We start from the raw sequence: 186309 nt of genomic DNA on the forward strand, positions 1-186309 counted from the left end.
GTTTTATTATCGAGTTCGAGGAACGCCTCGAAAAGCATATTAACTAATGGCAGTTACACAGAATCTGTTACAGGCTCTTTGTTTGTATTGACTTGCTCCTCCCATAAAATCGTACCAACTTAACCCTTGTTGTGCATAATACTCCATTAAAGCAAGATGCAGAATATAACCAGGCTTAATATGCTTAGATGCAAACTCAAGGTTTACTCCAGAGCAGTAAAAAAAGACCGCGTCTTTTTGTACGAAGTTGAGTGTATACCCTAGCAAAGCATCTCCTGCTGTAACTTTTGCTATTTCACAAAGCTTGCCATTACTTATCAAAAAGTTCTTAAGCGTGCCTTTGAAGACCTTATTTTCAAATCCGCTCCCAAAGGTAGAGTCTCCCCACCGCTTTATGTGAAGTATTTCTAATTGCTCTAGAAATGAGAGTTTTTGTTCTAAACATTCAGCAATTGTCACTTTAATTGGACCAAAGCGAAGACGTACTTCTTTTATACTCCTTCTTAACTTGCTTCTACTATTAGCTGAAAGGCGAGAGATTAGCTGCTCTATATTAAGTTCTGGTGAAAGGGAACGACGAAAACCATATGAAATATGAGCGTCATTGCGTAAGTCGCTCAAGTATTTTTTGGGAAAAAGAAATTCACATGTCATTGAAACATTAAGAATATCGAAATTTTGGCTTTTTAGTTCTTTTAATAGTAAATCAAAGAAACGGTTTTGATTTTCAGGTAAGCCAAATGACGTGTTGTACTCTATCCACACTTGGTCGTTATCAGAACAACCAGTTTGGTTAATATGGGCTAACTTAAAAGTCAGCCCATATTTCTTTTTAAAGCTCTCACCGATTAACGCAAAGTGACTCACTGTACTTTGTTCGTAGAGCAAAAACATATGAACCGGAAATGTCTTTTGGCAAAACCATGCTTTGAGAAACCCCTCACTCAAAAACGGCGAAAAGTTATCACAGTTTACTTCATGTAAGACAGTGGAGAGTTGCTCCCAAGTTACATTTGTTAGCCATTGTGTTTCTTCCATGTACTAATTTTTTACGTCTTTTGAAATACGCTCGTACAAAGATAAATCTTCTTTATTTAACCCCGACTTCTCTACCTTAGCTAATGCCTTTTGAGCTTGGGTCTTCTCGTTTAGATGCATATATGCGTTTGCTAATAAGAGGGTGTTAGCGTCAGAACTCGCATTATTTGAGAAGTTTGTTATTTCATTGAAACGATTCAAAGAGGTTAAAATTCGAAATAGCGTATCTAGATACTCTTGGTTTGAATCGTTTGACTTGACTACACTCTTAGCAACTTCGAAAGCTCTGTCGTCTTTCCCTTCAAGGTGTAACACCCACGCATAGTTATTTAATAAATCAGAGTTGCCACTTGATTGACTTACTATGTCTTCAAAAATAGCTATCGACTTATCGTTATCTTTTCCTATCAAAGACTCGGCTAAAAGCGCTTTTATCGATATATCGTTAGGATGTAGTTTGAGGTGCTCTATAAGAATACTGTTGTCGACGGTACCTCGTTTTAGATTAAGTACATGAAGTAATTTTAGCGTGTGGGAGTTACTAGTCTCTCTGTAAGCTTTTGCAAGTAACGATTCAGCTTCGTCTAAATTATTTTGCTTAATAGCGTACGAACCTCTAAGGTAATCTAATAACCCTGATGGCAGGTTAGGTTTTTTCTCAATCTGTCCAATCTTATATTTCGCTTTAGATAAGTTCCCAGCGTAGATGTAGAGTGAAGCAAGCTTTGCATCCAGCGCAAGGCTTTCTTTTCGACGCTCAAGAGAGTGAGGGACCTGCTCCAGCACTGAGATAGCTTCTTCAATTTGGCCTGCTTTCTCAAGATAAGTTGCAAGTGCAATGTTCGGGCGAGTGCTATCCGGGAACTGTATATTCCATGCCTTGACCACTTCCCTTGCTTGATTTAAGTCATTCGAGCGACCCGCTAGATAAAATTGTAATTCCCAATACTGATTGATTAGTTTTGCCTTATCGGCATCTACAGAATTCATAACCCTTTGAGCAAGTTCATTTGCTCCTTGAGTAGCGAAAATGCCCGCTTTCATTAATTTGAAAAGAACATTGTCATCAAATTCAGAAATGGCGTTATCAATATAGCTATGCAATTTTGATTCGTATTTCTTATTTTTTGAAAGTGTTTGGAAGGCTAGGTATAGCTTCAACACAATGACATCGTTGAGGTTATTCTCTAATATCTTATCTAAAGATTTCAGAGCTCCTTCGTAGTCTTTATTCTTCGCTGCAGACTGAGCCATAAACATATGAGCAGCCCTGTTTGTGGGCAAAAGTTCCAAAGTGCCTTCATAAACTGATCTAGCGCTATCTCGGTCTCCTTTAGCAATAAAGATGGCAGCCTTGTAGTTCATGACCTTTACTTTATCATTTGTTCTCTCTAACCACTTGTCTACATAATTTAGAGCTTCACCAAATTGAGCTTTATTCATCATCATTGCGACTTGAATGAGATTATAAGTGTTATCCGAAGTGTCGCCCGGTTTACTCAGTGTTTCAGAGCTTCCTTCACGTGCTAACTCGATAAGCCCGCTAAGAACCCTTGCTCTAGGAGATTCGCTCTGTGCCAGCTTTGATTGTAGAGTCACCCATTCTCTAGCATGACTCTCAGTTCCCACAAGTTGTCCAATGGTTGATACATCCAGTTCTGAAAGTGTTTCTTGAGTTGCTAAGGTTTCTAGAGCATCGTCAGTGATACCTAATTTAACTTTGGTAGCAACAAGCATCGTATTTGCTAGTTCATTGCCCGGGTCCATATTTGTTGCTTTTTCAAAGCTACTTAATGCTGATTCGTAATTCTGAGAGTTAAACTCTAAAAGCCCTTTTGTTAACGAAACAGAAGGTAAGTTTATCCCGTAGGTATCAGCTAAGGATATGGCGTTATATGCCTCAACATTTTTATTTTCGCTTAATAAAATTAAACTATTAAGGTAATTAGCCATTGGGTTTTTAGAAAATCTCGCAAGAACAGGGGTTACAAGTTCTTTCGCTTTTTTAAAGTCATTATTAACTAGCAAAGCTTGAGCTAATGGCAAATTGATGTTCAATACGTTAGGGTTATTTTTCTTATACGCATTATAAACTGTTATCATTCCGTCAATATTATTCGACCGCCTTAATAGATCGCCCATCACAAGCAGTTCAATATCGGATGTGGAATTGTCAATTAGTGGTGAAACATCTAAGCTTGTAAGAGTGTTGCTATTAAATGCTTCAAAGACGCTAAATACGGCTGTGTCGCCTTCTATTCTTTCTAAATCTATAGAGTTTGATAGTGCGACGCTAGACCACGCTTCTGCCAACATACAATCGCGACAAGTACTGTTTTTATCTATAAGTCTTTGGTAACTGCTATCAAAACTAAGGATAGCTATTTGTGCGTTTAAACTCTCAGCTTTGCTCTGTTCGGATGGGGTTAGCGCTTCAATATCTACTTTTTCGAGTTGCTGTTTGGCGCCAATTGTGTTGCCATTTAGTAAGTAAACTTCTGTAAGCAATAGCCTGAGGCCAGGTGTTGGCTCCTCACTCATCGCTTGTTTAATTAATACTTCAGCCTCTCTTGATTGCCCTTTCTCAAGTGCAACTTTGGTTTCTTGAATGTAATCTTGGTGAGCCTTTGGTGTGCATCCAATACAAGTTAATAGAGCGAGCGCAGCAAATTGAATATTTTTTTTTAGCATTTTAAAACTTCTAACGTCCGTGAGTTTACCTTGATAAAGGTATCGTGCTTTTTAATAAGTGACAAGAAGTATTAAGATAGTATAAAAAAAAGCCGGATTAAAATCCGGCTTTTCTTATAAAGACAATGATTACTTTTGCTTTCTACGGCGAGCTGTTAAGCCCAAGCCCAGCAAGCCGAATGCAGCCATCGCTAACGTAGTAGGCGCTGGAACAAGCGTTGATTGAACAGTTGATGATTGAGAAATTGTTAACTGATAAGTACCAGCACTAACATTTGCCCAGCCTGACGTGAAATCTACGTTGTTACCTGAACGAACGATTAGGTCGCCTAGTCCAGGTTGGTCAATTGCGATATCGTTAAATGTCACGCTTGATGGACCACCTGTAAGAGATACTGTGTTTCCAGTGTTAAAGCTCACTAACTCAATTCCAAATGTCGCTTTAGCTGTAGATGTAGCTGTTCTTAAACTATCATTAGCGATATCCGGCGAGATAAATGCATCAACCAGATAATCCATCAGTGCACTGAATCGCACATTAATATCTGTCAACATATTGAGTGTAAACGTGGTAAGAATATCATTCGCGATATTACTATTGGCACCCGCGCTTTCATTGTTACCAGCAGCAATACCCGCATCCGCATATGTAAATCCGGTAGCACCAGAACCAATCGCACTGCCTGAAACTTGAGCGTCAGCCACTGAGTAGTAAAACGCGTCACTCGCAACCAAATTGCCACCATCAACAGATTGGCCATTATTGGTAAGACCTAAAACTCCGCAAGATGAACCTAGGCAAAGTAAGTCTGCATCAGAATCTGCTGTGGCAGAAGCTTGTGAATCTAAGTCTGAGTCTGAAGCACCATTGTTGTCAGTGAAAGTGCTTGTTGATCGTGAACCACCCGGAAGGATAGAAATAAAGTCAAGAGGATTAACTGGATCAGGTACCAAGTCGCCATCAGTATCGATTTGAACAACAAGATCATTTAATTCTAAATAAGCTGTTGCAGATACCCCAGCAGTCGCATTTGAAGCTGTAACAAGAGCTCCCGCAATCGCTGCATATTTGATAGTTGTTGCAAATTTCATTTTCCACGCTCCGTTGTTTTGAACAGTAGGTCTGTTATACGTTGTTAACATAAGCATGCAACGTGCCATTTTTTAAGTATTTGATTATTATGGTTTTATTTCATTCGCGTTTGCGTGTTGTAAAATTTTTAGACACTAATTGATATTTTGAAGGAGAGATGACATTACAAGGATCAAAATAAGATTTAAGTTCAGGGAGCTCAAAAGGTAGCGGTAGATGCTGTCGATTGAGAAAGTGATTGGAAAGCGTAGACATTCTATACTGAAGGAAGCCCATGGAAGCACACTTAAGCATTATTTCTTGATAGCAAGCTAAAGCTTGTTCTTCTTCCTTCTCTTTTTGTCTATCCCATGAAAGAGATAATACACACTCCATTGTTCTTTCATTTATAAGGGTTACTGAGATTGGACTTTCTAAACTATACTTCTTACATGTTTCACTCATGATAGAAGTAATTAATTTAAAATCTTTGCTCGATATTTCAGAGCAGGGCGCGCCCCATAGCAAACCTACTTTGTCTTGACTTGGATTGGGCACGTTATCTGTTAACTTCTGAAGGTTTCTCCAATAAATGGTTCGAAGAAATTCATTGCTAGGAGTCCCTTGTTTTATTTTACATAATTCTATTAGGCTCTTTCTCAGAGCAAGTTTAGCGCCTATTTTTCTGGCTATACCACTATTACTGGAAACTAGTTTTTTAACTAAAGCTCTATTATATTTAGGAGTAATAGACAGCGTTTTCTTAATAAAGCTGAGCTTTTCTTTGTCAATGAATAAAGGTTTTACACCTAGTTTTTTCATCGCGGTCTTAAGATCTTTAATATGCGCTTTGACTTGGTTTTTAGTTCCGTACATCCCTCCTGAAAGCGTCCAATCATCTAAACCGAATTTGCGGATCAATTTGTTTAACTCTTCGTAATCATACGATTTAATTAGATTTGGAAATTCTACAGCAAGTAATTGGAGTGTCTTCATGTTGTTTCCAATATGTGCAGCACTGTGTATGGTGTTTTGTTTTCTCAGGATTGCACAAGTATCAATCATTTGATCAATATCTTCTTCTTTGAATGGTATGAAGTAAGCAACGAAACAATCAGGTTTTTTCAAAAGCTTAATTGTAAGGCTTGTTACAATTGAAACATTATTTTGAATCACGAGACCTGTCAGGTCAGGGCCGATGCTATAGGTTCTGGTTGCTATTTTCCCGTCAATTTCAAATGACGTACCATCGGTTGATGTCACAAAATGTGTAGGTGCTTCTTCTTTATTGTTGGGAGTGATAATTTCTGCATGCAGAATATTCTTAGCGTGCTCAGCGAGTGGAGTATGACCAAAACCCCGTTCAAGATAGTTTCCGGTGACGCTTGCAAATTTTGGCGCTCCAGTAGTGTCATGTATATGGATATCACCGTTTTTTATTAAAAATTCACTAATGGCTTCTTGTGATACTCCTGGTTCTACTGTTATGTGTCCACTTGATTTCTTGTAGTAACTTATTCTTTTAAATTCACTTAAATCCAAGGCAATACAATTTGAAGCGTAGGGCTCTTTACCTCCATAACCTAAGTTGGCGCCTCTACTGTAGGGGTGAACAGCAAATCCATTGCATTTTGCAAGTTCTATTATCTTAATTATTTCCATATATCGCGAAGAGCCATCGGATTCGGAAGGGTATGGTTTAACGACCAATATAGCTGAATTTTTTTCTGGATACGTGATGTACGCATCGTTAGTGTCGACAAATAATATCTGTGATGACCGAAAGCCAGAAGTTAGTAGAAGGTTTTTCAGTTGCTCAAACCCAAAGTCTAATGTTCTCATAAATAGTTCCTAACGCGCCTGAAAACTGGAATGCAATGTATTTGGTAAAGAGCACCAGGCTCGGCAAAAGTAATTAGAGTGTTTAGACGCTTCTCTAGTCTCGAGGATACTTCTCAACTTGATGCTGTATGTTTTTCAACATTATTTTAAAGCTAGGCCTTAAATTAGCGTAGAGCAGTGATGGATTGATATAATAGGGTGCACGCCTACCATGATAGTCAATAACGGGACCAACCTGCTCAAACTGAATGCCCACAAACCTCATACTTCGGGCAAGACGTGGTTCCATCATAACATACGTATGTTTTATATTATTGTGCATAACTAAAGCAGCAGCAGAGAAGTAAAGCCCGATGGCGATAAAGGGGAAACACCTTAATTCATTTTCAGAGTACGTATGTTCATTAATTACACCTGTCGCAGCACCAGAAAACCGGTCCATCTGACGCTTCCGAAACTCAAGTGGAACTGCGAGTCGAGATATCTCGCAAATGTCTTTCCGTGCAAAGTTACGTGGGTTCAGAGTTTCATGAGTAATTGAATTAATGCAGTATTTCTCAATAGGGAGAAGTTGGTTTTCTATCTGGGGTCTAACCAAACGTACTGTCCCAGCATAGTGACCTGAGACTTTATGTCTTATTAAACAAGGGCTCGAGAATTTATCGAATTCGTCAGTTTCAAGACAATTGTTTTTGAGTGGTTCAAACTCGAGCTCTTCACAATAAACTTTATGTCTAATATTAAAGCTCTCAGTACGTGTATTTTCGGACTGCGCAACTACTGGCTCTAAGAACTCGGAAAAGTGTTTTGAGATGAACTTGGCTTCTTGGAGTTTTTCCAACCCCCCAAGAGCCTTTCCCAATTTACTGTCCCGGCCGACAATTGACTTCACGCGTCCTATTATTGTTTTATTAGCCACTAAACTTTGGTCCACACAAAAAACGTCCTTCAAAACAGTCTAGCAAATCTTTTCGATAATTTGCCTAATCCTTTTATACTATTTTTCCAAAACATGGTACTTCACTATTGCCAAGTATTCGTATATCGCTCTTCTAGTGCGCTCTAATGCTAGAATTGAAGGAAGTGAAAGAAAAGGATTTAATTCCCCAGAGCTTTGAAAATCAACTTGAAAAATCTCTGAGTTTATATCAGCGTTTTTTAGTATCTGAGCTAATCGATATTGGTGAGTGGCGCTTGTTACGGTTACTAGGGTCATGTGGCCAAATCTAGTTTTTAATGCTTCAACCTCTGATAGTGAGTCGGTACCTTCAGGTATTGAAATCACTTTATCAGGAGTTACCCCTAATGTTTCAAGAAATTGCTTTGCTTTTTCTGAATATTTAACATCTTTATCAGCAAGAAAGCTTCCCCCCGTAACTATAATTGGGATTTTCAATTCATCAGAAAAAATCTTAGCTTGAATCAACCGTTGGATTGAACACTCGTGCCAACGCGAAACTTCTGGTAGATCGTATTGCGTTTGATAATAGCATGCAGGAACAAATATAGCGTCACTTCTAGTTAAATCGGATGAATGATAGCGTTTGCTGTTGTACTCTAACGGATAAAGTAAAACGTTTGCCACCCATGGTTGAGAGCAAACCATCAACATGAGTACACCCATTAACAAAATTTTCTTCCCAGTGTTCAAATAATTTGCCCGTTTGAAAGCATATGACATAAGTATTAGCAATACGCTGATAGTTAGGGGGGATATTAAAAGCAGAATTATTTGTTTTAAAAAATCCATTGTTATCTTACGGTGTACTTTGGTTAAAGTTATTAAGCTAACGCTCAACTGGGAAAAAATACATGAAAACTTTAATTATTTGGATTTTAGTGCTGTTGGAATTACTGACTCAGAGTGTAGCAGCAGATAATGATGTAACCCCTTTTACTTCTATTGTGAAATCAGTCTCCAAAGGAACTGTTGCCGTAGCTGTCGATGCGCCAATTAAGCACAGTGCACCAAGGGTATTAGGGACGGGGTTTATTGTAGCAAACGGTTTTTTCGCAATCACAAATTATCACGTGGTATCTGAAGATTTAGACCCCACAATAGTTGAAAGTTACGTAGTCCTAAGTGGTGAAGGTACAGTAGTAAAAAAAATTAAAGCAGAAGTCTTAAAGATTGATCCTAAGCATGATTTAGCATTGTTAAAGTTGGACTCCCCCTTACCTGCATTGAAACTTGGAGATGATGAATTGTTAGAACCTGGGTCAGAAATCGCGTTAACGGGCTTCCCAATTGGCGCTATTTTGGGTTTATATCCTGCTACACACAGAGGGTATATTTCTGCAATAACGCCAGACGCAATCCCAGCGTTAAATAGCAACCAATTAACTAATACCATGATGGCACGCTTAAAGAACGTAAGCCTAATTTATCAACTGGATGCAATTGCTTATCCAGGCAACAGTGGCAGTCCCTTGTACGACCCTCGAACAGGAGAGGTAATTGGTGTAATAAACAAAGTTCTAGTAAAAGATACAAAAGAAAGTGCACTTGCTTCACCAACTGGTATTTCATATGCAGTACCTATTCGGTTTGTAACCACCCTGTTGAAAGGAGCTACAAATTAACTCTAGAACAGTAATTAGATATTTTATGGTGCATTATTTGCTAACTGTTTTTTATTTTCTTAATTCAAACTATAAAAACTTTGCCGACCAAGAGCTGAGCTTTATGTAGCATAGTTAACTGACAAGGCTAGTTTTATAGAAGTAGGTTGTATAAGAATTCTGTCGCTCGTTTGAACTAGAATAAAGCACGAGCGTATCAGTGATACTTTAATTTAAAATACGAAATCCAAGGGATTAATAAATGAAAATCTTAGTCACCGGAGCAGCTGGTTTCATTGGTGCAGCTGTATCGCAATACCTTATCAATCGTGGTGACCAAGTTGTCGGGATTGACAACATTAACGATTATTACGATGTGAATTTAAAGCACGCTCGTCTGGACGAGATTAAATCATCTACTGCTGCTGATTTATTTTCATTTATCGAGATGGGGGTAGAAGAGCGCGACAAAATGGCTGCGCTTTTTGAAGAGCACAAATTTGATAGAGTGGTGCATTTGGCTGCTCAAGCTGGTGTGCGTTATTCACTTGAAAATCCTAACGCTTACGTCGACTCAAATATTGTTGGCTTTGTGAATATTCTAGAAGGGTGTCGCCATAATAACGTCGAGCATTTGGTCTACGCGTCATCTAGCTCAGTCTACGGTGCGAATGAAACTATGCCGTTTTCAGAACAGCATAACGTAGATCATCAAGTTAGCTTGTATGCGGCTTCTAAAAAAGCTAACGAGCTAATGGCTCATACTTATAGTCACCTGTATAACTTGCCTACAACGGGGCTGCGCTTTTTCACTGTTTACGGGCCTTGGGGCCGTCCAGACATGGCGCTTTTCAAGTTCACTAAGGCTATTTTGGAAGGTAAAACAATACAGGTTTACAACTATGGTAACCACCGTCGTGACTTCACTTATATCGATGATATCGTTGAAGGCGTAATTCGCTCATTGGATAATGTGGCTAAACCTAACGAGAATTGGGACGGCAGCAATCCAGATCCAAGTACGAGTAAGGCGCCCTATAAGGTATACAATATTGGTGCGCAGACACCAGTTCACCTTTTGAAGTTTATTGAAACCCTCGAAAGTGCATTGGGTATTGAGGCGAAGAAAGAACTTCTTCCTATGCAGCCGGGCGATGTGCCTGACACCTATGCTGATGTGTCGTCGCTCGTTGAAGATACTGGGTACCAGCCATCTACCGATGTTGAAACAGGCGTAAAAGCGTTTGTCGATTGGTATCGTGACTTTTATAAAGTGTAAGCGCTAGCGACTTATAATTACTTTCTGAAACCGTTAAAGTGCACTGCTTCTCATAAATCCCGCACACTTTTTGGGCAAGAACTCTTTCGTGGTTGCATAACCGAGCTCAAAAAGTGTGTTCTTAATTTCAGGTGTAAGCGAAAAATCTACCGCGGAAATCTCCCCGGTATTCACCACCACGGTATTGTGCCAATACTTCGCATTGACGTACTCCCTGGATATTGCCGTCATAAACGTGCGAATAAGCATGCTGACGTATTGCGGCAGTTGAAGTAAGTTCTTTTTAATGGCCTTGCGTTTTTGTTCGGTGCTTTGCAGTCTGAAGCATACTGATGGCGTGCCATCGCCTCGCCAATCTTCAAACAGCGCATCTTCAGACAATATAGCGCCGTCTACTAGCAAGTGCTCTTTAAAGGGTTTGAACGAGAAGATGAGCGGTATCGACATAGAGTACCGCACTGCTTCTGACACCTTCATATCTGGAGAGGTTTGTTTGTTGAACAAAACTGGTCCGCCGCCGTTTACGTCGGTAGCGAGAATATGCAGGTTGAGTGGGAGGTCGGCAAACACTGCGCCTTCCAACTGTTCGTCAATCCATCGTTGAAATACGTCGCCAGAAGAAAGTCCGCCTTCCCGGAGTAATCTTACGAGTGAAAATTCAGTGAATTGCTTGAAATCAGTAACCAGTGCGAGCTCTCGCATTTGCTCCACTGTGTAACCTTTGGCGTAAAGCGAAGCGATAATCGAGCCACCTGATACACCCACTAAAGTGTCGAAGCCTACGTTCATGTCCTGCAGCGCTTTAATGATGCCGATATGGGCGCTCAATCTTGTTCCTCCACCTGAAAAGATGGGCACAATTTGCGTGACGTTCGCCTGTAATAAATTATTCGGTATTGCTGCCGAGGCTATCTGCATGTGCATACTCCAAACTAAGGAGGCTTTGCGCTAAGTGTTTAGTTCCAACGGAATAACAAACGCTGCGCCCCACACTATAAAAGCGTAGTTTACTCATGCATTATCAGCAAAGTATCAACGGGGAGATAAGCGATATCTTTAGTCTAAAGTGTTGCCATATCGCTACACAATTCGCTTTGAGTGTGTTTGCGAATTGATTTCACGTGTCGCGACAATAAATGCAAACGCATTAGTGATACACCAGCAATAAATAAAAAGGCTCACTTCTGTTTACTAACAGAGTGAGCCTTATTCAAATGCTTCTAATGAGGCTTGAAACTAGCTAGCTAATTCTTTGGTGTTTTACCGTATGGAATATAGCTATTAGATTCCAATTCTTAGCCCTCATATTTTGTACTAGCTCGCCGCAAGTTTTGCCTTCATTTCGCGGCGACGGGCGTGCAGTAAAGGTTCTGTGTAACCGCTAGGCTGCTCTTTACCTTTGAAGATTAGATCGCTTGCGGCTAAGAAGCCAATTGAGCTGTCTAAATCAGGTGCCATAGGGATATACTCAGGATCCCCCGCATTTTGCTCATCTACTAAGACAGCCATACGAGCCAAAGACTCTTTTACCTGATCTACACTTACAATGCCGTGCTCTAGCCAGTTAGCGATATGCTGAGATGAAATACGCAACGTCGCGCGGTCTTCCATCAAGCCTACATTGTTGATGTCAGGAACTTTCGAGCAGCCTACGCCTTGGTGAACCCAGCGTACAACGTAGCCTAAAATGCCCTGAACGTTATTGTCGATTTCACGCTTAATACTCTCACGCGTCAAAGTAGAGGCATCTTCTAACAATGGAATGGTAAGTATGTCAGCAAGGCCACTAAAGTTTTCATCTAGCGACTTTTGAACGTCAAACACATTTACATCGTGGTAATGAAGCGCGTGCAGTGTTGCTGCAGTAGGTGAGGGAACCCAAGCAGTATTAGCGCCAGCCTTAGGGTGGCCTATTTTGGCGGTCATCATATTTTGCATTTCATCAGGTATTGGCCACATGCCCTTACCAATTTGCGCTTTGCCAGAAAGGCCGCAGCGAAGGCCTACTGCAACGTTTGCAGTTTCATAAGCCTTAATCCACGCCATAGACTTGAGCGCGGCTTTTTCTGCAAAAGGGCCGGCAAGCATTGAGGTATGAATTTCATCACCGGTTCTGTCTAAGAAGCCCGTGTTAATGAACACAACGCGTGAAGTAGCCTCGGCAATACAAGCTTGTAGATTAATACTCGTACGGCGCTCTTCATCCATTATGCCCATTTTAAGGGTGTTAGCTGGAACATCGATAATCGCTTCGATAGCACCAAACAATGCGTTAGAGAATGCCACTTCTTCTGGCCCGTGCATTTTAGGTTTAACAATATAAATACTGCCTTCGCGGCTGTTTTTAAATTTGCTGTTTCCTAAAAGATCATGCTTTGCGATAAGTGAAGTGACTAAACCGTCCATGATCCCCTCTGGCACTTCTTCGCCGTCAAAGAGCATAGCATTGTTAGTCATAAGGTGGCCCACGTTTCTAACAAACATAAGGCTTCGACCAGAAAGTACTAGTTCGCCGTCTTTTAGCTTGTCTTGTGAAGCGTGTTTAGACGGCTGGTAGCTTCTATCGTCATGCATAGCGCGAACAAGCTGCTTGCCGCCCTTTGTCATTTCAATGCTTAGCGAGCCTTTCATTAAGCCTAACCAGTTGCTATACACCAAGGTTTTGTCTTCAGCGTCAACAGCAGCAACGGAATCTTCGCAGTCCATAATGGTGGTTAATGCAGCTTCAACCAGTACGTCTTTTACGTTTGCGGCATCGCTCTCGCCAATAGGATGAGTCGGGTCTAGTTGAATTTCAAAATGCAGACCGTTGTGTGCAAATAGCAGGCTTGACGGTGCGCTAATGTCACCTTGGTATCCTTGCCATTGCTCTGTGTTTGCTAAGGTGGTTTCATCGCCGTCGACAAGAGTGATCGCCAATTTACCCGATTCAATCTTATACTCAGTAACGTCAGCGTGGTTGCCTTTCGCAAGCGGTATCATGCTATCTAGATAGTCTTTCGCTTTCGCAACTACTTTGGCGCCGCGTACGGGGTTGTAGCTTTTTCCCGCTTCTGCTCCACCTTCGTTGCTGATGACATCAGTGCCGTATAGTGCGTCGTAAAGGCTTCCCCAACGGGCATTTACCGCGTTAAGTGCATAGCGAGCGTTATTGATTGGCACGACTAGCTGAGGGCCTGCCATTGTTGCTATTTCGGCGTCTACATTTTGTGTTTGTGCACTTACTTGTGACGGCTGCTCAACAAGGTAACCAATGCTTTTTAGGAAGTCGGTATATTCGTTTCCGTTTACTGGGTTACCAGCTTTATGATAATCGTCGATAGCGCGCTGAAGCTGTTCTCGCTTTTCTAATAGTGCGCGATTTTGAGGAATGAATTTTTCGAAGAGGGTTTCTGCACCTTGCCAAAAGGTGTCTTTATCTACGCCTGTGCCAGGAAGTGCCTGTTCATTAATAAAGTTATCGAGTTGTTCGGCAACCTGTAGTCGGCCTCTAGTAATATATCCTTGCATAACTACCTCTATACATTTGTCTGTTCACCCAGTGTAGTGTGTATAGAGATAGTTTTTTAATTTATGGTTTGTATTTCTGCCATATATTTTGTGAATGTTTAGCCCGCATTCATTTCGCTAGCTACATCGCTGATTAAGCGGCGCAACCAAATGTGACCTGCGTCGTGGTGAAGTAAGGCGCTCCACGCCATTTTTAGCGCAATAGGTGGTATGTCGAAAGGCGGCTCTTTAATCACCACATCTGGGTCGTGTTTGAACAAACGCGCCGCTTTGCTTGGTAAGGTAGCAATAAGTTTTTGCTTTTTCGCAATCTGAAGCGCTGCATGGTAATGACGAGTAAATACGCGAATAGCACGCTGTTTTCCGATTTTTGTAAGCTCTGCGTCAACCCAACCCAATTTTTGTACTTCATTTGGATCGATACCTACACCTACGCCAAACCCAGTTTTACTCACCCAAATATGCTGGGCACTCAAGTAGCCTTCTAGGTTGCATTTTTCTACTAGCGGATGGTCGGAACTCATTACGCAGCTAAAGGTGTCATACCAGATAACTTTTTGGTGAAACGACAAAGGCAGTTCATCGAAGCGGTTGATTGCCATATCCACTTTACCTTGCTCGACATCGTGAAACGTCACGTCACTCGGCGTAATAAGGTCAAGCGTAATATTGGGCGCTAAATCCGCCAGTCTTCCAACAAGTTCAAGTAACAAGGTACTCTCTGCATAGTCACTGGTCATGATGCGGAAGGTTCGGTCGCTGGTTAACGGATCGAAATCAGTCTCGGGTTGAATAGAGCTTTCCAATCGACTAAGCACATCGCGAATAATGGGTTGTAGTTCAAGCGCGCGCTTAGTGGGGGTCATCCCATCGCTGGTACGCACTAAAAGTGGATCTTTAAATAGATCGCGAAGACGCTTCAGGCCGTTACTCATTGCTGGCTGAGTAATGCTTAGCTGGTTTGCAGCTTTTGTTACACTTCCTTCGCGCAACAGCACATCTAAATAAACCAATAAATTCAGGTCGACCTTCGCTATATTCATTATTCTAATGCTCTTTTTAAACCTAATTAAACATAGCTATTATAAAGCTTTTTTATTTCAATGTCAGATAAGCGTTTAGTCTTAAATTGGCCGTCGTTATACCTATAAGGTATTGAAATATAATTGTTATATTGTTTTTTTATGAGATTTAGGAAAATATGGCTTTTTTTGTTTTATGCAAAAAGCATAAGTGAAGTGAATGACGTGCACAAAAAAGGGCACCCGAAGGTGCCCTGTAGGAAAGGTTGGGATACTTTCCGTTTAACTCATTGCCTGTTCGCGTTATACGTCGAACTGGTTCATGGTGTTATCTTCACCAGACGCTTTAAGTGCACCTTCACCAGAGAAGTACTCTTTGTGTGTATCACCTAGGTCAGAACCTGCCATCGCTTGGTGCTTAACGCACGCTAGACCTTGGCGAATTTCTTGACGCTGAACACCGCGAACATAAGCAAGCATACCTTCTTCACCGAAGTAACCTTTTGCAAGGTTGTCAGTAGACAGCGCTGCAGTGTGGTAAGTCGGTAGCGTGATAAGGTGGTGGAAGATACCCGCTTCGCGTGCTGCGTCAGCCTGGAAGCTCTTAATCTTCTCGTCCGCTGCTGCTGCAAGTTCGCTGTCATCATAGTCGGCAGACATAAGTTTCGCGCGGTCGTAGCCAGATACGTCTTTGCCTTCTTCTGTCCAAGCATCAAACACTTGCTGACGGAAGTTAAGCGTCCAGTTGAATGATGGAGAGTTGTTATAAACCAGCTTTGCGTTTGGTACTTGTTCGCGAATAGCGTTAACCATTTCAGCAATTTGGCCAACGTGAGGCTTTTCAGTTTCAATCCAAAGCAAGTCAGCGCCGTGCTTAAGTGACGTTACGCAGTCAAGTACTACACGGTCAAAACCTGTGTTGTCTTTAAAGCGGAACAAGCCGTTTGGTAGACGCTCAGGCTTAACCAGTTTGCCACCTTGCTTAAGAACTAGGTCACCTTCACTTAGATCTTCTGCCCCTGCAACTTCGGTAGTTTTAAGGAAAGCATTGTACTGAGCAGCTAAGTCGCCTTCTGATGTAGATACTGGGATCTTCTGGGTAAGACCAGCACCTAGTGAGTCTGTACGTGCAACAATTACACCTTCATCAACACCTAGTTCAAGGAATGCATAGCGTACTGCATTGATTTTCGCTAGGAAGTCTTCGTGTGGCACGGTTACTTTACCGTCTTGGTGACCACATTGCTTCGCGTCCGATACTTGGTTCTCAATTTGGATACAGCATGCACCTGCTTCAATCATTTGCTTTGCAAGTAGGTAGGTTGCTTCTTCGTTACCAAAGCCCGCATCGATATCTGCGATAATTGGAACTACGTGAGTTTCGTAATTGTCGATTTCAGCTTGAATCGCAGCTACATCACCACCGTTTTTCTTAGCGTCGTCTAGCTTGTGGAAAAGGTCGCCCAATTCACGCGCATCTGCTTGGCGAAGGAAAGTATAAAGTTCTTCGATAAGCGCAGACACTGATGTTTTTTCATGCATTGATTGGTCAGGAAGAGGACCAAATTCAGAGCGAAGTGCTGCTACCATCCAGCCTGAAAGGTAAAGGTAGCTTTTGTTAGTTGTGCCTTGATGCTTTTTAACTGAAAGCATTTTTTGCTGACCTACAAAGCCATGCCAGCAGCCCAGTGACTGTGTGTACTGAGACGAATCTGCGTCGTATTCAGCCATGTCTTTGCGCATAATGCTTGCAGTGTAGCGAGCAATGTCTAAACCTGTTTTAAAACGGTTTTGAACCTTCATGCGTGCAGCGAATTCTGGGTTGATACCTTCCCAAGTTCCGTTTTGTGCTGCCTTTAATGTGGCGAAGTTATCAATGTCTTGTTGATATTGCGACATGAGCGTCTCTCCCGACTATAATTAAAATACTTAACGTTGTTTATGTTTACGCTGTAGGGCGTTCCCGTTGATTCCATTTCATCCTAGTGCCGGATTTGGAATAATAGAAATATATATTTTGCATTGCGGTCATTTATTTTGTGAATGACTGGCGCCGAGAGAAGTCTAGATACTGTAAATCTTTGACACCTTTGTTTGGTGGTTTTAAGGCAATGGGGCAGCAGTGGGGCAAGAAGTGGTCGGTAAAAAATAACTCACGTAGGTTGCAAACGCTTGCTGGTATTGACTATTTCGTCTGTCTATTAGCTAAAAGGGTAATAGCTTTGCTGGTGTGAGCAAGGTAAATTTAGGCGTAAAGCTTCACGCTAAATAATCTTGTCCGATACGAGGGCGCTTTTGTTTTAGCTTGTTGATATATAATATGAAAAGTGGGTGTTATGAGTAGTAGTGTATTGTCGTCAGTTGACCAAAGAACCAAGCTTGTTGGCGAGAACAGGCTTGAGCTTTTGATTTTTCAACTGGGAACGCGACACATTTTTGCCATGAACGTCTTTAAAATTAAAGAAGTTATAAACGTACCCAAGCTCAATATAATGCCGGGTTCACATCACAACCTGAAAGGCGTGATGAACTACCGAGGAAGTTCCATTCCAATTATAGACTTGCGTCAGGCAATCAAAATGCGCGGTGCAGCTACGCAAGCAACAGCGAAGAATGTCATTATCACTGAATATAACAGAAGCGTGCAGGGCTTCATTATTGGTGAAGTGAAAAACATAGTGAATACATCGTGGGGAACCATTCAGCCACCCCCTAGCGGCATTGGAAAATCCAATTATTTAACCGCCATAACTCAGGTGAATGTTGAGGGTAAACAAGAGCTGGTAGAAATCATCGATGTTGAAAAAGTACTCGCGGAAATCATCGATTACGACACATCTATCTCTGAAGAAGTGCTAGATAAAGACATTGTTAACCACTTCTTAGGCAAGAAAGTGTTGATAGTAGATGACTCAAGCACAGCAAGAAAACAGATTAAAGATACGTTAGAGCAGCTAGGTATAACAATCATCGAACGTAAAAACGGCGCTGAAGCGTTAGCGCTGCTGAAGAAGTGGGCCGATGAGGGGAAGAACCCAACCGACGAAATTTTGCTAATGTTTACCGACGCAGAAATGCCAGAAATGGACGGCTATCGGCTTACTTCTGAAGTGCGTAACGATCCTCGTATGAGCAATTTATTTATAGCACTCAACACATCATTAAGCGGAAGCTTCAACGACGCCATGGTAGAAAAAGTTGGATGTGACAGGTTTATCTCCAAATTCCAGCCCGACATGCTCGTTGACGTGGCACAACAGCGCATGCGCGAATACCTCTCATCACAAAATAAGTAGTCGCTTCCTTCTTTAAAGTTGCTAATTTAATGAGATGACCATCTGGTCATCTCATGCTTGCGTTATTTTGTCCAAAAGCTTTGAGCATCTTGCCAGCCTGCTTTACACTATTACATCTTATCGCTTTGCTAACACCTTTATGATCACCAAAGAATCATTCGCGATAGTGTCGTTATTGTTGTATCTGCGGGTATCCAGGCCAGTAGGTACCTTACTTACTCAGGGAAGTTTAAATGATTAAACAATTTGTTCGCACATCACTACTAAGTTGTGCGTCTATTGCTGTTCTTGCGGGTTGTGGTATCACTGAATCTATGACCGAATCAGCAAGTGCAACCGGTACGCAAACTAAAGGTGTACCGAAAAATATAATAATGGTTGTAGCCGACGGTATGGGGCCTGCCTATACCACGGCTTATCGTAATTATGTAGATGACCCGTCAACACCGAAAATCGAATCGGTTGTGTTTGACGATATTTTAGTGGGCAATGCTTCCACGTATCCTGCGCAAGTATCTGGTTACGTTACTGATTCAGCCGCTGCTGCAACCGCTCTTGCTACTGGCGTTAAGTCATACAACGGTGCAATTGGTGTTGATGTAAATAAACAACCAGTAAACTCTGTTATGTACCATGCTAAGAGTAAAGGCATGCGTACTGGTTTGGCAGTAACGTCTCAAATTGTTCATGCGACACCTGCGTCATACATTGCGCATAACGAAAGCCGTAAGAACTACAACGAAATAGCTGAAGATTTCTTTGATGTTCGCGTGGACGGTAAGTTTGTCGCTGACGTGATGCTAGGCGGTGGAACGTCTTACTTTGAACGCGATGACAGAGATATTTTGGCGCAGTTTATTGATGCTGGCTACGAATATGCCGATTCATATAACCGTCTGGCTTCAGTGCCTGCGGGAAGTAATGTTCTCGGTCTGTTTGCTCCAGTAGCGCTGCCTGCGGTATTGGATGACAAGCGCAAAAATCGTCTTGAGTACCTAACTCAACATGCTATTAAACACTTAGAAAACGACAATGGGTTCTTTCTTCTCGTTGAAGCAAGTCAAGTAGATTGGGCTGGTCACGCAAACGATATCGCGTCTGCCATGGCTGAGATGCACGACTTAGCGCAAACCATGGAATATTTGCGAGATTATGTAAAAACGAATCCTGACACCTTGGTTATTTTGACGGCGGATCACAGCACAGGTGGCTTAACCATTGGCGCAAACGGCGACTACCGCTGGAGCCCTGAACATCTTAAGTCTATGTCAGCCTCGGTAATGACAATTGCTTTAGAGATGGCAAATGAAGAGAACCCTGGCGAATTTGTGGCGCAGAAGCTTGGCTTGTCGTTGAGTGAAGAAGAGCTTGCCACGCTAGATAGCGTATCAAACCAAGATGATGAAACTCGCTTCATGGCAGTAAAAACCTTCTTAGACACCAAAACAAACACGGGGTGGACAACAGGCGGTCACACTGGTGTAGATGTTGAAGTATTTGCTTTTGGTGCTGGTTATCAATCGCTTATGGGGCAAATTGATAACACAGATATTGCAAAAACAATCTTCAGTTTTATCGATAAAAAACAGCCAGTAATAATCGATTCCGATTCAAATAAAGTATCAGAAAAGGTATCGACCAACATTGAGCTTACGTCAGACGAAGATGATGATGGCTTGTGTGACTTTAAGGAAGATTGGCGCTGTAACTAATCGCTACATTGTTTGTATAGAAATTAAAGCGCCAGCGTTTTTATAACAAGGCGCTTTATTTTTATCTGTGGTAAGCAGGAAAGGGGAACTATGAAAAACGAAATGCTGGCACTACTTCAAGATATCTATGATGAAGTTGAGCCCATGTTGGGCATGGGAAAAGTTGCCGACTACATCCCTGCGTTGGCCACGGTTAATCCACGGCAATTTGGCATTTCAATTTGCGATACAAACGGTCAAATAACGTCGATAGGCGATGCGAGCGTTCCTTTTTCTATTCAAAGTATCTCAAAAGTCTTTAATCTTGTTTTAGCTATCAATCACTACGGTGAAACCATGTGGGAGCGAGTTGGATGCGAGCCATCCGGCCTGCCGTTTAATTCTCTTGTACAGTTGGAATATGAAAACGGTATTCCCCGCAACCCCTTCATTAATGCCGGTGCGCTGGTGGTTAGTGATATGGTGCAATCTCGGTTCGCTTCCCCTTATATTGCCATGCGAGATTTCGTAAGACGCTTAAGCTGTAACGGCGATATCGTGGTAAATAAGGTGGTGGCGGAGTCTGAATACGAGCACCGCTCTCGCAATGCAGCAATGGCATATTTGATGAAAGCCTACGGAAATTTTGAAAACGAAGTGGAAGATGTGCTTCGTAATTATTTTCACAACTGTGCACTAGAAATGAGTTGTGAGGACTTGGCGCGCTCAACGAGCTTTCTTGCTAACGCAGGTTTTTCTACTTGCGCAAATGAAAAGGTGCTAACGCCTTATCAAACCAAACAAGTGAACGCGCTTCTGGCGACTAGCGGTATGTATGACGAAGCTGGGAGCTTTGCTTTTAAAGTAGGCTTGCCGGGTAAAAGTGGCGTAGGTGGAGGCATAGTGGCTGTTGTACCAGGACGCTTTTCAATATGCGTATTTTCGCCAGCGCTTAATAGCGTGGGTAATTCTCAGCTAGGTGTGGCGGCTTTGACATCGCTAAGTGAACGCATCAATTGGTCTATTTATTAGGGGCTATTACGCTTCGCTGTATATCAAAGGTCAACAGGCCTTAGTAGCCTGTCAATTCCATAAAGCCGCTTCCTGAATGGGAGCCTTTTATTTCCACTCGTCCTTCATAATAGGGAAATAAGCTGTTATTCCATTGGTTTTCCTTGAACGGGCGAATGAATAGGTCGATATCTTTTTCTGGTATTTGAATACGCCAAGCGGTGGGAACAGAGCGAGGTGACTCTCCCTCGTTGATTGTTTCATAGGCCGTTGGCGTAATTGATACGTTGGCTTGCTCGATGGTTTCTTTCGTGCCATTTTTCGCTATATAGCTAGCCGTTGTGAATATTTCGCTGTGTTTGCTTGTACTATTTTTCATGTTTTCATTCATGGCGTGCATGCGAAACGCCATCAATTTACTTCCATCGTCTAAATGCAGCGAGAACCAATCCCATCCCATGGCTTCACTGTTGGCTAGGTGGCTCGTCCATTCGTGATCAAACCAGCCTTTACCCGTAACTCTTACGCTATTGCCCTCTATGTTTAACGTACCTTTCGCGTTAATAAATGGTTGGCTGTAATAGTAAGAGCGAAGGCGTTCGTCTTGTGTTTTTTTACTGTAGCCGTTATCACCCTGTTTGATGAAAGGCCCATAGGTATCTAGATTAAGCGAGACTTTGACGGCGCTAACGCTCGGCGCGTCATTTAATTCTGATAAGCTGTCTGCAGCGGTAGTGGGGATTTTTCCATTTATTCTGACCGGATGATGCGTGCTGCTTTGCCCAAAAGCGACTTTTAACACGGACGGGAACATGGCTTTGCTTTCTGCACCTGTTTGAACCTCCGCCTGTGCCGCTTTCCAAGCCCAATCGTCAATCACTGTCGTAAAGGGTTGTTGATTCACATAGGCATTACCTACACCGCCGCTTGCAAATCGTTCTTCGAAATAATGCTGTTCAGCGGTGTGTAGCGAAGCATGTCCCATCCACTGCTGGCCATTGGTCCAGTTTTTTGCGATATGGTTGTTGGCGTTAACTTCAGCACTATTTTCAGCATTAACCTTAACGCTTGGAGGGGCATTTAGCTCAGTATTGAAACGAAAAAGCGTATATTGAAGGCCGAACTCTTGCCCGTCTTCAGCGCTTAACACAAACGTGAGGTACCACCACTCTAACTGAAAATCGGGATGACTCATGTGATCGCGCGGTATCGCAACAGTATAGCCCCGCTTTACTGGCGTAAAGGCGTCGCTCGACTGCATGTTTCCAAAAAAGCCGTTTGGCGTGGAGGTTCCCAGAGTTTCGTTTTCATCTTTTGGGTTTTCAGTACATGCACTCAACGTGAAACAAATAGCTATAAGTACTAAAAAAGTATTGGCTTTAAATTGCAAAAACGTGGTGTTGGCACTACCTAAATGGTTTTTCATAGCTGAACTTCCTGCCTTAAATCAACTTTCGGCTTAAGTTTTCCTAAAGGTAACAACAGCACCAGTGAAACGATAAGCAGCGATAACCCCACGCTAGAGAGAATAACCTCTGCATTAAGTGAAAGCGGGTACACCCAGTTAAATGCATGCCGGTTTACTTGTTGAATAAAGACATAGGCCAAGTACACGCCAAAAGGAATGGCGAGCAAGGCTGAGATAAAACAAAGCAGCAGATATTGCGCAAACAGAGATGCTTTTACTTTAAGCTGACTAACGCCAATGGCACGCAATACAGATAACTGCGCTGTGCTGCCTATGGTTAGCACCGTCAGCGAAACAGCGAAGGCGACGCCCGCCACCAATAGGGTGGTAATGTTAAGGCCGTCGGTTAATACAAAGGTACGATCAAAGGTCTGCATAGAGGTATCTAACAGCGCTTGTCGGGTATAAAGGGCAATTTCGCGGTGTTCCCCTAACTGTGATTTTAGCTGCTGTTCGAGGATGTCCTTTCCATAGGTGCTTTGTTTGTTATCGCCTATCACGTTCGTCTCAATAGGCGGCTCTGGGTAAATAGCTACTACACCGGGAAAAAGTTGATCCCTGATAAGGACATCGTTTCGATTAAACGAGGGAAGAGGCACTAATATTTGCCCGTTCAGGTTACCGTAGTCAGGATAAATACCCAGTACTTTCCATTGAGGCGTCGCTGCAAATACCTTTGAGTTCGACGAACTGCTTTGTGAGCTTTGTGTTGGGTCAGTAGTTTTATCTTGTGGCGAGCTATACGCCTCGTTAGATGTATTAACCGCCGAAGAACTTGAATTCGCAGTTTTACGAAGGCGAATATTTTCTATATCTAGCGTGTGTCCTAACTTTGCGTTAAGGGCAAACGCTAATTGCTGATTGATGAATACCCCTTTCCCTTCTGTAAACTCACGCCACGCTGTGCTGAGGTCGTTGTTTATTACATCATCGAGGACAAGCGCCTTTTTACCGTTTTGGTGAACGGGGTAGCTACTGATAGAAACGTAAGTGGGTGGGCTGTTACTGACTTCATGTGTTTCTTTATGTGTCTCTTCTTGAGCACGTGAGCTAATGACAGCTCCCTCGGCCTTAAGTAAAGGAGTTAAAGCAAGCGGAGGTAACGATTTGGTAGATAACGTTTCGATACGACTAAGTGGCGCGTCGGTGTACAGATAGAAAGGCGCGTAAAGCCTTTGCGTTAACCATTGTTCAGTGGCGTCTCTAAAGCTGTCCGTCATGGTATTCATACCAATATTTGCGGTTAGCGCTATAAAGAATGCACAAACGGCGAGACGGGTTTTGCTAGACAGTAAATGCATATTAGCAATGACGTAGTGAAACACGGGCCACTGTCTTGGTACAAATCTAGTCAGTAGCTTAGAGAAAATAGGTAACCAAAGAAGAATAAGCGCGCAGCTGGTAAGGAGTAACAGTGCAACAAAGAAAAGTGCTGAAGCAGTAGAAGATACGAACCCCTCAGCGATAAATAACAGTAGTAGGGCACATAATGAGATAAGACCTACGGCAAATTGGCCTAACGCATTTTCTTTTTTGACAGGCGCTACGGTTAGGGCATTTGAAAGCTTAACTATAGAAACTAACGAAAAAACAACCAGCGATATAAAGGTCGTTGTTAATGCGAAGCCGAAGGTGAAAAGCAGATTAACGTCTGGGTTAACAAATACGGCGTTAAACAATGACGTAAATGTACCGTTTATCACAGGTGACAACCATGACGCCGCTTGAAAACCGATGAACATGCCAATTGGAATACTTATTACGCAGTAAACAAGCAACTCGGTGAATAGGGCAATGCTTAAAATTCGCTGAGATATGCCCAGCTGCCTTAAACGAATGATATTGGGTAGCCGCGTGCGGTACATCAAGTTTAGCGCGTTAAGTACTATAAAAAGCGCCACAACGCCCATCAGTCCGCTCGTCGCCCAAAGATTTAGCCTAAAACTATCTGGCAACGAACCGGTGTCATTGTCTGTATTGCTAGTGGTTTGCTTTACAGGTATTCCAAGTAGGGTTTCTATTTGGGTTAAATGTTGATGTGATAGCGGTGAAAGTGCAATAAGCCCGGAAAGTGGGACGTAAGCTTTCTGTTGCTTTGCTTGTTTCTCTTGCGCGCGTTTAGCATTGTCAGGAATAACAGGCTTAACAGATTCATCATTCTCAATCGTTACCCCGCCTCTGTAAAATTCATCGATAGAGATTAAAATTGTATTTTGCGGAGCAAAGCTGCTCACATACGCGCTTACCGTTGCAGGCCAATAGGGACTTGGCGCGGATTTTCTATCGATTTCATTGAGCGTGTCGTGACAGGCCAGTTTTGCGTTCGTTAAGGGGTGAATAAGCCCATTTACAGCGAAGTCGCCCCCAGAATTTGAGCGCAATTCGCGTCCCGCTGGCGTCTGCTGGTTTTCCATTTCACTAAATTTCTTCGCATTTGGCGATAAATAGGAAAGCGAAAGAGCGCTATCGTTTTGGGCAGGCGCTTCAAAACCTCTCTTTCTAAATGCGTTTCCTAAAAGAGGCTGAGTATCAACACCGATTAATGTGAGAGTTGTTGCTGTGGGCTCGCTGCCATTGCACGATAGGGTGATGTCTCTTTCAGTTATCGCAACAAGCTGGGTAAAACCCTGCTTGCGAAGCGTGGCATAATCACTTTGTGCAAAGCGAGTTCTGCTGTCTGCTGGGGTGATGATACTGCCCAAGGTAAGCCCTTGCTTCGACTGTAGCAGTTCACCTTGTGTAGCGCCTTCGTTTATAAGCAAAACGGTAACCAAGCCAGCATTGGCCAGTATAATTGCGGCCATAATGAGCAATGGCTCCCACGGCCTGTGCCTTGCCATTGCAAGTAAGCTAGAAAGTGTTAACAGTAGAGTGCGTAGCACGTTATTTTCCTACTTGCTGTTTTCGGTGTCTTTTTCACAGGGCGCATATCGCTAACGTTTTTCACCTACAATTAGCTTGCTGCTACTGGTGTAGATAAGGTTTGTTCTTTAGTTTTATATTTCACACTCTCTAATACCCCTTTATGTAGTCGCAAAGCGGCGTCTGCTTTTACTGCGACGTCTTGGCTATGAGTTACCACAACAAGAGAAGTATTGGCCTCTTTACAAGTTTTAAAGAGTAAGTCAGACACGGTTTCGCTAGTGGTTTCGTCTAAATTGCCGGTGGGTTCGTCGGCCAAGATAAGCGAGGGGCGATGTACAAGTGCTCTAGCAATGGCACAGCGCTGCTGTTCACCGCCAGATAACTGACTTAGCGGCTTTTGCGCTAGGGGTAATATCCCAAGCTGCTCCATTAATGCTAATTGGTAGTCGTTATCTACATTACCTTTTAGCCTTGCAGTAAAGGCAATGTTGTCCCACGCATTAAAGCAGTCGAATAAATTGAAGCTTTGAAACACAATACCTAAATGCTGTTTGCGAAAATTGTCGATATCCTTCGCTTTAAATGTATTATCGAGTTTGCTATTGCCAGCAATCGACAATCCATTTACCGAAATATCTCCACCGTCGGGCGTCTCAAACCCAGCAATAAGCGACAGCAAGGTAGATTTACCGCAGCCAGAAGCCCCCTGAATACTCACCGATTCACCTGTCTTTACGGTAAGGTTAAGGTTGTTGATGAGCGGAGCCCCTGTCTTTGAAAAAGATTTCTTTAAGTCTTTTATTGTCAGCATAATTCGCCGTTTTGTATTGAACCGTCTTAGTGTGAACATGAAGGAGCGAGAATGCATGCAATAGGCTATACTTAAAACGCAATTAGCAGCGCTTATGGCGTAATGTTAGAGGTGCAATGCGCGCCTTCAATTAGCGCCTACATGTTCTAATAGAACGGGTTATTTTTATATTTGAGAGTATACGTAATACCCACGCTTTTTGGTTAAAAGCGGTGCGGAAATTTGATGGGCTCATACTCTTATGCGTCTAAGGTAGTGCTTTGGTGGCTTAGGATAGTAGATATGTAACAGCTTTAATTGTGGGGAAGGGCATGTTAAAGGGGCGTTAAGCCCCTTATCGATTGTCCTTTTACTGATTGATAAAGTTATCGAGTTCTTCGCCAGTAATTTTTTTGATTTGGGCAAATAAATACCAAAGCGCAGCAATAAGCAAAATCATGCTCGGGATCACAATAACTGGGTAGCTAAGCGCAGTCATTCGGCCAAGCTCTTCAGTGTATGCCGTAGTGCCCGGCTCACTGACCAATATCATTTTTGCCAAGATATAATTTAGTGCAGAAGAGAGGAAAAACGAACTCGCTACGATGTAAGAGCTAACCGCGACTTTCTTTTTAAACTCGCTCTGTTTTCCTTTCGCATCAAGAACTTGGTTTAGGTGTGGCCAGTTTATGATTTGGTCGTTCAAAATAAGCATTTTGACCAAGGGTTTATTAGAGTATTGGGTTACGAGTACAGCAATACCGATAATGCCTGGGATAGCGGCTTCTTTTATCGCAATATACTCTGCAGGCAGTTTAAGTAAGCTAAACCCGCCGGTAAGTAGTACGCTGATAATGCCTAAAATGGAAAAGCCGTTGACCTTTCCCGACTCTTTTAAATCCCATAGGCCATAACCAATAGGAAAGCTGAGTGCCGCCACAATGCTCCACGCAGGGCCTAGGTAATCTTCCGAACTTGCATAGCTCATTAGCACCACAGGAATAACAATGTTAAACGCGAGGTTGCCGAAAAAGCCTTGGTTTTTTTGTGTAGGTTCTTGTACTGCTGACATATCTAATTACAACGTCTTATCTTGAGGCTAATTATACGTAAACTAATTAGCGTGCCCAGTGCCATGCGGCAAATAAGCCGCCAATAAAGCCAAACAGATGATATTCAAAGGAAATAAATTTGGATGTGGGAAGTACACCAACCAGCATTCCTCCGTATAGCGCTGCAACTACTAGTGAAATAAGCAAATACCGCACTTTGTTACTTCTAAACCCTGCTAGCACGAGGAAGCCGAAGTAGCCATATACCATGCCGCTCGCGCCAATATGCGTAGCGCTTCTACCGAACAGCCACACGCCCAAACCACCTATAAGCAGTGCGCTTAGCGTAGCGATAAGAAACGTGCGTTTTCCCCACTGCATAGTAAGCCACATGAACAGCAAAAGAGGCACCAAGTTAGCCATCAAATGAGTGGGTGTACCGTGAAGGAAAGGGGCTGTGAATATATATGGCAAGGTTGAAAGTGTACGAGGCACTACACCAAACTGATTAAGTGCATTGCCGGTAAGTAAGTTTGCTACTTCTATTACGATTAACAATGCACCTAGCGTCAGTAGAACGCGAATTTGGAAAGAAAGCGGCTTCATCGAACGCCCCTAAAGTAGATTACAAAATAATATGAGGAAGGTAGCGAGAGAGATCTTGGGTAATAGCAGATGCATCTTCTCTTACTGAAATACCTGCTGGCATGTCATCTACCAACCAACTACCTATGAGTGTATGGTTACCTTCAAAAACGGGTAAAGGTTCAAATGCTTGAACAATATAGCCTTCTTCGCCGTAAGGACCATCGCTAAGCCTATTCTCAATTCCACCTTCAATGATTGAAACATTCGCGCCTTCCCTAGAAAATAGAGGCTTTTTAATCCACTTTCCTGATAGTGTGTTTGTTTTTATTTCATCTGAAAAATAAGCGGGAAGCAGGTTAGGGTGGCCTTCAAACTTCTTCCAAAGCTGAGGAAGCAAGGCTTTATTGGAAATTATCGATTTCCATGGGGGCTCTATCCAATTAACTTGGGCATCTTCTAACACATCGCCAAACTCTTCGCGCAGCATAAACTCCCAAGGATAAAGCTTGAAGCAGTCTGTAATTGGCGCGTCTTGAAGATCGGTAAAAACGCCCGTGTCCGCCAACCCAATGTCTTCAATAAAAACGAAGTCAGCTAAAAGCCCGGCCTCTGTAGCGCAGTCTTGTAGGTACTGCACTGTTCCGCGGTCTTCTACGGTATCTTTACAACACGCCATGTGCAGTTGATTAATGTTGTAGTGCAATGCTATTTCGCGAAAGCGATGAACTAGTTTTTCTTGCAAGCTATTGAACTGATCAGCGTGCAGGGCGAGTTTGCCGGCATCCACATTTTGTGAAAGCCACAGCCACTGCCAAAAGCCAGATTCATACAAGCTGGTGGGCGTATCTGCATTATTTTCTAGTAGCTTAGCTGGCCCTTTGCCGCTGTAGACAAGGTCAAGGCGTGAATACAAACTGGGGGCTCTTTCCTGCCAGCTGTTTCTTACTAAGTCCCAATGTTGCTCTGGAATTCGAAAACGAGTAAGTAATTCCTCACTATTAACCACATCTTCGGTCACTGCCAAGCACATTTGATGTAGCTCGGCTGTGGGGTCTTCAATATCGTTTTCAATTTGCGCTAGCGTGAATTGGTAGTAGGCACTTTCATCCCAATAAGGCTCGCCATACATGGTGTGGAAATGAAAACCAAACTCGTTAGCCAACTGCTGCCAGCCCTTGCGAGGCTGGCAAGGCATTCTAAACATAGTTATCCGCCCCAGCCGCCTTTACGGCTGCTGCTACCCCAAGATGATTTTGCACGAACGCTGCTACCAAACCCGCCTCGTTTCATTGTGCGGTTCACGGTAGGCTTAGGCTTATAAACGTCTTTGTTTACGCGATATTTTCTTTTGCGAATGTCGCCGTCGAACACATAGCCGTCTGCCGTTATCCAGCGTGAACGAAACGGTGAATTATATGAATAGGAAGTATATAAGGGCTGTGAGTAATAGCGATTTGGCGATAGCAGAGAGCTCACCATGTAACCTGCCATGAACGGCATGAAAAAGCTGCCGCTACTATTATTCACATATTGGCACTGGTTAGGGCCAAATTCATGTTCGCAGTCGTACTCAGAGCTAAAGCGCGGACTGGTGCGCATGGCCTCGTCGACCGCTGTCTGGTAGGCAGCTTCACAACGCTCTACTGCATCAGGAAAATCCTGTTTACAGTCTTCTAGTGAGGTGTAAATGGTGGCGTCTTCTTTTTCGCCGCCACAACCACTTAAAATAACGCTGGCCACACCCAATGCTAAAGGCTTCACGCTAAAACCTTTGCGCATGCGACCAAGGTCAATATGTTTGGTGCGTTTTAATGCGGGCTTTTCACCTTGCACGCTATCAACAACATCAAGCTGAGTGTTTCGTTTATCAGTCATCGCTGCCCCCTTAATAGGTCATGCAAGCGGCATTGAGTAAGCCTACGGCAATAGACATGCTGGCAAGCATAACACCCGCAGAAACTTCGTTATTGTTTATGCGCTCAGCGATTTTCGGCATAAAGCTAAAACGCAAAATGGCAAACGCTAGGGATTGTGCAATCACAGCAACAAGCGCCCAAATAGCAAAATCTACTACAGCAACCGAGTTTGAAGCTGCGCTGCCAAGGGCGATAGCAAAACCGATTATAGCACCACCAAAACCGATGGCAGCGGCAACGTTTTTCTCTTCTTTTACCAGCTTCCATTCATCGTGAGGTGTGACCAATGCGTACACCAATTTGAAGATAAACAAAAAAACAATCGACAAGCCGAAGTAAAGCGCAAAGTTATCAAGGCCAGCCAAAGATTGCATGATCGTATCCATAGTTATTCCCTTTTTATTAACCGTTTATAGTGATATCTGCAGGTTCAACATCAAACCCCGTTGAAATCACCAAACATCTATCTAAATTATTACCTACTTGCTTTTCTTCACCCACAACAAGCAGGGTTTCAACTCTATCGTTACTGATTGGGCGTTCATACAGCATCATAAACTGATCAGTGGTACTCACATCACCATCTTCTTCATAGGTAGTTTCAGTGACGGCAACAGGCGGTGACTCATCGCCCACTGCCCCCCACACGCGGGTATAGACCTTACCGTCAAGCTCATAGGTGGGCTGGCTGATAACGTTTTTCAAGCATTCGTTCCACTGAGCAGTATTACCAATGGTTTTCGTTTCATAAAAGTGCCACAGCTTAACATCGGTAATGTGATTCTCAGACAAGCCGCCGTCGGTGACCACCTGTAAAAATCCATCGTCGTCGGTGTAAAAGCGAAGCAGAGTGCCACCTGTATCTAAGGGCGCTTCACCTACCGCTTGAATTAATTGAGAACGGGCTGCGCCTTCAATAGTGAGCTCCGGTTCTAATAGCGAAAGTTTCAAGTTATCTAACTCGAAAGAGCCACCTAAATAAAGCCCCATTATTTCTGGCGACTTAGGTTTTTTAGGTTCTGATTTTTTAAATAGTTTACTAAACATGTTTACGCCTCTTAATCAGCGTCTAGAGAAGACCAGTTAATTGCATTAATGCGGCGCTCAGCAATATAAAACAAGGTGTCTCCCGGGTTTAACGTAACGTCCAACGGTGGGTTTACCACCATTTCTTTCACAAGACCATTTGGCGCATAACCAATAAAGATGGCATCGTGTTTACGTTTCAAGTTAATAAATAACTTAGCAACAGAAATGGCGTGGCTACTTTCTGGTATTTTTACTGAAAATTGCGCTTGGCCCTCTTCAATACTCAGCAAGTCGTGATGAAGCATACTAGAACCAGGATCAAAAGCGGCTTTAACTAACATTTCTATTGCCACGCTGGGTGTACACTCCACTTTAGGACAGTGATCCTGAAGTAAGCTGACTAGGCTATCATCATCAAAATAGGCCACCTGATGTGCATCAGGATTACGCTTAGTACAATACAGCGCGGTAGTCATGGTGACATCGTCTTGTGGGTTATCGATAAGAATAGTTCGGGCGGTGGACACGCAGGCGCGATCCATATCTTCGTCTTTGTTAAACGAATCTACCTTCACGAACTCAATCACGCCAGGCATGGGGTTAGTGATATCGGCCTTCACACACAGCACAATATCAGGGCGCTCTGGCATGGCATCGCGTTCTTGAAGTATTAAATCAAGCAGTAGCATAGTACGCTGCTCATTCCACCCAATTACTAAGATATGTTCATCTAGCATCAAGCTATTCATACCCAACAATCCTTTCTTCCACGTTAATGAAACCCAAGCTGCAATCCGGCCAATTACCATGGCGAAGATACTCAAACCAAGCGGTATGACGTAAAGCGCTACAACCAGTTTTCCCGCTGGCGTGACGGGAGATAAATCACCATAGCCCACTGTAGAGGCGGTGACCGCCAGCCAGTAAATAAAGTCGGCGTTGGTAATTAAATCGTGCTCGTCTGCAGCGTAAAGTAGCCAATAGCTTGTTACTGCGTAAAAGGCGGTGGCACCGACAATAGTGTACCAGCGTGATTCTGCAAAATATTGCAGCATGATTTTTCGCAGTTTTATCCATGGAGACATAAAAGAAACAGCCCTTGTTATGCGTGCCCTTACTCTGCCTTGAAGTACTTGATTTGTCTAGGTTAGCGCTTTACTTAACGGTAATTTACGCAGGAAATTATTGTAACAAGAATTAAAAATGGGAGCGCGTAGCTCCCATTTTTCTCACTTACTTGCCTAGAATTCGCGCTAGCTCGTCATCGGCCGAGGTTTTACCCCCTTTAATGCCCGCTTCGGCTAGACGTTTTTCTAGATCGCTGCTCGATTCATTATTTGCTAACTCTTCTGCAGCTTGTAGCTCAGCATTGCGCATCTTTTGCTTATCTTGAATACGTGACAGTGACTCTGTCGCCGTTTTCATTTTGCTATTCGCACCCATGTGGCGTGAAGAAACCGCTACTTGCGCCTTCTGAACGCTTTCAGTGGCTTTTACCATATCCACTTGCTGCTCTAAGCGACGTAAATTCGCTTTCGCCTGTTGGATATTTTGTGCCAGCTGCTTTTCTGACTGCTGGAACTGATCAAGAAATGTTTGTTCTTGGTCTCGTTCCTCTTTAAGTTCAGACACCTTTTGCGCACAGTCTAGCGCGAGTTGGCGGTCGCTATCGATGGCCTTGCGCGCGTGGGCTTCGTATTCCGCAATTGACGAATTGAAGCTATCCACTTTTTGCTGAGAAAGTTTACACTTTGCCAAGATTTGGGTACGTGCATGGTCTGACTTACGCAATTCTTCTTTGGCTTCTCTAATTTCTTGTTCCAGAATTCGAATAGCCTGACTGTCTACGACAGATTGAGCAGCTTCGGTTGCACCACCTTTTACTGCAGTTACTAATTTTTTCCACACTGACATTCGCTTCTCCTTAGAAGTAAATTTTAGTTAAGGTGTGTTTCGTAGGCATCTAAGAAAGATGCAACATTCTGAAACAGGGTTTCCACTTCAATAACGATACTTTCGGCTTTTGACTGGGCACTTAGCGCACCAAAGGCAATGTAGTACTCTTCACCACCAATGTTTGAAATGCCTACCGTGGTCAAAGGGAACACCATATGAGTAGACAATATTTCATGATCTAGCGCTGGCTTATCTTTTACTTCCGACGCTGCAAACAAAAGACTCTCTACTAAGATCTGCTCTCCGCTGATAGCAAGCCAGGCGTCTATGCCGTCTTGATTAGCAATAAGTAAGCAGTTTTCCTCACGTGTTACCACAAAGTCATCATGCTCTTTAAATAAGGCTTCGATGCTTTCCAGTTCCCAGCTCATACCTTTCTCCTTTAATTATTGAAGCGATAGTTGTGAAAATGAATGTCGTGTAAGTGGTGTGTTATACAACTGCACTTTATTAAAAACAGATACTTTGCTGTATTAACCACCGAAGTTACTGTAACGACTATTTTCATCTTCGCCAATATCTAGACTTGCAGTGTAGACCTGTTGTGCCATAATCGTCAACATTAAATGCATGCTATAAGTGTAAAAAAGTGTGTTTTTGTAAAATATATATCACATTTGTGTGGTTTTGGGGGGCTGTGTGAACACTGGAAATACGCAAGGTGCTAAAAATGCGTGGCGGCAAACGGTAGCAAGAGTCGTGAAATCTGAGATGTCTGTGCGCGGCGTAAAATATCAAGCGTTAAGCCAAAGGCTGGAAGAGATTGGCGTGGAGCAAAGCGCAGATAACCTTAGAAATAAAGTAAATAAAGGTATTATGGGCGCCGATTTACTTCTGCAGATTTTGTACGTGTTGAAGGCGCGTCCATTAGATGCGGCGCTTTTAGAGGAAATCTTAACTGATCTTCAGCAATAAACAGCGTAAAATACCGCCGTTTATAAGATATCGATATTCAACTAACCTGTCGCGCAGAGGAATCGAAGCTTCGCAATAACGTTGCGATGAGTGAAGGCAGGCAGGGAAAATAAGCAGATAAAAAAATACCCAGCAAGTGCTGGGTACGAATGATAAGGAATGTTTATGGGAGAACATCATCACTATCTGCAGGTATCTTAACCGTTTAAGGAGTTAAGTGCTATTTAATAAATTGAATTGTACGTATATTGTTCAATATAAAGTTATTTTATAATATACGTTATTTTTTAAATTTTTGATAAGTAAGGGTTTTTGTTTTTGTTTTGACTTTGGTTTAATCTATAAATCTATTTTTATTAGCCTTTAGTTTCAACTTAAATAGCACTTAATATTCTACTTTTGTCTAACTTTTATGCCGTAATTTAGTCGTATTTATGAAACTATCAGATTTTAGCTTCGAGCTACCCGAAAAACTTATCGCCAAATACCCAACTCAGCAACGTACAGCGAGCCGCTTGTTACATTTAGACGGGAAGACAGGCATTGTGGCGCATACAATGTTCGCTGACATGCTGAAATTCGTAGAGCCAGGCGACCTCTTGGTGTTCAACAATACGCGGGTTATTCCTGCACGCTTACTGGGCAAAAAGGAAACGGGCGGACAGGTTGAAGTGCTGATCGAACGTATAACATCAGACAATACAGCGTTAGCGCATGTTCGCGCGAGCAAGGCGCCTAAGCCTGGATCTAAGCTGATTCTTGAAGAAAAAGTGAATGTTACGGTGACAGGGCGAGACGATGCGCTATTTATTTTACAGTTTGACCACGATGAGACCGTATTAACGCTGCTAGAAGCCCATGGCCACATGCCGCTACCTCCTTACATCGACCGTCCCGATGAAAGTTCAGACAAAGAGCGCTATCAAACCGTTTACAATCAAAAGCCGGGCGCGGTTGCGGCGCCTACTGCAGGGCTACACTTTGACGATGCAATACTGGCTGCGTTAAAAGAAAAAGGCGTGAATTTGGCCTTTGTAACTTTACACGTTGGCGCGGGTACGTTTCAGCCTGTGCGCGTTGACAATATTCAAGAGCACAAAATGCACGCAGAGTTCGCCGAAGTACCGCAAGACGTTGTTGACGCTGTTCTAACCACAAAGGCCAACGGTAAACGTGTTATTGCAGTGGGTACAACCTCTGTACGCTCTTTGGAGTCAGCGGCAAAGGCAAGTGCAGAGCGCGATGACGAGGAAGTTATTTCACCATTTAACGAAGATACTGAGATTTTTATCTACCCTGGTTTTGAGTTTAAAGTGGTAGACGCAATGTTCACCAATTTTCACCTTCCAGAGTCCACGCTAATGATGTTAATTAGCGCATTTGCTGGCAAAGAGAATGTCATGAAGGCGTATCAAGAAGCGATAGAGAAAGAATATCGATTCTTTAGCTACGGTGATTCTATGTTTATTGAACGCGCCTAAGCACATTCGCCCGAGGACATTAGGCGTTTAAATCGGTGTTTTGCAGGCCTTTCTAGCTTAGTTATATCTAAACATAGATACGGGGCATGATCTCAGCCGAATTACTGGTATAATCGCCGCCAATTTATTTTTATACCCAGCGCAAAAGCGCAACAAAGTGGGAATGCTTTCACATGCAATTTGAGTTGTTAAAAACCGAAGGCCGAGCACGACGCGGTCGTTTGGTGTTTGAACGCGGTGTTGTTGAAACCCCAGCGTTCATGCCCGTAGGTACATACGGTACTGTTAAGGGAATGACCCCTGAAGAATTAAAAGACAGCGGTGCACACATCTGTCTTGGAAACACGTTTCACCTGATGCTTCGTCCTGGTACAGGCATTATTCGCCAGCATGGCGACCTGCACGACTTCATGAATTGGGACAAGCCAATCCTTACGGATTCGGGTGGCTTCCAAGTGTTTAGCTTGGGTGATTTGCGTAAAATTACCGAAGAAGGTGTAACATTCCGCTCTCCGATAAACGGCGAAAAGATCTTACTTACGCCTGAAAAATCGATGGAAGTTCAGCGCGATTTGGGCTCTGACATCGTGATGATTTTTGATGAGTGCACGCCGTACCCCGCTACTGAACAAGAAGCGCGCGTTTCAATGGAAATGTCGCTACGTTGGGCCAAACGTAGTAAAGAAGCCCATGGCGATAACCCAGCAGCACTGTTTGGTATCATTCAAGGCGGTATGTACGAAGGTCTGCGCGACGTTTCACTTGCTGGCCTTGAAGCTATTGGCTTCGACGGTTACGCCATTGGTGGTCTTTCAGTAGGTGAGCCGAAAGAAGATATGATCCGCATTATCGATCATACCGCGCCTAAAATTCCGGAAGATAAACCTCGCTATTTAATGGGCGTGGGTAAACCTGAAGATTTGGTAGAGTCTGTGCGTCGCGGCATCGATATGTTTGACTGTGTAATGCCCACGCGTAACGCGCGAAACGGTCACCTGTTTGTGACTGAAGGCGTAGTGAAGATTCGCAATGCGAAACACAGAAACGACACCTCGCCATTAGATGAGAATTGTGATTGCTACACTTGTAAAAACTATTCTCGCTCTTATTTACATCATTTGGACAAGTGTAACGAAATCTTGGGTGCGCGCTTAAACACCATCCATAACCTACGCTACTATCAGCGTGTGATGCAGGGTCTTCGCGATGCGATTGACGCAGGTACGCTTGATGAGTTTGTACAAGAATTTTATGAACAAAAAGGGTTGCCGGTTCCGGCACTATAACAACGATAATATTTGGGGAATTTTATGAGCCTATTTATCTCTAACGCTTACGCACAGTCTGCTGGTGCGCCGCAAGGTGGCGGCATGGAAATGATCATCATGCTAGCTGTATTTGGTTTAATCTTTTACTTCTTGCTTTACCGTCCACAGGCTAAGCGTGTAAAAGAGCATAAAAACCTAGTATCGTCACTTAGCAAAGGCGATGAAGTGTTAACACAAGGTGGTTTGGTAGGAAAAATCACTAAAGTGTCAGAAGAAAAAGACTTCATTGAAGTTGCACTTAACGATTCAAACAACATCGTTGTTCAGAAGTCTTCAGTAACTGCTGTGCTGCCTAAAGGCACGATGAAGTCACTGTAAGTAACAAAAGCCGGGGCCGGGACGCTTCCCGGTACTGGCACGAAAGGATTATCCAGTGCTAAACAAAAACTCTATTTGGAAAGTACTGAGTGCACTCATTGTGGTTGCAATGTGTGCACTTTATGCGCTTCCTAACATTTACGGTGAAGATCACGCCGTACAAATCTCAGCAGGCCGTGACGCTGTGGTAACTGACGCCACTGTGGAACAAGTAAAAGCCGCGCTAAGTGAAAAGAATATCTCTCCAAAACGTGTTGAATTTGAGAACGAACAAATATTAGTTCGCGTTTCGGATTCTGACACCCAGCTTGTAACGCGCGAAACGCTTGAAAAGGCGCTTGGTGATGACTACTACGTGGCTATGAACCTTGCCCCTGACACGCCAGAATGGCTTGAAGGCCTAGGTGGCGCGCCAATGAAGCTAGGTCTTGACCTTCGCGGTGGTGTTCACTTCTTGATGGAAGTGGATATGACCGAAGTGATTGCTAAGTCGCTAGAAGACGCAGAGGGTGGTTTCCGTACTTCTCTGCGTGAAGAGGGCATTCGTTATCGCGGTGTAAAACAGGTTGACGATCATATCGACATTACGTTCCGTGATGAAGATGCGCTAGACAAGGCAGAGTTCTTTTTGCGCAACCAAAGTCGCGACCTAACCTTTAACCAGGTGGACGACTTAACACTTCGCGCTATTTTTGCTGAAAGCAAGCTTCAGGAAATTCGCGACAACGCGGTTAAGCAAAACATTACCATTATTCGTAATCGTGTAAACCAACTTGGTGTGGCTGAGCCGCTTGTACAAAAGCAAGGTGCTGATCGCATCGTTGTGCAGCTTCCAGGTATTCAAGACACTGCTCGTGCGAAAGAAATTCTTAATGCCACAGCAACACTAGAATTTCGCATGGTAGATCAGAAGAACGATATCCGTGATGCATTGAACGGCCGCGTTCCTCCTGGCTCTCAAGTGATTGAAGATCAGCAAGGCATTCCTCAGCTACTTGAAAAGCGTATTATGCTTACCGGTAGCCATATTATTGATGCGAATAGCGGTGTTGATGAGTACGGACTTCCGAACGTAAACATCTCGCTTGATTCTGAAGGCGGTAATAAGATGTCTCGCTCAACTCGTGGGAACATTGGTAAACCAATGGCTACGGTGTTTATCGAATACAAGTCGACTGGCGAACGTAACAAAGACGGCAAGCTAGTGTTTGAAAAACACGAGCAAGTTATCTCGGTTGCGACTATTCGTGCGCAGCTGGGTAGCAAGTTCCAAATCACAGGTCTTGATTCACCGAAAGAAGCCCGTGACTTAGCGTTGCTACTTCGCGCAGGTGCACTGATTGCGCCAATTCAAATTGTTGAAGAGCGTACGGTTGGACCAAGCTTGGGTAAAGAAAACATTGAGCTGGGCATGCAGGCTATTATGTATGGTCTGGCAGCGGTACTTGTTTTCATGTTGATTTACTACAAAGCCTTTGGTGTGGTAGCGAACATCGCTCTGATTACAAACCTAGTTATGATTGTGGGCATTATGTCGATGATCCCTGGTGCAACGCTTACGCTACCGGGTATGGCAGGTATTGTACTGACCGTTGGTATGGCGGTAGATGCAAACGTGCTTATCTTTGAGCGTATACGAGAAGAGATACGTGATGGCCGCAGCCCACAGCATGCCATTCATCAAGGTTACGACAGTGCTTTTTCTACCATTCTAGATGCTAACATTACCACCTTCATTGCAGGCTTAATCCTGTTTGCCGTGGGCACAGGCCCAATTAAAGGCTTCTCGATTACACTGATGATTGGTATAGCAACCTCGATGTTTACCGCAATCCTTGTTACGCGCGTTATTGTTAACGCAGTATGGGGCGGTCGACGCGTAGAGAAATTGGCGATTTAAGGAAGTAACATGCAATTATTAAAACTATCCGATACCGTCAATTTTATGCGCCTTCGCATTCCTGCGATGGTGTTATCAACGGTACTCATTTTAGGTTCGTTCGTGTCGCTAGGCGTTAATAGCCTTAACTGGGGGCTAGACTTCACTGGCGGTACGCTAATTGAAGTTGGCTATGAGGACGCTGCTAACTTAGAAGGCATTCGCGCCCAGCTAAACGAAGCGAACTTTGAAGATGCTATAGTGCAAAACTTTGGCAGCAGCCAAGATGTACTTATCCGCATTGCTCCTCGTGATGGCGTTAAAGCCGTGACTATTGGTGAACAGGTACTAGCTGCCTTGCGCGCTGACGGTACTGAGGTTGATATGCGTCGTATCGAGTTCGTAGGTCCTAACGTAGGTGAAGAGCTTACCGAACAGGGCGGCCTTGCGATGCTAGTCGCACTCTTGTGTATTCTAGTTTATGTCGCGATGCGATTTGAATGGCGATTCGCTCTAGGGTCAGTGTCGGCACTAGCTCACGACGTTATACTTACGCTGGGTTTGTTTTCAGTACTTCAAATCGAGTTTGACCTTACGGTACTTGCAGCAGTACTAGCGGTAATTGGTTATTCACTTAACGATACCATCGTTGTGTGTGACCGTATTCGTGAGAACTTCCGCAAAATTCGTAAAGGTGAGCCTGTTGAGATTATCAACATCTCGCTAACGCAAACCCTAAACCGTACTATCATCACATCATTAACCACGGTGTTGGTATTGGTTGCACTATTCTACAAGGGTGGGGCGCTTATTCACGGATTTGCAACCGCCTTGTTGTTCGGTGTAGTGGTTGGTACTTACTCATCGGTGTATATCGCAAGTTCAGTGGCACTTGCATTGGGTATTAGTAAAGAAGACCTAATGCCACCACAAGTGGAAAAGGAAGGCGCAGATTTAGATCCTATGCCTTAGTTTTACACGCTTGAAACGTACAAAAACCGCATCTACGATGCGGTTTTTTTATGCTTTATCAAAAGTGGAATTTACTATTGATTGGGGGCTAATGCTTGTTTCAGATCATCTTTATATCGCCTGGAAAGCGCTACTGATTGACCGTTATTGAGCATTATTGTTCCATCCCCCGTTTCTTCATAACTTATAGACACAATGGCAGGTATTCGCACTGCGTGCGATCGGTGCACTCGCATAAAGCCTTGATGCGCTCCTTCTTCACAAAACCGGCCAAGGGTATAACGCAAGGGGTAAACGCCCACGTGAGTATGAAGGTTAATGTAGTTTCCTGAGGCTTCTACTCGCTGTATGTCGGTGACTTGAACCAAAAACTCCTTATTGAGCTTTTTCACCAATAAATAGTCAGGTAAGGTGCTGGCCACGTTGTCATTCGTTACCTGTGATGTGTCGCGTGTAATAGGTGATGCTTCACCAATTAAGCGTTGATAGCCAAACCGTGCAATATAGTAAAAAGTAATCAGAGTAATATAGCCCCATACATCCTTTCGATATTCGTAGATGAACTCATTGAGCCATATCCCAAAGTCATAATTGCGTTCAGAGAATAAATAGACGAGCTTCCGAAATGCTACCATTAATGATACATGGGCTACCGAAAATAAACTGGCGAAGGCAAAATGCCACCCAAGCCATGTCGCTCCCACTTTTACTTTCTGATCGAGTGTACGTATAGCGATAATTAATGGGATGACGAGCAAAGCGGTGCTCAAAGCACTCGAGTATTCCCAAACGTAAGGCTCCCAAAGTGCTACGCTGTTATTGTCGCTTCGAGAAAATTCAGTCCAACTAGACGCAGCATTGATCGAATTGTTTATAAACAAATAGGCTGCAAGCAAAACGAATGCAGCGTACTTATGTTTTGATTCAGAATCCCTAAGAAACTGACTCCATTTTTCATCCCAGTTATTCACCGCTTAACCCTTTTTCCCTTAATTCTCGTCACTTAGGCGTTTGCTGTCGGACGTCTATCACATTAGATGCAACACGTTAGTTAAGCACTATTGAATAGGAGTGAGGACATTGACGCAAGCATATGTTGATCAGGAAGCAACGTTTGTTAATAGAACTTCAAAGGGGGAGGCGAGAGAGAAGGCCGTTGTCGAGAGTCCTGTCACTCAGCGTTATTTCGAGTTGGATGCACTGCGTGTCATCGCGTTTGGTGTACTCATTTTTTATCACATCGGAATGTATTACGTTTTAGAGTGGGGCTGGCATATAAAAAGCGACGTGCAATTTCCACTACTACAAGACGTGATGATATTGACCAACCAATGGCGTATGTCTTTATTATTTTTGATCTCTGCCATGGTATTTACCGTCGTGCTGCGCCGCGCTTATGGCCAAACGACCTCTCGCTGGCGTGTATCTCTTTCACTACTGGGGAAGAGGGCGTTGCGGATATTAATTCCTCTTGTATTCGGTATGTTTGTTATCGTCGCGCCACAAGTTTATGTAGAGTGGACAGTCAGCGGAGCACTAGCCATGCCGTTTAGCGAGTTCTACGTTGCTTACATTAATCCAAATACTGACTTGTTTATCGACAAACAATCGGTAATTGGCTTACTGACATGGAATCACCTTTGGTTTTTACCTTACCTTTTTGTGTATAGCGCTTTCATATTGCTGTTTTTCCCGCTTATCAGATTTGTGGAAGTAAGGGCGTTGAGAGTACTCGATAGTTTGGCGCTGTTTAGCGTGTTAGTGGTTACGATCATGACTGCCATATGGCTGGAACTACGAGTAGCATATCCCACGTCGCACGACTTGCTTAATGATTGGTATAGTCATGCAAAGTACTTTTTTGTGATGCTGGTAGGTATTGTGGTCGCGCTTAGACCCGCATTGTATGCTGCAATTATGAGGTCCCGTTACGTAAGCTTAACCATTGCGATAGTACTTTACAGCGTCATAATTTTAGACCGTCACGACTTGCTAGGCCCTACAGGGCAGTTAATGGAGTCGTCGCCTGGGTTTCGTGTTTTGGTTGGTGTAATCGTTGTACTTAATCACTGGGCATGGTTGGCAGCAATATTGGGGTTCGGTCGAAAATATTTGTCTAACCCGAGTAAGGTGGTGAGCTATTTGAACAAAGGCGTGTTGCCATACTATATGGTGCATCAAACGATAATTGTGGTGGCGTTCTTTTTGAGCTCCCGTGTATCGTCGACACTCGGAGAATTTATTTTAATAACGCTAATAACCGTTGTGGGGTGCGCACTGACATACGAAGTCGCCAAGCGCTTTTTAATACTTAGATTTTTATTTGGCCTAAAGTTAAACACCAGTCCGCATAGCTCATTAGCCACTTAGCGAGAGGTAAAGTGTTCGTAATCGCGGTGTGTTACCGCAGGTATAACGAAACCAATAAGTGAGAAAAAGAAAAAGGCGCTATGTCACGTCATTCGTGTCATAGCGCCTTTACTGTTTAACTGTGCTTGGTTTATCGGCTCAGTTTATGTGCTTACGAGCGATTTATTTAAGATGCTTCTTATTTAAGATGCTTCTTACTTAAGATGCTTCACTAAGCCTTGAACAACCTTCACGCTACCAGCAACAATTTCGCCTTTGTGAAGCGGGTCGTTTCCGCCTTTAAAGTCAGTTACCAAGCCGCCAGCTTCACGAACAATAAGCTCACCTGCTGCGATATCCCAAGATTTAATGCCGCGCTCCCAGTAACCGTCGTGGCGGCCGGCTGCAACGTAAGCAAGGTCTAGCGCAGCACTACCTGCGCGGCGAATGTCACCCACTTCGTGGAAAATCTTGTTTAAGCTTAGTGCATACTCGCCAAACTGAGATTTGTTCTTAAACGGTAAGCCAGTAGCAATAATGGTTTCAGAAAGGTCACGAGGCTTAGAAGCACGAATACGATAACCGTTAAGCTGCGCGCCTTGACCACGGCTCGCGGTGAATAGTTCGCTGCGAATTGGGTCGAAAACAACCGCTTGATCTAAGCGACCTTTGTGAAGAAGTGCAATTGAAACGGCAAAGTGAGGAATGCCTTTTACAAAGTTAGTGGTGCCATCTAGTGGATCGATGATCCACTGATAATCAGTTTCTGTGCCCAAAACTTCACCCGATTCTTCACCTAGGAAGCAATGGTTCGGGTAAGACTGCTGAATTTTGGCAATAATTGCTTGTTCTGCTTCTTTATCAACTTGAGTAACGAAGTCGTTTAAGCCTTTTGACTCTGTTGCTACTTCATTATGTTTTTCAAAACCACGAACAATAACTGTTCCAGCCGCACGCGCAGCGCGCACCGCAATATTCAGCATAGGATGCATAGATAAACCACCAATTGTAAAAGACCAATGAAACAAACTAACTGTACAAAAAATAGCTAGTTGTTTTCGAAAACGGGCGGAGTCTACCAGAATCTATGCGCGATGCAAATGAAATCCCAGCACAATAGCGTGAATAGCCATCTATACTGCCGCTGTGTTAAACTTCACGCTATTAAGGTCTGTAAGATAGCACGCCAAAAGCGCGTATTATCGAATTAAAGACGCTATCCAAATAAGTACGTAGGTATTACACGCATGCTCGAGAATATTCGCATTATTTTAGTTAACACGTCTCACACGGGAAACATCGGCTCGACAGCAAGAGCTATGAAAACCATGGGGCTGAGCAGCTTATATCTTGTCGACCCAGTAAATGAGCCAGACGGCCAAGCCAGTGCATTGGCGGCAGGGGCTGGTGATGTGCTTGCTAACGCGAAAATTGTAAGCACGCTGGAAGAGGCTGTTAAAGACTGTGGCTTGGTAGTAGGGACGTCTGCACGCTCTCGCACTCATTCATGGCCTATGTTAGGCCCGCGCGACTGTGGCGAAAAGCTGGTCCAAGAAGTAGAAAAGTATCCGGTAGCCTTGGTGTTTGGGCGTGAGAACAGTGGTTTAACTAATGAAGAGCTGCAGCAGTGTCACTTCCATATGTGTATTCCAGCCAACCCTGAATACAGCTCACTTAATTTAGCAGCAGCAGTGCAAACCCTTTGTTATGAAATTCGCATGGCCTATCTAAATCGCGAAACCTATCCAAGTGTTGAGGAAGAATATCCACTGAATGACGATTTAGAGCGTTTTTATACGCATTTGGAAACCACGCTGGAAGGCACGTCATTCATTCGCAAAAGTCACCCGGGTGTGGTTATGACTAAGCTGCGCCGCTTGTTTAACCGAGCACGCCCTGAGTCTCAAGAGCTTAATATATTGCGCGGTATATTGGCGTCTATCGATAAATCGGTGAAGAATGCTAACTCAGGCGATGCAGACCCTGCACCAGCGATAGAAGAAAAAGAGTAAACACTATGTTCGCCCGTATAAAAGATGATATTCAAGGTGTATTTCATCGCGACCCAGCGGCCAGAAACACCTTTGAAGTGCTCACCAACTATCCTGGCCTTCATGCGGTGTGGCTGCATCGCATTAGTCACAAACTATGGAAGGCTGAATGGAAATGGTTGGCACGCAGTTTATCAACCTTTAGCCGCTGGCTTACGGGGATTGAAATTCATCCTGGTGCCACGTTAGGACGACGGGTATTTATCGACCACGGTATGGGTGTGGTCATTGGTGAAACAGCAGAAATTGGCGATGATGTCACCCTTTACCACGGCGTTACTCTTGGAGGCACTAGCTGGCGAGCAGGTAAGCGCCACCCAACCCTTAAAAAAGGCGCTGTAGTTGGGGCTGGTGCCAAAGTGTTGGGGCCTATTATTATAGGTGAAAACGCTAAAGTAGGGTCTAACTCTGTGGTCGTAAAAGATATTCCTGATGGTGCTACGGCAGTGGGGATCCCGGGTCGTATCATTATCTCGAAGCAAAAAGAGATGAATGCCTCGGTAAACCCCGAGCGAGATAAAATTGCCCAGAAATATGGTTTTGATGCCTATGCTGTCGCGCCAGATAACCCTGATCCTGTGGCCAATGCGATGGGCATAATGCTAGAGCATATGCACCAAATGGACACCAAAGTGGAAGAGATGTGCAAGGTCATTCAGTCACTAGGTGGCGATGTGTGTACCGATAATTTACACAATATTAGCGCTGAAGATTTCGCAGAAACGGGTTTCGACCTAACGGAAACCCAAGAGCGAGAGAAGGCTCATTCTTCTTTCGACCCCGCTATTTAACTCTAATTTCGCATACTATTTTCGGGTGCTAAGGCCGAGAACCTTCACCCTTATATAGTAAAAATTCACAAAGGCTTGTTTTTACAAAACATTAACAAGCACATTGACTCATGCATAACTCCAACATACATTGAGATGAAAGGTTGATCATCACTTTTCAGGGACGTTATGCAAGAAACAGCGCCATTACTCGACGTACTAATTGTTGGAGCCGGAATTTCGGGTATCGGCTGCGCCTACCACATTCAAAAAAAATGTCCTGACCTTTCATATTCTATTATAGAAGCCCGCGGTGATTTGGGCGGCACATGGGATTTATTCAAATACCCGGGAATGCGCTCAGATTCTGATTTATTCACCTTTGGCTACGAATTCAAACCTTGGAAAGAGAAAAAGGCCATTGCTGATGGTCGTTCAATAAAGGCTTACGTAGAAGAAACCGCGGCTGAAAACGGTATTAAAGAGCACATACGTTTTTTAACTCGTGTGGTAGATATAGATTGGCAAAGCGATAAACACTATTGGCGGGTTACGTTAAAGTCAGAAGAGAGTGGGCAGCATGAGCACATTGCCGCCAGATGGATATTTAATGCTTCGGGTTATTATCGATACGATAAAGGTTATGCACCACATTTCAGAGGGCGATCACAATTTAACGGCCAGATTGTACATCCACAGCATTGGCCTGAAGATCTGGAATACGAAAACAAACGCGTAGTGGTAATCGGAAGCGGTGCAACGGCGGTAACGCTGGTTCCCGCACTAGCGAAAAGCGCATCGCACGTGACTATGCTGCAAAGAACGCCATCCTACGTATTGCCTGTGCCCGTAGATGATCCAATCGCAAAACATTTACGCGCGTGGTTTAGCGAGGATACAGCGTTTAAAGCTGCGCGTTGGTTTAACATAGCGAAACAGCGTTGGGTGTACGCATTTTGTCAGCGCTTTCCGCATCGTGCGCGCAAAATAATACGCAGTCTTAATGCAAAAATGTTACCAGAAGGGTATCCAGTAGATATACACTTTAACCCACCTTACAATCCTTGGGAGCAGCGACTGTGTGCAGTTCCGGGTGGAGATTTATTCGAGTCAATTTCGAAAGGTAAGACGTCGGTTGCAACAGATACTATAGAAACGTTTACTGAAACGGGCATTAAACTTGATTCGGGCCAGCATATTGAAGCAGATATTATAGTAACAGCCACTGGATTAAACCTTCTGCCTCTAGGAGGGATAGTGCCAAAAATTGATGGTGAAGCTGTTTCGCTTCCAGAATGTGTTACGTATAAAGGTATGTTACTCAGTGGCGTGCCTAATTTTGCTATCGCGGTGGGTTATACAGCTTCATCGTGGACACTAAAAATTGGCCTTCTATGTGAACATTTCACGCGATTGCTCAATCATATGGAAGAGCACGGCTTTACACAGTGTACACCTATAGCAGACCCAAATATGGAAACACAACCGTTGCTAAACTTTGGCGCTGGCTACATCCAACGCTCTTTAGAACAATTGCCACGTCAAGGCACGCAGTTTCCTTGGTCTATGTCGTTCAATTATGCACAAGACGTGAAGATTTTTCGGAAAGGTCGTGTAGACGATCCAGCGCTTAAGTTTGAATAGAAATTTTAATAGACGCACACTTACTTTTATTAAATCACGAGAGCTTTAAATGAGTTTAGCCCAGCATCATGAGCAATACGTAACGCTTAAAAGCGGTGATAGGTTTTGCTATGCCGAACATGGTGTCGGAAATACCGACACCATTGTACTCATTGTGGGTTTAGGTCTTCAGTTGGTTTATTGGCCAAACGCGCTTATTGAGCGTTTAGTTTCTAGTGGATTTCGCGTTATTTGCTTTGACAATCGTGATGCAGGAAGGTCAGTACGCAGCGACACACCGCATCCCAGCCTATTACAGCAGTTAAGAGGAAGGTCGCCGAAAGGTGCATATGGACTTGAACGGATGGCTGAAGATACTGCACAGTTGTTAGAGGCGCTAAATATATCAAGCGCACATATCGCAGGAATGTCTATGGGAGGGATGATTGCACAGACTCTTGCAAGTCTGCATCCTGAAAAAGTGATATCTATGACGTCTATTTTCTCGACGACAGGGAATCGCCGCGTAGGGCAACCCTCTTATTCAACGCTATGGCGAATGGCAAGAGCTAAAGCGCCAATGAACGAAAAAGACGCAGTAAAAAACTATCAGGCAATGATGACGCATATTGGCGATGTAGCTGCAAACGGAGCCGTAAATCAATGGCATCAGTACGCGCGTTTGGCATGGCAGCGAAATGGTGGCAAAAGTGATGCAAAAGCGATGTTCCGGCAAATCGGTGCTATTATGAAATCTGGGGACCGAACGCCAATGCTTCAAAATGTCAAAGCCCCAACATTAGTGATACACGGAGATGTTGATCACATGGTGCATCCCAGTGGCGGTGTTGCGACAGCCAGGGCTATATCAGGTGCTAAACATCAAATATTGCGCGGGTTGCGCCATCAAATTGATACCGTTCAATCACATCGGATAGCAGACAGTATTCTTGCTCATATTCACTTAAATGCAAACAAATAGCGCTTATGGTCGCCAATATTATTTACCCTTCAAATAAGCCATTCATCGCCTTTTATTAGCAGACCTTTCCGCGCAAATTTTGCGCCTAATAGTGCTTAATAGGATGGTACTTAAACGAAACGAAAGTCCTGATACAAAAAAGCGATGAATCGAATCAATAATACCTGACTAATTTACTGGGTCTTATACTTGACCATTTTAGTCGGGTATGTGAAAATTCCCGCACTATAAAACGGCGGGAGAATCCAATGAAACTCACTTCGAAAGGGCGCTATGCGGTTACCGCAATGCTTGATGTCGCTTTGCATTCAAAGCGTGGTCCAGTGCCTCTTGCCGACATTTCAGAACGACAAGAAATTTCTTTATCTTACCTTGAACAGCTTTTTTCTCGATTGCGTAAAGAGCAATTAGTAGACAGTGTTCGCGGGCCTGGCGGCGGCTATTTGTTAGGCCGTGAAGCAAGCAAAATTGCGATAGGCGAAGTCATTCGCGCCGTCGACGAGTCTATTGATGCGACACGTTGCCAAGGACAAGCAGACTGTCAAGGCGGCGATCGCTGCCTAACGCACAGCTTGTGGCAAGACCTAAGTGATCGCATTGCGGCGTTTTTGAATTCAATTACGTTGGGCGAATTAATGGCAAAGCGTGATGTGCAAGAAGTAGCCGACCGCCAAGACGGTAATGCATCACTTCGTCATATCACCAAAGATATCGAAGTTAGTATTCAACTTTAAATTGGTATTGAGTAACGCATGGCTTTATCAACACCCATTTATTTAGATTACGCAGCAACAACACCGGTAGACCCAAGTGTGGCCGAGGCAATGGCAAAATGCCTAACGCTGGATGGCAACTTTGGTAACCCAGCTTCTCGTAGTTATCGCTTCGGCTGGATGGCAGAAGAAGCGGTTGATGTTGCTAGAAATCAAATCAGCGACGCGCTTAATTGCGACCCTAGAGAAATTGTTTTTACTTCGGGGGCCACTGAATCGAACAACCTTTCAATAAAAGGCGTTGCCCAAGGTTATGCCAATAAAGGCAAACATATCATTACCGTTAATACCGAACACAAAGCGGTGTTAGATACCTGTGAGTACTTACAAAGCCAAGGCTTTGAGGTTACGTATCTTGAAGTATTGCCAAACGGTTTAATTGATTTAAATGATCTCGAAAATGCGTTGCGCGACGACACTATTTTGGTGTCGGTGATGCACGTTAACAATGAACTTGGGGTTATCCAAGACATTCAAGCTATTGGCCAGCTTTGTCGTGACAAAGGCATTCTTTTTCATGTGGATGGTGCGCAAAGTGTGGGCAAAATTGCCATTGATTTAGCTGAGCTTCCTATAGATTTGCTGTCTATATCGGCGCACAAGATATACGGCCCGAAAGGTATGGGGGCACTATATGTGCGTCGCCGTCCTAAAATCAATCTGGTTGCACAAATTCATGGCGGGGGCCACGAGCGCGGCATGCGGTCGGGTACATTAGCCACCCACCAAATTGTTGGAATGGGTGAAGCCATCGCGCTAGCTTCTTCAAAAATAGAAGAGGATAGTGCGCGTATTTTAGCGCTGCGTGAATCGCTGTGGCAAGGCCTTCAACAGCTCGACGATATCTATTTAAATGGGCACGCAACACAGCGTATCCCGGGTATTTTAAATGTGAGCTTTGCGGGTGTAGACGGTGAAAGCTTGATGATGGGCTTAAATGATATTGCTGTATCTTCAGGGTCGGCATGTACATCAGCGAGTCTAGAGCCCTCGTATGTGCTGAAAGCGATTGGCCGCAGCAACGAATTGGCGCATGCAGGAATTAGATTCAGCGTGGGGCGTTTTACGACCCAAGAAGACATCGATTACGTAATACAAAAAGTAGTGGATGTAACCACAAGACTACGCCAAGTGGTTTCAGCATAAACGCCTATACCGTCGTTGAGCGCGGGTTTTTGTAGTAGGCAAAGCGTAGTTAGTGTTAGCGCATTCTTTTTTATTTTAGTGAATGTGGAAGAAAATTAATGCGCGTTTGAAGGAAATTGACCTTTAAGCAGCGTTTAAAACGCGTAAGTGGCCATAAATTAATGGCTGAATATTTGAGTGAAATAGTCGGGTATTATATACTACGGCACCAAAATTTTAGGCTGTCCGCAATGTAACTGGCAGTTTTGGCAACTCTTTTGGGCGTAAACCCAAATAAATGACGTTGTTGAAGTTGAAAGTCGATATAAATTACCAAGACCGTGGGGTGATTTATTTGCCAGTTAAATAGAAAGGTTAGTGGCAGCAAATGCAGGCAAACAAGTGAGATCCCAACATGAGTGAACAGATCGAACAGGCGTTAGAAAGAAAGTACGATGCGGGTTTCTATTCAGAAATCGAATCGGAAACGTTTGAAAGCGGCCTGGACGAGTCGGTTATCCGCCGCATATCAGCAATGAAAAACGAGCCTGAATGGATGCTTGAATGGCGTTTGAAGTCTTATCATGCATGGCTAGAAATGGAAGAGCCTGATTGGGCGCATGTCGACTATCCGAAAATCGATTATCAGGCCATTTCTTATTACTCGGCACCAAAGAGTATGAAAGATAAGCCTAAGTCGCTAGATGAAGTTGACCCTGAGCTACTTCGCACCTATGAAAAGCTGGGCATTCCTCTACACGAGCAGGAAATGCTGGCAGGCGTTGCGGTAGATGCGGTATTCGACTCGGTATCGGTTGTAACTACGTTCCGCGATAAGCTTGAAGAAGCGGGAGTGATCTTTTGCCCAATTTCTGAGGCAGTACAGAAGTACCCAGACCTTGTAAAGAAATACATCGGTTCGGTAGTGCCGCGCACAGATAACTATTTTGCTGCGCTTAATAGCGCTGTATTTACTGACGGTTCATTTGTTTATATTCCAAAAGGCACACGTTGCCCAATGGAGCTTTCTACTTATTTCCGTATTAACGAAATGAACACCGGTCAGTTCGAGCGTACCTTGATTGTTGCTGATGAAGGCAGCTATGTAAGCTACCTTGAAGGTTGTACCGCACCGCAGCGCGATGAAAACCAGCTGCATGCGGCAGTGGTTGAGCTAGTGGCAATGGACGATGCGCAAATTAAATACTCAACGGTACAGAACTGGTACCCAGGTGACGAGAACGGTAAAGGCGGTATCTACAACTTCGTGACAAAACGTGGTGTAGCGCATACTAATGCCAAAATCTCGTGGACGCAGGTTGAAACCGGCTCTGCGGTTACGTGGAAGTACCCAAGCTGTGTACTTAAAGGCGACAACAGTGTAGGTGAATTCTATTCAGTAGCGCTAACGCGCGGTCGCCAGCAGGCTGATACCGGAACTAAGATGATCCACGTGGGTAAAAATACCAAGTCGACCATTATCTCTAAAGGTATCTCAGCGGGTAACAGTAACAACGCCTATCGCGGGCTGGTTCAAATGGGCCCTCGCGCAGACGGAGCACGTAACTTCACCGAGTGTGACTCGCTACTTATCGGTGACAAATGTGGCGCGCACACATTCCCGTATATCGAAAGCCGCAACCCTTCAGCCATTGTTGAGCACGAAGCAACTACATCGAAGGTGAGCGACGAACAATTATTCCTGTGTCAGCAACGTGGCTTAGACACAGAAAAGGCCGTTTCTATGATTGTTAACGGTTTCTGTAAAGAAGTATTCAAAGAGCTGCCAATGGAATTTGCCGTAGAAGCCGGCAAGCTGCTCGAAATTAGTCTTGAAGGTTCAGTGGGGTAATCAATGCTTAGTATCAAGAATTTACATGCCAGCGTGGAAGAGAAAAACATCATTAAAGGTCTTAACCTTGAAGTTAAACCTGGTGAAGTACACGCTATCATGGGCCCCAACGGAGCCGGTAAAAGTACACTAGGCTACGTCCTATCTGGTCGTGATGGTTACGAAGTAAGCGAAGGCGAAGCCACGCTTAACGGTAAAGACCTATTAGAGCTTGAAGTAGAAGAGCGTGCCCGTGAAGGCCTTTTCCTTGCGTTCCAATACCCAGTTGAAATTCCTGGCGTAAGCAATATGGAATTCATGAAAGAGTCAGTTAACGCTATGCGCGAGCAGCGCGGCGAAGCGCCATTAACAGCTGCTGAGTTTTTAAAGAAAGCAAAAGAAGCGTGCAAGCAGGTACAGCTTCCATTGGATTTCTTGAAGCGCGGTGTAAACGAAGGTTTCTCTGGTGGTGAGAAGAAGCGTAACGAAATCATGCAAATGATTTTGCTAGAGCCAAAACTTTGTATTCTTGATGAATCTGACTCTGGCCTTGACGTTGACGCACTTCAGGTTGTTGCCGATGGCGTTAACAGTCAGCGCGACGGTGAGCGCAGCTTCATCGTTGTTACCCACTACCAGCGTCTTCTAGACTACATCAAGCCTGACTTCGTTCACATTCTTGCCGACGGCAAAATAGTGAAAAGCGGTGACGCGTCACTAGCGCTAGAAGTTGAGAAGAGCGGATACGCATTCCTAGGTAAAGCGTACGAGGAGGCTGAAGCATGAGTCAATGGCTAGAACAGGTCATTGATGCGGCGCAAATCTCCGATTACTTAGCGCCCGTGCGTCAGCAGGCCTTAGAAAAGTTAAAAGCTGATGGTTGGCCAGCCCGTAGAAACGAAAGCTGGCGCTTTACACCGTTAACGCCACTTGAGAAGCGTGAAGCGAAGCAAGCGGTTCAGGCAGATTATCTACCAGTACCCGCTATCGATAACCTAAATGCTATTGACCTTGTATTTGTAGACGGTGTATTGGTCACGCAGGTTAATACGCTAAATGTGCCAGCGGGCATGAGCATCACGTCGCTTAATAATGATGATGCTGCCACGCAACAAGCGATCAGCAGTGTATACGGTCAGGTTAAACCTACCCGTCATATGTTTGGCCTAGTTAACGATGCGCTGTGCCAACACGGTATATTTATTAATGTTGAAGCAGGCGCGAAAATCGACACGCCAGTGCGTATTGTGAACATGGCGTCGCAAAATGTTGATGCTCATACGCGTGTGGTGGTGAAGGTCGCTGAAGGCGCAAGTGCTACTGTTATCGAGCAAGGTTTTGGCGATACTGAAAGTTTAACCACAGCGTTTGCTGAATATGACCTTGCTGATGATGCACACCTAGAGCACTATCGTTTTGCTATGTTTACCGGCAAAGCCAAGCAATTAGGCGGCAGCCACTTCAAACTTCATAACCGCACCACGCTTAACAGCACCATGGTGGGCTATGGAAGTGAGCTTTCCCGTTTAGATGTAGACATTCATCACGCCGGCGAATTTGCCGATGCAAAAATGAATGCCATTTATCTTCTGGCGGAAGGCGAGTTATTTGACCTTCACTCTACCATCGAGCACGCGATGCCTAATGGCACAACAGAAGAAAACGCGCGTGGGATTGTAGGCGATAAAGCACGTGCCGTGTTCAATGGTCGCATTCATATTCATCGTGATGCGCAAAAGACATTGGCTGAACTTAATAACCGCAACTTGTTGCTATCTCGCCGTGGCGTTATCAACACCAAGCCTGAGCTTGAAATTTATGCTGATGACGTAAAATGTGCTCACGGTGCAACGGTTGCTGAAATTGAAGAAGAAGCCTTGTATTACATGCTTACCCGCGGCGTTTCTCGCAGTAAAGCACTTGTAATGCTCAACTTTGGCTTCATTCAAGAGCTTATAAATGACGTGCCTAATGCGGCAGTCCGTGAATGGCTAGCACCAATTTTAAGTGAGCGCTTCGCCCAAATGGAGGTGAAATGAGCTTAGACGTTGCAGCACTTCGTGCCCAGTTTCCTATTTTATCTAAAACGGTAGACGGCAAGCCGCTGGTCTACCTAGATAATGCGGCAACAACACAAAAACCTCAGGCCGTTATCGACGCCTTAGTAGATTTTTACACGGGGACGAATGCAAACGTGCACCGCGGTGCGCACCATTTATCGGATGAAGCCACGCGCCGTTACGAAAATGCACGTACCAGCGTTGCAAAGTTCATTAACGCAAATGCGCGTGAAGAAGTTATTTGGACGTCGGGCACAACAGAAGCCATTAATATTGTGGCTAATGGCCTTGGTCAACTTCTTAGTGAAGGTGACGAAGTGATGGTGACTGAGCTGGAGCACCACGCAAACTTGGTGACCTGGCAACAAGCGTGTCGCCGTTCTGGTGCAACGCTCAATGTTGTGCCTATTTTTGATAGCGGTGAGCTTGATGTTGAAGCGTTTGACAGATTGCTGTCTGAAAACACTAAGCTAGTGGCGTTTCCACACGTATCGAATGCATTAGGTACGGTGAACCCAATTAAACTGCTTACTGAAAAAGCGAAAGCGGTTGGCGCATGGGTGCTGGTTGATGGCGCACAAGGTATTGCTCATGGCGGTGTTGACGTACAAGACATTGGCTGTGATTTTTATGCGTTTTCAGGGCACAAGCTATTCGGTCCAACAGGCATTGGCTGTCTGTGGGGCAGAAAAGAGGTGCTAGAAACCTGGCCTGTTTGGCAGGTAGGCGGCGAGATGATCAAAGACGTGACCTACCATGAAGCCACATGGGGTGCATTGCCAAATCGTTTAGAAGCCGGTACGCCAAACATCGCAGGTGCCATTGGTATGGGCGCTGCAGTAGATTGGTTTAGTGCCCTTGATGTCAATGCATTGCATGAACATGAACAAAAGCTGCTTGCCTATGCTACCGAGCAGGCCGAAGCGTTTGACGGTATGCGGATAATCGGTACGGCACCTAAAAAGGTAGGCGTGCTGAGCTTTCTACTGGAAGGCGCGCACCCGGCGGACGTGGGCTTTATTCTCGATAGACAAGGCGTTGCAATTCGTACCGGTGATAACTGTGCACAGCCGCTAATGAAGCGCTTTGGTATTCCGGGTACTGCTCGTGCGTCGTTCTCAATTTACAATACGCTTGAAGAAGTCGACAGCTTATTTGCTGCGCTTAAAAAAGCAAAAATGATGTTGGCCTAAGGAGGCATTATGAGTGTTGAAACTTTCGTACCTAGTACAAAACTCATTTCGCTAACTGACAGTGCCGTTAAGCATTTCGAAAGTAAGCTTAAAGACAAGCCTGGTCAGTTAATTCGTTTATCGACAAAAGTAAGCGGCTGTACAGGTTACGCCTACGTGCTTGATTTCGCAGATAGCGCGCAAGCCGATGACGAAATTGTTGAAATTTCGCCACTACTTAACGTAGCCGTTGCTGCAGATGCCACCGATCTACTGCGTAATACAGAAATTGATTACGTTACAGAAGGTGTTAACGGCGTCATTAAATACAACAACCCCAACGTGGTTGATGAGTGCGGATGCGGTGAAAGCTTTAACGTAGGCTAAGTGCCACGTCAAAGGCCATCAGTGGTAGAACAAAGAGTACTAAGTAGTTTATGAAGCAAAAAATGGTGACCACCGAGCGCGACTGTAAAGCGCGCTTAGTTCCAGCGGGCAATCCAACCGTGATCCCTGAAGGTGAGTTTGTGAATATCACCCAAGAGCTCGGTGGTAACTATACGGTAACGTGGCGTGGCAACATGTACCGTATCGATGGTACTGATGCAGGTGCTATTGGCCGAAAAGCGATGACTCTGAGCTTTGACGCGCCAGAAGATGGCAATATTAGCGAGCAGCAAGTGTGGGACGCGTTAGAAACTATTTTTGACCCTGAGATCCCTATCAATCTCGTATCCCTTGGTCTTATCTACAAAGTGGAAATTGATCAAGATACTAGCAGCGTCAATATTGATATGACCCTGACCGCACCAGGCTGTGGCATGGGCCCAGTATTGGTTGGCGACGTTGAATACCGAGTTGCCATGGTTCCCCATGTTAAAAACGTCAACGTAGAGCTTGTATTCGACCCTGCATGGTCCCGTGATATGATGAGTGAAGAAGCACAGCTTGAAGCAGGTCTGTTCTTCTAATCATCCACGCAGTGAAATTTAATCACACAACTTTTCAAACAAACTAAGCGGAAATAGTAATGCAACTACCTAGCAGTGACGAAATTATTGATGATTTAGCGTTCTTCGACGATTGGGAACAGCGTTATCAGTACATCATTGATTTAGGGAAATCTATTCCGGGCTTGCCTGAAGATGCTAAAACATCCGAGCGTTTGGTCAAAGGGTGTCAGAGCAGCGTTTGGCTGGTGGAGTCTTACGACGGCAATAAAATCAACTTTGACGTAGACAGCGATGCAGTTATCGTTCAAGGACTGCTTGCGTTAGTACTTGCCGCTTATAATGACAAAACGCCAACAGATATTTTAGCGTTTGATATCGACGGCTATTTTGAAGCACTAGACCTAGAGCGTCATATAACGCCAACCCGCGGTAATGGCTTACGCGCCATCGTAGGTAAAATTCAAGAATTAGCAAAAGCCAACGCTTAATTTTTTAAGCGTTGGTTTCTTTAAGCCGTTTAGGGTTTCATAGTAAAGGCAGTGGGGCAGGTGAGTCCTCGATAATTAGTTCTGTGCAAAATAATCTGTACGCTGTCATCATATTGTCATCGCCAACAGGCTAACCTTTCTCTACATTTGCGCGTAAAAACAGTACTTTATATCTGATTTGATAAAGGCTCTGGTCAAGCTGCTATTTATTGCCTATAATTCGCGGCCAAAATTTTAAAGATACACACACTATTTGTTTGGAGAGAGAACATGGCTCTTGAGCGTACTTTTTCGATTATCAAGCCTGATGCGGTAGCTAAAAACGTAATCGGTGCAATTTACAACCGTTTCGAATCTGCAGGTCTTCGCATCGTGGCATCTAAGATGATCCACATGAGCAAAGAGCAAGCAGAAGGCTTCTATGCAGAACACAAAGAGCGTCCTTTCTTCGGCGCACTTGTAGACTTCATGACGTCTGGTCCTGTTATGGTTCAAGTACTAGAAGGCGAAAACGCAGTTCTAGCTAACCGTGAAATCATGGGCGCAACTAACCCAGCTGATGCAGCTGCAGGTACACTACGTTCAGACTACGCTGCGTCAATCGACGAAAACGCAGTTCACGGTTCTGACGCTCCTGAGTCAGCAGCACGTGAAATTGCTTACTTCTTCTCTGAAGAAGAAATCTGCCCACGTACTCGCTAAGATTACGTAGGTAGAATTAACGGGGCTATAAGCCCCGTTTTTTGTTTCTGAGCGTCTGAGCACGCTTTATGCTGCTTTGCTCGGCGCTCATTTAGGCAAGCTAAACAACGCTTCTCGCGCATTGCCTAAAGCGCGCTCAGTCACTCAGAAGAAAGATACACGCTTTATGCTGCTTTGCTCGGCGCTCATTTAGGCAAGCTAAACCACGCTTCTCGCGCATTGCCTCAAGCGCGCTCAGTCACTCAGAAGAAAGATACACGCTTTATGCCGCTTTGCTCGGCGCTCATTTAGGCAAGCTAAACCACGCTTCTCGCGCATCGCCAAACTTAACGTTTCTCTGCGTTAAATCGGCTTTTTCTCAAATCTCATCTGTGGTAAAATCCGCGCAAATTTTAATCAGCGCTTTTCTTTTTCTTAAACGTCGTTCAAGACATAGTCGAATCGCTGGTTTTTACACCGTATTCAGTAGTAAGAGGGGCATCCCTCGAAGGTAAAAGGGTCATCTTATTCATGGCAAAAACTAACTTATTAAACTTAAATCGCGAAGGCTTGCGCAATTTCTTCAAAGAAATGGGCGAGAAACCGTTTCGTGCCGATCAGGTGATGAAATGGATTTACCAGCACGGTATCAGCGATTTTGAGGAAATGAGTAACCTCAATAAAAACCTTCGCGCGATGCTCATTGAAAATTGCGAAATTAAAGCGCCTGAAATTGCATACTTTCAAGAAGCGAGCGACGGCACTATTAAGTTTGCACTTACCCTTGAAGGTGGTCAGGAAGTTGAATCTGTTTGGATCCCAGAAACTGACCGTGCAACGCTTTGCGTGTCATCACAGGTAGGTTGCGCGCTAGAGTGTACTTTCTGTTCAACCGCGCAGCAGGGGTTTAACCGTAACCTAAGTGTAAGTGAAATTATTGGTCAGGTATGGCGTGTAGCTACTTTCCTTGGTCTTTCAAAAGACTCAAGCAAACGCCCTATCACTAACGTAGTAATGATGGGTATGGGTGAGCCACTGCTTAACCTTAAAAACGTTGTACCAGCAATGGATATTATGCTGGACGATTTCGGTTTCGGCCTGTCTAAACGCCGCGTTACGCTGAGTACATCTGGTGTAGTACCTGCGCTAGATATGTTGGGTGACCAAATAGACGTAGCGTTAGCTATTTCATTACACGCACCCACCGATGAGTTGCGCAACGAGATCGTGCCTATCAATAAGAAGTACAATATCGAAGCCTTCTTAGCAGGCGTACGTCGTTATCTGGCCAAATCTAAAGCGAACCAAGGCCGCGTAACGGTAGAATACGTTATGCTTTCAAACATCAATGACAGCACTGAACAAGCGCACCAGTTGGCAAAGGTATTGAAAGACACACCTAGTAAAATAAACTTAATACCATTTAACCCTTACCCGGGTTCGCCTTATACATGTTCAAGCAATTCGCGTATTGATAGATTCGCAAAAGTGCTTATGGAATATGGGTTTACAACCGTTGTGCGTAAAACACGAGGTGATGATATCGACGCAGCATGCGGTCAATTAGTGGGTGATGTGGTAGACAGAACGAAAAGAATGTTAAAAAAACAGGTGAAGGGCGAAGCAATTTCAGTAAAAATGGCCCAATAATCATTAAGATATTAGGGTAAGACTATGGTTGCGGGATTGCGAACGTCACTTAAAATTGGCTTTTTAAGCGCGATTATTTTCACTTCTGGCTGTGTCAGTAATAGCCAGTCAGGGTTGTATGGCGGTAACTTCGATCACGAAGAAGCCGCCAAAACACGCATGTCCCTTGGTCTTACCTACCTTCAAAATAACAACTACACGCAGGCAAAAAAGAACCTCGACAAAGCGCTTGAGTTTAATCCACGCTCTGCAGATGTTCAGTTCGCTATGGCATATTACTATCAGCTGGTGGGCGATAACCTTCGAGCGGAAGAGTACTATGAAACTGCTATCGACCTAGCGCCTAACAATGGCGATATTGCCAACAGTTATGGCGCGTTTAAGTGCCAAAACGGCGAATACGAAAAAGCCAAAGCGTATTTCTTTGATGCGATAAATAACAGGCTTTACGCTAACGCAGCGCAAACCTACGAGAACTTGGCATTGTGCGCGCAAAGTCAAGGTAAGCTAGATGAAGCGATCGGCTATTTTCAAGACGCATTAAAACATCAGCCTGCCCGGGGCAAAAGTCTGTTCTTACTCAGTGAACTTTACACGGTTTCAGAACAATGGGAACTTGCTGAATCTACGTTACGAAAATACGAACGTGTTGCCAAAGTTACGCCTGATTCATTGTGGTTAGCTTATGAAATAGCCAAAGGGAAAGGGGACCTAGAGACTGCAAAGGGTTATGGCGAAATGATGATGTCATTGTTCCCTGAAAGTGAGCTTACTAAACGTTACTTAGTGCAACGTGAAAGTATGCAAAACAGAGTGGTTAAAACCGTCAAATCTACACAGCCAAACGATTCTGAAACAGAAATAAGCGAAAACCAAACAAATACCGACGGGCTTGCACAAACATCATCAAACGATAAAGAAAATGAAAAGAGCGTCGCCCAAGACAACGACGCTCAGCGTCAATCTCAGAGCAATAACTCCGACAACGCTCCTACAGCCACAGCTAACACACCAGAAAAAGTACAAAATACTGAATTATCTGTGCAAAGTGATAAATTCCATGTAGTAAAAGAAGGTGAAAACTTATATCGTATTTCTTTATTGCACAATATCAAAATGGCAACACTGCAAGAGTGGAATAACCTTGATAATACTGGCGCTATTATTGCTGGTCAGACGCTTTGGTTAGTACCACCGAGTATGCAGGAGGAATAAGGTTTAATGGTGTCGGAAGAAAAAGCGAATCAAGAAGTTACTTCGCAACAACAAGAAAACACGCCAAGTCCAGGGGCAATGCTAAAAGCGCGCCGTGAAACGCTAGGTTTGTCTCAACAAGATATTGCTGATAAATTATTTTTGAAAGCTAAACAAATCAATGATTTAGAAAATGATGTCATTGATGACAAGTCGTCAGTGACTTTTACAAAAGGATACGTGAGAAATTATGCCAAGCAATTAGGCATGAATTCTCAAGAAGTTATTGAGGCATTCGAACGCTTCCACAATCAAACATCTGTACCATCTTCTGAGAAATTACAGAGCTTTTCAAAGCGTGTCGCAAAACAGACACACGATGACAGGTGGATGATGGTAACTTATGTTATTTTACTTCTTATCATTGCCGCCGTTGTCGTGTGGTGGTATCAACAGCCTAGTGACGACACGGTAGCTGAACTGCCACTTAGTGAGGCTGTTAAGCGAGAAGCCGCTAATACGCCTGTCCCATCGGCGGGCACAGATACCGACAATGTAACTACTGACGCCTCGTCGTCGCAGGGTGATACGGCTGGAAACAATCAGCTAGACACGGGCGTGAGCAATAGTTCAAACTCAGAAACCAGCGGTGCGTTCAGCGACCAAGATAGCGGTTTTAACCAAGATGGTAGCTTGAATGATGGTGCAATCTCAGCACCCGATACAGAGGTGAATGATAGCAATAACCTAACCGCTCTGGTTGATTCTGCGAATAGTAACGAACCCCAACCCAACCTTAATGTGAATAGTCAGTCTGATGCAGCGCCAATTGCTATGGTTTTCACTTTCGACGATGACTGTTGGGTTAATATAAAAGACGCGTCTGGAGAAGCTATTGCCTATGGGGTAAAGCTAAAAGGACGAGTTATGGAAATTCAAGGCGTTCCTCCTGTTGAAGTTACGCTCGGTGCACCGGATAATGTGCGCATATCAGTTAACGGCGAGTCTGTTGATATTTCTTCATACCAAAACGGTAAAACAGCTCGCTTCGCACTTCCTTTATAGGTAATTAGATGTTTGCAGAAAGTCCTATTAAACGCAGAAAGTCTACGCGTATTAATGTAGGTAACGTCCCCATTGGTGATGGCGCTCCCATTGCTGTTCAATCTATGACGAATACGCGAACCACTGATGTGGCAGCGACCGTCGATCAAATAAACCGTATTGTTGCAGTGGGTGGGGAGATCGTTCGAGTATCTGTGCCCACGATGGAAGCGGCTGAAGCATTTAAAGAAATTAAAAAGCAGGTGAGTGTGCCACTCGTTGCAGACATTCATTTCGACTACCGTATCGCACTTAAGGTTGCTGAATACGGCGTAGATTGTCTGCGTATTAACCCAGGTAACATAGGTAATATGGAGCGTGTGCGCTCTGTGGTCGATTGTGCAAAAGACAAAAATATTCCTATTCGTATTGGTGTGAACGGTGGCTCGTTAGAAAAAGACTTACAAGAAAAGTACGGTGAGCCAACGCCAGAAGCGCTGGTTGAATCCGCAATGCGTCATGTGGATATTCTCGACAAACTTAACTTTGATCAATTCAAAGTCAGCGTTAAAGCGTCAGATGTTTTCTTAGCTGTTGGCGCCTATCGTCTATTGGCACAAAAAATAGACCAGCCGCTTCACTTAGGTATTACCGAAGCCGGTGGTCAGCGCGCCGGCGCCGTGAAGAGTGCAGTTGGCTTAGGTATGCTATTGGCTGAAGGTATTGGTGATACGTTGCGCGTATCGTTAGCCGCTGATCCGGTGGAAGAAATCAAGGTAGGCTTTGATATTCTGAAGTCACTGCGTATTCGCTCGCGCGGTATAAACTTTATTGCTTGCCCGAGTTGTTCACGACAAGAATTCGATGTAATCGGCACAGTGAATGCTCTTGAGCAGCGATTGGAAGATATTCTTACGCCAATGGACGTCTCTATCATCGGTTGCGTGGTTAACGGCCCAGGCGAAGCAGAAGTGTCTGATTTGGGCCTCACTGGCGCACGTAACATGAGCGGCCTATATGAAGACGGTAAGCGCGTTAAAGAACGTCTTCCTAACGACGATCTAGTGGATAAGCTTGAAGCTAAGATTCGCGCCAAAGCATCGCGTATGAGTGAACAAAATAAAATTCAGGTCTCGGTTAAAGACTGAGACATTTTTTGTTCATTGTTGTTTACTCCCAAAGCCCCTATAATGCGGGGCTTTTCACTATTTAGCAGTATGAGAATTTCACGTGGCTAAGACTATTCAGGCAATTCGAGGCATGAATGACTGCCTACCGGAGATTTCCGGTACATGGCAGAAGGTAGAATCTGTACTTCGTCAGGTTGTGGCGAGTTATGGTTACCAAGAAATACGTACTCCCATCGTTGAAAGCACCGACTTGTTCAAGCGTTCTATCGGTGAAGTTACCGATATCGTTGAAAAAGAAATGTATACCTTCGAAGATAGAAATGGCGACAGCTTAACGCTACGTCCAGAAGGTACGGCAAGTTGCGTGCGCGCAGGAAACGAGCACGGCTTATTGTACAACCAGCAGCAACGCCTGTGGTACATGGGGCCAATGTTCCGTCATGAACGTCCACAAAAAGGGCGTTATCGCCAGTTCCATCAGTTCGGTGTAGAGACCTACGGTATGGACGGCCCTGACATCGACTTAGAAGTTATTCTTCTTAGTGCACGCTTTTGGAAAGCTTTTGGTATTGAGCAACACGTAAAACTTCAAATAAATACGTTAGGTTCAAATGAAGCGCGTGCTGCATATCGCGATACGCTGGTTGATTTCTTAAAACAGCGCGCAGACCAGCTCGATGAAGATTCCCTGCGTCGACTTGAAACGAATCCACTTCGCGTACTCGATTCAAAGAACCCTGATGTTCAAGCTGCGATTGCCGATGCGCCAGCGCTAATCGATCATCTTGATGAAGAATCTAAAGTGCATTTTGAAACCTTGTGTTCGCGCTTAACGCAAGCAGGTATTGAGTTTGAAATAAATCCTCGACTAGTGCGCGGATTAGATTACTACAACCGTACCGTGTTTGAGTGGGTGACAGACAGCCTGGGAGCCCAAGGTACAGTGTGTGCTGGAGGCCGTTACGATGGCTTGGTAGAGCAGCTGGGTGGCAAAGCAACGCCTGCGGTTGGTTTTGCTATGGGCATTGAACGTTTGGTACTGTTGCTAACCACGTTAACCGAAGAAGGTCAGGACTCGAGCTTCGCAGATGTTTACGTAACGGCGATGGGCGAAGAGGCACAGTCATACGCTATTGAGGTAGCAGAACATCTTCGAAATACGCTTCCTAATACACGCATAATGATGCACTGTGGCGGCGGCAACTTTAAAAAACAATTAAAGCGTGCAGATAAAACAGGTGCACGCTTAGCGCTGCTTTTAGGCAATGACGAAATGCAGTCTCGCGAAGTAGGTGTTAAACCACTGCGCGATGGTCAAGAACAAGTTACAGTCAGCTTCGATACCTTATCTGATAAGGTTGCAGATATGCTGAGCGCAAAATAAAAAGAGGACATCATGGAACAGTTCGCAACAGAAGAACAACAAGTAGAAGCGATTAAACGTTTTTGGAAAGAGCACGGTACGGCGATTATCGTGGGTGCAGCACTTGGTCTAGGTGGCCTTTGGGGCTGGAGAGCGTATTCAGAAGCGCAAATTGAAACTAAAGAAGCGGCATCGGTTGCCTATCAAAATGCCGTAGAAACATTCGGTACAGAAGGCAGCGACGCAAAAGTTAAAGCTTTTATCGAAGAGAACAAAGACAGTGGTTATGCGAGCATTGCCAGCCTTCTTGCTGCTAAGCAAGCGGTAGATGCCGGTGATTTAGACGCTGCAGCTTCTCACCTAAATAGCGTAGTAACCTTTGCCGAAAATGATGAATTGAAAGTGCTTGCCTCACTTCGTTTGTCGCGTGTGCAAATTGAAATGAACCAGCTGGACGCGGCGTTGTCTACGCTTAGCAATGTAACAAATGACGCATTTTCAGCAGAAGTTTCTGAATTAAAAGGCGATGTGTATCAAAAACAAGGCAAGTTTGATGATGCTCGCTTAGCTTATTCAAATGCGTTAGAAAAAAATGCCAACAATCCGCTTTTACAAATGAAGTTAGATAACCTATCGGTATCTGCTGCGCAATAAGCGAAAGCCTTAGGGCTGGTATAAATAATAAAGAGGTACGCAATTTGTTTCACAACACGTGTGGCCGTAAAGGTCGATTTGCTCGCACGATAGGTATGGCACTCGCGGTGTCTATCACAATGTCTGGCTGCTCAACTATTTCAGACTGGTTTGCAGATGATGAAGAATTAGAGATTCGTCGTTTAAAGCCTATTGAGGCTAAATTCACACCTAAATTAGTGTGGGATCGCGATATTGGTGATGGCGTTAATCATTACTTCTCTCGTCTTCGCCCTGTTTATGCCTATGACAAGCTTTATGCTGCCGATCGCCATGGCGCCGTTGTCGCGATGGACCCTGAGTCGGGTAAGGTGTTGTGGGAGAAAGATTTCGCACAGTTTCGCTCTGAGGGCATGCTAAGCTCAGTCACTAATTTGTGGCGTAGCGGTGAGACTGCACGTATTGGTGGTATCGCCGTAGCAGACAGACACGTATTCATTGGTACAGAAAACGGCTATGTAGCTGCAATGGATGCAGAAACCGGAGAGTTAGTTTGGGATGCGTCTGTTCCCGGTGAGATTTTAGCGGCTCCGGCAGCTGATGAAGGTATCTTAGTGGTTAATACGGGGGCTGGTAGCTTATTTGGTTTCAATACCCGCACTGGTGAACAGTTGTGGAGACACGAAGGTGATACTCCTCCGCTAACATTACGTGGTATTTCTGGCCCAATCGCATCTAACGGTGGTGCTATCATCGGCACACCTACAGGTAAGATTCAGGTTAATCTTATCGAAACAGGTGTACTTGCGTGGGAAACGGTAATTGCAACGCCTTCTGGTGCAACAGAGTTAGAGCGTATTGTTGATATCGACACAACGCCTGTTTTATTTGGCGGCACGGTTTACACGGTTTCTTACAACGGAACATTAGCTGCTGTAGAGTTACGTTCAGGTCGTGTAATTTGGAAACGTGAATATGCATCGTTTCGCAATTTGAATATCGACGGCAATAAAATTTTTGTTGTAGACAACAACTCTAACGTTTATGCCCTTGATAGACGAAACGGCGTAGAGCTTTGGTCTCAAGGTTCACTTAAGCATCGCTCATTAACGGCTGCTACTCCGGTAGGCGACCATGTGGTTGTTGGTGATAACTGGGGCTTTCTACACTGGATTGAACAAGAAACAGGTGAAGTTGTTGCACGTCTAGATGTTGGCGGCGATGACGAAGATGATTCAATCTATGCTGCGCCGTTGAAGGTTGATGATAAGATTATAGCGGTAACACGTAATGGCGTAATAGCGTCGGTGCAAGTTCCAAAGTAACAGGAACGTTTCGCTAATATTTAAACAGAAAAGGTGCTTAAAGCGCCTTTTTTTATACCCCGCGGTTTTTTCGGGCCTAAACTTGGCCATTATCAATGGGTAGACGGTTTCTCTTCGTGTTATTGAACGCCATTGGTATTAGGTAGTGAACAAGGTATAATGCGCCCATTCTCAAAAGCCTCATAGTAATTCACCTCTCGTTAGAGAATACAGCTCCCGAACGTTAGTTGTAATAGATGGTGTATGCGGCTTGTGCTTTTTTAGCTTTCATGACCCCTAGGATCTGATAAATGTTACCCGTTGTTGCTTTGGTTGGCCGCCCTAATGTTGGTAAGTCTACCTTGTTTAATCGCCTTACAAATACCCGTGATGCACTAGTTGCTGACTATCCGGGGCTAACTCGCGACCGTAAATACGGCCAAGCGAAATTTGAAAAGCGCCAGTTCATAGTAGTGGATACCGGCGGTATTACGGGCGATGAAGAGGGCATTGATGCTGAAATGGCACAACAGTCTTTGTTAGCTATAGAAGAGGCTGATGTCGTATTGTTTTTGGTTGACGCAAGAGCAGGTATGCTGCCAGCCGACCAAGGTATCGCTGATCATCTTCGACGCATAAACAAAAAAGTGTTTGTTGTGGCGAACAAGGTTGATGGAATTGACGGCGATAGTGAAAGTGCGGAATTTTACTCCTTAGGCTTAGGTGATATTAAGCAAATTGCTGCGGCGCACGGTCGCGGTGTTAGCCAATTGCTGCAGGACGCCTTAAAGCCACTTGAATCTGATTTCCCGGACATGGAAATTGTCGATGAGGAGCCTGAAGAAGAAGAGGATGCTGAAACGCAGCGTCAACGCCTTCAAGAGTTACCTATCAAACTTGCTATCGTAGGTAAGCCCAACGTGGGTAAGTCGACACTGACAAACCGCATTTTAGGTGAAGAGCGCGTGGTGGTATTTGACATGCCAGGCACCACCCGTGACAGCGTGTACATTCCAATGGAAAGGGATGAGCGTGAATATATCCTAATCGATACCGCGGGCGTGAGAAAGCGCAAGAAAATTAGTGAAGCCGTAGAGAAGTTCTCTATTGTTAAAACTCTTCAGGCAATTGAAGAAGCTAACGTAGTGCTATTGGTTATTGATGCCAGAGAAGGTATTACCGACCAAGATCTTAGCCTATTAGGCTTTGTGCTTAATTCAGGTCGTTCATTAGTAGTTGCCGTGAACAAATGGGACGGATTAAGTACTGAAGTGAAAGACGACATAAAGCGCGAGATGGACCGTCGTTTAGGCTTTATCGACTTCGCTCGAATTCATTTTATTTCTGCGCTTCATGGTTCGGGTGTTGGTAATTTATTTGAGTCTGTACAAGAAGCGTATATGAGCGCGACCAAGCGTATTAATACCGCGCTGCTTACACAAATTATGGAAATGGCTCAGGATGACCATCAACCTCCGCTGGTGCGTGGTCGCCGAGTTAAAATGAAGTATGCTCACGCAGGTGGTTACAACCCACCGGTTATTGTTATTCACGGTAATCAAGTGGATGACTTACCAAGCTCTTATAAGCGTTTCTTGATGAACTATTTCAGAAAAGCGCTAGAAATTATGGGTACGCCTATCAAGATAGAATTCAGAGAAGGCAACAACCCGTTTGAAGGTAAAAAGGCTAATTTGACCTTGGCGCAGCAGCGCAAGCGCCGTCGTATGATGTCTTATTACAAAGATAAAAAGTAGCCTTTTTAAGGATTGGGCGCTATTTCTGACCAAGTGGCGATAGCGTCCATGCTTTACATTACTCAATTTCCCCACTATTGTGGCATGATGAAATCCCCAATTAGACTCGCTTTAGCGTGAATTGCATTTTGCCAGTCGTATTCAACTCTACGGTTTTCTTGATTTAATCTGCTAGGTCATTATTACACTTAGATTGTATTCTTTTCCTGCTATTCCCACTTTCTCTTTGTTCACACATTCAGTCATTTATAGGTACGTACCTTTGAATTCGGGAGGTTACCACGAATGTGAAATTTGGAGCTGTTTTTGCAGACACTACCTGTTTAGCAGACAGCCAACAGTGTTTTGGGAGATAAAGTGTCAGTAGAAAAATTGGTTAAAGTCGCCTCACCACTTCAAAAAAATCAAATGTATAACTGGTTTGATAGGTATAAACCAAAAGAGCAGCAAAAAGTATATATTCTCACCGCCAAAACAGAAGAAAAGCCAACGTTGAGTTTGCCGCTAGTTAAACGACGTTCTGCGAAAAAAGCTTAACGCGCGCTTTCCAAAAGCAGAGAGCGAACCTTTTTCATCATTTCAGACTCTTGCGGAACTTCTACGTTAACAATCAATTGATTGACAATATTGTCTGAAAAGTCAGGAGGAAAAGTCGTAGACACTTTTACGATTTTATCTTGTAGCTTAAAGACATAGGTTGTCGCGTAAATTGTTGGTGATGTTTCAGATGCCGCGCTCAGCCCCAATCTCCATCCTCTTAACGCGCTGTTAACCTCGTAGCGTGAGGCTGGACTGATTTGAGACAACGTTAACTGCTGTAAATCGGCTGTAGCACTAGCTCTTTGCAGATCACTTTCTAGTTGCTTAGGAAGTAGCTCGTTTTCATCTGAAGAAAGCTGATCTAAAAAGGGATATACGGTGACATCAACGAGCGCATCTTCAAACTCAGGGTGTATATAGCGAGTAATTGCACCGTTAAACGGGTCTGGATATAACTGAGTATCTAATTTAGTGAAGTCGCCAATGGCGTTTGGTACCTGTAATCCACCCTTATAGTCGCTAGCTTCTAGCGCATCGAACAAAAACTGGCTGGTAAATAATCCAGAATGTTTGGCATGTTGAATCCAGCGGGCAATCAACGATTGCGCTTCTTCTTCGGCTAAAGCGGTTTCCGTTTTCACATCTGTGTTTTCTGCGGCACTCGCATCAAATGAAGATGAGTCAATTTCTATCCCTCGCCATTGTAAAGTGAATTCTGCAAATTGTTTTGCGTGCTGTCGATGCATGCCAGGCGCTGCGCCAACATTAGCAATCAATAGTTCGTAGTCGTTTCCTTCGCCATAAGGGAACAAATGACTGAACTCTCCTGATTCGCTTAGGAGTTTAATAAAGCTGTCGGGCGAAATAGCATCTTCAAAACACAAATTAGTGGATTGAGAAGCATTTGCTTCGCTTAATGCTCGCTGGGCTCCACAAGCCCTGAGTAACGTCTCGCTCGGGTAGGTAGAAAAAACAGAGACAGGTTGATTGACCATAGAAGCAAAGGTGAAGTCAGGCACTAGTAACAGAACAAAAACGCACAAAGGTGTCAAAATTTTTGATACAGCGAACCGCTGTGACTTTAGGCTCCAAAATGCACAGGCCCGCTGGTAAATACTGGAAAAGGAAAACGCGTTTACATGAACGGGCATAATACTTAAGGCTACCTATTGCCGTTGAATGTGTGTCACTGTACTGGTTATTTCTCCGTCAGTCACCCGAGATTTTATCTCATCACCTACATTTACTTTATTCACGCTATTTATGGCTGCTTTGTTGGATAAAGTAATGCTGTAACCACGGGCGAGCGTTGAAAGAGGACTTACGGATTGTAAGAGGCTAACTTTACCACCAAGTTCATTTTTTTTGCTTCTAATGAGTGTATTCATGCTTGATAAGAGCTTGGTGCTAGCGTAATTCAGTTTGTCTTTTGCACGCGCCACGTTTGCTGATGGCGATTGTTTGTTTAGCCTGTAATCAAGACCTTGTAATCGCTTCTCTGCTTTTGCCAAGTCGTTTTGCATCTTATGCGCTAAACGAAGTTGTAGTCTGTCTAACGTTTGCCACTGCGATTGGATGCGGCTTTGTGGATGCAACGCATTTAGCCGTTGTTTCTTTAAAACAAGCTGTTGTTTACTCGTTTGAAGGTACTGATGTATTGCCCTTGCTAAGCGTTGTTTTTGCTGACTTAGCGTTTGGTAAAGAGCGGCAGAATCCTGACTTAAGATTTCGGCAGCAGCAGATGGGGTAGGGGCGCGAACATCGGCGACGAAGTCACTAATGGTGAAGTCTACCTCATGGCCTACGGCGCTAACTATTGGAAGGGCACTTGCAGCGACTTCTCTTGCTAAGCTTTCATCATTAAAACACCACAAGTCTTCTAATGAACCGCCGCCTCGCGTAAGTAACAGCACATCCACTTCTGCGCGGTGGTTAGCCGTTCTCAACGCATTAATTAACTGTAAAGGTGCAGTTTCACCCTGAACCATCGACGGATAAACAATGATTTCGGTTTGTGGGCTGCGTCGTTTTAATACACTTAATACATCGTGAAGCGCTGCACCGCTTGATGAAGTTATTACGCCGATGCGATTGATACGTTCAGGTAGCGCACGCTTGTTAGCAGTATCGAAAAAGCCTTCATTGTTGAGTTTGAATTTTAAGGCTTCGAACGCTTGCTTAAGCGCACCTTCGCCATCGCTTTCCATGTGTTCGACAACCAGTTGATAGTCGCCGCGTGCTTCGTAAAGGCCAACCGACGCTCGCACTAAAATTTTGTCGCCTTCTTTAGGGCGAATACGAACATTGCGGTTTGATCCCTTAAACATGGCCGCGCGAACTTGGGCTTTGTTGTCTTTGAGCGTGAAATACCAATGCCCTGATGCGGCTGCCACAAAGTTGGATATTTCGGCAGATAGCCAAATAAGGCCAATTTCGCCTTCCAGTACGGTTCTGGCTAAGCGATTTAGCTTGGTAACTGTTAAAATTTGTCGAGACGTAGATGGCGAATTTGTAAACATAAAAAAAATCACTGGGTTTAATACATTTAGAGTTTACCTGAAAACTAAAAAACACTACAATTGCGCCGCAATTAACCCTCAACTGAATAGGTGTTGTTGCATGCTACGTATCATCCAAGAAGCCCTGACGTTCGACGATGTGTTGCTGGTTCCCGGCCACTCGACCGTCCTCCCTCACACAGCCAACTTACAAACACGCCTTACGCGTGGCGTAACGTTAAATATTCCAATGGTGTCTGCTGCCATGGACACGGTTTCTGAAGCCCGTCTAGCTATTGCGCTAGCCCAAGAGGGTGGTATTGGTTTCATTCATAAAAACATGAAGCCCGAAGAGCAAGCCAAACACGTACGTGAAGTTAAGAAATACGAAAGTGGTGTGGTATCTGACCCGGTAACGGTTGAAGAGAATGCGACCATCGGTGAAGTTATCGCGCTTTCTAAGCGTCTTGGTTACTCTGGCTTCCCGGTGACTGACAAAGATAATAACCTAATTGGTATTGTGACAGGCCGCGATCTTCGCTTTGAAAAGCGTTTGAATTTGCCTATTAGAAACGTAATGACCGGTAAGGATGATCTGGTTACCGTTAAAGAAGGTGCAAGCTCTGATGTGGTGTTAGACCTAATGCACGAACACCGCATTGAGAAAATTCTTGTCGTCGACGACGCGTTTAAGCTTACAGGCCTGATCACTGTTAAAGACTTCCAGAAAGCAGAAAACAAGCCTAACGCATGTAAAGACTCGCTTGGTCGCCTACGTGTTGGTGCTGCGGTAAGCGTTGGACCAGGTACTGACGAACGTATTGCACTACTTGTAGATGCAGGCGTTGACGTTCTACTTATCGATACCTCTCACGGTCACTCGCAAGGTGTTATTGACCGCGTGAAAAAGGTACGTGCAGACTATCCAGATGTACAAATTATTGCGGGTAACGTTGCGACGGGCGATGGCGCGAAAGCACTTGCCGATGCCGGCGTAGATGCTGTTAAAGTGGGAATTGGCCCTGGTTCAATTTGTACTACCCGTATCGTAACCGGTTGCGGTGTGCCTCAAATTACTGCGGTATCAGATGCAGTAGAAGCGCTTAAAGATACTGACATTCCAGTAATCGCTGACGGCGGTATTCGTTTTTCGGGTGACATTGCTAAGGCGTTGGCTGCTGGCGCAAGCTGCGTAATGGTTGGCAGCATGCTAGCAGGTACTGAAGAAGCGCCAGGCGAAGTAGAACTTTTCCAAGGCCGTTATTACAAGTCATATCGCGGTATGGGTTCACTAGGCGCTATGGATCAAAGCCATGGTTCGTCAGACCGTTACTTCCAAGATTCTGATAACGCTGAGAAATTAGTACCAGAAGGTATTGAAGGCCGCGTAGCGTACAAAGGTCCAATTGCTAATATTATCCATCAGCAAATGGGCGGCTTGCGCTCAGCCATGGGCTTAACGGGCTGCGCAACGATTGAAGAGCTCAATACCAAGGCACAATTTGTGCGCGTAACTTCAGCCGGAATGGGCGAGAGCCACGTTCACGATGTAAGCATTACCAAAGAAGCGCCAAACTACCGTTTAGGTTAAGGCGACCGACGACTGCGAGGCTGGTACTACACCAGCCTTTGTTCTTTTATTTAACGGGTAAAAATAAAACATGACCACAAATATCCACGACCAACGCATACTTATTTTGGATTTTGGCTCGCAATACACGCAGTTGATAGCACGTCGTGTTCGCGAAATAGGCGTTTACTGTGAGCTTTGGGCTTGGGATGTGACCGAAGAGCAAATCCGCGAATTTAATCCTCAAGGGATTATTCTGTCAGGTGGCCCAGAGTCAGTAACCGAAGAAGGTTCACCACGCGCGCCCGAGTACGTATTTGAAGCCGGCGTGCCAGTGCTAGGCGTGTGCTATGGCATGCAAACCATGGCACAACAGCTAGGTGGTGGCGTACTGGGTTCAGACAAGCGTGAATTTGGTTATGCGCAAGTAGAAGTGATTAAGCCAAGCCCGCTGCTGGATAAAATTGAAGATGCGATAGGCGATAACGGCGCGGCGCTGCTTGATGTATGGATGAGCCACGGCGATAAAGTGGCAGCTATTCCCGAAGGTTTTGAAACCATCGCGCAAACCGCTTCATGCCCACATGCTGCAATGTATAACGCAGAGAAGCAATTCTATGGCGTGCAGTTCCACCCTGAAGTGACCCACACTCGCCAAGGCATGCGTCTATTAACTCACTTTGTGATGGACATCTGTAAGTGTGAAAAGCTCTGGACGGCTGGCGCAATTATTGACGATGCCATTGAGCGCATAAAAGAGAAGGTGGGCGATGAAGAAGTTATTCTTGGCCTTTCAGGCGGCGTAGACTCGTCAGTAACAGCAATGCTGCTTCACCGCGCAATCGGAGACAAACTTACCTGTGTGTTTGTAGATAATGGCCTGCTTCGTTTAAATGAAGCTGATCAGGTTATGGAAATGTTTGGTGACCACTTTGGCCTAAACATCATCCGTGTAGACGCTGAAGAGCGTTTCCTTGATCGCCTAAAAGGCATTGAAGATCCTGAGCTTAAACGTAAAGCTATCGGTAATGAGTTTGTTCGTGTATTTGACGAAGAAGCGGGTAAGCGTGAAAACGCGAAGTGGTTAGCGCAAGGTACTATTTACCCAGACGTTATTGAATCAGCGGGTTCTGCAACGGGTAAAGCGCACGTAATCAAATCGCACCACAACGTGGGTGGTCTTCCAGAAGATATGGAGCTAGGTCTTGTTGAGCCACTGCGTGAACTCTTTAAAGACGAAGTACGCAAAATCGGCCTTGAGCTAGGTTTACCGTACGACATGCTTTACCGTCACCCGTTCCCTGGTCCGGGTCTAGGTGTTCGTGTACTTGGTGAAATTAAGAAAGAATATTGCGACTTACTACGTCGTGCTGACGCTATCTTCATTGAAGAGCTATATGCAGCTGACCTATACCAAAAAGTAAGCCAAGCGTTTACCGTATTCCTTCCAGTGCGCTCAGTTGGCGTAATGGGTGATGCGCGTAAATACGACTGGGTAGTAAGCCTTCGTGCAGTAGAAACCATCGATTTCATGACAGCTCACTGGGCACATTTACCCTACGACTTCCTAGGTAAAGTGTCGAATCGCATTATCAATGAAATTGACGGCATTAGCCGCGTAGTATACGACATTTCTGGTAAGCCTCCTGCTACAATTGAGTGGGAATAAACGGGTGTAAATTTACCGAAAATGAAAAGAGAGCCTTCGGGCTCTTTTTTTGTATCTACTTAAAAAAGAGTAAGTTAATAAGCCTGTTACTATAAGGGTGTATATTTTCGCATATATTGGTATGCTGATTTATACCAAATTTGTAACCATACCGTCATAAAAATATCATTTAATGGCGACGTCCTTCTTTAAATTTATACTAAAGGTTAAGCCGTGTTCAATTACACAAGCATCAGCCGTTTGGTGATGACGCCTGTTCTCGCCAGCTTTTTAATTCTTGTACTATTAAACGGTGCCTCAATTCTAAAGTCTTTCTCGTTACTTAATTCATTCGATGAGTTAGAAAACACCCTTGTTCAGTCAGAACGAGACGTCAATACCACGCTAAGTACTTTCAAAACTCAAGTGCAAGAGTGGAAGAACGTATTGTTGCGTGGCCACAAAAAAGACGACCGAGAAAAATACTGGGAGCGATTCAAGCAGAGAGAGGCCGACATCACTCGCCAGTTTGACCTGATGCTATCAAGTAGTGTGATAAGTGAAAGCGTGAAGTCAGATATCAGGCAATTTCAAAAAGCCCATGCAGTCATGGCCGAGAAATACCGTGAAGGATACGACGCATTTATTAACTCAGGGTTTGATCCAAAGGTTGGAGATAGCTTTGTTCGAGGTATTGATAGAGAGCCTGCTAAGCTCCTCTCAGGTATCGCGGCGGAAATTGCAGCCGATTCAGCGAACGCGATTGCTGAACTTAAAGCCAATACGCGCACTATGCTCTGGATAATTCTACTGGCAGCAATTGCGCTTTCTGTGCTTTCTGTTGCTTATGTGATTGCTCGTTTGCGCTCTCAGGTTATTAAACCAACGAAGCAGGTTGCGGCGTGTATATCCAACTTGGCTCATAGCCGTTACGACTACGCGTTAACGTATTCCAGCGACCATGAATTGGGCATGCTGGCAGAATCTGCCAGGGCATTACAAAACAAATTAAAAGATTCGGTTGCGCAGCTTCAACAAGCGGAGACCGAAATGGAAAAGGCGTTTGGCACCCTCGGTAACGTCAGTCAATCCATTATGGAAGGCGCCAATGGACAACGGGATGCGTCGCGCTCGCTTGATAGCAGTACGGATAAACTTAAAGAGATTGTGCAAAATTTAGTGGCAATCACCGACCAAGTTGCTGTGGCGACAAATAACTCAGAAAAGAACGTGGCAAGTTGTTATGCCACGTTTGAAAGCGCCAATGCAGGCTTTAAGCAACTAGCAAAAACGGTAACCGAATCAAGTAATATCGTGTCAGAACTGCAAAGCCGCAGTACCAATATTCTAAAAGTGGTAAATGTTATTAATGAAATTGCCGATCAGACTAACCTGCTGGCTCTAAACGCAGCAATTGAAGCTGCTAGGGCAGGTGAGCATGGCCGTGGTTTTGCTGTGGTAGCCGACGAGGTTCGAGCACTTGCAGCTAAAACACAGCAGTCGACCAAGGAAATTAACGACATTTTAAGTAGTTTTGAAGCGGAAGCAAAAGGCGCCGTTGCGGCGATGTCGTCAGGCAAGCAGCTGTCAGACACAAACGCAGCAGAAGCAGCGACAGCGCTTGAAACACTCAATAACGTGGTGAGGGATATTCAAGAAACGGCCAGCGTAGTTGTGGCACTTAACGAAGCCGCAGATGAGCAAGAGGCTGTACTTCAGCAGGTGGAAACAATTATCAGTAATGTGGTCACATCATCTGAAAAATATCATCAACTTGCTCAGCGTGATGACATGTCACGCTCAATGAAAAGTATGTCAGAAAATGTTGAAAAGGTGGTGAACAGTTTGACCCGCTAACTGTGCTTTGTCAGTATAAAATCGTTAAAAGGGAGTGTTTGAACAATGTTCACGCTCCTTTTCTTTTATCTGTTATAGATGCGCGCGTCCTAAACCAGTATTGATAATAATGACAACACCACTCGTATTTCATCCTATTTATAGCCAGTTAGATCTTCCTGAGCGACACCGATTTCCCATCGAGAAGTACGTAGGTATTCGCGATGAATTGTTAAATCGTGGTGTGGAAGCATCGCGTTTTGTTACTCCATCACCGGTTGATCTTTCTTTTCTCACTGCCTATTACGATCCGGACTATGTTGATGCACTAAGTACTGGCGCATTAGATAGGAAAGCCATGCGCCGCATAGGCTTTCCCTGGTCGCAGCAGCTGATTGAGCGTACCCGTACTGCCGTCGCTGGGACCTGTTTAACAGCCAAGCTAGCTCTAGAGCATGGAAAAGCATTGAATTTAACGGGCGGGTATCATCACGCGTTTGCTGATTTTGGTTCAGGTTTTTGCTTGTTCAACGATTTATATTTGGCAGCGAAAACTATGCAGCAAACCCCGTCCGTTGAAAATGTGCTTATTGTCGATTTAGATGTGCATCAAGGCGATGGCACAGCAAAACTTGCCGAAAACGACCGTGATATTTTTACCTTATCTATTCATGGTGAAAAGAACTTCCCTCACAGAAAGCAGCGTTCCGATATTGATATAGGGCTCGATAAGGGCACCGAAGACGATGAGTATCTAACTACGCTAGAACAAGCGCTAACGATGGTAATGAGACAATTCCAGCCCGATGCCATCATCTATGACGCAGGCGTTGATGTGCATGTAAACGACGACCTTGGTCATTTACATATTTCTACGCAAGGCGTGTACGAGAGAGATACGCAAGTCTTTGCGTTAGCCGAGCGTTTAGGCGTTCCGATTGCTGCGGTAATTGGTGGAGGCTACCAAAGAGATATTGCTGCGCTGGTAGAGGTGCATATTCAGCTTTATCGCGCGGCAGGCGTGATTGATTAGCAAACAGTGATGTCGAAATGAGAAGAGCACGCCATGCAAAAGCGGTTTGGCGTGCCCATCCTGTGTCTACGTGGTTATTTATTACAAAAAGTGCAGCTGAAAACCGATACCAATACGTTCTTGTGAGCGGTTATAATCGATAAGCGAATCGCCATAGCCATTGAAGTATTGAAGCAAGACTTCATAGCGGTCAGAGATAGGGTAGGTGAAGTCTAGCTGGATGCTGCCTCGGTTCTCATCTACGTCGAGGTTATTTCGTAAAAGCGCCAGTACTTTAAACGCGCCAATTTTCCTTCCATAACCAAGTTCCATTCTACCGTAATAATCTTGTATATCAGGGTTATCGTCGCCGGTAGGATCAAGCGGGTCTGTTTTCTCGTCTTCAGGAATACGGTACCACGTCTTTAGGTAGTAGATATCGTCATCGTCGCTAAAGACAATAGAGGCAAATATACGGTTCCAGCTTCGAGAGCGCAGCCCGCTTTGACCGTTAGACATATGATTGAAACCAACTTGAAAGGTATTAAATTTGTAGCCAAGTACGGAATAATCGGCTGTTTCTTGCCAAAAGACTTCTGGTTCGTAATTGGTCTCGCGAAACGGCTTCGACGCTTCGCTGTTATAAAGCTGCCAGAAAGAGGTTAGCGTAAAGCCAAAGTAAACACCGTCGAATCCTGTATCTTCCAAATAAAGCGGCAGCTTTGCGCTTACCTGAAATTTTGCTTCTTTATTGTCTATGTTCTCGTTTGTAAGTTCTTCACTTGCCACAGAGCTTGGGTTGGAAACGTAAGTAATTGGAAGTAGATAGTTTTGTCTATGCTGAGTGATAGCAAACACATTATCCAGTGCTTCTTTATCGCCTTCTAATCGGTTATCCAGTGCACTTTCCGTGATGGTGTCACGTTTGATGATATCGATAACTTCAATACCGCTTTCTTCCTGAGACGATTGATTTTCTTCATTTTCAACAGTGCGCTCTTGTTCACTATTTTCTGAAGATGACGCTTGTTCGCTTACCACTTCTTGTGATTGTTGAGCGCAAACAGGCGTGCAAGCAGCAAATGCTGCCAAAAATACAAAAGGCTTTAACACAGACACCTTTAATTCTCCGTAAAGTGGGGTTGTTGTTATGCTTAACTGAAGTCCAGTGCTTGGCCTTCTGAAGATGCAAATACTTGTAGATTAGACTCTGCCACTGTGACGTATACATTACAATGGTTTACAACATCATCTATATCGTCATCAGTCCGTTCTGGATCATGACTATATAAAGCTAATTTTTTTGCGTTACATGCCATTGCTAGTTTCACCGCTTCTTCCGCGACCGAATGACCCCATCCGTTCTTCGCTGGCATGTCAGACAACATATACTGTGCATCGTGTATTAGCAGATCGGCATTTTGTGCAAATTTTGCGAAATCGATAAAGTCTGTTTCTTTTTTGTAGGGGGGGTAAAGCTCATTATCTGTTATGTAAGCCACCTTTGCGTCATCGGCTTCAATACAATAAGCACTGCCACGACCGGGGTGGTTCATGGCTAAGCGAGTTATGGTTGCGCTTCCTACTGAAAATCGGCTTGTAGACTTGGGAATATCGACAATAGAAATGTTAGCTTTCAGCGCACTTCGGGGGACTGGAAATAACGACCCTTCCATTTGCTTTAAAATTTGATCAGGTTCATCAAGGAGGGTTTGACCCGGGTATATGTTGATTTCACGTGAAGTCTGATAGATAGGCGCAAAAAAAGGGAAGCCTTGAATATGATCCCAATGGTTGTGGCTCAACAGCAGATTAATGGGGGTATCTTTTTGAATAAGGCGCTCGCCAAGCACGCGAATCCCTGTGCCAGAGTCGAGGATGATATCGGTACCATCCTCAAGCTCAATGTGAACGCATGCAGTATTGCCACCATAGCGGACGTAAGCTGCTCCCGGGGTAGGGATTGACCCTCTTACGCCATAAAATGTTAACCGCATACGCCCTCTTTTCTAATCTAATCGGCGAGATCAGGCGCTAGAGTGCGGCTACAAAGTCCTTTGCTGCGCTAATATCTAACAACTGCTTTTCACCAGTACGTCTATTCTTATACTCAACCTGTTGATTATCTAGGTTTCTTTCACCAATAACAATGCTGTGAGGTATGCCAATTAATTCCATATCATTGAACATGACACCCGGACGCTCTTTTCTGTCGTCAAACAACACTTCTACGCCAAGGGCAACAAGCTCTTCATAAAGCGCTTCCGCTGCTTCTTTAATACGATGAGACTTGTGCATATTCATTGGTATTAATGCAATTTTAAACGGTGCAATAGGATCTGGCCACTTTATGCCAAATTTATCGTGGTTTTGCTCGATAGCTGCCGCAACAATTCGAGATACGCCTATACCGTAACAACCCATAGTTAAGGTTTGGTGCTTACCTGATTCGCTTAGTACGCCGCAGTTCATGGCCTCTGAATACTTGCTGCCAAGCTGGAAGATATGGCCCACTTCGATGCCGCGTTTAATATCTAGCGTGCCTTTCCCGTCAGGAGATGCATCGCCTTCTACAACGTTGCGAATATCAACGCCAGTAATATCTTCAGACCAGTTTACGTTAATATTTATCTTACCGCCTGCGCCTGCGCCTGTAGTGAAGTCAGCAAGGGCAGCTGCACTGGCGTCAATAAAAGCGGGTACAGGCAGGTTGGTTGCATCAGCAAACAATGGTGAAACGCCAAGAATATCTTTTGCTTGTTCAAATGATGCTTCAACAAGCGGGCTTGCAACGCCGTCTAACTTCTCTGCTTTTACATCATTAAGCTCATGATCAGCACGAAGTACAAGGGCTACCCATTTGTCAGAAACTACTTCTTCGCCTTTACTGTCTACTTCATTAGCGGCTTTCACTACTACGACTTTGACCGCGTTTGTCACTTCGGCTTCTACGCTTTTTAAGATGGCATTGAAATCTTTGCCTTTGGCATCTTTAGTCTCAACTGCAGCGCCCGATGCGACAGCTTTTTCAGGCGCAACAGCTTCAGCCATTTCAACATTGGCTGCGTAATCACTGTCGCTTGAGAAAGCGATATCGTCTTCACCTGATGCGGCAAGTACGTGGAATTCGTGAGAGTGATTACCACCAATAGAGCCAGAGTCGGCAATGACTGCTCTGAAGTCTAAGCCCATACGCGAGAATATATTGCAGTAAGCGTCGTACATTTTTTGATACGTTTCTTCTAAACAGCTGTCTTCTAAGTGGAAGCTGTACGCATCTTTCATGGTAAATTCACGACCACGCATAATGCCGAAACGGGGGCGCACTTCGTCGCGGAATTTAGTCTGAATCTGGTATAGATTGAGCGGAAGCTGCTTATAGCTGCTAATTTCATTACGCACAAGCGCGGTAATAACTTCTTCGTGCGTTGGACCTAATACGAAATCTCGCTGGTGGCGGTCTTTAATACGAAGTAACTCTGGGCCGTACTCTTCCCATCGTCCAGATTCTTCCCACAAATCTGCGGGCTGAACAACGGGCATTAGCACTTCAATCGCGCCTGCTTTGTTCATTTCTTCACGAACAATATTGGCTACTTTATTAAGTACACGAAGACCAGATGGCAACCATGTGTATAGACCCGAGGCAAGCTTTCTGATCATACCAGCTCTTAGCATAAGCTGGTGGCTGATAACCTCTGCATCTGCAGGTGTTTCTTTCTGCGTGGCAAGCAAATATTGACTAGTGCGCATGTAAAGCAGGTATCCTGTTATAAATGTATTTATGACGGTTAGTGTGATGCTCTTTCGCAAACGGCAATTCGCAAAACAAAACATTGCGAAATGCTTGAACCGAGATAAGGTGTCACACGTTTGGGCGTATTCTAATTAACTGTGAGCTATTTCGCCACAGACTGTTAACACTAATAGTGTAATTATCCTAAATGAACCAGTTCGGTCACCTTAACGGCGGCATCTCTTATTTCAAACCCTACATCAATATCGTATAGCGTCACGCGGTAGGTTTTCTCATCATTTTCAATATGCTGTTTATAGGCTGGGCGAGGGTCTTGGGACAGTACCGCAGTCACCAAGGCAGAAAAACCACGGTGCTTTTTCTCTATTTCAGCAAGCGTGGGCTGGATTGTATCGGCGAATGATACGTCGCGATTGGGTATGGGGTTAATGTCATCAAGATTATCGCTGGCGCTAGGAACACTATCAGCGTACGCGATATAGGGCTTGATATCGACAAGTGGTGTGCCGTCGACTAAATCTACCCCTTCAACCACTAACTGTGTCTGTCCATTACTGCTAACCACACCTTTGTTTTTCACCACAGACATGCCAATCCCATTAGGTCGGTGGGTACTGCGACTTGCCAATACGCCCATAGTTGCATTACCACCTAGACGAGGGGCTTTTACCGTATTTTTCCAACCGCGTTCAATGTTTTGGTGAAAGATAAAAAGCAGCCACAGGTGACTGTAATTCTCTATCCCTTTAAGCAAATTGATATCGTTAAAGCCTTCTTCGAAGGTAATAATACCTTCGGCGTTAGCCAAGTTGGGCTGCCTTGGAATAGCAAACTTTTGCTTGAAAGGCGTAGCGACGGTCGCTATAGCCTCGAGAGAAAATGAATTGTGGGTATTCACGTTTTAGCCCTAACGAAGTCAAAATGTGTAACGTTGTCATATTACTCACATAATTTGCAGGTAAAGTGACGTTTCAAGTGAAAGCTTGAGCCAAATAAACATCCTGCTTGTTATAAGGAGCTGCTTATTTGGGTTCCCTGGAGTAATCCAATACTTTAGGCCTGCTCGCATCACGAGCTTATTCTCTTTTTAGTGCGTGTTTTTTACATTGTACAAAAAAGGTAAGCTTCCCGTGTTTTATCGAGCGGGCTTATCTTTTTTAAGCGTGTCTAACACGCCCTCAAAATAAGGGCACCCAAGCGTCCGTGCTTTTGCAATGTTATGGCTGAATATCTTTTCGGCATCTTCTTCTTTCTTCATGTAGCGTGTGATATCAGCTTCACGAATCAAATGCAAAAGCGGGTAGGGTGAACGATTGGTATAGTTTTCAGCATCGTCTACGTCGCTACCGTCGAATACATAATTGGGGTGGAAGCTGGCAAGTTGGTAAGTGCCGCTGTATCCCCAGTCGTGCAGCATATTATCGCTAATAGCCAATACATCGAGATATTCGTTGAAATCAGCAAGGGTTGAATGCGTGAGTGCAATTAGTGTTGTAGCGGTGGTGTCGTTATCTTCTAAATGCCGCAACTCATCGTATAGCGATTGAACGACATTTCCCGCATCGCCCTCAATTACCACACACCGAATTTGATGAGGTGTTCTTACATAGCGCGCAAAGGGACAAAAGTTGTGTTTTATCACAATGTCGTCAACCCATTTAAGCGTTGCATCAATTACGTGCTGTTCCCATAAAGGAGATGTTGGTTCTGCCATAAAAGGTGTAGGTCAGTTTGAGTCTGTGTTCAACGTGAGGGGAGTATAAAACAAAAAGGCAGAAATTTAATTTCTGCCTAACATTTTGGTTGAACTATTTGTGCTTTAAGAATGATATTTTACGTAAGCTTCCAACGTATTCTCTATCAAACTGGCTACTGTCATCGGCCCAACTCCGCCTGGAACGGGGGTTATCCAGCCTGCGCGCTCTTTCGCTTTTTCGAAATCAACATCGCCAACAAGTGAACCATCATTAACGCGATTAATACCTACATCAATGACAATCGCGCCCTGCTTTACCCAGTCACCAGGAATAAAGTTCGGTTTACCTACTGCGACTACCAGTAGGTCTGCACGTTGAACGTGACTTTTCAGGTCTTGAGTAAACTTGTGACAGGTAGTAACGGTGCAGCCTGCTAAAAGCAGTTCCAGGCTCATAGGGCGCCCCACAATGTTCGACGCACCTACAATGACTGCGTCCAAGCCTTTTACAGGGCGCTTGGTTGACTCTATCATGGTCATGATGCCTTTTGGCGTGCAGGGACGTAGTGCAGGAATACGCTGTGCAAGGCGGCCAATATTGTATGGATGAAATCCGTCGACATCTTTATGAGGGTGAATACGTTCAAGTACCTTTTCTGCATTTAACCCTGCAGGTAAAGGAAGCTGTACCAGAATTCCGTCGATCTCTTTATCTTCGTTTAGCTCGTCCACTAAATATAGCAAGGTCTCTTCTGTGGTATCAGAAGGAAGGTCGAAAGAGCGAGAAACGAACCCCACTTCTTCGCACGCTTTACGTTTATTGGAAACATAAACTTGAGAAGCTGCATCACTGCCAACAAGGACAACGGCTAGGCCTGGTTGTCTTTTACCTGCTTGCGTAAGCGATTCAACATAGGAGGTTACGTGTTGGCGAACTTGTTTGGCAATTAGTTTGCCGTCAATAAGATGGGCGGTCATAGTCTTGTACGATTCTTATATGGTTGGGTGGTCAACAAGTGCCCTATATTGTTTCATAAAATAGGACTAATACTCTAGTAGTTATTGCTCTGCAATTATTCGCCACAAATGTTCAACGTAAACAACCGTTAATGGAAAGCCTGATGCTTACCCTTAAAAGAAGCGCAAACCTAGGCTAAAAATAGGTAAATACAAGGGTAATTGTTCAAAAAAACGTGAGAATGGATGCTTTGTGAGCGGTTGATGATTTTATTTAAAAAAGTGTTTGACGAGGTGGGGGGATGTCAGTAATATTCGCACCCCGTAACGGCACAGAGGCTAACGCTTCAAGGTCGGTACGACAGTCGGTGAGTGGCGCAGCTTGGTAGCGCACTTGTTTTGGGTACAAGGGGTCGCAGGTTCAAATCCTGTCTCACCGACCACTTTTTGCAGCGAAGATTCGCCAAGCGCCCGTAGCTCAGCTGGATAGAGCAACGGCCTTCTAAGCCGTGGGTCGCAGGTTCGAATCCTGCCGGGCGCGCCATGCGAGTCAGGTAGGTCCTGATAGCAAGGCTGAATTTTCGTATTTACACTGCTAAAATAAAGCGTGTAAGTTGCAAACACACCCTATGGTGGGCGTAGCTCAGTTGGTAGAGCCCCGGATTGTGATTCCGGTTGTCGTGGGTTCAAGTCCCATCGTCCACCCCACTTTTTTGCGGAAGTGGTGGAATTGGTAGACACGCTGGATTTAGGTTCCAGTGCTTCACGGCGTGAGAGTTCAAGTCTCTCCTTCCGCACCATATTTTCAAGCTTTATCAAAAGCTTAATGTAAGCATTCCAGTCGGTGAGTGGCGCAGCTTGGTAGCGCACTTGTTTTGGGTACAAGGGGTCGCAGGTTCAAATCCTGTCTCACCGACCATTTATGCTTTCTTCGATTCAGTAAATACTTCTAGCCAAGAGTGATAAATCATCTGTGGGCTAGGGTATGAGTCGACTTTAACTACCGAGTAGCTATGTAAGATCCTGACAGCTCGGTAGGCGCTTATGTGTTTATCAATTCACACATAAGACTGAACAGGATTACTGTGGTGGGCGTAGCTCAGTTGGTAGAGCCCCGGATTGTGATTCCGGTTGTCGTGGGTTCAAGTCCCATCGTCCACCCCACTTTTTCGCGGAAGTGGTGGAATTGGTAGACACGCTGGATTTAGGTTCCAGTGCTTCACGGCGTGAGAGTTCAAGTCTCTCCTTCCGCACCATATTTAAAGCTCTCGCAGGGCTTTTCAAAAAGATATATCTGTCGGTGAGTGGCGCAGCTTGGTAGCGCACTTGTTTTGGGTACAAGGGGTCGCAGGTTCAAATCCTGTCTCACCGACCATTATCTTTCTCTCCTCTTTATTCATTGCTCAATAAATTCGCATAGATTCCGTCTTTTTCGCTATTTAGGCTATTAGTTTCGCTATTTGGTCAAAATGCGTTCAAATGGTTGTTACAAACTTGTGTTTGCCTCTCGACTCTTGTGGTATGCGGCTGTATACTACCGCGTCTTTTTTTAACCAGTACGTTTGTTTCAGGTTGGCTTTTTGACACAATTTCGTGTCCTAACTTTGATTTTATAAACGTCGAATAACGACCTCTACCCCGGAGTGATATGCAACTCTTGCATGACGGGAGAGGGGATTGAGAACAAAACGCCTGTAAAGGCGTATAGTTGAGGTAACATAATGCAAGTTTCAGTCGAGACGACCCAGGGTTTAGAACGCCGTCTTACTATCACCGTTCCAGCTGACACGGTTGATTCAGCAGTTAAGTCACGTCTACAGCAATTGGCGAAAACACAACGCATCAACGGCTTCCGTCCAGGTAAAGTTCCTGTAAACGTAATCAAAAAGCGTTTCGGCCAAGCTGTTCGCCAAGAAGTTGCTGGCGATGTTATGCAGCAAAACTTCTACCAAGCAGTGATTCAAGAAAAAATTCAGCCTGCTGGTATGCCGAAGTTTGAACTGACTAAAGACGAAGACGGTCAGGACCTAGAATTCACAGCATCTTTCGAAGTTTACCCAGAAGTAGAAGTGAAAGGTGTTAGCGATATCGAAATCGAAAAGCCAGTAGTAGAAATTACTGACGAAGATCTAGATAACATGATGGAAACACTTCAGAAGCAGCACGCAACTTGGAAAGAAGTTAAGCGTAAAGCGAAGAAAGACGACAAAGTTATCATCGACTTCGTTGGTTCTATCGACGGTGAAGAGTTTGAAGGTGGTAAAGCAGAAGACTTCGCTCTTGAGCTAGGTAAAGATCGCATGATCCCTGGTTTCGAAAAGCCACTTGTTGGCGCGAAAGCGGGTGAAGAAGTGACTATCGAAGTAACTTTCCCTGAAGACTACCACGCAGAAAACCTAAAAGGTAAAGATGCAGTTTTCCAAACTACCGTTAAGAAAGTAGAAGGCCTAAACCTTCCAAAAGTTGACGAAGAGTTTGCTAAACTATTCGGTGTTGAAGAAGGCGGTGTTGACGCACTTAAAGCAGAAGTTCGTAAGAACATGCAGCGTGAACTAAACCAGACGCTAAAAGCGCAAGTTAAAGAAGACGTTATTGCTAAGCTAGTTGAAGCTAACGAGATTGATATTCCTCAAGCGCTTATCGATCAAGAAGTGAATGCACTTCGCGAGCAAGCTAAGCAACGTTTCAGCCAGCAAGGCGGTGGTCAGAACCTTCCAGACCTACCAGCTGAATTGTTTACTGACAACGCTAAACGTCGCGTATCTATTGGTCTTCTTCTAGGTGAAGTGATCAAGCAGAACGAACTTAAAGCAGACGAAGCTAAAGTTAACGAGATGATCGAAACTGCTGCTTCAGCGTATGAAGATCCGCAAGAAGTTGTTGATTACTACAACAACAACCAAGAGCTTATGCAACAAATGCAGAACGTTGCACTAGAAGAACAAGCTATTGAGTGGGTTCTTGAGCAAGCAAAAGTTACCGAAGTAACTAAAGCTTTTGACGAGGTTATGAACAAACAGGCGTAATTTTTTACTGTCTGATTGACATTACTTGTCAGCAACTGCTTAAATGCTCGGAGCCTTCCGAGCATTTTTGTTTTTAACGCTAGATAATCAAGGTAGCTATGACTAATACCCCGTTTGACCCAATGAATGCACTTGTTCCTATGGTTGTTGAGCAAACCTCTAAAGGTGAGCGCTCATACGACATTTATTCTCGCCTATTGAAAGAAAACGTAATTTTCTTGGTAGGACAAGTTGAAGATCACATGGCCAACCTCATCGTTGCTCAAATGTTGTTCTTAGAAGCTGAAAACCCAGAGAAAGATATTTTCTTATACATTAACTCACCAGGCGGTTCGGTAACTGCTGGCATGGCAATTTACGATACGATGAAGTTTATCAAGCCAGACGTGAGTACAGTATGTATGGGCCAAGCTGCAAGCATGGGCGCATTTCTACTATCTGCAGGAGCAAAAGGTAAGCGCTACTGTCTACCTAACTCGCGCGTAATGATTCACCAACCGCTTGGTGGCTTCCAAGGTCAGGCATCTGATTTTGAAATACACGCGAAAGAGATTCTGTCTATTAAAGAGAAATTGAATCGCCTTATGGCGGACCATACTGGTCAAGACTATGAAAAAGTCGCGCGTGACACAGACCGTGATAACTTCTTGAGTGCAACTGAGGCAAAAGAATATGGCCTTGTTGACCAAGTTTTAGCAAATCGATCTGACGTAGCCGCAACTAAGTAGTATAGTTATAGTAGACCTGAGCCAGTGCATAGCACGTTTTGGTTTTCGGCTCAGGCAAGGCAGAGGCAAAAGTAATGAGTGATAAGCAAAGCGGTGACGGTGATAATAAGCTACTGTACTGTTCGTTTTGTGGCAAAAGCCAACACGAAGTAAGAAAGTTAATAGCAGGCCCGTCGGTATTCATTTGCGACGAGTGTGTTGAGTTATGTAACGATATCATTCGCGAAGAAATTAAGGAAATCGCGCCTAAGCAAAAGCAGGACGCTTTACCTAAACCAAGTGAAATTCATGCTCACCTAGACGATTACGTTATCGGGCAAGAACATGCAAAGAAGGTATTATCAGTAGCGGTATATAACCACTACAAGCGCTTGCGCAATGGCGACGTTCACGAAGGCGTAGAACTTGGCAAAAGTAATATTTTGCTAATAGGACCTACCGGTAGTGGTAAAACGCTGCTAGCGGAAACCCTAGCGCGCCTGCTTGATGTTCCGTTCACCATGGCTGACGCAACCACGCTAACTGAAGCTGGCTACGTGGGCGAAGACGTTGAGAACATCATCCAGAAGTTACTGCAGAAGTGCGACTACGACGTAGAGAAAGCGCAGCGCGGAATTGTTTACATCGATGAAATTGATAAGATTTCTCGTAAGTCAGACAACCCATCTATCACTCGTGACGTTTCGGGTGAAGGTGTACAGCAGGCGCTTCTAAAGCTGATTGAGGGTACGGTTGCGTCTGTTCCTCCGCAAGGTGGACGTAAGCACCCACAGCAGGAATTCCTGCAGGTTGATACCTCAAAGATATTGTTCATCTGTGGTGGTGCGTTTGCTGGTCTTGATAAAGTTATTGAGCAACGCGCACAAAAAGACACGGGTATTGGATTTGGTGCTACGGTTAAGTCGAAAGACAACAGCAAACAAATCAGTGAACTGTTTAAGCAAGTTGAGCCTGAAGACTTAGTGAAATATGGGTTGATTCCAGAGTTCATTGGACGTCTACCGGTAGTAACAAGCCTTGAAGAGTTGAATGAAGAAGCACTAATTCAAATTCTACGCGAGCCTAAGAATGCAATCACCAAGCAATATGGTGCATTGTTCTCGATGGAAGATGTAGAGCTAGAGTTCCGTGACGATGCACTTAATGCTATTGCTAAAAAGGCAATGGATCGTAAGACAGGCGCACGTGGTCTTCGCTCAATCGTTGAAGCGGTTTTGCTTGATACTATGTACGACCTTCCTTCAATGGAAGACGTGAGCAAAGTTGTTATTGATGAAACCGTTATTCGCGGTGAATCAAAACCTATCTTGATTTACGACAGCAACGAAAAGAAAGCCGCCTCTGAATAGATGCTGGTTTTGTGAAAAAAGGCCCTTTAGGGCCTTTTTTTGTTTTTAACAGCCAAGGTTTCAGATCTCGCTGTCTAATCTGATCTACGTTTAACCAAAGGGTATACCTTGAAAGTGGGTGATATTTGAGCGGTTAAAACAAATCTCGCTATCCTTTCTACTAGATTTTTGAGTTTAGTATTGCCATTCGAGGCAAAATCGATAATGGTTATACTAAGGTCAACAGGCCCTAGAGCAGGGAAGGTAAGGTTAAGGAATTAACGCACTTTAATAAGTTTCGATTGAACTTTGCTCTTGCATCCCCATATAAAAATGACATTTCAAACTAATTGAGAACAAGTATGACAGTTGAGCGTGAAAATCGCATTGAAATTCCTGTGCTTGCCTTGCGGGACGTGGTTGTTTACCCGCATATGGTCATACCCCTATTTGTTGGGCGTGAGAAATCAATTCGTTGTCTAGAAGCGGCAATGGATAATGACAAACAAATTTTTCTAGTAGCACAAAAAGACGCTGGCGTAGATGAGCCTGAAGCGGACGACATCTATACCGTCGGTACTATTGCTACTATCCTACAACTTCTAAAGCTACCCGACGGTACGGTTAAAGTGCTGGTAGAAGGTAGTGTACGCGGTGAAATTGAAAGCTATAAGCAATCAGAGCCGTTCTTTGTTGCTAATGTAGACAAACTAACTGATGAAGAGATTGATGAGAGCGAACAAGAAGTGCTTATTCGCTCTGCGGTTTCTCAGTTTGAAGGCTATGTAAAGCTAAACAAAAAAATTCCACCAGAAGTACTGACATCACTAAATGGCATTGAAGATGCGCCTCGTTTAGCCGACACCATGGCTGCACATATGCCTCTTAAGCTTACTGAAAAGCAAAAAGTGTTAGAGATGCAGGGCGTCAATGAGCGTCTTGAATATCTGATGGCGCTGATGGAAGGCGAAATTGATTTGCTGCAGGTCGAAAAGAAAATTCGTACCCGCGTTAAAAAGCAAATGGAAAAGAGCCAGCGCGAGTACTACTTGAATGAGCAGATGAAGGCTATTCAGAAAGAGTTGGGTGAACTGGATGACGCACCTGACGAATTTGAAGCGTTATCTAAAAAGATAGCCGACGCTAAAATGCCTAAAGAAGCGGAAGATAAAGCGAAAGCTGAACTTCAAAAGCTTAAGATGATGTCACCAATGTCTGCAGAAGCTACCGTGCTTCGAAGCTACATTGAATGGTTGACTAACGTGCCGTGGAACAAGCGCTCGCCGGTTAAGAAAGATCTTTCCCGCGCAGAAGGTGTGCTTAACGAAGACCACTACGGCCTTGAGAAAGTGAAAGAGCGCATTCTTGAGTATTTAGCCGTTCAGCAGCGTGTTAAGAAGCTAAAAGGCCCAATTCTGTGTCTTGTTGGTCCTCCAGGTGTAGGTAAAACTTCATTAGGCCAGTCGATAGCTAAAGCGACAGGTCGCAAATATGTGCGTATGGCACTAGGTGGCGTACGTGACGAAGCTGAAATCCGTGGTCACCGTCGTACTTACATTGGTTCATTGCCAGGTAAGCTAGTTCAAAAAATGGCGAAAGTAGGGGTTAAAAACCCGCTCTTCTTACTTGATGAAATCGATAAGATGTCATCAGATATGCGAGGCGACCCTGCGTCAGCGCTGCTTGAAGTACTAGATCCAGAGCAAAACAATAGCTTCAGTGATCATTATCTGGAAGTCGACTACGACCTGTCAGACGTTATGTTCGTAGCCACCTCTAACAGTATGAATATTCCAGGTCCATTACTTGACCGTATGGAAGTGATTCGTCTATCTGGCTACACAGAAGATGAAAAACTCAACATTGCAAAGAACCATTTAATTGGTAAGCAAATGGAACGCAATGGGCTTAAAGCGAAGGAGTTGGAAATTACCGATTCTGCCGTTATCGGTATGATTCGATACTATACCCGTGAAGCCGGGGTTCGTAGCTTAGAGCGCGAAGTGTCGAAAGTATGCCGTAAAGCGGTGAAAGATATTTTGCTTAAGAAAAGCAAAGACAAAGTAGTAGTAACACAGGATAACCTTAAGGACTATCTTGGCGTTCAACGCTTTGACTACGGTAAAGCGGACAAAGACAATCAAATTGGCCAAGTTACAGGACTTGCTTGGACGCAGGTAGGTGGTGACTTACTGACCATTGAAACAACGTCGGTTCCGGGCAAAGGCAAAATGACATCAACGGGTTCGTTAGGTGATGTCATGCAAGAGTCTATTAAGGCTGCTATGACGGTGGTAAGAAGTCGTGCAGAAAAGCTTCGCATAAACGATGACTTCTACGAGAAACGTGATATTCACGTGCACGTACCTGAAGGTGCTACGCCGAAAGATGGCCCTAGCGCAGGTATTGCTATGTGCACTGCACTTGTCTCGTCACTTACGGGTAACCCTGTGAAGTGCGATGTAGCCATGACCGGTGAAATCACCCTACGTGGTGAGGTGCTTGCTATTGGTGGACTTAAAGAAAAACTATTAGCTGCGCATCGAGGCGGTATTAAAACTGTCGTTATTCCAAAAGATAACGAGCGTGATTTGGAAGAAATTCCAGACAACGTGAAGAAAGATTTATCAATCCATCCGGTTAAGTGGATTGATGAAGTTCTTGATATTGCACTGCAGGAACCTGTAGAAAGCGTCAAGGTGGTTAAAAAATAACTTAATCGACGGGCTACAATCCTTTGTTTTTAAAGGCGTGTAGCCGTTTTTTTGCTATAAAATTGCAATAATTGAACAAAAAATGCGCATTGAGCGAAAGAAAACCTGATTTTTTTAAAATTAGGGCTTTCAAGTCGCAAAAGTTGTGTTACCTTTAAGTGGTATTCGCTTGAAGCCTTGCCACAAAAGGGATTGCAGCGATTCATTAATAAAGTTAATTATTTGTGACTGAAGCTTGATGTTAACAATCAAGCTTGCTATAACGTTCAAGCAAAATCGTTTTGGACAAACAGTATAATAACAATCGAAGGGGATCATAATTGTGAACAAGTCTCAACTTATCGACCAAATCGCTGCTGGTGCAGACATTTCTAAAGCAGCTGCTGGCCGCGCTCTTGACGCATTCACTGACTCAGTAACTGCGGCGCTTAAAGACGGCGACCAAGTTGCACTAGTAGGCTTTGGTACTTTCTCAGTTCGCGAACGTTCAGCTCGCAGTGGCCGCAACCCACAAACTGGTGAGACTATTCAGATTTCAGCAGCGAAAGTTCCATCTTTCAAAGCTGGTAAAGCACTGAAAGACGCTTGTAACTAAGCACAAAAATTATAGAAAAAGGCGATGGCTAGTCCATCGCCTTTTTTATTTCTAAAACAAAGAATTCAATATTGGGGTCAGAGTAATGACTCTGACCCCAATATTTTAAGAGTAGAAATAACCCTACGAGGCTTGATGAGTTTTATACATGTCCTCGCAACGTTCGAACTTAACGAAAGACAGTACAAATAGTGTGTTTTGGTCGTTTATATTCGGCAGCATTGGGTTATAATCAGCGCTTATTTTATCTCGCACTCACGGATTTGTGATGGTTTGAGGTAACTGTAGTAAGCAACGGAGTTGAAGAACAATCATGCTAGAAAGAATCAGAGAAGGTTCTCAAGGCCCATGGGCGATGGCGATTATCGCGCTTATCGTTTTAAGTTTCGTATTCGCAGGTGTAGGTAGCTACCTAACATCATCAGGTACTACTGCAGTAGCTACTGTTAATGGCGAAGAAATTTCGGCACAAGAACTAGAGCGTGCATATCAGAATCAGCGTGCACAAATGGAGTCACAATACGGCGAAAGCATCGCACAGCTTTTCTCTAGTGAGCAATACCTCGCAGATTTCAGAAGAAATGTACTGGACAGACTTATTGCTGAAAAATTAATTCAGCAACAAGCGACGGACATGGGATTGCGCGTAAGTGATAAACAAATTCGCGAAACCATAACACAAATGCCTGAATTCCAGTTTGGAGGTCAGTTCGATAACGAACGTTTCCAAGCCATTCTTCGTCAAAACGGTTTTCAAGTAGCCGATTTCCGCGATTATCTGCGCGTTCAAATGACACAAAACCAGTTGGCTGCAGCGCTAACGAATTCTTCATTTGCGTTGGACGGTGAAGTACAGCAAGCGAATGCGCTACAGCGCCAAACTCGTGATGCGAAATACGTGCTAGTGAGCTCTGATGAGTTTGCCGGCTCAATCGAAGTGACAGATGCGGATGTTGAAGCTTTTTATAATAACAACATCGCCTCTTTCGATACTGACGAGCAGGTTAAACTTGCTTACGTTAAGTTAAGTGTCGATGACTTGAAAGATCGCGTTTCGGTTGATGAAGAAGCGGTTCGCACGTACTACGAAAATAACCTGGGAAGCTACGGCAAAGAAGAAGAGCGCCGTGTTTCTCATATTCTTATCGAAGCGGGCGATGATGCCGATGCAGCGAAAGCAAAAGCAGAATCATTAAAAGCAGAACTCGACAACGGTGCAGACTTTGCGGCTCTTGCAGAAGCAAACTCTGATGACACATTCTCTGCCGAAAACGGTGGTGACTTAGACTTCATTACACCAGAAATGATGGACCCAGCGTTTGATGAAGCAGCTTTTGCTTTACAAAATGTTGGCGATGTATCCGACGTAGTTGAAACCGAGTTTGGTTTTCACATCATCAAGTTAACAGACTTAAAAGAAGCACAAGTTAAATCTTTCGATGAAGTAGCGGGTGAGATTCGCGATACGCTTCTTTATGACGCGGCTATGGAAAAGTACTTTGAGCTTCAAAATACGTTAGCTGAAATTGCGTTTGAAGTACCTGATACGCTAGAAGATGCAGCGAACGCGGTTGATTTGCCTGTGCAAGAGTCAGTGGTATTTAGTCGCAACACCGCACCTGCTGATCTAAGCTTCCCTGGTTTACTGGACGTTGCTTTCTCTTCTGAACTTATTGATGAAGGGCTTAATAGCGATATTATAGAACTAGACGACGAAACCGTTGTTGTTGCGCGTGTTATTGAGCATCAGCCTCAGCGTACTCAATCTCTTGAAGAAGTACGCGAAGGCATCGAAGCCTCTGTTAAGGCTGAAAAGTCAAAAGAAGCTGCAGAAGCTTGGGCGTTTGATATCGCACAAAAAGTGCGTGCTGGAGAAAGCGTTGAAAGCGAGCTAGCTGAAAAGTCTGTGTCTTGGGAGACAGCAGCTGCTGTTCCGAGAGCGGGCGGTACACTTGCACGTGCACTCGTTGACACGCTTTTCTCTCTTGCCCTTGAAGGCGAAGATAAAGTTGATGTTGCAACAACGGTAAACGGTGACGTTGCTGTTGTTATGCTTGAAAACGTTAACGCAGCACCAGAGCTTGAGAATGAGTTGGGTGAAAGCCTGAAGCAGCGCCTTGCTCAGGTACAAGGCCAGCGCGTTTATCAACAATATATTGATGCGCTTCGCGCAAATGCAGAAGTGACTATCTCACAGACGCTATAAGCACTGCTGCGTAAAAGCTGTCGCTGCGACTAGCAGTGACACCGGTAATTACTAAAAAGCCAGCCTCTTTCATAGATGCTGGCTTTTTTTATACAACACAGTGATTGGGTGTTTGTTTGAAGTGCGTTAGTTCGTTAAGAACAGCATCAGTGTATAAAATGCCGCAATAACACCAGATAACACGAATATGTACAGAAACCCTTGCTTGCCTTGCTCCAGAGTGTATTTGTTGGCTTGTAAATAGCCAAACCAGAGTAGTGACAAAATAAGGGGTATTAAAACAATGATTTTTAACACAGTAATGCCTTTCTTTAAGTTATGTTCTAGTTATAACAACGCGCGTTGATTTAGACAAATCTTAACGAGCCAGTCCTAGTCGCCAACTCACCCATTGTCGCCTTCCTTGTTATCACCCTTTATTATTTTTAGCTTCAGGTTACTTTGTCCGCTGTCATGGCATTGTCGTAAATCTGTTATTGCCGTGTCACTTTACATTTGTGTAATAGACTCACGATTCATAAAGGTTTCTTATACATGTCAATTCAGCCTTTACCTTCCATAGCGCCAGCTCGCAGTATTTATTTTGCCGAAGTGCTTATGGCAAGAGCGTCGATTACCCCACAGGACGCTGGTTGCCAAAGTTACCTGATATACAAGCTCGAAAAGCTCGGTTTCTTTTGTGAAAAATACACAATTAATGGTGTGAGCAACCTCGTCGCAAGGTGGGGGCAGGGCCCGAATCACTTTGCATTTAGCGGCCATACTGATGTAGTGCCCCCAGGTCCTCTTGATAAGTGGAAGTCACCGCCTTTTAGTCCCGTAATTAGCAAAAATAAATTATATGGACGTGGTGCTGCCGATATGAAAACAGGCATCGCAGCCATGCTAGCGGCCACAGAGCGAACCATTGCCTCGTTAGATAAGGAAAAGGTCTCTTTCTGGTGGCTAATCACCAGTGATGAAGAAGGGGAGGCGGAGTGGGGCTCTAAATGGATAGCTGAATATTTGGCATCTAAAAATGTCCAGCTTGATATGTGCCTAGTCGGTGAACCTTCTGCATCTGCATCAACCGGCGATACGATTAAGATTGGACGCAGAGGCTCACTTTCCGGCACTATCCATATTGCAGGAAAACAAGGTCACGTGGCTTATCCAAAGACAGCGGTAAATGCTATCCACAAAGCGAGTAACGTGATTAATGCGCTAACACAGCACCCATTTGACAAGGGGAGTGATGATTTCCCTGGTACTTCGCTTCAAATAACACATATGGACACGGGAGGCTTCACTGATAACATAGTGCCTAGTGCTGTTCGTATAGAGTTTAATGTCAGATATTCGTGGCAGTTTAATCAGAACAGTTTATCGGTATTGCTGCGCAGTATTATCAATAGCATTGATACAGAAGCCGAAGTTAGCTTTTCAAGACCCTGTGAAGCTTACTTGAGCAAGCCTAACAGTAACGCGGAGCACTGCTTAATTGCCTGCGTAGAAAAAGCGATAAAGGGCGCTACAGGGCGTTACCCTGTTATCAGTACATCTGGTGGTACTTCTGACGGGCGTTTTTTTGCTAGTGAGCACACACAAGTGGTTGAAGTGGGTGTGCCAAACACCACCATTCACCAAATAAACGAACACATTCATGTGTCTGATTTGCTCACTCTTGAAGATATTTATACCGACATTCTTAAGTATGTTGGCGAGCGATAACGACTTCTGAAATTTTCAGTAAAGCGGAAGGCCATAGAATGAGAAAGGGAGCGTTTGTCAGGCGCTCCCTCTTGCTTAGGCTGTGGCTTTAAGCTGAATGTCGGTTAGATAGCGTTTGCGCTTTTTCTCAGTAAGTGTTTGCATGTCAACTACCACCAGTCCGTCGATACAGTCGTTAAAATCTGGGTCAACATTAAAGCCTAAAAATGCCACCCCGCCGTCTTTAGCCACTTCAGAATACTGCTTATACAGCGTTGGTACGTTTACGCCCATGTTAGCCAGTAAGTGTTTTAGCTGGGTAAATTCAGCCTTGTAGTCGTTACCGGTGAATTGGTGTAGCGCGTCGTTCGCCATTTGATAAGGTCGCTTGCAGGTCGCTTCGCCAAACTTGGCAGGGAAGTACGTGGAATAGAATTGTACCAATAAATCTTTAGCGGGTTCAGGGTAGGCATTACTGAGTGACACCGCACCAAACAGATAGCGATACTTTGGGTAGCGGCTTAAAAATGCCCCGATACCAAACCACAAATAATCTAAACTACGCTTTCCCCAATAGCGAGGCTGGACAAAGCTTCGCCCTAGCTCTAAGCCTTCTTTGAAGAGTTTATCGTTGTCCTTACCGTAATTAAATAAGGTCGCAGAGTAGAGCCCGGTAGGGTGGTCTGGCGCTGTCAAAAGCTCAGCATCGCCAAAGCGGTAGGCACCCACAATTTCTAAATCGTTGTCATCCCAAAGTACAAGGTGATAATAGTGGGAGTCGTATTGATCGATGTCTCTACGCTTGTTGGTACCTTCGCCCACGGCTCGAAACGCCACTTCGCGCAGGCGGCCAATCTCTCGCATAATCGGTGAACAGCTTTTGTGTTGGTATAGGTAAATAGATTTTCCGTCGCCAGTTTCACCTAAATGTTCGCAGTCTCGCATAGCGCGGGCCAGTTCTTTTCTGTCTTCTGGCATGGCAATAGAAGCCTGGGTTTCAAATACGCCTTTCTTGTTACTGCCAATGCGATACAAGTGGCGCTTAAACAGCTTTACCTGCTCTTTTAGCGGTATATTGGTTTGCTGGTACGCTTCAAATGGAATAAGTTCGCCAATGCGCATAGGTAAATGCTTCTTACGCTGTTTGAACATCTCTTTAACGAGCAGCGCGGTGGCTAATGGCTTGTATACCATGGAAACGCCGTAAAAAAGCGGGCTATTTTTCGCGTCTATATAAACTGGCAATATTGGTGCTTTTGCTTGCTTTGCAATGCGTAAAAAACCTGTGTGCCATCTGGTGTCGCGAACACCTTGCGGGCGTAATCGAGAAACTTCACCGGCTGGAAAAATCAGTATGGCGCCGTCGCTGTTAAGGTGTTTTTGAATTGCCGATAAATGCTGTTTTGGTGTGCCTCCCTGCATATTGTTTACAGGTAACAGCATATCGTGAAGCGGTTCAATGGCCATAAGCATTTCATTGGCGACCACTTTCAAGTCGTGACGTACTTCACTAACCAGCTTTATAAGCGCAAGTGCGTCGAGTGAGCCAATCGGATGGTTAGCAATAATCACCACTCTACCTTCACTTGGAATGCGTTCTTTTTCTACATCGCGGGTGGAGTAGCTGATATTAAAATATTCCAGCACTTGCTCTACGAAATCGATATCTTCGTAATGCGGATATGCTTCACCAAATTCGGTAATTTCACGTTCGTGAAGAAGGTGCCTTAAGACGAATGACAGCGACTTAAATAGAATGGGGTTATTTGCTACTTGAGGGTAATGCTTGTTCAGTACGTCGTTTACAGTAAACATAGAACCTGTTTCTCTTCTGGTTTTGGCGAACAATAGCAGGGCAATGTGACGCTTTTCACACAGTTTTATGGCAGTTATTTGACAGTGTTAAAAAGTTGTAACTATGACCTGTTAACCTATGATGTGGGGCACAGGTCAGCAGGCCCTAGCCTTTATGGATGGGTTTGGAATTCACCTGTTGCTTGGTGAGTAGCAAAAGTCAGGGGCCGTTACAGCCCCATTTGTGTAATGTCAGCTATGCTGCTTCTGAGCGAGAGGTTTTGGTTGTAATTGGTGTTACGGTGGCTGACTCTAATGAATCAAGGTAATGAATAAGAGATAAGTTACCGTTCACGTCTTCTGACAGTGCACTGCAGTTTTCTATCCAGTCCCCATCATTAATGTAGTGAATGCCGTTTTCAAAGCTGCTTTCAGGGTGATGAATATGGCCACACACAACACCGTCGAGCCCCATTTCATCGGCGCGCCTGCAGCATGCTTCTCGATAACGGGCGATGGCTTCATTCGCTCCTTTAATGTGTTTTTTAATATAGCCCGCAAGTGACCAGTATTCTCGCTTGCGCCACGCGCGTAGGCGATTAAACTCTCTATTTAGAAAAAGCAAAAGGTCGTAACCTTTATCGCCAATCCACGCATGGAATTTGCCCATAGTTACATCGCCATCGAACTGATCGCCATGTAAGACTAAATAACGCTTCCCTTGTGCTGTGGTGTGAACCAACTCTCGCTCTATTTCTATATCACCGAAAGCCATACCAGAATAAGACTGAATTGGTTCATCGTGGTTGCCGGGTAAGTACACCACACGCGTGCCGTCTTGGCTCATTTGCATGAATTTGTGCATGACTTGATTGTGCGCCTGTGGCCAGCGAAATTGCTTGGTCATTTGCCACATGTCAACGATATCTCCCACCAAATAGAGGGTGTCTACAGTGATGCTATTAAGAAAGGAAAGTAAGTATTCAGCTTTGCAGTCGCGATTTCCTAAATGGATATCAGAAAGCCAAAGTGTTCGATAGTGTGTCTTTTTCATAGCGGTTTCCCAAAGCGATGCCTTGGATCGTCACTATAGGTTTGCAAATTGACACTACCGTGACGCTTGCTTGACCATTGTGTTACAGCAACACAAATACGCGCTATAACCCCAACTTACTCGCCACGTCTAAAAGCCTATCTCGCATCCATACATTCACTAAGTCTTCATCGGCGTGTTTGTGCCAGTACATGTGTACGGGGAGTGGGGGGACGTCAAATGGAAGGGGCAGAATTTCGATATCGAATTTATTACTGAATTGTTGGGCGAATCGCGTTGGCATGGTCAGCAAAAGATCGCATTGGCTAACTACGTTAACGGCGGCAAAGTAGTGTTCACACTGCAATGCGATGTTGCGATGTAAATTGTGCTGAGCAAGGGCTAGATCTACCGTATCTAATTTAGAGTCTTTTAAAGATACAAGCGCATGCTGTGCAACTGAGTAGCTCTTGATACTCGGGTTATCTACGTAGCTATTGCTAGGCGCGCATACCACGACAAACGTTTCTTCGCAGATAAACTGTGAACGAATGTCACGGCTGGTGGGAACTAATGCGTCAATTACGATATCAAGATCTTTAGCGGCTAACGCGGGAGCAAGCTCGGGCCAGGTAACCTGTCTACTATTCACCGTGATATTGGGAGTATGTTTAACAAGCTGAGGAATAAGCACGGGAAAAAATATAGATTCTAAAATATCTCTCAAGCCAAGGTTCACCTGACGGGGTTTATCACTTATATCAAAGCCCACTTTACCTTTTAACGTACTTTCAAGGGTTTCTATTGATTTCACAACCGATGCAATAATGCCTTGGCAAAATGGGGTAGGCACGACTTGTCGTCCATGACGAATAAACAGCGGATCATCAAATTTCTCTCGCAGACGACCTAAGGCGTGACTCACCGCAGGCTGAGTGATATGCAGTGCGTTGGCGGCTTTCGTAATGCTGCCCTGATCGTAGACCGCGCGCAGCACAACAAACAAATTTAGGTCTAATTTTCCATGCATATCATTTATGGGTTTCTATAATAAGGCATCATTTTTATTTATTATTAAACAGAGTACACTGGCTTAAATGTTAATAAAAGGTTTCTTTTATAGAGGCTTCTTTTGTAAGGGGCGTGTGCATGCAGGCATCTGTACTTACCGAGGTGTTGTTACCTCTAGCGTTGGCATTTGTTATGTTTGGTATGGGGCTAACGCTAACCCTTGCAGACTTTGCCCGACTACTTAAAGCACCTAAAGCAGTAATAACGGGTTTTATAGGGCAAATTATATTGCTGCCTATGTTGGCGCTAGGACTGTGCTTTGTTTTTGGTCTACCCGATTATATTGCGGTTGGTGTCATGGTTTTAGCGGCATGCCCAGGCGGCACGACCAGTAATTTAATCAGCCACATCGCAAAAGCAAATCTGGCCCTTTCAGTAAGCTTAACCGCTATTTCTACCATCGCTTGCGTTTTCTCAACGCCCTTTATCATTCAATTTGCTCTTGATTACTTTGTAAAAGAAAACGCGCCAGACTTTTCTATTATTCAAACAGTGCTCGGGCTGGTTGGTATATCAATTGTACCGGTCATTTTAGGCATGACTATTCGTCGCTTTAACAGCAGGTTTGCCACTAAAACTGAAAGCTTCTTCCGGCAGTTCTCTATGTACTTCATGTTGCTTATGATTGTGGGCGTGCTGGTTTCAGAAAGAAACAATTTAGCCGCGTCCTTTGAAAGCGCGTTTTTGGTTTGCTTAACGTTAAATTTATCATCGGTATTGTTAGGACTCGGGCTTGCTAAGCTTTCAAACCTAGCATTTAAAGACTCGCTCACGCTGGCCATTGAAATAGGCGTGCAAAACGCGGCGCTTGCAATGCTGATATGTATTACCTTTTTAGATGCGCCTGATTACGCGATTGCACCTGGTGTATATGGCGTAGCAATGTACATCGGGCCCGCACTATTGGCCCTGTGGGCAAAACGAAAAATGCGTGACGAACAGCCATCAGTGCCACTGCAAAAGACGGAATCAGTTTGATTGGATTGATAAGGCGGTCAACTAGAAAGAATAGTGAAGTACTGATTAGCGCTTAACACAATAAAGCGCAACTAAACATAAACGCCGATACAAGAATAATGAAACAAGAACAGTTAGGAAACACATCATGCGCGTATTGATTACCGGTGGCGCTACCGGCTTAGGTCAGGCCATTGCCCTTAAGTGGGCGGAAAAGTGGGCAGGCAAAGACGAGGGGTTAGATATTTGCATTGCCGACATTAACCAAGAAAGAGGCGAAGAAACAGTAAATACGCTATCCGCCCAAGGTGCCAATGCGTTTTACATCCATTGCGATATAACCTCTGAAAATGATGTTCAAACGTTAGCGAGCACTTTGGAAACTCGCTGGGGCGGTGTTGATATCGTATTTAACAATGCGGGTGTTGCTTCTGGTGGCAGCCTTTTAGATGAGAGCATTGAGCAATGGCAGTGGGTGTTTGATATTAATGTGTTAGGCATGGTGAGAGTCAGTCGTGCACTCTTACCGTTAATGCGAGAGCAAGGCGGCGGCTATTTCATTAATATTGCATCGCAAGCGGGGCTAACGCCTATTCCTTATATGGGAAGTTATAACGCGGTTAAAGCTGCAGTCGTGTCGTTTTCTGAAACCATGAAGTTGGAATTAGCACCTGACAATATTGACGTTAGTGTAGTTTGTCCAAGCTTCTTCAAAACGAATTTAGATGAGTCGATGCGAAGCAGCAACCCAGCGTCGCACAAAATGCTCAATAAGTTCTTTGCCAAAGCAGACATGACGAAAGAAGACGTGGCTGAGTCCATATTTCAGCAAGTCGATAAAAAGCAGTTTCTTATTCTTACCCATAAACTGGGTAAACGCGCTTTCCTGTTAAAGAAGCTGCTGCCAACCCAGCGTTATATCAAAAATATGCTCAATCAAACGAAGATGATGAAGCGTGCAATGGAAAAGCAAATTTAAAGCAAATTTAAAGCAAATTTAAAGCAAAATTAGGTAAAACGGAAACGCGCTCACCTGTGTTTGTCGCCAAGCTATCTGAAGATAATTGTCGAGCTGCTCTTGTACAGGCACAAACAGAAGTATCTTCTAGCCAAAGATTGTGAGTTAGCACTTTGAATAGGCCCTTTGAAACAGAATTACAAGAAGAATGAGATATGCAACAACAGGTCGTAGATAAAGCTGACAGCGTACGTGCAGGCGAAGAGCTAGACGTCAGCGCTGTACACAATTGGCTTAAGGAAAATATTAGTGCCTCGAGTCCATCATTGAAGGCCACGATACAAAGTAGCGATAGCTTGCCTCAAGTCACCCAGTATTCTGGGGGCGCTTCTAATTGGACGTACTGCTTGGACTATCAAGGCAGTAAACAAAACCAGAGCGAAAAAACGTCGTTAATTTTGCGTCGGGCACCAGCAGGTACTAAAGCTAAAGGTGCTCACGATATGGGGCGGGAGTTTCGATTACAGCATGCGTTAAAGCCTGTTTATCGCTATGTGCCAGAGATGCTTGGACTTTGTGAAGACGAGAGCGTTATGGGCACAGAGTTTTACGTAATGGAGAAGTTTACCGGCGTGATACCACGTAAGAACTTACCCAAAGGCTTAAACACGTCTGAGCAGCAAACCAAACAGCTCTGCACTAATGTACTTGATAGCTTAATCGAGCTTCATAAAGTGGATTATAAGAAAGCGGGGCTTGAGCACTTAGGTAAAGGTGCTGGCTACATAGAACGCCAAATAAGCGGGTGGAGCGAACGCTATAGTAAAGCAAAAACCTGGAATGTCCCCTCGGGTAAAAAAATAATGCGCTGGCTAGAAAACCACATGCCCGCTAATGAACGCATTTGTATTACCCACAATGACTTCCGATTCGACAACGTGGTGTTAAAGCCAGATAACTATACGCAAATTATCGGTGTGTTGGACTGGGAACTGGCGACCTTGGGCGACCCGCTTATGGATTTGGGTAATACCTTGGCGTATTGGGTACAAGCGGATGATGACTTTTTGGCTCAATCAACACGCCGCCAGCCTACTCACTTACCCGGTATGCTAACTCGAAAGCAGGTGGTTGCGTACTACTGCAAAGAGATGGAAATAGATGTAGATGATTTTACCTTTTACGAGGTATACGGGCTTTTCCGTTTAGCCGGTATTGCCCAGCAAATTTACTATCGATACCACCACAAGCAAACCAATAATCCAGCGTTTAAAAACTTTTGGATCTTCATTCATTACTTAATGTGGCGTTGTAATAAGGCCATAAAAGCATCAGGAAAACGATAATGACAACAAGACGCAATATTCTGATCACAGGCGCGAGTTCAGGCCTAGGCAAGGGAATGGCGATTGAGTTTGCCAAACAGGGTTGTAACCTAGCCCTATGCGCAAGACGCTTTGAGAATTTAGAAAAATTGAAAGACGAATTGCATTCAATTAACCCAAACATTGACGTGTATATTCGCTCGCTGGATGTCAATGATCACGATACGGTTTTTGAAGTATTCGACGCATTCAAAGCCGACATGGGAACCCTTGATAGAGTCATTGTGAACGCAGGCATGGGCAAGGGCGCGTCTATTGGCACTGGGTATTTCCACGCTAACAAGCAAACGGCGGTGACTAACTTTGTGTCGGCGCTAGCACAATGTGAAGCGGCAATGGCTATCTTTAGGGCACAAAATAGTGGTCATCTTGTGACGATTTCATCTATAAGCGCGGTGCGCGGGTTTAGACGCGCCATGACAGTATACGCGGCAACGAAAGCGGGCCTTACATCTATGACTGAAGGCATTCGAATGGATGTAATGAATACGCCAATTAACGTCACCTGTATTCACCCCGGTTTTATTCGCAGCGAAATAAACGAAAAGGTGGAAAAAGTACCGTTTATTGTTGATACCGATGTGGGCTGTCGCGCGATGGTCAATGCAATCAATAAAGAAAAAGCGAATGCGTTTGTGCCAAGCTGGCCGTGGGCCATCCTTCACTGGATCATGCGTATTGCACCGGCAAGCTCAATAAGGAAGATGAGCTGATAAGTGGATAGCTGGGGGAGGAACACACCGCAAAGACTTTTTATCTAGTGACAAAGCTCGCCTAGTGGTGGGCTTTATGCCTTTAAGTCTAAATTTGGAATCAGTAACCCATGCTAGTTAGCGTCGATTACAGATACAAAAAAAGCGCCGAAGGGCGCTTTTTTAACTACTAATCGTAAAGATTAACCTAGTGCTTTGATTTGTGCAGCTAGACGGCTCTTATGACGAGCAGCTTTGTTCTTGTGAATCAAGCCTTTAGTAGCCATTCTGTCAAGTACTGGAGTAGCAGCAGTAAGTGCAGCTTGTGCCGCTTCTTTGTCACCGCTTGCAATTGCAGCGATAACTTTCTTGATGCTTGTACGAGTCATTGAACGACGGCTAGCGTTGTGCTGACGACGCTTTTCGGCTTGGATTGCACGCTTCTTAGCAGACTTAATGTTAGCCAAGGTGTAACTCCCAAAATAAATTCATGTCAAAAACGAGGGTGCGGATTGTGCCTACCAAACGCCCAAATGTCAAACGATTTAAAACTTAAATCGTTCCGCGTTAAAACGCGCAAGCTATTGAACACAAAGTATGCTCAACACGTTGCACATTCTTTGCGACATTTCTCTGCGACATTTTTTGAAAGAGATTCGTAGTGATATTCTTTCAAGACATTTTAGCGATAGACATGCATAAACGACAGCACCCCATACCGGGCGCGGATTATAACAAGAAAGTTGTTAAAGATGCACAACTATTTTGAAGAAATCGTTTCGCCTGCGATAGCCTTTAGTTATTATGGCTCGCTTGCAACCTAGCGTTGCCGCTTTGCGGTTAGCAGACGCCTTTGACTATCTTTCAAATGGCTGATGCTATTCAGCCTATTCTTTACCTCTTATTGGAAGTGTGACGTGTCACGGAAGTTAATAAAATCTGGTCTTATCGTCAGTATTATGACCTTGGTCTCGCGAGTATTAGGCTTGGTACGTGATGTTGTTGTTGCCAAGCTTATGGGCGATGGAGCAGCCGCTGATGTATTTTTCTTTGCTAACAAAATTCCTAATTTTCTTCGTCGTCTATTCGCTGAAGGTGCATTTGCACAAGCGTTTATTCCGGTATTAACCGAAGTCCACGAGAACGACGATAAAAAGCAGCTTAGAGAGTTCGTTGCAAAAGTCAGCGGTACATTAGGCGCTATTGTTTTTGTAGTTTCTATTATAGGGGTAATAGCATCTCCTGTTTTGGCGGCTTTATTTGGTACAGGCTGGTTTGTGGCGTGGCTCGAAGGGGACGAGGCCGGAGATAAGTTTGTGCTCGCGTCGACCATGTTAAAAATTACCTTTCCTTATTTGGCGTTTATCTCTCTGACTGGGTTGGCAGGGGCGATACTCAATACGCTCAATAAGTTTGCGGTTGCTGCCTTCACCCCCGTTTTACTTAACGTATGCATTATTGCATGCGCAATATACTTAGCACCTACGCTTAATCAACCCGCATACGCGCTAGCGTGGGGTGTGTTTATCGGCGGTATTGTACAGTTCTTGTTTCAACTACCGTTTTTGTTCAGGGCAGGGCTCTTGGTAAAGCCAAAGTGGGGCTGGCATGACGAAAACGTGGTAAAAGTACGCACTCTGATGATCCCAGCCTTATTCGGTGTGTCAGTAGGGCAAATCAATTTGTTGTTTGATACCTTCATCGCCAGCTTTTTAGTTACCGGTTCTATTAGCTGGTTATACTATTCAGACAGGCTGCTTGAATTTCCCCTAGGGTTGTTTGGTATTGCCATCGCAACAGTCATTTTACCTACGCTATCCCGAAACCACGTTAGTAATAACCCCAAAGCGTTTGCTGCGAATATCGATTGGGCGTTTCGCATGGTGTGTTTATTAGGCATACCTGCTGCAGTGGGGCTTGGCGTGATGGCAAGGCCTATTTTGACCGTTATTTTTCAGCGGGGCGCGTTTACTGCAGAAACCGCCATTATGGCGTCTTACTCGCTTACCGCGTACTCGTTTGGCTTGCTCAGCTTTATGCTGGTAAAAATTCTTGCACCAGGGTTTTATTCCCGCCAAGACACCAAGACGCCAGTGAAATTTGGTATTTGGTGTATGGTCGCAAACATGGTGTTTAACCTTATTTTAGCGATTCCGTTTGGTTATGTAGGGCTTGCTGTCGCTACCAGTATGTCAGCTACGCTTAACGCCGCTTTGCTTTATATTACGCTGCATAAACAAGGTGTATTTGCGTTAAGCCGCACATCGGTTTTGTTTATTGCCCGTGTGGTTATTGCAAGTGCTGCCATGGGCGGGCTTATTTATTATCGCGATCAAGGCTTAGCTTTCTTTGAATTGTCTCTTTCCGCCCAAATGTTAGAGGTAGGAATAACCATTTCGCTGTCGGTTATATTGTTTGTGACCACCATGGTGGTGCTGGGCATGCGACCCAGGCATTTCAGAAGCGGCGGCGATTAGTATTCAATAGATGCGAAATAGAGCATGGAGCCAGAATGGCCCGTGTGCTTGGTATTGTGCTCGCGGTCGGCTATAATCGCGAGCTTTGATTTTCTAGCAGTTAAAAGGTAGTGGCTAACAGTGGAATTTATCCGCGGGCTAAACAATGTAAAACCGCACCATAAAGGGTGTGTGCTCACTATTGGCAAGTTCGACGGCGTACACCGTGGTCATCAAGCTGTGTTGGCTAACGTGCTTGAAAAAGCGAAATCGCTATCACTTCCTGCCACCGTAATGGTGTTCGAACCTCAGCCTGAAGAAGTCTTTATGCCTGATAAAGCACCAGCGCGTATAAGCCCTCTTCGCGAAAAGTACGAGTTGCTGCGCCAACAAGGTGTCGACAGACTGCTTGCTGTGCGATTTAACGCGGAGTTTGCTAAGCAAAGTGCCGATACCTTCGTTCACGATTTATTGGTGGACAAACTGGGTGTTAAATTTCTTGTTGTTGGCGACGATTTCCGTTTTGGCAATGGCCGCAAAGGGGATTTCGAAATGCTCGAGGCGGCAGGTCGCCAATACGGTTTCGAAGTAGTAAGCACCCACAGTTTTACCATGCATGCCCATCGAATAAGCTCTACCGCGGTGCGAGAAGCGTTGGCTGACAGCGACTTCGGTTTGTCTACCGAAATGCTAGGGCGCCCGTTTGCTATTCACGGTAGGGTGGTTCACGGCGAGAAAAAAGGTCGCACCATTGGTTTTCCCACCGCGAATGTCATGCTAAAACGCCAAAAAACGCCAATTCAGGGCGTGTTCGCAGTTCGTGTCGACGTAGATGGTAAACACTATAACGGCGTTGCGAACATTGGTACCCGTCCTACTGTTAACGGGGTAAGAAACCAGTTAGAAGTCCATATTTTTGATTTGTCATCTGACCTTTACGGCAAGCCAATTACGGTGTTTCCGATGGCAAAAATAAGAGATGAAATTAAATTTGATTCTTTTGAGGCGTTGAAAGATCAAATTCAAGCAGATGCAGCACAAGCGCGTCTGTTATTAGCATAGTTAAACGTGATAAAGTCACGAAAAGTTTTTGCGCGTATCAGTTTTATTGAGCTCGATTTTTTTAAACGTGGATCCTTGTTCGCGAAACGCGTAAGTAAGTCACTGTGCTAGAACATTTAACGTCAGCCTTGCGCTAGTAAGAACGACACACAGTTTTACGTTGAACCTTTTACATTCAGCGTTTTAATTTGAACATCGCAAAATGAATATCGCCTTCACAATGTGTTAGTGCATTGGGTGAAAATTAAGGTAACCGGATAATACAATTTTATGAGTGATTACAAAGCCACACTGAACCTTCCAGAAACTGCGTTTCCTATGCGCGGTAACCTTGCTCAGCGCGAGCCGAAAATGCTTAAAGACTGGCAGGAAAAAGGGGTATACAGCAAAATTCGTGAAGCGAAAATAGGCAAAAAGCCATTTATTCTTCACGATGGCCCTCCTTATGCAAATGGCGATATTCACATTGGTCACGCGGTTAACAAAATTCTCAAAGATATTATTGTAAAGTCGAAAAACCTTTCTGACTTCGATTCTCCGTACGTTCCTGGATGGGACTGTCACGGTTTGCCGATTGAATTGATGGTAGAAAAGAAAGTTGGTAAGCCAGGTAAGAAAGTTACTGCGGCTGAATTTCGCCAGAAGTGTCGCGAATACGCACAAAAGCAAATTGACGGCCAAATGGCTGACTTTAAACGCTTAGGTGTGTTTGGTGAATGGGATAACCCATACAAAACGATGGACTTCAAATCTGAAGCCGACATCATTCGTGCATTAAGTAAAATTGTAGACTCTGGTCACTTAGAAAAGGGCTTCAAACCTGTTCACTGGTGTACAGATTGTGGTTCAGCACTTGCTGAAGCAGAAGTTGAATACAAAGACAAAGTATCACCGGCAATCGACGTTAAGTTCCCAGTGGCTGATGTGGCCGCTATCGCAGAAGCGTTTGGCGTATCTGAAGGTGATTTAACCTCACATAAAGCAGGTGTTGTTATCTGGACCACCACTCCCTGGACACTGCCGGCCAACCGTGCAATCAGCTTACACCCAGAGCTTACCTATGCAATTGTTGAAGTTCAGCCTTCAAACGAATGGCTAGTGGTAGCGCAGGACCTGCTTGAAAGCTGCATGAGCCGCTACGGCGTTGAGGAATTCCGCGAAGTGGCAACCTGTACTGGTGCTGCGCTTGATAAGCTTAAGGTTAATCACCCATTCTTAGATCTTGAAGTACCGTTAATTCTAGGCGACCACGTTACAACTGATTCTGGTACAGGTTGTGTACACACAGCGCCAGCTCATGGTGTTGACGATTTTAACGTGGGCAAGCAATACGATATCGAAGTGTACAATCCGGTAGGTAACAATGGCGTGTACCTCGAAAACACACCGCTGTTTGCAGGTCAGTTTGTATTTAAAGCCAACGATGAAATTATCGAAACGGTTAAAGAGAAGGGCAACCTTGTCCTAAACGTAAAATACGAGCACAGCTACCCGCATTGCTGGCGCCACAAAACGCCAATTATTTTCCGCGCTACGCCTCAGTGGTTTGTAAGCATGGATAAAAAAGGCCTTCGCGCTGAATCACTTGAACAAATTAAGCAAACCAAGTGGATCCCAGATTGGGGCCAAAACCGCATTGAGAAAATGGTTGAAGGTCGTCCAGATTGGTGTATCTCTCGTCAACGTACGTGGGGCGTGCCTATTCCTTTGTATGTGCACAAACTTACCGGTGAAATCCACCCAGAGTCTGCGGCGTTAATGGAAAAGGTGGCACAAGAAGTAGAAGCTAAAGGCATTCAAGCGTGGTGGGATCTTGATGATGCAGCCCTGCTTGGTAGCGAATTAGACAACTATGAAAAAGTGACCGATACCTTAGACGTTTGGTTTGACTCGGGTGTAACGCATTACTTCGTTGTCGATCGTCGCGATGACATTCCGGCCTCTGCCGATTTATATCTTGAAGGTTCTGACCAGCATCGCGGTTGGTTTATGTCTTCGCTTATGTCATCAACTGCCATGCACGGTCACGCGCCTTATAAAGAAGTGCTAACACACGGCTTTACGGTAGATGCCCACGGCAGAAAAATGTCGAAGTCGGTAGGTAACGTTGTGGCACCTCAGGAAGTGACTAACAAATTAGGCGCAGACATCCTTCGTCTATGGGTAGCATCTACTGACTATCGCGGCGAGATTGCGGTATCGGATGAAATCTTAAAGCGTGCTGCAGATGGCTACCGCCGCGTACGTAACACTGCACGCTTCTTGCTAGCGAACCTGAACGGTTTCTCGGTTGAAGATGCGGTTGCAGAAGAAAATATGGTCGCGCTTGACCGCTGGATTGTTGCTCGTGCTAAGGCACTTCAAGAAGAGCTTATCGAAGCGTATGACAACTACGACTTGCTGGTAGTGTCACAGAAGCTTACGCACTTCTGCTCAATTGAGCTGGGCTCATTCTATTTAGACGTGATTAAAGACCGCCAGTACACCGCTAAAGCAGATGGGTTAGCCCGTCGTTCATGCCAAACGGCCATGTATCATATCATTGAAGCATTGGTTCGCTGGATGGCGCCTATTACCAGCTTTACTGCTCAAGAAATCTGGGAAACGCTACCAGGTGAGCGCAGCGAGTTTGTATTCACTGAAACCTGGTACGAAGGGTTTAATAACTTCACGCAAAGCGATACGTTTAACGATGCCCTATGGCATCAAGTGCTAAGCGTAAAAGATGCCGCAAACCAGGCCATGGAACAGGCGCGTAAAGATGGCGAGCTAGGAGGCTCACTAGAAGCGAGTATTTCGCTTTATGCTACCGAGTCATTGTACAACGTACTCGCAAAGCTTGAAGACGAGCTACGCTTCGTACTTATTACATCAGGCGTTACGCTAACGAAAGTTGACGGTGCACCGTCTGATACGAAAGCCACAGACGTAGAAGGTTTATGGTTGAGCGTTAATAAAGCAAGCGGTGAAAAGTGTGTTCGCTGCTGGCATCACCGTGAAGATGTGGGCTCACATGAAGGCCACGAAGAGCTTTGTGGTCGCTGTGTGACAAACATTGACGGTGACGGAGAAGAACGCCACTATGCTTAAGCTTTTTCGCGAAACAGGCTTGCGTTTTTTGTGGATAAGCGCAATTGCGTTTATCCTCGACCAATGGAGTAAGTACACGGTTATCGACAGTATGTCCTTGTATCAGTCGATACAGGTATTGCCGTTTTTTAACTTTACTTACGTACACAATTACGGCGCCGCATTTAGCTTTTTAGAAAATGCAGGTGGCTGGCAGCGCTGGTTCTTTACTGCCATTGCTGTTGTAGTAAGTGTAGTGATTTTGTGGTGGCTGAAGCAGTCACCCCGTTCGCAAAAAATGCTGCCCGTTGCGTTTGCCTTTATTCTAGGTGGTGCACTAGGTAACGTTTACGACCGTTTAGTCCATGGTTATGTCATCGACTTTTTAGATTTTTACGTAAACAATTACCACTGGCCAGCGTTTAACATTGCCGACAGCGCAATATTTATAGGCGCAGCCTTACTTATTATCGACATGTTTAAAAATGGCGACAAAAAAAGTGAAGGGAACGGTGCAGACGCGCGAGCCAGTGCCGCGGACAATAGCGAAACCATTAAGTAGTATTCGGAAAGGTTATGACAGACTCATTGATAATTGGTGCTGATAACGAAGTTATTCTTCACTTTGATTTAAAGCTAGAAGATGGCTCTGCCGCTGACAGTACTCGTGTAAACAACAAACCTGCCAAAATGGTGATGGGTGACGGTAGCCTTACGCCGAATTTTGAAGCGTGTTTACTTGGGCTTAAAAAAGGTGACAAAAAGTCATTTAAATTAGGCCCTGAAGATGCATTCGGCCAGTCTGATCCGAATAATATTCACTATATGGATAGAAGCCGCTTTGGTGCAGATTTGCAAGTTGAGGAAGGCATGATTTTAGCGTTTGCTCAGCCTGACGGTTCAGAGATTCCGGGGATTATTCGAAGTGCTGCTGGAGACTCTGTTACGGTAGACTTCAATCACCCGCTAGCAGGGCAAACGGTTATCTTTGACGTTGAAATTATTGATGTTAAACCTGGCGTGTCAGCACAAGGTGGAAACTAGTTATGCAAATTCATTTAGCTAACCCTCGTGGTTTCTGCGCGGGCGTTGATAGAGCTATCACCATCGTTGAACGCGCGCTTGAAATGTTCGAGCCGCCCATCTATGTACGCCACGAAGTGGTACACAATAAATTTGTGGTAGATGGGCTACGTGAGCGTGGTGCGCTATTTGTTGATGAGCTTCACGAAGTACCAGACGACAGCATAGTAATATTTTCTGCCCATGGCGTATCGCAAGCGGTAAGAAAAGAAGCGGAAAATCGCGGTTTAAAGGTCTTTGATGCCACGTGCCCCTTAGTGACGAAAGTACATATGGAAGTTACCCGCGCTAGCAAAACGGGCACTGAATGTATCTTGATTGGTCATGCTGGTCACCCTGAAGTAGAGGGCACCATGGGGCAGTACAGCAATGAAGATGGCGGTATTTATTTAGTTGAATCTGAAGCTGATGTGGCAACGCTTGAAGTTAAAGATCCGACCAACCTTTATTATTGCAGCCAAACTACGCTGTCTGTTGATGATACCGCCGATGTTATTGATGCACTTCGCGCTAAGTTCCCCAAAATCAATGGTCCGAGAAAAGACGACATTTGCTATGCCACGCAGAATCGCCAAGACGCGGTGCGCGACCTAGCCCAAGATTGTCAGGTATTACTGGTTGTTGGTGCACAGAATAGCTCAAACTCGAACCGTCTTCGCGAGTTGGCTGAAAAAATTGGCGCAAAAGCGTATTTGATTGCTGACGCTAATTGCATTCAAGAGGAATGGCTAGAAGGTGTAGAGCATATTGGCGTTACTGCAGGCGCGTCTGCACCGGAAGTGTTAGTGCAAGGTGTGGTAAACAAGCTCAAAGCGTGGGGTGCTGTTTCAGCTTCTGAGCGTGCTGGACGCGAAGAGAATGTGGAATTTGCTGTACCTAAAGAGCTGCGTGTTAAACAGGTCGTTTAATTTATCCGCACTATCAAAATAAAAAAACACCGCACTTAGTTGCGGTGTTTTTTTATGCTTTTGTCTACTGGAAATTCAACAAGTTGCGAATGGATAATAATACCTTTAGAACTGGGTATTTTAACATGAACAGGCTACACGGTTCGGCTTTAAGGTAGCACCTTTTATGCCGTAAACGTACATCGTAAAGCGGTGTTATAGCACGCTAACCATTTAGAGCCTGCTACTTTAAAGATAAAGTGGTTGAACAGTCTGCCTTGTACTTGCTTGCTAGAACAGGTCACAGAAAATTATACGTTTTAATAACCATTGATACCCAGTGTTATACGCTTTTGTCTTACTATACTACATTGGTGATAACACCAATTTGAATGTTAGGTATATGGCAAAAAAAGATGATTGCTGAAAAGGTGATAATGAAGCGAGTGAAGGGAAGTCATATTCGCGCACAACGCGGTGCAGGTCTTATAGAGATTTTAATCACCTTATTTATATTAGCTGTGGGCTTACTGGGTGTTGCTGCGCTCCAGTTTACGGGCTCTTTTGCCAATAAAGACGCAATAAGCCGAACTCAGGCCGAGATGGTGGCAGCACAAGTTGCAGAACGATTGAGAGCCGCCGCTCGCCCAGCAACAGTGGGAGACGGCATGGTAGTCAACAATGCGTACTTCTCTAGCGATACCTATAATTTTGCCACGTTAAGTTGTTCTGGCTCGTCTCACCCTTATCACTGCTACTGTCTGGCAAGGCCGGCAGGGATCCCAAATTGCGAAGGCCAGGCCTGTACTGAAGCACAGATGGCTGAGTACGATGGCTGGGCGCTATCGTGCTCAGCAGTACAAACCAATCCTCAAACTAAAGTGTCGGTATCGTGTGACGACAACAATACGGCAGATATTTACAGCTGTAGTGCAGGTTCTCGTGTAGAAGTGTTGTTGACGTGGCCTGTCGCTTCTTCGGGAAATCAGACCTATACCCTTAATGCGCGATGTAACGAATCTGAAGGTGACAGTAACGCATGTGTGTTTAAGGACATTACATTATGAATGCACGTCGCCACCGCCCACAGCAGGGTTTCTCCCTTGTCGAGTTAATGATTACGTTAACGCTGGGGTTAGTGATATCAGGCGCGATTATTCAAGTGCTCGTCAGTAGTAGCGTGACGAATAAGCTCAATCAAGCCGTGGCTCAAGTACAAGAGTCAGGCCGCTTTATCATGGCTCGCCTCTCAGCAGAATTCTATGAAGTCGGCCGTTATGATCAGATAGTCGCGGATGTGGATACATCCGTTGATATCGTTGCCGAAGCGGCCTATGTGGAAAATCACCCCATCGCTGTAGCAGGGGATTTCGCTACCAACGCGACACTAGGCAGTATACAAACCTCTAGTGGCGGCAGTGATAAGCTGGTTGTGAGCCTACTAAGTGACGAAGATTGTACTGGAAACCAGCACGGCTATGGCGGTCTAGAGTTTCACGTTGTTAATCACTACTTTGTAAGCGGCAGTACACTTAAGTGCACAGGATATGATGGTCGGGTACTTCGTGGCCTAAAGGTGCAGACAGTATCGCCCCTTACCGTAACATTGCTCGATAACGTCGAAAGTTTCCAAGTGCAGTTCGGCGTTTCAAGCAGCATTACCAATTCTCAAGGGCAAGCTGTTTCGTATGTAACCGCAGATGAAATTGAAGATTTAAGAGCGCTTAATCAACAAGTTGTGTCACTGCGCTGGGCGCTAATGCTTAAAAGCTATCAAAATGAAGTGAGACAAACACAGTCTCAGAAATATGCGCTGTTAAACGAAGCATCTAAAACGATGGACACGGCCCATTATTATCAAGTGTTCTCAAAAACGTTGGCACTTCGAAATATGAAAAATTTTGTCAGGAGTTCGCGATGAAACAACAAGGCTTAGTGATGGTATTCGCACTTCTTGTGTTGCTTTCAATCACTGTTTTAGGGGTAAGCGCGGTAACCAGTAGCTTGTCTCAGTCTAAAATGGCAGTGTCTATGCAGCAAAGTGGTTTGGCTTTTGATGCTGCTGAAGCAGCGATCGCGGGCGTTTTCTTTGAATCTGAAGATGAAACCCTACTTACCGACCCGAATAAGACAGACCCGCTCTCGGAAGCTCGGCAGGGTAACGTGTTTGACCCTGAAGCAGATTCAATGAGCTGTTTCGATGACGGGGAGTGGACTGACAGATACATGACTGAAGGCGGCCTTGCTGTTGGTGACAGACATGTGGTGGATGGCACGTATCAAAGTGAGGCCTCGTCAAAGAGTTGGTCGCGCACTGCCTTTATCAGAGAGCAGGCTTGTCGAGGCTCGAGTAACGTGATTGGTGGAAGCAACGTCAATTGCCATGTATTCATTATCAGAGGATGTGGGAAAGTGGCGGGTAAATCTTCTGTTGTGGCGAACAGCTTGGCTGCCTCTGTATTTGGCCCTGCGTCTCAATAGGTATTAATATGAAGAAACTCTCGACTTACCTTGCCTCTATTACACTATTTAGCTGTATCGGTTTCTCTGCGTTTGGTGACGACCTCGATATTTACCTAGGCAACGCAAATAACGCCGTAACCTATAACCCGAATGTGCTGTTTATCATGGACTCATCGGGAAGTATGGGATCGTACGATAACACCAGCCAAACTCGAATGTTGCGCGTACAGAATGCACTAAAAGAAGCGCTCGGTTCGGCGACCAATATTAACGCAGGTTTGATGCGTTTTTCGGATTACGGTGGCCCAATCCTCTATCCGGTTCGCAATATAGATGAAGCGGTAAGACCTGAAATTATCATTTCAACCAACGACGACGATCACGACGCACATGAAATAGACGGTAGCGTTACCACTGACAGCAATGACCTTGTATTAAGCAGCGGTACCCAAACCGTAACCTCTGGTCTGCGTTTTACCGAGTTAAACATACCTCAAGGCGCGACAATCGTTAATGCCAGTATTAGGTTTACTTCAGAAAAATTCAATGTGGCGGGTACATCACTTGTTATATCAGCTGAAGCATCGGCATCAAGTACAGCCTTTGCTTCGTCTTCGAACAATTTGAGTGCGCGAACGAAGACCGCGGCTAACGTTGAGTGGGCAACCGACAATAGCTTTCCCGCCTCAGGCGAGGTGATAACCACACCTGACATAAGTGCAGTCATTCAAGAAGTCGTCGATTTATCGGCATGGTGTGGCGGCAAGAACCTTAATATTTTAATAGAAGGCTCTAGCACCGATTCAGCAAGCTCTCGTGAGGTAAGAGCCAGTGACGTAGGCCAAAGTGGTGCGCCACAGTTGGTGGTAACTTATGATGACTCTACCGCTACGGGCTGTGTTCAAGGCGAAGCAATTTATCAAGTAGCCAGTTCACGAGATAACTTGGAAGAGAACGTAAACGGCTACCCGAATACCGGTAGTGAACTGACCTTCCACCCATCTTACAATGATTACATAGGCGTTCGATTTCGCAATGTGAACATTCCTCAAGGGGCTGTAGTAACAGAAGCGTATCTTGAGTTTACTGCTTACAGTACGGTGACCTATGGTAACCCGAGTATGCGTATTAGGGGCGTAGCTGATGATGATGCGTCTGATTTTCATCCAGACCGTCGTAACCGCTTACGAAATTTGCCTAAAACATCGGGTATTACTTGGTCCATGCCTGATTTTTACAACAATTATACCTACCGTACGCCTGACGTGAGCAACATTGTTAAGCAAATTGTTGATCGTTCAGGGTGGCAGTCAGGTAACGATATGGCATTTGTTCTTGATGATTTTGTGTCGTACCGCGGTGCGCATACGTATAACAACTCGCCATCTAAAGCACCGAAGCTTATTGTGAAGTTTAACGGCTCGGCGACACCTGGCGCTTCAGCAACGGTCCGTGAACATTTGATCAGCAAAATAGATGAGCTTAGCGCCAACGGTCTAACCCCTATAGTAGACACATTGTTGGAAGCGGCTAACTATTATGGCGGTAGAGACGTAGATTATGGGCGAAAACGTGGGGAAAGTGACGTTAGCAGCTCTGTGCGAAGAAGTACTCGTGTGAGCCACAGAAGCTCTTATATAGGTGCAGATTCAATTTTGCCTTCGGGCTGCTCGGAAGACAACTTGTCAGACAGCGACTGTATCACTGAGCAGATCCCAACACCGGCAAGTTACATTTCGCCAGTGTCTGACCTACAGTGCCAAACGAACAACCACATTGTTTTGTTGTCCGACGGTGAAGCGAACAACAACCACAGTGTTTTGAAAATTCAGACGTTACTTGGTAAAAGCTGTACCGGAAGTAGCGGTGAGAAGTGCGGCCTAGATTTAGTGAGAAATATCAGTGAAGCGTCAACGTCAGTAATAGGCCCAAGGGTTATTACACACACCATCGGGTTTGCGGCGAACAATAACGCCAACAACTTCCTTAATCAGCTTGCTTTGCAAAGTGGTGGTGGTTTCTATCAGGCAGATAACAGTACGGATTTGCTCGAGGCGTTTAATACTATTTTGCGTTCTGTAAAAGATATTAATGCAACCTTTGTGTCGCCTGGTGTGGCGGTTAACCAGCTAAACCGTCTAACCCATAGAGATGAATTATACTTCGCATTGTTTAAGCCGAGCGAAGGGGCGATTTGGCCTGGGAACCTTAAACGTTATCGCTTAAGTGGTGATGAAATTCTCGATAAAAACAGCCTAAATGCGGTGGATAGCGTTACGGGATTCTTCGCTGAAAATGCACACAGCTATTGGTCAACCCTTGCTGACGGCAGCGAGGTGAGTGAAGGTGGAGCAGCCAGTCGCTTGGGCGGGAACCGAAATATATACGTGTTCAATGATACGGGTAGCATTGTAAGAAGTGCCAATGAATTACACGAAAACAATACGAATATAACGAATGCTGACCTTGCCATTCAGGATGAAACTGACGCGAATGCACTAAGAGATGCCATCTTAAAGTGGACTCGAGGCGTGGACGTAAAAGACAGTAACGGCGATGGAAGTACAACTGACTATCGCTCTCAAATGGGCGATCCCATTCACTCTCAGCCTATAATTGTTAACTACGGTACTGACGACTCGGCCATTTTTGTCGCCACCAACCAAGGAATGTTGCATTCATTCGACACTTCAACAGGCGAAGAGAACTTTGCCATCATGCCTAAAACATTGCTGCAGAATCTACATCATTTTTATAAAGACACATCATCGCTAGAGCACAAATATGGCTTAGATGGTGACATGATTCTAAGAACAGTTGGAGACAACAAGTACCTTTATGTTGGTATGCGCAGGGGGGGACGCAATTATTATGTCTTTGATGTGACGCAAAAGGCCTCACCCACGCTGAAATTCAAAATTGAAGGCGGGGCGGGGACGCTGGCAAAGTTGGGCCAGACGTGGTCGAGACCAACAATCACTAAAGTGAACATGGGCGGACAAGTTAAAAATGTCATGATTGTTGGCGGTGGCTACGATGACGCACAAGATGATCGTGCTATCCGAGCAAATGATGTCGTTGGCAATGCTGTGTTTATGTTCGACGCTGATACTGGCAGCCTCTTGTGGCATGCAAGTAATGAAGATGCGGATTTAAACTTAACGAATATGACATACAGCGTTCCAGGGCGAATTTCAGTTATTGATAGGGATAACGATGGGTTTGCGGACCATATGTATGTGGCCGATATGGGCGGCCAGTTGTTTAGGTTAGACATCTATAATGGAAATTCAGGTACGAATTTTATAAAAGGTGCGCGCATTGCTGACTTCGGTGGCGACACAGCTGAAACCAACCGACATTTCTACTATGGGCCAGACGTAACAGAGATAGCGCTAGGCGATGAGTTGTATTATGGCATAGCCCTTGGCAGTGGATGGCGTGCATCTCCGCTAGATACCGTAGTTGAAGACAACTTTTATATGCTTAAAGACAGCGGCGTATTTAACCGTGATGTAAATGGGAATTACACATTTATGCAAACGGTTTATGAGAGTGGAATGTACAACGCCACGAGTCATGCCTTAAATAGTAGTGACGAGGGGGAGCGCGAGTTGGCTTCACAGGACTTTGCTAACAAGGCTGGGTGGTATTTGAATTTAACCACTAACGGTGAAAAGGTACTGTCTTCTCCGCTAATTATCGATTACAAGGTGTTCTTTACGACCTATGTTCCGGCGGTGAGTAGTACCAGTGCATGTGCTCCGCCCACGGGTAATAGTCGCGCTTATTTAGTCAGTATGTTTAATGGCAACGCCGTCACAGATGTAAATAATGACGGAGAAGTTAACGACGCTGACCGTTCAGCAGAATTAAAACAAACTGGCATCGCACCAGAGACCAAAATTCTTATAGAAGATATTGTGAGTCCAGTGGTTTGCTTGGGTACTGAATGTGTCTCAGCAGTGATTGACGTTGATGAAGATGGCAACGACGAGGCATGTACTAACGCATTTGAGTGTTTAGCTGAAAATATTTACGGAAGATTCGAGCGAATTCAGCGTGGTAGTTGGCACTCAGAAACAGAGAGGGAATAATTGTGAAGCATAAAAAAACAGAGAGCGGATTTTCATTAATTGAGCTTATGATAGTTGTGGCGATAGTGGGCATTATTGCCGCCATTGCATACCCTTCTTACCAAGGTGTTATTGCCGATGGATACCGCGGCACAGGGCAGGCTGACTTGTTGGGGTTCGCATCTGCAATGGAACGTCATCACAGTGGTTCTTTCAGTTATGAAGGTGCGGCAAGTGGTGGCGCAAACACCGGCGCGCCAGCCGTTTTTTCTACTTATTCTCCGTCTTCTGAGCCCCAAGCAAATCGCCGTTATAATTTAACTATACAAGCGGCCAGCGCAACAGCTTATGAGTTGAGGGCAACGCCAGTCAGCGGCACAGGTCAAGCATCAGATGGCACGTTGTTTTACTTCAGTGATGGGAGAAAGGGTTGGGATAAAAATAACAATGGATCCCTTGAGTCCGATGAATATTGCTGGTCATGCTAATTATTAATACTGGTAGATATTCGTTAAGCGATTAATGCCACAGGTCGTTTTGACGCCTTAAAAAACGTGGCGTTGATGTGCTATTGGGCTGAAATTACCAGTAATGACGGTTCACCAAATATTGCGATGTCATCCCAACGTTGGTCAACCGGGTCGTTAACCAAGGCGAGTCGGTCCGAATTCAATGAGCCATTGTGCTCAGCGTTTTCATCCAAAGTCACTTGAAAGAGAAGCCTAGAATCAATGCGAGTGGCAAGTAGATAGGTGGTAGTGCTTGTTAAAATAAGCAGTGCCAGCAACACTTCAATTAAAATACTTCCTGTATTTTTCAATTTAGGCATCTTTGAGGATCCTCTATTTCTGGTTTTTCGTTTACCTAATATTCAGCTCAATCGTTTGTTGAGTTATTCCTATACCATGAACCGGGGATAGGGATAATTTTAGCGAGTGTAGTGTGCGATTGAAGGTTTTTTAGCACCGCGGTGGACGGTGTTAATGGCCCATCAAGATTCGTGTTCAAGGGGTGGTTGGAAACGTACGCGCCTTTTATAGATGCCTCAGGTGAAACATGCAAAGTGTGCGTATATGGCGTGGTGGAAAGCATAACTATCAAACCATGGAATTGCGTATCAGCGTGAAGTGAAAGGTCGCCATCCACTATCAGTAGCATTAAAGGCTGGTTTTCGTCTGAGTGTGCTATATCTTCGTTATCCAATTGGCAATCTCCCTCTATCCAGAAAATACTGGCAGGCGGAAGGTTCACACAATCCTGTTTAGCAACGCTTTGAGGAAAATACGTCGCACTCAGGTGCTCTATGCTTCGATTAAACAGCCATTCGGTAAGCTGATTGTCCCATGATAATTGTTGAGTTGAAGTAGGTAGCCTTAACAGTGACGGATAGCGCAGAAATTTAGCTGTAAAAATCGTATTACTTTCGTCTTGGGAAACCCGCACGTCAAAGTGTTGCAAAGACTGCTGTTCTTCACCAACTAAATCGGTCTGCTCAATAAGTATCGTTGCATTGGATGTGTCTATCCTATTCAACGTTTGCGAGACCGAATGACTTCGTAACAACGTGGCGATTTCTTTGACTTGCTGCATGTGTGTAACATGCGCCTTCTCGGTATCCCGCTTTGTCTTTTCAATCGTATAAAATTGTTGAACCTGCTGTGATGTACTTATAGCTGAGAAGGTAATAGCGCTTAATAATATGGCCACAATTCCCAACACGGCGATGCCTTGCTGAAAACGAAGCGGTGCAGTATGGCGTGTAGGTACAACCCCTCCATGGCTTGTTCTAAACTCAGTTTTTCTGTTGCCTCTTTGAGGGCACTGCATTTCGGTATTATTAGTAGGCATTGACAGCCTCAACTATGAACGTTCTGGCGCTTTTGACGGTAGGATCAACTTTACTGTGCAACTCTATTTCAATTTCATAGGCACTTCCCCAGCTACTGCTGTTCCTTCGGTTAACCGTGAATTTGGTGGCAACGGTAGTTTGCGTATCGGTTAAGTCGTACCAACCGCTTTGTATACAGGAATGTCCTGCTACTCGGTACTCGATGGCATTGTCGTGCAATCGGTATCCAAAAAACTCCCCCTGAGCCTGCGATACCACGCCGTCCTTGTTCTTATCATAAGAAAAGGTAACACAGCTATTTTCAGGTTCATTTGCGCGGTGGCCAGTGGTTATTTCGAATACCGTATTTTCGATTGTGGTCGCACCGAAAGGTGATAGGGTGTTAGGGGAGTAAACAAAACCCGCTTTGCTTAGGTGTTGTGTAATTGTACTTTGTAGCGCACGTATGTCGTCTTCTACGCTGGTAGCGTGTTGAATTGATGAGTGTGCAATGTGCGACCGCGCCGCTTGAGTTGCAACGGCTGAAATCACTATACTTGCCAAGCCACAGGCCACCAGCAGTTCGGTGAGACTATATCCACAATACGGCTTGATTGCGCCACGACGCATTACATGTTTTAGCATGGCGCTATTCCAGAAATAGACTGAACGCTACATAGCTTTATTCGCCCCAATGTATTAATAACTAACTTTGCCCTGAAGCGCTGGCTTGAAAGCGTTAGCGTCGTATTACTGGCAAAATTGAGGGTACCGTTTTTATTGAACGCGACAATCTTGTCCTCATTATTGGTTGTGCTCAATTCTGTATTCCACCGCGAAGGCAGTGACAAGAAACTCGACTCAGTCAAGGCGCAGCTTTGGCGGGTGGCGCAAGAGCACGAGTCTTCTTCGCTCACGAGTACACAGCTATTGTGTTCAATTTGCGCAATCAGGAACATGTTCTTTTTGTTTATTAGTGCTTTCATTCTCGCCTGTTTTGCGAGTGAGGCTATTCCGGTGGCAGCATGTTTAAAGGCATTTCGCTCATTCCATGCATCAAATGAAGGAATAGCAATTAGCGATAGGAGACTGATTACTGCCAGTACAACTAGCATTTCTAAAAGCGTAAACCCATTCAATCTCCGTTGTGGAATGCTTAGCTTGTTGTTGGATGTGTAAGCGTGAAAAGCCATGCGTAAGTCCAGTTACCCTGCTTAATTCATATTGGTAATCTCAATGTACTGAAATTCAATTAGAGAGATAGCTGTACCATGGAAGGGAATTATAAAGCGTACATACAACATCATCTGACTGAAGGGTTTTCGCTTGTAGAAATACTGGTTGCAACGGCTATAGCAGGCATATTGTGCGTTGCGACTACGTCGGCAATTACCGCTAGCAAACAACTAAGTCAGCTCAACAAGGTCAAAGCGTACCTTCTGTCTGCCCAAGCAATTCAGTCGCGAAGTTGGTTACTTACAGGCGAGTACGTAACGCACGATGCGTTGCCACCCTCTGGAATAGCCAGCGTACGCATCTCACAAACCATCAGCGACACGGGAATGTATGAAATTAGTGCTACACTGACATCTAGAGCATCTACGGACAGCTGTAGAGTAATAAAAATACGTGAAGACGCACTGACGCCCACAGAATGTTGGTAAGAAAATGCTCGAAACTTAACGATACGAAAAGTGAACGGTTAGCTACAGCTTAACTCATTACCTTCTAGGTCTTCTTTTTTGCCGTTGTCATCACTGTCTACGGCAACAGATATTCTTCCGTAAAGCGATAATAAAAGTGCTGACGCATAGTTTGCATCGTTGTTATTGGGACATAAAGTGATGGTTGCGGCGCGGTCTATTCCGCCTTGCTCGTCGAAGACAAGGCTGCCGGTTATACCGGAGATGGTATTGGCATTACTTAGTGGATCGCTTGCTACAATTAAGACCTCACTATTATCCCGGCTGCCGTTTCCATTTGCATCTATAAACACCATTTTTGCATTGCGCCAACTCGACGTGCAGGCTGTATAGTTTTGCGTAGGGCACAGCACTACGTTGGTTTGTTCGTCTACCGCAGAAAAGCGAGCGCGTTGAACCACTGCACTTAAATTGTTTAAGTCAGAGGTAATTCTATTCTTGATTACGATATTTTGAATGCCAGGCGCAACTGTGGTGAGAATAATGGCAAGAATAGCGACGGCAACAAGCATTTCTAGAAGGGTTAATCCTTGCTGTCTCGACATTATGGATAGTCGTGCTGTAAGCCTAGTGTTTGTCATAAACGGTATTCGATTCCACGCGTTGCTATAAAGAGAAACAGGCGGGTTTGCTTTTGCGCCGCCTTTCTCCAATGTAATGTTGTAGCGCCATAATTTTACGCTACTTACTCATATTTTAGGGTAAACTAATTTGAGTTGGCAAAGGTATGTTTTACCGCGCAACCGCATATTTGGCCATACGCCTTACGTTTAATGGCTTGTCGTTCTGCTGTGCTTGAATCTCAACTTAATAATAAATAAATTGCTGACCTTAAGTGCTGCACAACTGCAATACCAGAAGAGTAAATCCAAATAGATGCGCGGATACCACTAACATCTGCGGTCAGATTGTCGTAGAATCAAGTTCCAGGACGCCCCAAAAATACGTGGATATAATGATGCAAAAACAAGCAGTTATTGATGAAATGAAAGTGCTGCCTGAAATTGACGTAGAGTACGAAGTCGCACGTCGAGTCTCGTTCATAAAAAAGCAGTTACTTACTTCTGGTTTAAATTCGCTGGTACTGGGTATTAGTGGCGGCATTGATTCATGCACATTGGGTCGGTTAGCTCAATTAGCAGTAAATGAATTAAACGATGAGCACCACGAAAAATACCAATTTATCGCGGTTCGTTTACCTTATGATACCCAAGCCGATGAAGACGATGCACAGAAATCTATCGACTTTATCCAGCCCTCTCATTCTCTTGCAGTGAATGTAAAACCTGGCGCAGATGCTATTCATGCGTCTACTTCACAAGCGCTTGCCAGTGCTAACCTTCTTCCCGACAATGAAGCGAAACAAGACTTTGTGAAAGGAAATGTTAAAGCACGTACTCGTATGGTTATCCAGTATGAAATTGCTGGGATGGTTGATGGCCTCGTTTTAGGTACCGATCATTCGGCTGAAAATATTACAGGGTTTTATACCAAGTATGGTGATGGTGCCTGTGACCTTGCGCCGTTGTTTGGTCTCAGTAAGCGCCAAGTACGTGCAGTGGCAGCCCATTTGGGTGCACCACATAACGTCATCACTAAAGCGCCAACTGCTGACTTGGAAAGCCTGTCTCCGCAAAAAGCCGATGAGCAAGCATTGGGCATGTCTTACGACCAAATTGATGACTTTTTGGAAGGAAAGTCAGTTTCTGCGGAAGTGGAAGAGAAATTGCTCTATATTTATGAGCGTACACAGCATAAACGTGTGCCAATTCCAACAATTTACGATGAGTTGTAGTCATGAAAAAAATTGAAGCTATCATTAAACCGTTCAAAATGGACGATGTTAGGGAAGCGCTAGCTGAAGTCGGTATCGCAGGGATGACAGTGTCAGAAGTGAAAGGGTTTGGTCGTCAAAAAGGCCATACTGAACTTTATCGCGGTGCTGAGTACCAAGTTGACTTCCTACCCAAGATCAAAATTGAGCTTGTATTGGACGATGACCGCGTTGAGCAAGCGGTTGAAGCTATTCAAACGTCAGCTAAGACAGGCAAAATTGGCGACGGTAAAATCTTCGTTTACAACGTTGAGACCGCCGTACGAATTCGTACCGGTGAACAAAACGAAGACGCGATTTAATTAAATGGTGTTTATTAAAAAAAGGAGCCAATGGCTCCTTTTTTAATATATTAAGTATTTATTAAAGCTTAATAGCAACGTGACTTAGTGGTCGTGACCACAACCGCCTTCACTGTGTACATGACCGTGCTCAAGCTCTTCTTTCGTTGCTTCTCGTACGTCAACAACAGTTACGTCAAAAGTTAGCGGAATACCGGCAAGAGGGTGGTTACCGTCAACAACAACCTCTTCGTCAGTTGTTTCAATGATAATGACCGATTGCTCACCTTGTGGCGTCGTTGCGCGAAAAGACATACCCACTTCAACATCCATACCGTCAAACATTGAGCGTGGTACAGTTTGTACAAGTTCGTCAGCACGTTCACCGTAAGCTTTTTCAGGGTTTACTGAAACGTTGAAGCTATCTTCCTTCGATTTACCAATAAGTGCATCTTCTAGTCCTTCAATTAAGAAGCGACGGCCTAGTAGTACTACTAGTGGCGATTTCCCTTCTGAAGAGTCTAGCGTTGTGCCGTCTTCGGTAGATACGGTGTAGTGTAGCGTTACAACGCTGTCAGAAGTAATTGTCATAACAAATCCTATCTTGGCCCTTTAATAAAGGGCAATAAATGTAATGCAGTAAAAACTGCTTATCGACGTTTTTTCACAATATTGCTAGCTTTCTGCTCAATACTGTACGGCAAAGTATTAGGGTAACAGGTAATGGCGTTATTATCAGCCAATCTGTGTAAATCTTCGCTGGTGGTATCGTTGTTTAGCACTGCAATAAACCAGGTTTCATTATCAAGCGATGCAACATTGAGTATTTTGCCCGCTATACGCCAATTTTCGCCCAACTGCTTTTCTAATGCATCGCCAGGTTTAACATTTACGTTACCTTCAAGCTTAAAGCTGTAGGCGGCGCGTTTGTTTTTACCCAGAAAGCGGGTTCGCGCAACCACCTCTTGCCCCATATAGCAGCCTTTATCAAAGTCGATACCGTTGAGCGCCTGCACATTAATCATCTGGGGCACGTATTCCGCCACTGCGTCGCCTTGCACTAAAGCGTGTACGCTTTGAATTTGTATAGCGTCAAACACGGTTTGGGGATAGCAAGAAAGGGTTTGCGCCTCTATTAACGAATTTATTTGCTTTGCGCCATTATCATCTAAAAGAACAATAATTCCTTTGCAGCTAGTATTGGCAAAATAGGCGACGCCGTGTTCGCTCTCGACCTTTTTAAGAGAACCATTGTCAGGAGTATCGCTCTCAAGAAGGCGTTCCACTTCGTTTTCGGAGAAAAGCTGGCTTAACGCTGCCTTTACTTCGTTAGTTTTCACTGCATCAAGCGAAATAAAATAAGCGCTGTATGTTTGTGTGTCGTCGAGAATATCAACCTTAGAGAACACACCATACTTATTAAGCTGTGCTAATGAATGACTACCCGCATCTTCATTGGTAACCAACAATAATTTGTTTTGGTGGCGAGTTACGTACCCGGTAGACCACGTTTTGCCTTTATTATCACAATGGGCGAAATGCCTGGCAGTATTCTCGGTTAGCTTATTAATGTTGACCGTAATTTGCCCTTGCAGGTAACTGTCGGCCTGTTCTCCTTCCAAAGAAATTATCATGGCATTTGAAAGCTTGACCACAAATTCACTTGGAAGACTTTGTAATGATGCGATAGATGTCATATTCACCACTGTAAAATTCGCTGTATGTACTCAAGGTATGGTAAAACCACCAATATTCAAGGGCAATACATGGGAATGTGCGCAGATTAAGTTCTATTTAGTTTGCCTATCTGGCCAAAAGAGCAGTGATCCCCACGCATAGGGCATGGTATTATTGTTAGCGAATAAAAAACGGTATGAAAGACATATGTTTGAACCAAAAAGATTAGCGCGATTAAAGTGGGCGTGTCGCAGAGGCATGCTAGAATTAGACGTACTTTTACTTCCTTTCGTGGAAGAAGCCTTCGATTCTTTAAGTTATGAAGATCAAGAAACATTTGAACGTTTACTTACCAGTGATGACCCTGATTTGTTTGCATGGATCATGGGACACCAAAAGTGCGAAGACCCTGAACTAGCCGCCATGGTGGCGACTATCGTCAACCGTGTCAAAGTATAGAATTTGCATTACGCACAATAGGTTTAGAAGGTTATTTGGGGAAGTATGCGTTGCTGTTTGTCTTTTCGCAGCATTGTGCAGCCTTCCTCAATACTTGTGGTCTTGGCTGAGCTTCTCAAAATTGATAGCGCTTGTTGCTGTTGCAACCACGTTAGTTATTTTCTGGCGTCTTTATGACGCGTTTAGTAACAAAATTTCTGCTACTCAATACGCTCTCTCTTTGACCAGCGATGGTATTATCCGGGTTGTTGACGACAGCACGCTCCCACTGGATTTGCAAAGCATGCCAAAAGGTAGCTTGTTAGTTGATGCTCAGGTCGACGGCACATCAATGAACATTCATCATTCTTCCCAGCTCTTTACTTGGGGGCTGTGTATCAATGTGCTGCGCCAAAAACGCAGATGGTTTGAAAAAGATCATAGCCATCTCGCTTGGATCTTAAAAGGTGAGTGCTGCGAAGCAGACTATCGCCGGTTGGCTAGAGCCATTATCTTGGCCCGAAAAGCAACGCCTTAAAGGAATTAAAAAGATGTTTCGTGAGTATACCAAAGCGTTATTTAAACGCGTTGACGCCAGGCAGCTTATGCAGTTTAAACCGCCTACGTTGCCTCAGCGCATCTATACCAAAACGCTCTATGTCGACGATGTGCACTACGCTTCTTTTTGTCAGGAAGTTGACTGGCCGGCAAATGAGCATGCCCATCCACTTTATTTGCAGATGCTTTCCTTACCATTGCAAATGCAGTGTTTGCTGGACAAACAAAGCCCATTTCCATTGCTTGGCCTTATCCACGCTGCGAACAAAGTATCGGTTATAGACCATTGCGATTTAAGCGAACCCTTTGAATGTCGCGTGCGCTTTCACGATGTGAGACCGCATAACCGAGGTTGGGAAGTGGATGTGATGTTAGAAGCGCTGCAGGCAGGGAACCTGGTTTACAGGGCGATAAGTAGTTACTTAGTGAAGGTGAAAGCCGTTCATGTAGCTCCACTTGGTGCTAAAAATGACTTACATGACGATTGTGAATTAGAGAATAGGGCGCTCATCGGCGAAATTAGTGCTTCGGCTAATACAGGTCGCCGCTATGCAAAGCTTTCTGGCGACTATAACCCAATCCACTTGTCTGCAATATCTGCCAAAGCATTTGGGTTTAAACAGCCTATAGCGCACGGCATGTGGACATTGTCACGCGCTGTGTCGGCGTTTGTAAGTCATCAAGACTTCAGACAATCTATGAGCGTAAAAGAAGTAAACTGCCGCTTTAGAAAACCCGTGTTTTTGCCCTGTGACATTCATATTCAACAACACTGTAAAACAGATAATAGTGTGCTAATAGACGTTACCGATAGTAATGACAGCCTTGTGCACTTATCGGCTAGTTTAGTGTTTAATCAGGCCTGAATTAACGTTTAATCAGGTGCAGATAAGCAAAAGATAAGCGGGAGATAACCTAAGGTTATAACAATCCGCATAGATCATTGCTCACTCAGAGGCGCTGGCAAGTTTCCTAGCAAAGCGTGTGAACTTGAAAGGGAACAGACTGGTATAATACTGTGGACGGTGAAAAGAGAGCATGCTGTGATGCTCTCTTTTTGTTTGACGTGTTTTATTGAGCGCTAAATGATGCTGTGTGAATGTATTGTCCAGTTATTAAAGAAGGCGCATTAACATTAGCGCCTTCTTTAGACTGATACAGATCTTACTTTATGCACTAGTCGGCATCGGCGAAGCTGTCTTGAGTAATTAGCGAGCCAACGTCGGCGCCTGACAGCTGTTTTCTGGGAATAAGTATTGTAGGAACGGGGTTGTCTAACTGTTCAGGGTAGTCCAAATTAAAGTGTAACCCTCTGCTTTCCTTTCGCTCCATCGCACATCGCACAATGAGTTCTGCAACCGTAACAAGGTTTCGAAGCTCTAGCAGGTTATTACTTACCCTGAAGTGAGAGTAATACTCAGTAATCTCTTGCTCTAATAGCTTAATGCGGCGCATGGCCCGTTCAAGGCGCTTATCCGTGCGTACAATACCTACGTAATCCCACATAAACAGCCTAAGTTCGTGCCAGTTATGTTGAATGATGACTTCTTCGTCAGAGTTAGACACTTGGCTCTCATCCCAAGGCGCAATAGACTCTTCACAGTCTGCACTGGGAAGATTTTTAATAATATCTTCCGCTGCAGCGCTGGCAAAAACCACACACTCAAGTAAAGAGTTAGATGCCATGCGGTTGGCGCCATGCAGACCTGTGTAGGCAACTTCACCGATTGCGTATACATTATTCAAATCGGTTTTGGCATTAAAGTCGGTCATCACTCCGCCGCAGCTGTAGTGCGCAGCAGGCACGACTGGGATAGGTTCACGGGTTATATCGATACCAAGCGAGCGGCACTTACGATAAATATTAGGGAAGTGCTTAACGATAAAGTCAGCAGGCTTATGACTGATATCCAAATACATGCAGTCAGCGCCCAATCGCTTCATTTCATAGTCGATTGCGCGAGCGACTACGTCGCGCGGCGCAAGATCGCCACGCTCATCAAATTTGTGCATAAAGCGGGTACCGTCGGCGTGGCATAGGTTTGCGCCTTCGCCGCGCAGCGCTTCTGTAATCAAAAAGTTACGTGCCTGCGGGTGGAATAAGCAAGTCGGATGAAATTGATTGAATTCCATATTGGCCACGCGACAACCCGCTCGCCATGCCATGGCAATGCCGTCACCGCTCGACACATCGGGGTTCGATGTATACTGGTATACCTTGCTACCACCGCCAGTCGCTAGCGCAACGAAAGGGGCGCGAATTACTTCAACGTGCTCTTGTTGTCTATTCCAAACATAAGCACCCACCACGCTGTTCTTTTCTTCCTTTGAAGGAATGAGATCAATGGCGTTATAGCGCTCAAATATGTGAATGTTTGGATGGGTCGATACCGCGTCGTTTAATGTAATTTGAAGCGCTTCGCCTGTGGCATCTGCAGCGTGAAGAATTCGCCGGTGGCTGTGTCCGCCCTCACGGGTAAGGTGAAAGCGCTCCTCACCAGATTCACTTTTTTCTGTATCAAATGGTACACCGTAACTGATAAGCCACTCAAGTGACGCCTTTGCTCGTTCTGCAGTAAATCTTACGGCTGGCTCTTCGCAAAGCCCAGCACCTGCAGCAAGCGTGTCTTTTACGTGTGCGTCTATGGAGTCTTGTTCATCGAATACTGCGGCAATACCACCTTGTGCATAGCGGGTAGAGCCTTCATTGCGGTCACTTTTACTAAGTACAATAACCTGACAATGGTCGGCAAGCTTAAGCGCTAAGCTCAATCCTGCCGCGCCACTCCCAATAATCAATACGTCACAACGGTGTTCTATTGCATTTGATGTGGAAGTTAGTGAAGACGATACAGATTTCATGTATTTTTATATCAATTCAAACGAGCAAAGGTTCGGCAAGTCTAAAGGATGAGTAGCAAAACACAATCATTCTTGCCCCCTGGCCTAAGCATTTTTTAAAATATTTAATGCTTTTACAGAACTTTTGTAAAAAGAACGCGTCTATACACATGCTTGTTAGAGCTATTGTGTAGTTGAAGTAGGGAGTAATGGCTCGAATGAGCGAGCAGATAACCGACCAACAACTGGTCGAAAAAGTACAGCGTGGCGATAAAAATGCGTTCAACTTGTTGGTAACTCGTTATCAACATAAAGTGATGCATCTCGTTTCTCGCTATGTGAAAAATACCGGTGACGTTGCCGATGTAACGCAAGAAGCGTTTATCAAAGCATACCGTGCCTTACCTAATTTTCGTGGCGACAGTGCATTTTATACTTGGCTTTATCGCATTGCGGTAAACAGTGCCAAGAACTATCTTGTATCTCAAGGTCGCAAGCCGCCTGCAAGCGATGTCGATGCTGACGAAGCAGATTTCTACGAGGGTAGTGATGCATTAAAAGAGCAATCTACACCCGAGCGAAGCCTGTTATCTGAGGAAATTGAAGAAACCCTGTTTAAGGTAGTTGAGAAGCTGCCGGACGATTTACGTATGGCGATAACGCTGCGTGAAATTGAAGGGTTGAGCTATGAAGAAATCGCGAACGTAATGTCGTGTCCTGTGGGTACGGTGAGATCCCGTATTTTTAGGGCTCGCGAGGCGATTGATAAAGTTATTCAACCGTTGTTAGAAAATTAAAAAGAAATAAAATCAAAAAAAGATGAACTTTCTTTTTTCCACGATGACTAACAGCTGTGTTAGGGTAGTTAACGATCACTTTGATCTGGAAATGAATATATGACGCAACAGCAAGAAAAATTGTCCGCATTCATGGATGGTGAGATAGAAGGCAATGACATCATCGATGCGATTAAGCAAGATGAAGCGCTTCAGGCCAAATGGCAACGTTACCATGTGTATCGCGGTGCAATGCGAAAAGAAGCAAGTGTTGCTCCACAGTTGGACATCACCGCAAGCGTAGCAGCTGCGCTTGAAAACGAGCCAGCTATAGTCGCACCTAAACGCTCGCGCTGGCAGTCGATACCATTGATTGGCAATGTTGTTCCTTTTGCGAAGCAGTCAGGCCAGTTTGCAGTAGCCGCGTCGGTGGCAGTGGCAGTTATCTTTGGTGTTCAATACACTAATCAAGAAGCGCCTACCGAGCCATTTATGACAGCGCCAACGATTGCTCCTCAAGGTGGATTGTCTCCAGTGAGTTTGGAACAAACCAGAACGTTACCACGTAACGACATGAATGAAATGCTTGAGAAGAAGCGCAAAATTAATGCATTGATTGCTGATCATGAGCAGCAAATAAAGCTTAAGCAAGCGCAAGAGGACGAGGGTGAAAGCGAAACAAGTGGAACAGAGCGCCCATAAGTTATCGCAGCCAGTCAACATTAGTTGGAATGTGCTTTCGCAAGTAAATTGCGACTGACATACATTTCATATTTTAATCATACCAGCATATACTGCTGGTATGTTTGTTTTAAGGCAGGAAAAAATGCGCTGTAGTTCTATCCTTGCACTTTTTTTCATTTCGGGCGCGGCTATTCAGCCCACTATTGCCCAAACTACTTCGCTGAGCGAAGAAACGAAAGCTCCTATTGCCCCAGTCCAAAACGTGAATGATGGCGACGTTGAATTAGACGCTAACTCAGAATCAAACACGAGAGCTGGCCGACTAGATGAAGCTGATCAAGAAGAAGCAGTGCGAGAAGACGTGATTCAAGAGCAACTTGAACAAAGTCGAAGCGAGCAAAATGCATCTGCTTCTCGCACACGAGAGCCTCAATCGGCCAATCAGTGGCTAGCTGAACTTCAAAACATTATAACCAATGCCAATTTCCAAGTGTCTTTTGTGCAAACTATTGCAGGAAAGGAAACCGTTCCATATTTATGGCGCCACGGGATAATGGAAGATGGCTCTGAATTAGAGCAGTTAAATCTTCAAAATGGACCAGGCCGCGAGCTTATTCGTGTGAACGATGTGGTGAGTGTATTTGAGCCAGATGTACAACCCTATAGCTTGCGTTCAAAGCATATCAACGGTCCAATACCAAGTGTATTATTGTATCATCCTGAACAGCTTGCCGAAGCCTATGAGTTCGTCGCTGTGGGAAGAGCGCGGGTGGCAGGACGTTCAGCGCAACAAATTCGAATAGTCAGCCGAGATAACACGCGATTTGGTTATCAACTGTGGCTGGATGAGTCGTCTGGTATGTTGCTCAAACTGAACATGCTTGATTTGCAAGGGGCGCTATTAGAGCAGATTCAGGTCACGGCCTTTGCGATATCGCCAGAGCCTGCTGATTATTTCTCACGAATTAATTCTGCGTCGTTACCCGCGCCCATGGCGCTGAGCAACACGCCAAATCGTGCACACAAATGGGATGTCACCTATTTGCCGGCTGGCATGCGAGAAATAAAGCAAGATACAAGACGATTGGCCTTAACAGGTCAGATTGTAGAATATAAACTCTTTTCAGATGGATTGGTTGACGTATCTGTGTACGTTCAGCCTGCGGAAGATGCGTTAGGTGAAACGCTGGCGCTGCGCAATGAAGTGAGTACGTTCTTAACGTTAACAGACGGCAAAGCCCAGGTGACAGTGGTGGGAGAAATACCTTTGCAAACCGCTAACGCTATTGCTACGTCTTTACGCCCCGTCAGCAGTGTAAGTGAATAACCGCGCAATTGAGTAACAATGATAAGAGAAACCGCCACCGTAGTTGCCGTTAATGGGGATACGGTCACCGTAGAAGCAGCGATTAAATCGACCTGTAACGCATGCCAAGCACAAAGTGATTGTGGTACCGGCGTTATTTCTCGTGCGCTTGCACCGAAAACGCAGCAGTTGACGCTGCGCACTCCCATGCCTGTGCGGGTTGGCCAAGAAGTGACTGTAGGCATACCGGAAGCAGGTATTTTAAGTGCATCGGCTTGGTTGTATTTACTACCGCTCATAGCGTTTATCGGGGCATATTCGGTGTCGATATCATTACTTAGTAGTAACGGCTTTACTCACGAGTTATGGGCCATGCTGCCAAGTGGGTTAGTAACCTTCTTTACCTATAAGTTAATTGCTTACAAGTTGCGTCGTGTAGAACGTACGAAATATCAACCTGTCCTATTGGGTCAACAAGATCACAGTGCAGTAGAACATTGATTTTTTGAAGGGCTTTACGCTGCTCAATGGTTTAATACGAGACTGTTCCATACGAGGCCGTTTTATACGAGGCCAATTTATACGAGATTATAGTGTTAACTCACGCTCATCAATGTAGCCAAGTTTTGAGATAGGCCGAGGAAGTCACGTCAGATTGCCACTTCCATTCGTTATGTTTCTTGAAAGTAATAAATTTTCCACCACGCCAATTCGCTTTTCGCGCAAGAAATGGGTAAAATCCGCACGCGCTGCGTATAACCCTTTAAGCAAGGCAAGCAGCATTTTTTGTTTAATGAATTTTTCTGCAGGTAATTTCCAGCATTATGCAACAATCGCACATTCGTAACTTCAGTATTATCGCCCACATCGACCACGGTAAGTCTACGCTGTCAGACCGTCTAATCCAGCATTGTGGAGGGCTAACAGACCGTGAAATGGCTGAACAGGTTCTCGACTCAATGGACCTGGAAAAAGAGCGCGGTATTACTATCAAAGCGCAAAGCGTAACGCTGAACTACGAAGCGCGCGACGGTGAAACTTATCAGCTTAACTTCATCGACACTCCTGGACACGTTGACTTTACCTATGAAGTATCTCGTTCTCTTGCTGCCTGTGAAGGTGCGCTTTTGGTTGTTGATGCAGGTCAGGGCGTAGAAGCACAAACATTGGCAAACTGCTATACCGCTATCGAGATGGATATGGAAGTGGTGCCTGTACTAAATAAAATCGACCTGCCTCAGGCTGAACCAGACCGCGTTGCAGAAGAAATTGAAGATATTGTTGGTATCGATGCACTGGACGCTGTGCGCTGCTCAGCAAAAACCGGTATCGGTATTGAAGATGTACTTGAAGTTATTGTAAATAAAATTCCGCCGCCAGAAGGTGACCGCGAAGCGCCACTTAAGGCGTTGATTATCGATTCTTGGTTTGACAACTATCAAGGCGTTGTTTCACTGGTACGTATTGTCGAAGGCCAGTTGACCAAGAAAGACAAAATTCAAATTATGTCAAACGGTCAAACGCATCAGGTTGACAAAATTGGTGTATTTACGCCTAAGCCACTCGATACAGGCACATTAAGAGCCGGTGAAGTAGGCTTTATCATTGCAGGGATTAAAGATATCCAAGGCGCGCCTGTGGGCGACACCATTACCTTGGCTCGCGAGCCAGCTGATGCAATGCTGCCGGGCTTTAAAAAGGTTAAACCTCAGGTTTATGCCGGTATTTTCCCAATAAGCTCAGACGATTATGAAGATTTCCGTGATGCCCTTGCGAAATTAAGCCTGAACGACGCTTCACTGTTTTATGAGCCAGAAAGCTCTGCAGCGCTAGGTTTTGGATTCCGTATTGGTTTCCTTGGCATGCTGCACATGGAAATCATTCAAGAGCGTTTAGAGCGTGAATATGACTTGGGTCTTATCACTACTGCGCCAACGGTAATATACGAAGTAGAAACGACCAAAGGCGAAACCCTTACTGTAGATAGCCCGGCTAAGCTACCTCCGGTAAATGATATCGCTGAAATTCGTGAGCCTATGGTTGAAGCCAATATTCTTGTGCCACAAGAGTATCTAGGCAACGTAATTACACTTTGCGTTGAAAAGCGCGGTATGCAAACCAACATGACATACCACGGTAAGCAAGTGGCGGTAACCTACGAATTGCCAATGGCAGAAGTGGTGCTCGATTTCTTCGATCGTTTGAAATCTACGAGCCGTGGTTTTGCATCGCTTGATTACAACTTTAAGCGTTTCCAGACATCAGACATGGTGCGTGTTGATATTCTTATTAACGGTGAACGTGTAGACGCGTTAGCAGTAATTACGCATAGAGAAAACTCTCAAGGCCGTGGTCGTGAGCTGGTCGAAAAGCTTCGCGAGCTTATTCCACGACAAATGTTCGATATCGCTATTCAGGCGGCTATCGGTAACCATATCGTTGCAAGAAGTACAGTTAAACAGCTACGTAAAAACGTAATCGCGAAATGTTACGGCGGTGACGTAAGCCGTAAGAAGAAACTACTTCAAAAGCAGAAAGAAGGTAAAAAGCGAATGAAGCAAGTGGGTAATGTTGAATTGCCACAAGATGCGTTCCTTGCAGTATTGAAGGTGGGCAAATAATGGCGAATTACTTCTCCTTGATTTTGGTGGCACTCACCTTAATAACAGGATTAATCTGGCTAGTGGATAGCCTAGTGTTTGCACCAAAGCGAAAAGCACGTTTACAGGCTGCGGCAACCGCAGAAGGAGCGGGCTATGGAGAAGATCCTCAACTGCCGTACCTTGTTGATACTTCGCAACAGATTTTTCCTGTTATTGCTTTCGTATTGGTATTGCGTTCGTTTTTATATGAACCATTTCAAATTCCTTCAGGCTCAATGATGCCCACTCTGTTAGTGGGTGACTTCATTTTGGTTGAAAAGTTTGCCTATGGCGTGAAAGACCCGGTTTTCAGAAGTAAGCTTATTGAAACTGGCGTTCCAGAGCGTGGTGATGTGGTGGTTTTCAAGTACCCTGAAGAGCCTTCAATAGACTACATTAAGCGCGTGATCGGTTTACCGGGCGATACTGTGGTTTATCAAAACAAACAGGTTTATATCAAACCGAAGTGTGAGACTGGCAACAACTGTCCTAAATTGAAAGCCGTACCGCTTACGTTCCAAGAGCGTGGTGAGTTCGTACAGGACATGGCGCAGCTTATGCGTTACACCGAAGATTTAGGCACAGTAGAGCACGACATTTTGCGCCACCCAGTACGCGAGATATCGCCGGTTAATTTTTATACCCAGCCTGGAACGCGCAGCAATGAGTGGATTGTGCCAGAAGGTCAGTATTTCGTGCTAGGCGATAACCGTGACAACAGCCGCGACAGCCGTTTTTGGGGTTTTGTGCCAGATGCAAACTTGGTTGGAAAAGCGGTGGCGATTTGGATTTCATTTGAATTTGAGCGCAGTCCGTCAGACTTCCTTCCAACTTGGGTACCAACAGGTGTTCGATTTGAGCGAGCAGGTGGCATTCATTAATGCAGGGAATTGATAAATATCGTCGTCTGTACAAGGCGATAGGCTACACATTTACCAATGAAGCTCTATTGGAACAAGCACTTACTCATCGCAGTGCGGCTAAACAGCACAATGAGCGACTAGAATTTTTAGGTGACGCTATTTTAGGCATGATTGTTGGGGAAACGCTGTTTAAGCGATTCCCAACTGTGCCAGAAGGCAAACTCACACGAATGCGCTCTACTTTAGTTAAAGGAGACACACTGGCAGAACTTGCAAAGGAAGCCAGTGTGGGTGAACTACTTAACTTAGGGCCAGGTGAGCTCAAAAGTGGTGGTCATCGCAGAAGTTCGATTTTAGCCGATGCAGTTGAAGCTATTTTAGGGGCTATTTACCTCGATTCCGGTATGGACGAGGTTCGAGGCGTTATAGACCGTTTATGGGAAACCCGCATAAACAAACTAGACCCTAATGCCCACCCTAAAGACAGCAAAACTCGTCTTCAAGAGTTTTTACAAGGTCGTAAACAAGCGCTGCCAACCTATGAAGTGCTATCTATTTCAGGGAAAGACCATGCTCAGACTTTTGAAGTTAGCTGTCAGGTAGAAAGTCTACCAGAAGCGGTAGTGGCGTCTGGCAATAGCCGCCGAAAAGCAGAACAAGAAGCTGCTCGTTTAACATTGGAGAAGCTTGATGACAACGCATGATGAATCGAATTTGCCAGAAATGCCTGATATTCAAACTCGCTGTGGCCTAGTTGCCATAGTAGGTCGCCCTAATGTGGGTAAATCGACCTTGCTCAATCGCTTGCTAGGTCAAAAAGTAAGCATTACGTCGCGTAAGCCGCAAACCACGCGCCACCGCATTCTCGGTATAGACACCGATGGTGACTATCAAGCGATTTACGTTGATACCCCTGGGCTTCACCAAGACGAAAAGCGCGCGATTAATCGCTACATGAACCGCGCGGCATCAAGCTCTTTGGCTGAGGTTGGTCTTGTGCTTTTCGTTGTTGAAGGCGATCGATTCAACGCCGAAGATGAAATGGTATTAAGTAAGGTTAAACAAGCAAACCTTCCTTGCTATCTCATCGTAAACAAGATGGATAAGGTTGAAGATAAAGAAAACTTTATGGTTCACCTTAAAAAGCTTGGCGAAAAGCACCCGTTTGAGCACATGATCCCTATCAGTGCTAAACAGGGCCGAATGGTTGACGAAATTAGAGAGTTAGTGGCCAAGTCGCTACCTAAAAGTGAGTTTTTCTTCCCGGAAGATTACATTACTGACCGCTCAAGCCGCTTTATGGCTGCTGAAATCATTCGCGAAAAGCTTATGCGCTTTACCGGCGATGAACTGCCTTACTCTACTACTGTGGAAATTGAGCAATTCAAAATGGCAGACAATGGTGTTTATCGTATCAGCGGTCTGATTTTGGTAGAGCGTGAAACCCAAAAACGCATGATCATCGGCAAAGGCGGAAAGCATTTGAAAACCATTGGTGAGCAAGCGCGTAAAGATATGGAAAACTTGTTCGACAACAAAGTATTTCTAGAACTTTGGGTGAAAGTGAAACAAGGCTGGGCAGACGATGAACGTGCTCTGCGCTCTCTAGGTTACGGTGACGACAGTAACTTCTAGTTCACGCTAATATTATCTTTATAACGCTAGTTAGCTGTAACTGGCGTTATATTAGCACGTTATATTAGCAAAGATAGTGAGTCAGCATCCTCGCCAAGTGGCGTAGCCGTATGGTTTGTGGGCAACTACCTCAGTTAGATGCGCTTATGTGAGCATTTACACGGTGGTTTACTCACTCGGTTTCAACATCACTAGCAGGCACAATAACTTCTTTTTAGGAGCGGTATATGGCAATTTCAGATATGCGCAGGCAGTACTCAAAGGGCAGTTTGAGTGAGTCAGATATTACTTCAAGTCCATTTATCATGTTCGATAAATGGTTAAAAGACGCCATAGACGCCAAAATTCCTGATCCTACTGCAATGACGGTTGCCACCGTCGATGCCAGCGGCCAACCCTCTCAGCGTATCGTTTTGTTAAAAGATGTCAGTGAAAAGGGCTTTGTGTTTTTCACTAACTTAGGCAGCCGTAAGGCACAAGAGTTAGCGGTAAACCCTAAAGTGTCGTGCCACTTTCCCTGGTTTTTTATGGAGCGTCAGGTTCGCGTATGTGGCAGCGTTGAAAAGCTTTCTGTTTCTGAGAATGCTGCTTATTTCTTTTCGCGACCGAAAGACAGTCAGCTAGCAGCGTACGCGTCAAAACAAAGCAAACCTATTGGCAGCAGGGAGCTTCTACTGACCCAGTTTAAGCAGTTAAAAGATAAGTTTGCTAACAAAGAGCTTCCCGTGCCGGACTTTTGGGGCGGTTTCAGGATCGTGCCTCATCAAATTGAGTTTTGGCAAGGTGGAGAAGATAGGCTACATGACCGCTTTGAATACAACAAAACTGAAGATGGCGCGTGGGTAACACAGCGCCTTATGCCGTAGGGAATACGTTCACCTTTCGTTCCCGCTAAAGTACTTCACTAGAATGTGAGCCCGTTTAACTATTGAGCTTGTAGATAGCGTGCGGCGAGATAAGTAACAAGGAGGCATCTAAACCGTGATTGATAGTCATTGCCATCTCGACTTACTTGCACAAAAGAAAGATCTTAGAGTTGCATTAGAAAGCGCCAAAGCCGCAGGGCTTACCCGCATCATGGCGCCTAGCATTACCCCCGAATCTTGGCAGGCGTTACAAGCGCTCAATGAACGCTTTGAAAGCCTTTTATCTATTGATACTGCGCTTGGACTCCATCCTTATTTTTTAACTGGCAGAGAGCTTGAAAAGCCAGAGCAAACACTCAAGAAGAGTCTTCGTCAACTTGAGGACGCTACGGCTAACTTGCACCCTTCGGTAAAAGCCGTGGGGGAAACAGGTATCGATGGGCATATAAGCGTGCCATTAGCGCTTCAAAAGGAAGCGCTACATAACCATTTGAAACTTGCCGATAAAGTATCGTTACCCGTAATTTTACATCACAGAAAAAGTCATCATCTGCTAGTTGAAGCATTGAAGCAAACCAAATACCAGGGTATAGGCGTTGTACATGCTTTTTCAGGAAGTATTGAAGCGGCCAAAGGGTATATTGAAAGAGGGTTTTACCTAGGTATAGGCGGTACGATTACCTATGAGCGTGCTCAAAAAACACGAAACACCCTTGGGTTTTTGTTAGAACACCATTTTGATAAATTGCTTTTAGAAACGGATGCCCCTGATATGCCCATGTGCGGTAGACAAGGAGAAGCAAACGAACCTCGTTATTTATCAGATGTCGTTGATGTTATAAGCGACCGCTATGGCATGTCACATAAAGAAATAGTGTCCACCACCACAGCGAACTACACTCGACTATTTAATATTGATGCTGGAAGTGAAGCATAGACTTCCAAATTAGCTATCTAGCGCTTCTCTTTATTTCTTTTTGATTCGATTACCTGAATAAACCATGGGCGAGATTTATAAAAGGCCCGGGTTAGGTAAATACCTAGCATGAGCGCTAAAAAGACGAGAATGCACGCAATAAGAGCAAGCTGGTAACGCAATGTCAGTGGACTCTCGAGGACAGCCTGCGTGTTCATGTGAATATTCACATAACCTAGTAAATTTTCATTATCGTCAGTGATAACGCCAACATAGGTTAGCGGCGTTACACTTTGCGACTGACTCATCGACACCACACTGGCAATTTGAGGCAAAGGAGCAATATACCTCCCGTCCTTATCAAACACAGACAAGGCAAGAATGTGTGGCTCGTCGACCAAAATAGAGGCGACACTTTCAATATACTCCCGTTGAGTGAGAGTATCAGATAGCGCGGAATCTACATTGTTCTCAGTTTCCTGATTCGAAAGTGCGTCAGCGATAAAGGCAGGTTGTAGCAGTTTTGCATACTGCCTTGCTATGCTCTCACCAGAGAAGCGAGTTTGCACGGTAAGCCAGTCGTTTTGGTATTGTTGGAATAACAGAAGCAATACCACTATCAAAGCAAACACCGCACTCACTACTATTGTGTGGAACAATCGCTTTAGAACTGTGTACAACGAATGCGAGTCATTCTTTGTTTGTGAAGCTGCTTTGCTTAGCCCGTCTACCAATTCGCTTTTCCATAAAGTCACGAGGGTTGCCTAACAGTAGGATAATTCGAAATAATTTAAAAGGAGATATTTTATTAGTTAGCCTAATTGGTTAGCATTAGAGCACCATTTGCCAATCACCGCAGTTTCTGTGTGCGTTATGAAAGACACTCTTCTTAATAATATCGATAATGACGATATCCATTTAGCTTCTTTTTTGTCTCATGTAGTTAGCAATAGTCACAACGACAGTGCGTATTCACATACGTTAACCGTTATTGGTCAAGCTGTAACACCTTATCTACTGCACAGCGTTTTAATTAAACTCAACGATGTGTTTACTCCTTCTAGCGCTGCTTTCCATCATTTACACAAGCAAATGGGGGATGATGTAATAGAAATTAGAGGTGCTTTGCAAAACACTGAACTTGAGCAGATTAAGCCACTGCTGGGCGACGTATCCAAGGCATATAATGTTGATGTTGGTTTGCAGGGCTCTCGCCCCTCATTGTCTGAGCCAGGACTACTGGTCATGGACATGGATAGCACTGTCATCGCGATTGAATGTATCGATGAAATAGCTAAATTGGCGGGTGTTGGCGAGCAGGTGGCAGAAGTTACCGCTAAGGCAATGCGTGGAGAAATTGCGTTTAATGATAGCTTAACGCATAGAGTGGCCTGCTTGGAAGGCGTGCCAGTTAGTCACCTTAATCAAATTCGTGACAGCATACCTATCATGCCCGGCATTCAAGCCTTGCTTACTCACTTGAAACAGCATAATTGGAAATTAGCGATCGCCTCAGGTGGATTCACCTTTTTCGCTGACCACCTAAAAGCAAGGCTTGGACTCGATTTTGCCATTTCTAACACGCTTGCGGTGAAAAACGAGCAGCTGACTGGAAAAGTAGAGGGTGAAATTGTCAATGCAGACGTTAAGGCGCGAACCGTAAACGCCCTTGCCGAGAAGTGGCAAATTTCAGCCAAACAAACCGTTGCTATGGGTGATGGAGCTAACGATTTGGTCATGATGGCTGAATCAGCGCTAGGCGTGGCGTGTCACGGTAAGCCACTGGTTAATGAAAAGGCGGATGTGGCAATCCGCATTGGCAGTTTACATAGCCTTCTGTATTTTCTAGACAAGTAGTTAGCGAGAGTCTGTAATACAAGCGTTAGTTTTGGGGCAATAAAACTAGCGCTTCACACTTTATCGGTTACCTTTCACCAGCCACAAGTTTCCAAAATCTTGTGATTAAAATCCTCCCGTGATGGGTCTTAACCTACGGGCTCATTTAAATTGATAGGCTTTGCTATTTCACTACGCGTTGCGCGCAATAGCTTTAGGTTGAACCGCACTTTTTAACGTTTTATTTGCCGTGATGTCTTCCACTGTAAAGCCGTATCTTATAAGTACTTCATCTGTGACATCGACCAGGTGAGAGCACGCTGCAATACTCCACATTTTCTTCTCTAGCTCACGGGCCCGGTGCATGGCGTACATGGTGACGTAATTGATTTCCGTTTGCAGCATGGTCATGTCTGGCTTGCCAGTTGTGGTTAGCATGACATGAATAGCTACGAACTGGCCGCGAACCATAGCTTCTCTAATAAACGCTCGGCGCTGCTCGTTATTTTCGAATTTATCGGAATAGCGAGGAATGATCGCCATTCGCGGCTCTTTTTGTGATGCATCGAATGAGATAAATAATTCCTGTCGCAACGGCATATTTTCAAGCTTAACGGCCTTAATGCCACTTTGTACAAAAGGTATATCTTGTTTTCTGTCTCTAAAGAGAAACTCTAAATTCACTTGCCCACGTTCGGCGTATTGCGTGGTTAGGGTGGTTATGCGTTCGTCCTGCTTTCCGACAATACAAGCCTGTGGAGTGTAGCGAACACCTTCCTTACTCATTAAGAAGGATAGGGAAGTAGCGTTTCGCGCATTAATACAACGAAGCGCCTGTCCCATGCCTGGTACTTCTTCTTCGTCGTTCTCTACTTTAAGGCTGCCTTTGTTCTTTTTAATCAGTTCTTCAAAGAAGTTTCTAGCACTTTTGCCTTCGTCGCCCGGCATAGTTTTTAAATGAAGAATGTTCTTGTCGACGTTGTGATAAATGATTTCGTATTGCAAATGCATGACATCAAAGGAACTGGCAATTTCTTGCAGACGAGGGAAGGCGACTTCTACTTTGCCCTCTAAATTACCTTTATATTCTTTGCTCAACTCTATACGAAGTCCAAGTCCATGCACCGAAATATCTTCGCTGATCCCTTTGTGCACCAGTTCTTCATTATTGAAGCGAGCTTCAATTTGGGTTCTCAGCTGATAGCGACTTTCAATGCGTTGCTCTTCATATTTAAACCTGACAACCTGAACATTCGAAGGAGCGCGATTGCGCGGATGCCCAAAATTTCGCAGATGAGAGAGGTTTTCTCGATTAAACTTAAACTCGTTGTAAGTCTCTTGCCCTGTTACTGAGGTTACATCGGTTACGTGTGCCAAGAATCGCAGGTTTTTCAGCTTTGACATTAGTCGAGCCGATGGCGGAGTGTTCAGTTTTTTAACTTTATTACCTACAGAATCCGGAATGGAAAGCGGAATATGGGCCTGCTCAGGGTCAACCTCTGTTAAGGTTATTTTAAATACACGCCAACTCGCTTTTTTAGAGCCAAACCCTAAAAATACTCGGGTTAGTACGTCTTTTTGCAAGAGTTCCTCGTAAGACGCTGAGTAAAAGTAGACCTTGTCGTTCTGCAAATGAGTAAAACTAAATACGAAAATCTCTCTTACTTCTTCTGACTTCTGCAATAAGCGCATAAGCCTTTCCTGGGTGAGTAAGAAGTTCAATCGACAGTTATCGTCTTCGTCTTGCCAATACTGTACGGTTTCGCGGTTCACTTCGTTAACCATAGCAAACCGAGGAACCAGCGTTTTATTAATGACGTCTATATACACAGGCAGCGTGGGGCTACGCGGCGAAAAGTACTGCTCACAAATTTTACTGGTAATCGCCTCAATCGTATTGCTCATATTAACTTTATATCGGCGTTTATTGCCGTGTATAAAGCTTTCTAAGAATTTGTCGAATGCGGGGCTTGGCTTCTCTTTATCTCGTTGCAAGGCAAGATAGTTAACATCGTTTTTAGTTATTATATTTACGAGCTTATATGCAATGCCATTCTTTTTGTCCATGGCAAATTCATTCTCTAAGCCCCTAAAGAATATAAACAGCGTTTCTCCTTTTTTGAAAAACGCGTCTTTAGAGAGTTTTACCTGTAAGCCTTCAAGAGATATATCAACACTCAAACCGCGCATTGATTGATTGGCGCTATTGAATAATTCTACCGCCACAGCGAAGTTCATGCGTTCAGCGTTGCGCTGTCTGTAATCAAGCAAGTTTACGGTAGGAACTTTAAACTGCTCCAATACTGCTGAGCGCTTTTTGAGTTCAGGATTTTCTTTATCAGCGCGTTCTTGTGCGAGTTCTTTTTCGCGCATTAAGCGAAAGTTGTTTTCGGTGTTTTGTACCGCTTCGTAAACACCGTAAGTATATCGGCCAAATACCCTCAACTGCTCTTCAAACTTGTCAACAGCGACGTCATCCATGTAATGGCTACGTCCTTCGTGTACATATTTATTGCACTTTCCGTCAACATGACCACGCAAGTCTATGGTGCGCATACAGGGTTTGGCTAGGCGTTTCACTTCCATTTTGATGAGGAAGCGCTTTTCTTTCGGCACATCAGATGCAGTTTGAAGCAATACCTGGTTAAACTCAGGCTCATTAACCATGGGCTTTAGCTGTTCAATAATATCAGCATATTGCTTTAAATCTTGACTCATGAATGCGCAACTTTGTTGTTTAGTATCATTATTTTAGTTGTTATCGGCAAATCAGCAAAACTCATTAACCCCTAAAGTCGTTATACTTTTGTACCGTTTTACCGGAGGAGAACTGACCTTAGGTTTGTGCTTAATTCACCGTTGTTAAGTGTTAGAATACTCTTTTTAAGCAATGGATAAAACTGGAATATGGCAAAACGTAAAACTGCTTATGTGTGTTCTGACTGCGGTGCAGAGTTCCCTCGCTGGCAAGGTCAATGTTCGGAGTGTAAAGCGTGGAATACGATAAGTGAGTTTGTGGTTGCAAGTGCCAAAAGTGTCGCACGCCAAACCACGTCAGGCTATGCAGGGCAAACCGCTGCCAAAATTGAGACATTAAATGCAATAGATCTCGAATCACTACCGCGATTCTCGTCAACATTTAAAGAGTTAGATAGAGTGTTAGGGGGCGGAATAGTCCCTGGGGCAGCTATGTTAATTGGTGGCTCGCCAGGAGCGGGTAAGAGTACGCTTCTGCTTCAAGTAATGTGTCAGATGGCAAAAAGTGAAACCGCGCTTTATGTCACAGGGGAAGAGTCGCTTCAGCAAGTCGCTATGCGAGCAAAGCGCTTAAATCTACCTGACGACAAGCTTATGATGTTAGCCGAAACAAACGTGGAAACTATCTGCGATTTAGCGCTTACGAAAAAGCCTAAAATTATGGTTATCGACTCTATTCAGGTGATGCACGTGTCAGACGTTCAGTCTGCGCCAGGCAGTGTGTCGCAAGTACGAGAAAGCGCGGCGTATTTAACGCGCTTTGCCAAGCAAAATCATATTGCTATGTTCATTGTTGGCCATGTAACAAAAGACGGTAACTTGGCGGGTCCGAAAGTTCTTGAGCACTGTATCGACAGCTCTATGATGCTAGAAGGAGAAAGTGATGGTCGCTACCGTACGCTTCGAAGTCATAAAAACCGCTTTGGTGCGGTAAATGAGCTCGGCGTGTTTGCCATGACAGAAAAAGGCCTTAAAGAAGTAAGCAACCCATCGGCCATATTCTTAAGTCGAGGTGACAATGAAACGCCAGGGTCTAGCGTTATGGTTATTTGGGAGGGCACCCGCCCGTTACTTGTAGAAATACAGGCGTTGGTAGACTATTCGCAGATGTCGAACCCAAGGCGAATTGCTGTAGGGTTGGATCAGAACCGTTTGTCTATGCTGCTCGCGGTTTTGCATCGCCATGGCAATGTGCAAATGAACGATCAGGACGTTTTTGTCAACGTGGTAGGCGGTGTAAGAGTATCAGAGACCAGTGCAGACTTAGCCTTATTATTGGCCATGATTTCAAGCTTTAGAAATCGCTCGCTGCCCAGAGATTTAATTGTATTCGGCGAAGTCGGGCTAGCCGGCGAGATTCGCCCGGTTCCTAACGGAACGGAACGCATTATCGAAGCAGCGAAACATGGTTTTAAGCGGGCGATCGTGCCAAAAGCCAATGCGCCTAAGCAAGCCATTAATGGTATGAAAGTGGTACCGGTAGCGCGCTTATCTGAGGCGTTAGACGCGCTTGAGTAATGCAAAAGGCTGAACATTTAAGTAAAGTGTTGACGGTGCTTGTTAAATTGAAAGGCCTATTAAATGGGCCTTTCCTGCATTAAACGAGTGAAATGCGTTTTTTAGAGGTTAATGTGGCGCCTGATAAACCGCATTAACTAATGCATTCAGGTCTTTCTCTTCAATACTGGCGTCGTCGCTGTTTAAGGTAATTAAACGGCGAAGGGCGCTAATGCTGTCTACATCCATTCGCTCAACTTTACAGCCTAATGAAACCCATTCTTTCCTACTGTCGGCATGACGATACAACTGCGAAATAGAAAGGGTTATTACAGGACTGTCTTCATTTGCTTGGAAGGTAGCAGTGTAAGGGTCGTGACTGTCAAAAGGTAAGTGTGACAACGCCGTTTCGGTAGCTTGAAGTTTAATGCCTTGAAGCGATACGTCGCTGACTACCACATCAATACTAACGTCATTGTGTGCCAGTGTGCCATTTACATTCAGTGACACCCGTTGAAATTGGCGCTTATCCGTCATTTTTCAAATACCCAGTTATCATTAACGCTGTTATATCAGTCCGCGTAGATAATTGCCCACTGAGTGGGTAATGACCTATGCGGACTGGTATTAGTATTGGCTAATTTGCGTGGGTTCGCAATGAAAAGCGAACAAATAAAAAAGCCGCTATCAGCGATAGCGGCTTTAAGGCGTAAAGCAGAGATACAGATCTTACATCTCTGAATTTGTGTTATTTAGACATACGCTTATATTTAAGGCGGTGCGGTTCAACCACATCTTGTCCAAATTCTTGCTTCAACCAGCTTTCGTAGTCTGAGTAGTTACCTTCGAAGAAGTTGATGTTACCTTCATCGCGGTAATCCATAATGTGTGTTGCTACACGGTCTAGGAACCAACGGTCGTGCGAGATAACCATGGCACAGCCTGGGAACTCCAACAACGCGTTTTCCAAGGCGCGAAGTGTTTCTACGTCTAGGTCGTTGGTTGGCTCATCCAGTAGCAATACGTTACCGCCCGCTTTAAGCAGTTTCGCAAGGTGAACACGGTTACGCTCACCACCTGACAAGTCCTTAATAAACTTTTGCTGATCGGTGCCTTTGAAGTTGAATCGGCTGCAGTAGGCGCGGCTGTTAATTTCAAAGTTACCAATGCGGATAATGTCTTGCTCGTCAGAAATTTCTTTCCATACGGTGTTGTTTTCGTTCATGTGGTCACGGAACTGTTCTACCGCAGCAATCTGAACGGTTTCACCTAAGTCGATGGTACCTGAATCAGGTTGTTCAGCACCAGTGAGCATTCTGAACAAGGTTGATTTACCCGCGCCGTTTGGACCAACGATACCTACAATGGCACCCTTTGGTACTTTAAACGTTAAGTCATCGATAAGTACGCGATCGCCATAAGACTTTTTAAGGTTGCTTACTTCAATAACCTTGTCACCTAAGCGCTCACCTGGCGGGATGAAAAGTTCGTTGGTTTCGTTACGTTTTTGGTAGTCGCTGGTAGATAGTTCTTCAAAGCGAGCCATACGAGCTTTACTTTTAGCATGACGACCTTTTGGATTAGAGCGAACCCACTCAAGTTCCTGTTTCATGCTCTTCATACGCGCCGTTTCGGTGCGCTCTTCCTGTTCAAGTCGGTTTTCTTTCTGTTCCAACCATGAAGAGTAGTTACCTTCCCATGGAATACCTTCACCACGGTCTAGTTCTAAAATCCAACCCGCTACGTTATCAAGGAAGTATCTATCGTGGGTAATAGCGACCACGGTGCCTTCATAATCGTGAAGGAAGCGCTCTAGCCATGCGACTGATTCTGCGTCCAAGTGGTTAGTGGGTTCGTCTAGAAGCAACATTTCAGGCTTCTCTAGAAGCAGGCGACACAGCGCCACGCGGCGGCGTTCACCACCTGATAGTTTGCTTACATCCGCATCCCACGCTGGAAGGCGAAGTGCATCAGCGGCACGCTCTAAGGCATTTTCTAGGTTGTGACCGTCTTTGGCTTGAATAATGGCTTCAAGCTCACCTTGCTCTTTTGCAAGGGCGTCAAAATCAGCATCCGCTTCTGCATAGGCTGCGTACACTTCATCAAGGCGAGTCAATGCGTGTTTAACGTCAGCTACGGCTTCTTCAATATTGCCGCGAACGTCTTTTGTTTCATCAAGCTGAGGTTCCTGCGGAAGGTAGCCCACTTTTAATCCCGGCTGAGGGCGCGCTTCACCCTCAATATCGGTATCTACGCCAGCCATAATGCGAAGTAGGGTTGATTTACCCGCACCGTTTAGACCTAGCACACCAATTTTGGCACCAGGGAAAAAGCTAAGAGAGATATTTTTTAAAATGTGTCTGTTTGGTGGGACGATTTTGCCCACGCGATGCATACTGTAAACGTATTGCGCCATGCTCTATCCTCGCTGAATAAGCGGTGAAAAATAAAAAAGTGATTGTGGTCTATTCTACTCGTAACAGGGTAGTTTGTGCCAGTTACTTACGCTTAGTGTATTTGTGCTTGGCGATATTTTAATCACTCATGCCAAAAAGATCGATTTATGCATCGGTTGGCGAGTTGATTTAAGGTAAACTTGTTTTTATAAGCATGAGTAAACATGGGCTTTAGGGTGAGCTAGCAAACAGCAATAAAGAACCCAAAGCGATAGACTCAACACTATTCATATCTCTGAACAGGTAATTATGATGACCGCTATGAGTAAACGCACATACAGTCTGGAAGAGCTTGCCAAACATGTAAGTGGGCAAGTGCAGGGCGATGGAAACATTACTATCTCTGCAGTAGGTACGTTATCCGGTGCAGCATCGCACCAAATTTCGTTTCTAACAAATCCTAAATACAAGCCGCAGTTAAAAGATACTCAGGCTGGTGCGGTAATTCTGCACAAAAACTTAAAAGATGATAGCCCAGTTCCAGCGTTGGTTGTGGCAAACCCTCATGCAGCGTTCGCCCTCATCGCTCAGTTGTTTGATACTACCCCAGCGGTAGCGACAGGTATTGCTGATACAGCGGTTATTGCGCCATCTGCCCGCATCGGCAGTGATGTATCGCTAGGCCACAATGTAATCATTGAAGAGAACGTGGTTTTAGGCGATAGAGTTACTGTAGGCGCGAATACGGTTATTCGTAGAGGTACCCATATTGGTGAAGGCTGTACCATTCACCCGAACGTAACTATCTATCATGACGTTGTGATTGGTAAGCGCGTGACAATTCATAGCCAAACAGTTATTGGTGCGGCAGGCTTTGGTTACGCAAACGATAAAGGCGTTTGGATCCCTATTCCACAAACAGGGTCGGTTCGCATTGGTGACGACAGTCAGATTGGCGCAAGCAGCAGCATTGACCGCGGCGCCATGGAAGATACGATCTTAGGCACTAACGTTATTATCGATAACCAAGTACAAATTGGCCACAACTGTATTATTGGTGATCACTCTTGTATTTGCGGCGCTACAGGTATTGCTGGTAGCTGTCATATCGGCAAGCACGTTATTATCGGTGGTGGAGTGGGCATTAATGGCCACATTAGCATTTGCGATAATGTTCAGGTGACTGGCTATACCATGATTGTACAAGATATCACTGAACCGGGTGTTTATTCTTCTGGCCAGCCAGCACAAACCAACCGTGACTGGCGCAAAAATACGGTTCGCCTTGCCAAAATTGGTAGTTTATTTGACCGTGTTAAAGCCCTGGAAAAACAGGTCTGATCTCGCGCTGGCGCAGGTATTTCGTTAAACCTGCGCCATTTATATTAATTTGGTCACAAAGCGGTATACAAGCCCCCGAAAATGACTAGAATATGGCTCGAATTTGAGCAATCAGTGCGTAACGCCATATAAAAACCGCAGTTAAGGAGCCCCCATGTTTTCTCGCGAAATGAATATAGCTGACTTCGATCCTGAATTAGCCGATGCAATGTCTAAAGAGGTTGAGCGTCAAGAACATCACATAGAGCTAATTGCCTCTGAGAACTACTGTAGCCCACGTGTAATGGAAGCACAGGGTTCGCAGCTTACTAACAAGTACGCGGAAGGCTACCCAGGCAAGCGTTACTACGGTGGTTGTGAGCACGTAGACGTTGTTGAACAACTTGCTATCGATCGTGCAAAAGCACTATTCGGTGCAGACTACGCGAACGTTCAACCGCACGCTGGCTCACAAGCTAACTCTGCCGTATTCATGGCACTACTTGACGCAGGCGATACGGTATTGGGAATGAGCCTTTCTGAAGGTGGTCACCTTACTCACGGTTCACACGTAAACTTCTCTGGTAAAACCTACAATGCTGTACAGTATGGTCTGAACAAAGAAACCGGTGAAATCGATTACGCTCAGGTTGAGGCACTTGCTAAAGAGCACAAGCCGAAAATGATTATCGGTGGTTTCTCTGCGTATTCTGGCATTGTTGATTGGGCAAAATTCCGTGAAATCGCTGATAGCGTTGGCGCTTACTTGCTCGTAGATATGGCGCACGTAGCAGGTCTTGTAGCAGCGGGCGTTTATCCAAACCCGCTTCCTCACGCTCACGTGGTAACAACGACTACTCATAAAACCCTTGCTGGCCCACGTAGTGGTTTAATCCTTTCTTCATGCGGCGATGAAGCGATTTACAAAAAGCTAAACAGCTCTGTATTCCCAGGCAACCAAGGTGGCCCTCTTTGCCACGTGATCGCAGCTAAAGCGGTTGCATTCAAAGAAGCCCTACAGCCAGAATTTAAAGTGTATCAGCAGCAGGTTGTTGCAAATGCGAAAGCTATGGTTTCTGTAATGCAAGAGCGCGGTTATAACATCGTTTCTGGCGGTACTGACAACCACTTGTTCCTTCTTGACCTTATCGACAAGGACATTACCGGTAAAGATGCTGACGCAGCACTTGGTGCCGCAAATATTACGGTAAACAAAAACTCAGTGCCAAATGACCCGCGTTCACCGTTTGTAACCAGCGGTCTTCGTATTGGTAGCCCAGCGATTACTCGCCGTGGTTTCAAAGAAGAACAAGCTAAGCAAGTTGCAACATGGATTTGCGACATTCTAGATAACATGGGCGATGAGTCTGTTATCAAACGTGTTCAAGACGAAGTGGTTGCACTTTGCGCACAATTCCCTGTTTATAAATAAATAGGTTTGTGTTTTGTTGCGTACTTTGGTACTAATGCTGGACTAACTAGTCTAGGTTTAATTTAGATACCTAAGTACGCAATATTTAAGGATTATTCATGTTTTGCCCGTTTTGTTCAGAACAAGAAACAAAAGTCATTGATTCTCGTTTGGTTGCAGAAGGGCAACAGGTGCGTAGACGCCGTGAATGTATGGTGTGTCACGAGCGCTTCACGACCTTTGAAAGTGCCGAGCTCGTGATGCCTCGCGTTATTAAACGCGATGGTTCTCGTGAACCGTTTAACGAAGATAAACTTCGTGCAGGCTTGCAACGCGCACTCGAAAAGCGCCCTGTGAGCACAGAAAAAGTTGAACAATGTATCCTCTCACTTAAGTCACAGTTGCGCGCAACCGGTGAACGCGAAGTGAGCAGTGAATTGCTCGGCAACCTAATTATGAAAGCCCTCAAAGAACTCGATAAAGTTGCTTATGTCCGGTTCGCCTCCGTTTATCGCTCTTTCGAAGATATTCGTGAATTCGGAGAAGAGATTGCACGATTAGGAGATTAAGTCGGCGACCTCTCAAACATCAGACACTTAGGGCTACAACAGGAATCCAAGTGAACCACGATACGGTTAAAAACGATTATTTTTGGATGGCAAAAGCCATTCAGCTTGCCCAACAAGGGCGTTTTACCACTTCTCCTAACCCTCGCGTAGGCTGTGTAATTGTTGACGAAAACAATCAATTGCTCGGTCAGGGATATCACATTCAAGCTGGTACACCCCATGCCGAAGTGCATGCATTAAGACAAGCATCTAACGCACGTCCGCAGGGCGCAAAGGGCGCGACGGCATACGTTACACTTGAACCTTGTAGTCATTTTGGTCGCACACCGCCTTGCGCTATTGCCTTGGTAGAAGCAAAGGTAGAGCGTGTTGTTATTGCTATGACCGACCCGAATCCAAACGTATGCGGTAACGGTATTAGCATTCTGCAGGAAGCAGGCATCGAAGTGGTAAGCGAAGTGATGGCTGCTGAGGCCGCAGCGCTAAACCCTGGGTTTATTAAACGCATGCTTACCGGTAGGCCCTTTGTTCGCGTGAAATTAGGCATTAGCCTAGATGGAAAAATAGCCCTTCAAAATGGGGTAAGTCAGTGGATTACTGGTGCAGAAGCAAGGCGGGATGTGCAACAGTATCGTGCACAAAGTTGCGTAGTATTGACGGGTTCGGGTACGGTACAAGCTGATAATCCTAGCCTCTTAGTTCGTGAAAAAGAGGCTCAGTTTGAAAAGTATCCACTAGATCATATCCGCCAGCCAGCACGTGTGGTTGTCGATAGCAAAAGTAAGCTTAGTAGAGACTACACACTTTTTAACGACGGCAATATTACGTTCACGGCGACGTCACAGGCTCACCCAGACACCGCTACTCAGCACTATCTCCAACTGGACGAAAAAGACGGTAAACTCAATTTACATTCACTTATGTCAGCACTAGGCGATAAGCAATATAATGAAGTGTGGGTGGAAGCAGGCCCAGGCCTTGCCGGTGCATTATTGCAAGAAGGGCTGGTGGATGAACTTATTTGCTACCAAGCGCCTAAGCTTTTAGGTGATAAGGGAGTCAGTATGGTTAATTTACCCGCGTTCACGTCGCTAAATGAATGTATTTCGCTTTCGCTTATTGAAAATCGTCAAGTGGGTAACGATATTAAGCTTATCTTCCGTCCTGATGTTAGCAACACCCGTGGTTAACGCGATTAAAGAGGAACTTTATGTTTACTGGAATTATTCAAGCGCTAGGTACAATTAAGAAGCTTGATAACCGTGGCAACGATATTCGACTTACCGTTTCATCGCCTACGCTTGATATGTCTGATGTCGCACTCGGCGACAGTATTGCGACCAATGGTGTTTGCTTAACAGTGACTGATATGGGCCCCGATTATTATTGTGCAGATGTGTCGGCAGAGACCATCAAATTAACGGGCTTTGCACATTACAGCGCAGGCTCTACGGTGAATCTTGAGAAAGCGATGCGTCCAAGCGATCGTTTAGGCGGACATATCGTTTCCGGTCACGTTGATGGTGTAGGCGAGGTTACACAAATCATTAAGCACTCAGACTACGTAGAGTTCTGGGTAAAAGCGCCAGAAGCCTTGGCTAAATATATTGCGCATAAAGGTAGTATCACCGTTGATGGTATCAGCTTAACTGTTAACGAAGTTAATGGCGCAGAATTTATGCTTTGGATCATTCCTCATACATTGCAAGAAACCATTATGGGGAGCTATAAGGTGGGCACAGCGGTGAACTTAGAGGTTGATGTTATTGCGCGCTATTTAGAGCGACTGATGTTGGGCGACAAAGCCGCCGAACCAAAAAGCAAAGGCATTGACATGGCATTTCTTGCCGAGAACGGATTTTTAAGAAAATAACCCTACAAGAAGCACACAACATGGCATTTAACACTACACAAGAAATAATTGAAGACATTCGCCAAGGTAAAATGGTTATCTTGATGGATGACGAAGACAGGGAAAATGAAGGCGATTTGATAATGGCGGCAGAGCATGTGACGCCTGAAGCCATTAACTTTATGGTGACCCACGCTCGCGGCTTGGTGTGTTTACCAATGACGCAAGAGCGCTGTCGCACCCTGAATCTTCCGCTTATGGTGGATAAAAACGAGGCACAGTTTTCTACCAACTTCACTGTGTCTATTGAAGCGGCAACCGGCGTGACCACAGGCATTTCGGCGGCAGATCGCGCAACGACCATTAAAGCTGCTGTAGCGAAAGACGCGAAAGCGACAGACATTGTACAGCCGGGTCATATTTTTCCGCTAATTGCTAAAGACGGTGGCGTGTTAAACCGCGCAGGTCACACTGAAGCCGGTGTAGATTTACCGCGTTTGGCAGGGTTAGAGCCTGCTGGGGTTATTGTAGAAATCCTCAATGAAGACGGCACGATGGCCCGTCGTCCAGAACTAGAAAAGTTTGCTGAAAAACATAATCTTAAAATCGGCACCATTGCTGATTTAATTGAATATCGCAATCTCAACGAAACCACCATTCAAAAGGTCGCTCAATGCAATATGCCAACCGAGTATGGTGACTTCGAGCTTCACACGTTTAAAGACAGCATCGACAACCAACTTCATTTCGCACTTAAAAAAGGCGAAATTAAAGAAGATGAGCCGACACTTGTACGTGTACACCTTCACAATACGTTTAGTGATCTTCTTGGGTCTACCCGCGGTATTCATCGCTCGATGACGCTTGCCGATGGCATGCGCAAAATTTCAGAAGACGGTGGCGTATTGGTGCTATTAGGTAAAGAAGAGCATATTGAAAGTCAGGTACGCCGCTTTGCCGCAGAAGACCGAGGCGAGCGCCCGACTGGCGCTGACTGGCAGGGATCGTCACGCACTATTGGTGTAGGCAGTCAAATTCTAGCATCAATGGGCGTACACAAAATGCGTCTTCTTAGTAAGCCAATTAAATATCACGCACTTTCAGGTTACGGCCTTGAAGTAGTGGAGTACGTGCACGACTAGTACTTAGCTGTAGGGCGGAGCTCAAGTGGAGAGGGTTTGCGACAAGCACTCCGTTTCCACATTGGGTCAAGCTAACGTACCCGTTTACGAATAGTTGAAGTTAAAGAAACAATCGATTTAGTTTGGGCGCAGTTGTGGTATACTTCGCGCCGTTTTTTCTCGAGGAATGAATCCATGCAGGTAATTGAAGGTAATATCAGAGCAACCGGTAAGAAATTTGCTATCGTTGTATCACGCTTTAATAGCTTTGTAGTTGAAAGCTTACTTGAAGGTGCACTAGACACACTAGAGCGTCACGGTGAAGTGAGTGATGACGATATCACGTTAGTACGTGTACCTGGTGCTTACGAGTTACCTGTAGTAGCTAAGAAATTAGCTGAGAAAAAGTCATTTGACGCCATCATCGCACTAGGTGCGGTTATTCGTGGTGGTACGCCACACTTTGATTTTGTAGCAGGCGAGTGTAACAAAGGTCTTGCGCAAGTTTCTCTTGAATACGGTGTACCCGTATCATTTGGCGTAATTACAACAGATTCAATTGAACAGGCTATCGAGCGTTCAGGAACCAAAGCGGGCAACAAAGGTGCAGAAGCTGCACTTGGTGCGCTGGAAATGGTTAACGTTATCGATGCTGTTGAAAAGCTTTAAGGTAAACATTAAGTGAAAGTTTCAGCTCGTCGTAAAGCCCGTGAACTCGCTCTGCAAGGCGTGTATTCATGGCAAATGAGTCACAACGATATTCAGCAGGTTGAACTGGCGCTAGCCACCAGTAACGACATGCAAAAGGTAGATATGGCGTATTTCCAAGCTCTGCTTCGCGGTGTTGCACACAGCGCAAGCAAACTTGATGCGACCATCAAGCCTTACCTTGGCCGTTTGCCTGAAGAGTTAGACGCTATTGAAAAAGCAATCTTGCGCATTGCGACGCTGGAACTGACCGAGCGCATTGACGTCCCTTACCGCGTAATTATTAATGAGGCGATTGAGCTTGCTAAAGCATTTGGTGCTGAAGAAAGTCACAAGTTCATTAATGGTGCACTGGACAAAGCAGTGCGCACATTGCGCAAAGACGAGCGCGACTAACCTTACCGTGGCGGCATGGACTGCCGCTAAAAGGGTTTAAAAATTACCGTGAAAGAATTTGATCTTATCGGCCGCTACTTTTCAAACAGCGGCCACAAACGCAAAGACGTTGTTATTGGTATTGGTGATGACTGTGCTGTAACAACGGTTCCTGAAAACCAACAGCTTGCCGTTACCACAGATACCCTGGTTGCAGGTGTGCACTTTTTGAAAGACGCACCGGCGAAGTCTGTTGCGTATAAAACAGTGGCGGTAAACTTAAGCGACCTTGCCGCAATGGGCGCAGAGCCAGCGTGGATTAGCTTATCTCTGTCATTACCGGAAGTGGACGAAGCTTGGCTAGATGACTTTGTTTCGGGCCTTTATGAGCTAACTCAGTACTATTCTGTACAGCTTATCGGTGGCGATACGGTTAAAGGCCCAATGGCGTTCACGATTACAGCTCAAGGCTTCATACCGCCAGGTTCTGAGCTAACGCGTAGCGGCGCTAAGCCAGGTGATTGGCTTTATGTCACGGGAACGCTTGGTGACGCAGGTGCAGGTTTAGACATCCTGCAAAATAAGCTGAGTGTAAGCGGTGAAGCGAAAGATGTCTTGGTAAATCGTCATTACTTCCCAACTCCTCGCGTAGCGGTGGGCACAGCTATCCGACGTATTGCAACGTCGTGCATTGATATCTCTGATGGTTTAATTTCAGATTTAGGTCATATACTAAAAGCGTCTAATTGCGGTGCAAATGTTCATGTAGAGCGTTTACCGTTGTCACGAGCACTAACAAGCGCGGTTACACCAGAGCAAGCTATCGAATACGCGCTGTCTGCAGGCGATGACTATGAGCTTATTTTCACTGTAAGTGAAGAGCAGCGCGGAAGTCTTGAAACCTCGTTGGCAAGCACAAACGTGAAAGCCACATGTATTGGCCAATTAACCGGTCATAACGGCACACTTTCATTACTCAAAGACAACGAAAAGTACACACCTGTTAACGTGTCAGGTTACGAGCACGCCTTTTAGGCGGCCTATTTGTCCGACAAAAGCAATAAAAAGGAAAAAGCATGCAGGCTGAGTTTCGCGCTAGAGTGAGTATGAAAAATCCCGTGCATTTTCTCGCACTAGGCTTTGGCAGTGGACTTATTCCTTTCATGCCGGGAACCTTTGGCTCACTTGCTGCGTTGCCCCTACTTATTGCCTGTAGCCAGATTTCCCTAATTTCCTTTATCGCGCTTACGCTGATATTCTCAGTTGTAGGCATTTACCTGTGTGGCAAGACTGCTGACGATATGCAGGTTCACGATCATGGCTCTATAGTGTGGGATGAAATAGCGGGCATGTTTGTGACCTTTCTGTTTGTACCTATTTCAGCGTCTTCTTTACTTGTAGGCTTTGTTCTATTCAGGCTTTTCGATATCTTGAAGCCTTGGCCAATAGGTATCATAGATAAGCGCTTACACGGCGGTACAGGCATTATGCTTGACGATCTTATCGCTGGCGCCATGGCATGCGGTTGTCTACATTTACTAATGGCGTTTTGGCCTGCCGCATTGGCTTTGTTTTAATTCATTACGAACATTCGCCGCCATTTTGTTAGACTTACCTTAAAGGAAAGCCAGTTGACGGTGAGCAAACTATTTACGAAAAAGCCCGCAAAATAGCGGGCTTTTTAATGTCTTAGTAATGATTTTAAAGCTTAATTAGTTAGCACTTAAACTGCTAGCCGCCGCAATAATACCTTCAGCATCTAAGCCGTGCTCTTTGTACATTTCTTGCTGTGTGCCTTGCAGTATGAAACTATCAGGCAGCCCTAACATCTTCACCGCTTTTAATACGCCATTTTGCTGCAAGTGTTCTAGTACGGCACTACCAGCTCCACCCATAATACAGCCGTCTTCCAACGTAATAAGTGCACTGTGCTCACTGGCAGCTTTTAATACTGCGTCGCCGTCTAACGGCTTAATGAAACGCATGTCGATAACGGTAGCGTCAATCGCCTCTGCAGCTTCAAGCGCGTAGGGCAGTAGGCAGCCAAAGTTTAAAATGGCGATACTTTCAGACTTGCCTTTTGATGATTCTCGACACGTACGAGATTTACCAATCTCAAGCTCTGTCATAGCTTCGTCAGGCGTGACACCCATGCCAGCACCGCGAGGGTAACGAACAGCAGCTGGTTTTTGTAGCTTGTGACCCGTGTAGAGCATTTGACGACATTCATTTTCATCTGAAGGCGCCATAACCACCATATTCGGAATACAGCGCAGGAAAGCGATATCAAACGCCCCCTGGTGAGTAGGGCCATCTGCGCCAACAATACCGGCTCTATCAATGGCAAACAATACGGGTAAGTCTTGAATCGCCACATCGTGAATGAGCTGGTCGTAGGCGCGCTGCAGGAACGACGAATAAATAGCAACAACCGCATTCATACCGTCTTTGGCAAGGCCTGCGCCAAAGGTCACCGCGTGCTGTTCAGCAATCGCAACATCGAAATACTGCTCTGGAAAACGCTGAGAAAACTCAACCATGCCTGAACCTTCGCGCATGGCTGGCGTTACCGCCATTAGCTTAGGGTCTTGTGCCGCCATATCACACAGCCATTTCCCAAAGATTGCAGAGTAGGTAGGGGCTGAAGGCTTAGATTTTGGCAAAGCATTGTCAGCCGGATTGAATTTTGGTACCGCGTGGAACTTGATAGGGTCTTCTTCAGCAACCGCGTAACCTTTACCTTTCTTGGTGACTACGTGAAGTAGCTGCGGGCCGTCAAACTTGCGCATATTGCGTAGCGTATCGACAACACCATTTACGTCGTGGCCATCGATAGGGCCAATGTAGTTAAAGCCAAGCTCTTCAAATATCGTGCCCGGGACAACCATGCCTTTAATGTGTTCTTCTGCACGGCTGGCAAACTCCTTAATAGGAGGTACATTGCTTAGCAGCTTTTTGCCGCCATCGCGTATAGAGTTGAAAAAGTTGCCTGTAAGCAAGCGAGCTAAGTGACTGTTCAACGCACCTACGTTTTCAGAAATAGACATTTCGTTGTCGTTAAGTACAACTACCATGTCTTTCTTGATATCACCAGCGTGATTAAGGGCTTCAAACGCCATACCAGCGGTCATAGCACCGTCGCCAATTACCGCTACAACCTTTCTGTTTTTGCCTTCTTTTTCGGCAGCCACAGCCATGCCCAGCCCTGCACTAATCGATGTAGACGAATGACCAACTGCAAAGGTGTCGTAGTCGCTCTCAGGCGGCCATGGGAAAGGGTGCAGACCATTCTTTTGGCGAATGGTGCTCATGCGCTCTGCACGGCCTGTAAGGATTTTGTGCGGATAAGCTTGGTGACCTACATCCCACAGCAATCGATCGAAGGGGGTGTCGTACACATAGTGCAAAGCGACGGTCAGTTCCACTGTGCCTAAACCAGATGCAAAGTGCCCACTAGTTTGGCTTACGCTGTTAAGTAAGTACTCACGTAACTCATCGGCGAGCTCGCCTAATTTGTCTTGGGGCAACTGCCTCAATTTATCGGGTGTTTGCGCAAGCGCAAGCGTTGGGTAATGTTGGAGATCTAAACTCATGTACTTATTATCTTTTTCAACATGGCGTGTGGCTAATGGTCGCGTTTTACCAAAAGCTCGCTAAACGCGATTAAACTGTCAGTATTGTAGGGTAAACGCGCCAATGCTTGAAGTGCATTATCGTGAAGCATTTCTAATTCTTGTTTAGCGCCTGTAATACCAAGTTTGGCTGGAAAGGTATTTTTCCCTAACGCTTCGTCTGACCCCGCGGGCTTACCTAATTTTTCGCTACTGCCTTCCACATCTAAAATATCGTCTTGAACTTGGAAAGCTAGCCCAATATCCGCGGCATAAGCCATTAAGTCAATTTTAGTTTGAGGCAGTAAGCCTTCACTAACAATGGCGACCATTTCTACGCAGGCTTTTAACAATGCACCGGTTTTCAATCTATGCAGCTGTTTTAGTTCTTCTAGCGAGATGGTTTTGCCGGTGCTGGCTAAATCGATAGCTTGCCCACCGCACATACCTATGTAACCCGCACTTTTCGCAAGTACAGACAGTAACTGGCTACGCTTTGTTTCAGCATACGTGCTTAATGGCGCATCAGCTAACACTGTAAATGCAAGTGCCTGCAGTGCATCGCCAGCTAAAATAGCGGTAGCCTCATCAAAGGCGATATGACAGGTTGGCATACCGCGGCGCAAGTCGTCGTCGTCCATGGCTGGTAAATCGTCGTGGACTAACGAGTAGGCATGCACACATTCAATGGCCATACTAATAGCCATTTGGTCTTTTTTGGGCACGTCTAGGGTGTTACCTACTACTTGAACAAGTAGTGGCCGCATCCGTTTACCGCCAGCAAGTAAGGCGTGACGCATTGCGTCTTTCAAGCGCGGCGCGTAATCGGGTAATTCGTCAATTAATGTAAGAAGAGATGCATCAGTTTGCTGTTTAACTTGCTGATGCAAAGCAGAAAAATTCATAGATTGCCTGTTAGTTAAAAATGAACGATTTATGGCTGTTCACTTTCAGGAAGAGGGTGGAGCGTTTCTTCGCCTTGTTCACTGAGCAGTATCTTTACTTTTTGCTCGGCGTTTTCAAGAGATTGTTGGCCCTGGCGGGAAAGTGCTATACCGCGCTCAAATTTTTCTAGTGCTTTATTAAGAGGCAGATCACCGCTTTCCATTTCGTTAACGATAGCTTCTAGTTCTGATAAAGTTTCTTCAAAAGACGCTGATGCTTTTTCTGTCGTCATAAAAACACTCAATATAGTGGCCAAAATACGTATACCGCGCACATTAACCGAGGGTTGCACAAGGGTCAAATGGTTTGTCCGTATATCGCCTATATCACAGTAACATAGCTTTTTTTTCATCCAGTTCAAAAGGCAACATACAAGCAAATTGTGCTATATTCGATGCAAGGCTCAGTAACCTTTCAGAAGTAACCGTGTTATTTACTGTGAAGGAAAAAGTAAGGAGCTGAAAAAGCGCTAGGTATTTTAGTTTAGAAAAAAGACAAAGCTGCGCTTTTGCATAGAACCTACTTCATAATAAACAAATAAATGTGATATTTTTCAATAATGTCGTTTTAGTATTTCTATCTTTTGCCGATAGGGTATTTGTACACTAACAGCACTGACTGCGCATAAATGGGGAAGAGTGAGTGGATTTAGCAACCGTCATAGGTATGTTGGGCGCCATTGGTTTCATAGTTATGGCTATGATTCTGGGCGGCAGCTTGGGCATGTTCATCGACGTGCAATCAATACTTATTGTATTCGGGGGAACACTATTTGTTGTCCTATCTCAGTTTACGTTGGGTCAATTCTTCAGTGCGGGTAAAGTTGCTGGCAAAGCGTTCATGTTCAAAATTGAAACGCCTGAAGAGCTTATCGAGAAGATTGTTGAAATGGCAGACGCTGCGCGAAAAGGCGGGTTTCTGGCACTAGAAGAAGCGGAAATTTCAAATGAGTTCATGCAAAAAGGTGTGGACATGCTGGTTGACGGCCACGACATTGAAGTGGTGAGAGAAACGTTAGCTAAAGATATTTCTATGACAACGGAAAGGCATGAGTTCGGCGCTTCTATATTTAAAGGAATGGGTGACGTAGCACCAGCGATGGGTATGATTGGTACTTTGATCGGTCTGGTTGCCATGCTTTCAAACATGGATGACCCTAAAGCCATCGGCCCTGCCATGGCGGTAGCGCTATTAACCACGCTGTATGGTGCCTTTTTTGCCAACGTCGTGTGTTTGCCAATTGCCTTTAAACTGGCGGTAAGAGCTGGAGAAGAGAAGTTAAACCAGAGTCTTGTTCTTGACGGTATTGTGGGTATAGCCGACGGCCAGAATCCACGTGTTATCGAAGGGGTATTAAAGAACTACCTTGCGGCGAGTAAACGCGGAAGCGCAGAGGAAGAGTAATGGCCGAAGAAGAATGCCCAAAATGTCCCCCCGAGGGGCTTCCAGCCTGGATGGGAACCTTCGCAGACCTGATGTCGTTGCTTATGTGCTTCTTCGTACTCCTTCTTTCTTTTTCGGAAATGGACGTACTGAAGTTCAAACAAATTGCGGGCTCTATGAAGTTTGCTTTTGGTGTGCAAAATAAAATTGAAGTAAAAGATATTCCAAAGGGTACCAGTGTTATTGCAATGGAGTTTCGACCTGGCAAGCCTGACCCTACGCCTATTGAGTCCATTCAGCAGCAAACCAACGAAATGACCCAACAAATGCTGGAATTTCAGGCTGGTAACGAAGACTCTGCCGGCGGAAGGCAGAAGCAGCGCGGCGAGCAGCGTGGCGGACAATCTCAACAAACTGCTACTGAGTCGTCTTCATCGGCTGAGCAAAGCACCGATCAGTCGCAAATGGCTGAACTGATGAAAAAAGTAGCGCAGCAATTAGAAAAACAAATTCTAGATGGTTCGGTGGAAATGGAATCGTTGGGTCAGCAGTTAACCATTCGAATTCGTGAGAACGGTTCCTTCTCGGCGGGCTCAGCCTTTTTGCAGCCCCAATTCCAACCGGTGTTGAGAAAAATCGGTACGCTGTTGGCGGATGTGCCTGGAGAAATCGAAATTTCAGGGCACAGTGACGGTCAGCATATTGCTAATGAACTCTATCGTTCTAATTGGGACTTGTCAGCGCAGCGCGCTGTAGCGGTCGCTGAAGCCATGCGGACCGCGCCAGGGTTTGACGAAAGTCGTATGTCGGTAGTGGGTAAGGCAGATACCGATCCAATTGTAGAAAATGCCACTACACCTTCAGACCGAGCGCAAAATCGCCGCGTTGAAATTAATATTAATCAGGGTAAACCAATGCTGTCTAAGCCTATATCAGTTGTAGATGAGTAGTGCTTTGACCTAGTGTCAGCTTCAAACAAGAAAGCGGCGCCAAAAGGGCGCCGCTTTTTTTGTCACTACTATCGATAATTAGCGTTGTTAAACACGAGCCAAATCAAGTCTGTAATGAGGCTTTGAAATCACAAGCTGAACGGTACTGATTGTTCTTTCTAAAAAACCACCTTCACAATATTTCAGGTAGTAGGTCCACATTCGCATAAAACGCTCGTCATAACCGTCGTTTAAAAGCTCATCTTTTGCAGAAATAAATGCTTCATACCAATGGTTCAATGTTTTCGCATAGTCAATCCCGATGTCGTGTAAGTCACGAATCATCATATTAGTATACTTTTTCAGGTGAGCGTTAAGCTGGTGCTGAGAAGGTAAAAATCCACCCGGAAAGATATATTTCTGAATAAAGTCGACACTATTTGAATAGCTGTCGTAACGTCTGTCATCAATGGTTATTGACTGAAGTAGCATTAGGCCGTCGTCTTTTAAAAGTGACGAGCATTTCTCAAAGAAATTTCCTAAAAATTGTTTGCCTACAGCTTCAATCATCTCGATAGACACGAGCTTATCGTACTTGCCTTCAAGTAGGCGATAATCCTTTTTCAGCAAAGTGATTTTGCTTTCAAGTCCTTCTCGGGCAATCCATTCTTTTGCCCATGCATGCTGCTCTTCTGAAATGGTAGTGGTCGTTACGCGGCAACCATAATGCTTAGCAGCATAGACGGCTAGCCCGCCCCAGCCCGTGCCAATCTCTAGAAGATGATCGGTTTCGCTAAGCTGTAACTTGTCGCAAATGGCTTTGAGCTTGTAATTTTGTGCATCATTGAGAGTTGCATTCGGATCTGGGTATATGGCTGACGAATACATCATTGTTGGGTCAAGGAAGTGGGTATAAAGCTTATTACCCAGATCGTAATGCGCCTCGATATTTTTCTTGGCTTGGTCCTTTGTATTTCGACGTGCAAAGTGTTGAATCTTGTTGATGGGCATAGTCACCCATTTAAATTTATTCTCCCATTCGTCAAGGGTAGATAAATTCCTAGCAAACACTCTTACCACGGCTGTTACGTCGTCACTGTCCCATAACCCATCCATGAATGCTTCTCCGGCGCCCACACTTCCGCCAAGCAATAAGCGTCGATAGGCTTGTACATCCTTGATATTTACCGTTGCTCGCAAATCGCTTTCGTCTGTGCCGAAACGCGCAACGACATCGCCGTTTTCTTGAATGGTTAAACTGCCAAAAGGCAGTTGTTTTAAGCATTGTAGGAATAGAGTTCTACACGCTTTATCTACAAAGGAGACCTCTGAGGTGGTCAGTAGTACAGATTCACCAAAAGACATTGTTATTGTTCCTGACTTTTTTCTGGGTGTGTATACAGTGGCGTTCGTTTAAGCAATAGTTTAAGCGCGTGCCAATAAATTCCAGCCACAGTTTTTATTGTCATACTGGGTATACGTTTAAGTGCCGCAGATAGATTCGCATTATCTAAAGTAAATTTAGTCAAATTTATCCCTGCACTGAACTCTTTGTCGTCTCTTACACAGTCCATCGCAAGTGACAGTCTAGCCGACGGCTGCGATATCGACCATTTGTAGGTCATATCCATTGGATTAAACGGGGAAACATGAAAAGCTTTTGGCGTATCGTCTTGAGTATCTAGATTTACAAGGTAGTGATGACGCTCATTCCACGGCGTGTTACTTACTTCGGCAAGCATATGTGTATACTTACCTTCGGCATTGCGTAGGTAATAGAAATTCACCGGGCTGAAATACAACCCCCACATACGAAGTTGTCCCAGCATAAAGACATCGCCTTGAAGCGTCTTCCCTCCGTTTAACTCTGTCATTCTGTCTATTACTGCCTGACCTAGAGGTAAAGAGGGATCACCTAAGTAGTCTTCACGCTTGAAACGCACTCTAGCCTTGTCGTATGCAGAGAAGCGTTTTAACGAGCTGGACAAGATTTCGAGTTCGTTGCTCTCAAGCTTTAGCCAAAATAAATAAATGTCATAGTCAAATTTATGCTGGGTAGGCTTAAACCGTTGGTGATAAACCTTACCCTTGTAGATGGCACTTTCTATCACAGGGCTTCACCAAAGCGAGAACAAACATCAAGTGCGCTAGTTACGCCGTCTTCATGAAAACCGTTATACCAGTAGGCTCCACAAAAATGTAAGTTGCCTACGCCACAAATTTCATTTCTTCTTGCTTGGGCGTTGACCATGCTGGCATTGTATTGCGGATGTGCGTACTGATAGCTTCGAAGAATACTCTTTTGGTCTATTTCCGCCGTATTATTTAACGTTACACAGTAGGTGCTTTGTGCTTCAAGGCGTTGAAGAATATTCATGTTATAAGTGACAGAAGCGGGGCGGGCTTCCTCACTTGCGTCTTCTTTTAAGCTGTAATTCCAACTCGCCCAAGCTAATTTTCTTTTAGGCAGCTGTGAAATATCTTTGTGCATCACCACGTCGTTTTCTGCGTAAGGGATATTTCCAAGGATATCTCGATGCAGCGAAGTCGGTGAGTGAATCATTTTTAACGCTTGGTCACTGTGGCACGCAAATACCACATGATCATACATCGCAGCGTTGCCTGAAGAGTCGGTAACCTGCCACTTATCATCGCTTTTCGCTACCGACAGAACGGCCGTCGATAGTTTGATCTTAGACTCAAATGGTGCGATTAAAGGCGGAATGTATTGGCTTGACCCACCTTTAATTGTGTACCACTGAGGACGGTCGGTAATATTGAGCAAGCCATGGTTGTTGAAAAACTGCAAAAAGAACGTGAGTGGAAACTTTCTCGTTTGCTCTAAGCTGCTGGACCAAATTGCGGCGCACATAGGCAAGATATAATAACGTGCAAAGTCATCGCTGAGTTTTAATTCTCTAATGACGTCTTCTAACGTAAGTGAAGAAGTATCACGGTTTTCTGCGACCATCGCTTTACACGCTTTGTTAAACGTCAATATGTCTTTCACGATACGCCAAAATTTAGGCCTCAGAATATTACGCCGCTGTGCAAATAAACTGTTTAAGTTATTGCCATTGTATTCGAGGTTTGCCTTTTTACTCATTACAGAGAAGCTCATCTCTGTTGGTTGATACTCAACGTTTAACTGATTAATGAGCTTTATAAAATTAGGGTAGGTCCAATCATTAAAAACGATAAAGCCTGTATCGATATGGTGAGTTTCCCCATTGTCGCTTATTTTCTTCGTTGCAGTATGACCACCTATATAGTCATTTGCTTCGTACACTGTGATGTCGTGCTGCCTATTTAGAAGGTGCGCGCAGGTCAAGCCAGAAATACCTGTGCCAATGATGGCAATCTTATTGTTCATTCATCTTCTCTTATTGTTTTTCTCTCATTGCCAACGACAATCGCTTTTGCAGTGGGGTTGGCAGTATATGCATAAAGCGCAGAATAAAACCAAAGAACCGAGGGAAGAAAACTGTTTGTTTGTTGCCCTCTACTCCTTTAAGCATAGCGTCAGCGGCTTCTTCAGCGCTAATTTTCATTGGCATTTCAAAATCGTTTTTATCTGTGAGGGGCGTTTCTACAAATCCAGGAGACACCGCTTGCACTTTCACGCCTTTGTGGTGAAGGTCTACTTCTAATGATTTAGTAAAATAATGTAGGGCAGCTTTGCTCGCACCGTACGCTTGCGTTCGCGTAAAAGGAAGTAGGCGAGCCATGCTGTCAACAACCACAAGCTTGTCGCCTTGCTTAAGTCGTGGAAGAAGAGCGTCTACACAATGAACAACGCCAAAGAAATTAGGTTCGAATACGCGGCGAAACATGTCTGGCTCGAAGTCGTCGATATCTACATATTCGCAGGTACCAGCGTTGAGTACAGCAATGTCAAACTTAACCGTTGCTAGCGCCCGTCGAGTATCGTCAAGATCAGTGACATCGAACTGGCATGCGCTAATATTATTGTACTTACTGAGCTCGTTGAGTGTGTCTTCATTTCGACCACAGGCAATCACTTGATAACCGCTGTTTGCAGCCTTTATTGCTAGTGCTTTACCAATACCCGATGTGGCGCCAGTAATTAGAATACTTTTCACTTTGCTAGCTTCCCTTTAATTTTTTTAACGACAAAACCTAGGATGGGTACATGCTCATAGACCATTTCGCCCAAGTCGTAATAATCTTTGTGGTAAATAATGCTGTCATCGCTGACACCAAGTTGCGTGGTGCCATCTAGCGTAATTTGCTTATCACTATCTTTCAGCGTAAGGGTCATCGTCCAGTTTGCGATATGGGTAACCTTTGAATGACTTGATGGATGCTCTTTTGAGCCATTGGGCGAGCAAGTAAAAATGTCCGCAATGTCGAACTTACAGCTTTCGGCTTGCGTCAATAAGTTGGAAAAATAGCGTTTTACTTCATCAATGCCATGGTGTGTAGTGATTGGGTCGATAAACAGTATGTCGTCGGCATAGATATGTTCTATGTCGTCTGGAGAAATTTGACATATGTCTGTGTAAATTTTACAAAAGCGTCCAATGACATCCATGGCCTTTCCTTAACTCATAATTCAAAATCAGATTTGCATATCGGTAATGTCGACGCTTAAAAAAATTCGCGGTTATTTTCACGTTCAAATTGCAAGTCTCTGATATGAAATCTGTTAATGTTTTATTTAAAAACTAAATTACATTAATCGTCGTGCTAAAGATCATGTTTTTCCATTTATATGTGAAAAATTTTCCCATTCGATCCTAATTGTTCTCACTTGCGTAATTATTTTCGTGTTTTCGGAAGTGCTGAGTATGAGTGTAGAACGTTTTCCTTTATTTCCTTTATCTGCGCACCTTTTGCCGGAAGGTAGAATGGCATTGCGCATTTTTGAGCCACGATACGTGCGAATGGTTAAGCAGGCATGTGCTGAAAATAAAGGCTTTGTGATGTGTATGCTTAATGCTAACGGTGACAAAAATTTGAATGAGCATATTCATAAAATAGGTACTTATGCGCAGGTTGTTGACTTCGACATGCTCGATGATGGGTTGCTTGGCATAAAGGTTGCTGGTTCTCATTTAGTTGAGGTAAGTAGCATAGAAGTTGAAAAAGATGGTCTTCGTACCGGTAGTTGCAAGGTGTTAGAACCTTGGCAGTGCGATTTGGCTCCTCAACAAATAGCGCCTATGGACGAGCGACTTAAAGAAATATTTGGAAATTACGAAGAGTTGGCATCGCTTTATGAATCACCAAAGTTTGATTGCCCTAATTGGGTATTAAATCGGTGGTTAGAATTATTGCCAGTAGACGGCTCGCAAAAACAGCACTTTTTAGCGCAAAGAGAATGCACCAGTTTACTGAACTATCTCTCTGCACTAATCGCTTAGTCGTTGAGTCGGATAAAGACATTACAAATTCGTAATCCAATATTAGCGATTTTCGCAAACGATTTAAGTCATAACGCCGTAGAATGATACAACCAAAACGGAAAAGCGGACGAATCTTATGTTAGTTGGAATTCCTTTGGAACAAAGTAACAGCACAATCAAGCCTAAAGAGTGTGCAACTGAAATGTCTGATTACCTTGTCGCGGTTGCAGACACCCGATGCAAGCGTTCATTTGCGAGAGTGTTTAACTACTTCGCGCCTCGGCTGCGTTCTTATGCACTGAAACAGATGGGTAATGAGGCACTGGCCATGGAACTGGTACAAGATACTATGTCGAATGTATGGCAGAAAGCGCACCTGTTCAATGCAGAAAAAGGTTCTCCGTCAACGTGGATTTTCACAATCGCACGCAACATTCGCTTTGATATGCTTCGAAAGCTGCAGAATAGAAAAGAGGATGTTTGTTCTGACGATCTATGGCCGGTTTTATGCGAACAAACAGCCGATGCAAACGAGGCGCCACTTGACGAACAAGTTACTTTAGAGCAGATTGGCTATTTGTTCGAATCACTACCTGTAAAACAGAAAGCAGTGGTTGAAGCTATCTATATTGATGGCAAGTCACAACAAGAAGTCGCCGATGAGCTTTCAATTCCATTAGGTACAGTAAAGTCGCGGACACGTTTGGCACTTCAACGATTAAAGGTCATGTTAAACGATAATGATTAGGTTTCACCCAAGTGCCCAGCAACTTAAAGATTTTGTTGAGGGCACATTGTCACCTGCTATATCACTGATGGTCTCTGCACATTGTGACATGTGTGAGAAATGTCAGCGTTTTGTTGAAATTGAAACGGAAAGTCTTGCTGCTCAAATGGTTTCGAACGCCAATTCATCGGCAAGCGACAGAGCTGAAATGTCACTTCAGTTTGGTGACATGCTATCCCAAATTACGCAGCTCCCATCATCGAAACAAAATAATGCTTTGATGGAACAGCCCACAGCGTATCGTGAGCCCGTAAAGAGGCGGGCGGCCTTGCAGGCGCAGGCAAGCGCAAATACCATCGAGTTAGATGGAAGGGTATTCACTTTACCCAGAACACTTCACCGCTACATCGATAAGACAGGTAACTGGTCAAGTTTGGTCGGGAAGCTGTGGCAGGCGCCAGTTGACCTTGGAAACCAAGGTGTAGCTAATTTTATCTTTATGGGAAGTGGTGGTAGTGTACCTGAGCACACGCACCGTGGAACGGAATATACATTAGTCATTGATGGTGAGTTCAGTGATGGGCTAAGTCGTTATGATACCGGCGACTTTATTTTCATGGATGGTGATAAAACGCACACGCCAAAATCCGAAGGTAAAGAAGGCTGCCTTGTATTTAGCATTGTCGATCAGCCATTGCACTTTACTTCGGGCCTTGCAAGATTGTTAAACCCTTTTAGTCACTTGTTTTTCCGCTAGTAATCTATCAAGCGAACGCAGTCAATATGTGACATCCAGATACAAAAAAACGCACAAATGTGCGTTTTTTTATTGGTTGCATAAAGCTCTAGCAAAACAGAATAGCCAAATCTAGCTAATAAATTCGCTGTCAGGGTAGTTAAGCTTTAGTGTCTTCATCGCATTGTTACGCAATTCATCTAGGCCAAGCTGCTCATAACTTGAAACCATAATTTCGAGTGCTTGTTGCACTTGAGTGGTATTCGGGAAGTGCTCTATAACATAGCGACCACGGTTTGCTGCAGCGACATAAGCCTGGCGTCTCATGTAGAAACGTGCAATAGCGATTTCATAGCGAGCCAAGCGGTCTTTAATATGAACCATGCGCTGTTTCGCATCTGCGGCATATTTGCTATCTGGATATTGTTGAATCAGTCTGCGGAAATCTTCAAACGCAGCACGAGACTTCGACGGGTCTCTATCCGTACGGTCAATATTCATTAACTCTTGGAAAAGGTTGCTATCTGATTCCATGTTAGTTAATCCACGCATGTAATACGCGTAATCAACATCTGAATGGTTTGGATTCAGACGAATAAATCTGTCGATAGTGGCAAGCGTTTCTTCGTTTTTACCTGACTTATAATAGCTATAAATAAGGTCTAGCTGTACCTGGTGGGATAGGGGACCGAACGGGTAGCGCGAATCTAGCGCGCTTAACGTTTGTGCTGCAGCGCTGAAGTTACCTACTTCCATGCTCTGCTTTGCTCTGTCGTACAGTTGCTGCGCACCCATGTTAGCTAATACGGCTTTTTCTTCATTATCTGAAGAGCTACATCCTGCGACAGATACCATAGCACCCAATAAAACGGGGGCCAGTAGACGAAATGATTTCATAATAATTCTATTTTCCTGCTAAACAGTTTTAATACTTCGCTGTCTAAGCTCATGTGTTAAACAACAACACTTTAATTGCATTCTAACGTACTAACGATGAGAAAAACCATACAAAAACGTAAACAAGGCAGTGTACAGCGTGAATACTTGTTATAATACCCTTTTTTAGACGTAATCAATGGTGTTATGACACAGTCGCCGAACACAATACAATTAGAAGCTTCAACGGAAGCTGCGCATTTTGGTTTACGGTTAGATCAGGTTTTGGCTGATTTGTTCCCTGAATATTCTCGTTCTAAGCTAAAAACTTGGATCCAAGATGGGAATGTTGCTGTAAACGGTGAAGTAATCACCGTGCCTCGCCACAAAATGCAAATGGATGAACTTGTTACTGTACAGGCCGAAATGGATGTACAAGTAACGAGCGAAGCGCAAGACATCGCGTTAAACATTGTTTATGAAGATGAACACATCCTAGTCATAAACAAACCAGCAGATTTGGTTGTGCATCCAGGTGCAGGGAACCCAAGCGGTACCGTGCTAAATGCCTTGTTAAATCATTGTCCAGAGATAGACAAAGTTCCACGTGCGGGCATTGTCCATCGCCTTGACAAAGACACGACGGGGTTAATGGTAGTAGCAAAAACAATTCCTGCTCAAACGCATCTTGTTGACCAACTTCAACGTCGGGAAATGAGTCGTGAATACGAAGCCGTTGCCTTAGGTACGATGGTCGCTGGTGGTATTGTAGATGCGCCTATTGGTAGACACGCAACAAAACGTACGCATATGGCAGTACGTGAAATGGGCAAACCAGCGGTCACTCATTTTCGTGTTATCGAAAAATTTCGCGCATACACGCACCTGCGTTTGAAGCTTGAAACTGGCCGTACGCACCAAATCCGCGTACACATGGCCCACATTAAGCATCCTTTGCTTGGCGACCAAGTTTATGGCGGGCGTCCTCGTCTTCCTAAAGGGGCGTCAGAAGAATTTATCGCTGCGCTTCGCGGATTCCAACGTCAGGCGTTGCACGCCGCACAGCTCTCGCTGTTTCACCCTGAAACTGAAGAGTGGATGACGTGGAAAGCTCCCCTACCTCAAGATATGCAGGACTTGCTTAAAGCCGTGAAAAAGGACACCGCGGACAATCCACAAGATATGCTTTAATGAGTAAGGCGAACTTATGACATTGTCAGCTGCGAATTCACCTATTTCATCCACGCTGGATTTGATTACGCCAGCGTGGTCATGTCCCGCAAATGTTGTTGCATACACAACGACAAGAATGGGAGGTACAAGCATAGGTGATTTTGCAGGTTTGAACGTTGGCGCCCACGTGGGGGACGACCTCCTACTAGTGAAAGCCAATAGAAGCCTGATTCCACATAGTGAAAAGATCACATGGTTGGAGCAAGTGCACAGCAACCGCGTGGTGTCATTGCCGAGCGCAGATACCACCGCTGATGCGTCGTATTCTTCTTCAACATCGCATTTTTGTGCGGTAATGACCGCAGACTGCGTGCCCATTTTATTGTGTGATGAAAGCGGTCAAGAAGTGGCGGCAGTACATGCTGGTTGGAAAGGTCTCGATACTAACATTATCGGAAGTGCAGTTTCACACTTTGGCAGCGACGCAAAAAAACTCATCGCTTGGGTTGGTCCTGCAATCAGCGGGCCCTGCTACGAAGTTGATGCACAGTTGGCGAGTAAGTTTCGCCATATAGACGGTGCCATTGCCAATAGCTCTAATAGAGGGAAGTACTTATTAGATCTACCTCTAGTGGCACAGGTGCAATTGCAGCAAGCTGGCGTTGAGAGTATTACACAAAGTAACTTGTGTACTTACACTGACGAACAGCGTTTTTACTCCCATCGAAGAGCTACGCATCAAAACAAGCGCACGACTGGGCGTATAGTTAGCGTAATAGGCCTGCTTTAAATTGTTTCGAAAAAAGGCGGCAGTTTTAGTCTGATCACACAGTTGCGCTAGATCAAACTTCATACATTATTTGTTATCTTTTTGGCTAACTTTTTAATCTCATACTTGAATCGCAATTGAGCAGCCTACATAACTAGAACATAAAGAATACCATTCCGCATAGATCATTACCCACTCAGCGAGAGTTAAAATGTTCGTAATTGCGGCGTGTTACCGCAGGTATAGTTGTTCATTAATTAGGTTGAAATTATGAGACTAGATAGATTTACCAGTAAATTTCAGCTCGCAATATCCGATGCTCAATCACTCGCATTGGGGCGAGATCATCAATACATTGAACCTGTCCATTTAATGACTGCCATGTTAAATCAGCAAGGCGGGTCAGTACGCCCTTTGCTTGACCAAGCAAACATCAATGTAAATGCGCTACGCTCAGCACTGAGCCAAGCTATTGAGCGCCTACCTCGTATTGAAGGCATTGGGGGAGATGTTCAATTAAGTAAAGACAGCGGCATTTTGCTAAATCTTTGTGACAAGATAGCGCAGCAGCGAAAAGACGAATACATCACTTCAGAAATCTTTGTTCTAGCGGCGCTACAAGATAAAGGGCGCTTGGGGGAAATCTTCAAAAGCTTGAATATCGCTAAAGAAGCTATTGAAAGCGCAATAGACGACATGCGGGGTGGTCAGAAGGTCACGGATCCTAATGCTGAAGATGTACGTCAAGCGCTTGAAAAATACACGACAGATTTAACCGAGCGAGCAGAACAAGGCAAGCTCGACCCGGTCATTGGTCGAGATGATGAGATTCGCCGAACTGTTCAAGTACTGCAGCGTCGAACCAAAAACAACCCAGTACTCATTGGTGAGCCGGGTGTGGGTAAAACGGCTATTGTTGAAGGGTTGGCTCAGCGCATCATTAATGGCGAAGTGCCTGAGGGCTTAAAGAACAAGCGTGTTCTTGCCCTTGATATGGGCGCGTTAGTGGCGGGAGCCAAATATCGCGGTGAGTTTGAAGAACGCCTTAAAGCAGTGCTTAATGAGCTGGCTAAAGAAGAAGGTCGCGTGATCTTATTCGTTGACGAACTGCACACCATGGTAGGTGCAGGGAAGGGCGATGGAGCGATGGATGCAGGTAATATGCTTAAACCTGCGTTAGCCCGTGGTGAACTTCACTGCGTTGGTGCTACAACACTGGATGAATATCGTCAGTACATTGAAAAAGACGCAGCACTTGAACGTCGTTTCCAAAAAGTATTAGTTGAAGAACCAAGCGTTGAAGACACTATTGCTATTCTGCGTGGCTTAAAAGAGCGCTATGAGCTCCATCACTCGGTAGATATTACTGATCCCGCTATCGTTGCAGCGGCAAGTTTGTCGCATCGTTATATTAGCGACCGCCAATTGCCAGACAAAGCCATTGATCTTATAGATGAGGCTGCGTCTAGCATTCGATTGCAAATAGACTCCAAGCCCGAAGAGATGGATCGTCTTGAGCGTCGTATCATCCAGCTAAAATTGGAAGAGCAAGCTCTGGCCAAAGAAAAAGATGATGCGAGTCATAAGCGACTTGAAATGATTGAGCTAGAGCGTGAGCAAGCGGAAACCAAGTACGCAGAGCTTGAGAAAGTGTGGGTGGATGAGAAAGACGCCATGCAGGGCACTCAAACCATTAAAGGGGAGCTTGAGCAGGCTAAACTTGACTTGGAGATAGCGCGACGTGCATCTGATTTGAATCGTATGTCGGAACTTCAGTACGGCCGTATTCCAGAGCTTGAAGCAAAGTTAGAGCAAGCGGCTGAAAACGAAACTCGCGAGACAACGTTACTTAAAAATAAAGTGACGGACGTTGAAATTGCAGATGTGCTTTCGCGATGGACGGGTATACCTGTAGCGCGAATGCTTGAAGGCGAGCGTGAGAAGTTGTTGCGTATGGAAGACGTACTTCACAAACGGGTTGTTGGACAAGAAGAAGCGGTTGAAGCTGTTTCAAACGCAATTCGCCGTTCACGTGCTGGGCTTGCGGATCCAAATCGACCTATTGGCTCATTCTTATTTTTAGGGCCAACTGGCGTGGGTAAAACTGAGCTCTGCAAAGCCTTGGCAGGCTTTATGTTCGATACTGAAGATGCCATGGTGCGTATTGATATGTCAGAGTTTATGGAAAAACACTCGGTAGCACGCTTAGTGGGTGCACCTCCTGGCTATGTTGGCTACGAGGAAGGTGGCTACTTAACCGAAGCGGTGCGTCGCAAGCCATACTCGGTCATTTTGTTGGACGAGGTTGAAAAGGCACATCCAGATGTATTCAATATTCTGCTTCAAGTACTAGATGACGGCCGGTTGACTGACGGACAAGGACGTACTGTAGATTTTAAAAATACCGTTGTGATCATGACGTCCAACTTAGGTTCAGATATCATTCAAGATAAGCACAACGAAAGTCAGTATGACGATATGAAAGCGTCGGTAATGAGTGTTGTAGGGCAACACTTCAGACCGGAGTTCATCAACCGCGTCGATGATATTGTGGTATTCCATCCATTAGGGAAGGAGCAAATAAAATCTATTGCTAAAATTCAGCTTGCCTCGCTTCGCGCTAGGCTCGCAGAAAAAGGATATAAGCTTACTCTGTCTGCTGCTGCTATGGATAAATTGGCGGACGCGGGCTTCGACCCAGTGTTTGGCGCACGTCCGCTTAAGCGAGCGATACAAGTGCAGGTGGAAAATCCACTTGCGCATCAATTACTCGCTGGCGAATTAATACCGGAATCAACCATTCGTATTGATGCAGATGACAGCGGACTTTTCGTTGTCAGCAATTAAAACCAAAAGGCACTGGAGACAGTGCCTTTTTTATTGCCAGTAGATTCCGCGAAAGACCATTAATCGGCAGCTTCATAACAAAAAACGATTTACTAAAAAGCCACTGGTCGAATAGCGACAGATTACGCTTTCTTGTTTAATGAATTTTCCTAATACAGCTAATTAATTTTCTTGATTTAATAATGATAACGATTATCATTAACTTATTGTTGAGAGGGTTAAGAGGTTGCGATGCAGTTATATAATTCAAACGAAGGGGTAGTTTCTGCGCGCTCAATGCCCCGAGATATAGCTAAGCTTTGTGCGCATTTCATATTATGCATGATTGTGAGCGCAGTCGGTGCCATAGGTACTGGTTTTGCCGTATTTGCATTGAGTGTAAATCAAGCGACATTCTCGCCTGCAGATACTATAATGCCTGCACTTACTGTGTTTTCTCTGTCTTTGTGTTTAAGTTGGTTTTCGCAAAGTTGGGGTAAGGCACTTCAATCAATATCACTACTTTCACTTATCGTGTTAGCAACAAGTAGCCTATTATTATTTTTCTATTGAGCGATTTATGCTCAGTATTCTTCATCTCTTTACACAATTAACATTCAAAAAGTAAACCTCTGATTATGCGAATTTAGGAAAAAGTTAATATTCTAAACTCGGTTTATCCTCTGAGCACGAACGAATACATTATCCGCCCGTTAACGACATGTTAAATAGTTTCAGCTATTAGGACGAATAATGAAAACAAACAATAAATACACCCTACGCTTATCTGCTTGTGCATTAGCGCTAATTCTTAACCCTTCTCACGGCATAGAGTTGTTCAACGGGAAGGTCGGTAACGAACACGTTAAGGTTAGTGTTGGAGGTTATGCCAAAGTAGATGTCAGGCATGTTGAAGGGGATATTGCTTATCAGGATTATTGGATTGGTAATTTTCCTGGCGGGGAAGCAATAGAGACATCACACACAGGTTTCAATGTAGGAGAGTCACGCTTAAATATGGGCGTTTCTATAGGGGAGGTGAGTACTTTTATAGAGGTCGATATGTATGGCGGAGGGGGCAACGAAGCGGTAAGTAACTCTACCAACTTGCGATTACGCCACTTCTTCATCACCTATAAGAACTGGAGTGCGGGTCAAAACTGGAGCACCTTTATGCCGCTTCACGTTATTCCTGAGTCGTTAGATTTTGGTGGTCCTCATGTAGGAGAAGTGTTTGCAAGGCAAGTTCAGGTTAGATACACCTCAGGAAACTGGCAATTTGCCATCGAAAGCCCAGAGACCATTGGGGATGGTGATACCGACGCACCTGCCAATGCCGTAGGGCTTACAGGTGTAGCCGCTGACCCTGATGAGTCTACACCCGACTTTGTTGTACGATACAATTTAGATAGTCAATATGGGCAATATGCTTTCGGCTCTGTAATACGACTTGTCGATCAAGGAGGGGTTGAAGAAGTTACAGCAGCAGTAAATATCGCAGGCAAAATACCACTTTTTGCAAAAGATGATCTACGTTTTCAATTAACCGCGGGTAAGCCCGGTCGGTATGCTGCGGCCGGCATGACTGCTGATGTTGTTGAGGATCCTGCAACTCAAACATTGGAAACGGAAAGTACGCTGGCTTATACCGTAGCGTATCGCCATTTTTGGACTGAAACCCTCCGCAGCACTGTATTTTATGGAGCAGCTAAAACAGATATTTTGGGGCGCAAACGTTCGCACTGGGCGGTGAATGTTATTGATACGGTAGCGCCGCGCCTTGATGTTGGCCTAGAGTTTGGTGCTTATTCTATCAATGATGACAACATAGACAGCATTGACTCGAATTACTTCCAAGCGTCAGCTAAGTTCGCGTTTTAAGATCGCTTCAATTATGTTTAGCGCCATGTTTTTGATGTAAACGGAGATTACTTCAATGTTTATCAATAAAAATAGGCGCTTCTATTGCTAAACGCCTCTTGAAGGTAGTTGACCAGTAGCTTTAGCTTTTTGTCAGGCTGACGCGAACGAGGGTAAACGGCATAAATACCCATAGTCTTAGTTACGTACTCAGCAAGTAGGGGCGAAAGCGCCCCATCTTCGATATCTTCATGCACTAATGCCTTGGGAAGAAATGCTACACCCACACCTGCAATAGCGGCTTGCCTTAACGCATCCAAGTTATTTGACTGCATTCGCCCGTCAATTTGAACGTTATGAAGCTCTCCTTCAATATGAAACGGCCAGAAGTCTGGGCCAGTGCTATCGTACTTGTAAATTAAACAATTATGTTCAGTTAAGTCGTCAGGATGATTTGGGCGGCTTTCGTTTTTAAGATATGTGGGGCTTGCGCATACTATCCATTTTGAATCTATAAGGCGTTTAGCAATAAGAGAGGAGTCCTCAAGATGTGCTGTACGAATGGCGAGATCGTAACCTTCTTCGATGATATTGGTGACGCGATTGGTAATTGCAAGCTCTACATCCACCTCTTCGTGTAAATTGCAAAACTCGGCAATTGCGCGATTTAAGACCAGTTTTGCCGATACATTGGGCATAGTAATTCGGATTTTTCCACGCACTTCATCACTGTAACCACTGACGGCATCTTCTGCGTCTTGAATGGCTAAATTGGCGATTCTCGCATTATTGTACAGTGTTCTTCCTGCATCAGTTAAATTGAGCTTTCGTGTAGAGCGGTAAAGCAATTGAACGTTCAAATCTGACTCTAATCGTGCGATACGCTTACTTACTACAGAATTAGTTAGGTTGAGTTTTTGAGCGACCTTTGAAAAAGAGCCTTCATCAACTACGTTCACAAAAAGGATAATATCGTCTGCTTTTGCCACTATTAGTCCAAAAATGGAAATAAACTTTGTCTTTAATGCATATATATCAACACGTGAGAAATTAGTACAGTCGCATACCTAAATTTTAACCCTGCATTAACATCGATTTTCTAACGTTAGAAACTCGAATAATTAACTAATTATAATAAGAGGAAAACTCATGAATGAGATAACCCTTGGATTATTAGCATTGTTACCTATAACGCTTTCAGCAGTGCTGCTATTGGGTTTACAGTGGTCTGCGAAAAGAGCAATGCCAGTTGTATTAGCAAGTACAGCACTTATGGCACTTTTAGCATGGGATATGTCGGCAGTACGGGTGGGCGCTTCAATTCTACAAGGCTTAGTGATTACAGTATCTGTTTTGTGGATTGTATTTGGTGCAATTTTTCTGCTCAACACATTGAAATATACTGGAGCAATTGATGTTATCCGCCAGGGTTTCACCAACATTTCACCTGATAGAAGAGTCCAGGCAATAATCATTGCTTGGTGCTTCGGAACTTTTATTGAAGGTGCTTCTGGTTTTGGGACGCCGGCCGCTATAGCGGCTCCTTTGCTTGTTGCCATCGGTTTTCCTGCATTGGCTGCCGTACTTATTGGTATGATGATCCAAAGCACACCCGTCTCTTTTGGCGCAGTGGGAACGCCTATAGTCATTGGTGTAAACAAAGGCTTAGACGGCCAAGCGATCAGTCAGACTTTGCAGGCTCAAGGCTGGCAATGGGAGCAGTTTATTCAACTAATCACCTCTGAAGTGGCAATTATCCACGGAATTATTGGCTCATTTATGCCAGTTTTAATGGCTATAATGCTCACTCGCTTTTTTGGCTCCAATAAGTCTTGGCGCGAAGGGTTACAAATTCTACCTTTCGCCTTATTCGCGGGCGTCAGCTTTACCATTCCTTACGTATTTACCGGCATTGTATTAGGCCCTGAATTTCCATCGTTGATTGGAGGATTGGTGAGCTTGGCAGTGGTTGTTACTGCAGCTAAAAATGGTTTCTTGATGCCTAAAACAACATGGGATTTCCCGCCGAAAGCGTCATGGGACAAAGGTTGGCTGGGTAATTTGGAAATAAAAGCAGACGACATAACGTCACAAAAGGCCATGCATTGGGTTACGGCTTGGGTCCCTTATTTAGTTGTTGCACTTCTGCTCGTTATATCCAGAGTGTTTCCAACAATAAAAGAATTTACTACGTCGCTGACACTCTCATTTGACAACATACTGGGTGAAACGGGTGTAAGTGCATCAATCAGTCCGCTATATCTTCCTGGTGGGTTGTTGTTAATAGGTGCATTGGTTGCAGTAATCATTCAAAGTAAAAAGGTATCCAAGGGAGAAGTGTTGTTTAAGGCTTTCAATGATTCCAGCAAAACGTTGCTAAGTGCTGGTTTTGTATTGATGTTCACAATTCCTATGGTTAGGCTTTTTATTAATTCAGGTGTGAATGGCGCCGACATCGTCAGTATGCCGATAGCTGGCGCGCAATTGTTCGCCAATATGTTTGGCGAAGCTTTCCCATTAATTAGCCCTACTATTGGTGCATTAGGTGCATTTATCGCAGGCTCGAATACAGTATCAAATATGATGTTCAGCCAGTTTCAGTTCGAAGCAGCACTAAGCCTTCAATTGTCACCTGCACTAATTATCGCAGCGCAAGCCGTTGGGGCGGCTGCCGGAAATATGATTGCAATACACAATGTTGTAGCTGCCTCGGCAACGGTAGGATTAATGGGGCAAGAGGGAGCTACTTTAAGAAAGACTGTTATCCCAACTATATATTACGTTGCATTTGCAGGTATTTTAGTATGGTTGGGGGTTTATGTGTTTGACGTCGGCGGTCCATTAGTCGGCACAAACTAATTTTTAATACGCATTGCACTGTTCTAAGGAGTTATACATGCAAACAACCCCAATTATTGACGCTTTTAAACGCGTACTCGGGGAAAGCAATCTTGCCGTAGGAACGCGCCAAACTGAGCACTATCGCAAGGGGTGGCGGTCAGGCGAGGGCGAAGCATTGGCTGTACTTTTTCCACATACGCTAATGCAATATTGGGAAGTGCTAAAGGTTTGCGTTGAATATAACTGCATCATTATTATGCAGGCCGCGAAAACCGGCTTGACCGAAGGCTCAACGCCAAGTGGAAGCGACTACGATAGACCAGTGGTGGTTATAAATACGTTAGCAATGGACGATATTGTTCTGGTTAACGACGGAACGCAAGTATTGAGCTTTCCGGGAGCAACACTGTTCAAACTTGAAAAGGCGTTAAAGCCACTCGGGCGTGCGCCTCACTCTGTAATTGGGTCGTCATGCCTAGGTGCGTCTATTGTCGGTGGTGTTGCAAACAACTCAGGTGGGGCACTTGTCAAAAGGGGACCTGCCTATACTGAGTTATCGCTGTTCGCTCAGGTGGATAAAAGCGGAGAGCTAAAGCTTGTTAATCACCTAGGGATAGATTTAGGCGACACGCCGGAAGAAATTATCGGAAACCTTTCTTCTGGCAACTTTCCAAAATCTCTACCTGAAACCAGTATGAAAGCGTCGGCAAGTGATTATGAACACATCGTTAGAGACGTAAATGCTGATACGCCGAGCCGCTTTAATGCCGATCCAACACGGCTTTACGAAGCCAGTGGATGCGCAGGTAAAATTGCTGTTTTCGCGGTGCGCTTAGACACATTCGAAGTGCCTAATAAAGAACAAACGTTTTATATCGGTACGAATGATGCCTCTGTACTTACTCGTATTCGAAGAGACATACTGACTCAATGTAAAAACGTTCCTGAGGTGGGTGAATATCTTCATAGAGAAATGTTCGATATTGCAGATGTTTACGGAAAAGATACCATCATAAGTATTCAGCGTTTGGGAACTGACTCGCTACCTAAAATGTTTGCACTCAAAGGGCGGGTGGATGCCGTGCTCAACAAGTTACCTCTGCTTCCTCCTTACCTAAGCGATAGATTGATGCAGTTCGGTAGTAAGTTCTTTTCTGACCAAATACCCTCGAGTATAAGAACCTAACGCGACAAGTACGAGCATCATCTAATCCTTAAAATGAGCGATGGTGGCATCGAAGAGGTTAAAACGCTTTTGGCCAAGCTGTTTAACGAAGAGAAGCTAGATGGTGACTTCATTACTTGTAATGAAGAAGAAGCGTCTAAGGCGTTTTTATTACGTTTTGCTGCAGCTGGCGCCGCGGTTCGCTATCAAACGTTACACCATAAGCAAGTAGGAGACATCTTAGCATTGGACATCGCATTGCGCCGCAACGATGATTTATGGGTAGAGAACCTGCCTGAGCACATCGCCAAACACGTTGAAAAGTCACTTTATTATGGACATTTTTTCTGCCATGTCTTTCATCAAGATTACATACTAAAAAAAGGCAGCGACGCCAAAAAAGTAAAAGCAGATATGTTGGCACTATTAGACAGTCGTGGCGCTAAGTATCCTGCTGAACACAATGTAGGTCATTTGTATGAAGCCGAAAGTAACTTGCAGAAATTTTACAAAGACTTAGATCCAACCAATACGTTTAACCCTGGTATTGGCAAAATGGAAAAGCACAAACGCAATTGTTCGTGCTGCCTTTAGCTGCATGCGAAGAGAGCCTTATAGGCTCTCTAATAGCGTTCTTGCTTGAGGACGCTTAAAGAAAGGGCGTTCCACTTTTACTGCATATTCTAACTCTTTTTTCGCCTCTTCAATTCTATTGAGCTTGGCTAGCGTGTAGCCCAGATGATAGCGAATATTTGGGTCGTTGGCGTCTCTGGCGAACGCATCCCTCAGCATTTTAAGGCTGCCTTCATAGTCTCCTTGTAGCGCTTTGATGTGACCGTAGGTATCCAATATTTTTGCTGAGTTTGGTTGAAGCTCGTAGGCCTGACGTGCATAGTTTTTTGCAGTGACTAGCGATTCCTCGATATGCATGATCGCTAGGCGATTGTAAGCCTCAGCAGGGTTGAGTAAGTTTGGTTGCTCAACAAGTTCCTTGTAAAGCGCTATCGACTCATCGAACTCTTGAATAAAGAATAAGTATTGCGCCAACAGGTTTTTTGCCAGCAGATTGTTTTCATTCTCGCTCACCAGCTTTCTTGCCGTATTCAAAAATACATCTACAAACTGATCGTTCAGTGCGTAGTTGTAAATGGCAACAAAAGCCTGTGCAAAAGAAGCGTCGACTTCTAGCGCTTTTTCGAAAGCGTTAATCGCACTTTCATCATTACCTTTATTCGCAGCTAATCTTCCTTTTAGAAAATGGTAAACCGGGTTTTGCTGCTGGTTTGCAGGAACTGTCGCCAACAACGACTGTGCTTTATCGTTTTTCTGTAAATCTAACAACAAACTTGTATAGCGCAGGGTAACAAATGTGCTTGTGTTTGCTATGTCGTGTGCGCGAGCCATGGCGTTTAACGCGCCCTCGCTATCACCAATGTTTCGGGCTTGGTCGGCATAGGCAATTAATTTACCCGCGTCGTCGTTAATAAAGTTTCTTACAATGCTAAGTGTTTTTTCGGCATCGGCACGTTGATTATTCCCTAACTGAAGCGCAGCTTTACGAAGGAGGTAGTCAGCATTGTCGAAGTCATCTTTAATTAGCAGGTCTAAGTGATACAGGGCATTCTTAATGTCGCCTTGTTGCTGATACAAAGAGGAAACGCGTTCCCTAGCACCGCTATTCGACGGCGTAAGTGTTAGTAAATCGAGATAGATTTGCTTTGCTTCATCTACCTTGCCTGCTTTGGTCAGGTTAAACGCTTTTAGCATCAGCGTTTCATTATGCTGCGGTGAGAAAGTAAGAAGTTCTTCAATCAATTGATTAGAAGTTTCTACGTTGCCTAAGCGGCTTTCAGTAGCCGCCAAATTAAATTTTGCAGGAAAAAGGGTAGGGTTCTGTGCCAGCGCCTTTTCGATATTGGTTTTAGCTTCTTCTAACTGACCTTGTCTTATCAAGATGCCGGCTTTTAAGTTGTACACTTCAGCTTCGTCAGGATAAAGTTCACTTAGCAGGTTTGCGCCTTTTAAAGCATTATCAAACTGCTGGGCTTGTAAATTCATTAATGAATAAGTGAATAGAAACCCCGCGTTATCTTTGTAGGTCGGCAAATTCTTTTCAAGAATTGATAGTGCTTCGTCCTGCTTACCTCTGGCAGCCATTAATTTAATCTTGAAAAGCTGAAGCTTGTTCTCATTAGGGTATTTGTATTCAAGATTTTGCAGTAGGCGTTCAGCCTTGAATGCTTTGTTTTGGCGAATAAATAAGTCACCCAGAAGCAGCGCTGAGTCAGGGTCTTCCATTAACGCATCCTGATGACGTTCAAGCAGCGCAAGCGCTTGTTTGTCTTGCTGTGTTGCCATATAGACTTGACTTAGCATTAATACTGCCTGCAGGTCATCAGGCTCCTGCTGCAAGTAAGCATTAAAGTCCTTTGCGGCTGTTTCCATGTTGTTGTTAAAGAAGTTCGTTAAACCACTTATATATAACAACATCGGTTGAGAGGTTATCAGCTCAGGGTCAAGCTGCGCCATGAAGTCGTTAAGTTCTTTTAGCTTTGCATTATCAATAGCTTGCTGGTTGTCTCTACTTTGTAGCCAGCTGTTGAGTAATATGGCTAGCGGATCGTTCGGCGTGTCCTCAATGATCTCATCAACAAAAAGCTTTGCGGTATCGTAGTCTTTTGCTTCTAAGTACAAGTCTACAAGGTTACGTAGCGCAATAGGATCGTCGCGGTTAAACGTCAATGCTTTTTGTAAATGCGCGGTTGCTGCGTCAGTATCTCCCTGTCGATAAGCAAGCTGGCCCTTCAATCGCCATGTTATTGCGTTTTCTGGTTCTAACGACATGGCTTTATCGATAAGAGAATTTGCTTTAGATAAGTCTTCATTTTGAAGGGCAATTGAGGCTAAGCCGTTTATAGCTGGCACGAAGTTAGGTGTGCGTGAGACTATGGTGCTATAGTCGCGTAAGGCGCATAGCTCGTCTTCCAGTCTAGTGCACGCAGTTGCACGAATCATTAACCACTCGCGCTCTGCCTCTCCCGACAGTTTGTTTAAATCGGCAAAATCGACAATCTCTTTATATCTGTTCAAGAACAGCCAAGTGTTGCCAAGCGGTTCTGCCAGAAGGTTAATGTCAGCACCCATTTCAAGTGCTTCTACGAACTCCATTTCGGCCGCGGTTAGGTAGCCGTTTATAAGCAGTATTTCACCCATTAGTATCTTTGCAGCTAGATTTTCAGGGTCTTTCTGTAAGCTGTTTTTAAGGTGGATATAGGCTTCGTCGTATTCGTTTTGATTAAACGCGGTCAGTGCTTTTTCGTAGTCTTCTGACGTAGAAGCAAAACTGTTAAAAGCGATTAATGATGAGGCAACTGCAGAGACAATAGCGCGTTGTACAACACGCTTTTTATTATTAAAAAAATCCATATATACCTTCGAAACTTAGCCTAGCCGCTGGCTTAAAAATAGCATAAAAAAAGGTGGCCTAAGCCACCTTCTAAAGATACGTGTTTTCTATGCGTTTTTAAACAATTAAACGCGGCGCTTACGTCTATAAAGAACAAGACCTAAACCCAACCCCATCAGTGCTAGGGCGCCAGGCTCACTAACTTCTGCGGTTGGTTGAGTCATTGACACACCAATGGAAGACAGTTTTAATTGTACGCTGTTAAAGTTACTCTTAGCGTTATCGTCGAAAATGGTATTGTATGCACCTATTAACCAGTATTTTGCACTACCAGTTAGCTTCGTAAATGTTGATTCGTACAAACCGTTTGAGCCTTTTGAACCTACGCCATAGTGACCTAGTGTATTCTCAACAATAGCGCTTGTAACAGTGTTCCAAGTTGAGTTGGCTCCGCTCTCAAATGCCGCAATACTATTAAGACCCGCAACAGTAACTTCTTTACTATCATTGTCGCCGACTACCCAAGTGAAGGCTGCATTTTCAAGAGTCACTGACTCGCTAAATGACAGTAAGAACATATCAAAATCTCTGCCACCGCCGTCACCGCTATTATCAACTGCGTGACTATCACCTCCCCAAGAATAATCACTATTTTTAATTCCGTAGCCAACGTGTCTATTTGCTAAAGTACAACCATTATTACCAAGCGTACAGTTCCACCAACCTTGAATATTGCCCTGGGCAAGTTTGTCGTCGGCGTGTCCTGCAGAGTTTGACCAAGCAGTGATTCCTACATCAACTGTAACGCCGTTGATCTCGATTGAGGTATTGCTGTTTTGCGCATTGGTCGTTTGTGAGTAATTAGCGCTGCCATTAGAATTGGCGAGTGTGTATTGTGCATCATACTTTGCACTGTTGAGGCTTGAATCTGTAGCGAAAACTGATGAACTAACAGCAAGTAATAGTATTGTCAGCGATGTAGAAAACTTCATATTTTGAACTACCCAAAAAGCAAAATTAGATGATTATTTCTAATGTTAAGCTTATTTCGTGCCAGTTTGTTTAAGTTTATGATTTTTAAGTTAATGTTACAATTTGAAAAGGGACGATATGAGAGAGGGTAAAAAAAACTGACAGATTTTCCAACCTGTCAGTGATCTAAAGTCTAATTTCTTCAAATGGATTTTTTGCGACGCCACATCACGAGAAGTGAACAAGCCATGAGTAAGCCAATGGTGCCAGGTTCAGAAACTTCTGTTGGCGTTGGCGTACCGGCAGACTCTGTTACAGAGAAGCCAACATTAGCAAGCTTAAAGGCATCATTACCTACATGGCCGCCAATATTTCCGAATACGGTGTTATAAGCGCCAACCAACCAATATTGAGCGGACTCAGTGAAAGTAAAGTCAGCGCGGTGATCTAAATATTCACAGTTTTCAATATCAAATGAGGCTGAAGTTAAGGCGTTAGCGACAATATCGCTCCACGTGTTAACACCTGAGGTTAGTTTCGAAGTATTACTTAGTGCTGCAACAGATACTTGGCTGTCGCGGCCACTGTAAAGCCATGAAAAACTTGCGCCCGTTAGTGTCACCGCAGAGTCGAAAGATAACAACACGAAGTCATAGTCACGTTCTACGTTAGTCATACCACTATAATAAGCGTTCGCGCTACCTTGAGAGTAATAGTTGATATTGTCAATAGCGTGGTCAGCGTCGCCACGATAGTATGCTTCATCGTTGTTTGTTATGCCGTAAGCCCATTTATCTGAGATTTTTTCTAACTTGGCGCCAACGACTGTTTCGCCGGTAACTCCTTGTGTGTCCGAAAAGGCGGACATATTAATATTTAATCCGTCTATTTGAACAAAGGAATTATTCGTCTGATTGGTTTGTGTCACTTTGTCATCGACTAGATCGTAGGTGTATTCTCCCAACGGAGAGTTACATACATTGCTTTGTTCGTTGCTTTGGCTCGATGACCCACAGTGAGAATAACTTTGCTTTTTATAGTAGGTAGCGAATGCTGAATTAGCACTCAGGGTAGATAGCAAAGCTGTGGAAAGTAATAGTACAGTTTGCAAAGAAAACGTTTTTTGTAGCGTTCGCATAATTGCTTTCCTATATATGAAGCGCAAAGCACTTCAAGTACACGCCGAGTGATGTGTGCGCATATTATGCGAACACAAACTTGGTAGTACCTAATTTCAACATGGACTTGTATGATATATGAACGGTGAGCTATTTAAGGTATGTAACCGTATACCTAGTTATTAGTTGTTTGTTTGATCGTGAGCATACGCGGTCCTGAATAAATAGAAGCCAAGCGCCGGCATTGTGGTAGGAGTACGTGTAATCAATGCAAAGCTAATAACGTTTTGCAACGGCGTTATGTAAAGGAACGAGGCAGCCTTTTTACTTTGCTATGCGTTCCTGCATATCTATGAAATAATTAGTGCAATTGTATATGTAGAAGTATGAGGACATATGTCTGATCAAAAACGTAAAGGGATATACTTACTTCCCAACTTATTAACAACAGCAGGGTTGTTTTCGGGTTTCTTTGCTGTGGTTTCGTCAATGAACGGCAGGTTCGAAGCCGCGGCAGTGGCTATCTTTGTTGCTATGATTTTTGATGGCTTAGATGGGCGTGTGGCAAGAATGACGAACACGCAAAGCGACTTTGGTGCCGAGTATGACTCAATGGCAGATATGGTTTCATTTGGAATGGCACCTGCACTTGTTGCTTATAATTGGGGGTTAACTGAGCTGGGCAAGTTAGGCTGGTTAGCGGCTTTTATATATGTAGCGGGTGCAGCTCTTCGTTTAGCTCGCTTCAATACGCAAGTTGGTATTGCCGATAAGCGTTTCTTCCAAGGTCTCGCAAGTCCGGCTGCTGCGGCTGTTGTCTCTGGTCTTGTATGGGTTGGAGTTGAGTATGATGCTGTTGGTACCGACTATGGTTTAATAGTTGCTGCAGTAACTGGCTTGGCAGGTTTGCTGATGGTGAGTAACTTTAAATACAATTCTTTCAAAGAAGTTAATTGGCACGGTAAGGTTCCATTTGTAGGCCTTCTTTTAGTTCTTCTGATATTCGTTGTTGTGGCAACAGAACCCGCTTTAGTATTGTTCCTTGTTTTTGCACTATATGCGTTAGCTGGACCTATCAATACGTTTCGTACCGTTGAGAAAGTAACGTTAGACGATGTAGTGGGCGACCATGAAGAAGATGCAGACTTCAATGCCGATAAAAAGAAAAGCAATGAAAGTGTAGACAATAAGCAGGAATGATCACGTGGCAATAATCAGATGTCTTCGCTCAATAATAAAGAGGATATGCCTTTTTGAGCTGATAGAATAAGGATATACAAGCGTAAACGCATGCTTAATGTACTAATAGATTAAAAAGCGACCGAACGGTCGCTTTTTTTATATTTATTTAAAAAAGGGTGTTGACGATGCTACAGGAATGCGTAGAATGCGCGCCTCCTCAACAGGGAACAGCAAAACGCTAACAACTGATGAGGATGTCAAAAACCAAGTTTAAAAATAAATAAACAAAAGTTGTTGACAAAAAAAAGATGCGCTGTAAGATACGTATCCGCTTCGGGAGAGGCAGCTAGCAAAAGCTAGTAACGTTCTTTAAAAATTTAGACAAGACAATCTGTGTGGGCACTCGTTAAGAGTGTCACAACGACGATTCATATTTCGATA

Annotated in this window: 162 protein-coding genes, 8 tRNA genes and 1 pseudogene; 110 read left to right on the plus strand and 61 right to left on the minus strand. The window is 44.6% G+C overall.

All coding sequences use genetic code 11. The annotated features are described in order from the left end of the window. Positions 1-39 precede the first annotated feature (39 nt). The 6 genes from WA381_RS04950 to WA381_RS04975 all read right to left on the minus strand — a co-directional run bounded on the left by WA381_RS04950 (position 40) and on the right by WA381_RS04975 (position 8393). Entirely contained in the window at positions 40-1038 is a 999-nt protein-coding gene (locus WA381_RS04950) for a GNAT family N-acetyltransferase (protein ID WP_156086686.1), read from the minus strand. A gap of 3 nt (positions 1039-1041) precedes the next feature. After that, the gene (locus tag WA381_RS04955; protein WP_156086685.1) at positions 1042-3729 is read right to left on the minus strand and encodes a tetratricopeptide repeat protein; all 2688 of its coding nucleotides are present in this window, start codon (positions 3727-3729) and stop codon (positions 1042-1044) included. Positions 3730-3858: 129 nt separating this feature from the next. Next, entirely contained in the window at positions 3859-4821 is a 963-nt protein-coding gene (locus WA381_RS04960) for a PEP-CTERM sorting domain-containing protein (protein WP_139125433.1), read from the minus strand. Positions 4822-4921: 100 nt separating this feature from the next. Further along, positions 4922-6643, minus strand: a complete 1722-nt coding sequence (locus tag WA381_RS04965) for an FAD-binding protein (protein WP_156086684.1) — start codon at positions 6641-6643, stop codon at positions 4922-4924. A 94-nt stretch (positions 6644-6737) separates the two neighbouring features. Then, complete coding sequence (locus WA381_RS04970; protein ID WP_156086683.1) at positions 6738-7577, minus strand: PEP-CTERM/exosortase system-associated acyltransferase; 840 nt, start codon at positions 7575-7577, stop codon at positions 6738-6740. 63 nt (positions 7578-7640) lie between these two features. Next, positions 7641-8393, minus strand: a complete 753-nt coding sequence (locus tag WA381_RS04975) for a YdcF family protein (RefSeq protein ID WP_231506521.1) — start codon at positions 8391-8393, stop codon at positions 7641-7643. A gap of 62 nt (positions 8394-8455) precedes the next feature. Here WA381_RS04975 and WA381_RS04980 point away from each other — a divergent pair, with 62 nt between their 5' ends. After that, positions 8456-9226, plus strand: a complete 771-nt coding sequence (locus WA381_RS04980) for a S1 family peptidase (protein WP_156086682.1) — start codon at positions 8456-8458, stop codon at positions 9224-9226. Positions 9227-9467: 241 nt separating this feature from the next. Next, positions 9468-10484 carry an NAD-dependent epimerase gene (locus tag WA381_RS04985; RefSeq protein ID WP_156086681.1) on the plus strand — a complete coding sequence of 339 codons (1017 nt, stop codon included), beginning with the start codon at positions 9468-9470 and terminating at the stop codon, positions 10482-10484. A 33-nt stretch (positions 10485-10517) separates the two neighbouring features. On the opposite strand, the gene WA381_RS04990 is transcribed toward WA381_RS04985, so the two are convergent. The 4 genes from WA381_RS04990 to WA381_RS05005 form a co-directional block, all read right to left on the minus strand. After that, a complete protein-coding gene (locus tag WA381_RS04990; protein WP_014977059.1) occupies positions 10518-11402 on the minus strand; it encodes a patatin-like phospholipase family protein in 885 nt (294 codons plus the stop codon). Between the two features lie 396 nt (positions 11403-11798). Next, positions 11799-13994 carry a malate synthase G gene (locus WA381_RS04995; protein ID WP_156086680.1) on the minus strand — a complete coding sequence of 732 codons (2196 nt, stop codon included), beginning with the start codon at positions 13992-13994 and terminating at the stop codon, positions 11799-11801. Between the two features lie 98 nt (positions 13995-14092). After that, entirely contained in the window at positions 14093-15037 is a 945-nt protein-coding gene (locus WA381_RS05000; protein WP_014950208.1) for a LysR family transcriptional regulator, read from the minus strand. 282 nt (positions 15038-15319) lie between these two features. Then, positions 15320-16915, minus strand: a complete 1596-nt coding sequence (locus WA381_RS05005; RefSeq protein WP_014950207.1) for an isocitrate lyase — start codon at positions 16913-16915, stop codon at positions 15320-15322. A gap of 437 nt (positions 16916-17352) precedes the next feature. Here WA381_RS05005 and WA381_RS05010 point away from each other — a divergent pair, with 437 nt between their 5' ends. From WA381_RS05010 to glsB, 3 genes are all read left to right on the plus strand, one after another. After that, on the plus strand, positions 17353-18312 hold the full coding sequence (locus tag WA381_RS05010) for a chemotaxis protein CheV (RefSeq protein ID WP_156078630.1): 960 nt from the start codon (positions 17353-17355) through the stop codon (positions 18310-18312). Between the two features lie 233 nt (positions 18313-18545). Beyond that, a complete protein-coding gene (locus tag WA381_RS05015; protein WP_014950205.1) occupies positions 18546-20024 on the plus strand; it encodes an alkaline phosphatase in 1479 nt (492 codons plus the stop codon). A 102-nt stretch (positions 20025-20126) separates the two neighbouring features. Next, a complete protein-coding gene (glsB, locus tag WA381_RS05020; RefSeq protein WP_014950204.1) occupies positions 20127-21035 on the plus strand; it encodes a glutaminase B in 909 nt (302 codons plus the stop codon). 40 nt (positions 21036-21075) lie between these two features. Here glsB and WA381_RS05025 read toward each other — a convergent pair whose 3' ends face one another. The 12 genes from WA381_RS05025 to WA381_RS05080 all read right to left on the minus strand — a co-directional run bounded on the left by WA381_RS05025 (position 21076) and on the right by WA381_RS05080 (position 33049). Further along, on the minus strand, positions 21076-22440 hold the full coding sequence (locus WA381_RS05025; protein ID WP_156086679.1) for a lipocalin-like domain-containing protein: 1365 nt from the start codon (positions 22438-22440) through the stop codon (positions 21076-21078). Then, the gene (locus WA381_RS05030) at positions 22437-25364 is read right to left on the minus strand and encodes an ABC transporter permease (RefSeq protein ID WP_156086678.1); all 2928 of its coding nucleotides are present in this window, start codon (positions 25362-25364) and stop codon (positions 22437-22439) included. Before WA381_RS05030 ends, WA381_RS05025 begins: the two co-directional genes overlap by 4 nt. A 71-nt stretch (positions 25365-25435) precedes the next feature. After that, complete coding sequence (locus WA381_RS05035) at positions 25436-26158, minus strand: ABC transporter ATP-binding protein (RefSeq protein WP_156086677.1); 723 nt, start codon at positions 26156-26158, stop codon at positions 25436-25438. Positions 26159-26507: 349 nt separating this feature from the next. After that, the gene (locus tag WA381_RS05040; protein WP_014950200.1) at positions 26508-27209 is read right to left on the minus strand and encodes a VC0807 family protein; all 702 of its coding nucleotides are present in this window, start codon (positions 27207-27209) and stop codon (positions 26508-26510) included. Positions 27210-27255: 46 nt separating this feature from the next. Next, positions 27256-27795, minus strand: coding sequence for a rhomboid family intramembrane serine protease (locus tag WA381_RS05045; protein WP_014950199.1), 540 nt, complete (start codon positions 27793-27795; stop codon positions 27256-27258). A 19-nt stretch (positions 27796-27814) separates the two neighbouring features. Further along, a complete protein-coding gene (locus WA381_RS05050; RefSeq protein ID WP_156078626.1) occupies positions 27815-28981 on the minus strand; it encodes a glutathionylspermidine synthase family protein in 1167 nt (388 codons plus the stop codon). A 2-nt stretch (positions 28982-28983) separates the two neighbouring features. Further along, a complete protein-coding gene (locus tag WA381_RS05055; protein ID WP_014977050.1) occupies positions 28984-29652 on the minus strand; it encodes a DUF1190 family protein in 669 nt (222 codons plus the stop codon). A gap of 10 nt (positions 29653-29662) precedes the next feature. Then, a complete protein-coding gene (locus WA381_RS05060; protein WP_014950196.1) occupies positions 29663-30079 on the minus strand; it encodes a DUF350 domain-containing protein in 417 nt (138 codons plus the stop codon). A gap of 16 nt (positions 30080-30095) precedes the next feature. Next, positions 30096-30740, minus strand: coding sequence for a YjfK family protein (locus WA381_RS05065; protein WP_014979843.1), 645 nt, complete (start codon positions 30738-30740; stop codon positions 30096-30098). A gap of 11 nt (positions 30741-30751) precedes the next feature. Beyond that, positions 30752-31807 carry a potassium channel protein gene (locus WA381_RS05070; protein WP_170826512.1) on the minus strand — a complete coding sequence of 352 codons (1056 nt, stop codon included), beginning with the start codon at positions 31805-31807 and terminating at the stop codon, positions 30752-30754. A gap of 148 nt (positions 31808-31955) precedes the next feature. Next, entirely contained in the window at positions 31956-32636 is a 681-nt protein-coding gene (locus WA381_RS05075) for a PspA/IM30 family protein (RefSeq protein ID WP_156086676.1), read from the minus strand. A 23-nt stretch (positions 32637-32659) separates the two neighbouring features. Then, entirely contained in the window at positions 32660-33049 is a 390-nt protein-coding gene (locus WA381_RS05080) for a DUF2170 family protein (protein ID WP_156086675.1), read from the minus strand. Between the two features lie 268 nt (positions 33050-33317). Between WA381_RS05080 and WA381_RS05085 the strand changes: the two genes are divergently transcribed. The 6 genes from WA381_RS05085 to secF all read left to right on the plus strand — a co-directional run bounded on the left by WA381_RS05085 (position 33318) and on the right by secF (position 39571). Next, a complete protein-coding gene (locus tag WA381_RS05085; RefSeq protein ID WP_014950191.1) occupies positions 33318-33593 on the plus strand; it encodes a DUF6471 domain-containing protein in 276 nt (91 codons plus the stop codon). A 434-nt stretch (positions 33594-34027) separates the two neighbouring features. After that, positions 34028-35074, plus strand: a complete 1047-nt coding sequence (gene queA, locus WA381_RS05090) for a tRNA preQ1(34) S-adenosylmethionine ribosyltransferase-isomerase QueA (RefSeq protein WP_156086674.1) — start codon at positions 34028-34030, stop codon at positions 35072-35074. A 173-nt stretch (positions 35075-35247) separates the two neighbouring features. Next, positions 35248-36360: a tRNA guanosine(34) transglycosylase Tgt gene (gene tgt, locus WA381_RS05095; RefSeq protein WP_014950189.1), complete on the plus strand. Its 1113-nt coding sequence runs from the start codon at positions 35248-35250 to the stop codon at positions 36358-36360. Between the two features lie 24 nt (positions 36361-36384). Further along, positions 36385-36720, plus strand: a complete 336-nt coding sequence (gene yajC, locus WA381_RS05100) for a preprotein translocase subunit YajC (protein ID WP_014999069.1) — start codon at positions 36385-36387, stop codon at positions 36718-36720. 55 nt (positions 36721-36775) lie between these two features. Then, the gene (gene secD, locus WA381_RS05105) at positions 36776-38620 is read left to right on the plus strand and encodes a protein translocase subunit SecD (RefSeq protein WP_014950187.1); all 1845 of its coding nucleotides are present in this window, start codon (positions 36776-36778) and stop codon (positions 38618-38620) included. Between the two features lie 9 nt (positions 38621-38629). Next, positions 38630-39571 carry a protein translocase subunit SecF gene (gene secF / locus WA381_RS05110; RefSeq protein WP_014977044.1) on the plus strand — a complete coding sequence of 314 codons (942 nt, stop codon included), beginning with the start codon at positions 38630-38632 and terminating at the stop codon, positions 39569-39571. Positions 39572-39645: 74 nt separating this feature from the next. On the opposite strand, the gene WA381_RS05115 is transcribed toward secF, so the two are convergent. Next, positions 39646-40542 carry a LytR/AlgR family response regulator transcription factor gene (locus WA381_RS05115; protein WP_069944622.1) on the minus strand — a complete coding sequence of 299 codons (897 nt, stop codon included), beginning with the start codon at positions 40540-40542 and terminating at the stop codon, positions 39646-39648. A 109-nt stretch (positions 40543-40651) separates the two neighbouring features. On the opposite strand from WA381_RS05115, the gene WA381_RS05120 reads away from it, so the two are divergent. After that, the gene (locus tag WA381_RS05120) at positions 40652-41941 is read left to right on the plus strand and encodes an acyltransferase family protein (protein WP_156086673.1); all 1290 of its coding nucleotides are present in this window, start codon (positions 40652-40654) and stop codon (positions 41939-41941) included. A gap of 194 nt (positions 41942-42135) precedes the next feature. Here WA381_RS05120 and suhB read toward each other — a convergent pair whose 3' ends face one another. Beyond that, on the minus strand, positions 42136-42912 hold the full coding sequence (gene suhB / locus WA381_RS05125; RefSeq protein WP_014950183.1) for an inositol-1-monophosphatase: 777 nt from the start codon (positions 42910-42912) through the stop codon (positions 42136-42138). Positions 42913-43167: 255 nt separating this feature from the next. Here suhB and trmJ point away from each other — a divergent pair, with 255 nt between their 5' ends. The 23 genes from trmJ (at position 43168) to WA381_RS05240 (ending at position 67041) form a co-directional block, all read left to right on the plus strand. Continuing rightward, positions 43168-43932 (plus strand): tRNA (cytosine(32)/uridine(32)-2'-O)-methyltransferase TrmJ, encoded by a 765-nt coding sequence (trmJ, locus tag WA381_RS05130; protein WP_014950182.1) that lies wholly within the window; start codon positions 43168-43170, stop codon positions 43930-43932. A gap of 5 nt (positions 43933-43937) precedes the next feature. Beyond that, positions 43938-44762, plus strand: a complete 825-nt coding sequence (gene cysE / locus WA381_RS05135; protein WP_014950181.1) for a serine O-acetyltransferase — start codon at positions 43938-43940, stop codon at positions 44760-44762. Between the two features lie 168 nt (positions 44763-44930). Continuing rightward, a complete protein-coding gene (locus tag WA381_RS05140) occupies positions 44931-46385 on the plus strand; it encodes a flavin-containing monooxygenase (protein WP_156086672.1) in 1455 nt (484 codons plus the stop codon). Between the two features lie 49 nt (positions 46386-46434). Further along, positions 46435-47346: an alpha/beta fold hydrolase gene (locus WA381_RS05145; RefSeq protein ID WP_069944619.1), complete on the plus strand. Its 912-nt coding sequence runs from the start codon at positions 46435-46437 to the stop codon at positions 47344-47346. 248 nt (positions 47347-47594) lie between these two features. Next, positions 47595-48080: a Fe-S cluster assembly transcriptional regulator IscR gene (gene iscR / locus WA381_RS05150; RefSeq protein WP_014950178.1), complete on the plus strand. Its 486-nt coding sequence runs from the start codon at positions 47595-47597 to the stop codon at positions 48078-48080. An 18-nt stretch (positions 48081-48098) separates the two neighbouring features. After that, complete coding sequence (locus tag WA381_RS05155) at positions 48099-49265, plus strand: IscS subfamily cysteine desulfurase (protein ID WP_156086671.1); 1167 nt, start codon at positions 48099-48101, stop codon at positions 49263-49265. 394 nt (positions 49266-49659) lie between these two features. Beyond that, positions 49660-51096 carry a Fe-S cluster assembly protein SufB gene (gene sufB / locus WA381_RS05160; protein ID WP_014950176.1) on the plus strand — a complete coding sequence of 479 codons (1437 nt, stop codon included), beginning with the start codon at positions 49660-49662 and terminating at the stop codon, positions 51094-51096. Positions 51097-51099: 3 nt separating this feature from the next. Next, positions 51100-51861 (plus strand): Fe-S cluster assembly ATPase SufC, encoded by a 762-nt coding sequence (gene sufC, locus WA381_RS05165; protein WP_014979831.1) that lies wholly within the window; start codon positions 51100-51102, stop codon positions 51859-51861. Further along, positions 51858-53114: a Fe-S cluster assembly protein SufD gene (gene sufD / locus WA381_RS05170; protein ID WP_156086670.1), complete on the plus strand. Its 1257-nt coding sequence runs from the start codon at positions 51858-51860 to the stop codon at positions 53112-53114. The genes sufC and sufD overlap by 4 nt, the downstream gene beginning before the upstream one ends. Then, positions 53111-54328: an aminotransferase class V-fold PLP-dependent enzyme gene (locus WA381_RS05175; RefSeq protein WP_156086669.1), complete on the plus strand. Its 1218-nt coding sequence runs from the start codon at positions 53111-53113 to the stop codon at positions 54326-54328. The genes sufD and WA381_RS05175 overlap by 4 nt, the downstream gene beginning before the upstream one ends. 9 nt (positions 54329-54337) lie before the next feature. Beyond that, positions 54338-54694: a HesB/IscA family protein gene (locus WA381_RS05180; protein ID WP_014950172.1), complete on the plus strand. Its 357-nt coding sequence runs from the start codon at positions 54338-54340 to the stop codon at positions 54692-54694. Positions 54695-54744: 50 nt separating this feature from the next. After that, positions 54745-55278, plus strand: coding sequence for a putative Fe-S cluster assembly protein SufT (gene sufT, locus WA381_RS05185; RefSeq protein WP_014977033.1), 534 nt, complete (start codon positions 54745-54747; stop codon positions 55276-55278). A gap of 59 nt (positions 55279-55337) precedes the next feature. Beyond that, a complete protein-coding gene (locus WA381_RS05190) occupies positions 55338-55748 on the plus strand; it encodes a SufE family protein (RefSeq protein ID WP_156086668.1) in 411 nt (136 codons plus the stop codon). 270 nt (positions 55749-56018) lie between these two features. Continuing rightward, positions 56019-56450: a nucleoside-diphosphate kinase gene (gene ndk, locus WA381_RS05195; protein ID WP_012519000.1), complete on the plus strand. Its 432-nt coding sequence runs from the start codon at positions 56019-56021 to the stop codon at positions 56448-56450. Between the two features lie 510 nt (positions 56451-56960). Continuing rightward, a complete protein-coding gene (locus tag WA381_RS05200) occupies positions 56961-58079 on the plus strand; it encodes a bifunctional tRNA (adenosine(37)-C2)-methyltransferase TrmG/ribosomal RNA large subunit methyltransferase RlmN (RefSeq protein ID WP_014977032.1) in 1119 nt (372 codons plus the stop codon). A gap of 24 nt (positions 58080-58103) precedes the next feature. Beyond that, a complete protein-coding gene (pilW, locus tag WA381_RS05205) occupies positions 58104-59294 on the plus strand; it encodes a type IV pilus biogenesis/stability protein PilW (RefSeq protein ID WP_156086667.1) in 1191 nt (396 codons plus the stop codon). 6 nt (positions 59295-59300) lie between these two features. Beyond that, positions 59301-60338, plus strand: a complete 1038-nt coding sequence (locus WA381_RS05210; protein ID WP_156086666.1) for a RodZ domain-containing protein — start codon at positions 59301-59303, stop codon at positions 60336-60338. 8 nt (positions 60339-60346) lie between these two features. Further along, positions 60347-61465, plus strand: a complete 1119-nt coding sequence (ispG, locus tag WA381_RS05215; RefSeq protein WP_014950167.1) for a flavodoxin-dependent (E)-4-hydroxy-3-methylbut-2-enyl-diphosphate synthase — start codon at positions 60347-60349, stop codon at positions 61463-61465. A gap of 82 nt (positions 61466-61547) precedes the next feature. Further along, the gene (gene hisS / locus WA381_RS05220) at positions 61548-62831 is read left to right on the plus strand and encodes a histidine--tRNA ligase (protein ID WP_156086665.1); all 1284 of its coding nucleotides are present in this window, start codon (positions 61548-61550) and stop codon (positions 62829-62831) included. A gap of 12 nt (positions 62832-62843) precedes the next feature. Next, positions 62844-63464, plus strand: coding sequence for a YfgM family protein (locus WA381_RS05225; RefSeq protein WP_014977028.1), 621 nt, complete (start codon positions 62844-62846; stop codon positions 63462-63464). 44 nt (positions 63465-63508) lie between these two features. Then, positions 63509-64768: an outer membrane protein assembly factor BamB gene (bamB, locus tag WA381_RS05230; RefSeq protein WP_014950164.1), complete on the plus strand. Its 1260-nt coding sequence runs from the start codon at positions 63509-63511 to the stop codon at positions 64766-64768. A 290-nt stretch (positions 64769-65058) separates the two neighbouring features. Continuing rightward, positions 65059-66504 (plus strand): ribosome biogenesis GTPase Der, encoded by a 1446-nt coding sequence (gene der, locus WA381_RS05235; RefSeq protein WP_156086664.1) that lies wholly within the window; start codon positions 65059-65061, stop codon positions 66502-66504. A gap of 357 nt (positions 66505-66861) precedes the next feature. Beyond that, a complete protein-coding gene (locus WA381_RS05240) occupies positions 66862-67041 on the plus strand; it encodes a hypothetical protein (protein WP_039218122.1) in 180 nt (59 codons plus the stop codon). Here WA381_RS05240 and WA381_RS05245 read toward each other — a convergent pair. Both WA381_RS05245 and xseA read right to left on the minus strand, forming a co-directional pair. After that, positions 67038-68195 (minus strand): hypothetical protein, encoded by a 1158-nt coding sequence (locus WA381_RS05245; RefSeq protein ID WP_156086663.1) that lies wholly within the window; start codon positions 68193-68195, stop codon positions 67038-67040. The genes WA381_RS05240 and WA381_RS05245 overlap by 4 nt on opposite strands. Before the next feature lie 15 nt (positions 68196-68210). Next, positions 68211-69563: an exodeoxyribonuclease VII large subunit gene (gene xseA / locus WA381_RS05250; protein ID WP_156086662.1), complete on the minus strand. Its 1353-nt coding sequence runs from the start codon at positions 69561-69563 to the stop codon at positions 68211-68213. Positions 69564-69663: 100 nt separating this feature from the next. Between xseA and guaB the strand changes: the two genes are divergently transcribed. From guaB to WA381_RS05270, 4 genes are all read left to right on the plus strand, one after another. Next, positions 69664-71133 (plus strand): IMP dehydrogenase, encoded by a 1470-nt coding sequence (gene guaB, locus WA381_RS05255; RefSeq protein WP_014950158.1) that lies wholly within the window; start codon positions 69664-69666, stop codon positions 71131-71133. A 70-nt stretch (positions 71134-71203) separates the two neighbouring features. Then, positions 71204-72781 (plus strand): glutamine-hydrolyzing GMP synthase, encoded by a 1578-nt coding sequence (gene guaA / locus WA381_RS05260; protein ID WP_014950157.1) that lies wholly within the window; start codon positions 71204-71206, stop codon positions 72779-72781. A gap of 213 nt (positions 72782-72994) precedes the next feature. Next, on the plus strand, positions 72995-74617 hold the full coding sequence (locus WA381_RS05265; protein ID WP_014950156.1) for a methyl-accepting chemotaxis protein: 1623 nt from the start codon (positions 72995-72997) through the stop codon (positions 74615-74617). Positions 74618-74726: 109 nt separating this feature from the next. Beyond that, a complete protein-coding gene (locus WA381_RS05270; RefSeq protein ID WP_110289231.1) occupies positions 74727-75629 on the plus strand; it encodes a histone deacetylase family protein in 903 nt (300 codons plus the stop codon). Positions 75630-75710: 81 nt separating this feature from the next. Here the strand turns inward: WA381_RS05270 and WA381_RS05275 are convergent, their stop codons facing one another. From WA381_RS05275 to folD, 6 genes are all read right to left on the minus strand, one after another. Then, a complete protein-coding gene (locus tag WA381_RS05275; RefSeq protein WP_039231566.1) occupies positions 75711-76727 on the minus strand; it encodes a phospholipase A in 1017 nt (338 codons plus the stop codon). Positions 76728-76762: 35 nt separating this feature from the next. Then, positions 76763-77605, minus strand: a complete 843-nt coding sequence (locus WA381_RS05280) for an MBL fold metallo-hydrolase (RefSeq protein WP_156086661.1) — start codon at positions 77603-77605, stop codon at positions 76763-76765. A gap of 37 nt (positions 77606-77642) precedes the next feature. Continuing rightward, positions 77643-79361, minus strand: a complete 1719-nt coding sequence (locus WA381_RS05285; protein WP_156086660.1) for a proline--tRNA ligase — start codon at positions 79359-79361, stop codon at positions 77643-77645. A 182-nt stretch (positions 79362-79543) separates the two neighbouring features. Further along, complete coding sequence (tsaA, locus tag WA381_RS05290) at positions 79544-80263, minus strand: tRNA (N6-threonylcarbamoyladenosine(37)-N6)-methyltransferase TrmO (protein WP_131138152.1); 720 nt, start codon at positions 80261-80263, stop codon at positions 79544-79546. A gap of 237 nt (positions 80264-80500) precedes the next feature. Then, a complete protein-coding gene (locus WA381_RS05295) occupies positions 80501-81079 on the minus strand; it encodes a DUF1415 domain-containing protein (RefSeq protein ID WP_039231571.1) in 579 nt (192 codons plus the stop codon). Positions 81080-81184: 105 nt separating this feature from the next. Continuing rightward, entirely contained in the window at positions 81185-82039 is an 855-nt protein-coding gene (gene folD, locus WA381_RS05300) for a bifunctional methylenetetrahydrofolate dehydrogenase/methenyltetrahydrofolate cyclohydrolase FolD (RefSeq protein WP_156086659.1), read from the minus strand. Positions 82040-82384: 345 nt separating this feature from the next. Between folD and WA381_RS05305 the strand changes: the two genes are divergently transcribed. The 15 genes from WA381_RS05305 (at position 82385) to dapE (ending at position 94325) form a co-directional block, all read left to right on the plus strand. Continuing rightward, a tRNA-Pro gene (locus WA381_RS05305) sits at positions 82385-82461 on the plus strand. A gap of 24 nt (positions 82462-82485) precedes the next feature. Beyond that, positions 82486-82562: transfer RNA gene (locus WA381_RS05310), tRNA-Arg, on the plus strand. Between the two features lie 88 nt (positions 82563-82650). After that, positions 82651-82726 (plus strand) — tRNA-His (locus WA381_RS05315). A gap of 7 nt (positions 82727-82733) precedes the next feature. After that, a tRNA-Leu gene (locus WA381_RS05320) sits at positions 82734-82818 on the plus strand. A gap of 42 nt (positions 82819-82860) precedes the next feature. After that, positions 82861-82937: transfer RNA gene (locus WA381_RS05325), tRNA-Pro, on the plus strand. 169 nt (positions 82938-83106) lie between these two features. Further along, positions 83107-83182, plus strand: a tRNA-His gene (locus WA381_RS05330). 7 nt (positions 83183-83189) lie between these two features. Further along, a tRNA-Leu gene (locus WA381_RS05335) sits at positions 83190-83274 on the plus strand. 42 nt (positions 83275-83316) lie between these two features. After that, positions 83317-83393 (plus strand) — tRNA-Pro (locus WA381_RS05340). A gap of 346 nt (positions 83394-83739) precedes the next feature. Beyond that, positions 83740-85044, plus strand: coding sequence for a trigger factor (gene tig, locus WA381_RS05345; RefSeq protein ID WP_014950148.1), 1305 nt, complete (start codon positions 83740-83742; stop codon positions 85042-85044). Between the two features lie 98 nt (positions 85045-85142). Next, on the plus strand, positions 85143-85772 hold the full coding sequence (clpP, locus tag WA381_RS05350) for an ATP-dependent Clp endopeptidase proteolytic subunit ClpP (protein WP_014950147.1): 630 nt from the start codon (positions 85143-85145) through the stop codon (positions 85770-85772). A 74-nt stretch (positions 85773-85846) separates the two neighbouring features. Next, on the plus strand, positions 85847-87121 hold the full coding sequence (gene clpX, locus WA381_RS05355) for an ATP-dependent protease ATP-binding subunit ClpX (RefSeq protein WP_014950146.1): 1275 nt from the start codon (positions 85847-85849) through the stop codon (positions 87119-87121). 341 nt (positions 87122-87462) lie between these two features. Then, positions 87463-89814 (plus strand): endopeptidase La, encoded by a 2352-nt coding sequence (gene lon, locus WA381_RS05360; protein WP_039228334.1) that lies wholly within the window; start codon positions 87463-87465, stop codon positions 89812-89814. Between the two features lie 322 nt (positions 89815-90136). Beyond that, positions 90137-90409, plus strand: a complete 273-nt coding sequence (gene hupB, locus WA381_RS05365) for a nucleoid-associated protein HU-beta (protein ID WP_012518978.1) — start codon at positions 90137-90139, stop codon at positions 90407-90409. A gap of 313 nt (positions 90410-90722) precedes the next feature. Continuing rightward, positions 90723-92615, plus strand: a complete 1893-nt coding sequence (locus WA381_RS05370; RefSeq protein WP_049586561.1) for a SurA N-terminal domain-containing protein — start codon at positions 90723-90725, stop codon at positions 92613-92615. 534 nt (positions 92616-93149) lie between these two features. Next, complete coding sequence (dapE, locus tag WA381_RS05375) at positions 93150-94325, plus strand: succinyl-diaminopimelate desuccinylase (protein ID WP_156086658.1); 1176 nt, start codon at positions 93150-93152, stop codon at positions 94323-94325. Positions 94326-94400: 75 nt separating this feature from the next. On the opposite strand, the gene WA381_RS05380 is transcribed toward dapE, so the two are convergent. The 3 genes from WA381_RS05380 to WA381_RS05390 form a co-directional block, all read right to left on the minus strand. Next, the gene (locus WA381_RS05380) at positions 94401-96119 is read right to left on the minus strand and encodes a GNAT family N-acyltransferase (protein ID WP_049586632.1); all 1719 of its coding nucleotides are present in this window, start codon (positions 96117-96119) and stop codon (positions 94401-94403) included. 235 nt (positions 96120-96354) lie between these two features. Next, positions 96355-97152, minus strand: coding sequence for a UDP-2,3-diacylglucosamine diphosphatase (locus WA381_RS05385; RefSeq protein WP_014979808.1), 798 nt, complete (start codon positions 97150-97152; stop codon positions 96355-96357). A gap of 103 nt (positions 97153-97255) precedes the next feature. Further along, entirely contained in the window at positions 97256-98161 is a 906-nt protein-coding gene (locus WA381_RS05390) for a LysR family transcriptional regulator (protein WP_101565259.1), read from the minus strand. 119 nt (positions 98162-98280) lie between these two features. Between WA381_RS05390 and WA381_RS05395 the strand changes: the two genes are divergently transcribed. The 4 genes from WA381_RS05395 (at position 98281) to WA381_RS05410 (ending at position 102215) form a co-directional block, all read left to right on the plus strand. Next, entirely contained in the window at positions 98281-99180 is a 900-nt protein-coding gene (locus WA381_RS05395; RefSeq protein ID WP_156086657.1) for a bile acid:sodium symporter family protein, read from the plus strand. A 127-nt stretch (positions 99181-99307) separates the two neighbouring features. Next, a complete protein-coding gene (locus WA381_RS05400) occupies positions 99308-100138 on the plus strand; it encodes an SDR family oxidoreductase (protein ID WP_156086656.1) in 831 nt (276 codons plus the stop codon). 194 nt (positions 100139-100332) lie between these two features. Then, positions 100333-101463, plus strand: a complete 1131-nt coding sequence (locus WA381_RS05405; protein WP_156086655.1) for a phosphotransferase family protein — start codon at positions 100333-100335, stop codon at positions 101461-101463. After that, positions 101463-102215 carry an SDR family oxidoreductase gene (locus tag WA381_RS05410; protein WP_039228321.1) on the plus strand — a complete coding sequence of 251 codons (753 nt, stop codon included), beginning with the start codon at positions 101463-101465 and terminating at the stop codon, positions 102213-102215. The genes WA381_RS05405 and WA381_RS05410 overlap by 1 nt, the downstream gene beginning before the upstream one ends. Before the next feature lie 182 nt (positions 102216-102397). On the opposite strand, the gene rpsT is transcribed toward WA381_RS05410, so the two are convergent. Next, complete coding sequence (rpsT, locus tag WA381_RS05415; protein ID WP_014950134.1) at positions 102398-102661, minus strand: 30S ribosomal protein S20; 264 nt, start codon at positions 102659-102661, stop codon at positions 102398-102400. 450 nt (positions 102662-103111) lie between these two features. Here rpsT and murJ point away from each other — a divergent pair, with 450 nt between their 5' ends. From murJ to WA381_RS05470, 11 genes are all read left to right on the plus strand, one after another. After that, the gene (murJ, locus tag WA381_RS05420; RefSeq protein ID WP_110289220.1) at positions 103112-104671 is read left to right on the plus strand and encodes a murein biosynthesis integral membrane protein MurJ; all 1560 of its coding nucleotides are present in this window, start codon (positions 103112-103114) and stop codon (positions 104669-104671) included. A gap of 120 nt (positions 104672-104791) precedes the next feature. Continuing rightward, positions 104792-105712 (plus strand): bifunctional riboflavin kinase/FAD synthetase, encoded by a 921-nt coding sequence (gene ribF, locus WA381_RS05425; protein WP_156086654.1) that lies wholly within the window; start codon positions 104792-104794, stop codon positions 105710-105712. 270 nt (positions 105713-105982) lie between these two features. Further along, the gene (gene ileS, locus WA381_RS05430) at positions 105983-108802 is read left to right on the plus strand and encodes an isoleucine--tRNA ligase (RefSeq protein WP_156086653.1); all 2820 of its coding nucleotides are present in this window, start codon (positions 105983-105985) and stop codon (positions 108800-108802) included. Next, a complete protein-coding gene (gene lspA, locus WA381_RS05435; protein WP_014977012.1) occupies positions 108795-109343 on the plus strand; it encodes a signal peptidase II in 549 nt (182 codons plus the stop codon). Before ileS ends, lspA begins: the two co-directional genes overlap by 8 nt. Positions 109344-109357: 14 nt before the next feature. After that, on the plus strand, positions 109358-109825 hold the full coding sequence (gene fkpB, locus WA381_RS05440; protein WP_014950129.1) for an FKBP-type peptidyl-prolyl cis-trans isomerase: 468 nt from the start codon (positions 109358-109360) through the stop codon (positions 109823-109825). Positions 109826-109827: 2 nt separating this feature from the next. Then, the gene (ispH, locus tag WA381_RS05445; RefSeq protein ID WP_014977011.1) at positions 109828-110772 is read left to right on the plus strand and encodes a 4-hydroxy-3-methylbut-2-enyl diphosphate reductase; all 945 of its coding nucleotides are present in this window, start codon (positions 109828-109830) and stop codon (positions 110770-110772) included. Positions 110773-111167: 395 nt separating this feature from the next. Further along, positions 111168-111818 (plus strand): pilus assembly protein PilV, encoded by a 651-nt coding sequence (locus WA381_RS05450; protein WP_080590400.1) that lies wholly within the window; start codon positions 111168-111170, stop codon positions 111816-111818. Next, positions 111815-112672 (plus strand): PilW family protein, encoded by an 858-nt coding sequence (locus tag WA381_RS05455; RefSeq protein ID WP_014950126.1) that lies wholly within the window; start codon positions 111815-111817, stop codon positions 112670-112672. Before WA381_RS05450 ends, WA381_RS05455 begins: the two co-directional genes overlap by 4 nt. Next, positions 112669-113232 carry a PilX N-terminal domain-containing pilus assembly protein gene (locus WA381_RS05460; RefSeq protein ID WP_014950125.1) on the plus strand — a complete coding sequence of 188 codons (564 nt, stop codon included), beginning with the start codon at positions 112669-112671 and terminating at the stop codon, positions 113230-113232. Before WA381_RS05455 ends, WA381_RS05460 begins: the two co-directional genes overlap by 4 nt. 8 nt (positions 113233-113240) lie before the next feature. Continuing rightward, on the plus strand, positions 113241-117311 hold the full coding sequence (locus WA381_RS05465; RefSeq protein ID WP_156086652.1) for a PilC/PilY family type IV pilus protein: 4071 nt from the start codon (positions 113241-113243) through the stop codon (positions 117309-117311). Positions 117312-117313: 2 nt separating this feature from the next. After that, positions 117314-117778, plus strand: a complete 465-nt coding sequence (locus WA381_RS05470) for a type IV pilin protein (protein WP_014950123.1) — start codon at positions 117314-117316, stop codon at positions 117776-117778. Positions 117779-117858: 80 nt separating this feature from the next. Here WA381_RS05470 and WA381_RS05475 read toward each other — a convergent pair whose 3' ends face one another. From WA381_RS05475 to WA381_RS05490, 4 genes are read right to left on the minus strand one after another with little or no spacing between them, the layout of a single operon-like run. After that, positions 117859-118119: a hypothetical protein gene (locus WA381_RS05475; protein ID WP_039228309.1), complete on the minus strand. Its 261-nt coding sequence runs from the start codon at positions 118117-118119 to the stop codon at positions 117859-117861. A gap of 47 nt (positions 118120-118166) precedes the next feature. Next, positions 118167-119138 carry a hypothetical protein gene (locus tag WA381_RS05480; RefSeq protein ID WP_156086651.1) on the minus strand — a complete coding sequence of 324 codons (972 nt, stop codon included), beginning with the start codon at positions 119136-119138 and terminating at the stop codon, positions 118167-118169. After that, positions 119128-119763, minus strand: a complete 636-nt coding sequence (locus WA381_RS05485; RefSeq protein WP_061486154.1) for a hypothetical protein — start codon at positions 119761-119763, stop codon at positions 119128-119130. Before WA381_RS05485 ends, WA381_RS05480 begins: the two co-directional genes overlap by 11 nt. Next, entirely contained in the window at positions 119757-120311 is a 555-nt protein-coding gene (locus tag WA381_RS05490; RefSeq protein WP_061486153.1) for a prepilin-type N-terminal cleavage/methylation domain-containing protein, read from the minus strand. Before WA381_RS05490 ends, WA381_RS05485 begins: the two co-directional genes overlap by 7 nt. Before the next feature lie 78 nt (positions 120312-120389). Between WA381_RS05490 and WA381_RS05495 the strand changes: the two genes are divergently transcribed. Beyond that, complete coding sequence (locus tag WA381_RS05495; RefSeq protein WP_014977002.1) at positions 120390-120782, plus strand: type IV pilin protein; 393 nt, start codon at positions 120390-120392, stop codon at positions 120780-120782. A 38-nt stretch (positions 120783-120820) separates the two neighbouring features. Here the strand turns inward: WA381_RS05495 and WA381_RS05500 are convergent, their stop codons facing one another. Beyond that, positions 120821-121366: a GspH/FimT family pseudopilin gene (locus WA381_RS05500; protein WP_069944613.1), complete on the minus strand. Its 546-nt coding sequence runs from the start codon at positions 121364-121366 to the stop codon at positions 120821-120823. Positions 121367-121779: 413 nt separating this feature from the next. On the opposite strand from WA381_RS05500, the gene nadE reads away from it, so the two are divergent. Beyond that, positions 121780-122616 carry an ammonia-dependent NAD(+) synthetase gene (gene nadE, locus WA381_RS05505; protein ID WP_101566620.1) on the plus strand — a complete coding sequence of 279 codons (837 nt, stop codon included), beginning with the start codon at positions 121780-121782 and terminating at the stop codon, positions 122614-122616. A gap of 2 nt (positions 122617-122618) precedes the next feature. Next, positions 122619-122957: a P-II family nitrogen regulator gene (locus WA381_RS05510; protein ID WP_014950115.1), complete on the plus strand. Its 339-nt coding sequence runs from the start codon at positions 122619-122621 to the stop codon at positions 122955-122957. 84 nt (positions 122958-123041) lie between these two features. On the opposite strand, the gene WA381_RS05515 is transcribed toward WA381_RS05510, so the two are convergent. Both WA381_RS05515 and ygfZ read right to left on the minus strand, forming a co-directional pair. Continuing rightward, entirely contained in the window at positions 123042-123527 is a 486-nt protein-coding gene (locus WA381_RS05515; protein WP_014950114.1) for an FKBP-type peptidyl-prolyl cis-trans isomerase, read from the minus strand. A 59-nt stretch (positions 123528-123586) separates the two neighbouring features. Then, positions 123587-124633 carry a CAF17-like 4Fe-4S cluster assembly/insertion protein YgfZ gene (ygfZ, locus tag WA381_RS05520; RefSeq protein WP_156086650.1) on the minus strand — a complete coding sequence of 349 codons (1047 nt, stop codon included), beginning with the start codon at positions 124631-124633 and terminating at the stop codon, positions 123587-123589. A gap of 187 nt (positions 124634-124820) precedes the next feature. Between ygfZ and WA381_RS05525 the strand changes: the two genes are divergently transcribed. The 3 genes from WA381_RS05525 to WA381_RS05535 all read left to right on the plus strand — a co-directional run bounded on the left by WA381_RS05525 (position 124821) and on the right by WA381_RS05535 (position 126475). Beyond that, positions 124821-125072 carry an FAD assembly factor SdhE gene (locus tag WA381_RS05525; RefSeq protein ID WP_014950112.1) on the plus strand — a complete coding sequence of 84 codons (252 nt, stop codon included), beginning with the start codon at positions 124821-124823 and terminating at the stop codon, positions 125070-125072. A 121-nt stretch (positions 125073-125193) separates the two neighbouring features. Then, positions 125194-125589, plus strand: a complete 396-nt coding sequence (locus WA381_RS05530; RefSeq protein WP_014950111.1) for a hypothetical protein — start codon at positions 125194-125196, stop codon at positions 125587-125589. A 13-nt stretch (positions 125590-125602) separates the two neighbouring features. Then, positions 125603-126475: a MaoC family dehydratase gene (locus tag WA381_RS05535; protein WP_156086649.1), complete on the plus strand. Its 873-nt coding sequence runs from the start codon at positions 125603-125605 to the stop codon at positions 126473-126475. Positions 126476-126785: 310 nt separating this feature from the next. Here the strand turns inward: WA381_RS05535 and nadB are convergent, their stop codons facing one another. Further along, a complete protein-coding gene (nadB, locus tag WA381_RS05540; protein WP_014976996.1) occupies positions 126786-128471 on the minus strand; it encodes an L-aspartate oxidase in 1686 nt (561 codons plus the stop codon). A 197-nt stretch (positions 128472-128668) separates the two neighbouring features. On the opposite strand from nadB, the gene rpoE reads away from it, so the two are divergent. The 10 genes from rpoE to WA381_RS05590 all read left to right on the plus strand — a co-directional run bounded on the left by rpoE (position 128669) and on the right by WA381_RS05590 (position 138159). Continuing rightward, entirely contained in the window at positions 128669-129247 is a 579-nt protein-coding gene (rpoE, locus tag WA381_RS05545) for an RNA polymerase sigma factor RpoE (RefSeq protein ID WP_012518957.1), read from the plus strand. 99 nt (positions 129248-129346) lie between these two features. Then, entirely contained in the window at positions 129347-129928 is a 582-nt protein-coding gene (locus WA381_RS05550; RefSeq protein ID WP_156086648.1) for a sigma-E factor negative regulatory protein, read from the plus strand. 124 nt (positions 129929-130052) lie between these two features. Next, positions 130053-131237, plus strand: a complete 1185-nt coding sequence (locus WA381_RS05555; RefSeq protein ID WP_014950107.1) for a MucB/RseB C-terminal domain-containing protein — start codon at positions 130053-130055, stop codon at positions 131235-131237. Positions 131238-131255: 18 nt separating this feature from the next. After that, complete coding sequence (locus WA381_RS05560) at positions 131256-131717, plus strand: SoxR reducing system RseC family protein (protein WP_131137719.1); 462 nt, start codon at positions 131256-131258, stop codon at positions 131715-131717. A gap of 323 nt (positions 131718-132040) precedes the next feature. After that, entirely contained in the window at positions 132041-133837 is a 1797-nt protein-coding gene (lepA, locus tag WA381_RS05565) for a translation elongation factor 4 (protein WP_014950105.1), read from the plus strand. Further along, positions 133837-134739 (plus strand): signal peptidase I, encoded by a 903-nt coding sequence (gene lepB, locus WA381_RS05570; RefSeq protein WP_014950104.1) that lies wholly within the window; start codon positions 133837-133839, stop codon positions 134737-134739. The genes lepA and lepB overlap by 1 nt, the downstream gene beginning before the upstream one ends. Continuing rightward, positions 134739-135425 (plus strand): ribonuclease III, encoded by a 687-nt coding sequence (gene rnc, locus WA381_RS05575; protein ID WP_014950103.1) that lies wholly within the window; start codon positions 134739-134741, stop codon positions 135423-135425. The genes lepB and rnc overlap by 1 nt, the downstream gene beginning before the upstream one ends. A 19-nt stretch (positions 135426-135444) precedes the next feature. Further along, the gene (gene era, locus WA381_RS05580; protein ID WP_014950102.1) at positions 135445-136356 is read left to right on the plus strand and encodes a GTPase Era; all 912 of its coding nucleotides are present in this window, start codon (positions 135445-135447) and stop codon (positions 136354-136356) included. Positions 136357-136583: 227 nt separating this feature from the next. Beyond that, positions 136584-137222 carry a pyridoxamine 5'-phosphate oxidase gene (pdxH, locus tag WA381_RS05585; RefSeq protein WP_014976992.1) on the plus strand — a complete coding sequence of 213 codons (639 nt, stop codon included), beginning with the start codon at positions 136584-136586 and terminating at the stop codon, positions 137220-137222. 115 nt (positions 137223-137337) lie between these two features. Continuing rightward, on the plus strand, positions 137338-138159 hold the full coding sequence (locus tag WA381_RS05590; protein ID WP_156086647.1) for a TatD family hydrolase: 822 nt from the start codon (positions 137338-137340) through the stop codon (positions 138157-138159). 17 nt (positions 138160-138176) lie between these two features. Here the strand turns inward: WA381_RS05590 and WA381_RS05595 are convergent, their stop codons facing one another. Beyond that, entirely contained in the window at positions 138177-138893 is a 717-nt protein-coding gene (locus WA381_RS05595; protein WP_014950099.1) for a hypothetical protein, read from the minus strand. Between the two features lie 118 nt (positions 138894-139011). Here WA381_RS05595 and serB point away from each other — a divergent pair, with 118 nt between their 5' ends. Beyond that, entirely contained in the window at positions 139012-139995 is a 984-nt protein-coding gene (gene serB, locus WA381_RS05600; protein WP_039231744.1) for a phosphoserine phosphatase SerB, read from the plus strand. 171 nt (positions 139996-140166) lie between these two features. On the opposite strand, the gene WA381_RS05605 is transcribed toward serB, so the two are convergent. After that, entirely contained in the window at positions 140167-142692 is a 2526-nt protein-coding gene (locus WA381_RS05605) for a PilZ domain-containing protein (protein WP_156086646.1), read from the minus strand. 189 nt (positions 142693-142881) lie between these two features. Here WA381_RS05605 and radA point away from each other — a divergent pair, with 189 nt between their 5' ends. After that, entirely contained in the window at positions 142882-144249 is a 1368-nt protein-coding gene (gene radA / locus WA381_RS05610; RefSeq protein WP_014950096.1) for a DNA repair protein RadA, read from the plus strand. Between the two features lie 108 nt (positions 144250-144357). Here radA and WA381_RS05615 read toward each other — a convergent pair whose 3' ends face one another. Next, positions 144358-144765: a PilZ domain-containing protein gene (locus WA381_RS05615; protein ID WP_156086645.1), complete on the minus strand. Its 408-nt coding sequence runs from the start codon at positions 144763-144765 to the stop codon at positions 144358-144360. 211 nt (positions 144766-144976) lie between these two features. Continuing rightward, positions 144977-146644 (minus strand): energy-dependent translational throttle protein EttA, encoded by a 1668-nt coding sequence (gene ettA / locus WA381_RS05620; RefSeq protein WP_014950094.1) that lies wholly within the window; start codon positions 146642-146644, stop codon positions 144977-144979. Between the two features lie 292 nt (positions 146645-146936). Between ettA and lpxD the strand changes: the two genes are divergently transcribed. From lpxD to WA381_RS05670, 10 genes are all read left to right on the plus strand, one after another. After that, on the plus strand, positions 146937-147965 hold the full coding sequence (gene lpxD, locus WA381_RS05625; protein WP_156087352.1) for a UDP-3-O-(3-hydroxymyristoyl)glucosamine N-acyltransferase: 1029 nt from the start codon (positions 146937-146939) through the stop codon (positions 147963-147965). A 154-nt stretch (positions 147966-148119) separates the two neighbouring features. Next, on the plus strand, positions 148120-149376 hold the full coding sequence (glyA, locus tag WA381_RS05630) for a serine hydroxymethyltransferase (RefSeq protein WP_014950092.1): 1257 nt from the start codon (positions 148120-148122) through the stop codon (positions 149374-149376). A 98-nt stretch (positions 149377-149474) separates the two neighbouring features. Further along, positions 149475-149924 carry a transcriptional regulator NrdR gene (gene nrdR / locus WA381_RS05635; RefSeq protein ID WP_012517538.1) on the plus strand — a complete coding sequence of 150 codons (450 nt, stop codon included), beginning with the start codon at positions 149475-149477 and terminating at the stop codon, positions 149922-149924. A 50-nt stretch (positions 149925-149974) separates the two neighbouring features. Then, a complete protein-coding gene (gene ribD / locus WA381_RS05640) occupies positions 149975-151114 on the plus strand; it encodes a bifunctional diaminohydroxyphosphoribosylaminopyrimidine deaminase/5-amino-6-(5-phosphoribosylamino)uracil reductase RibD (RefSeq protein WP_156086644.1) in 1140 nt (379 codons plus the stop codon). Positions 151115-151134: 20 nt separating this feature from the next. Then, positions 151135-151797 (plus strand): riboflavin synthase, encoded by a 663-nt coding sequence (locus tag WA381_RS05645; RefSeq protein WP_014950090.1) that lies wholly within the window; start codon positions 151135-151137, stop codon positions 151795-151797. A 20-nt stretch (positions 151798-151817) separates the two neighbouring features. Continuing rightward, positions 151818-152918 carry a bifunctional 3,4-dihydroxy-2-butanone-4-phosphate synthase/GTP cyclohydrolase II gene (ribBA, locus tag WA381_RS05650; RefSeq protein WP_014950089.1) on the plus strand — a complete coding sequence of 367 codons (1101 nt, stop codon included), beginning with the start codon at positions 151818-151820 and terminating at the stop codon, positions 152916-152918. Positions 152919-153092: 174 nt separating this feature from the next. Further along, positions 153093-153566, plus strand: coding sequence for a 6,7-dimethyl-8-ribityllumazine synthase (gene ribH / locus WA381_RS05655; RefSeq protein WP_014950088.1), 474 nt, complete (start codon positions 153093-153095; stop codon positions 153564-153566). Between the two features lie 12 nt (positions 153567-153578). After that, on the plus strand, positions 153579-154001 hold the full coding sequence (gene nusB / locus WA381_RS05660; RefSeq protein WP_156086643.1) for a transcription antitermination factor NusB: 423 nt from the start codon (positions 153579-153581) through the stop codon (positions 153999-154001). A gap of 48 nt (positions 154002-154049) precedes the next feature. After that, positions 154050-155015: a thiamine-phosphate kinase gene (thiL, locus tag WA381_RS05665; protein ID WP_014950086.1), complete on the plus strand. Its 966-nt coding sequence runs from the start codon at positions 154050-154052 to the stop codon at positions 155013-155015. A gap of 41 nt (positions 155016-155056) precedes the next feature. Further along, positions 155057-155557 carry a phosphatidylglycerophosphatase A family protein gene (locus tag WA381_RS05670; protein ID WP_049586604.1) on the plus strand — a complete coding sequence of 167 codons (501 nt, stop codon included), beginning with the start codon at positions 155057-155059 and terminating at the stop codon, positions 155555-155557. A gap of 135 nt (positions 155558-155692) precedes the next feature. Here WA381_RS05670 and dxs read toward each other — a convergent pair whose 3' ends face one another. From dxs to xseB, 3 genes are read right to left on the minus strand one after another with little or no spacing between them, the layout of a single operon-like run. Then, positions 155693-157573 carry a 1-deoxy-D-xylulose-5-phosphate synthase gene (gene dxs, locus WA381_RS05675; RefSeq protein WP_156086642.1) on the minus strand — a complete coding sequence of 627 codons (1881 nt, stop codon included), beginning with the start codon at positions 157571-157573 and terminating at the stop codon, positions 155693-155695. A 32-nt stretch (positions 157574-157605) separates the two neighbouring features. Then, positions 157606-158496 carry a farnesyl diphosphate synthase gene (locus WA381_RS05680; RefSeq protein WP_014950084.1) on the minus strand — a complete coding sequence of 297 codons (891 nt, stop codon included), beginning with the start codon at positions 158494-158496 and terminating at the stop codon, positions 157606-157608. Between the two features lie 29 nt (positions 158497-158525). Further along, positions 158526-158768 (minus strand): exodeoxyribonuclease VII small subunit, encoded by a 243-nt coding sequence (gene xseB / locus WA381_RS05685; RefSeq protein ID WP_014976981.1) that lies wholly within the window; start codon positions 158766-158768, stop codon positions 158526-158528. A gap of 410 nt (positions 158769-159178) precedes the next feature. Between xseB and pomA the strand changes: the two genes are divergently transcribed. Beyond that, positions 159179-159940, plus strand: a complete 762-nt coding sequence (gene pomA / locus WA381_RS05690) for a flagellar motor protein PomA (RefSeq protein WP_014950082.1) — start codon at positions 159179-159181, stop codon at positions 159938-159940. Then, the gene (locus tag WA381_RS05695) at positions 159940-160869 is read left to right on the plus strand and encodes a flagellar motor protein MotB (RefSeq protein ID WP_014976980.1); all 930 of its coding nucleotides are present in this window, start codon (positions 159940-159942) and stop codon (positions 160867-160869) included. The genes pomA and WA381_RS05695 overlap by 1 nt, the downstream gene beginning before the upstream one ends. A gap of 87 nt (positions 160870-160956) precedes the next feature. Here WA381_RS05695 and WA381_RS05700 read toward each other — a convergent pair whose 3' ends face one another. Genes WA381_RS05700 through WA381_RS05720 form a run of 5 tightly spaced genes read right to left on the minus strand, consistent with a single transcriptional unit; the run spans position 160957 to position 165403 of the window. Then, complete coding sequence (locus WA381_RS05700; RefSeq protein WP_156086641.1) at positions 160957-162213, minus strand: SAM-dependent methyltransferase; 1257 nt, start codon at positions 162211-162213, stop codon at positions 160957-160959. A 2-nt stretch (positions 162214-162215) separates the two neighbouring features. Next, on the minus strand, positions 162216-162959 hold the full coding sequence (locus WA381_RS05705) for a DUF1365 domain-containing protein (RefSeq protein ID WP_080752360.1): 744 nt from the start codon (positions 162957-162959) through the stop codon (positions 162216-162218). Then, positions 162956-164221, minus strand: a complete 1266-nt coding sequence (locus WA381_RS05710; protein WP_156086640.1) for an NAD(P)/FAD-dependent oxidoreductase — start codon at positions 164219-164221, stop codon at positions 162956-162958. The genes WA381_RS05705 and WA381_RS05710 overlap by 4 nt, the downstream gene beginning before the upstream one ends. A 10-nt stretch (positions 164222-164231) precedes the next feature. Then, positions 164232-164951 (minus strand): SDR family NAD(P)-dependent oxidoreductase, encoded by a 720-nt coding sequence (locus WA381_RS05715; protein WP_156086639.1) that lies wholly within the window; start codon positions 164949-164951, stop codon positions 164232-164234. Further along, positions 164948-165403: a nuclear transport factor 2 family protein gene (locus WA381_RS05720; protein WP_075177092.1), complete on the minus strand. Its 456-nt coding sequence runs from the start codon at positions 165401-165403 to the stop codon at positions 164948-164950. The genes WA381_RS05715 and WA381_RS05720 overlap by 4 nt, the downstream gene beginning before the upstream one ends. 256 nt (positions 165404-165659) lie before the next feature. On the opposite strand from WA381_RS05720, the gene WA381_RS05725 reads away from it, so the two are divergent. The 3 genes from WA381_RS05725 to WA381_RS05735 all read left to right on the plus strand — a co-directional run bounded on the left by WA381_RS05725 (position 165660) and on the right by WA381_RS05735 (position 167701). Beyond that, complete coding sequence (locus WA381_RS05725) at positions 165660-166235, plus strand: LON peptidase substrate-binding domain-containing protein (protein ID WP_014950075.1); 576 nt, start codon at positions 165660-165662, stop codon at positions 166233-166235. A gap of 118 nt (positions 166236-166353) precedes the next feature. Continuing rightward, positions 166354-166965 (plus strand): sigma-70 family RNA polymerase sigma factor, encoded by a 612-nt coding sequence (locus WA381_RS05730; RefSeq protein ID WP_014950074.1) that lies wholly within the window; start codon positions 166354-166356, stop codon positions 166963-166965. Then, positions 166958-167701 carry a ChrR family anti-sigma-E factor gene (locus WA381_RS05735; RefSeq protein ID WP_075177093.1) on the plus strand — a complete coding sequence of 248 codons (744 nt, stop codon included), beginning with the start codon at positions 166958-166960 and terminating at the stop codon, positions 167699-167701. Before WA381_RS05730 ends, WA381_RS05735 begins: the two co-directional genes overlap by 8 nt. A gap of 111 nt (positions 167702-167812) precedes the next feature. On the opposite strand, the gene WA381_RS05740 is transcribed toward WA381_RS05735, so the two are convergent. After that, the gene (locus tag WA381_RS05740) at positions 167813-168577 is read right to left on the minus strand and encodes an outer membrane protein assembly factor BamD (protein WP_014950072.1); all 765 of its coding nucleotides are present in this window, start codon (positions 168575-168577) and stop codon (positions 167813-167815) included. 186 nt (positions 168578-168763) lie between these two features. On the opposite strand from WA381_RS05740, the gene rluD reads away from it, so the two are divergent. The 5 genes from rluD (at position 168764) to WA381_RS05765 (ending at position 175205) form a co-directional block, all read left to right on the plus strand. Continuing rightward, positions 168764-169747: a 23S rRNA pseudouridine(1911/1915/1917) synthase RluD gene (rluD, locus tag WA381_RS05745; RefSeq protein ID WP_014950071.1), complete on the plus strand. Its 984-nt coding sequence runs from the start codon at positions 168764-168766 to the stop codon at positions 169745-169747. 16 nt (positions 169748-169763) lie between these two features. Next, complete coding sequence (gene pgeF, locus WA381_RS05750) at positions 169764-170519, plus strand: peptidoglycan editing factor PgeF (RefSeq protein ID WP_075177094.1); 756 nt, start codon at positions 169764-169766, stop codon at positions 170517-170519. A gap of 249 nt (positions 170520-170768) precedes the next feature. Continuing rightward, positions 170769-173345: an ATP-dependent chaperone ClpB gene (clpB, locus tag WA381_RS05755; protein WP_156086638.1), complete on the plus strand. Its 2577-nt coding sequence runs from the start codon at positions 170769-170771 to the stop codon at positions 173343-173345. Between the two features lie 231 nt (positions 173346-173576). Beyond that, the gene (locus WA381_RS05760) at positions 173577-173897 is read left to right on the plus strand and encodes a hypothetical protein (protein WP_069944607.1); all 321 of its coding nucleotides are present in this window, start codon (positions 173577-173579) and stop codon (positions 173895-173897) included. Between the two features lie 180 nt (positions 173898-174077). Further along, complete coding sequence (locus tag WA381_RS05765) at positions 174078-175205, plus strand: DcaP family trimeric outer membrane transporter (protein WP_069944606.1); 1128 nt, start codon at positions 174078-174080, stop codon at positions 175203-175205. A 62-nt stretch (positions 175206-175267) separates the two neighbouring features. Here the strand turns inward: WA381_RS05765 and WA381_RS05770 are convergent, their stop codons facing one another. Further along, positions 175268-176173 (minus strand): LysR family transcriptional regulator, encoded by a 906-nt coding sequence (locus WA381_RS05770; RefSeq protein WP_336132288.1) that lies wholly within the window; start codon positions 176171-176173, stop codon positions 175268-175270. 160 nt (positions 176174-176333) lie between these two features. On the opposite strand from WA381_RS05770, the gene WA381_RS05775 reads away from it, so the two are divergent. Together WA381_RS05775 and dld are read left to right on the plus strand one after the other, a co-directional pair. Beyond that, complete coding sequence (locus tag WA381_RS05775; RefSeq protein ID WP_156086636.1) at positions 176334-178043, plus strand: L-lactate permease; 1710 nt, start codon at positions 176334-176336, stop codon at positions 178041-178043. 37 nt (positions 178044-178080) lie between these two features. Next, positions 178081-179784 (plus strand): annotated as a pseudogene (gene dld, locus WA381_RS05780) (D-lactate dehydrogenase). An 18-nt stretch (positions 179785-179802) separates the two neighbouring features. Here dld and prsT read toward each other — a convergent pair. The 3 genes from prsT to xdp1 (WA381_RS05795) form a co-directional block, all read right to left on the minus strand. Next, positions 179803-182616, minus strand: a complete 2814-nt coding sequence (gene prsT, locus WA381_RS05785) for an XrtA/PEP-CTERM system TPR-repeat protein PrsT (RefSeq protein ID WP_156086635.1) — start codon at positions 182614-182616, stop codon at positions 179803-179805. Between the two features lie 105 nt (positions 182617-182721). After that, the gene (gene xdp1 / locus WA381_RS05790) at positions 182722-183588 is read right to left on the minus strand and encodes an exosortase-dependent surface protein XDP1 (protein WP_014979757.1); all 867 of its coding nucleotides are present in this window, start codon (positions 183586-183588) and stop codon (positions 182722-182724) included. A 182-nt stretch (positions 183589-183770) separates the two neighbouring features. Next, positions 183771-184706 (minus strand): exosortase-dependent surface protein XDP1, encoded by a 936-nt coding sequence (gene xdp1 / locus WA381_RS05795; RefSeq protein WP_156086634.1) that lies wholly within the window; start codon positions 184704-184706, stop codon positions 183771-183773. 376 nt (positions 184707-185082) lie between these two features. Between xdp1 (WA381_RS05795) and pssA the strand changes: the two genes are divergently transcribed. Next, positions 185083-185886 carry a CDP-diacylglycerol--serine O-phosphatidyltransferase gene (gene pssA / locus WA381_RS05800; RefSeq protein WP_014950059.1) on the plus strand — a complete coding sequence of 268 codons (804 nt, stop codon included), beginning with the start codon at positions 185083-185085 and terminating at the stop codon, positions 185884-185886. Positions 185887-186309: the final 423 nt, after the last annotated feature.

This window comes from Alteromonas sp. CH_MED4-4 (genome assembly GCF_037029575.1).
Lineage (GTDB): Bacteria > Pseudomonadota > Gammaproteobacteria > Enterobacterales > Alteromonadaceae > Alteromonas > Alteromonas macleodii.

Excerpts from the sequence above, each read along its gene's own strand:
- WA381_RS04950 (WP_156086686.1), bottom strand. The coding sequence starts at position 1,038 with ATGGAAGAAACACAATGGCTAACAAATGTAACTTGGGAGCAACTCTCC.
- WA381_RS04955 (WP_156086685.1), bottom strand. The coding sequence starts at position 3,729 with ATGCTAAAAAAAAATATTCAATTTGCTGCGCTCGCTCTATTAACTTGT.
- WA381_RS04960 (WP_139125433.1), bottom strand. The coding sequence starts at position 4,821 with ATGAAATTTGCAACAACTATCAAATATGCAGCGATTGCGGGAGCTCTT.
- WA381_RS04965 (WP_156086684.1), bottom strand. The coding sequence starts at position 6,643 with ATGAGAACATTAGACTTTGGGTTTGAGCAACTGAAAAACCTTCTACTA.
- WA381_RS04975 (WP_231506521.1), bottom strand. The coding sequence starts at position 8,393 with ATGGATTTTTTAAAACAAATAATTCTGCTTTTAATATCCCCCCTAACT.
- WA381_RS04980 (WP_156086682.1), top strand. The coding sequence starts at position 8,456 with ATGAAAACTTTAATTATTTGGATTTTAGTGCTGTTGGAATTACTGACT.
- WA381_RS04985 (WP_156086681.1), top strand. The coding sequence starts at position 9,468 with ATGAAAATCTTAGTCACCGGAGCAGCTGGTTTCATTGGTGCAGCTGTA.
- WA381_RS04990 (WP_014977059.1), bottom strand. The coding sequence starts at position 11,402 with ATGCAGATAGCCTCGGCAGCAATACCGAATAATTTATTACAGGCGAAC.
- WA381_RS04995 (WP_156086680.1), bottom strand. The coding sequence starts at position 13,994 with ATGCAAGGATATATTACTAGAGGCCGACTACAGGTTGCCGAACAACTC.
- WA381_RS05000 (WP_014950208.1), bottom strand. The coding sequence starts at position 15,037 with ATGAATATAGCGAAGGTCGACCTGAATTTATTGGTTTATTTAGATGTG.
- WA381_RS05005 (WP_014950207.1), bottom strand. The coding sequence starts at position 16,915 with ATGTCGCAATATCAACAAGACATTGATAACTTCGCCACATTAAAGGCA.
- WA381_RS05010 (WP_156078630.1), top strand. The coding sequence starts at position 17,353 with ATGAGTAGTAGTGTATTGTCGTCAGTTGACCAAAGAACCAAGCTTGTT.
- WA381_RS05015 (WP_014950205.1), top strand. The coding sequence starts at position 18,546 with ATGATTAAACAATTTGTTCGCACATCACTACTAAGTTGTGCGTCTATT.
- glsB (WP_014950204.1), top strand. The coding sequence starts at position 20,127 with ATGCTGGCACTACTTCAAGATATCTATGATGAAGTTGAGCCCATGTTG.
- WA381_RS05025 (WP_156086679.1), bottom strand. The coding sequence starts at position 22,440 with ATGAAAAACCATTTAGGTAGTGCCAACACCACGTTTTTGCAATTTAAA.
- WA381_RS05035 (WP_156086677.1), bottom strand. The coding sequence starts at position 26,158 with ATGCTGACAATAAAAGACTTAAAGAAATCTTTTTCAAAGACAGGGGCT.
- WA381_RS05040 (WP_014950200.1), bottom strand. The coding sequence starts at position 27,209 with ATGTCAGCAGTACAAGAACCTACACAAAAAAACCAAGGCTTTTTCGGC.
- WA381_RS05045 (WP_014950199.1), bottom strand. The coding sequence starts at position 27,795 with ATGAAGCCGCTTTCTTTCCAAATTCGCGTTCTACTGACGCTAGGTGCA.
- WA381_RS05050 (WP_156078626.1), bottom strand. The coding sequence starts at position 28,981 with ATGTTTAGAATGCCTTGCCAGCCTCGCAAGGGCTGGCAGCAGTTGGCT.
- WA381_RS05055 (WP_014977050.1), bottom strand. The coding sequence starts at position 29,652 with ATGACTGATAAACGAAACACTCAGCTTGATGTTGTTGATAGCGTGCAA.
- WA381_RS05060 (WP_014950196.1), bottom strand. The coding sequence starts at position 30,079 with ATGGATACGATCATGCAATCTTTGGCTGGCCTTGATAACTTTGCGCTT.
- WA381_RS05065 (WP_014979843.1), bottom strand. The coding sequence starts at position 30,740 with ATGTTTAGTAAACTATTTAAAAAATCAGAACCTAAAAAACCTAAGTCG.
- WA381_RS05070 (WP_170826512.1), bottom strand. The coding sequence starts at position 31,807 with ATGTCTCCATGGATAAAACTGCGAAAAATCATGCTGCAATATTTTGCA.
- WA381_RS05075 (WP_156086676.1), bottom strand. The coding sequence starts at position 32,636 with ATGTCAGTGTGGAAAAAATTAGTAACTGCAGTAAAAGGTGGTGCAACC.
- WA381_RS05080 (WP_156086675.1), bottom strand. The coding sequence starts at position 33,049 with ATGAGCTGGGAACTGGAAAGCATCGAAGCCTTATTTAAAGAGCATGAT.
- queA (WP_156086674.1), top strand. The coding sequence starts at position 34,028 with ATGAAACTATCAGATTTTAGCTTCGAGCTACCCGAAAAACTTATCGCC.
- tgt (WP_014950189.1), top strand. The coding sequence starts at position 35,248 with ATGCAATTTGAGTTGTTAAAAACCGAAGGCCGAGCACGACGCGGTCGT.
- yajC (WP_014999069.1), top strand. The coding sequence starts at position 36,385 with ATGAGCCTATTTATCTCTAACGCTTACGCACAGTCTGCTGGTGCGCCG.
- secF (WP_014977044.1), top strand. The coding sequence starts at position 38,630 with ATGCAATTATTAAAACTATCCGATACCGTCAATTTTATGCGCCTTCGC.
- suhB (WP_014950183.1), bottom strand. The coding sequence starts at position 42,912 with ATGCATCCTATGCTGAATATTGCGGTGCGCGCTGCGCGTGCGGCTGGA.
- trmJ (WP_014950182.1), top strand. The coding sequence starts at position 43,168 with ATGCTCGAGAATATTCGCATTATTTTAGTTAACACGTCTCACACGGGA.
- cysE (WP_014950181.1), top strand. The coding sequence starts at position 43,938 with ATGTTCGCCCGTATAAAAGATGATATTCAAGGTGTATTTCATCGCGAC.
- WA381_RS05140 (WP_156086672.1), top strand. The coding sequence starts at position 44,931 with ATGCAAGAAACAGCGCCATTACTCGACGTACTAATTGTTGGAGCCGGA.
- WA381_RS05145 (WP_069944619.1), top strand. The coding sequence starts at position 46,435 with ATGAGTTTAGCCCAGCATCATGAGCAATACGTAACGCTTAAAAGCGGT.
- iscR (WP_014950178.1), top strand. The coding sequence starts at position 47,595 with ATGAAACTCACTTCGAAAGGGCGCTATGCGGTTACCGCAATGCTTGAT.
- WA381_RS05155 (WP_156086671.1), top strand. The coding sequence starts at position 48,099 with ATGGCTTTATCAACACCCATTTATTTAGATTACGCAGCAACAACACCG.
- sufB (WP_014950176.1), top strand. The coding sequence starts at position 49,660 with ATGAGTGAACAGATCGAACAGGCGTTAGAAAGAAAGTACGATGCGGGT.
- sufC (WP_014979831.1), top strand. The coding sequence starts at position 51,100 with ATGCTTAGTATCAAGAATTTACATGCCAGCGTGGAAGAGAAAAACATC.
- sufD (WP_156086670.1), top strand. The coding sequence starts at position 51,858 with ATGAGTCAATGGCTAGAACAGGTCATTGATGCGGCGCAAATCTCCGAT.
- WA381_RS05175 (WP_156086669.1), top strand. The coding sequence starts at position 53,111 with ATGAGCTTAGACGTTGCAGCACTTCGTGCCCAGTTTCCTATTTTATCT.
- WA381_RS05180 (WP_014950172.1), top strand. The coding sequence starts at position 54,338 with ATGAGTGTTGAAACTTTCGTACCTAGTACAAAACTCATTTCGCTAACT.
- sufT (WP_014977033.1), top strand. The coding sequence starts at position 54,745 with ATGAAGCAAAAAATGGTGACCACCGAGCGCGACTGTAAAGCGCGCTTA.
- WA381_RS05190 (WP_156086668.1), top strand. The coding sequence starts at position 55,338 with ATGCAACTACCTAGCAGTGACGAAATTATTGATGATTTAGCGTTCTTC.
- ndk (WP_012519000.1), top strand. The coding sequence starts at position 56,019 with ATGGCTCTTGAGCGTACTTTTTCGATTATCAAGCCTGATGCGGTAGCT.
- WA381_RS05200 (WP_014977032.1), top strand. The coding sequence starts at position 56,961 with ATGGCAAAAACTAACTTATTAAACTTAAATCGCGAAGGCTTGCGCAAT.
- pilW (WP_156086667.1), top strand. The coding sequence starts at position 58,104 with ATGGTTGCGGGATTGCGAACGTCACTTAAAATTGGCTTTTTAAGCGCG.
- WA381_RS05210 (WP_156086666.1), top strand. The coding sequence starts at position 59,301 with ATGGTGTCGGAAGAAAAAGCGAATCAAGAAGTTACTTCGCAACAACAA.
- ispG (WP_014950167.1), top strand. The coding sequence starts at position 60,347 with ATGTTTGCAGAAAGTCCTATTAAACGCAGAAAGTCTACGCGTATTAAT.
- WA381_RS05225 (WP_014977028.1), top strand. The coding sequence starts at position 62,844 with ATGGAACAGTTCGCAACAGAAGAACAACAAGTAGAAGCGATTAAACGT.
- der (WP_156086664.1), top strand. The coding sequence starts at position 65,059 with ATGTTACCCGTTGTTGCTTTGGTTGGCCGCCCTAATGTTGGTAAGTCT.
- WA381_RS05245 (WP_156086663.1), bottom strand. The coding sequence starts at position 68,195 with ATGCCCGTTCATGTAAACGCGTTTTCCTTTTCCAGTATTTACCAGCGG.
- xseA (WP_156086662.1), bottom strand. The coding sequence starts at position 69,563 with ATGTTTACAAATTCGCCATCTACGTCTCGACAAATTTTAACAGTTACC.
- guaB (WP_014950158.1), top strand. The coding sequence starts at position 69,664 with ATGCTACGTATCATCCAAGAAGCCCTGACGTTCGACGATGTGTTGCTG.
- guaA (WP_014950157.1), top strand. The coding sequence starts at position 71,204 with ATGACCACAAATATCCACGACCAACGCATACTTATTTTGGATTTTGGC.
- WA381_RS05270 (WP_110289231.1), top strand. The coding sequence starts at position 74,727 with ATGACAACACCACTCGTATTTCATCCTATTTATAGCCAGTTAGATCTT.
- WA381_RS05280 (WP_156086661.1), bottom strand. The coding sequence starts at position 77,605 with ATGCGGTTAACATTTTATGGCGTAAGAGGGTCAATCCCTACCCCGGGA.
- WA381_RS05285 (WP_156086660.1), bottom strand. The coding sequence starts at position 79,361 with ATGCGCACTAGTCAATATTTGCTTGCCACGCAGAAAGAAACACCTGCA.
- WA381_RS05295 (WP_039231571.1), bottom strand. The coding sequence starts at position 81,079 with ATGGCAGAACCAACATCTCCTTTATGGGAACAGCACGTAATTGATGCA.
- folD (WP_156086659.1), bottom strand. The coding sequence starts at position 82,039 with ATGACCGCCCATCTTATTGACGGCAAACTAATTGCCAAACAAGTTCGC.
- tig (WP_014950148.1), top strand. The coding sequence starts at position 83,740 with ATGCAAGTTTCAGTCGAGACGACCCAGGGTTTAGAACGCCGTCTTACT.
- clpP (WP_014950147.1), top strand. The coding sequence starts at position 85,143 with ATGACTAATACCCCGTTTGACCCAATGAATGCACTTGTTCCTATGGTT.
- clpX (WP_014950146.1), top strand. The coding sequence starts at position 85,847 with ATGAGTGATAAGCAAAGCGGTGACGGTGATAATAAGCTACTGTACTGT.
- lon (WP_039228334.1), top strand. The coding sequence starts at position 87,463 with ATGACAGTTGAGCGTGAAAATCGCATTGAAATTCCTGTGCTTGCCTTG.
- WA381_RS05370 (WP_049586561.1), top strand. The coding sequence starts at position 90,723 with ATGCTAGAAAGAATCAGAGAAGGTTCTCAAGGCCCATGGGCGATGGCG.
- dapE (WP_156086658.1), top strand. The coding sequence starts at position 93,150 with ATGTCAATTCAGCCTTTACCTTCCATAGCGCCAGCTCGCAGTATTTAT.
- WA381_RS05380 (WP_049586632.1), bottom strand. The coding sequence starts at position 96,119 with ATGTTTACTGTAAACGACGTACTGAACAAGCATTACCCTCAAGTAGCA.
- WA381_RS05385 (WP_014979808.1), bottom strand. The coding sequence starts at position 97,152 with ATGAAAAAGACACACTATCGAACACTTTGGCTTTCTGATATCCATTTA.
- WA381_RS05390 (WP_101565259.1), bottom strand. The coding sequence starts at position 98,161 with ATGCATGGAAAATTAGACCTAAATTTGTTTGTTGTGCTGCGCGCGGTC.
- WA381_RS05395 (WP_156086657.1), top strand. The coding sequence starts at position 98,281 with ATGCAGGCATCTGTACTTACCGAGGTGTTGTTACCTCTAGCGTTGGCA.
- WA381_RS05400 (WP_156086656.1), top strand. The coding sequence starts at position 99,308 with ATGCGCGTATTGATTACCGGTGGCGCTACCGGCTTAGGTCAGGCCATT.
- WA381_RS05405 (WP_156086655.1), top strand. The coding sequence starts at position 100,333 with ATGCAACAACAGGTCGTAGATAAAGCTGACAGCGTACGTGCAGGCGAA.
- WA381_RS05410 (WP_039228321.1), top strand. The coding sequence starts at position 101,463 with ATGACAACAAGACGCAATATTCTGATCACAGGCGCGAGTTCAGGCCTA.
- ileS (WP_156086653.1), top strand. The coding sequence starts at position 105,983 with ATGAGTGATTACAAAGCCACACTGAACCTTCCAGAAACTGCGTTTCCT.
- lspA (WP_014977012.1), top strand. The coding sequence starts at position 108,795 with ATGCTTAAGCTTTTTCGCGAAACAGGCTTGCGTTTTTTGTGGATAAGC.
- fkpB (WP_014950129.1), top strand. The coding sequence starts at position 109,358 with ATGACAGACTCATTGATAATTGGTGCTGATAACGAAGTTATTCTTCAC.
- ispH (WP_014977011.1), top strand. The coding sequence starts at position 109,828 with ATGCAAATTCATTTAGCTAACCCTCGTGGTTTCTGCGCGGGCGTTGAT.
- WA381_RS05450 (WP_080590400.1), top strand. The coding sequence starts at position 111,168 with ATGATTGCTGAAAAGGTGATAATGAAGCGAGTGAAGGGAAGTCATATT.
- WA381_RS05455 (WP_014950126.1), top strand. The coding sequence starts at position 111,815 with ATGAATGCACGTCGCCACCGCCCACAGCAGGGTTTCTCCCTTGTCGAG.
- WA381_RS05460 (WP_014950125.1), top strand. The coding sequence starts at position 112,669 with ATGAAACAACAAGGCTTAGTGATGGTATTCGCACTTCTTGTGTTGCTT.
- WA381_RS05465 (WP_156086652.1), top strand. The coding sequence starts at position 113,241 with ATGAAGAAACTCTCGACTTACCTTGCCTCTATTACACTATTTAGCTGT.
- WA381_RS05475 (WP_039228309.1), bottom strand. The coding sequence starts at position 118,119 with ATGCCTAAATTGAAAAATACAGGAAGTATTTTAATTGAAGTGTTGCTG.
- WA381_RS05480 (WP_156086651.1), bottom strand. The coding sequence starts at position 119,138 with ATGCCTACTAATAATACCGAAATGCAGTGCCCTCAAAGAGGCAACAGA.
- WA381_RS05485 (WP_061486154.1), bottom strand. The coding sequence starts at position 119,763 with ATGCTAAAACATGTAATGCGTCGTGGCGCAATCAAGCCGTATTGTGGA.
- WA381_RS05490 (WP_061486153.1), bottom strand. The coding sequence starts at position 120,311 with ATGGCTTTTCACGCTTACACATCCAACAACAAGCTAAGCATTCCACAA.
- WA381_RS05495 (WP_014977002.1), top strand. The coding sequence starts at position 120,390 with ATGGAAGGGAATTATAAAGCGTACATACAACATCATCTGACTGAAGGG.
- WA381_RS05500 (WP_069944613.1), bottom strand. The coding sequence starts at position 121,366 with ATGTCGAGACAGCAAGGATTAACCCTTCTAGAAATGCTTGTTGCCGTC.
- nadE (WP_101566620.1), top strand. The coding sequence starts at position 121,780 with ATGCAAAAACAAGCAGTTATTGATGAAATGAAAGTGCTGCCTGAAATT.
- WA381_RS05510 (WP_014950115.1), top strand. The coding sequence starts at position 122,619 with ATGAAAAAAATTGAAGCTATCATTAAACCGTTCAAAATGGACGATGTT.
- WA381_RS05515 (WP_014950114.1), bottom strand. The coding sequence starts at position 123,527 with ATGACAATTACTTCTGACAGCGTTGTAACGCTACACTACACCGTATCT.
- ygfZ (WP_156086650.1), bottom strand. The coding sequence starts at position 124,633 with ATGACATCTATCGCATCATTACAAAGTCTTCCAAGTGAATTTGTGGTC.
- WA381_RS05525 (WP_014950112.1), top strand. The coding sequence starts at position 124,821 with ATGTTTGAACCAAAAAGATTAGCGCGATTAAAGTGGGCGTGTCGCAGA.
- WA381_RS05535 (WP_156086649.1), top strand. The coding sequence starts at position 125,603 with ATGTTTCGTGAGTATACCAAAGCGTTATTTAAACGCGTTGACGCCAGG.
- nadB (WP_014976996.1), bottom strand. The coding sequence starts at position 128,471 with ATGAAATCTGTATCGTCTTCACTAACTTCCACATCAAATGCAATAGAA.
- rpoE (WP_012518957.1), top strand. The coding sequence starts at position 128,669 with ATGAGCGAGCAGATAACCGACCAACAACTGGTCGAAAAAGTACAGCGT.
- WA381_RS05550 (WP_156086648.1), top strand. The coding sequence starts at position 129,347 with ATGACGCAACAGCAAGAAAAATTGTCCGCATTCATGGATGGTGAGATA.
- WA381_RS05555 (WP_014950107.1), top strand. The coding sequence starts at position 130,053 with ATGCGCTGTAGTTCTATCCTTGCACTTTTTTTCATTTCGGGCGCGGCT.
- WA381_RS05560 (WP_131137719.1), top strand. The coding sequence starts at position 131,256 with ATGATAAGAGAAACCGCCACCGTAGTTGCCGTTAATGGGGATACGGTC.
- lepA (WP_014950105.1), top strand. The coding sequence starts at position 132,041 with ATGCAACAATCGCACATTCGTAACTTCAGTATTATCGCCCACATCGAC.
- lepB (WP_014950104.1), top strand. The coding sequence starts at position 133,837 with ATGGCGAATTACTTCTCCTTGATTTTGGTGGCACTCACCTTAATAACA.
- rnc (WP_014950103.1), top strand. The coding sequence starts at position 134,739 with ATGCAGGGAATTGATAAATATCGTCGTCTGTACAAGGCGATAGGCTAC.
- era (WP_014950102.1), top strand. The coding sequence starts at position 135,445 with ATGCCTGATATTCAAACTCGCTGTGGCCTAGTTGCCATAGTAGGTCGC.
- pdxH (WP_014976992.1), top strand. The coding sequence starts at position 136,584 with ATGGCAATTTCAGATATGCGCAGGCAGTACTCAAAGGGCAGTTTGAGT.
- serB (WP_039231744.1), top strand. The coding sequence starts at position 139,012 with ATGAAAGACACTCTTCTTAATAATATCGATAATGACGATATCCATTTA.
- WA381_RS05605 (WP_156086646.1), bottom strand. The coding sequence starts at position 142,692 with ATGAGTCAAGATTTAAAGCAATATGCTGATATTATTGAACAGCTAAAG.
- radA (WP_014950096.1), top strand. The coding sequence starts at position 142,882 with ATGGCAAAACGTAAAACTGCTTATGTGTGTTCTGACTGCGGTGCAGAG.
- WA381_RS05615 (WP_156086645.1), bottom strand. The coding sequence starts at position 144,765 with ATGACGGATAAGCGCCAATTTCAACGGGTGTCACTGAATGTAAATGGC.
- ettA (WP_014950094.1), bottom strand. The coding sequence starts at position 146,644 with ATGGCGCAATACGTTTACAGTATGCATCGCGTGGGCAAAATCGTCCCA.
- lpxD (WP_156087352.1), top strand. The coding sequence starts at position 146,937 with ATGACCGCTATGAGTAAACGCACATACAGTCTGGAAGAGCTTGCCAAA.
- glyA (WP_014950092.1), top strand. The coding sequence starts at position 148,120 with ATGTTTTCTCGCGAAATGAATATAGCTGACTTCGATCCTGAATTAGCC.
- nrdR (WP_012517538.1), top strand. The coding sequence starts at position 149,475 with ATGTTTTGCCCGTTTTGTTCAGAACAAGAAACAAAAGTCATTGATTCT.
- WA381_RS05645 (WP_014950090.1), top strand. The coding sequence starts at position 151,135 with ATGTTTACTGGAATTATTCAAGCGCTAGGTACAATTAAGAAGCTTGAT.
- ribBA (WP_014950089.1), top strand. The coding sequence starts at position 151,818 with ATGGCATTTAACACTACACAAGAAATAATTGAAGACATTCGCCAAGGT.
- ribH (WP_014950088.1), top strand. The coding sequence starts at position 153,093 with ATGCAGGTAATTGAAGGTAATATCAGAGCAACCGGTAAGAAATTTGCT.
- WA381_RS05670 (WP_049586604.1), top strand. The coding sequence starts at position 155,057 with ATGCAGGCTGAGTTTCGCGCTAGAGTGAGTATGAAAAATCCCGTGCAT.
- dxs (WP_156086642.1), bottom strand. The coding sequence starts at position 157,573 with ATGAGTTTAGATCTCCAACATTACCCAACGCTTGCGCTTGCGCAAACA.
- WA381_RS05680 (WP_014950084.1), bottom strand. The coding sequence starts at position 158,496 with ATGAATTTTTCTGCTTTGCATCAGCAAGTTAAACAGCAAACTGATGCA.
- xseB (WP_014976981.1), bottom strand. The coding sequence starts at position 158,768 with ATGACGACAGAAAAAGCATCAGCGTCTTTTGAAGAAACTTTATCAGAA.
- WA381_RS05695 (WP_014976980.1), top strand. The coding sequence starts at position 159,940 with ATGGCCGAAGAAGAATGCCCAAAATGTCCCCCCGAGGGGCTTCCAGCC.
- WA381_RS05700 (WP_156086641.1), bottom strand. The coding sequence starts at position 162,213 with ATGTCTTTTGGTGAATCTGTACTACTGACCACCTCAGAGGTCTCCTTT.
- WA381_RS05710 (WP_156086640.1), bottom strand. The coding sequence starts at position 164,221 with ATGAACAATAAGATTGCCATCATTGGCACAGGTATTTCTGGCTTGACC.
- WA381_RS05720 (WP_075177092.1), bottom strand. The coding sequence starts at position 165,403 with ATGGATGTCATTGGACGCTTTTGTAAAATTTACACAGACATATGTCAA.
- WA381_RS05725 (WP_014950075.1), top strand. The coding sequence starts at position 165,660 with ATGAGTGTAGAACGTTTTCCTTTATTTCCTTTATCTGCGCACCTTTTG.
- WA381_RS05730 (WP_014950074.1), top strand. The coding sequence starts at position 166,354 with ATGTTAGTTGGAATTCCTTTGGAACAAAGTAACAGCACAATCAAGCCT.
- WA381_RS05735 (WP_075177093.1), top strand. The coding sequence starts at position 166,958 with ATGATTAGGTTTCACCCAAGTGCCCAGCAACTTAAAGATTTTGTTGAG.
- WA381_RS05740 (WP_014950072.1), bottom strand. The coding sequence starts at position 168,577 with ATGAAATCATTTCGTCTACTGGCCCCCGTTTTATTGGGTGCTATGGTA.
- rluD (WP_014950071.1), top strand. The coding sequence starts at position 168,764 with ATGACACAGTCGCCGAACACAATACAATTAGAAGCTTCAACGGAAGCT.
- pgeF (WP_075177094.1), top strand. The coding sequence starts at position 169,764 with ATGACATTGTCAGCTGCGAATTCACCTATTTCATCCACGCTGGATTTG.
- clpB (WP_156086638.1), top strand. The coding sequence starts at position 170,769 with ATGAGACTAGATAGATTTACCAGTAAATTTCAGCTCGCAATATCCGAT.
- WA381_RS05760 (WP_069944607.1), top strand. The coding sequence starts at position 173,577 with ATGCAGTTATATAATTCAAACGAAGGGGTAGTTTCTGCGCGCTCAATG.
- WA381_RS05765 (WP_069944606.1), top strand. The coding sequence starts at position 174,078 with ATGAAAACAAACAATAAATACACCCTACGCTTATCTGCTTGTGCATTA.
- WA381_RS05775 (WP_156086636.1), top strand. The coding sequence starts at position 176,334 with ATGAATGAGATAACCCTTGGATTATTAGCATTGTTACCTATAACGCTT.
- prsT (WP_156086635.1), bottom strand. The coding sequence starts at position 182,616 with ATGGATTTTTTTAATAATAAAAAGCGTGTTGTACAACGCGCTATTGTC.
- xdp1 (WP_014979757.1), bottom strand. The coding sequence starts at position 183,588 with ATGAAGTTTTCTACATCGCTGACAATACTATTACTTGCTGTTAGTTCA.
- xdp1 (WP_156086634.1), bottom strand. The coding sequence starts at position 184,706 with ATGCGAACGCTACAAAAAACGTTTTCTTTGCAAACTGTACTATTACTT.
- pssA (WP_014950059.1), top strand. The coding sequence starts at position 185,083 with ATGTCTGATCAAAAACGTAAAGGGATATACTTACTTCCCAACTTATTA.